Source organism: Acinetobacter sp. NRRL B-65365, assembly GCF_001605865.1.
Taxonomy (GTDB): domain Bacteria; phylum Pseudomonadota; class Gammaproteobacteria; order Pseudomonadales; family Moraxellaceae; genus Acinetobacter; species Acinetobacter vivianii.
The window spans coordinates 1-172,968 of the sequence record NZ_LRPD01000009.1 but is presented as its reverse complement, the minus strand read 5'-3'; the positions used below and the strand labels follow the sequence as shown (position 1 = coordinate 172,968).

Genomic DNA, 172,968 nt, shown 5'->3' with positions numbered 1-172,968 from the left:
TGAAAAGTAAAATATTTATTTTTAATAACATCAGCATTAAAACTCATAACAATAATTTCAACATAGATATGTAATAAAAATCATATTAATAATCCGTATAAAAAACTGATTATTGATCAAAAGTAGATATATAAATAAATTTTGATTATTTTCCTGAATATAAAAACATGCCTAAGATAAAAACATCATCCCGCTGATGAATATAAAGGTTATAAAAATGAATGCTCAATTTGATTCTACTCAAACAGTAGAATCTTCCGCCAGTTCTCACGGTTTTTCGACAGATCCACAAGACATCTTGCAGCGTGCGCAACAATATGCGGAAGAAAATGAACTCGATTTTACAGGGAGTATTCCCCCTGCTGAAGCATGGTTTCTGGTTCAAAACGGCCATGCCGTTTTAGTCGATGTACGCACGGCCGAAGAGCGTAAGTTCGTCGGTTATGTTCCTGAAAGTCTTCATGTCGCATGGGCAACAGGCACGTCATTTAATCGTAATCCCCGCTTTGTCAAAGAACTCGATAGCAAAGTCGGAAAAGACCAAACCATCTTGTTGCTCTGCCGTAGTGGGAAACGCTCCGCTTTGGCTGCAACCGCCGCGTTTAGCGCTGGTTTTGCTCAGGTTTATAACGTACTGGAAGGCTTTGAAGGCGATTTAAATGATCAGCAGCAACGTAATCAAAGTAATGGCTGGCGTATCCATCAACTTCCTTGGTTACAAGATTAAGACGGCTGTTTAAATACATACTTATGATTTGTAAGACTTATTTTAAGGAATTCTCGTGAGCCAATGGAAAATAAAGCCTGTCATCGAGGGCTTACAGCAAGCACGCCATGAATGGCGCGAACGCCAGCACAGGATTAAAGAATTCGGTGGCCGCGAGCTTCCCTCCAAGGAGGCACTTAAATCTATTCTGGATGATTTATGTGGCATCCTGTTTCCAATGCGACTGGGGCCAAGCGATCTGCGTCAGGAAACCGAAGATTACTATATTGCTTATACCCTTGATCGTGTCCTGAATGAACTGTTTGTACAAGTCAAACTGGCCTTAAATTATGAAGCTAAAAGTCGGGTCAAACAGATTCCCGTTTCCAGCAATGACAGACTGCTCTATGAACAGCAAGTGGTTTTGGCACAAACCATCGTACAGGACTTTGCCAATACGCTACCTACTATTCGTCGCTTACTGGATGCAGATGTCTGTGCAGCGTATGAAGGTGATCCCGCAGCGCACAGCGTCGACGAGGTACTGCTTTGTTACCCAGGAATCTTGGCGATTATTCATCACCGCGTAGCCCATCAGCTCTATCACAGCGTACCGTTACTGTCCCGAATTATTTCTGAACTGGCACACTCGGCGACTGGAATTGATATCCACCCAGGAGCACAAATTGGCCAAGGTTTCTTTATCGATCATGGCACAGGTGTAGTGATCGGAGAGACATCCGTGATTGGTGAATATGTTCGTATTTATCAGGCTGTCACACTCGGAGCAAAACGGTTTGAACTAAATGATGATGGTGCTTTAAAGAAAGATTATGCCCGTCATCCCATTGTTGAAGACCATGTCGTGATTTATGCAGGCGCAACAATTTTGGGTCGAATCACCATCGGCAAAGGTTCAATTATTGGCGGGAATGTATGGCTTACCCATAACGTTGCAGCAGGCAGCCAGATTCTACAGTCACCAAGTGAGTCTTTACAGAATATTAATGTCTAATTAAATGAAATAAATAAGTGAAATGATTTTGAAAATATAAAACGCGATAAAATTTTATATTGATATTTTAACTGGATAAAAATAACCAATTATTTCCCTATTAAAATATGTATTCAAAAAACCCTTTTGTTTCATTCAATAAATGCGTCATTAAAAATTAATTATTTTTAACAAAGCCAAAACAACAGGAAAAATGATTCATGGCAAAAACCACAGACAAAGTCCAACTTGCGCTTGGAGACCATGCAGCCAGACAGCTTGCAAATGCCACCAAGACCGTTCCACAACTTTCAACCATTACACCGCGTTGGCTCACGCATTTATTGCAATGGATTCCTGTCGAAGCAGGTATTTATCGCGTTAACCGTGTCAATAATACAGATGACATCCAAGTGGCTTGTACACAACGTGATGAAGCGACTTTGCCGCAAACCTTTGTGGATTATGATCCGCAACCCCGTGAATACTTCTTGAATGGAGTTTCAACTGTTTTAGATATTCATACCCGTGTTGCTGATCTGTATAGCAGTCCGCATGACCAGATTAAAGAACAATTACGCTTAACTATTGAAACCATTAAAGAACGTCAGGAAAGCGAATTGATCAATAATCCTGAATACGGTCTATTGGCAAGTGTCGCAGATGAACAACGGATCTCCACATTAAATGGGCCACCAACACCCGATGACTTTGATGATTTACTCCGTAAAGTCTGGAAAGAACCGGGCTTCTTCCTCGCTCATCCAGATGCGATTGGGGCCTTCGGTCGTGAATGTACCCGTCGAGGAGTTCCACCACCAACCATCAGTTTATTTGGGTCGCAATTCATTACATGGCGCGGTGTTCCCCTGATTCCATCAAATAAGATTCCTGTGGAAGATGGTAAAACCAAAATCTTGTTATTGCGTGTGGGTGAAAAACGTCAAGGCGTGGTGGGCCTATTTCAGCCAGGCTTGGCAGGTGAACAATCCCCTGGCCTATCAGTACGCTTTATGGGCATCAACCGCAATGCGATTGCGTCTTATCTGATCTCGCTGTACTGCTCATTGGCGGTATTGACCGAGGATGCCTTGGCTGTGCTCGAAGATGTGGAGGTGGACAAATATCATGACTACCCAGTTAACTACAAGTAATTTAAACAGTCGTCCATCAGGGGCTGAAGTGGATGGTGTTCACCCACCGTCCAACTTCCCAGATGAAGCAACACTTTCACGGCTTGCCTCTGAATTTTTTGCTGCCCGACCAAGTGCTGGTAATGGACATTCTTCTGGTCTAAATCTGGACTTACCCAATGTCGGTACGCCGCCCCATCAACCCCAGCCCGCTGAACCTTTAGCGGCGCTGAGTGGTCGTGCGCCCAATATTGCTTATGAAAAAAGTTTAAATCCTGAATACCCGGAGCATATTCCGAACTATCCAGACTACCCCGAACGCCGTGCGATCGCCTCTGCGCCAGTCGTGGGCGGAGCCAATTTACCACGTCCACCCATTGAACCTAATTTTCCACAGGCCATTCATAGTGCGCCGAATGTCCCTGTGGTTGAACCATCTCGTCCTTCAAGCAGTGAAACTTCACCCTTTTATTTTTTAAAAGATTTTACAACACCAACTTCGTCAAGTTCTGAATTTGATGCTGCCAATTTTGCCGCGGCGCAATCTTTTCAATTGCCTCATGGTGATGCGTTAAAAAGTTTGTTGCAGCAAGATTCTCAAGCTTCAACTCAAGCAAAAAATAACGCCTCTTCAGGCTTTTACTTCTTGGATCTGCCACAACACAATGCGGGTTATGGAAATTATCAACCTTCTCAGCCACAGTTTGTTGCCAATGCCGCTCAGCCCTTGGATATTCAAGCGATCCGTCGTGACTTTCCCATTCTACAAGAACGCGTCAATGGTCGACCTCTGGTCTGGTTTGATAATGCAGCAACCACGCAGAAACCACAAAGCGTGATTGATCGGATTGCCTATTTTTATCAGCACGAAAATTCCAATATTCATCGCGCTGCGCATGAACTGGCAGCACGTGCAACCGATGCCTATGAACATGCACGTAATGTAGTGGCTCGTTTTATTGGAGCAAAATCATCCAAAGAGATCATTTTTGTTCGTGGCACGACTGAAGGCATTAACCTGATTGCCAAGACGTGGGGGGAACAAAATATTGGTGAGGGTGATGAGATTATTGTGTCGCATCTTGAACATCACGCCAACATCGTCCCGTGGTTCCAGTTGACCAAAAAAGTCGGTGCCAAGCTCCGTGTCATTCCTGTGGATGATACTGGTCAAATCATTCTGGAAGAACTACCCAAACTGGTTAATGAACGGACCAAATTGATTTCGATTACCCAAGTGTCTAACGCCTTAGGTACAGTCACCCCTGTGGCTGAGGTAATCAAAATCGCGCATGCCAAAGGTGTCCGCGTCTTGGTCGATGGTGCCCAATCTGTTTCGCATATGCCTACCGATGTCCAAGCAATTGATGCCGACTTCTTTATATTCTCAGGACATAAAGTGTTTGGGCCAACAGGTATTGGTGCAGTGTATGCCAAGCCTGAAATTCTGGAGACCATGCCTGTGTGGGAAGGCGGCGGTAATATGATTCAGGACGTGAGTTTTGAACAAGTGGTCTACCAACCCGCCCCCAATAAGTTTGAAGCAGGCACAGGTAATATTGCCGATGCAGTTGGTCTCGGTGCAGCACTGGAATATGTTGAACGCCTAGGCATTCACAATATTGCCCGTTATGAACATGACTTGCTGGAATATGGTCAGCATGCATTGAGTACGGTTGCAGGCTTAAGGCCGATTGGCACGGCGAAAAACAAAGCCAGTGTAATGTCCTTTACTCTTGCAGGTTATTCGACAGAGCAAGTGGGCAAAGCACTGAATCAGCATGGTATTGCAGTGCGTTCTGGACATCATTGCGCTCAGCCGATCTTGCGTCGTTTTGGAGTAGAACAGACCGTACGTCCCTCTTTGGCCTTTTATAACACCACAGAAGAAATCGACTTATTGGTATCTGTTTTACATCAATTGACCAGAAACAAACGCAGTGCTTAACCACGCTCCAATAAAAAAGACTGCCTTAGTGCAGTCTTTTTATATTCAGGAAAATGCAACGCTCCAGATTAATCGTATTGCAACCACACTCAGGATAACGCCCATCACGCGTTCAAAATACACCCCAAACTCTAAAAAGCGTTTCCGTACAATCGGTTGTGAAAACATGATACTCACCAAGATAAACCATAGCGCATTGACTAAACACATCCAGATGCCATAACCAATTTGGACCTTCAATGGTGTCGCGGGATTCACAATGGTGGTAAAAATCGCCAGAAAGAAAACGGTCGCTTTCGGATTTAACGCATTGGTTAAAAAACCCATGTTAAAGGCTTGGATTAAGCTTGGTTTACCCATTACCTCACCTGCCAGAATATCCAGATTGGCATTCGGTTGACTACGTAAACATTGCCAGCCCAAGTAAATCAAATAAGCAGCACCCGCCACGCGTAGTAACGACATTAACCAGACACTTTGCTGAATCAATACCCCAACACCGACCAAGGTATAAAACACATGTACCGAGATGCCTACACCAATACCAATCGCGGTGATACAACCAATTAAATAGCCATATCGAACACTCTGTCGTACCGTAATAATAAAATCAGGTCCCGGTAAAACAACTGCCATAAAATGGATCAATGCCAAGGCCAGAAACTCATGTCCATACAACTGCCACATTTCATTTAACTCCACATCATGACTACAGGAAAAAGATTGTATTGCGATTTTTAAAGCGCGATAATCCAATCAAAATCCAAATAACTTTTGCGTCATGAGCACAAATCAAAGTCTGGTTCTGTTAAATGAAATGGCAACCTTTGTCAAAGTTGTCGAAACGGAGAGCTTTTCTGAAACAGCGCGTCAGCTTGGTTCAACCCCTTCTGCGGTTAGTCGTGCCATTGCCCGTTTAGAGCGTGCACTAGGCACGCGCTTATTGCATCGCACCACACGGAAACTACGCTTGAGTGAAAGTGGTCAGCAGGTCTATGAGCGCTGTGTGGATCTGGTCAATGCAGCACAAGCGGTCATGGAAAGTTCAGGACAATTTCATATCGAACCACAAGGCGTGATTCGAATCAGCGTACCCAAGGCCGTTGGGCATTTTATGCTGCATCCTCACTTGCCTGAGTTCTTGGCGTTATATCCAAAAATTGATATTCAGTTGCTATTGGAAGACCGTTATATTGACTTGATTGATGACGGTGTAGATCTGGCAATTCGTATTACCGAACAACCGCCCGGTGGATTGATGGGACGTAAACTGATTGATATTGATCATTTGATTTGTGCCACACCTGAATATTTGCAGAAAAATGGCATCCCACAGCACCCCCACGATTTAAAGCAGCATCAATGTATTTATTTGGGTGAACAACCCAATGATTCGAAATGGAAATTCCAGCAGGAACAGAAATCCATTACCGTTGCGGTGCGTGGTCGTTATGCTGCCAATCATACAGGCGTGCGCCTCAGTGCCGCTTTACAACATTTAGGCATTGCCAGTTTGCCGTACTTCGTGGCACGCCATGCTTTGGAACAAGGCACACTGGTTCAGGTCTTACCTGATTGGCATTTTAAAACCCACTACAGCGGTGGCGCATGGTTACTCTATCCACCTACCCGCCATGTTCCGCCTAAACTGAGTGTGTTCATTCAATATCTAGCTGAAAAATTAGCCGCCGAACCCGTCCTTTTTCAGCAAAACAACCCAAGTTAAAAAAATCATTTTCATTTATAAATGAAGCAAAAATAGCAAATAAACCAGCAGCCTATAAAACAACAATAATTTTATTTTTTAATCATTTAACCATAAAAGCTAGAGAGAAATAAAACAATAAAAGCATCTTTATTTCTCATTCGACCAATCAGGTAATGCACAAAAACAGATATTTTTTGCTGCATAAGTTATTTTTCTTCATTTTGGATAATCGCTAATCTAACAACCAAGTTGTTATAACAAGTTTAAGTTCAATGAACCAAACGATTGTAAATAAAGTGAATGGCGAACGTCCGTTGTATGATCAAGTCTATCAGGCCCTGCTGCTGCAGATTGTCGATGGAACTTACAAGATTCATCAGCAGTTGCCGTCGGAAAAAGAACTGAGCGAATTATTTAATGTCAGTCGTATCACCATTCGTCAGGCACTCAATCAACTTCAACTCGAACACTTGATTTACAAAATTCAAGGCAAAGGCACTTTCGTTAGCGCACCGAAAAGCTTTCAGAATATTTCCGAGTTACAAGGCTTTGCCGAAGCCATGACCGATCTGGGACACGAGGTCTTTAACGTAGTCAAAGAATTCCGCTTTATTCCAGCCACACCGCACATTGCCTCGAAATTAAAAATTTCTGTCAACAGCACGGTGGTGGAGATTAAACGGATTCGTTTACTCAATCGTAAGCCCATTTCATTTGAACTGACTTATTTACCCGAAGCGATTGGAACAGCTTTGCAACAGATCAATCTCTCCACTCGCGATGTGTTTTTAGCGATTGAAGAAGATTTATCGATTGCCTTAGGACATGCCGATTTAAATATTGATGCCACGCTTGCTGATGAAGAACTCAGTGAACTTTTGCAAGTTGATGTCCATGCACCGCTATTAAGAGTGGAGCGACTGACTCACGATCATGCAGGACATCCTATTGATTTCGAATATCTCTATTTTTCAGGAGAGCGCTTCCAATACCGTTTAAGAGTAGATCGAAAGCGAAATACCTAAGCAGCATTACTTTGTGAATTAAAACGCACTCAAAAAAAGGTACAACATGAATACGATTACACTGGACTATGACATTGTCGTCATCGGTGGGGGGACGGCTGGCCCAATGGCAGCCATCAAAGCCAAAACAGCCAACCCCAACCTGAGAGTTTTATTAATTGAAAAAGCCAATGTGAAACGCAGCGGCGCAATCTCAATGGGCATGGATGGCTTGAATAATGCCGTGATTCCAGGCTATGCCACGCCTGAGCAATACACCAAGGAAATTACCATTGCCAATGATGGCATTGTTAATCAGGCCACGGTTTACGCCTACGCCAAGCATAGTTTCACCACCATTCAGCAGCTGGATCAATGGGGCGTGAAATTTGAAAAAGATGAAACGGGTGAATATGCGGTCAAAAAAGTTCATCACATGGGCGCTTATGTGCTGCCAATGCCTGAAGGCCATGACATTAAAAAAGTGTTGTATCGCCAACTGAAACGCGCTCAGGTCAAAATTAATAATCGCATTGTCACCACTCGCCTGCTCAAAAATGCAGAAGGCGCCATCAACGGCGTACTGGGTTTTGACTGTCGCAATGGTGATTTCTATGTAATCAAAACCAAGGCTGCGATTTTATGCTGTGGAGCCGCTGGACGTTTGGGCTTGCCTGCATCTGGCTATCTCATGGGAACTTATGAAAACCCAACCAATGCGGGTGATGGTTATGCCATGGCTTACCATGCGGGAGCGGAACTTTCCAATCTGGAATGTTTCCAGATCAACCCACTGATTAAAGATTATAACGGCCCTGCCTGCGCCTATGTAACGGGACCTTTGGGTGGCTATACCGCCAACAGCAAAGGTGAACGCTTTATTGAGTGTGACTACTGGTCAGGTCAAATGATGTGGGAATTTTATCAGGAACTGCAAAGTGGCAATGGCCCCGTGTTCCTGAAAATGGATCATCTGGCGGAAGAAACTATTCAAACCATTGAAGAGATTTTACATACCAATGAACGTCCAAGCCGTGGTCGTTTCCATGAAGGGCGTGGCACAGATTACCGTCAGGATATGGTGGAAATGCAGATTTCAGAAATTGGCTTCTGTAGTGGTCACAGCGCATCCGGGGTGTGGGTCAATGAAAAAGCGGAAACCTCGGTCAAGGGTTTATATAGCGCAGGCGATATGGCAGCCGTTCCACATAACTACATGCTCGGTGCCTTTACCTATGGCTGGTTTGCTGGGGTGAATGCCGCTGAATATGTTGTAGAACAGACAGATTCAGAACTGAATGCAGATGAAATTGAAGCCGAAAAAGCCCGTATTTTTGCCCCATTACACCGTCCAGAAGGATTGTCATCGGAACAGGTGGAATACAAGTTACGCCGTATGGTGAATGACTATTTACAGCCACCGAAAACCCGACAAAAAATTGAGATTGCGTTAAAACGCTTTGAAGAAATTAAAACCGATATTGGGCAAATCAATGCCAGCCATCCACATGAATTGATGCGTGCTGCCGAAGTTGCCGTGATTCGCGACTGTGCCGAAATGGCGGCACGTGCTTCGCTATTCCGTGAAGAAAGCCGTTGGGGACTGTATCACTATCGCGCAGATTGCCCAAAAAAGAATGATCGGGACTGGTTCTGTCATGCACATCTGAAAAAAGATCAGCACGGTGATATGGTCAGCTTTAAAAAAGCGGTTGAGCCTTACCTGATTCCGATTGATGAAGATGAGGCCAATTCATACAACCTGTTGCGGATTAATAAAAAATTAGTGGCTGAAACAACCGAATAAGGAATATCACATGGCATTTATTTTTAAAGAAATTTCACATCGTACGGCCGCACCCGTATTGGTAGATGAAGACAAATGTATTGCGGACAAAGGCTGTACCGTCTGTGTGGATGTTTGCCCGATGGACTTATTGGCGATTCATCCAGACAGTAACAAAGCCTATATGCAATTTGACGAATGCTGGTATTGCATGCCATGCGAGAAGGACTGCCCGACCGATGCCATTCAGGTCAACATTCCATATTTACTTAAATAAGGGGGAACAGCATGAGATTTAATAACTTGGCAAATAGTCTGATTTGGGGAGAATAAAGATGAGCCTAAATTATCCAAGCCTTGCAGATCTTGATGAAGATTATGCGGATTATCTCTTTCAACTGAATCAGGACGATGAAAATATCCGCTTTGTCGCACTGATGAATATTGCCGATGAAGAACAAACGGCATTATTACCTTGGTTACAACATGCCGTTTTACATGATCCCGCCAGTAAAGTACGTGAGCTGGCAGCCACCCGCTTAGAAGGTTGGCAAGATGCAACCTCTTTACATACGTTGGCACAGGCATTGAATGATCAACATGAAAATGTACGTATCGCAGCAGCGCAAAGTCTCAGTGAAATCAAGCATGCTGAATCTGCGCATCATCTGGCTACCTATTTGCAGCATCCTGATGACTTTGTGATTGCTTCTATCTTGAGAGCGCTTAAAGAGTTGCGCGCTGAATCGTTATTTGATGCCATTCTCAAACATGCTGAGCATGCCAACCCTTTAGTCCGTAAAGAAGCGGTCAGCACCTTGAGCTGGTTGCAGAAACAGGATGGCTTGGCAACACTGGCACAGATCGCACAGCAAGATGTGGATATCGAAATTCGTCGTATTGCGACAGGTGCTTTGGCAGCTAGCCAAATGCTCACGCCCGAAATTGTATCTGCCTTACACAGTTCTCTGATCGCTGAGGCATGGCAACTTCGAGTTGAGGCCGCCTTGACCATCGGAAAATTAAAAGTGGTTGAATTAGAACAACCACTTTTACAGCAACTCGACGATACTTATTGGCAAGTCCGCATTGCTGTGAGCCGTAGTTTGGGTTTACTCAAATCCAAAGCAGCGATTACCAAATTACAAGAAAATTTCCAGCATGACATCAGCAATTTACGTAAAGAAGTCGCAATTGCCTTAGGGGAAATAGGCGGAGAATCAGCTCAGCATATTTTATTACAGCACGCCGAAGATGCTGATCCCGAAGTCCGTAAATCGATTCGTATTGGACTGGCACTCATTCAGGAGAAATTTAATGCCGCTTGAACCGAGTCAACTTAAAGTGGATATCGAACAACAACGTCTGTTTCTCTTTTGGGAAGATGGTACAGCAAAGGATTTTAGCCATGCTCATCTCAGAGCCAGTTGCCCTTGTGGTTTTTGCCGAGCCAAGCGCCTACAGCAACGAGAGATTGAATATCCAGATCATGTTGCCATCTCCGCCATCTATTCCCAAGGGTATGGGATTCAAATTTGCTTTGATGATGGACACGATAAAGGGATTTTCCCTTGGGCTTTTTTAAAGGCGTTAAATCCGTCATAAAACATTCAAATGTTTTATATATAAATCATAAGATGATATGAGATTTTTAGATTTATAAAATAATTTTTTAATGTAATATATTTAACAAATAAGTTGAGTATATTACATGAAAATAACCTTACTCATTTCATCCCTGCCGACCCAGAATACTACAACACGCATGCGGGTATGGCGAGCATTAAAAGCCAGTGGTGCCGCCACCCTACGTGATGGTGTTTATGCGTTGCCTGAGCAATATTCAGAAAAGTTTGATGTCATTGCCGATGATCTAATTGCAGAAGGTGGAAGCGCATATCTATTCCCAACCATTGCCGCAGAAAATCTGGATATGGTGCAATTTTTTAACCGAAAAGAAGAATATAATTCAATCTATCAACAGCTTACTAAACTTCGAGATGATTTGAACCAGAATACTCAAAAAGAACTTCTCAAACACATTCGAAAACTACGTAAGCATCTCGATGCAGTCATTGAAATTGACTATTTCCCAACAGAAGCAAAGCAGCAAACGATTCGAGAACTGGATGCCGTTGAACAGACGATTTTACGGTTTGGTGAAACAGATGAACCACATAGTCGAGATAACCCTATTCAGGTACTACGTAAACAGGACTATCAGAACAGAGTCTGGGCAACCCGGAAACGCCCATGGATCGATCGTTTAGCTTCGGCCTGGTTGATTCAGAATTTTATTGATCCGAATGCAACTTTCATCTGGTTAGATACACCAAACGATTGTCCAGCTACGGCTTTGGGGTTTGATTTTGATGGTGCCAGCTTTAGTCATATTGATCAGTGGGTCACTTTTGAAACCTTATTACACAGCTTTGAACTTCATCAACAGTCTGCTTTAAAGCATATTGCTGAAATTGTACATTTCCTCGATGTCGGTGGTGTTGAACCACCTGAAGCAATCGGGATCGAAAAAGTCATCCAAGGGTTAAGGGCTAAAATTACGGATGATCATCAGTTACTTGAACTTTCTAATTATGTTTTTGATGGCCTATACGCCAATTTTTCTTGAGAATGATCATGCAACAAAAACAAATCAATGACCTCGATCAACCGTCATCCGTTGTCCCTTTCTGGCAAGCTTTCTTATTCTGGTTAAAATTAGGATTTATTAGCTTTGGTGGCCCTGCTGGGCAAATTGCAGTGATGCATCAGGAACTGGTGGAACAAAAACGCTGGATTTCTGAAAAAAGATTTTTACATGCGCTGAATTACTGCATGCTACTCCCTGGCCCCGAAGCACAACAACTCGCGACGTATATTGGCTGGCTCATGCATCGAACCACGGGCGGTTTGATTGCAGGAATTTTATTTGTGCTGCCCTCTTTATTTATCCTGATTGGACTGTCATGGATTTACGTGCAATTTGGAGACGTACCCATCATTGCAGGACTGTTTTATGGCATCAAACCCGCGGTTACCGCCATTGTATTTCATGCAACCTACCGCATAGGCCGCCGAACGCTCAAAAATTCATTTCTTTGGTTAATTGCAGCTGCAGCCTTTATTGCCATTTTTGTTTTTAATCTTCCTTTTCCTTTGATCGTGTTTGCTGCCGCGCTTGCAGGCTATGTGCTGAGTAAGAAAAAACCAGATTTATTTACCCATCAAACCTCTCATCAAAATAGCCAAAAAAACTATGGCACAGCATTGATTGATGATGATACGCAGACACCAGCACATGCCATTTTTCGCTGGTCAAACCTGATAAAACTCGTGGTCATTGCAGCCTTGCTCTGGCTGATTCCCATCACGCTTTTAACCCTAAGTGTTGGTTGGCAACATGGCTATACGCAAATGGCTTGGTTCTTCACCAAAGCAGCCTTACTTACTTTTGGCGGTGCTTATGCGGTTCTGCCCTATGTCTATCAAGGTGCAGTCAATCATTATGGATGGCTCAGCCCGACCCAAATGATTGATGGTTTAGCACTCGGCGAAAGTACCCCGGGTCCACTGATTATGGTGGTGGCTTTCGTAGGCTTCTTGGGGGCTTATAATCATGCCTTATTGGGCAATCATCAGCTATTTTTAGCAGGTGCAATAGGTGCTGTGATTGTCACTTGGTTTACCTTTTTATTTTCCTTTGTCTTTATTCTAGCAGGCGCGCCCATTATTGAATCGACACATAATGAACTGAAATTTACTGCTCCGCTCACTGCGATTACGGCGGCCGTAGTTGGCGTTATTTTAAATCTGGCTTTGTTCTTTAGTTATCATGTGCTATGGCCAAAGGGTTTTGATCATGCTTTTAATTACGAAGCAGCCTTGATTACAGTAGGTGCACTGATTGCCTTATTTAAATTTCAGCTCAATGTCCTGTATGTGATTTTTGCCTCAGCCTTTTGCGGCCTCATTTTATATATCGGAGCTTAATTCAAAGCATCGAGTAGAGTTATCTACTCGATGCTTGCAGTATTAAATGATGGATTTCGATAGAGGCATGCACGATTTCCTCATGAATCGCTAATCCAGCTTTAACCTGATCAGGAGTCAGATCAGCCAGTGCGGTTTCCAATCCTAGAATACAAGAGAATTTTCCTTTACCAACCTTCCATACATGTAAATCCGTAATTTCGACCTGTGGAAACTGCGCAATAACTTCTTTAATTTCTTCGACAACGGGATGCCCCATTTCTACATCCAGTAAAGTTTTTCCGGTTTCCTGCATCAATCCCCAAGACCATTTTGCAACCAGCAATGCCCCGACAATCCCGAGCAGAGCATCCAGAAAATTCCAGCCAAAATACTTGGCCGCAAATAAAGCAATAATCGCCAGAACTGAAGTCACCGCATCAGCGACCACATGCAGGAATGCTGCTTTTTGGTTTAAATCATGATGATCATGTCCATGATGATGCACTTCATGATCATGGTTATGCGAATGGTGATGGTGATCATCGTGACCGCCATCATGTAATAACCATGCACAAATTAAGTTTACAAGGAGACCCACTATTGCAATTGGAATCGCTTCATTAAAATGAATAGTCACCGGGTTAAATAAACGTTCTAGAGACTGTATGCCCATCAATAAGGCCACGACCATCAACAAAATAGCACTGCTATAGCCTGCCAGAATTTCAATTTTCCAAGTGCCGAAACTAAAGCGCTGATCCTGTGCATAATGTCGCGCCATACGATAAGCAAAATAGGCCAGTCCCAACGCCAGCATATGTGAACTCATATGCCAGCCATCGGCAAGTAAAGCCATGGAATTAAAAAACCAACCACCCAGAATTTCCAGTACCATCATTATGGCGGTCAAAATCGTTGCGATTAAAATTTGTTTTTGTGCTAATGGATTTCCTTGATCAAACTGATGAGAATGACGTCGTTCTAGGTTAGTATGCTGCATTTATTCTAGGCTTCCAATATACTCCACCCCAGTATATATTTTTTAGGAAAAAAAAGTATGGCTCATCTGCATCATGATAAAAAAATTTTAAATCGGGTTAAACGGATTCAAGGACAGCTCAATGCCGTTGAAAAGTCACTTTCAAGTCCTGAAAGTTCCTGTATCGAAGTTTTGCAACAAGTCGCTGCGGTTAAAGGTGCCGTGAATGGCCTAATGAATCAACTGATTGAACAGCATTTAAAAGAGCATGTACTTAAAGATGCTGATCACGTCAACGATGAGGAAGTCCAACAGTTTCTTGCATTATTGCAACGCTATTTATAAGTGCCAGATTTCATCCGTAAGTTGTTCGATTTCAGACCGATCATGACTGACATAGAGCATCGGTATTTTCACCTCCTCTTTTACACGCTGGAAAAAGGGAATGATCTCGGCTTTATGTGCCGTGTCCAGTGCAGAAAGCGGCTCATCCAGTAATAGCAATTGTGGTGAATACAGCAAAGCTCGTCCTAAAGCCACCCGCTGTTTTTCTCCTCCTGACAACTTAATCGGCATGCGTTCAATCAAATGTCCCAATTTGAGCAGCTCAATTATATCGTCTAGTTCAAATTGACGCTGCTGTGGTGCAATATGCTTAAAACCAAACAGTAAATTCTGTTTAACATTTTTATGTGGGAACAACTGTGCATCCTGAAAGACGAGCCCGACCCGACGCTGTTGTGTGCTGAGATTAACTTTCTGAGTATGATCAAACCACGTCTGATCCTGAACTCGAATCCAGCCAAAATGTGGCCGAATTAAACCCGCAATGCTATGTAAAATCGTGGTTTTTCCTGAGCCAGAAGCTCCAAATAAGCCAATCACAGGCTGATCAGATTGAAAGCGTTGATCCAGACAAAATTGCCCTTGTTGCAGTTGGATATGACAATCAATCATGCTTAGTGACCCCGCTTATTTTTCTGGTAACGGTTAAACCACTGGGCAAACCACAAGGCGAAGAACGCTACCGACAATGACAAAATAATCAATCGCCACAATGCTGCTTCAGTATCAGGTTGTTGCATCAGACTATACATTGCCAAAGGTAAAGTACGGGTTTCACCCGCAATATTCCCCACAAAAGTAATCGTTGCTCCAAACTCACCTAAACTTCGGCAAAAACATAAAATCCCCCCCACCAAAATTCCACTACTGGCCAGCGGTAATGTCACCTGCATAAATGCGCCAAAGGAAGAAGCACCCAGAGTCTTCGCAGCCATTTCCAAGCGCTGGTCGACCAGTTCAATTGCCAGTCGGATCGATTGTACCAACAATGGAAAACCCATCACCGCAGAGGCTAATACAGCGCCCTTCCAGTTAAAGGCAAACTCCAAACCAAGTGGCGCAAGATATTGTCCAAGCAATCCTCGATTACCAAATAATTGCAGTAATAAATAACCCGGAACTACAGGCGGTAAAACCAAAGGTAAATACACCAGCGTTTCAAACAGTGATTTACCCCAAAATTCTTTACGCGCCAAAACCCAAGCGACCAGCGTTGCTGGAATAAGGCTAAACACCAAACACGCTGCCGCCACTTTGCATGACAGCTTCAATACTTCGATTTCTTCAGGGCTCAAGATCATCATTCAGTTACTGCAACACACTAAAACCATATTTTTTATATACTGCCTTTGCCTGCCCACTTTGTAGAAACTTGTAGAATTTGACTGAATCCGCATTTTTCTTGATCAGGCCCACAGGATAGATAATCGGTGGATGGGTATTCTCAGGGAAGATTCCTGCAACTATGACATCTTTGCTGATCGCAGCATCTGTCGCGTAAACGATCCCAACCTGACATTCACCACGTGCGACAAAGTTCAATGCAGCACGCACATCTTCGGTTTCAACCAGTCGTGGTTCAAGCTTCTCCCACCAACCGAGTGAGGTTAAAGCCTGTTTTGCATATTTCCCTACAGGCACACTTTTGGTATCGCCTGTACAGAGCTTGCCTTGAATGGCTTTGGTGGGATCTACACTTTTATCCATTTTTAATTTAATCGGGCGATCTTTAGGTGTAATCACCACTAAACGATTGCCTAATAGATTGATACGGTCTGCTGGCACAACCAACTGTTTATTCTGTAAATAATCCATCCATTGTACATCAGCCGACATAAATACATCTGCTGGCGCGCCTGCTTCAATCTGTTTGGCTAAGGTTGAAGACCCCGCATAAGAGGTTTTGACTTCAGTTTTATTTTTTTGCTCATACAGATTCTCAAGTTCATTCACTGCATTAGTCAAGCTGGCCGCTGCATAAACAGTGATGGTATTCCCCGCAAACGCATGCGTATGGATAAATAAACTGGTGGCTAAAACTGCACAGTATTGATAGGTCTTTTTCATCGTTATTGACATTATTCTGTCCTCAAATTTCGATATGTTTTCAAAAATATATCGCTTAATAAAGATACACTAAAAATAACAATTCGCTAGTCTTGTTCTTCTTATTCATTCATCTGTTTGTAACGTCATCAAGCATCGAACTTTATGTGTTGTGATCAGTATTTTTGGATGCAAAAACAAGAAAAACGTCTATTCAAACATTAAGTTAATGATGCTGAATAGACGTCGTCTATCTTGAGTGGATAACAGGAGTTGTTATCTGAGGAATGAGGCAGTAACAAATGGATCAGCAATATGCTTTAGTATCTCTGATTTTCTTTCAACTTTACAGACTAAATAAAAAAATTATATTAACTACTTGATACGCCCTTTCTTTTTAGATTATTCACATATAGTTTTACCAGGATCAATATATTTTATGTCTATCCGACCATTGCTCTCCAGCAGACAAATACTTCTATGATAAATTTTATTTGTTTCCAAAGTAATTTCATATACAACATTTTTTTCAAAAATATCTATAGGTACCTTGGTACAGCTTTTTTCATTTATAGGCAATACTCCATTTTTATAAAGCTGCTCATAATTACTTTGAAATTCTTTTGTATGATCTACTTTACCTGTAGAGATAACAATACTACTATCATATCCATAATCGGTTTTAGGATTATTCGTAAATACGCATAAATTACCCTGATTAAGTTTTACTTCAAGATCCTTACTTTGAGGATTACATCCAGTGATAAAAACACAAAAACCCAAAAAAAATAATAGATTTAAATATGTAGACTTCATCTTTTATGATCTCGGCAATAATGATTTATCATATGGATTTAGAATAAAATCTCTCAAGATTCTTTCTATGTGACCTAAAAGTTTTAAACTGCGCTGATGATGTAATCTTCCCGGTCTAACCTCTTGTAAATAACATGCATCAAACCAAAACTCTACTAACCGTCCTTGTTGTTCAAAATTAAATTCATTAAATTTTTTTCCTGCATCTCTCCCTAAGATATCAGTATCATAAGCCTTTAACTCATCCGCACCAGAATCGGCAGAATCAACTAAAGACGTATATCCGCCTTTACAAAGTTGTTTTAATCCATACCAAGCATTTGGTGTACCTAGTTGGAATTGCCAAATATGAGTCATTTCATGTATGAACCAGTGTCTATCTTCTCCAGGAGCTAAACTAAAATCCGGATTTCTATCATAGGCTTTTTTGGGAAGGTAAATTTCACCAGCAGGTGACATTGCATTTCCAGTTGCGCTATGCAAATAACCTCCTATATGAATCCATACTTTCGAATAATCTACTGCATCTTTGAAGACTAACTGACACATTTTAATTTCACCAGAAGTTAGTTTTCTTTTAGTTTCAATTTTGATTTCTGTTGTAGGAGGTGGTTGATTGTTTTTTAGTTTTGATAATTTTGCTGTTGCATTTGCTACTATTATCCTAGCTGATTGAGTTAATGGGTCCTTATCCATGTTGGTGCTCCTCATAAATAATACTAATTTTTATTTCTTCCGCATTTTTATTCGTAACTAACTCAGTAAAACCTTGATTATCAGTTGTTCCATGAATCTTCTCTCCACCCTTATCAATTTCATAACAGATATTACCTAAAGGCTTCCCCGTTATCTGATCTTTTAATTGAAATCTATGTCCATAATTCTCTAAACTTAAGAAGTTATTAGTATTATTACTTTCAGAAGATTTGTCTGCACCACTACCAGAACCACCAGCATTATCCTGAACCACTAGACTCTGCTTCGGCAACAACTTGCAACCACATGATAAAGGATCATTCACGCGTGCTGCTGCTTTACCCATCACCTGCATATTTGGGTCACCCGCCACAATCGTAGCAACCGTTTTATGCTTTGGACAGGTCGCCTTGTCTCCCACACAGGCAATCGGAATACCCTCAATCAAAAAGCTACTGTTCCCACTAATGACTTGTCCACCGCCCGTGGTTGGACAACCAACAACAATATAGGGTGTTGCCATAATCACATCCCTCGCCTGTAGGTATTTAAACTGTTAAAGCACTTCAAATTCAATTCGACGGTTTTTCCGACGTCCGTCTGCTGTTGCATTATCAGCAACGGGTTGGCTAGAACCCTTACCTTCCGTACTCAAACGGTCGGCAGCGATACTTTTACTGACCAGATAACTTTGTACAGCAGCAGCACGTTGCTGGCTTAACACCGTATTTTTATTGGCATCACCAGAGCTATCGGTATGTCCAATAATTTTGACTTTCTTGCCGCCAACCTTGTTTAAAGCCACCGCCATTTCATCGAGAATCTGTTGCCCCGCCGCGGTCAGGATTGCACTGCCTGATTCAAATTCAATGATTCGATTCTTAAGTGCATCATCGATAATTTTTTGCTCAGCCTGATTCACAGAAAGCTGTGCATTAAAACGATAAGGTTGCTGGACTAAAGCCTGAAAATTATTGGTAGTCGGCTGAATATCATTAGGATCGGTCATTTTTCCCGTTAATTCAACCTGTGTTCCTCTCACGCGCAATTGCCCCTGTTTGACCTTTTTCAAGTCAGGTGTAATTACACGAGTTACGGAATCACTCCATCCATTTGGCGCTGAAACTGGACGAACTTGTATTTTATCGACCACTTGATCTGCACCATAAACAGACTGCATCTTGACCAGAATTGCCTGTTTGCTGGCATCGTTCGGCACCACACCTTCCACGACGATTGGAGCCGCATTCAGCACTGCACTCTGGCCGAAGATGGTTAAACCAAAGACCAAACCAGCCCATAAAGATTTCGAATTATTTCTCATATTTATTCATCTAAAAAAGTTTGTCGAAATAGCTTTAAGCCTTGGTTAAGGCTCATCTGACGCTGACAAAGTGATTGTTCGAGTGTAGCTAGGCCAGCATTTTGCTCCAGATAAGCATCGATCCATTGCGCCTGAATCAATGAAACCCAGTGTTCACTCTGCATATTCTGGGTAAAGATATCGCTCAATGCCATGATGTCTGCGCCCTGAAAACCAATAAATAGAATCGGTTCCTCACGGTGCAAGATACCAATCAGGATTTCAGTATTGTTAATTCCTAAGAATCGTCCAATCATGCCCACCCAGAAGGCAGCAATTTCATAGCAATACATATGATTATTGATCGGCAGGATCAATACTTTGTTTAAGCGACTGGTGCCATTCTTTAAAATCGGTTGCAGTAACAGCCCCAGACCAATCATGCTTTGTGCAAGTTCATAGACATTGATCTTCATCAATTGCGCAAATGAGTGCATGGTATGATTTTCATAGAAACCATTACATTCGGTCGGCGTAAATAACTGAACCGTGTTTGGCAGATTATTCAGCTTTTCCAGCATGATGTTGGTATCACGGATACTGCGTAATACCCGATTACGCTGAAACAGATCAACCAATACCGACTTGTAATAATACGGCGCCAGCAAGAGATTCTGATACGGTTGTTCAACTTCCAGTAGCTGGCTTAATACCATCGGAAATGCTCGCCCTGAGCTGTCCTGACTGGCAATCAGGTTAGCGGCCAGAAACATCGGCTCAGCAGGATTGGCGATAAAGAAATCCAAGGCAGGCAAAGACTCATAACGTTGTTTGAAGTCAGGCGCGCGCATGGCATGTTCAAGTGCTTCTGTGATCCATTGATCAAGCACCTGAATCAACGCATATTGTCCTTTGGATTTTAGAAAGTCACCACGCGCGGGTGTCTTTCCGTAATACAAAGGTGTCGTCTTTACTTGTTGCATCCCAGCACCTCCTGATGTTCCGTGATTGTCCCTAACATTACGGTGTTACCCCCGGCTGAGCAGGTGCAGCTGGTTGTGGTTTAGGTGCAGCACCCGCAGGTGTTGCCTGCGCAGAAACCACACGTACCGCTTTCTCTGTCACCACTTTATCTACCAGTTGCAGGCCAGCATAACCACGGCTTGAGCCGATATTGCCTGAGCTATTACCGCTAATCAGACGGAAGTTCACTTTTAAGGTTAACGATGGTTCAGCTTTGCTGGTCCATGTCATTTCAAAGCTACCATTTTGCTCTTTACGCTGTGCCGCATCGATTAAACGGTTAATACCATATTCACCTGGCTCTTCGAAAATGGTATGGGTCTTACCTTCAAGATCCACTGCAGTAATACGCGCACCAGGAATCGCACCCTGATTTGGCCATACGAAGTTCACCCATTGCTGAATGCCATTTTCAAACACCATACGCTGACCATCGATATCAATGGTGTACGACAAGTACTGTGGATTCGGTAATGGATAGAACTGGAAGTTCGATTGATTTGACACAGGTGCAGCGGCTGGCTGATCCAGACTACCAGTCGCCATACCATTGATTGGTGCGACATATTGCTGGAATGCCATCACAAATTGCGGGTTCAGACTAATGCCCAAGTCTTTCCAGGTTTTAGAAGTCAACACATAGCCACGGCGAATCACAAATGGATCTAAGGCTTCTTTGACAAAGCGTGCAATGCTACCTGTTTCACCAAAGATCTGACCAATTTCATTACTGGTTGCTTGCAAAGTCACACTTGAGTTAAATGGATACTTCTGGCTCAAATTGGTTTTGAATGGTTGATACGCCTGAATGCCCCACAATTTGTTTAACTCATCTTGTGTCGGTGCAATCAAGCTGGCAAATGATTGTGTCAACGGTCCCATCAACAGCTTTTGCAATAACTGCTGATCGGTATCTTTAAGACCTACCATCATTTTCTCATCCACATATTTTTGGGTGATGTTGAAAACTGAAGTTTGGTCATTGATGGTTTGTTTCACCAAGGCCATCGCGCTTGGGCCAATCTCGCCTGCTGTTTTCAGATCATTGAACTTGCTGCGTACTTGCGCAAGATTATTCATGTATTCATCAAACAGAGATTTATCTTGTAAATCATCGCGCTTACGCACCAGTTGATAGAACATCTGGTACTCTTGAGAAATCGCACCCTGCGCTTTATTCACCGCTTGGGCAGCCGCTTTGTCATCCGAGTTGTTCAATACTTTTCGCTTGAACCAAGCCACAAAACCTTTTTCAGGTACAGCAAGCTCAGCCTGTACAATCGGATTATCCCAGTTGGTCTCGATAGCAATACGCTGCAATAACGTACGGATTGGTGAGTTCTGTGGTTCACCCAAGATATCAATGGTTTTGACTTGCTGGCTAAACTGATCGGCTTTGGCATAATAAATACCGCTCAGAAACTTCTTCCATTCCGTCACATATTCCTGCTTATACAATGCAACCAGTTGTTTACGAATCTGCTCTGGGCTACCAGAGAAGGTTAAATCATCAGATTGACGGCTATTCAACACCCAGTCTTTACTGTCTGTTGGTTTATTCGCAGCTTCATCAATCGCTTTTTCAACATATTCATCCCATGCTTTTTGTGTAAACACACCTGGTAATGCATAGCTGCCCAATACAATTGAACGGTTTTGCTCACCGACGATCTGTCCCACTGTCACCGCAGGGAAACGGACTGCTGCACGCATCTTGATTTCGTTATAAACACGATCACGTGCTGGCATGCCGCGAATGACTGACAAGAGTACCTGACGTGTTTGATCAACCACTTGCGCGTCTGTTTCAAGCACAGGGAAACCTTCCTGATTTGCCAATGTCATGGCATAAGAAAGAATTTTTTCCGCATCCTGAATCATTTCACCACGCGGCATCTGACCACGGTTGGCATCTAGCCAAGAACGCCAGAAACGCGATACTTGATCACTTAAATGACTGCTATCCATATATTCTGGATTGCTCATCATTAAGTAGGCTTTTAATGCATTATAAGCATCTTGCGGATTACTGTCCGAAGGCTCCAGATATTGTTGAGTCTTGGCAACCTGTTTGATTTCCACATTAACGTGGTTGGCTTTCAGGGTTGCTTCATTATTTTTTACACGTTGCAGATACTGAGCAATATTTTGTTGGGTCGGCGTCAGAACAATCTGCTTGATCCCTTTTAAGTATTCTGCTTTTAAGCTCTCACGCAACTGATTGCCTTGGTACAAACCAAAGCTGAATTTGAGTGGACGATGATCGTTGAACTCATCCAGCTGTTGCAAGCGTTCCTGCAAGATCAGTAAAGCTTCAAGCTGGGTTGAAAGCTGTTGACCTGAGGCTTTTTCCAAATGCACCACTTTATCTAAATCGGCCTGCACATCTGCAATCAATTGCTGGTTATTGCGATATGACCACACCCATACACCCAAGACCAGTGAAACGCCCACCAGTGCTGCAATAAACCCAATATAGCGCTGACGCTTTTTCGCAGGATTAATATGCTGTTTGACCAAGTCCTTATCTCGCAAAATAACATTGGAGAATAGACCTTGTAAGAAATAGCCGTGATTTGGTGCAAGAGATGGACTCACGCCCTCCTGACCATTGGCCTGAATCTGCTGAAGCTGGAACTCTTGTGCAATATTTTCCGTCATTGGACTTTCAATAATGCCTTCCTGCAAAGCACTAGTGAAATAAAAACCACGGAACACAGGTTGGAACTGATACGGGTTATCTTCAAACAAAGTGCCGATAAAGCTTTTTAATGCAGGTTTTAAGGTTTTAAATTCCAGTGGGAATGTCATCACACTTGGAGAAATATTTTGCGAATGACGACGACTTAAATGCGTGGTGCTGACGCTTTTGAGACCATCGTAAAGAATGCTGTAATGTTTTTCGAATAATTCGACGGCATTCTGAGATGAGTTTTGCTCATACGGCAGCGTTGCGCCCCAAGCCTGATTGTATTCCTGTGATTCATAACAATCGAAGAACTCCGTAAAACCTGCAATCAAGTCCATTTTAGAGAACACTAGATAAACAGGAACAACAACTTCAAGTCGCTCGGTTAAATCCTGAATACGGGCACGTAAATTCTTGGCTAGTTTCAATGAGTTTTCAGGACTTTGGCTGATCAATTCAGCAATACTGACAATCACGATCAGACCATTCACAGGTGCCTTAGAACGGTTCTTCTTCAAGATATTTAAGAAACCCAACCATTCAGAATGATCTTCCGAGTACACCGAATAACGGCCTGCGGTATCGAGCAAGATCCCTTCTGTTGAGAAGAACCAGTCACAGTTACGTGTACCGCTCAACCCAGCTGACACCATCTTTTGATGGGTTTCTTCAAATGGGAACTTTAATCCAGAATTATAAATTGCCGAACTCTTACCTGCGGCTGGGTTACCAATCACCATATACCAAGGCAATTCGTATAAAGCGGCATTGCCCTTTTTATCGCCCAGTTTAGATTTGCGAATCAACTGGATCGATTCTTTCATCTGCTGCTGGATTAGCTGTAGTTCGGCTTTATCTTTTTGTTGTCCGTATTCAGCCTTGCTGTCCTGCTCAATCGCATTGGCAAGTTCCTCACCTTGTTCCGCATGGCGTTTTCGCTGGATCAACCAGTAAATTCCATACACAATCAGGCCAAAAGCATAAGTCGCCGCCAGCGCCCAGAAGATATGACGCGGAATCGACGAATATGAAGAAATAAGCGCCACAAATAAGGACAAAGCAATGATTGCCTTAGGATTAGTGATGTACTGCCACAGATAACCTAAAATGGTATACATTGAGTTCTCAAATTCTTAATAAAGTTAATCAATCAGCAATTGCTACACTTTCCTGATCTGGTGAGATCTCTGGGAAAGTTTGAATAAATGCTTTTAAATTTTGTCCATAAACAAAGGCAACCTGTTGATCTGGAAGATGTGCCCCCAACATCAATCCAAAAACTTTTGCCACGTTCTGGGTATTCCCAGCAGCAGGTTTACAATATAAATAATGATGCTGCTCTACTGGGCTTTGTGCAAAAAACTGATCCAGCTTTTTGACCACCTTGATATCGGTGCCATCCTCGACCACCAGTACAAAAGGTTCTTCATCTTGGTATTGTGGTAAATCATGTATTTCTAGCTCTTTGAATATTTGGTCTAAATTATTTTGATGAGAGACCAGCTTTAACGTTTTTAAAGGCTGTTGCTGTAGCAGCTGTACATCTGGATGCGCCACACAACTACTACCGACAAATTCAGCAGGCGTATAGGCACTCAAGCCCCATACCTTTTCATCTACGATTTCCTGATCAATTTCCGAGTCTGCAGTAATGATCAATGAAATTTCATTGGGCTGCTTTTGAATCCGTTCGATTAACTCGACCACATTCTGATCCGTCGATGCTGCACTGATAAAATGATATTCAATATGGAATTTTTGTGGAATGATGCCCAGATCATAGAAAATCGTCTGGATCATTTCATTACTACTTTGGTCATTCCATGTATGAACAACATCCTCAGACAGCAAAATATGTAAATTTAACTTATCTAAGCGGTAAACCTGTTCGATCTGAATCTCTTCACTGTGCTCTTCTCCTGAAAAACTCGGGTCAATCCATGCAGGATGCATACGATATTCATGCAAATTCTGGCTTTCATAAAACAGACTAGACCGTTTTAAATGGTCTGAAATAGAAACTAGAATATCACTGTGCTGTTCAATCTGATGCTGAATCAGCGCCATGATCCGCTGTTGCCGAATAGATAAAAACTGCGATTCATCCTCTTCATCCTGACGGACTTGCTGATCCAGCTCTTCAATACGATAGGATAAAATCGGCAATCCCTGAAAGCTCAATAAATGTGGATCGAGCTGTGGACTGGCAAATTCTTTAATCCCTGTCAGGATGGCATCATTTTCACCCAATGCACTATAAGCGGCAGCGGAATACAAATTAACATTCAACCACTTACTTTCTTGCGCGACAGGTGCTTGCTCATCTTCTGCTGTATTGTTATTTTGCTCAGCGGCCAAAGCTTGTTGCTTTTTCTCTTTATATTTTTGGTAGCCTTTATAAATCAACCAAGGCGAAAGCAATACAAATGTAATGACAATAGGCAGAATCAGGAAGTAATTGATAAGATCGGCTGATTCAGGTAAATATTGCGTATCTCTCCAATAGAAGATCACAATCAGTGCAACCAGAATAAAACAGGTGATTAAAGTCGCGAGTATTTTCTTGATCATTATGCAGCTCCTAAAAGCGCATAACGCGTTTCACTGTTATGTTGTAACTGTACCGATGGCATTAAAAATGCACCCTGCCCCAAGCCCATTTCATGGGATGAATCCAGACAAATCGGACTGATTTCATTTTTATCAAGAATTAACCGCACATCAATAAAAAGTGTCGGACTACACCAAGTCTGAATCAGATCTTTTAATTTTTTATTTAGCGGCTGATTCGGTAAAAAAGCCAGATATTGTTCGCGGCTTAGTGGGCCAATTTGAATTTCAATTTTCCCGTCAATTTGCTCAACGGTATCCCCGCAGAAAGTATTAATGCCCAGTAAACTTGGATGACTACCGCCCAAAGTGGTTTTCTGTTCATCGCCCAACTGGAATTTTTCTTTGATAAATTCCTGAATCTGCACTTGGGTATCAAAGACACGTCCCAAAATGGTTTTCAAAGCATGCGCAGTATTATTCTGTCCCTGCATCAAGCCAGAAAATTCAGCAAAATATTCATCCAGATCATGCTGTTCGTGCTGGGAACGAATATAACCATTTAAGGCATGTAAAATATCGAGATAATGATTTTTTTGCTCAATCTCATAGCGAACAGGGAGATTATAGGCAATGCTGGCATCAACATATTTTGTCGTGAGTTTATGGTTAAACAAGCCTAAAAATGCTTTGATTTCCTGACGTTGCTGACGCGAACTCTGCTTTAATTTATTGGTATAGGTATAAGGTAGTGCGCCCTGTGTACCAGTGAGGCCGACCACCAGATTGGTTAAATGAATACGCTCATCCTGATAGCTCAGCTCTTCAATTTCGGTCGCAGGGAAACTTAGGCTGAATGACGTTCCAAACTTAAAGTCATCAGACCAGTCCTGCTGACGCGATGGTGCAGGTAAATGACGTAATAAACGCGTCGACTGAATAAACTCAAATGAGCCTGCTTTTTTAAAAATCTGGTCGACTACAGAAGAGTCTTGCCACCAACGTTCTGCACGCATTGGTATATCTCCTGCTGATTAAGACTGTCTTTCACGACCACATCGACAAAACTGTTAATCTGAACTTTCAGATTAAAAATATGGCTAAGCAATTGACTGAAAATATATAAACTATGGCCTCTAAATACGCTCTTGTTGACGGCAAGTTCGGCTTTAACCCCGCGAATAAACATCGGGAAAGGTTTAGAGTTCACCAGTTTATTGGTGGTTGAAAAGCTGAGCTGCTTGAGCGCATCAATGAGTAAAATATTTTCTTTTGAATGCGGTAAATTATATAAGGCCAACAGCTCTTTAACATGACTCAAGGCATCCCCTTTCATCAATGCTAAAGTATTGAGTGAAAGATGGGAAATAATACGCCACTGTTCATTTTTATTTTTGTCAAAATGGAAAGGCGATGTCGGACGCTTTAAAATCAATGCGCGTCGCGCCAGACTGCTGTCATTCAGATTCAGGATATTATTACTTTGGCTTAAAGCCTCATGCGGCAAATCACCGTTTGAGCAAAGTAAGCGAGTACTAATAAAATCTGATTTAATTTCATAAGGTTTCAAATGTTTTGAAACGATTGAATAGCCCATTTGTGTAGTTTTATTTTGTGCAGGCACGTAATTCAGTGAATAAAAGAACTGTACTTTATCGTTTTGGTAATGACTCATCGCAAAAAATGGCAATACAGGAAGATGAGTTTGTTCCTGATTGGTTTTCTCACGCACCATATTCATTTCAATCACAGAATAGACCTGATAAAGCTCAGGATGATGCGCATCGGTGATCAATGGATATTGTAATTGGGTATGGGAAATTTTCTGCGGCTCAGCCTGTTTTTCAAAAAGATTGATGGCAGGTGTGGTAAATAACTTAAAGTTTGCGATATTCAGTTCAGAGTAATTCCGTACCACCGCCTGATCATTTAAATTCAGTTTGAGATGAATCAGGATTTCAAACTGATTTTGCTGGTTAAGCAATCCTTTTAAGCGGCTTAAATCCAGATTCAGATAATTGAATTTTTCAGGGAAGCAAAAATATTCCATCAGTAAACGATAAGCATGATGGGTATGCTGATCAATCGGTAACAGGCTTTCCTGTTCAGTAAAACCCATCACTTCAAATGGATTACTGATTTCTACCACGCGCTGCCCAACACGTAGGGCAAAGCCAGTATCCTTACGGAAAATACTGTCCAGAACCTGCAACGGAAAGTTCGAAATTGCATCCAGATAAATCGGCAATTTCTCATCCAGTATCCACTTTTGTGCATCATTAAAAATTTCAAATTTCAGGCTCAAGGTAGCATTCTGGTTCAAATGCATGTGAGTACTTGGCGAGGTTTGAAACTCTAACTGCGTCAATGAAATCGGCAATAAGCGAACATCATTGGTGGTATTAAACTCGCATTGAACCCCTTTAAAGCTACGCGATTTCAAAGCTGTTTTTTGCGGAATAATATGGGCAGCCGTAAGCTGTTTTAGTTTATTAATATCTTCAAAGCTAACAACCGTACACGCGGGAAAATGACGTAAATATTGAGGAAACATCACCTCAAACAAAGAATGGGTAAATACGTCGTAACTGTCTTCTAATTTTTTATCAATACGTGCAGCGATCAGGGAAAAAGCTTGAATTAACCGTTCAATATGCGGGTCATCAATCTGTTCCTGATTTAAGGAAAGTCGCTGCGCAATTTTTGGATACTTCTGCGCAAACTCTCTGGATTGTTGACCGAATTCTTGTAGTTGTTTTTCATAATACGGTAAAAGTTGCTCTATCACAGTTCGCTCACACTAAGTTCTGGCAGAAATAACATATTGTTGTGTTGTAGGTTTGAGTAAAGCGTCAAAGAACACCGGCTCATATAAAGGATGTATGTTTAAGTAAGCTTGAATGCTTAAACAAAGTGAACCCATATTGTGACCATCTAATAACATTTCTACTTTTATCTGTCTCAATCTTGGCTCATGTGCTGCAATTGACTGCTCAATTGACTGGCAAATCTTATCCCGATCTAGGGGATTGGCTGTTGATAGGCCAACGAAGTCGATAATTCCAAACTGCAAGATAGATTTCTTGGCGAGTGGATATTCATCCATATCACGATCAAATTGTGCAATCCGACTATTGAGCAAGTCTTCCAGATCACGAGCGACAGACTCTCGTAATTGCTGAATCGACATTCCTCTTAAATAATCTTCCTGCTCAGGCACCAGACGATCAAACAAAGTTGACCGAAAACCGTAAGGATATAAATGATCTAAATTCATTTTTTAAGAACAATATCTTGGAAAAATAGAGGCTAATAGGCAACTATTAACCTCTACTAGAACATCACGATTTCTATTACGCAGCGTATGACGCTGTGTTGTTAGAAAGTGACCATTTCTTAGTAACAGCACCTTTCGCAGTACCGTTAATGTCTTGTTGGTTATATGTCCACTCAACAGCAGCATATTTCAAACCAAATGTTTCAGTAGGAACGCCTTCCTCATTCACAGTTGGAGTTACACTTGAAACAAGAACGTGTTTCAATTTGATTTGTAAGTACTTGATACGCTTGTCACCATTTGCACGGTAGTAATCGATTTGTACTTCATCAAATGTGTAACCAGCTGAACAAGCTTCCCAAAGTTTTGGACTAGTTGCATCCAAATCTTTAACGAAGATCATGTCTGAGTGTTCAACACGTTCAGCAGTATGACCACCAACGCTACTTGAAGTTGCAGATTTTGGTTGACGAATGTTATGAGACCAAGAGTTAACTTCAAGCCAACCTTTGTGTTCAGAATCGCGAGATTCTCCGTCTACCTTGTACTTGCCACGAAACTCAACATATATATCTTTCATTTAAAAATTACCTCTATTTTATTTAAAGTTATTATCTAGCTGATCTCATTGTTAATTTGAGGACTGAGGTAGTTCAGTCACGAGTCGTAAAGAAACAGACAACTCATCCAGCTGGAAATGTGGTCTTAAGAAAACCACAGACTTGTAGTGACCCGGTTGAGCTGGATCTTCTACAACTTTTACAGATGCCTCACGAAGCGGATATTGTGCTTTTGCTTCTTGAGATGCACCATCATCTAGCAAGACATATTGAGATAACCATTCATTTAAGAAGGCTTCAACATTGCCTGCAGATGCAAAACTTCCGACTTTGTCACGCATCATTGCTTTTAAGTAATGTGCAATACGTGAAACTGCCATGATGTACTGAATCTGGCTCGAAAGTGCAGAGTTGGCATTGGCCGTATCGCTGTCATATTTCTTCGGTTTTTGCGTCGATTGCGCACCAAAGAAAGCAGCGTAGTCTGTATTTTTACAGTGAACGAGTGGAATGAAACCAAGATCACTCAGTTCTTTCTCACGACGGTCTGTAATTGCAATTTCAGTTGGACATTTGAATACCACTTCGCCATCTGAAGTCTTGAAGGTATGTACTGGTAAGCCTTCAACCAAACCACCACCTTCTACACCGCGAATCGCAGCACACCAGCCATGCATATCAAATGCATTGGTTAAACGTGTACCAAAGGCATATGCGGCATTCATCCATAAATAATCATCATGGTTTTCACCAGAGACATCTTCGATGAAGTTGAAACCTTCAGTCGCAGTCCCTTCTTTTGGATGGTATGGCAGACGACCCAAGACATGTGGCATGGTTAATGCAACGTAACGTGAATCTTCACTATCACGGAAAGAACGCCATTGAACGTATTCTGCTGTTTCAAAGATTTTTGAAACATCACGTGGACGATCAATATCAGTAAATGATTCAAGGCCTAAAATACTTGGGCTTGCAGCTGAAACAAATGGTGCATGTGCCGCAGCAGCAACATGAGAGATTTGTTCCAGTAAATACATATCTGATGGCGTACGATCGAACTCGAAATCACCAATCAGGGCCGCATACGGTGCACCACCGAATGAGCCATATTCTTCTTCATAAATCTTTTTGAACAGTGTGCTTTGATCGAAATCAGTAGCACCCTGAAAATCTTTCACCAACTCTTTTTTCGTCGTATTTAACATACGAATCTTGATCATAGAGTTAGACGGTGTTTCTTGGCAGAAGTAGTAAAGACCACGCCATGTCGATTCAATTTTCTGGAATTGCTCATGGTGCATGATCTGGCTAAGCTGATTCGAAATTAAGGCATCAATTTCAGCAATACGCTTATCAATCGATAGGGTCATGTTCTCAGAAACCGTAATGGTTCCCGCCATCACTTCTTTCGCGAGCTCGCCAATCAGACTTTTTGCACGAACATGCTCATCATCATTACGTGCAATACGGCTTTGCTCAACGATTGAGTCAAGTAGATTCGCTGATTCAGCTTCTACATTATTTGCCGCAGCAGCAGCTTGTAAATTACTCATTGTCAGCCTCCGCACTCAATTGACGGATTTGATCAGTATTTTTCAATACTTCATCTAACAAGTCTTCCAAACGTTCACTGTTTGAAATCTTGTTGCGCAAATCAGTTAAACGCTCACGCGCAGCAACCAGTTTACGTAATGGATCAACCTGTTGTACAACTTGCTCTGGGCGGAAGTCTTCCATTGAATTAAACGTTAAATCAACAGACATGCGGCCACCCTCTTCAGTCAAGGTATTCTCAACTTGAAAAGCTGCGCGTGGCGCGAGTGATTCCATAACTTCATCAATGTTATCGAGGTCGACATTGATAAATTTCTTATCTTTTAATTTGGTTTTCTCTAACTCAGATGCTGCTGAGAAGTCACCCATAACGCCGACAACAAAAGGGAGTTCTTTTGACTCTTTGCCATCACCAACTTCAACATCATATGTCAGCTGAACACGAGGAGGACGTATGCGTTGCAGTTTCTTCTGTACGCTTTCTCTCTTTGCCATAACTTTCTACCCTTGCTTATTATTTCAACGAATCAAAAGGATTCGAACCTGTCTTTTGAACAGTATTTGGTTGTTTAGTAACTGCTGGTGTTGCAGGCGCCTGTCGTTTAGGCGCAGCTGTACGAGTTACATTATTACGTGCTGATTGGGTTGTAGGTGCTTTTCTGTTTGTTGTACGTCGAGTATTTGTATTCGACGACGTATTTCGAACCTCTTTTTTCAAAGATTCGTCAGTAATTGCTTTACTGGTTGAGGTATCAGGTGCTGGTACCGCCGCACGGATATCATCACTCAGCTGTTTTGCAGGTGGGTAAGTCAATTCATTACTTAAGTAACGCATTTCACTTGAGCGCATATGCTGAAGGGCTTCATTGGCAAGCTCAACACTCGCTAGAAAAGCAACATCGGTTAACGCCGCGCCACGTACATTTTGCTCTTGTAATTGTGTTGCCAGTTTCAAAGCATTCATTGGCTGCTTGATTTCATACATGCGCATTGCTGCTTGAGCTAACAGGTCATTGACGCGTGAAGCATTATCTTTATCACAAACTTGTTGATAAATTCCCAATAGCGTTTGATCCGTTTGGTTCGCCACCAACGGATTCTGTTTAATACATTTGCTTTTTAATTTAATTGGTTTCGCCGCCTGCTCTTCAGCATAAACTGAATTGCCGATTAAACCAGTCGCTATACAAAGAATTGATATTACAATACCTTTTTTCAAAATATGCCTCGTCATTATTTAACTTATAATTGAAGAGCTGACAATTATTGTTAAAAAACCCTCTTACTCGTCAATTTTTGTACATTTACATCATTTCCGCGAATTTAACAAAAAAAACACACATAAAGTCAATACCAGTTACGTTTATTAACATTATTAAAGTTTCATGACAGACATTCTTGTAAAAAAAAACTTAAATAGCGTGCATTTTTTGTTTAAAAGTGACATTTTTTGTTGTAGAATAATCTGTATACTCGTGTAGAGTTTAGCTAAGTTTTTGATTTTATTCAAAAAATATTTTTTAAGAGAAAACAACCATATCAAGTTAATACGTACCGAATAGAACTTGGTATTTAAAAATTACTGTGAGTATTAAATGAGTAACTTAAAGGTTTTAATTACAAAACTATCACCTCCTACTCGTACTGCATTAGAAAAGTCAGCAAATTACTGTATTAACCAATTAAACTATGAGATTGAGATTGAACACTTACTGGTTGAGTTATTAAATCAAACTCCTGCCAATGATTTACACATTTTATTAAAAAAAAATAATATCTCTGCTGAAGCCTTAATTAATGATTTAAAAGAAACCATCGGTTCTTTACCAAAAGGCAATACCCGTACCCCTATTTTTGCTAAATCAATTGTAAGATTATTTGAACAGGCATGGTTGTTAGCATCGGCTGAACAAACACCTGTGATTCGTAGCAGTCATTTATTGATCGCCCTACTCACTGCGCCAGATTTGCAACAGATCGCTTTCCGAGCGTCTAGTTTATTTGAGCTTTTCCCTATTGATACCATGAAACATAAGTTTCTGGATATTTGTGGAAAAAGCACGGAACAGCCTGCAACCGAACCATCTGCTGCATCTGACCTATCGTCAGATGAAACTCAAACCACCACTACAACGACGGTAAAAACACCTGCGCTGGATCAATATACGATTAACCTGACAGAGAAAGCAAAACAAGGCGGAATTGATCCTGTTATTGGTCGAGAGTTTGAAATTCGTTTAATGCTAGATATCCTGATGCGTCGTCGCCAGAACAACCCGATTCTGACGGGCGAACCTGGTGTAGGTAAAACAGCGGTTGTAGAAGGTCTTGCATTAAAGATTGCACAAGGTCTGGTGCCAGAAGCACTTAAAAACGTTCACTTGCATGTTTTAGACATGGGCTTATTACAGGCAGGTGCCAGTGTTAAGGGTGAATTCGAGAATCGTTTGAAACAAGTGATTCAGGAAGTTCAATCTTCAACTCATCCGATTATTCTATTTATTGATGAAGCACATACGCTGATCGGTGCTGGTGGTCAGGCAGGTCAAAATGATGCTGCCAACTTGCTTAAACCGGCTTTGGCGCGTGGTGAACTCAGAACAATTGCTGCAACCACTTGGGCTGAATACAAGCAATATTTCGAAAAAGATGCGGCTTTAAGTCGTCGTTTTCAGGTGGTTAAGATTGAAGAACCGACTGAAGAAGTCGCTATTGATATGTTACGTGCCATGATTCCTGTCATGCAGAATCATTTCAATCTGCATATTGAAGATCAGGCGATTATTACGGCCGTTCAAGCGTCGCATCGTTATATCAGTGGTCGCCAGCTTCCAGACAAAGCTGTTAGTGTGCTAGATACTGCGGCCGCTCGTGTTGCCTTGACGCAAAATGCGCAACCTGTCGTTTTAGATCAGTTAAAGGCACAACAGCACAACCTGAAATTAGAACAGCAAATTTTGACCAATGAGCATCAGCACTTCCCGATTCATCACGAACGTTTAGAAGATCTCAATCAGCAATTGGCCTCTTTAGATAAAGAAATTAAGGATATTGAGCTTAAGTGGCAGCAAGAACTGGCGTTGGTCAAACAGATCCAGCAACTCAGCACGCAAGATAATAATGATGAAAATAATGCACAAATTGCAGCATTAAGAGCTGAACTCACTCAGTTACAAGGTCAGGCACCACTGGTCTTTGAGCGTGTCAATGCACGCATCATCAATGAGATTATTTCAGACTGGACAGGTATTCCAGTTGGCAATATGGTAAATGATGAAATTAAACAGATTCTAACCCTTGAAGATAAGCTGGGCGAGCGCGTCATGGGTCAGGATTATGCATTAAATCAATTGGTAAAAGGCATCAAGACCTCTAAAGCCAAGCTGGAAGATCCAAATAAACCGCAAGGTGTATTCATGCTGATCGGCCCAAGTGGTGTGGGTAAAACTGAAACCGCCCTTGCCTTGGCCAATGAGTTATATGGCGGTGAACAGCATCTCATCACCATTAACATGTCTGAATATCAGGAAGCACATACAGTTTCATCATTAAAAGGCGCGCCTCCAGGTTATGTCGGTTATGGTCAAGGCGGTGTTTTAACTGAAGCTGTGCGTCGTAATCCTTATAGTGTTGTACTGCTGGACGAAATTGAAAAAGCGCATAGCGACGTTCAGGAACTGTTTTATCAGGTCTTCGACAAAGGGACTTTAGAAGATGGTGAAGGTCGTGTAATTGATTTCAAAAATACCACCATCATCCTGACCTCGAATACGGGCTCAAGCGCCATCATGCAAGCTTGCCTAAATCAGCCTGTAGAAGAATGGCCAAATGCGGATGACTTGGTCGAGCATTTAAAGCCAAGCTTATATAAACAGTTTAAGCCAGCATTTATTGGCCGTATGCGAATCGTGCCTTACTTCCCTTTACATGATGATTTGCTGGTTCGTATCATCAAACATAAGCTTGGCAAGATTGTTGCGCGTATTGAAAAACAATATGCAACTCAGGTTCAATATTCAGAAGATTTAATTGAACTGATTTTAAGTCGCTGTACTGAAGTCGATAGTGGTGCGCGAAATGTGGACAATATTTTAAATTCGACCGTTTTACCAGCGCTGGCAATAGAAATTCTGGTGGCGCTGGCTGATCATAAATTGCCGAAACTGATCAATATTGATACCAAAGATGATGAAATCATCTATCAGCTTGATCCAGTTGCCAAAACCACGAAAAAACGTACCAGCAAAAAAGCGAAAGCTGAAATTTAAGATTGAGCCAACACTGTGATACATATGGATATTAACCCATTACTGACACCGATTAATGAGCAATCACCTTGTGGTGAAGATTACTCTTTTTCAAATGAGTTCCATGCCATTAAAAAGGCCCGAACTCAAGATGATCTTTTGCTTGATCAAGGCGATTGGGTCACGGAACCGAAACAGGCAGATTGGGATTTTGTTGCAGCAACATCGATTGATTTGCTGCAAACCAAAAGTAAAGATATCCGTATCCTCACTTGGCTTTCTGAAGCTTGGGCAAATCTATATGGCTTCGAAGGTATCGCGAAGAGCCTTGAGCTCAGTCACCGTTTACTTGAGCAGTATTGGCTGACACTTCATCCTGAAGTAGAAGATGATGATCTGGATCAACGTATTGGGCTGTTACAGGGTTTAATTAACCAGTTACCATTGCTGATTAAAAAAGTTCCTCTGATCAATCACGCACCTTTTTATCACCTACTCGACTATGATAATTTTCTTTATCATGAAAATATCCGTCGTAAACAAAGTGATGATTATGAGAGTGCGAGCAATACAAGCGAGCTAGAACAGTTTGAGCAAGCTTTACTCAGTACCGATAAAGCTTTCCAGCGCCAAAACTATCAGCATTTTACCGAAATTTTTCAACAGTGGTCGACACTGAAAAATGTGCTGGATGGTTTACTTGGCTTAGATTCACCAAGCTTTGCTGCAATTGACTCTAGCCTTGATAATATTCATATTAGTCTTAAGAAAATTTATAAAACAGAACAGTTTGAGCAAGCGACTCAAACCGTGGCGACTGACAGTGAACCCGCTATGACCACGACAACACAAAACGTGACGACTCAACCCACTGCGGTTCAGGCGCAACCAACCTTTCAGCCACAAGTTCAATCGCATGTTGAGAATCGTGAGCAAGCAATGCGCGTTTTACAGGAAATTGCGACCTATTTCCAAAAGAATGAACCGCATAGTCCTGTGAGCTATATGTTGCAAAAAACCATTAAGTGGAGCCAAATGCCGCTGCATGAATGGTTAACCCAAGTGATTAAAGATGAGCATCCATTACAAATGCTGCAAGATACGCTCGGCGTGCAACCAAAGAATGAATACGAATAATTGTTGGTAAATCGATATGTTTAAAGCAGAGAAAATTCTTTGGGGTGAGGGCCTGTTTTTACGTCCTCAGCATTTCCAGATTCAGGACACGTACCACGAGCAACGCTTGAATCATACGGTTCGGGCGTTAATTCCGCATGCTTATGGCGTACAAAAGCTCAAATTTGATGAAGTACAGCTTTCAACTCATATTCTGGCTTTAGAAGAAGCTGAAATCATCTGGCAAGATGGTGAGATCTATCATGCACCAGCACAAGATTTATTACCAGAACCACTATTGCTGGATGATTTAAATCTGCAAGGTGAAATGATTGTTTACCTTGCCCTGCCAATTTTACAGGCAAATAAGAAAAATATTGCCGATGAGACACGCTCCCTGTCGAGCCGTTATCATAACTATCTGTCAGAAACACACGACCTGTTTACAGATGCCAGCCCTGCTGAGCTAAGTTTGTTGCGCCGTCGTGCAGAATTTAAATTGCTTGATCCGCATGTTCAACCGACACAGAATCTTGATGGCTTCTTGTATTTAGCTGTAGGAAGATTAAAACGCCAAAGTTCAGGTACATTTGAGCTGGATAGCAAATTCATTCCACCAATTTTACATGTGGCTGCATCAGAGTCTTTAATCAACAACTTAAAACGTACCTTGAATGTGATTAAAGCCAAGATTAAAACCATTCAAAGCAATAACCGTGAAAACGAGCAAAAACTGATTGAGTTCCGTTCAGGAGATATCGTTTCATTCTGGTTAATCAACGCCTTGAATACGGCCTATGCGGGATTGAATCATTTACTGCATTATCCGCAAATTCATCCAGAACGTTTATTCTCAGAGTTGTTACGTCTGACTGGTTCCCTGCTGACCTTCTCAACCGCCTATGATGTCGATCATTTACCGCATTATAAGCACCATCAGCTACAGGACAGTTTCCAGCAACTCGATGTCATTCTGAGAGATTTGCTGGATACCATTATTTCGAGCCGCTATTTCAGCATTGCCTTGAAAGAAACACGTCCATCTTACTGGGTCGGCAGCCTTGAGTCTGACAAGATTACCCGTGATACGCGTCTTTATATCGCAGTCTCGAGCAGCATGATGCAAACGCATGAACTCATCCAGATTGTGCCGTTACGCTTTAAAGTGGGTAGCACCATTGATGTAGAGCAACGCGTGATTGCAGCATTGCCTGCGGTTCCACTGCATCATTTGATGCAAGTCCCAACAGCAATTCCAGTGCGTTCAGGTGTGAGTTACTTCGAAATTGAACCTCATCATGAACTCTATCAACGTATGCTTGAGTCAGAATCCATCTGTGTCTATGTGCCAGCAGGTTTCCAAGATATTAGTATTGAACTCATTGCTGTAATGAATAGTTAAGAGAATAACAATGACTCAACATCCAGCTGGTATTCCTTCTTTATTTGATGATGGAAAAATTGGTTCAGGCTTACCCAGCTCTGACCAACCACAAAATAAAGCACAAGCAACGAATCTGATTGATCTGTTACATGATGGATTTTATTTAGTTTTCTTGCTGCGTAACCGCTATATCCCCTCAAATCCAAGTGATTTTCGTGAAAAAATTCTGGATTTACTCAACCGTTTTGAGCAACAGGCGAAACGACTGCAATTTTCAGCAGATGATATTCATGATGCGAAATATGCATTTTGTGCATTGATTGATGAAACCATTGCAACGCAACAAGATGCTGCCTACTTTAACTTGCAAAATAGCTGGCTCATCAGCCCATTACAGTTAAGTTTATTTGGCTCTCAACTTGCCGGTTATCGCTTTTTTGAGATTCTAGAGCAACTGCGTAGTCGTGGCAAAGATCGTCTGGCATCGCTTGAAGTATTTCATTACTGTTTATTGCTTGGTTTTCAAGGCAAATATCGTCTTGAGTCCGTTGAAAGCCTCAATCATCTGGTTGCACGTGTGGGTGATGAAATTGATTATCTCAAAGGCAAAAAAGCAGCATTCTCTCCGTTCGCCGCGATTCCAGATCAGATCAAGCATATTATTCATCATGAATTGCCATTTTTCTGGATCCTGATTTTCTTATTGTTATTCGCAGCGCTGACCTTCGCAGGTTTAAAGTTTATGCTGAACAAACAAAATCATAATGCTTTAACACCCTATCAAAATGTGATTTCAGCGCCAGCAGAAGAAGCACATATTACTATCCATTTGCCTTAGTTGATTGAAGTATGAGTCAGGAAAGAACTACCTCTTTACGCATCTTACAGACAAATAAGAAAAAAACATTATCTCCTGTGATCTATTTACTGATTGGATTTATTTCAGGGATTATTTTGACCACATTATTTTTCTTTATGTTGTCCACAGGAACAGGATCATCCAGTGAATATGTCGAACCGACTCAGGTTGTAGAAGAAAATACCACGGTACTTCCGGGTGCCAAACAAACGACACAGACAACAGAAGTGGCGGCTCCTGTTCAAGATGAATCGGCTGAGTCAGAAGAAGACAGTAACTTTACTCAACCAGGTAGTAATGATCTAAATAAGTTCTTCCAGCGTACTCCGCCACCTGCTGCTGCACCTGCTCAAACGGCACAACATGCATCGCCATTTGCCAATGAACCCAATGCCAAAGCAGCTCAGCCTGTTGCTCCAGCAAAAGCAGCACATCCAAAAAGCGAAGCTGTGCCAGCAAAAGTGGTAAAACCCGTAGCTCAGCCTGCTAAAGTGGTCGCACCCAAAGAGCCAGAAGCGGAAGCACCTGATGCTACCGTACAGATTAAAGTTACCCAGAAGCCTTTTGCTGTAAATGAACTCAAGTAACACATGATCTGGTTTATTTTTCTCTGCTTTGTCGGGGTTGCAATTGGGCTTACTTTATTGATGTCCTATGAGCTGCGTTACAAATGTACGCAGCTTTTACAATCCTTACTTCCGAGCGGGAAAAAGAAAATCGCCAATGCCATGCAATTTGCAGAGCATATGCATCAGGCAGCATCTCCAGAAAAATTACAATCACATTGGCATTTGCAACAATGGTGGATCCTGATCGCAGGTTTCTTTTTATTTGCTAGTATTCTGATCTTTGCGTTTACGCGCCCTATTAGTTCAACACGGATTGAAGCTGAATACTTAAAAGAAACTGATCCGCAGGTCTATGCCCTACTCAATGGAGAAATGCTCAGTCCTCCACCAGATGTCGATGAAACTCTTATTCAAGATGCGATTGTGGAAGCAACGCGCTTAGAAGAGGCGTATCAGGCTCAAAATACGACCGATCCAAGTATTGATGCTTCGCAAATTGAAGTGCCACTGACCCATTCTCATGGCAGTCTGGATTCATCAATGGTGGATCGTAAATGGGATAAAATTAACCCACGTTACAAACAGCGTCTACTCATGGTCTTTAAAATCATGAAAGAACAGCATGGCTATGAACTGGTACTACTTGAAGGTTATCGTAGTCCAAATCGTCAAAACATGCTGGCGGGTAACCCGAATACCACGCGCGCCAAAGGCTATCAAAGTTATCACCAATTTGGTCTAGCAGCCGATGTCGCCTTTAAACGCAATGGTAAAGTCGTGATTAGTGAACGAGATCCGTGGGCAATGCGGGGTTACGAACTGTACGGCCAAGTCGCCGAATCGGTTGGCTTGACTTGGGGTGGTCGCTGGAAATCAATTAAAGATTATGGTCACACCGAATATCGAATGCCTGGTTTAAAGAAAACCAAAGAAATGGCAGATCAATTGATTGCTGAAGGACAATTAACCGCAAAATCAGGTGATTCATAGTTTTTAAAATACATCGACAGATAATATGGATGATTATCTGTCTTTACTGCAAATAAAAGTGACCACAAGCATTTTAATAAAAATGATTTAAAGTATATTTTCCTCGATCACAGGAACAGCAATCATTTTCATTAATTTTATTCTATATTCTTCATATATATAATTCGTTCCCCAAACGATCATAAATGCAAAAACAAATGAACCGATCACATCAAAAGGAAAATGTACACCGACATAAATTCTTGACCAGCCTACAATAACGCTCAGTAATAATCCGATACTTCCTATTTTTCTAAATCCTGACAGCAAATAAGAAAAAGTAATCGTGGCAACGGTCAACGTATGCATGCTAGGAAATGATGAAGTTGAACCATGTCCGACCAGCGTATGACCTAGCCCCATCGCAAATGGACGCGGATGATAATAGAATGCATGGATAACGTTGGTAAATAACAATGCGACCAGCACAAAGATTAAAGTTTTAATAAATTGTGTTCTGTATTTTTTATTCTTAAAAAATACAGAAATGATTAAGAATCCTAATAAACCGCCAATTAAATTATGTGAAGCGAATATAGCGATTTTATCCAAAAATGTATTTTGCGTCGCAGCGGCATTAATCCACTGAAATATATTAATATTTACATCTTCAATTGACATTGCCAATCGATCCATGATGATTTGATGTCAGCACGATAAAAAAAATAGCTTAAAACAAAATTAATTTTTTCTATGAATACAAAAATAAATTATAACTTTTATTTAAGTCTTTATTAATAAAAGACGCTTAAATTTTATCTAAATACAATTTGGAATAATTTATGAATAATCCAAAGATGATATCTGAAACGCTTAGCAAAGTACCTGAGCTGACCCTGCTCTTCTGGATTGTAAAAATTGCAGCGACGACATTAGGAGAAACGGCTGGCGATGCTTTATCCATGTCGATGAACTTAGGATACATCTTCAGTTCATGTATCTTCACTGTTATTTTTATTGCCCTTGTTTCAATGCAAATAAAAGCGAAACAATATAAACCGTGGTTATATTGGGCAACCATCATTTCTACCACCACTCTCGGAACAACGATTGCTGATTTTGTCGATCGCTCATTGGGAATTGGTTATCTTGGTGGAAGCCTCATCCTGTTCACATTGTTAATCAGCACTCTCGCTGTTTGGTACTGGCGTTGTGGAAATATTGCGGTTAATAGTGTCCAATCTGCAAAAACTGAAGCTTTTTACTGGCTCACGATTATGTTCTCTCAAACCTTAGGGACGGCTTTGGGCGATTGGACTGCGGATACTCAAGGGTTGGGGTATTCAGGTGCGGCCCTTATTTTTGGTTCATTACTTTTAGTTCTGGTGATCTTGTATAACTGGACTCAAGTTTCGAGGACTTTCCTGTTCTGGTCTGCATTTGTTCTAACTCGACCTTTAGGGGCCGTCTTAGGTGATTTTCTTGATAAGCCACTGGATCATGGCGGACTCGATTTAAACCGATTTGGTGCTTCATTTGTATTATTGGCTTTTATTGTTCTATGTTTAGTCTTTTTTAAATCCAGACCAGCAAGAGTAGCGCATTAACGTATGCTCGTTAGAGCTATGCACAGTACGAAAAATAAAGGGAAAAGAATTGTTATTTCTTCTCCCTTCTATTACTAAGATCAGTGACTTAAACACAACCTGATTGCTGACATTCGTGTTGGGTAAAATAATGCTCCGAGCGTTCACCAGCAATGATATTTCTTGGAACGCTATGATGCACTGATCTTTTTATGCTCTATTTAAGAACAAACTGCACCTTCCACTCGAACGGGCACTTTTGAATCCAAAGCAGCAATCGAAACTGCCATTGCATCAATCACGCGCCCCAGTGAAGCACTTGCACTGCTCACAATCGTTGGAATGTGGTTATTATTAGCGCTGACAGGCTGAGTGAATGTCATCCGACAAGCCAACTGCTGATTCTGGGTAGAATCTTGATTGATCGTGATACTCGGATCATTACGTTTAATGATCCATGCCACAGAAACTTCAACATTCTTATTATTCGCAGAAGTGGTATTCACAATATCAAAATGGGAAAAGTCCGTCGCAACCCGATAAGACACCTTCCCACCGATCATCCCACTATTATAGCGATCGACGGCACCAAGCTTTTGCTGTAAGCCAGCAGATAAATTATCTCTTAACTCTGCCCCTAAGGTTGAAGTCCAGCGTTCATTATCCAGAATATTTGATCGACCATTGATTTCCTGTATCACCAGAGGCGCACGATTGATTCGATCAGGTAAACCCACAGGCAATACCTCGATCACCTTCACTTTAGAGCTCGGCAAAGGCGTGACTTTATTCGCCAGAGTATAGTAATTCGGTGTAGGCGAACTGGAACATGCGGCAATTAATAAAGTCGTCGCGCAAATTCCAGCACAACGTATCGCGTCCTGAGCAGTAAATGCTTTTTTCAATGTTGTAATGATCATTTATTCGTCTCTGCTTTTTTCCCACGAATCAACGATTCAGGATGTTGTTCAATATAATCTGCCATCAATTGTAATGATGCCGCTGCCCGAGTCATTTGCTGTAAGGCTTTACGCACATCCTGTTGCATTGGTGCATCACTAGATAAAATCGATTCACTCGATTGCATGGTTTTACGGACATCATTCAGGGTCGCTTGTAAACTAGGTGCCACTTTGCCATCTAACTGTTTCACCAATTTGTCGGTTGATTCAATGGTGGTATTCATATTATTCAAGGTTTTACGAACATCTTGACCAATCTCTTCAAGTGGGAACTTACTTACCTTATCCGCAATCTGTGACACTTGTGCCTGCAATCCACTCAGTTCAGTGGCTGTGGTTGGCACTTCAGCCCGTCCATCTGGACGCATTTTTAAAGCAGCAGGTTTCGCTTTCGGAAATTTATCAAATGCAATGTAATTCTGCCCTGTTAACAGATTACCTGTGCGCATTTGAGCACGCCATCCTTTTGCAATGAAGTTTCTGAAGATTTCACCATCTGGATCAAGTTCTTTACCATGTGCTAAACGTGATGGATAAATCACAGCATCGACGCGCATCCGTAACTGAGTATAATTCTGGTCAAACTCCACATTGATGGCTTTAACATTTCCAATTTCAATACCCATAAAGTCAATTGGTGCGCCTGCCGTCAGACCACGTAAAGAATGATCAAAATACATAATAATCGGGCGAGGTTTACCATCAGGCTCTTTCATGGCCTCTTTGCGAGAATCTGACAAGGTAAAATAACTGTGGTTAGGTGCAATACCTGCCGACGAATTTTCTGGATAGCCAAATGCAATCCCACCCGCAACAATACTGGCAAGTGATTGGGTATCCAGATTAAATCCTGAAGCGTTCAAGGTCACATCCACCCCGCTAGCCTGCCAGAAGCGTGCATCTGTGGTCACAAATTTATCATAAGGTGATTGAATAAATGTTTGGAGCTCGACACTTTTGCCATCATTTGCCAGTTTATACGCCGTAATTTGCCCAACATTAATTCTGCGGTAGTAAATAGGTACCCCAATATCCAGCGAACCTAAATCCTGTGCCTTTAAGAAAAACACTTTACCCGGTATATCCGAGGAAACAACAGGTGGAACCTCAAGTCCAACAAAGTCTTCCTGCTTTTCTTCTGCCTTGCCCCCATCCACTTCGATATAAGCGCCCGATAATAAAGTATCAATTCCAGAAATCCCGCCTGTACCGATACGAGGTCGCACCACCCAGAAGCGTGAATCTTTGGCTGCAAAATTACTGGCATCTTTGCGCAACTCAATTTTGGCAATGATATGAGAACGATCATCAGACAAATCAATCTGGCGAACCAGACCAATATCCACCTGTTTATAGCGAACCGTGGTTTTCCCTGCAACTAAGCCTTCAGCGGTACGAAAAGACACCTCAATGGTTGGGCCCGTATCCAGCACAGCTTTTGCAGCAAGTGAAAGCGCGATTAACAAGGCAATAAAAGGAACCAGCCAAATCAGCGCAGGTCTCCAGCGCCCTTTCTTTTTTTCGGGTTCCGCGAAAACCGTATCCTGCTGAGTTAACTCGGTCAGGTTCTCTTCAGAATCTTGGCTATTGTGTGTATTTTCTGACATAGTGATCGTTCTTTTATGGGTCAAAAACAGGGTTTTACAGTTTTAACTTTTCAGTTGATGAATCGTGGTTGTTTTTAAATGTTCAGCGTGTGGATCATGCACTGAATTTGCCTTGAAATAATTATCCCAAATAATCCGTGGATCAAAACTCATGGAAGCAAACATGGTTAAGACTACTACAGCGCCAAAAGCTACAGCGCCTGGCCCTGCCAGAATTGTGGCAAGCGACTGGATTTGAATCAATGCGGTCAATAATGCCACGACGAAGACGTCAATCATTGACCAGCGCCCAATAAACTCAACAATCCGATACAGCAAAGCACAATGTTCAGGTGAAAAATGCAATTTTGAAGAAGACTGCATGGAGACGGCAACGAGTAAAAATACCAGAATCAGTAATTTTAAAATCGGGATAAAGATACTGGCCATAAAAATGACCACAGACACCAGATAATCCCCATTTTGCCAGAAATAAATAACACCACTGATAATCGTATCTTGCTGACGTCCCAATAATGAATCTGTAACCGTCATCGGTAATACATTGGCTGGAATATATAAAATAGCAGCCGCGACCACTAAAGCGAAGGTACGATTTAAACTTTGAGGTTTACGTACATGCAAACCGCTCTTACATCTGGAACATTGCAGATGCTCGTCTTCCGCCTCTTTATTCGCGACAGCATTGAGTAATCCGCAGCAATGACACTGGATCAAGCCGACATCTTTTGCCCTGAGATAGTTTTTAACCTTTAAATCAGCGGCAGGAAGATGAGGCGCTATTATTCCGATTTCGTCTTCATTGGTGTTATTCATCCAAGACTCCGATCAACTTCATCCCAGAGATCCTTGATCTTTACCGAAGCAATATAGACCAACAGTACGCTTAATAAAGTAAATGCCCAGAGCGCTACACCAGGAATCACAGTCACCATCCCGACTAGTTTGACCAAAGTAACCAACACCCCGATGAGAAAGACTTCAACCATGCCCCAAGTACGGAATAAAAACAGCATTCGGAGCGCTGGGGTTAAATATTTTGGTCGACGCATAAATAGACTGATACAAGACAGCACATAACTGAGTAATAGCAACTCAACCAAAGGCACAATAAATGTCGTAATCAGGATCAATACCCCGACCAGTGCCCGATCAATATGAAACATGGTCCATGCAGCACCAATCAAAGTGGTTTGTGAGGTATTTCCCTGGAGTTCAACGATCACGATTGGAAAACTATTGGCAATCACAAACACAATTAATGCAGTGATGACTAAAGCAAACAAGGACGAAAAGGAATGACCTCGACGATACAATTCTGCACCGCAACAGGTACAGTAAGCCCGTTCACCCGATACAAGCTCTACCCTACGGTAAATCGCATCACATTCTTCACAACCTGCCAGTTCAGTGAGTCTGACTTGCTGGCCGATTGCTAAGGGCTGATTATTTTTATTCGCCATAAAGCCCTGCCCATTACATAGATTCTTTCATATTTAAAAATGACTTGTCCCAGTTATACCTTTTATTTTTGCATTCACAATCACAGGCTATCATTCTTACACAATATGTAAACACATCGAGGGTTAAATTGTTGATTGAATAAAAGCAGCTTATCGAAGTGTTACTGATAATATCTGTTAAAAATTTATCCCATAAAAAAGGCAAATAGGCTACAGAAAATATCTGTAACCTATTCGCCGATTATATGATTTTTATATGAAATTTATGACTTAATTTACTTTGTCTTTATAGAAAATATTGTAGCTCGCATAACAGGCAATAATGAACAGGATACAGCAGACAAAACCCACTTGCATTGAAGGATCCGTCACCATACTGATACAGGTAATCACACAGAATAAGCCACCTAAAATTGGGGTTAACGGGAATAACGGCGCAGCAAATTTAAGATCTTTGACTGTTTTACCTGATTTGATCCATTGTCTGCGGAAGTTAAATTGGCAAACACAAATCGAAATCCACACCACCACCATAGTAAAGGCAGCAACGCCCAGTAAGTTCTTAAAAATCGTTTCGGGAGCAAAATGTTCTGACAATAAACCCGGAATTGCACCAAACATGGTGACAATAATGGCAATAATCGGTGTACCTGAACGAGTCAGTTTTGAAAATACTTTAGGTAACTGGTTCTTGGCAGACAATGACCACATCATGCGTGAAGCGGCAAATAAACCTGAGTTTGCAGCAGATAAAAGCGCAGTAATGATGACAAAGCGAATAATGTCTTCTGCGTATGGAATGCCAATATAGTTAAATACCGTAACGAATGGGCTATTGCTGACACTGTTGGCATTTAAACCTGCCATTTCATAAGGCAGTAATGCACAGATCACTACAATAGTACCGACAAAGAAAATCAACAAGCGCCAGATGGCCGCATTGATAGCTTTTGGTACGGTCTTCGCTGGCTCTTCTGCCTCACCTGCTGCAACACCAATCAACTCTGTCCCAGAAAATGCGAAGTTTACAATTAACATGGTCGCAAAAATCGGGAAAATACCATTTGGGAACCAGCCATGTTCTGTCAATTTACTAAACAGTGGCGCTGACTCATGCCCATGATAGGAAATCAGGCCAAAAATGGCGGCTAAACCCAATCCAATAAAACAGATAATGGTCAAGACCTTGACCAAAGACAACCAGAATTCAGACTCAGCAAAGAGCCGCGTAGAACTGACATTCAGGGTAAAAACTAGCCCTGCAAATAATAATGTCCACGTCCACATGGAAATTGAAGGAAACCATTCCTGCATCAATAAAGCTGCAGCGGTAAATTCGGTGCCTAGCGTTGCCGTCCATGTGAGCCAGTACAGCCATGTGATCATATAACCCGTACCTGGGCCAATATAAGTTCTGGCATATTCACCAAAAGAACCCGACACAGGCATTTGTACTGCAAGTTCACCCAAACACAGCATCACCATGTAAGCAATCACGCCACCCAGCAGGTAAGAGAAAATCGCACCGACTGGACCAGCCTGAGAAATGACATCCCCCGAGCCCAAAAACAGCCCTGTTCCAATTGCACCACCCAATGAAATCATCACCAGATGACGCTTGGTCATGGCACGTTTCAATGGTTTACCCACTTCAATCTCTGTGCTTGAAGTACCCGATAAACTGGCGACATCCTGCTGTGGTACATATTGTCCACTCAGGGCTTGGCCTGATGGAAATGTCTTTTCGTTATTGTTACTCATACACGGTCACTCCAACTGTATTCTTATGACAACCTGTCCTTGCTTTTGATTCATAAAAACGGATATCTAGACGATATTCCTTGACGCGTTTTGTTCTACTGAACATCCATATTCAAGCTCCATGTATTTTCATTCCATAACGACATCACGCCACTTCATTGGCGATGTCTTATTTCATTTCTTTTAATATCAATCCAGCTCGAAGCCCTGTTTTTACATTGGGATTCGGGAATAAAATCCAGACTTGCTGATCATGCGCGACATAATTTCCTGCTTGCTGCGTCGCAATTTCCTCATCTTGCTGAAAGGTAGAAAAGTTAGGTGCATCGGCGCTTAGATTCAGTTGAAAATCGTCACTTTGCTTTAAAATAGAATCCACCACCTTAAACTGGCGAATGTCAGATTTCTGTCTAATCGGTAAAGCCTGATCTGAAAGTACGGCACGCAGCATCTGGTCAGTACTGGCGAACTCAGCTAAGTCATTTTCACCAAAAGGTTTGGCCTTGCCTAATTCCAGCGTACTGCTCGCTGCATGAAAACGTTCAGTGGTGAAATGGGTAAAGGTTTTTCCAGCCGCATTGTGATAAACCAAAGCATCCAGATTGGCAGCATTTAAACTTTGGATCAGGAAATCATCATAAGGTCGTGTCTGATACGGAAATAAGGCAAATACAGGCAATAGCGAAGCACGAATGGCAGTATGTAAATCATAGTGATAACGTTGCGCATCAACATGATCTTGTTCAAAGAAATCTGCAACCACCTGCTCTAATTGTGCAGCACGTCCGGTTTCCTGATCCTGAGTTAAATTCTGATAAGCACCGCAGAACATGCGATTCATATCATTTTCAAGATAGCGAACCCCTTGTCGGATCGCAGCGGGATTTCCCAATACGAAAAGCACACGAACTGCTAAACCCAACTGTCCAGCAAACAAATCCTGAATGAGATGGGCCAACAATTCGATGGGCGCAGTTTCATTGCCATGAATACCCGCAGAAAGCACGATGGTTTTTCTATAAGCCGTTTTTGGCTTACATTGCAATAGCCCTTCACCTAGCCACTGCCATGTAAATCCAGCCGTTTCACCTTGCGTTTGCTCAGGTGTCTGTTGCGCCAAAGTCAATGCGAGTAGATCAACCATGTACTTTCATCCTTAAAAGCCGTTATTGAATGTTTATCTCTGGAAGTGATAAACCGAACCTAAGCCTAAAATCTTCGTGAGTTCATCCAGTGCGGTACGACTCTCGATCAATAAGTTTGGATCGGCCAAATCATCCTGCGTTAATTCATCACGATAATGCTGATCCACCCACTGATTTAAGGTTTTGAACAATGCATCATTCATAAACAGGTTTTGATTGACCGCAGCCAGTTCAGCTTCATTCACCGCCACACGTAAACGTAAACATGCAGGGCCACCGCCATTACGCATACTTTCACGCAAATCAAATACCTTGATGTCATCAATTGGCGTGCCCATTTGAATCATGTCACTCAAATAGTCCCACACCGCTTTGTTCTGACGTGATTCTTCTGGTACCACAATGCTCATGCCCCCATCAGCACGCGTTAAAATTTGACTATTAAATAAGTAAGTCGATATCGCATCATCTACACTGACACGACTTTCAGGCACTTCAATCGATACAAACTCTTGCCCGATCCCCGCCATTTTTTGACGGATTTCATGCAATGCATCGGCCTGATTTAAAAAGGCCTGCTGATGATGGAACAAGACCTGTTGATTACTCACGGCGATGACATCGTTATGGAATACACCCTGATCAATCACATCTGGATTTTGCTGAATGAACACCGTGCGTTTCGCATCTAGACGATGTAAACGTGCAATCGCTTCACTCGCTTCACGGGTTTGACGTGCAGGGAATTTTTGCGGTGCAACGGTTCCACCGAGCTGTTGCTGACCATAAACAAAGACCTGTACACCAGCCTGATCATAAGCACCACCGAGTCGGTTATGATTGGCTGCACCTTCATCACCGAACAGTGCCGCTTCAGGCAATGCTTCATGGTGCGCGAAATATACATCATTCTTGAACATGGCTTGAAGAATACGTGTGGTCGTATGATGCTCAATTGATCGATGGAATTTATTATTCAGGTTTGCCGCAGTAAAATGCATGCGACCATCCGCGCTATCTGCCGATGGCGACACCGTACACGAGTTTGCAGTCCACATAGATGATGCTGAACTGAGCGATGACAATAGTGCGGGTGCAGTACGCATGGCTTGGGTAATGACATCAATATCACTGCCCGTAAAACCCAAACGACGCAACGTTGGCACATGCGGACGTTCTTGTGGTGCAAAGACACCTTGCTTGAGTCCTAAATCCGCAAGCGCTTTCATTTTCTTTAAGCCTTGCTTTGCAGCTAATTTAGGGTTTGACGCATTATTACGGTTTTTGGTCGATGCGACATTACCATACGATAAGCCTGCATAATGATGGGTCGGCCCCACTAAACCATCAAAATTAATTTCATAACCTGACATTTTTTTCTCCCTGTGTCCCTATACGAGCCGACTTACAGCACAATGCCCGGTGATAATTTTGAAGGTAAAGTAACGCTGTCACTTTCCAGTGAAGCCATTGGCCATGCACTATAATCCGCTGCATAGAACGCGCTGGCACGGTGATTACCTGATGCCCCAACACCACCAAATGGTGCCGCACTTGATGCACCTGTTAATGGCTTATTCCAGTTCACAATGCCTGCTCGCGCTTCAATCAACACACGCTCAAATAAATTACGGTCAGGAGACACCAGACCCACCGCCAAACCAAAGCGGGTGTTGTTGGCAATGTTTAAGGCTTCATCGAAACTGTTATAGCGATAAATCGTGGTCAATGGGCCAAAGTATTCATCATCAGGGATATCGGTCACCTGAGTGACATCTAAAATACCCGCGGTAAGCAATGAACTGTCCGCTTGTGGACGCGTCATTTCCAACAATGGTTTTGCACCTAAAGCGATGAGCTTGCTTTGTGCTGCCAACATCTGTTCCGCGGCATGTGCAGAGATGACACCACCCATAAACGGTTGCGGTTCAGCATTCCAGCTTCCTACGACTAAGTTCTTCGCGACTTCAACAAAACGTTGAATGAAAGCATCACCATTGGCACCGTGTTTAACAATAATACGGCGTGCACAGGTACAACGTTGTCCCGCAGAAACAAAGGCCGACTGGATGGCTAAATTCACCACCGCATCAATATCGGTTGCTTCATCAATGATCAAGGCATTATTACCGCCCATTTCCAAAGCAAGGATTTTTTCAGGTGCACCTGCCATTTGTTTATGCAAGTGATAACCCGTATTAGCACTACCCGTGAATAGCAAACCGTCAATCTGCTCAGCCGCAGCGAGCGCTTCACCTGTGCTACGTCCACCTTGTACGATATTCAGCACACCCTTTGGTAGACCTGCCTGTTGCCATAATTTTGCAGTTTCTTCCGCTGTCCAAGGCGTGAGTTCACTTGGTTTAAACACCACTGTATTACCTGCGATAAGTGCAGGAACAATATGACCATTTGGCAAATGACCAGGGAAGTTATACGGACCAAATACAGCGAGAACGCCATGTGGGCGATGACGTAACGAAGCCACCCCATCTGGCATTTCAGTTTCGCTAAACCCTGTACGTTGATGATAAGCACGAATTGAAATTGCCACTTTACCAATCATCGACTGTACTTCGGTTAAAGTTTCCCAAAGCGGTTTACTGGTTTCCTGACTAATCACTTCAGCCAATTGGGTTTTATTTTGTTCCAATAAACCCGCAAAGCGCTCAATAATTGCGATACGTTCTTCTAGTGCTAAGCGTGCCCATGCTGGAAATGCCTGACGCGCTGCATGGCATGCCTGTTCGACATCGGCTTGGCTTGCTTCATGCCCTGCCCAAATTTGTGCATTGCTCACTGGATTTGATTTAGCGAATGCAGTCCCTTGTCCTTGAATCCAAGCACCATCAATTAATAATGCACCTTGTGACATTAGTTCTTCTCCATTTTTTCTAATGCTAAAACGCGTACTTCATCGTGTTCAGCAATATTCAGTGCCTGTGCTTGTGCTGCTGTTAAATGTAAAGTCTCGCTTTCATCGACTTTGTTATTGATCAGCAACACGGCGTAATCTTTATATTGGTCATTGGCAACCAAAAAATGCGTCTCGGTACTTTCAACCTTCTCAGTAAGTTTGACTTTGAGCAAACGGCTCTCCGTCACCGCCCGTAATTCGGCAGTATTGGCTTCCAGTGTTGGTCCCGCATCAAAAATATCGACATGACCCTGATATTTAAGACCTTCAGACATCAACACTTTTGCCGCTGGCAGCGTATGTGGATGCACTTCTGCAATCACTTCACGCGCCTCGGAAGACAGCAAGTCAACATAGACTGGAAATCTTGGCATCAACTCTGCGATAAAAGCTTTTTGCCCGACACCACTGAGATAATCCGCTGCGGCAAAATCCATATTGAAAAACAGATAACCGAGTGAATCCCAAAAGGGTGACCGTCCATTCTGGTCAGAGAAACCACGCATTTCTGCAATCAGTCGTTCTTCAAAAAAAGAACGGAAGGCAGCAATAAACAGAAAACGGACTTTGGATAAAAATTTGCCGTTTTGGTTTTTACGATATTCAGGATCAAGGAATAAGGTGCAGAGTTCGCTACAACCCGTATGATCATTACTTAAAAACAAGGTGTCTAAAGTCTTATACACATTTAAGGCTTTAGAGGCGTGCACCTGTTTTGCCACACGAAAGTTGTAGAAAGGTTCGTTCAGTCCAACTGCAACTTCAATTGCACTCACACCCACAATTTTGTGCGTGCTGGTGTCTTCCAGTACAAACAGATAACTTGCCTCACACTTTTCGGTTAGCCCCGCTAAAGTGCGTGTGGTGCGTGTAATACGTTCAGCCAGAATGTCTCTATTTTGTGGTAAGGAAGTCAGGCCAATGCCAGACTCCCCCGCTCGTTGCGCTAAACGATAAATATCATCTAAGTCCCGATGCGCTGCATGTCTAACAATCATCATGGTTAGATGCTCACAGCAGACTTAGAGGCGTGCTAATGCACGAACAAAACGATTTAGACCTTCATCAATATCCTGTTGAGGAATGATCAATGATGGTGTGAAGCGAACCACATCTGTACCCGCAACCAGAGCCAATAAACCTTCTTCACCCGCTAAGGTCACAATATTTTTGGCTTTACCTGCATATTCATCTTTAAGCACACAGCCGATTAATAAACCTTGACCGCGAATTTCTTTGAACAAGCCATATTCCGCATTGATTTTATTTAAAGCATCAATGAAATATTGATGACGCTGTTTTACGCCATCTAACACTTCAGGTGTATTAATAAATTCAAATACCGCACCAGCAACCGCACAAGCCAATGGGTTACCACCATACGTTGTACCGTGATCTCCCACTGCATACATGTTGGCATAATGATCTGTAGTAATCATTGCACCAATCGGGAAACCACCGCCCAATGCTTTTGCTGTGGTCAAAATGTCAGGCGTTACGCCCGTATTCATATAGGCATACAATGAACCTGTACGGCCGACACCTGTTTGTACTTCATCAAAAATCAGCACAGCACCTTTTTCATCACACAGTGCGCGTAAGCCTTTCAGGAATTCGATATCTGCTGGCAGAACACCACCTTCACCTTGGATCGGTTCAACAATCACGGCACAAGTATTTTCAGTGATCGCGGCTTTTGCTGCTTCAAGGTCATTAAATGCCGTATGTTCAATACCACCTGGTAATGGTGCAAAGTCTTGAGAATATTTTGGCTGACCACCCGCTGTTACGGTAAATAAAGTACGACCGTGGAAGGCATTTTTAAAAGCAACAATCTGGTTCTTGTTTGCATTGCCACTGAGCAAACCAACTTTACGTGCCAGTTTCAACGCTGCTTCATTGGCTTCTGCACCTGAGTTACAGAAAAAGACTTTGTCCGCAAAAGTGCTGTCGACCAATTGTTTTGCAAGGCGTAATACTGGCTCGTTGGTATAACCATTACCAATATGCCACAGCTTTTGAGCTTGTTCAGTTAAGGCTTTTACTGCCACAGGATGTGCATGACCTAAAGCGTTTACCGCGATCCCACCAGCGAAATCAATATATTCTTTATCGTTTTGATCCCACAGACGAGAACCTTCACCACGTACTAAAATGAAATTTGCTGGGGCAAAAACTGGAACCATCCAATCATTAAAATTGCTACGTGTAATTGCGACTTCGCTCATTTTATTTACTCACTTCCTGTTTTTAATCTTCAGGCCTATTGAATGCTCAACAAGCCCTTTACTCTAATTTTTAAGGGATTGATTAGCCCGGGAAAATACCGCGTTCTTTACGCGCTTTCAGGATACGTTCACATGCCAGAATATAAGCTGCGGTACGCAAGCTGCATTCTTTCTGTGCTGCGGTATTCCAGACATCACCAATCGCTTGAATCATCAATTTGTCCAGACGTTCATTGATCTCATCTTCGCTCCAGAAGTAACTCGCCATATCTTGAACCCATTCAAAATAACTAACGGTTACACCACCCGCATTACAGATCACATCTGGTACAACGGTAATATCACGACTAACAAAGACATCATCGGCTTCTGGATAAGTTGGACCATTTGCACCTTCAAGCACGATTTTAGCTTTTAATTTTTGTGCACGTTCAACAGTGATCTGACCTTCCAGTGCTGCTGGAATCAGAATATCCATATCAACCGTCCAGAACTCTTCATCTGAAATTACGGTTGAATCGGCAAAGCCCTTCACGCCGCCAGTTTCAACGACATGTTTTTGCAGTGCTTTAACATCCAAGCCTTCTGCATTGAAAATGGTGCCCGTGTGATCTTGTACCGTAACAATTTTTGCGCCTGCATGGCTGAACAGATAGGCAGCTTCATTACCCACGTTACCAAAGCCCTGTACAGCAACTTTACTGCCTTCGACTGGTAACTTGATGCGTTCTGCAACCTGCATACCAGTTACGAATACACCGCGACCAGTGGCACGAACACGGCCGAGTGAACCACCTAAATGAACGGGTTTACCCGTTACCACACCTGTGACCGTATGGCCTTTGATGCTTGAGTATGTGTCCATCATCCAACCCATAATATTGGCATTGGTGCCGACATCGGGTGCAGGAATATCAATTTGAGGGCCGATAATTGGGCTGATTTCACTGGTAAAACGGCGGGTTAAACGCTCTAATTCACGTGGTGAAAGTTCTTTTGGATTTACACGGATACCGCCTTTAGCGCCACCGAACGGCAGATTCAATACAGCCGTCTTAATAGTCATCCATGCAGACAATGCCATGACTTCATTTAATTCAACATCTTGGTGATAACGAATACCGCCTTTACCTGGGCCACGTGATAAGTTGTGTTGTACACGATAGCCTTCAAAATGACGGATTGAACCATCGTCCATCACGATTGGAACATCAACAATCAAGGTACGTTTTGGGGTTTTCAATGTGTTGACAAAGTTGCTGAGGTCGGCATCCAGATAAGGTGCTACCCGATCAACTTGAGTAAGAAAAGTTTGCCAAGCACTACCGTTTTGAGCCGCATATGATAAAGACATCATCTATTCCTTAATTAATCAATTGTCCCTGTTATTCACAGATTCCCTTATTTTCAGGGTGTCCTACCCCATCCTCCCTAATACGCACTGTGTTTCTTTTCACTGAATCAAAAATGCTTGGGGTTTTGTATAAGATTATTATTAAGAATCAAATTGATTCACAAAATTCGTTATAATGATTAAAATGAATTATTTTTTATCAATTTGCTAATAGTAAATATCAAAATGAACAATATCGATCATATTATATTAGGATTACTCAAAGACAATGCACGGATGTCCATTACCGATCTGGCGGCCAAAACGCGTGTTTCTCGCGCAACGGTACAGAAGCGAATTGAATATATGGAATCGACTGGTGTTATTACTGGTTACACAGTGCGCTTCCGCCCCAGTGCAGAGAAAAATATCATTCGGGCATGGATGAATATTATGGTTGAAGGCACCAAAGCCCAAGCCGTCATCCGAGAATTGCGTCTCGAATCTGCGGTAGAGCGTCTGCATACCACCAATGGAAAATGGGATATTTTGGTCGAGCTACAATCAGACAGTCTGGAAAATTTTGATAAGGCTTTGGAACGAATCCGAAATATTTCAGGTATTTATAATAGTGAAACCAGTATTCTACTGTCGACCTATAAAACCTGATCAGGTCCAAAGTCAAAGATTGCAGATATAAATAAGGGCGCATGATCATTCAGATCATGCGCCCTTTAAAAAATCATTTATCGCTTAAGCAGTGACACGACGGTAACTACGATATTCTGGTGTCCAGAAATTATCATCAATCACTGTTTTCAACACATCATTACTCATCGGAACAGCCAAGCCATCGGCCATTGCCGCTTTTGCCACTTTAAAAGCAATAAACTTGGACACTTGCTGAATATCATTAATATTCGGCAATAAATCCGCTGCTGGATTTTTCAGGCGTGGCGAACAATCTGCCAATGCGGTACTTGCAGCCATCAGCATAGAGTCACTGATATGCGTTGCGCCACATGCGATGACACCAAGGCCAATTCCCGGGAAGATATATGAGTTATTACACTGCGCAATGCTATAGGCCTTGCCCTGATAATAAACTGGTGCAAATGGACTACCTGTAGCAACAATCGCCGCGCCATCTGTCCATTCGATAATATCTTTAGGTTGTGCTTCCACTTGTGAAGTCGGGTTCGACAGTGGTAGAACAATCGGATGTTTATAATATTTCGCTAAGGTTTTGATCACTTCTTCGCTGAACAAGCCAGCCTGACCAGAAACACCAATCAAGATACTCGGTTTGGCATTTTTCACTACATCCAATAAACCGACATATTCACCCGTATATTCCCAGTCACTGATGGCACTGGTTGGTGTCGCCAGTTTTTGCTGGAAATCGAGTAAATTTGGCTGTTGATCGGTCATAAGACCAAAACGATCCACCATAAAGATACGTGAACGTGCTTCATGATCACTTAGCCCTTCGTCCATCATTTGACGAACGATCTGCTCTGCGATACCGCAACCTGCTGAACCCGCACCAACAAAAGTAATGGTTTGGTCTTTAAGCTGCTTGCCTTGTGAACGAGATGCAGCAATCAGGGTTGCCGCTGTTACAGCCGCCGTGCCTTGAATATCGTCATTAAAACAGCAAATCTTGTCTCGATACTGGGTTAATAACGGCATCGCATTCATTTGAGCAAAGTCTTCAAACTGGATCAGTACATCAGGCCAACGCTGACGCACCGCAGTAATAATTTGCTCAACGAATTCATAATATTGCTCGCCACGAATACGCGGTTGTTTCCAGCCCATATAGATTGGATCATTCAGCAATTCTTCGTTGTTGGTTCCGACATCAATGGTAATCGGTAAGGTATAGGCAGGACTGATACCACCACAGGCTGTATACAGAGATAATTTGCCGATTGGGATACCCATACCTCCAATCCCTTGATCGCCTAGACCTAAGATACGTTCGCCGTCTGTAATAACGATGACTTTGACATTTTTCTTATTCACGTTGTGAATAATTTGGTCAATGTATTTGCGTTCTGGATAAGAAATAAAGATACCACGGTGACGACGATAAATATCAGAGAAACGCTGGCAGGCTTCCCCTACCGTCGGGGTGTAGATAATCGGTAGCATTTCATCTAAATGCTGACTCAATAGGCTATAGAACAGGGTTTCATTGGTATCTTGAATATTTCTTAAATAAATATGCTTATTCAGGTCACTGTCAAATGAAAGGTACTGTTGATAAGAGCGTTGTGTTTGCTCTTCGATGTTTTCAATATTGTATGGAACGAGACCATGTAAATTAAAATTTTCTCTTTCTTCTTCAGAGAAAGCAGAGCCTTTATTTAACAGCGGAAGTTCTAAAAGAGCATTCCCAGCATAGGGAATATATAAAGGTTTTTTGATTTTACTAGGGGTCGCAGGCATACCTTACTCTTGAGATTATCCGTCAAATATATAAAATTTCGTTGCTTAAATTCTTATGCAAAAAAGAATTCTGGCGAAGTGAATAATTTACACTAATCCGCCCTCGAAACCGAATAATCTGACGGTATGTAAAGTGATTCAACATTTAGGAAATAAATAGTACTCGCTAATAATGCACATTTGTAGTCCATCTGTGGCGATATTTTGTAGGTTTTTTATACGGACAGATAATTTATAAACAAATATTTTATGCAGACCTCATTTCAATCAGAATCTGAGGCCTGCTGGCTCAACAAAAATTTTAGTTATTTTCTTGTTCAAATTCCTGAATCGCTTCTTTTGCGATACGGAAACTATCTACCGCAGCAGGCACGCCACAATAGATTGCAACCTGTAGTAGCACTTCACGGATCTTTTCTTTCGGCACGCCATTTCGTAGCGCACCTTTGACATGAAGTTTAAGTTCATGCGGACGGTTGAGCGCAGAGATCATGGCAAGATTGATCATGCTACGTTCTGGTTTGCTGAGCTCCTCACGTCCCCAAACAGCACCCCAACAATACTCGGTTACCAATTCCTGTAAAGGTAGATTAAAGTCATCTGCATTGTTGATTGAATTATTGACGTAACTTTCTCCAAGCACCTGTTTACGGATTGCTAAACCTTTTTCAAACTTTTCATTGCTCATGGATTCAATCCTCCAAATAAGGTGTATTTGATTTCAAGATAATCTTCGATGCCGTATTTTGAGCCTTCTCGGCCTAAACCTGAATGTTTAATTCCCCCAAAAGGAGCAACTTCATTGGAAATCAGGCCTTTATTAATTCCCACCATACCATATTCAAGTTGCTCGCTCATGCGCCATGCTCGTCCTAAATCCTTGGTATAACAATAAGCAGCTAGACCAAACTCCGTCGCATTCGCCATATCTATCGCCTGCTGTTCCGTTTCAAATTTAAAAACTGCAGCTAAAGGCCCAAAGGTTTCCTGAGTTGCAACATACATCTCCGTTGTCGCATCGGCAATAATCGTCGGTTCATAAAAAAGCTCTCCCGCCTCATGACGTTTGCCTCCCGTAATTAAACGTCCTGCTTTGGCTAAAGCATCTGCAACATGTGCTTCAACTTTTTTCACGGCATTGGTATTAATTAAAGGGCCAATTTCATTTCCAGCTTCAAGTCCATTACCAATTGCAAAAGCATTCACTTTGGCATTTAATGCGGTAATGAAGCGTTCATAAATGCCATCCTGAACCAGAAAACGATTTACACAAACACAGGTTTGCCCAGCATTGCGATATTTAGCAATCAATGCCCCTTCAATCGCGGCATCCAGATCAGCATCATCAAAGACGATAAACGGCGCATTGCCACCCAACTCGAGAGAGACTTTCTTCAAGGTCTGAGCTGAACGCTGGTAAAGTAATTTCCCCACAGGCGTGGAGCCAGTGAAGGTGAACTTGCGTACATCATCACTTTCAAAAATCGCATCACCAATGGTCACGGCATCCCCTGTGATGACACTAAAAATTTCTGCTGGAATACCAGCCTGAATAGCAAGATCAACCAAAGCCAAAGCCGTAAAAGGTGTTTCTGGTGCAGGTTTTACAATACAAGGACATCCTGCTGCCAAAGCAGGTGCAACTTTACGGGTAATCATAGCTGCTGGAAAATTCCATGGGGTAATCGCGGCAATGACACCTATCGGCTGCTTGCTCACAATAATACGTGCATCAGGATATGGGCTTGGAATAGTATCCCCATAGACTCGCTTTGCTTCCTCTGCAAACCATTCTACAAAGCTGGCCGCGTATAGGATTTCTCCTCTTGCCTCTGCTAAAGGTTTGCCCTGTTCACTGGTTAAAATAAATGCCAGCTCATCGGCATGTGCAACCATGAGATCAAACCATTTCTTTAAAATAATGGAACGATCTTTGGCTGTCTTATTTTTCCATGTTGCCCAATGCTTCACAGCAGCCTGAATTGCACGATCCGCTTCAGCTTTCCCCATATTCGGCACAGTACCAATCATTTCTTGTGTCGCAGGATTATAAATCTCTGAAGTTTGCTGGTTGTCAGCATCACACCACTGTCCAGCAATAAGCGCTTGTTGGTGGAATAATTGCATTTGTTGAAGTTGCATACACGTTATCCTGTATCGGCGTTGGAATAGCTCAACAGATGGTGAAAAATCTGGAAACTATTCTATCTTGTATTATGGCATACCAAATAAATCTTGAAAAAAATTTTCGGTCGCCCAAATCTGATGACTCATCCTAAAAATAATAGAACAATGTCAGGTTTAATAATTTGTTCCACTTCCCATCATCCCCCAGCGCCAATGAGTCTTGAGTGCCACCAATAAAGGGATCATTTTTACTCATGATATATTCAGCAACCAAAGAAAACTGTTTATGGTCGATTGCGACACCCAAAATATTACGGGTCGAATCTTGTGCACCAGCCTGATCTTTGTTGTAACGGCTATGCATGAAATAAGGTGTAATATTGCCAATCTGTTTGACATCTTTAAAGGCATAGCCAATATCAGCCGTATAATACGTTGCTTTGTTGGCAACATAATATTCGCTGTCGTATGAACCCATTAATGAAGCTGCAGAGTCCATTGAGTCTTTATTCGTGACATCATTTTTCCCGCCCGTTAATGTGAGTCCCAGATTGCCATAATTAAATTTGCTAAATAATGCCCAGGCGTTACGTCTTCCTGTTTTAGACATGGTTTTATTTTCAATTTCCGAAGTCCAGTAAGACCCGCCAACTTGGGTGCTTAAGCCAGTTAACCCTAAAGAGATATCTTGCGTTATACGCCCCACCCACATATTTTTTTCCTGTAGATCGCTTTTACTACTGTCATTTGAGCTCACATAATTGGCCGTATAGCGTCCAGAGTCTCGCGTACTTCCTTCGTAATGACCTGCATCTGTAGCAAAATAACCTACATCAAATTGAGTCGCGCTCGGTAATTCAAAGTGATAATTTAAACCAAGGTTATGCACATCTTCTAAACCTGCTGTGGTATTGATACTGCCATATAAGCTATTTCCCCAGAACCGTGCAGGCCCAAAAGGAATCGGTTGCATACCCACCACCACTTGATCAGTCTGATTCAGATGATAGCCAACATAAGCATCAATCAAACTCGAAAAATCACACAGGGTATCGTACTGATAGCAACGATATTCAGCATGTCCAAATAACTGCCCACGTTCATAGTCCAGTTTTAACTGTGCTGCATCAAAACGTATTTTATGTTCAGATGCTGCTTCACCAAAATCCTTATCTTGATAATTGGCACGGACATAGCCGGATATTGTCAACTTGCCCGCATCGGCTGTCGCATCTCCAAAACTGATCCCAGCATAACTTGACGAGATCATGCCCAGCAAAACCGTGGTTAGGGCGAACTGCAAATCAATTTTTTTCATTTTCCAGATTCCTTTCTTATTCAGTTCCGCTTATGCATTTGCATTAAATGCAGGACGATTACACTTAATCTTTCCAAGATTAAAGGCGTAATACACCACGAAGCTCACCACCAAACCAATCACCCATGAAATATCGACATCAGGAATAATATTGGCAAATGACCCAGTAAAGAAAGCATTGGTGAGGAAAGGAATCTGAATCACAATACCTAAGAAATAGGCGATTAAAGCTTTGGCATTGAATTTACCGTAGATGCCACCGTCCTGAGCGAAAATAGAAGGAATATCATAAGATTTCTTATTGACGACATAGAAATCCAGCAAGTTAATCGATACCCAAGGAACCAGAATAAATAACAAGGCAAAAATGACATTGAGGAAGAAGCTGATAAAGTTGCTTGAAGCCCAAAGTGCGGTAAAGGTCGCCAGAATTAAAACAATAATGGACAAACTGATACGAACGTTTTTACTCGGCATCCACTGCCCCGCAAAAGTTTGAATCGAAGTAATACAAGACAGCACTGCACCATATAAATTCATGGCATTGTGTCCGATAATATTACACAGGAATAAAATCATCAGCACATAGCCAAACAGTCCTGTTCCAGATTTAACGGCTTCCATGGCATCAGTGGTTGAGCCAATACTAACTGCAACCGTTCCAAAGCTCATCGCAAAGATGGTGCCAAGCGCCGCACCTAAGTAGGTATAGATAAAGGGTTTATAAATCCCGATACTTTTAGGCAAATATCTTGAATAATCTGAGGTATAAGGTGAGAAGCTGATTTGCCAGACCGCACATAAGCCAAACATGGCGAACCAGCCTTTCAAATTAAACGATCCTTTTGCCAAGACCTCTGCATTAATATGCGGAATCATGATCATGAGGCCGATTAACAATGAACCGCCCATAAACCAAGTACCAATCTTGTTGAACTTATGAATCAGGTGATAGCCAACAATACCGATCGTGGTTGCAGCAATCGCACCAATCACCGTCGCAGTTGGAACAGGGATCGCTGGCACAACGGTATGCAGTGTCTTGCCAGAAAGAATAATATTGGAAATAAAAAAACCGAGATAAATTAACGTGGTAAATAATACAACCAGTAACGCACCGTAACGTCCAAACTGTGCACGGCTCTGGATCATTTGTGGAATACCCACCTGTGGTCCCTGCGCTGAGGTCAGTGCCAGAATAGCTGCACCAAAAAAATGACCACAACAAATCGCGACCAATGCACTGATCAGGCTTAACTTAAAGGTTAACATGGACATTGCACCAGTAATCACAGCCAAAGGTGCAATATTGGTACAAAACCACAAAGTGAATAGATCCCGAACTTTTCCATGACGTTCTGAAGGATCCACATAATCAATTGAATGACTTTCTATCGCGAAAGCATTTTTCTCATTTTGGCTCATATCCTTAATCTCTCTTTGAGGAACTCATTTCCTCAATATCAATTCGTGAGAGTAAACGTAGGTTTCACAACCTGCCTTGCCAGCGCCATATCCTGATGACCTGACATTTATTTCTGTTTTTTCAGCTCATTGTTGAGCGATATGCATGAAAGCTCAGGAAAAAAGATAAAAGAGCTTCGGTCGACGCATGAAGCATGCTCAACAAAAACTAGCTTTTCTCACTCAGCTTGGGATTTATGGAATTTCAGCGTTCTGCATTTTCATGTTTTCATCCTTGAAATTAAAAATCCTGAACTCAACCTTTTGCAGCGTTATCGCATCACAAAAGGATCATCAATCGGTTGATCCGAGGTACGCAACCAGACCGTTTTTGTAGTGGTGTAATCCAGCACGGCATCAGAGCCACCTTCACGACCATGGCCTGATAAACCATGACCACCAAAAGGTGCTAGTGGAGAAACGGCGCGATAAGTATTCAACCAGACAATGCCTGAACGAATGGCTTTGGTCATACGATGCGCGCGGCTTAAATTGTTGGTAAATACACCCGCAGCAAGTCCGTAAGGGGTATTGTTGGCTTTTTGAACCGCTTCTGCTTCGCTACTAAAACTCACCACAGACAGGACTGGCCCAAATAACTCAGTCATGACGCAATCTGCCTGCGGGACATCACTACAATCCAGAATTGTTGGGGGATAGTAATACCCTGCTCTTGGCAATGATTTTCCGCCGGTTAATAATTTTGCGCCTAGCTGAATTGAGCTAGCCACGACCTGCTCAATTTTTTCACGTTGACGTAATGTACATAAGGGCCCGTATTCTGTTGCCATGTCTTCGGGTAAACCAATATTGATAGTTTGTACCCGCTCAACCAGACGCTGCACAAACTCATCTTTAATACTTGCCTCAACCAGCAACCGTGAACCTGCAACACAACTTTGTCCTGTTGCAGCAAAAATTGCCGCAACTTGAGCATTGACCGCACTTTGCAGATCCGCATCAGCGAATACAATAAACGGAGATTTGCCACCTAGCTCAAGCGATATTTTTGCCAGATTTTCAGCAGAATTACGGACAATATGCCGTGCTGTTTCAGGGCCACCAGTAAATGCCACATGTGCAATATCTGGATGACTACTTAACACTGCACCGCATTCAGGGCCAAAACCAGTAATGATATTCACGACACCTGCTGGAAAACCGGCTTCATGCACCAAACGCGCAAAAGCAAGCAAAGGTGCTGGACCCTCTTCTGATGCTTTCAGTACAACAGTACATCCAGCGGCCAAAGCGGGCCCCAGTTTGACTGCCGAGAGAAACAACTGACTATTCCACGGTACAATCGCTGCAATCACACCCACAGGTTCGCGGATTGTCCAGGCCTGCATATCCTGCTTATCAATCGGTAAATAACTGCCTTCAAGCTTGTCAGCAATTCCTGCGTAATAGCGATAATACTCAGCGACATAGGCAATCTGACTTGAAGTTTCGCGAATGATTTTGCCTGTATCGCTGGTTTCATATTGAGCCAGTTGTGGCGCCGCTTGTTCAATCAGCTCTGCAAGTTTATAAAGCAGTTTACCTCGTTGAGAAGCTGTTAAACCTGCCCAAGCACTCTCCTGTAAAGCATGGGTGGCGGCTGCCACAGCACGGTTCACTTCATCACGGCGTGCTTCCGGCATTTTCGCCCAGACTTGCCCTGTTGCTGGATTAATACTATCAAACTGGGCAGCACCGTCTTCAAATTGACCATTAATATATAACTGGAATTGAGAAGTCATGCTCTTCTCTCCTATGCAAATGCAGGCATCACGTCATTGATCATACGCAGTAACGAAGCTTTTTTACGTTCAAAGCTCATTCCAGTATCAATCCAGAATGAATACTCGTTATATCCCATCGCCTCATAGGCTTTTAAACGGTCAATCACTTCCTGCGCTTCACCAATCACGTTATTTTGACGCATTGCTTCAGGGGTGTAGAAAGGATGTTGGGCCATTTCTTCTTTACTGATGGGTGCGATGAGACCTTGATTAATTTCACGCTCATTTTTAAACCACGCACCAAAATAATTATAGAAAGCATTAATTTCTTCTGCTGCAACTTGTGCATCTGCCTCACTCTCTGCTACATAAGTATGGCGGAGTAACATAATCTCCGGACGTGGAATATCAGCAAATTTTTCACAAGCGGCATTGAAATGCCCCATCAGTTTCTCAACTTCATCATCCCCAAAATGCAACGGTGTGACCTGTACATTACAACCATTCTGTACTGCAAATTCATGGCTATTTGGATCACGTGCCGCCACCCAGATTGGAGGAAATGGCTGTTGTAAAGGCTGTGGTGCGGAGGTGGTTTTTGGGAACTGCCAAAACTCGCCCTTATGTTCGTAGTCGCCTTTCCAAAGATTTTTGATGGCAGGAATCATTTCACGCAGGCGTTGCCCTGCACTCCATGCATCCATCCCAGGAACCATCCGCTCATATTCAAATGAGTAAGCGCCTCGTGCAATCCCGATATCTAAACGACCATTGGTAATGATATCGGTCATGGCCGCTTCGCCTGCCAACTTGATCGGATGCCAGAAAGGAGCAACCACTGTGCCTGTACCCAAGCGCACATTTTTGGTCTTATTGGCCAGATCAGCCAAATTAATAAACGGATTCGGTGCAATGGTAAAATTCATGGCGTGATGCTCACCCGTCCAGATCGCATGCATACCTCCCTGATCCGCAATCTGGCACAGTTCAATCATCTCATCATAAAGCTGTTTCTGCGTTTGCTGATCAGAAACACGTTCCATGTGTACAAATAATGAAAAACGCATAGTTAAACTTCCTCTTTAACAATTTGACGAACCGTACCACTGGTTTGATTACCGTAATAAACACCATAAGTTTTAAGATAATTTTCTTTGCGATAACGCATTAACATACTTTGCAAAGCGCCATCTACAAAAGTGAGCTGCTCAAGATCATTCAAATCGATGAATTGACCTTTATGTGCGGTTGCAACAGGGGTATTACACAAGAAAGCAATATATTGCTGTTGTGTTGTCACATCGTCATACACAGAATAAATAAAACTTGCTGATGCATCAGGTTGATAAGCTGCAAAGATTTTTTCTAAGGCTTTTTCCGCACCATCTTTGTCGACTACCAAATGTGGCAGAGTCCATTTATTGTCAGCAGTTTGTTCCAACAGAATCTGGTTCTCATGGCCTATCAAAGCCATCATCATCACTTTCATGCTTGAAATGACATCGGTCGATGATTTTGCTGGAGTAAAATAGGCACCACGATAATAACCAAGACCTGCAAAACCTGCCGAAGCAAAATTTTCAACTTTACCAATCAGAATGGCATGGTCACCTGCATCAACGATTTGATAGGTGGTACAGTCAAACCATGCGCTGACATGATCAATAATCGGGTTTTGGTATTCACTTTTTGTCCATGCAAGATTTGCAAAACGGTCATCACTTGGACGGGCAAAGGTATTCGACACATCCTTTTGTTCTTCTGCCAAAATATTGATGGCAAAGTGTTTTGTATTTGCAAAGTGTTGATAATTGCTTGATGTCTTGGCAATGCTGACGAGCAGCAAAGCTGGGTCCAAAGACACCGAAGCAAAAGAGTTTGCGGTAAAGCCTAATGGCATTCCATCATCTTTACAGGTTGTCACTACAGTAACGCCCGTCATAAAAGAGCCAAAGGCATCACGTAGTTCACGTATCTTGTTTATTGTATCCATTTCACTCATTGCCATATTCCTTCATTGAGCAACTTAGACGCTGGTTTCCAACCACGCTTGCATTGCACTATTGACTTGATCCGGAGCCGTCAAGTTGACCATGTGACGCTCATTCTCAATCACGATCGCCTTACCCTTTTTTGCCTGACTGGCCATTTGTATTGCCATTTCCGCAGTAGAGTTGGGATCACCCGTACCTGTTAAAATCAAGGCTGGACATCCAATGTTAGGCCATTGATCCGCATAAACTGCATCACCTCGTGCAAAAGCAGCATAAGCAGTGGCATAACCCGACATATCCACTTCCTGTAACCAGGATTTCACTTTTGAGGCAGCCTGACGTTCAACATCACTCTGACCAAACCAGCGTTGTAATGGGGTCTCGATATCGATATGACCGGTTTTTAATTCTTCGGCACGTTGAATCACTGCATCTTTAGCTTCCGCTGAACGCTTATAAACCCCATTGAGCACAGCCATACGCTTCACTAAATCAGGACGGGTTGCACTGACGCCTGTGGTGATTAAAGATCCCATAGAATGTCCAGCCAAATTCACAGCGCCAACATCCAAAGCGATAATCAATTCGATGGTCCAGTCCACAAAATCCTGTAGCTGGGCATCATCTGCTAATTTTGTACTTTGTCCGTGGCCTGGCATATCCACTGAAATCACCCGATAATGTTTCGAGAAGAATTCGATTTGTGGATACCATGCTGCTGCTTGCATCCCAACACCATGAATCAGAACCAGCGGTTCTCCTTCGCCCTGCTCAAAATAATGAGCAATGCGGTTATTTGACAGCTGCAGGGTTTTTGAGATCATGACCTAACTCTTCCAAATCTTGATAACGATCTCCAATACGATGATGTGGTCGACCACCTGTCGCAGCACCAATCACCACCACCAGCTCATCAGCAGCAGGTGCATCTGGAATTGAAAATTGTAAAGTCAAATAATGGGAACGACGTCCTTCATCATTCTTGTCCATCATTGGAATCAAGATCGGCGCATTGGCTGGGCCACGGGTATTATTAAATGCCAGATATGATTTTGCTCCCACTGCACTGCGATAAGTATTGCCAAAATGCAAGGTATGAATCAGTGCAGAGGCATGTTCAAGTTCACCCTCCAGCCCGACTACAGCACTTTTACCAAAGGCTTGTACTGCTTCGCCAGAACCAACTTCGTCAAGAATCAGTTGGGTCAAATGTTCACTCAGTATAGGTGCAATACGGCGGATTTCAGGTGCAAGGTTTTCGACATAGCCCTGACCTGCCCAAGGATTTTTGATTACAGCAGCTGCTGCCACCATTTTTAAAGGTGTTGGTGCTTCTTTGCCACCATCAATATAGGTGGTTTCCACATGGAGCACAGTTTTACGGATTAGATTCATTGTTCTTCCTTGCGTGTGAATTTATCTTGTCATTCGTATTATGGTATACCATAATACATAATGAAAAAAAAGCAAGAGTTTGCTATGCTAATTTTTAGCAAAGAACATGTAACAAAATTCTGCATTATTAAAATCGGGAAAGATGAATTTCTATGAATCTTAAAATTGAAAATCCACCTGTGACTTTGCGTGAGCTCTGTCTGGATAAAGTGCGTAATGCCATTATTACAGGTTATTTTCCCTCTGGAAAAAGACTGGTTGAACGGACACTTTGTGAAGAACTAGGTGTAAGCCGTTCTGTGGTGCGGGAAGTGATTCGTTATCTGGAAGCAGAAGGTCTGGTTGAAATCTTGCCCAATAAAGGTCCAATTGTTTCATTACTGGACTGGGAAATTGCCTCACAAATCTATGAGATTCGTCTTTTACTCGAGCAAAGTGCGGTTGCAGATTGCACCCAAAATCTTACTGATCAAACCACTCAGCAATTGCAGCACTTATTAGCTGAGCTTGAACAAGCATTTGCTGCGGATGATATCAATTTAATTATTGCCACCTCTGCAAAGCTTTATGAAACTATTTTTACCACAGCAAAACATTATATTGCCTGGGAAGTGGTGCAACGCTTGAATGGTCGTATTAGCCGTCTGCGTGCCATGACCATGAAATCTACCAAACGTGAAATTTCAGGTTACCAACGTATCAAAAATATGTGTGAAGCCATCTACTTACATAAAGATGCTGACAAAGCCAAGCAAGCTGTTGCGGAACATATTGCAGAAGCGGCATCTGTGGCAAAAAATATTTTGAATAGTTAATCACGAAAACGGAAACATAAGGCCGATGAAGCCTTAACTTACATAAGGATATAAGAATGTCTGCTTACTGGATTGCTCACGTGACCATCCATGATCTGGAGCAATATAAACAATATATGGCCTTGGCACCGCATGCTTTTGAAAAATATGGAGCAAAATTTCTTGCAAGAGGCGGTAACTCGACTTGTCTGGAAGGCACAGCATATCAGCGCCATGTCATTATTGAATTTTCTGACTTAGAAACAGCTCAGGCTTGTTACCATTCAGAAGAATATTTGAAAGCACGACTGGCTCGTAAAGATTGTGCTGATGTGATGATCAGTATTGTAGAAAGTCTGGATTAAGCTGGAGCGGCATAAAAGAGTATTCTTTAAACCTTCTTTTATGCCATTTCCAACACCAAAGTCACCTGATTCCAATTGGATATCAGTCTAACTTTATTCATATCATTCTAATTTTTAAGCCCGCTTTTTCTTGGATTTCTTGGTAAAGAAACTCAATGCATGTGAATAATGAGTTGGCGTAATACGCTGAATCAGATCAATGATTTTTGCATCATTTCCAATCAGGACACGTGCTTTATCTGCTTTCACAGCTTCAAGAATAATTTTGGCAGCTTGTTCAGGTGGGGTTTTCAACACTTTGTTAAAGGCCTGACTGGCCTTAGCTGGATTCATTCCCAAAGCCCGAATGCTGTCACTCATACGTGCACTATTGGCAATGTTGGTTCGAATCCCGCCAGGATGTACACAGGTCGAGCTCACCCCATTCTGTTGCAGCTTTAATTCTTGGCGCAATGATTCCGTAAAACCACGAACCGCAAATTTAGTTGCATTATAGGCACTTTGGGTCGGTTGAGCTGTTAAACCAAACAGACTGGAAATATTCACAATATGCCCTTCGCCACTTTGTTTTAAATAAGGCAGAAACTCTTTGGTGCCATAGACCACACCCCAAAAGTTAATCTTTAAGATCCAGTCCAATTCTTCATAATCCATCCCTTCGACGGTACTTGCCAGCGCCACACCTGCATTATTAAAAATCAGGTTAATCTTGCCATGTGCTTTAAAACTCTGTTCTGCCCATTCACGCACTGCTTCCTGATCAGAAACATCCAGCTGTGTCAGGGTAACATTGACAGGATATTGCTGTAACAAGGCCTTCGTCTCTTGCAATCCCTGTTCATTAACATCGCTCAAAGCTAAATGTGCGCCTTGCTGTGCCAGTAAAAGTGCAAGCTGTCGGCCAATCCCTGAACCTGCGCCTGTAATTGCAGCGACTTTCTGATTAAAATTTTTCATGGGTAGACTCTAGATGAAGTTGATAAAAATGGGCTGCATTTTGTCTAAAAACGGCGTACATCGCCTGCTCACCATAAGGACGAAGCATCTGGATATAAGCCTGCACAAGGTCATTTAATGTTGCATTGGCTTTATCCATAGGAAAATTAGACGCATACATAATGCGGTTGATGCCAAAGACCTGAACGGCATGTTCAAGCAATGGGCTGAGTAGATTCACGATTTCAGTAGGCGTTGCTGTTCGTTTTTGTTGATAAAAGCGATGTCCTAATACTGGCATCATCAAGCCTGAAATTTTGGTATAGACATTTTCCTGTTCAGCCAAAACTGCAATATCCTGCTGCCATTGTCTAAAAATGGACTCACGCTGCGATGCGGTAATTCCCGTTTTCTTACCCACGGCTCCAAACAGGCCAGCGGGTGTCGCCAGATGATCAACGACGATACGGGTTTGAGGAAATTGTTTCGCCAAACCAGTGATTTCTGCTAACTGAGTGGAATATCCCCATGCATCAAAAGATAAATCCATTTTTGCAAGTTGTTCAAAACCTTTTAAGAATTTCTTGTCACGATAAAGATGAGGCCGATCACACCATCGATAAATGCCACTATCCTCATGCCAGGCCGCCATTTTACGAATACCACGAAAGAGTGGGCTCACCTGCTGATGGGCTTTAAGAATGTCTTTGAATTTTCGGTCTCTTGGGTCAGCCGCAGCAACGATGGCACCCAGCTTTAAACCGTGACGATTAAAATCTAATTGCTTAATCCAGTTGGTTTCTTCCACCACACCAAAACCTTTGTGATGATGCCAGTTTGCTTCGACATGCACCACGCTTTCTACAGGAAATAAGCTGCTATCCTTTAGATAATGCGCTGGTAAATAGGGATTCAATGCGTATTGGGTTGTACCTAACGTCTCTAGTAAAGGCTTAGGTTTGACTAAACGCACAACACGATCCATAACCGTGGGATATTTCCCTAAAGTTTTTACCAATACAGCAGCAGAATGCGGTGTGTGATAAGGATCCCATTGATGAATATGTGGATCAATGATCGAAAAGCCTAATTCTTCCATGTGTTAACTCAATATAATTATTTTAAAATGGCGATAATTTATCTAACTTTAACCGTAATTCATCACTGTAGCCTACCGAACAAGGCAGTATGAATAAAATGATTTATTTCAATATGACATTATGAATACGATTCATTTATTTTTGCTTTGATCTTTTTAAAATTAGAAATTCATCAATAATTTCAATTAATTGAAAGGTATTTATCTCAAATAAAGTAATTCGTCAAGGAACAAATAAAAAACTCAAAATAATTTACGTATTATCAAACTCTTATTTTTTCAAGCTTCCTACTTTCCAGCAAGTTCTTGTAAATGATTCCTATTTAAATATACTGAGCACGCTTTTATCGCTGTATTGACCCAAATTGTCATCAGATTGATTGCCTCTTTTCTCCAGTCTCTACCCTATTTTTGGTATCGCTCAGGTATTCCTATGTCTGCATTCTCTCCGCGTAAAAATCTCATCACGATTGAAATTTTAAAATATAGCGGTTCATTGCTTCTGTCTTGTATTCCTGTGCTGACTTGGGCAGAAACTGCTGCACCAGAAATCACACAGCTCGACACCATCAAAGTACAAGCTGAATCCAGCTCAGGCTATATCGGAACGCAAACAGCATCGACCTTAAGAGGTAATCAAAAAAATCTGGAGAGCTCTCAAACGGTCAACGTCGTTTCCAAACAATATGTGAAAGATTATGTGCCCGCGAATCTGGATAATGCACTCACACAAGTCAGCGGCATTACTCAAGGCAACACCTTAGGCGGCACTCAAGATACAGTCATGAAACGCGGTTTTGGAGACAACCGTGATGGTTCAATTACCGTGAATGGCATGCCAATTGTGCAAGGTCGAACCATGAATGCGGCAGTTGAACAGGTTGAAGTATTAAAAGGCCCTGCTTCTCTCCTTTATGGCATTATGGATCCAGGCGGTGTGGTCAATGTGGTGACTAAAAAACCTGAAATGACCCAGAAAACCGAAATGGCCATCTATGGTTCAAGCTTTGCTGCGGGTAAAAATGGTTTAGGTGCAAGTCTGGATACTACGGGCGCAATTAATGAAAGTAACTTTGCCTATCGTTTTATTGTCGATCATTCTGACACAGACTATTGGCGTAATTTTGGCAATCTCAAACAGACTTTAATCGCTCCGTCTGTGGCATGGGACAATGGTCAGACCAAAGTCAATCTCAGCTATCAATATCGTCATTTTGATGTCCCTTTTGATCGCTCAACCATTTTTGATCTCAACACAAAAAAAGCTTTACCGATCTCAAAATACCAACGTCTGGATGAAGCTTTTAATCAAATGAAAGGTGAAGATCATCTGGCACAACTGTTGGTTGATCATCAAATTAATGACACCTGGTCAGCGCATTTCGGCTATACCTATAACTACGAAACCTATGATGCTAACCAGTTACGCGTCACCTCGTTAGATACAAAGAATCATACTGTGAAGCGTCGTACCGATGCGACCTTAAATGCAGAAAGCATAGATAGTAATGCCCAAGCCTATCTCAATGGCTCGATCAATCTGCTCGGTTTAAAGCATGACATTCAGATCGGTTCGGATATCGAATACCGTAAATATTTCCGTCCCGATATGGTTCGTGGAGACACTTCTACCCTAGACTATCTCAACCCAGATTTTGGCACTGTCGAAGCTTCCCGCAATATCGTCGCGTCGGATAGTGACCAAACCGATAAATTGCATACCTATGGTTTTTATCTGCAAGATGCGATCCATTTAAATGAAAAATGGATTGCGGTGCTTGGTGGGCGTTACTTACATTATCAACAGACTGCTGGGCGCGGCAGACCATTTAAAGAAAATACCAATACCAATGATGATGCTTGGCTTCCACATGCAGGTTTAGTCTATCAATGGAATGACCAATTTTCATTGTATGGGAGCTATACCGAATCACTCAAACCGAACTCTACAATTGCTCCTTTAGGTGGCAATGCTGTTATTGACTCGGATGTCCGACCTGAACAGGCAAAATCTTATGAACTCGGTGCAAAATATGAATTTAATGATCGTATTAAGGCCAACTTTGCACTCTACGATATTAAAAAGCGTAATGTGCTTGCCAAAATAACCAATTCATCAACCAAAGAAGTAGAACTACACACCACAGGTGCCGTCCGCTCTAAAGGTGCTGAACTCGACCTCACAGGCCGTCTAACTGATCAACTCGACGCCACCCTGACCTATGCCTATACCAACGCCAAAGTCACTGAAGATGAAACTGGTCTACAAGGCAATCGTTTAAATAATGTGGCACGAGATACCGCCTCACTCGCATTGGCCTATAACTACGGCGAACTTTATAATGGCAATTTACGTTTAGGACTCAGTGGCAATTATGTCGGTAAGCGCGCAGGTGATTCAGAAAACACCTTTGACCTACCTGAATATATGCTTGCCAATGCCTTTATCAGTTATGACACCACCTTTGCCAAACAGGCAGTTAACTTTCAGTTTAATTTAAATAATATTTTCGATAAAACCTACTATACCGCCAGCGTTAATAATCTGGCGGTATCACAAGGTGACTCTCGCCAAGCGGTGTTGCGAGCAACGTTTAAATTCTAAAATAGAGGAACAGAGCAGTGCTTAAATCACTGCTCTGTTGAGATCAATATGAAAAAGCTTCTTTCTATCACGCTGATCACAGCACTGTTTACCTTAACATCTTCTGTTTATGCGAAGACAAAAATTGCGCTCATTTCACAGCTCAATGGCGCATCTGCTTCTGCCGATGTATCTATTCAGAAGTATTTACAGACTCAAGGTTATCAAGTTGAGCTCCTTGATCAATCTGTTTCGCCAAGCAACTTAAATCATCCTGATCTGGTCATTCTTTCTTCAACGGTTGCGTCCAAAAATTTAAAATCAGGTTGGCGTCAACTCCCGATTCCACTGATGACGTGGGAAAATGATTATCTCGATGATCTGGCGATGACAGGTAAACGGATCGATACTGATTTTGGTGAAGTTGAGAAAGAACGTTATTTGTGGTTGGTCAATGCACCGCATCCCCTATCGGCGAACCTTCCTGCGGGAACGCGCAACGTTTATAAAGCACAGGCACCCATGAGTTGGGGCAAGCCGGGATTAGGTGCCACCATTATTGCAACGATTTATGGTCAACCAGAAAAAGTGGCCATCTGGGGTTATGAAAAAGGTGCAACCATGGATTATGAATCTTTGGCCCCAGCAAAAAGGCTGATGTTCTTTCTCAATAATGAGACTTTTCCCAATCTTTCAGAAGATGGTCTCAAACTGTTTGATGCCTCAGTGCAATGGTTATTAAAGAAATAGACCTAAAAATCGACTCGTGCTTTCCTAAAGGATGCATCAAATTTCAGCCCATGGCCCAGCAAATGCTTAGGATTTTTTGAAGATAGAACCCTAAGCTTTTGGGCAACGCTGTTATAAAAAATATTCCCAGATCACGTAGCCAATGCCAAAGCCTAAAAAGGCATATAGTGTAATAATGAAGAACACAAAACTGGCATTATTCTTTTTTTTCAAAAAACTCATATCGGTACCTTTCGCTTTGCTCAATTCATATTGTTATAGTGCAGGAAGGTACAGAACAAGAAAAGACACAGAATTTTGCAAAAAAAATATAACAGATTGATATAAAACTTGAGAATTGTTATGAAAAACAGCCCTGAATATATGTATAGGAGACATGAAAAACGTCTTTCTCATACATTCAGGACTGCTTCAAACGCGGTTATTAAGCGACTCAGTAATCAAGTTCGAAGATGAGGATTTTCAAGCGGCAGATCATCGACTAAGTGCTCATCAAAAATATCCGTCAGCATGCTGTCATAACGTTTGGCATTGTATTGTAAAAGCGATTCTGCCTCAGTAGTGCTAATAAAACCTGTTTCAATCGCATTGGCAATGTGTTCTTCAAAGCTTAGCCCTGCAAACTGATCTTTTGACTCCGCTTTTTTAAATTTATTCCACAACGGTTGCAACTGTAACAGACTTTGGAAAGTAGACTCCATCCGTCCCATTACATCATTTGCATCCGTCGTATAATAAACATGTTGTTTGAGCTGATCTCGGAACGCATGCTCTTGCATCATCAATTGCGCCACTTCCTGTTTCAATTGATCCGATGGTGCCGCAATTGGACGACCAAATGGGAAGCAAATTAATTTCACCATACAGGCTGCAAGTTTCATTGGGAAATTATCATAGAAGCTGAAGAAGGCTTCTTGCACCTGATACAAGGCTTTATTCAACGCTAATTCGGCATGTTTCTTTTCTGCCTCGGTTCTTTGTCCATGCTCATAATATTTCAAGATCGCAGTGGCGATAAATAAATGCGCATGAATATCAGCCAAACGCCCAGACAGCATTTCTTTACGTTTTAAATCACCCGCCAAAATCCCAAGCGCCATATCTGCCGTTAATGCAAAATCAGCACTGAAACGGTTAATCGTACTGTAATAGCCTTTGGAAAAATCATCAGCTTGTTTAGAGCCCTCATCCGAACCGCCTGTAATCGAAAATGCAACAGCTTTAGCGGCACGATTGAAGGTATAGGCTAAATGTTTAAACAATAATGGCGAAAATTCCTTAAACGCGGCGGCTTTATCTTCCGACTGCAACAACTGCAATTCTTCAAACAAATAAGGATGGCAACGCATCGAACCTTGACCAAAAATCATCAACGAACGGGTCAGAATATTTGCCCCTTCTACCGTAATTGCCACTGGAATCGATTGATACGTCAATGCAAGAAAGTTACGTGGGCCTAACTGAATCGCTCGACCACCCACCACATCCATACCGTGATTGACCACCTTACGCATGGTTTCAGTCGCATAGTATTTGGCCATTGCCGTCATCACCGCAGGCGTTCCACCTTGGTTCAAACCACAGGTCACCAGATAACGGAATGATTCCAACATATAGGCATCACTGGCGATATCACTGGTCGCCTCTTGTACCCCTTCAAAATGCCCAACCGAGATTTTGAATTGTTGGCGCACACTGGCAAATGCACCCACCAGCAGATAGCTCATTTCCCCTGCCGCGGTTGCCAAAGCAGGCAGTGAAATACCACGCCCTACGCCTAGACATTCCATCAACATACGCCAACCTTTACCAGCATTTTGCTGCCCGCCAATAATCCATTCCAAAGGAATAAATACATCACTTCCCTCAACCGTACCATTCATAAACGGCGCCCCTGGATTATGTCGCGGACCAATCTGAATGCCTTCATGATCGGCTGGAATCAAGGCACAGGTAATACCATATTCCACTTTGCTTTTGTCGCCCAATAAACCTTCTGGATCATAAAGTTTAAAAGCCAAGCCGATCACGGTTGCAATCGGAGCCAGTGTAATCCAGCGCTTAGAGAAATTCATTTTTAAGCCCAGAACTTCCTGACCTTGGTATTGCCCATAACACACCACACCCGTATCTGGGATCGCACCTGCATCCGAACCCGCTTCAGGGCTGGTCAATCCAAAACAAGGTACTTCTGTACCATTTGCAAGGCCGGGTAAATAACGTTGTTTTTGCTCTTCTGTACCATAGTGCAGCAACAATTCACCCGGCCCAAGCGAATTCGGCACCATACAACTTACCGCAGCAGTCAGTGAGCGAGAAGCAATCTTGCTCATAATTCGACTTTGCGCAAAAGGCGTAAATTGCTTACCACCAAATGTTTTTGGAATAATCAAACCAAGGAAGCCATTGTCTTTAATGAATTGCCAAACCTCAGGCGGCAGGTCTTTTTCCTGATGATGGATCTGCCATTCATCCAACATCGAACAGAGCTGTTGTACTTCATTATCTAAAAATGCCTGTTCTTCTGTAGATAAGACTGGATAAGGATATTGATCAAACTTTTCCCAATCAGGTGCCCCCATAAAGAGTTCTTTCTCCCACCAGCTTGTACCTGCGTCCAATGCCTCTCTTTCCGTCGTACTCATACTCGGCATGGCATTTGAAAGCACTTTAAAAGCGGGTCGACTGATCAACGCATCACGTAACGGCGTAATCAGGAGAATAATACTCGCGATGATGATGGGCACACCCAGTAACAAACTCCAAGGCGTAATCAAAACGCTACACAGAATGGCAGCTACAATCGCCACCACACAGCCAATGGTTCGCGTAGCTTCAAAATAAAAGAGAGCCCAAATAACAAAAAGCTGAATTAATAGGCCAAGCAATATGAATAATACAATCATGTTTACTCCTTTGGCTCAGATCGGCATACAGCAGAAATGAGAAACGTTGAGTGAATTTATAGTTGAGATAATTCTTTAATAAAATGATTGTTTTTTATTCTACATATCGGGTCAGTATTTGCTCGCTTAACTACTAAAATTTACATAAATTCATCGAGATGACACTAAACAGTTTTCTCATTCATAATCTAAACATTAAAAACTATTTCCAAAAAAAATTATGAAAATAACTTATAAAAATTAGCACTAATCATAATAAATATTATTTTTGTGTTTTTAGAATATATAACGCTTACTTCGCTAAGAAAATTTAAAAGACAAAATATCTAAACAATATATGCCAGCAATTCAAGAAATATTAACTTAGAACCATTAAAAAGTAAACTTAATCACATTAATTACCCCATAAGCTAAGATACAAAAAATATACTATTGATAACAAAAACAACTCACATTAAAATATAAATGCAATCATTTTAATATCCAAACCATGAACAGAAATAATAAAGATTTTTTAAACAGGGGTTCTGTATGTGCATCTCTTTCATTGATGATCATCGATTATTGCAAATTCCACCAGTTAAAAATTCCAGCTGAGTGCAACTTGTATCATTTAGAGGATAGAATCCCATTTAATATATGGTGCAACATTTTAAATAAGGTTCAAGATCAAAGCAAAATAAATGCACTTGGTTTAAAGATTGCAGATTTTATTAAACCTTCTTACGCAGGCATTATTTCTTATATGGTTTTCTCAAAACCGACGTTACTTGATGCGATTCCAGATTTTATTAAATATATCCGTTTAGCGTATGACCTTAATTTTTTATATTTTCAGGTTAAAAATGCCGAAATAGAGTTTTCATGGGACGACCATCTGGGCCAGCCGGGATTAATCGTTGATGAATGCGCTATTGCACTACTCATTAACATTGTCAAACGTTCAATTGCGCCTTATCAAGCACCGCTCAAGTGTATTAACTTTCTGTATGAACCTCCTGAAAATATTGAGTTTTATCGGCAGTACTTTGGTTGTCCAGTCAACTTCAACTCTCCAACGACCTCTATCGTTATTTCACTGGAAAATTTGAAAAATATTCCCTTATCTCAACCAGATCCTTATCTTTATCAGATATTAAAGACACATGCTGACCTCCTCGTAGATAAATTAGGCACTTATAACGAATTTGAAAATAAAATCAGATTATGTATAACCACAAATATTAGAAATAAAAAAATCAGTCTTGAAATTATTGCTGAACAAATGAGTATTTCGCCTAAAAAGCTTAGGGAAAGACTATCAGAATATGGTTATAGCTTTAATTCACTACTCGCAGATGTCCGCTTTGATCTTGCAAAAAAACACTTGCTTGATAACACATTAAACATTAATCAAATTACTTATTTACTTGGATATTCAGAACAAAGTGTATTTCAAAGAGCTTTTAAAAGTTGGAGTGGGTTAACCCCACTAAAATGGAGAGAGGAAAATAAAAACCTCTCAAAAACTTCCTAATTTTTGGTTACATTAAAATCCATCTATAACAACTCCATTTCGATCAACTTTACCATGATATATATGACCATCATCGCCAATTAATGAAAACTCAATATAATCAAAACCATCTATGGAATTTTCAAGCATATATCGTCTTTTACTCAATGGACTGCTCATCATATCCATTTCCTGAATGATATTCGTTTTTTCACCCTGATAAACCAAGCTTATTCGAGCAAAAGACAAGTGATAAGCAGAAGAATTTTCACAAACTAATACAGCTTTTTCCTCCTGCCTTTCGATAGAGAACTTTAGTTTTTTTACAAGATCCTGCAATTTCATTTTCTGAAGCCCCTTCGGCCTATAAAAAACCTTAAGTTGTGTATTCATCGCAAAATCAAGTTTGGCATGCGCGTCTGCCCCTTCTTTTTTTACGCCAGGGATTTCATATAAATTTAGCCAGATGACTGATTCTTTATTGGGTGGTAACGCCGCGCCATTGTAAAAAACTCTTAAGGATTGAATGCCTGCTGGCTGCATACGAAAGACAGCTGGTAATATCACAAAAGGACTTTTTTCATATTCTGGATTACCACTTCCATCATCAAACCATGCTTGTACCACAATTGGATAATCATTTATGTTTGCGATGATCAAGGTTTTTTCTCGAGTACCTTCTTCATAAATAATTCGGCTGGAAGACGTCGCCAACCCAGCTGTCGCGTCTGCACTGATAAAAAATAAGAAAATACTGAAGATAAAAGCTAAAGATCTCATTGTATTTTCACGACCACATAAGCTGTAGAGTAAATTGTTCCACTAGTAACGGGTTGTGCACCATCAATCCGTTTTAGATCAGCAGTAAGAGGAATACGATAGGTCGTATAGTCTCCAGCAGTACCCATCGATTGAGCATGATCTAGTACTGGATACCAGCCCGCTGTATTCCCTTGCGGGTAGGTGACTGATGGGTAACAAAGCTGATTGTTATCGGGACCACAAGTCCTGTTATAAATATCACGGTTAGAATCAGGTAAAGTACCAGTTGCACCCGGTTGTCCTAATAAAGTCAAATAATCATTAGTCCCTTGATATTTAATATAAATACCAGCATTTTTTGCCCGTGTAGGGTTACTCAGATAGTCATCTGACAACAATGCAGTTACCCCGTTATTAGAATTCACCAAGGCAGGAGAAAAGTTCTTTGCTGCCTCATAAGCCCCGTGAGATGCCTGAATGGCAATCGCGACTTGTCCTGTATTCACGCCAGACTTTGAAGTCGTTTCAACATGATTATGACAATCCACCAAGACTTCAAAATCTTGACTAACATGATTTCCGTTATTTAACTGATTGATGGTAGTGGTGCCAAAATTTACATAAGGGCTAACATTATTGACTTTGCAAGCTACACCATCATTTATCAGGTGAACCGCATCATATAATGTGTATCCAAATCCATTATCCGCTCCCCAAAACCGATAGGTTGAAATATCCGTACTATGGGTTACACCTACGGTATCGTGTGGGAAGCTTACATATTCATCTCCAGTTTCACTCCCTCCAGAATGTGCAGTGCCTGTATGGCCCAAAGTAATATAAGAAGAAGGTTGGGCACAATTGTAATTTCCAGATTGCCCCATTCCCCGATCATTTCCACTCGCATTAGAAGGCGTCGTCGTAAGATTACAATAAGCATTGGCAGCACTAATATAAGGAGGCTGACCATTTACACGAATCAGTTCAAACTGTAAAACAGGCACATGCTTTAAACGGATACAATGCCAGCCTGCTTGGCATTTATCTTTTGCTGCACCCGAAGGAGTATTCAAATCAGCTGTTTCAAATGCTATAGGCAGTTCAGTCCACTGGGGTGCAAGAGCCTCACCATTCATAATTTGACGGATGCCAACGCCTTTAAACCACGTATAAAACACATTTTCTTGTCCGCCAGCATCATCGGAATTCACCTTAAAGTAACCGCCAACTCGATCATCTCCATTGACCGAAGTTAGAAATCGAATTTTGCTCATATCCGTATCTGGGGAGCATGCCCATAACAGACTTTCCGCATGCGCATTTCGAATTTTATATTCCGTTGGAGGAACCGCCGCTTGAGCCAATACACTACCAGCAGGTTGAATCGCAATATCCATCAAATGAATATTGCCAATACGAATCTTTGCAGCGTGACCATCTTCTGTCTGGGTGATAGGCCGTGTATTCGAATAGCCCGTATAATAGGCACCACTTTGCCAATCAACCTGTTGGCAAGCAGCCCAACCTATACGACTCATCCCCAGAATCAACACCAATAAAATAAAATGTATAATTTGCTTTTTCATCTTTAAAATACCATCTCGCATTGAGCACGCTGTTTGATCAATGGTTGTTTTAACTGCTCATCATCAAGTTGATAATTCAAACGGCATTGTTGATTCTCTAACGCTCCCCATTTCAATATCAGCCTACCTTGTGGTTGCTCTGCGCGAAAATAAACTTGTCCAGACTGCCCTACCATACCGATTAGATTGTCCTGCTCATCAAGCACATCTGCCCCCATAGGGACATTTTCCCCTGTGGCAGTTTTAGTCTGGAGCAACACGCTATATCCATAACGTGTTTTAAAATTGAGTTTTACCGCTGCGCCAGCATAAGGTGCGACTCGCTGTTCCCCGCCTTCTAATTCAACATTTTCAGCCATTCCATGAGGATCAAGCGCAATGGTGTTGTAATGGTAAGGATTAATACTTGGAATTAGGGCATAACCAAAACGATCAACTTTACTGTAAGGCGAACTCACAATACTGGCTCCTTTTGCCCCTTTGGCTTCAATTAAAGCAAAGGTATCACCCAGATAAGGCCCCAATGTAACTCCACCAGAATGCGCAGCCAAAGCGCCACTAAAATTGATTGAAGCTTGTCTATAGTCATCGCTGATTGCCGTATTCAGTCCGACCTGCATGACTGGCAATCGCTTATATAAACCAGCCGTATAGGCTTTCTGCTCGCCCCAGTCTGTCAACGTCGCCCCCAGACTATAGCTGAGGCTATAATCTTTATCTAAAGCCCCTGTAATTCCAATTTGGTGGTTATCACTGTTATTGCTGCGGTTATAATTTGTATTTAATTGCGGCGTACTTGCTGAACGTTCACGCCCTAGCGGCACACTAATGCTAATTCCCCCAAAATTATCAAAGCGTTCTTCTTTGATGGTTTTACCCGTTAAAGTATGCGTACGCTGTCGGGTATAGTTCACATTCAAGCTAACGATGCCAAAAGTTTTCATATAGCCCACCTGATATAAGGTATCTCTTTCACGACCGTCACGATAATCCTGTGTTGAGCCAGAAAGATAAAATGAACCATAGTCTCCAAAGCTTTGGCTTAAACCGACCTGAAAACGGGAACGTTGCAAATAACCATATGAACTCCAGCTATCCTTATTTTCCCATGCATTACGAATACCCAGCACATCATTTAAATCGCGGAAACCTGAAGTGGAATAACGATAACCAGCAATCGAAATCACCGTATCTGTAGGCTGAAAGGTTTTACTGTAATTGAGATTTGCCATCCAGCCATCAAGATATTGATGAGTGTCCATATTCGGTAGTTTTGCTCGCGAATAAGTAATATTTGAACCAAAAGCACCATATGAACCTCCAACAACTCCCCCCAATGCCCCTGCCTGATATCCACTGGCAACACGCAATCCCCCATTTAATGTCATTAAATTATTTAAACCATATTCATAAGTCAGGTCAGCAAAGCCCACGTCTTTTGTATTCGCCAAGTCTGTTCGTCCAACAATAAAATTATAATTGGATGTACCTTCACGCAAAGAAAGTGGAACGGCGGCATAAGGAACCTCATTACTATGGGTGCTACCATCTGCCTCAGTGACTACAACAGTCAGATTTCCGCTATAACTGGTGGGATATAGATCCTTAATTTCAAAAGGCCCCGGTGCAACTGTGATTTGATAAATTTCTTTATTGTCTTGTCGTATTGAAACCTTGGCATTACTTTGGGCTGTTCCCCGAATCACAGGCGCGTAACCACGTAATGAGCTAGGTCTCATTCGTTCATCTGTTGCCAGACTTAAACCTTGGAATGTCAAGCCAGAAAAGAAACGTCCAGAGCTATATAGCTGCCCTAGAGAAAGTTGGGAATGCAACTGATCAATTGGTCTTTGTACATAGCTACGCAAATGGTTCCATTCACGATCATGTTCATTATCAATACTTAAACTGGATTGCTGCCGATACTGCCATTTCCCCAAATTTATTCCACCACTTAAATTTAAGAAACCCGAATCCCGATCAAGATGCTTGCCATATATATTCTTGGTATTTGTATAGTAATAATTTCCAGTATAGTTAATAAAACCAATACTTTCCCCAGCGTTCAACTCGCTTGGTTTTACATATCCTCTTGGCATATTTTTCATTAAGCTTTGCGGGATAGTGAGATTTAAGCGGAGTAAAGAAAAATCAAAATACACGGTACTTTCAGGCGCCACAGCTTTAAGAGACAAACATTCCTGATCTGTCTCTTGTGTTCCCGCGCTCACATTTTTTTTGCGCTGTTCTTGTTGCTGACGATAATCCCAACTTCCAACAATGCCCGCATTTTCTAATAAATCAGGTATTAAGCAAGGCTCCACGCCCTGTATGTTTTCTTTCAAAGGTCTGAATTCAATCGCGCGGCGCTCAATAAAACGATTATTGACATACAGATCAACTTTATAAATTCCAGCCTCAACCTTCTCTGCTTCGTTAAAACGCTCAATCATGTTCTGGCTTAATGTATTTCCCTTAAATAAACCAGGAGCAAATTGATAGTCATTTAAATCATTCGAGTTTTCAATTTCAGTTGCTTGCGCCAAAGGTGTATACAATAAAAATGCCGATAAAAAACAAACAAAATAATTTGAGTTGTTTGTCCAGAATTGATACTTTTTCATCAAATATCCCTTCAATTCTAACGAGATATTTGTGGTGAAATATCATAGGGATCCGTTGCACCATAGTCATTTACCATTCGGACACTGACACTCGCCAACTGATGGGCAGGAAGTCTTTTTTCCAGTAACCATTTTCCCTTAGACTTCGGTTCAATCATTTGAACAGATTGGGCTTGTATGATGTGTGTTCCTATCTTGACGCTGGCTTGGGTCAAATTCGCATAATAGCTACTTGGATTGTCTATTTGTAACCAGCTTCCCTTGGCATCATTTAATAATTGGAAACGAAGATTACGGGCAACATCCTCGATTTTATCTGGCAAGTTTTTAGGTCGATAAAAGACTTTCAAACGATTTTTGACGATCAGAACCAGTTTATTTTCATTAATTAAATCTTTTGATAATGCTGGCGTTTGTTTAAAGTTTAAATAAAAAATTGATTCACGATCTTGAGGTAAAACATCTTCAGGTAAATAAACCAAACGCGCCATTTGTCCCTGATGGGCATTGACACGAAAAGCTTGAGGACTCACTAAGAAAGGTGCATCTGCGCTTTCAGGTGTAGACTTATCATTACCTTGATCAAGCCAGACCTGAACCAGATATGGGATTTCACTTTTATTACTAAATTGAAGCGTTTTTTCTTTACTCTCCGCATCAAAAATAACCCGCGTACCTGTCATGATCACATTTGCAAAACAGGAATGAATCGATAGCCCCAAGACAAAAAATACTGAAAAAAAATGTCGAAATAAAATATAAAAATGCTCAGACATTCGTCCACACCTTCAATTAAAGGATCAAAGAAAGGACCTGACATATGACTAACTGTCCGTACGCATATGTCTGGATTTTTTTAGTTATGGATAAATGACTTCATAATCCGCAACCGCTGTGACACTTCCCGCAGTCGTAGCGCCAGTTGCATAATATTGAGCTGTTAATGGAACAGTTGCTGTACCCCCTGAAGTTGTTGTTTGTTCAGAAACACCAATACCCCCACTAAATACAATTGGGTTTCCTCCAGCATTACCATTCAGTAGCTGCACAGCAACATTAGATGCTGTACTTGAAGCATTAACGCCTAAATTAGTACCTTCAGGATTATGCGCAGCAAAACGCACTGCCACGTCATCAGCAATCGCGCTACAACCTGAAAGATTTACGGTAAAAGATGTTGCTCCAGCAGTATCACCAGAAGCATTTAGATCACCTGTTCCTACTGTAGGTAACGTTACTGTAGGACTCGCTGTTCCGCCAACATCAACAGTACAAGTGTTCGCCTCAATCGTTCCTACAAACGTAATTGTCTCTGCTGCTACAGTTAAGTTTGCTGTCCCCAATGTAATTAAAGCCATTGTTAAAAACTTAATTTTCATAACAACTTCCTTCAAAAATAATTAAAATTAATGAATAAAAAGAATATATTATGTGCTTAGATCCGCCCTTTACAGATTTTCAGCACACGATATATCCATAAAAAAATATTACCCAAAATTACAAAAGTTACATTGATAGTTTGGAACTAAAAATTGACATTTTTTATGAGAAGAGTTTTGTATTAAATTTCTTAAATTGTATTTATAAGCTCTTATTACTTTGAAAAACTAATATTTATTTCATAAAGAGCAACCAACTCGTTTTAAGCTTCCTGATATGATGACTGGTAAGCCAAGCTAGCCCTATATCTCATGCACAAATAAAAAGAGGAAACTTTAGTTTCCTCTTTTTATTTAACTACAATGCAGCCAAATCTTAAATCAAACTCACAATCAGCAGCAGTCCGAATAAAGCAGCCGCGATCACATTGGCCTGTAATAATTTTTTAGGGTGATAAGTCAATAACAGCCCTACCGCCAAAGCAGCAAAGGTGATACAACCCAACCATTCTGACAAACCGATCGAAGCACCTTTTAAATATATTGCAGTTACAGCAGAGAGCAACAAAATACTCCACCCTACAATTTCAAAACGTCTGCTATTTTGAGCCGAGATTGGGGAGGTAAAAATATCGCGTTGATGCTTACTCATTCCGCACGCCAGACTCGATAGCGCCACCACGGCAACGCACCACAACATCCATGCTGCCATTATGCTTGCTCCTGTGCCGACTGAGCCTTAGGCTGTTTTTTCTGCTTAACCGGTAGACCTTGATAACGCTTTAGTTTGTAATAAGAATAGATAAAGATCAGCCCTAAAATAATGCAAACCAGATCAAAACTGGCGATCATCCATTGTCCATGATAAATACTCATCCATAATGCCTGCCCACCTGTAACGAAGTTCAAAATTGGGATAAACAGGAACATCGCGGCAGCCAAAGCCAGTTGCTCTAGCCAAGCTGGACGATGTGCCCGAACAGCCGCATGAACCAAGCACAATAACCAGACAATAAAGAACACATTAATTTCTAAGGATGAGCGTTCAGCCAATTGTGCGGGTATAACCCGATTAGCAAAGAAATAAGCTGCACAGGCAATTGGTAAACCTGTAATCGCTGTAATATTCAGAACTTCAACCACACGATGTCCAAAGGGTTTATAACCAAGCTTTTGTACATCTGGAATGCGCTTCACAACCCATAAAATCAAACCGGAAGCGATCATCATCGTGCCTAAGACACCTGATAAAAATAACAACCAGCGCAAGACAGAATCCACTCCACGTGCCATATGCAACCATGTCACCAACGTATAAATAGCTTTTGATGTCGAATTTACGGGCTTGGCTTCATCAATTGGTTGCCCAGTTACCGCATTAAACTTGAGTGAAGGAACACTTTCACGATCCAGCAAGGTGGTGGTATGCGTGGCATTAAATTGCACATCAGCTTCAATAGTATTCGGTTTATTCACTCGAATAGAGGAAATCGGATTATCGCCCCAACTCTGCTGCACGCTTTGGCTCAATGTTGTCAAATTCACCATCGGTGCTGCGGCAAGTACTGGCGCTGCCTGTTCGGCCTCACCTCGACGGCCACCACCTCGATTGCCACGTCCTTCTTCAGCTGCTTCTTTCTGCTTTTGCTCTGCCAGTAAACGTGCTTGTTCAGGTGTTTGGGCAACGGGTTCATTTAAAATCTGATAAAAATTTCGAACATTGCCATAGTGCGTGTTCATTGCCCATGGCATAAATAAATGCATCAAGAGCAACAAACCACTAAAGGTAATCATGATATGAAATGGCAAGGCAAACACAGCCGTTGCATTGTGGGCATCCAGCCATGAACGCTGGCCTTTGGCAGGACGGAAGGTAAAGAAATCCTTGAAGATTTTTTTATGGGTAATAATGCCACTGATAATCGCAACAAACATCAACAGTGTCGCAATACCAACAATCCAACGCCCCCAAATTCGCGGCATACCATAAAGTTCAAAATGAAAGCGATAAAGGAAACCACCGCCACGCGTTTCTCTGGCTTTAATTTCATGACCAGTTTGTGCATCCAGATAAATTTCACCACCACGACGTCGCCCTTCACCTGGCTGACGGACATTCAGCATAATGGCTGGCTGTCTTTCATTGGCAAAACGGATATTCCAGCTCTCGGCACTTTGTCCTTTTTGATTTAAATATTGCAGTGCATAAGTTAATTGTTGTTGCTGTGAAGTGGTATTCACGGATTGATGCAGTTCTGGTTTCATCCAGACTGTAATTTCATTTTGGAAGAAACTCAGTGTTCCCGTGAGAAAAACGGCATAGAGCAACCATCCCAGTAAAAGACTGGTCCAGGTATGTAACCATGACATTGATTGGCGTGGGCCTTCATTTTTACCATCTACACGCATGACCTTACCCTTTTAAAATCCAATACAACACTGTCATCGCCAGACTCGGTATCACCACACCCAACCACACTTTCAGGGTTGAATTGACCATAAATACCCAAATGAATATGGCGCAATGGATCACAAAAGCCAGCATGGTCATGCTAAATACGGCACTGGCTTTGAGGGGTTCCGATGAAAATAAATAACCACTCAACATCGTTGCAATAGCGGCAAAGTAATATCCCCCAAAAATTGCGAGTACAAAACGTGAAAAAATCATCAATCGATATTGAATCAATGATGATTGTTCAACTTGTTTTTTAGTCGTCCGTTTTGTGGAAACCAAAGGAATCGAGGCTTCAATAGTCATAAGAGATACCAAGAAAACTGCTGATCGTTTGAAATCAACAACACTTCTATATTCAGGAGAGCGGTCTATAAGAAAAATTAAGATTTAAATCATTTGAGAAATCACAGATCCACGCATGGACAATGCCAATGTTGTGTCACCTCTCATCTCATTCTAAATTTCTACCCTTCGTAACTTAAGGTAGGCAATTGCCTGCACATCCTTTTCTCAGGTAAAAATGAAAATAAATTTAGATCAATCTTAATTTATCCTTAAAAAATTCAACGAATAATACACAAAATCAACAAAAAGAACAATAATGATAATAATTATCATTATTTATAAAAATACTAATTCTAAGCTTTGAACAATGAGAAAGGATTGTCTAGAACCTATTTTTAAATAGATAGTTATTTGTTTTAATTAATAAAATGGAGTGAACCGTATAAAATTTTATTTACTACATGGATCAAGAGGATCTTATTCTGTCAGTTAACAATTGAAGAGCTCATCCATACATCTATTCATGAATAGCCTCCCCTCAATCAAACTTAAATCGCTGCTTAATGATTTGCATCACTTTGCTTAACTTATCTTGCGGTACATATGGCCTAGCGACTAAAAACACATACATTTCCGACCTGAAATCCTGAATATCCAGTACCGCTAAGGTGTTATTCAGTTCATTGTAATATTCAAAAAACGGCTGTGGAACCAAGCCAATGCCTTCATATTTCTCTACAAAATCTAACTGTGATTTGGTGCCAAAAATTTCATGTCTGATATGTAGCTTTTTCCCTTGGCTCATCAGTCGATTATTTAAATCTACTCTGAAACCACATCCTTCTGGATTTAACACCCAGCCCGTACGATTACAGTCATCTAGACTCTTATACTCTCGCACCATTTCTTTACGCCCAATAATCACCAGCGGCACGGTTCCCAACAAAGACCAGTTCTCTTTGCTATCTGGCGTCTGGCTCGTAGGCAATAAAATGACTGCTGTATCAATTTCATGATCATTCAATAATAGAATTAAGCTTTTCCCCCATCCATTCACAATTTCAACTTGCTCAAAAGCATCGACAATGTATGGAGATAAACTACTGTTTAATGTATGTGGAATGCCCACTCTTAAGTCAAAATCAGTTTTTACTTCCTGTATATTTTCATTCAAAAACTGAAAATTACTGAGCTGTTTCAATTCAGCCAATACATGAAATGCTTTAAAATAAAATTTATGTCCTAATGGTGTCAGCTGTAAAGGCCTTGCTTTTCTATCAAATAGGATAAATCCAATTTTTTCCTCGAGTCTGCTAATATTTTTAGAAATGACCGACTGACTTACGCCAAGATTCTCAGCAACGATTTTAAGGTTTAAATTTTCAGCGGAATAAACAAAAATTTCCAACTCTCTTGCACTGATCATAAAAAAACCACAAATTAAATTTTGTGAATTATATGGAACAACAATTAAAAAAATAGGGTTTTATTATTAACTCATGATTGGTTGAATTTTTTAATTAAAAATTTAAAGTGATGAAAAAACTAAACTTTAATGTTTAATAAGCTCATCCAGATAGATAGAAACCATCTTATGTTTACATTTACTCAACAAACAGTCTTAAAAACACTACAAAATAAGATAAATTCTCATTATTGATTCCATGTAGGAAACAATTAAGTGAATTTATTTCAAAAATACCTCTGTTTTTTTAATGTTATATTGAGCTTCGTTTTTTAACTAGAAATTAAAAAGGAGAGACCAATAACGCTTGAGAATTCCTTAGAGAATATAGTGAAAACATGATTCACTATTCAAATTTCTAGTTGAAGATTAATTGTTAAACTTTCTCAGATCAGCGCAAATGAAAAGAGATTCTTCAACTAGAAATTAATTTAACAGTTATACGACTAAAATATTAGCTATCTATTTAACCATTAAAATAATAGTGAATAAAATGATATCCCCCAATAAAGCAGAATATCATTTCAATTAAAACTTAAAAGTATAAGTCGACAAAATTCTATTTTCTACAAAATCGGTTCCTGGATTATTCCCTGCACCATATTTAATATCAGCACGAATATGTCGCCATTCAAAACCAAGACCTTTGAATTTTCCTTCAGGTACGGTGTAATTGATAATGACATTTTTCTCGGTTTCTTTATTGTCCTTAAAACCTTCCCGATAAATTTCACTACCATTCAGATAACGTAAGGTCAGTTTTAGCCCAGGTACGCCATGATCCTTAAAGTCATAACTATATAAGATATGCCACGTCAATTCTTTTGCTTTGTAAAAAGCAATAGTAGACCAACTCTGTAAATAGGCTTGAGGAACGTAACCATTTAACAGTGGAATATTGTCCTCTCCCATATGCTTTTGCAGACCAGTCACAATGGTATGTGGCCCATTCTGGACACTGGCTTGCAAGCCAATTGATTGAGTATCAATATCACCAAAGTAAGCGTCGCCATCCTCTTTATAATTAAAATAGCGCGCATCAACTTTTAACTTGCTGTTTTTAACCTGCTCTGTATAGGCAGCATTGACATAATGTTGTTGGTAAATATCTTCAAGCTGACCAAACCAGTAAGCCCCAGATAAATTCGGCGTGAAATTATAGTCTAGCCCTAGAAAATTGAGTCCATCGCTTCTTTTCGCTGGATCTGTCGAGTTACCTAAGGTGAATTTTCTATACTCATCATCATCGCGTGCATTGACATGAGTAAAACGTCCCGCAGATATTTTTAGATTCTTCACATCTTTATTTTCTAACATTGCCCCCGCATAGGTCGTAACCAGTTGTCGTGAGTCATCAATAAATAAAACAGGTGTTTTAGGAAAAAGCTCCCCCACTTTCAGCTCTGTATTTTGATATTTTAGTTTTAAGGTCGCACCGAGCTTTAAGTAATCACGTTCTTGGCGTCGCTCATGCTGATCATATTTAAACACCATATCTAACCGTTCATCATAACGGTCATTTAAACGCAGCGCATATTGAAAGCCTAAATCCAAACCGACTTGTATCGGTGTGTCGGTATAACCTGATACGAAACGTCCTGACACACCTTGTGACCAGCTGCCCAAGTCTTGATTGGTACCTTCAAAATCACGCTCGACATAGAAATTACGTAAATAAATACTCTTTTCACTATCTTCCAAGAAATCAGCATAAGCGGCATTGACATTGAGACAGCCAAAAAGAGTATATAAAGCAACGCGCTGTGCTTTATACAGCGTATTCAGTTTTAACATGGGAAATCCTTTCCTGAGTATTTAAAATTCTTGTTACTGCAAGTAAAGTCTTGCTACTTGCCTTGTTATTTAGACCAAACTTCCATTTCCTTTAAATATCCGAAATCCAATAAAATATATTTAAAGAAAAGTCTAAGCTGCATTTATTATTTGAATAATTAATGTAATTTTCCATAGATAATGAAGTATATAGTTATACCTTTTAAGTCATATCGACTCCACGTCATGCATACAAGGTATTTAAATACTGCAACAATGCTTAATCTTTGAAGCAATAGAAATTAAAAGACTATCCCAATAAAGAATAGTCTTTATTCTCTGTTATTTTTTCTCTGTCAGATGCTTGCTTACGGCATTGAAGAATAAACTTTTTTCATTATCTAATTGGGCTGATGGTAGTGCTGTTTCCCATGTGCTCCATTGCATCATGACAATCTTGTCTTTCGGGTTAATTCCTAACATTTGTCCGAAGATTCCAAGGCCCCAGAATGTTGAGTCAGCATGCGGAGTAGTCAAAGGTGAACCTCGCTTGGCTTGTGAATTCCACCACTGAAAACCATACGTTCCCTTTGGATAATTTTTAGTAACTGAGCCTTTGGCCTGATTCCATTGAGTCGCTTGTGCTGTCCAATTCTCAGGCAGCATTTTATCTCCATTAGAAACACGACCTTCATTTAAGATAAATTGCCCAAAACGTGCATAATCACGCAAAGTTGCATTAAAACCATGCCCGCCCATATCAATCTTATTGCGTTCATAAGATTGCCATACGCCTTCTCGCTCCATACCGACACGCTTCCAGACATTATTTTCTAGATATTTAGCAATATTTTCATGGGTTGCAGCTTCTAATACTTTACCGACAAGATATGCGCCACCCGTATTATATGACCAAACTGTTCCTGGCTTATATTTAGCCTTCAGATGTTTCACATTTTTATATACGCATGCTTCAGGATCTTTTACAGCCTCACAATAGGTCATCTTTGCAAAATCTGAATTTGGATCTTTATAGTTTTCATTCCATTCAACGCCGGAGGTATGTTGCATCAATTGTTTCAGTGTCACTTTTTCCCATGCCGTTCCTTTTAAATCAGGTAAATATTGAATGATTGGATCATTTACTGATTTGATTTTTCCTTGTTGAATGGCAACGCCAATCAATGTTGCGACTATAGATTTCGCAACTGAACGTGAAGTCCATAGCGTTGTCTCATCATTGCCATGTGCATAATATTCATAGGCAATCTTGCCATCTTTTAAAATAATTAAACCTGCAACATTTTGATTTTTTAGATAATCATTTAAACGGTAATTGTTACCGTCGACAGAATAATGGATATCGTTATTTGTTATTCCACTCTTTAACTTTGGTAACGCCAGTACATTTTTCTGATCTGGATGAAAAACACTGCCATCATAAATGCGGAAGGTATTTCGGAAACCAATCACCCGCTGTTTTTGTGTCCATGTGAGCATTTCATGTGGGTTAGGTAATTCCTGATCGACTGTCGTAGGACAATCTTTTAGTCCAAGCTGCTGACAACTATATTCCGCAAATGTGATACTGCTGGCGATCATACCGCCCAACAGTAAACTAATTTTTGCGATTTTCATCTCTATTTTCCCTTAGTAGATTTTTAGTTAATTGACTCAACCATTCGCCACAACATTGTCGTCCGTGATCTTCCTATAAAACGGTTATCATTGGCTGGTTTGCAGACACATTAAAAAATATTTTTAAAATTAGTTACTTGAAATTTAAATATGGATTAAAGAATAGAAAATATTTCATTCTTATTTCTATTCAATTGATCTATTCAAAAATATCGTCATCATTTAATTGTGGCTGGTTAAACTTCACAACTCATTCATTTTTATGATTAATATAAGAGCAACATCATTTTCCAAGTTAAATAGAGCGCTACCAACCCAAAGCTATTGTTCTGTATATCAAATACAAATGACTTGTTTGAAATATTGAAATACGAGTAGTTGACTTAATTTTATTATTTGAATAATTAATGTGATTTTTCTATGCATAGTGAAGTATATAGTTATACCTTTTAAGTCTGGTTTTATTGTGCTCATCATCGTACTGCATCAAAAAAGCGGTCCTTATGACCGCTCCTGAATAATTGATTTTTTGAGATTGCATCAATCACCATCAAGTTGTATCGGAATCCCTTCTTCTTCAAATACCTGTTTAATACATTCCAGAATCTGAGGAAGATACGGACTTTGATCCATATTGCGTACGGCCAGTGAAATTGGAGTGTATGCCTCCAAATCCAGAATAGGAATATAGACCAGATTCTTCATGCCAATGTCACTGGCACTCTCAGGAATAATACAAATACCTTCACCAGAGGAGACCAGACCTAAAGCCATATGAATTTCACGAACCTCAACCATATCTTTAGGTACCAGTCCCAAATCCGTGAAAATCGACTGAATCAGAGTTGAAAAGTTTGGCTTTTGCGTGGCTGGATAAGAAAAAATAGGCTCATCAATAATCTGGGACAGATAAATGCCCTGATCGATGAAACGGGTTAAATGGTGATTTTTATGAATGGCCAATTTGAGCTTTTCTTTGCGCAATAAAATCCGTTTAATTGCAGGATCACTAATTCGTAATCGCCCAAATCCCAAATCGATTTTGCCCAGTTTTAATGCTTCAATCTGGTCTTTAGTGCCATGTTCAATCAACTCGACCTGAATCTCGGGATGATTTTGGCGGAATAAATAAATCACCTGTGGCAACAATGCATATAGCAATGAACTGACATAGCCAATACGGACGATCTTATTAACCGTACTAATGCGTTTTGCCATAGAGGCTGCTTGGGCGGTATGCGTCAAAATCTGTACCGCATGCTGATAAAAGAACTGACCTGCTTCAGTCGTTTTCACAGGTCGCGAACCACGTTCAAATAACAAAATACCCAGTTCTTCTTCCAGTTTTTGAATCTGCCGACTTAAAGGTGGCTGCGCAATACATAACTTTTCCGCCGCTTTGGTAATGCTCTGTTCCTCTACCACAGTCACGAAATAACGAAGATGTCTTAATTCCATTTAATATACCTTTTAAGTATCTAAAAATACCAAATTCAGCCTAGTTCTAAATATTACATTAATTTAGGGTATGTAAATAGGCAAAGATTGAAGAAATACCAAAGATGTATAAATCCATAGAAACCTTACTCGTCGAGATTCCAACCATCCGTCCACATAAGATGGCGGTTGCAACCATGCAAACCCAAACCTTAGTACTGATTAAAATCACGACAGCAGATGGTTTTATTGGTTGGGGTGAAGCGACGACCATTGGTGGTTTAGGTTATGGGGAAGAAAGTCCTGAAAGTGTCAAAACCAATATTGAGCAGTACTTTTCGCCATTGTTAAAAACGCTGGATGGTTTTAATGTGGCTCAAACCCTAAAAATTATTCAGCAAAATATCAATGGTAACCGTTTTGCCAAATGCGCCATCCAGACAGCCTTGCTAGATATTCAGGCACAACGTTTAGGGCTGCCACTCAGTGAAGTGCTCGGTGGACGCTTACGCGATAGCGTGCCTGTACTTTGGGTGCTTGCTTCTGGCAATACCGAAAAAGATATTGCTGAAGCACAAAAAATGGTTGAGCTAAAGCGCCATAATATTTTCAAATTAAAAATTGGTTCACGTCCGGTGGAACAAGATGTTGAACATGTTCTGGCCATTAAAAAGGCATTAGGTAAGGATGTTTCAATTCGTGTTGATGTCAATCGTGCCTGGTCTGAACTGAATGCGATTAAAGGGATTCAAATGCTTCAGGATGGCGGTGTTGATCTGATTGAGCAACCGTGTGCAATTCACAATATTGATGCCATGCAACGCCTAACTCGCAAGTTTGATATTGCCATTATGGCCGATGAATCGTTAACAGGGCCGCAAAGTGCTTATTGTTTGGCAAAGACGAATGCAGCCTCAGTGTTTGCGGTAAAAATTGCACAATCTGGCGGTCTGATCGAAGCCTGCGACGTTGCAAAAGTCGCTAATCTGGCAGGGATTGACCTCTATGGCGGCACCATGCTTGAAGGGCCTGTTGGTACCATTGCCTCTGCACATGCATTCTCTACCTTTAGCAATTTAGCCGCTGGCACGGAACTGTTTGGCCCACTGCTACTCACGGAAGAAATTTTAAAAACACCACTTCAATATGGCAATTTTGAACTCAAGATTCCAACCGGTCCTGGCCTCGGCATTGAACTGGATCAAGACAAAATCGACAACCTGCGTCGTCAATAATTCAAGGAGTTGACATGCTTTTCCAAGTACGAATGGATGTAAAGATCCCCCTCGATATGCCAGCTGAAAAAGCCAATGAAATTAAAGCCGTGGAAAAAGCTTATTCACAAGACTTACAGCGTCAAGGTAAATGGCGTCATATCTGGCGCATCACGGGACAATACTCAAACATCAGTATTTTTGATGTGGAAAGTAATGAGGAATTACACACTATTTTGCAGGGACTGCCTTTATATCCCTACATGAATATTGAAGTGATGGCTTTAAATCGCCATCCCTCTGCCATTCGTGAAGATGACAGCTAAACGCGCATAGCAGGCAAAGTTAAAAACAGAATTTGAACAAGGAATGTGGCGAGCCAAGGAACCAGCAGAATAGCCAGTTCGCTAGCCACCAAAAATTATCATACTTCAGGAGAATATGTATGAACCGTCAAGAAATCGATGCACTGGTTAAAAAAATGAATGTGGATACCGCGACAGGTGAAGTCAATCCACGTGTACAACAAATTGTAGTTCGTCTGCTCGGTGATCTTTTTCAGGCAATTGAAGATCTGGACATCTCGCAAAGTGAACTGTGGAAAGGTCTTGAGTATTTTACCGATGCAGGTCAGGCCAATGAACTTGGTTTACTGGCTGCGGGCTTAGGTTTAGAGCATTATCTTGATTTACGTGCCGATGAAGCAGATGCCAAAGCAGGCATTACGGGTGGCACACCACGTACCATTGAAGGCCCACTTTATGTCGCAGGTGCACCTGAATCTGTTGGTTTTGCCCGTATGGATGATGGCTCTGAATCAGACAAAGTGGATACCTTATTTATTGAAGGCACAGTGACAGATCCTGAAGGCAATATTATCGAAGGTGCTAAAGTCGAAGTGTGGCATGCCAATAGCTTAGGTAATTATTCATTCTTTGATAAATCGCAATCAGACTTCAATTTACGCCGTACTATTCTTTCTGATGTCAATGGTCACTATGTCGCACAAACCACCATGCCTGTAGGCTATGGTTGCCCACCAGAAGGTACTACGCAAGCGGTACTGAACCTATTAGGTCGTCATGGTAACCGCCCTTCTCACGTCCATTATTTTGTCTCTGCGCCGGGCTATCGCAAATTAACCACGCAGTTCAATATTGAAGGCGATCAATACCTATGGGATGACTTCGCATTTGCAACACGTGAAGGTCTTATCGCAACTGCTGTTGATGTAACAGATGAAGGAGAAATTGCTCGTCGTGGTCTCAACAAGCCATTCAAGCACATTACTTTTAATGTCGAATTGGTTAAAGAACATGCAGGTGCGCCGAGTTCAGAAGTTGAACGTCGTCGTGTTGGTGCTTAATCCCCTAAAAATGACTGTGAGCTATTCATTAGCTCACGGTTTTTAAATTTCTATGCATCGCGTGTGATGAAAGTTTTGATGAAAACAGGCATGTATAGAAATTTAAAAACATGTATCAAAGGTTGGCCTTATGATTGATAAAAGTAAGCTCTCATTGACCGAGGCACTGTCACAGATCAAGGATGGAGCAACCATCATGATTGGTGGCTTCGGCACCGCAGGACAACCCGCTGAACTGATTGATGGACTGATCGAACTCGGGATCAAGGATCTGGTCATCGTCAATAACAATGCTGGTAACGGTGATTATGGTTTGGCCAAACTGCTTAAAACAGGTGCAGTACGTAAAATCATTTGTTCCTTCCCACGTCAGTCTGATTCATGGGTCTTCGATGAACTGTATCGTGCAGGCAAGATTGAGCTGGAACTGGTGCCACAAGGCAATCTGGCGTGTCGTATTCAGGCTGCTGGCATGGGTTTAGGTGCGGTATTTACCCCAACAGGTTTCGGTACGCTTTTGGCTGAAGGCAAGGAAACCCGTCATATCGATGGTAAAGACTACGTGCTTGAATACCCAATCAAAGCAGACTTCGCGCTGATCAAGGCACACAAAGGCGATCGCTGGGGCAATCTGGTTTATAACAAATCAGCCCGTAACTTTGGCCCGATCATGGCGATGGCAGCGGATGTCACCATTGCACAGGTTTCTGAACTAGCTGAACTCGGTCAGCTTGATCCTGAACACATTATTACCCCTGGGATTTTTGTACAGCATGTGGTCGCAGTTGATGCGACGACTGGCGCAGGAGCATAAACATGAGCTATCAAAAATTAAGCCGTGACCAGATTGCTGAACGTGTCGCACAAGATATTCCAGATGGTGCTTATGTCAATCTCGGCATCGGCCTTCCAACCAAGATTTCAAACTATCTTCCAGCAGACAAAGATGTATTCCTGCATTCGGAAAATGGCCTACTTGCATTCGGTCCGCCACCAGCCAAAGGTGAAGAAGACCCTGAGCTGATTAATGCAGGTAAAGAATACGTCACCATGCTGACGGGTGGCAGTTTTTTCCATCATGGTGATTCCTTTGCCATGATGCGTGGTGGACATCTGGATATTGCGGTACTCGGTGCGTTCCAGGTGGCAGCCAATGGTGATTTAGCCAACTGGCATACTGGAGCAGCGGATGCGATTCCTGCCGTGGGTGGGGCGATGGATCTGGCGGTAGGTGCCAAGAAAGTATTTATCACCACTGATCACACCACCAAGCAAGGTGAACCGAAGATTGTTGAATCGCTTTCATATCCAGCAACAGGGTTGAAATGTGTCGATCGAATTTATACCGATCTGTGTGTGATTGATGTGACTCAAGATGGTTTAAAAGTGATTGAGAAAGTGGATGGTCTGAGCTTTGAGGAGTTACAGGCGTTGACGGGTGCTCAGTTGATTGATGCGACTCAAGCTTAAGGATTGAAATCCCCCTAAATCCCCCTTTGTTAAGGGGGACTTCACCTAAACAATAGAGTGAGGTCTCCCTCCTTTTTAAAGGAGGGATTAAGGGAGGATTAAAAGGAAAAAGTGACGAAAACTAGCTGTTGGTATGGGATTAAACACCTTAAGACTCCGTCGTACCAAGCTTTTATTAATTAATGGCCAGTGCTACTACCGTCACTGCCTGTAAATGAAAGTGATTTTCGAAAATCATTTGTATAGGCAATGCCTTACTTTTTAAGGATAAAAAGTAACAAAAATCCTTTGTTGGACTGATGGTATATCCATATACCACAGTCCAACAGGCGACATCCATGTCGCCATCGCGAAATAATGACTGAGAATGGCTGAAAGGCCCGAAGTAAAGGACAAGATTTAAAATGAAAAACGCTTATATCATCGATGCCATCCGTACTCCATTTGGTCGTTATGCAGGTGGTCTTGCACCATTACGTGCAGATGATTTGGGAGCCATCCCACTTCAGGCCTTGATGCAACGCAACCCAAGTGTCGATTGGCAACAAGTGGATGATGTGATCTATGGCTGTGCCAATCAGGCGGGTGAAGATAACCGTAATGTTGGACGTATGTCAGCATTATTGGCAGGCTTACCTTATCAAGTGCCTGCAACCACAGTGAACCGTTTATGTGGTTCATCACTGGATGCCATTGCCATGGCTGCGCGTGCCATTAAAGCCAACGAAGCTGACCTGATTATTGCGGGCGGTGTGGAAAGTATGAGCCGTGCCCCTTATGTGATGGGAAAATCTGACAGTGCATTTGGTCGCAGCCAAAAGATTGAAGACACCACCATGGGCTGGCGTTTTATCAATCCAAAGCTCAAAGAAATGTATGGCGTGGACACCATGCCACAAACTGCGGAAAACGTGGCAGAGCAATTCAATATCAACCGTGCTGATCAAGATCAGTTTGCTTTAAACAGCCAGCAACGTACTGCAACTGCACAAGCCAAAGGCTTCTTTGCCCGTGAAATCATCCCTGTAACGATTCCACAGCGTAAGGGCGATGCCATTGTGGTGGATACGGATGAGCATCCACGTGCATCAACAACTTTAGAAGCTTTAACCAAACTTAAAGGTGTGGTGAAAGCAGAAGGCACAGTGACAGCAGGTAATGCCTCTGGAATTAATGATGGTGCTGCTGCCTTATTGATTGCTTCGGACGAAGCCGTCGAAAAATATCAACTCAAACCACGCGCCAAAATCATTGCAGCCACCACAGTGGGTGTTGAACCTCGCATTATGGGCTTTGCACCTGCACCTGCGATCAAGAAACTACTTAAACAAGCCAATCTCTCTTTAGCGCAAATGGATGTGATTGAGCTAAACGAAGCTTTTGCTGCACAAGCTTTGGCAGTCACCCGTGATTTAGGTTTGGCAGATGATGATGCCCGCGTCAATCCGAATGGCGGTGCAATTGCCCTAGGTCATCCATTGGGTGCGTCTGGTGCGCGTCTAGTGACCACAGCTTTAAACCAGCTTGAACAGATCAAGGGACAATATGCCTTATGTTCGATGTGTATCGGTGTCGGTCAAGGCATTGCATTGATTATTCAACGTGTTGATTAAAAATTAAGGAAGAGTAATGTCAGTTTTTCAGTCTGCCGATGCACAGATCAATTATCAAACTTTTGGAGATCCCAACTCCCCTGCACTGGTATTTTCCAATTCTTTGGGGACCAACTACGGGATGTGGCAACAGCAGTTCAATTATTTTAAAGAACGCTTTTATGTGATTTGTTATGACACACGTGGTCATGGTGCATCATCAACGCCGCAAGATCCTTATACCCTGCAACAACTGGGTGAAGATGTCATCCGTTTACTGGATCATTTGAAGGTTGAAAAAGCCAGTTTTTGTGGAATTTCCATGGGTGGCTTAACGGGTCAATGGCTTGCGATTCATTATCCACATCGATTTAGTCATGTGATCATTGCCAATACTGCGGCAAAAATTGGTCAGGAACAAGCATGGCTGGATCGTGCAAAATTAGTTAGAGAACAAGGTTTACAACCCATCGCAGCGACTGCCGCATCTCGATGGTTTACAGATCCCTTTATCCAAAGCCAAACGGCGATTGTCAATAACTTGTGTAACGACTTAAGTGCTGGCAGCGCAATGGGTTATGCCAATTGTTGTGAGGCTTTGGCTAAGGCGGATGTTCGTGATCAACTCAAAGAGATCCCTATTCCTGTTTTAATTATTGCTGGAACACAAGACCCTGTCACTACAGTTGCAGATGGGCAATTTATGCAACAGCAGATTCCTAATGCCCAGTTAGTAGAAATCAATGCCTCGCATATTTCGAATATTGAACAGGTCGATGCATTCAATCAGGCAGTGTTCGATTTTATTACTACAACTTAATTAAAACAAAGCGCTGCTTCATAAGCAGCGCAAGATCGTAGCACTAAAAACACGCTCCACCTGAATAAGCTTTGCCATAGAAATATATTTATTTAAATCAATCGTAAGCCATTATTTTTTGACCGATGTGCCTTGGTCGCTGCATAAGGATCATGCAATGCATAACAACAACCCACAACATCATACTGTTTCAGCACCTTCATTTTTCTCTTCAAATCTGAAACAAGCTTGGCTAATTACGGCACTTTTAGTGCTATTTCAGATGATTAATTTTGCGGATAAAGCTGTTTTAGGGCTTGTTGCCGAACCCGTCATGGCTGAATTAGGGCTCACGGCGACCCAGTTTGGTTTTATTGGCAGTGCCTTTTTCTTTTTGTTCGCAATCTCGGGTATCGCCGTTGGCTTTATTGCAGAAAAAGTTCAAACCCGCTGGTTACTTCTGATCATGGGATTAAGTTGGGCACTGTTACAGTTCCCTATGCTATTCGGTGGTGGTTTAACAACCTTATTGATCACACGAATAGTACTCGGTGCAGCAGAAGGCCCTGCTTCATCCATTTCATTAACCCATGTACAGGGTTGGTTTGAACCCAGTGCCCGTGGTTTTCCAAGTAGCCTTGTTGCTTCAGGAACCATGCTTGGGCCAATTATTGCGGCACCTATTTTGGCCTATATCATTGCGCATCCAGATTGGGGCTGGCGTTGGGCCTTTGGCTTTCTGGGTATTATTGGCATCATCTGGAGTCTTTTATGGCGTTGTATCTGTAAAGAAGGCCCTTATAGTCATTTTCATCAAGCCAAAAATTCAGCGACTTCTTCTATGACAGAAAGCAAAGAAGCTAAAACCGGTCGCCAAAGTATCATAGATTTTGTAGATCAATTAAAACCCGTCCCAATTTTCAAAATCTTTTTTTCTCAAATGTTTATTGCGGCCTTCCTCGCTGGCTTGGGCTGCTTCTGGTCTTTAGGATTTTTAACCACTTGGGCAGTTAAATATATTGCATCCATCCATCAGTTCTCGCCTGAAATGATTGCCTTTATTTCTAGCTTTCCGTGGATTTTAGGCGCCCTCACCTTGGCACTTGCTGGCTATATTTCAAAAGTACTTCTACAAAAAGGACAAAGTGTTCATATTGCTTTTGGTGTTATTTTTGGCTTACTACTTCTATGTTCGGGTGCTGCCTTTTATTTGCTCCCCTTTTCAACGGGAAGTCTCAATCTGATCCTGATCACGGTTGCAGCAGGATTTTCCATGTGTTTTCCGCTGGCGACCATGACGGTCAGTTATAGTGTTTGCCCGCAACAACGTGCCGTAGTCATGGCAACACTGGTGGCAACCGCCTCTATAGGCGGAATCATTTCCCCAACCATGATTGGATATTTGATGGATCATGCAGGTTATATCAACCCAGGCAAAGGCGTTCCACTCAGTCCACAGATGTTAGAAAATTTAACGATAGGCATGAATCAGGGATTTAGCTCTATTGGTTTGTATCTGGTTGTGGTGGGGATTCTCAATATCCTATTGCTGAATCCAGATCGGTTAGCTAAAAAATTGATGTGTTAGTTCTGCTCATTCGTCAAACAATCATCTTAATGCCCCGAGCAAAAAGCAGATGATTGTTTGATCTATTATTTTTCTTAAATGAATTTCTCGAAACCGATAAAACCTTGTCTCATAAAGTATAAAGATATACCCACAAGGTAATGGAAAATTACATAGATAAATCATCATAATTTTATTCAATGAACAAGGTATGTTCAGCGGTGTATTTCACTCCCTTCAACAGAAGATTTTCAAGTCATGTCTTTGAAACGATAACGACAATAAGGATATTTAAAATTGATCAATCATAGCCCCCTCTATAGCGCTACTTTGCTTAAAAATGGAATGTTAGCGTTAGGTTGTACTTTGCTCATAGGATGTAATTCACCTTCAAATTTAGAAACAACGCCTCATCCACAACAAATCACAATTAAGCGAGATCACTTTGGTACGCCCCATGTCTATGCAAAAGATAGTTATGGACTTTTTTACGGTTATGGCTATGCCGTCGCAACTGATCGTTTATTTCAGATGGAAATGTCAAAACGTACAGGTTTAGGCACGGTCGCTGAAGTATTGGGTCCCGATTATGTGCAATATGATATTGCAACCCATAGTCGCTTTAACCCTGAAAATATCAGACAACAAATTGCGCGACTCTCCCCCGAAGACCGTGCAATTTTTGAGGGTTATGCGGCAGGTTTCAATAAACGCGTCAAAGAAGTTTTAGCCAATCCAGCACTCATGCCAAAAGAATTTGTTGATTATGGCTTTAAACCCTCAAGCTGGGAAACAGAAGACATAGCAATGGTTTGGGTCGGTCTCATTCTCAATCGCTTCTTTTCAGCAAGTTCAGAAGTTTCAAACTTAGACTTGCTCACCCAACTACAAAAAGAAAAAGGTCAAGCTGAGGGGCTTAAAGTCTATCAACAATTACGCTGGCTAGATGATCCAAAAGCACCAACAATTATTCAATCTGAACAAGCTCCACAATTTTCAGCACGACAGCAAACTATCCCGAAAAAGGTTTTGCCTATCTCCAATCAGGCAGCAGAAAAATATTTGGCACAAGCACGTATTGCGCTGGGTAAAAGCGTGATTGATGGTGTTCCAACAGCCAGCAATGCTTGGGTAGTAAAGGGAGATAAGACCATTGAGGGTCAGACTGTTTTATATAATGGCCCGCAACAAGGCTGGTATACCCCTGCCATTACCTATGCAATTGGCCTACACGGCGCAGGCTATGACCTAACAGGTATTACCCCTGTCGGTTTACCTGCAATTTTATTTGGCACCAATGGCAAAATCGCATGGGGTTCTACGGTAGGCTCACTCGATACTAACGATGTTTACCAACTCACGCTAAATCCAAGCAATTCAAAAGAATATTTATACAAAGGCGCTTATATTCCATTTGAGCACAAGCAAGTAAAAATAAAAGTTAAGAATCAGGCCGACCATATTTTAGATGTTTATAAGAGCAAACAAGGCTTTGTCAGCACATGGGATGAAAAAAATCACACCGCCTATGCTCAAAAACGTAGCTGGGAAGGTGTAGAAATTGAAACCTTATTAGGCTGGGCCAATGCAGCCAAGGCCACCAACTGGGATGAGTTTCTTGCTCAAGCCAAACGTGTCGCGGCCTCTATTACTTGGTTCTATGCCGATACCAAAAACAATATTGGGGTCGCTGCGTTGGGACGTTTACCGATTCGCCCTGAAAACCAGCATATTCAACTTCCTGCACTTGGCGATGGTTCAATGGAATGGCAGGGTTTTTACGATTTCTCGCATAATCCAAAACAATATAATCCTGAAAAAGGTTATATCAGCAGTTGGAATAATAAAGCATATGCAGCTTTACGTTCTGACTCTTCGAATTTCTCTTATGTTGATCGTGTCAATGAACTGATCGAACCTTTGGAAAGTAAACCAAAGTTAAGCCAGCAAGAGATTTGGGACATTAATAAAATAGGTGCTTGGTCGGATTTAAACGCACGCTATTTTATTCCCTCTATAATCAAAGCCGCACAAAGTGACAAAGCCTCGACACAGGCTAAAAAAGTCGCACCGCTATTGGCAGAATGGGATCTAAAATTACGCCCAGATCGTGAAGGGAAATATTATCAGGGTGCAGCGCCAGCGATTATGCGTGCATGGCTGAACCAGATGATTTTCTTGGTGTTAAAACCAAACTTATCAGAAAGTATTTATCAGCGTTATACCGATACGCTTTATCCGGTCAATAATGATCCACGAAGTGCACAGCCTGCCAGCGCATCAAAATTAATCTGGAATGCCCTGCAAGGAAAACAGGCAAGCGTTCCCCAGAATGTTGACTTCTTAAAAGGACAAACAGCAGATGATATTGTATTAAAAGCTTTAGAAAATGCACTAGTTGAACTTTCAAAACAGTATCACTCTACTGACCCGAATGACTGGAAAATTCCAGTCGCAACCATGGGCTTTTCTAGCAAAAATTCCGTCGGTATTCCATGGGCCGATCCATCACATGAACAACAGCTCAGTACTTATGGAAATACGGGAAGTGCTACGTTTAGAGTGGTGTTAAATCCAAATCAAGTCAGCATGTGTTCAATTTTAGCGCCTGGTCAAAGTGGCTTTATCAATCAAAATGGAAAAACTGATGCCCATTTTGCAGATCAACTGCCTTTATTTGAAAGTTATAAATGTAAAGATGATGCAGTGAGTCAAAAGGAAATCGACCAAGCAACTCAACAAAGCATCACTTTAAACTACTAACTTTTTAGTCCAATTTTCATTTTAAAGACTGAGGTTTGTTATTTCTAAAATGACAAATCTCTTTATTGGCTTAATACCGAATCATGACCGATTTTAATTCAGTGTAATCTTCAATAAATGCATCAGAAAACTCTCTGCCAATTCCTGAAGCTTTCACCCCGCCAAATGGAACGGATGGATCTAAGAATGTGTGCATATTGACCCATAAGGTTCCTGCTTCAATTTTAGGAATTAAACGTAAAGCTTTAGATAAATCATTTGTCCAGATACTTGCGGTTAAACCAAAGCGTGACTGATTCATCAATTGAACGAGTTCTTCATCAGTGTCGAATGGCATTACCCCAACCACTGGACCAAAAGTTTCTTCTGAAAATAAAGGGTCATCCGTATTTTTAAAGGAAATTAAAGTCGGCTGTACAAAATACCCTGTCTGATCTAAAGCCTCTCCCCCTGCAATAATCTGGTTGTTGGCTTTTGCCATATCTAAATAGTGTTTTACTTTATAAAAATGTGGCTGATTAGAGAGTGGACCGAACATACTTCCCTCATCCATAGCCGATCCAATTTTAAACTGCGAAAGTGCTTTAGAGAGTTTTTCGACTAGTTCATCATGTTTTGTATGATGTACAAAAAAACGCTCTGGGGATGCACAAACTTGACCTTGATGCACAAAAGTTGCTTGCAACAAAGTCGGTAAAATCTCATCAATATTTGCATCAGCCAAAACGGTTATGGCATTTTTACCACCTAACTCTAAACTTACCCGAGTTAAATCACTACTCATCGCAAGTTTACCAATGGCAATACCTGTTGGTACTGAACCTGTAAACGAGACTTTCTTAACGAGTGGCGACTCAATTAAATATTGTCCCGTCTCGCCCTTACCCGTAACCACATTAATTACACCAGCTGGAATACCTGCCTCAATAGCAAGTTCAGCTAAACGTAATAAAGATAAGCTGGCAAACTCACTCGGTTTAAGCACAATGGTGCAGCCCGTTGTTAAAGCTGAACCGATTTTCCAAACACCAATCATGAGTGAGAAATTCCAAGGCACAATCCCTGCAACCACACCAATCGGTTGTCTTAAAGTAAAGGCCGTATATTTCTCACCTTGCATAGAAGGAATGGAGGGTTGCATAGTTTGACCATTAATTTTGGTTGCCCAACCAGCAAAATATCTTAAGAAAATAACAGATTGTGCGACTTCAAGATGACGGGAAATATTGATAAGTTTTCCTGTAGACAACGTTTCGAGCTGTGCAAGTTCTTCACCATATTGCTCAATTAAATCTGCCAGCTTGTTCAGTTTAACGCCACGCTCATACGGTGTCGTTTCAGCCCAAGCATTTTGAAAAGCATGTTCAGCACTTTTCACCGCATTTTCGACATCTTGTTGACTACCAATACTAATTTGAGCAACAACTTGTTCAGTCGATGGATTTACAATATCTACTTTATCCAAAAGCTCGGCGGCCACTAATTTTCCATTAATAAAATGTCCATGCTGACGTGCCATAAATTGCTGTACGCTTTCTAAAATCTGAACTTCACTCATTTTCTTTTCCTCTTTTCATTTCTAAAATTTTGTTATGACAGCAACCTAAGCGACCTGATTCAAAATAAAGTCTGCACCACGTTCTCCAATCATGATGGCAATTGCGTTGGTATTACCGCTTGGAACTTGTGGGCAAATAGAACAATCCACCACACGTAAATTTTTAAAACCATGGACTTTAAGGGTTTGATCTGTGACCGAATCTTGCGGAGCATTGCCCATTTTGCAGCTACCTGCGGGGTGATAGACCGTTTTAATATTCTGGCGCATCCATTTATCAATCGCTTCAATATCATCAGGATCGATATTTGCAGGTTCAATCACTTCTTTGACAATCGCTTTCAATGCTGGTTGTCGTAATAGACGAAGTCCAGCCTGTACCGCACGGATATTGGCGTCAATATCTTCTTGATGGCCTAAATAATTGGGGTCAATGACAGGCAAATCTTTGGGATCTTTACTGCTTAAACGTAAAGTCCCACGTGCTTTTGGCTGTACATGTCCAACTTTAATCGTAAGGCCATGTGCCTGAGCAACCGCTTTTTCGCCAGGGGTATTATCGAAATTATCCAGCACAGGTAAAAAGTGAAATTGGACATCAGGTCGACCATTGTTATTGGTGTCAATAAAACCACCACCTTCTAGAATGTTGGTGGTTAACAATCCTGAACGTGTAAAACACCACTGTAAAAAGTGTCGTACCGCAGTTAAACCTTGGTCTTCACCGAGCAAACTATTATTGGTTGTTACCGTTGCATTCACCGACATATGCAAATGGTCGTGAAAATTGTCACCTACAGGTAAGTCACGAATGCATTCTATTCCGAGTTCATCTAGATGTTGTTTTGGACCAATTCCCGAAAGTAATAAAACCTTAGGACTGCCAATTGCACCAGCGCTCAGAATGACTTCTTTTTGAACCTGTACAGTAATTGGTGATTTTCCGCCAACACTATAAGTCACCCCAGTAACCTGATCACCTTGAGTTTCAATTCTATGGACTAAGGCATCCGTAATCACTGTAAGGTCTGGGTGGTTTTCGACTGACTTTAAATAGGTTTTTGAAGTACTCGCCCGTGAACCATTTTGAGTAGTAGTTTGATAAAACCCGACTCCCGCCTGATCCCAGCCATTTATATCATTGACGTAATTCATGCCCATTTGCTGACCTGCTTTAATACAAGCAAGCGTCAAAGGATGGCGATAGCGGTTTTCACTGACAGGTAAAATGCCATCTTGTCCATGATATTCATCAGCAAGACTTTCATTTTTTTCTGCTTTCTTAAAAAAAGGCAGCACATGTTGATAAGACCACTGATTGCATCCCCATTCCGAGGCCCATAAATCATAATCCTGACGTTGGCCTCGGCAATAGATCATTCCGTTGACCGAGCTTCCACCTCCCAACACTTTTCCTTGTGCAAGGATCATTTCACGATGATTACAATATTTCTGCGGCACGGTCATGTATTGCCATGATTTCTGCTGGAATACTTTAACCACCGTCGCAGGTATAGTATGAAACATACTGCTATCTCGGCTTCCTGCCTCTAGAACAAGAACACGCCCAGCCTTGGCTTCTAATAGTCGTGCTGCGACCACACAGCCTGCTGAGCCAGCACCAATCACGATATAGTCATATTGTGTATTCATCTGATTTCATCCTCATTTTATTTCTATAAATGCACCGCCAATAAACACGGTCTCCTTCGCTCTGATTTAATAGATGTATTGCAGAATCAACTGCGCATACACATTGGTTTTGTCATCGTAGTTTTGAGTACCACCACTATGGATATCGTGCTTTGGTTTATAGAGCCCGACTAAAGGAATAACGTTGAATTTTTTATTAACCGACCAAACCGAAAACACATCCAGCTCATGTCCATCCACATTGGTAAAAGACTTATTGACTGTTTTGAACTTATAGGCCAAAGCACCCAACATAAAGTTTTCTTTTAGATTCATGCTGTAAGAGACTTGATGAATATCTGCATTTTTATTGAATGGACCAGCATAGTTTCCGGCAACTTCACCTTGAAACCATGTACCAAACCCGACCGTATTTCCATAAAACATCGGGTCGTATTGGTCTGAAAAATGACTAAAACGGTAGCCTAATGAGGGTGTATATTTTGAAGATAAAAAGTTATAGTTCAGCGCCAAGTAGCCAGCATTTTCTTGACCCTCTTTTTTATCTTGTACAACAAACTCAGTTTTAACTTGCAGCTCTGGTAAAGGTTGATAATTCAAACGTAAAGCATAGTTTTTAAGGTCTTCGCGCCCCGAAACGTGTTCAGCATCTTTAAGGTCTAATACATTTAAGTAAGTAAACCCAGCACCCTTGTCTTTAAGCTGATACATCAGATCAGTCACAAACAGTTCGGGGGAAAATTGTGCTTTATTGTCTGACTTTAGGTAAGCCAGCTTTAGCGTCGTATTCTCTTGCAGTTTGTATTGAAGCAAACTGGTAAAATCAAAGCTTCGACGTGCCGCCAGATAATAGGCGCCGCCCCGATCGAGTGTGCCATCCGCAGGTGGTTTACCGAGGTTTAACGCATCACCTGCGATAAAGAATCCGTCACCAATCATGATATTTTGTCGACCGATACTTAAATCATAGGTCGTTAACTCATCTTTATTGGTCCCATCTTTAAAACCAATGATCCATTGATTCACATCTGTTTTACGTTCTTTGCCATTACTATTTTGGCCTGCGTCACCATCACCAAATGTTGCCGAGCTAATACCGCTCAAGCTTGCATAGAGCTGATTGTTTTTAAAGTTGTAATGTCCTTTAGCACCATATTTAAGATGGCCTTCTTGCCAATTGACTCTTTCATCCTCTAGGTTTTCGCCGTTATAGCTTTTACCGCTACTAAAAGCCCCAAAAGTTGCTTCAAAAGTCGGTTTAATTTCAAGCTCGCCAGCATGCACAGTTGAAAAAAATGAGACAAAGAGAGTCCCTCTCATGACTTGAGAAAGTAGCGTTTTCATACAAAATTCCTTTTTTGTCAGCGGACTGCTGGATGCTCAGCTTAGGGTAAGCTCACGTTACCCTTTCTGGCTCATTTGCACTTTTAGTGATGGTCGAGCTGCGTATTTTGCTCTTCTTCACCCAAATTCAACGTCGGGGTACTATCAAAGAAATTCCACGGTTTGATCAAGGTATAAACCCACTCTGTTGGCATGATCGGCCATTCTTCAGCACGCGCCACATGGGTGGTTCCTGTGGTCATCCAGACCACGAGGTCTTTGTTTTCAATATTGTCATTGTTGCTAATGAATTGACCTAAGCCTGTGTCATGAGTCGATCGGTTGGAATATTTCCCTTCAGGATAGCGTTCATCTGGATTGTACTGCGTCACCCAAATTTGCTTATCCATAAAATTCAAACGTTTAAACAACCATTCATCTTTGGAAAAATTGGCTCCTTTCGCCACAGGGTGTGTTCCACCTGCAAATGGAATCAATTGGTAAGAAACAGGATTACCTAATTTATTTTCCTTGTTGAAATTGGTCAGTAAACGAATGGTAGATGGATCAAATTTTTCAGCCGCATTTTGCTCATTGCTAATCACTTTACTGTCAATTTGCATCGTGCTTGTACGCACACCACCTCTGTCATTGGCCTTCACCACAGGGTCCATGTGCATAAAGCTGTTGTTTTCCCCATCTACATCCATATCCAAGCGGAAGTTATAGATGTGTTGATGGGTTGTACCCACGATATTATGGTCAATCAGAGTGCCATATTTAGTGTCTTCTTTGGCGGTACTGTCATGCATGGTGCGTGACTTAACACCTTTAACCGCTTCAATACCCGTTGCACCTGCATTAATGCCAATCACGCCATTTTGGGCAAAGACCCAGTCAAACATGTAATCGTAATTACCCACTGTGCTAATCCAGCGCACGACAAGTTCACGGCGTGCTTCACTTGCGTCTTGATCACCAAATATTTCTTGGTGTTTGTATTCAGGCCCTGCATAGCGCTCAAAGATGGCTATTGCGTTTGGAATCACTTGTGGCTGGCCTTTATAGTCTGCTATGACCGCATCCAGTAAGACTGCATTTTCTGGTGCATCAGTCCCCAGTTGAATGGCTGATGTGAGTGTTCCCATCCCATACTCACCTGAGTCCAGATAAGATTTAAAGTACCAGCCCATATCTGGATCACCATATGGAACCACCATACCGCCCAGATTACCTTCATACATGACCTTACGTTTTACGCCTTTATCTTTGTATGTCACGGTTGAAAGTTGCAGGCCAACACGAGAGTCTAGTGCGACATGGAAACACCAATTCCCCCAATGTACGGTTTGTCCTGTAATGGTAAAATTCTTGCCTTCAGGCTCACTTATATTGAGCGGCTTAATTTTAGGTGGTTTGGTATTTTTGGTGGCATAAGGACGATCTACCATTGGAACAGGAATCATTGCCCCTTCTTCGATTTTGATAATTTTTTCTTTATCCAGATCCACCACAGCGACCAGATTTTCAATCGGATGCGCCCAATAGTTACCATCTCCCGTATCGAGATAAGACACAACTTTTAAAACGTTAAGCTGTTTATCCAAGCCATCTTTACCGCCAAAATAGCCGACAGTTAATGGATTGGTAATCACTTTCTTGACATCTGTGATGCCACGTTTCCGTAAAGCATCCTGATATTCTTTGCTTGCTTCAATCACACGTTGTACAGTCTCGAAGTTATCCAGTAACACCATACCGTGTGTATCTTTAAGGACATTCCATTTCGTGACTTGCTGTGTATTCAGATTTACTTCACCTTCAATCGCTTGGTTGCCTTTTAATAAAATAAAAGAGGCCATGCGATCATCTTTATATTCTTTATGATTGATAAAGAAATCCCAAACTTTGGCCTTTTCAGGTTCTTTAAGCTTTAACTCAGCAAAACGCATATTTTTATAGGCATATTTTGAGCGATTAATCACATCAAAAGTCTTTTTGATTTCATCTGTATTTAGACTATTGAGAGGATGAAAGGTATTTTCAACTTTAAAAGTCTGATCTAAACCCGACTGAAACACTTCATTGAAAAAGTCTTTACCAATAACGGGTTTACCATCTTTAATTAATAAAGGTACGCTCAGTTTTAAGGGTTTTCCATTGACCAAAACCTGATCTGAATTAGGTTTGGCTCTGACCTGCATGGAACCTTTGGTGATGGTGTAGCTATTGGTAAAATCATCTTTAACAACTTTGGCGCCCTGCTCACTCATGTTTTGATAAAGCGGTACCATTTCGGCATGTCCACCATGCGCATAAGCCTGCGTAGTCAAGCCCCAACAGCTCGCAGCAATGGATAGGTTAAGCGCTAATATTTTTTGTATATCTTTGAATAATTGTTGTTTAAGCATCATCTTCATCCTTTTCTGTCTATCCCTGAACGATCTTTGATGGATCGTTAAAATGCACTTTCCACTGTGTGAAACAGGTAAGATCAACCTAAGATTTTGGTTTTCTTTGGTCGTTCAAACCTTTCCTTATTGATTTAATTTCAACACAGTTGCATCGGTCTAGCTTGTTCAGGAATGACCTCGAACTTGTCTAAAAATGACATCAAAAATGCTTAAGCCAACATCGTTTCCCTAAATTCTTTCGGAGAGATGCCATAGGTTTTTTTAAAGATTTTTGAGAAATGAGCGCCATCCCAAAAACCCCATTTCAAGGCAAGCTGGGTAATCGAACTTTGTTTATTTCTTTTATCCAGTAGATCTGTTTTGACTCTTTCCAAACGTTTGAGCTGTATATATTTGTTAATCGATAGGTTTTCTTGGACAAATAATCGATAAAGATGCCGTAGCGATACACCAATATGTGCGGCAATGAGCTTAGGAGAAAGATCAGGTTTGGCTAAATTCTCAATAATATAGCGCTCGGCTTTTTCTAAAAGATTATCGGTATGATTCATATTTTTATAATTAATGGTCGGCTTGATTAGGGCAATCAGCGCATCTTCAAATGCATTGCCATCTTCAGTCGCATACCAGAGTTTAATATTTTCAGGCGACATATTTTTCAGAATATTCTTGAGTAAAAAACCGCTCATATTTTGGGTAATGAGTTTGCCAAAATACTCCGAACTAATATGCTCTTTCAGTAACTTTTCCCGAGACAGATGCACCGAAATTTGACTCACCAAACCTTGTGGAAACATCGAAATGGTTTCAACAGGATCAAGTAAAACGATATCACCCTCATTCAAGGTTAAAGTTTCATTTTTATAATTCAGCAGCATTTTTCCTGAATATTGCAGAATCAAAAAACAAAACCGATTATTGACCCGATCGACCTCATCCGCTTTTCGGACAATTTTATTGGCATTATTTTTGATAAAAGCAATCTCGGTATCACCCAATAAAAAACACTGCACCTCACCAATGAATAAATTACGGGTACCATCAAAATCCGTTTCAAAATTGCCGCATACATTTTTAATATGATGCGTCCAGCTTAACAGTGCATCACTTACATATTGGTTCATCCGCTCACGTCCTTGTTGCTACGGTATTCACACGTTAAATTTTTCTGTCAAATATACGTCCTTGCACATTCTTTTTATTGATTGCTTAGAGAGTTGATATAAGAAAGCTGATAAATCGTTTCAACTTATCAGCCTCATCCTGCTTATGCTACACCAGCAAAGTCTCTTAACATGGTAATAAAAATATCTTTTTGCTCATCTGAATATTTTTCAAACACCTCATTTTGATGGCTATCTGCAATATCAAATAGATAGTGTGCAGTTTTTTTGCCTTTTTCGGTCAGTTTAAAAAATCCGTCGCTCTCAATCAGCAAACCGTCCTTTTGCAAAATCGATGCAGCCTGCTCCACTTCTCGCATCGGCATGGCAATATCACGTGGCAAATCTGCCTTATTCGATGCAGTCCCGCTACCGAGCACCAATAATAAACGTGCTTCGCTGGTGCGGAAACCAGTTACCAGTTGCTTGGGAATATAATCGGTCTGATAAAACTTGAATGCACGGCTCATCAGATAACAAACATTGCTATATAAATGGCCTTGATGCATTTCACCAATGTCTTCAGCTTCAACCGTCTCTTTTAACTGGAGTAAGGGATGAGGAATCACACCCGAGTAAGCCCCTTGATGATAAACCAGCGGACTACGTCCTTCATCACGGAAACGCACCACTTTGCCAATAATAATCCAGTGATCACCACCTTCAATAATGTCATGACGCTCACATTCAAAGACCGCAGAACAGTGATCCAGAATGGGTGCCTGACCCGCCCCAGTCTGATAACTGGTGCCTTCATATTTATCGATATTACGGCGTGAAAATTTATTGGATAACTCGATCTGCGAGCCCGATAGAATATTCACGGCAAAATGTGAAGCCTGTTCAAATACTGGGAAACTAGATGAGTTTTTATCAATACTCCATAAAATTAGCGGTGGATCTAAAGACACTGAATTAAAACTATTAGCAGTTACACCTACCTTTTCACCTTGTTCATTTTGCGCGGTCATGATGGTGACACCTGTCGCAAAATTTCCCAAAGCACGTCTGAATCGCATTGGATCTATTGTTATTTCATCCATTGATTTTAGTGAATTCATTATTCTCTCCTGAATCTTTTATCCTGTTTCTGACCGATATTTGATACCAATTTATCCTGATTAAATCGCTTAAATATCCAGTACCAACCGTGCTGACTTAGAACGTGAACAGCACACCAATATCTGCTCGTTACTGGCTTTTTCTTCATCGGTAAAATACACGTCGCGATGATCAGGTTCACCTTCGATCACATCGCACATACAGGTACCGCAAACGCCTTGTTCACATGACATTTCAATCTCGATGCCTTCACGCGCCAACGCCTGCAAAATGGTTTCTTCTGCATTGACCATAATGATCTTGCCACTTTGCTGTGCCACGACTTCAAATGCATCACCACCTGTTTCTACTTCAACCTGAAAATATTCCTTATGGATTTGCTGTTCGGGAAAATTCTGTGTCAGGGCTAAATTGATCACCCAATCCATAAATCCATTCGGGCCACAGGTATAGATATGACTATCTTTATCAATGTCTTGAATGGCGGATTGGAAAAACTCACGGTGGCTCGCCCCTTCCGATTTAAAATGAAAGGTCGTGAAAGGTGCCAAGATGCCATGTTTAATTTCATCGACAAAAGCACAGCGTTCTGGGCTTGCACCGCAGTAATGCAGTTCAAAAGAAGTGCCTTCCTGTGCCAACTGATAAGCCATCGTAATCAGTGGGGTAATCCCGATACCGCCACCCACCAACACAGCATGTTTGGATTTCACTAAAGGAAACAGGTTTTTCGGTTCACTGACCTGAATCTGCATGCCATCCTTTAAATCATCAAAGGCCGACACTGAACCGCCACGTGATTCTGGATCGCGTAAAATCCCAAGTCTAAACTTACCGACATCATTCGGGTTTTGACATAATGAGTACTGACGCACCATGCCATTCGGGAGGTGCACATCAATATGCGCACCCGCTTCAATTTTGGGTAATACGGTCGAATTTGCAGATTCAAATTCCATGACTGCAACATTCCCACCTTCGACATGACGGTTTTTTACCACCACGTTATACAGTATCGTCATGATTTCTCTCCCTGATATGCATCTCGCCTGAGGCTTAACGCATAAATAATCCACCGTTAATATCCCATGTTGCCCCTGTCACAAAAGCTGCACTTGGACTTGCCAATAGCGCACAGGTCTCGGCAATAAATTCCATGCTGCCTAATGCCTTAACGGGAATATTTTGAATAAATTGCGCCATTTTTTCGTCAGACACGACACTGTGCACAATCGGTGATTCCATTGGCCCAGGCGCAATCGCATTCACCGTAACGCCTTGGGCTGCAAACTCTTTGGCAAAGATTTTGGTCAGGGTAATAATGGCGCCTTTAGTCGCTGCATAATGCGCACCAGTTGCAGTACCACCATTTTGTCCGGCTAGAGATGCCATATTGACAATACGACCATACCCTTGCGCTGCCATATATTTGCCAATGATCTGGCAAGACTGGAACGTGCCACGCTGATTCACTTGCGTGATCATGTCAAAATCCGCCGCGCTAATCTCTAAAACAGGCGTTGCTTTGGTCATGGTGGCATTGTTGATTAACACATCCAGTTTTGAGAATGTCTGCTGAATCCACTGCACAGCTGCATGAAAATCAGCCTCAACGGAAATATCCAGTTTCAGTGGAAATAGATTCTCTGCATGTGGACTACGCGCTTTGGCTTGCTCTGCTTTCTCTAAAGTACTGGCAGACAGGATCACCTGATGCCCTTGCGCTGCAAAATATTCGGCAATGACATTCCCTAAACCAGAAGCGGCACCTGTGACTAAAACAACCTGTTTCATTTTTTGCTCCTAGAGAATGTAACTGATACCCGCCAAGGTATCGGTCGAGTTAACTAAATTGATAATTTTGTAGTTGATCTTAAACCCTTGTTCTGCATCACGAACCAAATGGAAAGTCACGTCAGCGGTATAATGTTTAAGATTTTCTTTGCGGAACTCACGCAAGTTTTGTGCGCAACGTAAGACAATTTCACCATCTTCATCTTTGAGAATACGAACGCGTGACACACTACGTACCGTATTGGCTTTTGGCGAAGCTGAAATCGCCTCACCATTTTCCAGACGGGCAACGCGTAATTTACGCATGTGATGATCGTCATACGCATAGTTCAGATTATTTTCATAATCCGTCAGTTTTGGATCGATCGGGATGATGTACACGCCTTTTTCATTCCAGAGATCCAGCCAGCTATCATGCTCAGAATGATCCAGCATATCCGCTTCTGCCCAGACAAATGCAGTCACTTCATTGAGTAAATTTAAATCGGTTTTCATGGCACTCTCCTTAAGCCGTCATCAACTTTTTCCACTGCTGATAAGCAGCACGCATCCCTGTTTCAGCACTCACATCGCTCTTTAAGCCATCTTCAGTTTTGACTTCACCTGGCAGACCGCGATTCAGCATAATCCATAAATCATTACCGGCATTGGCACCATGTTGTACACGCTCCCATGCTTCTGAATCATCTGGTGTACCGAAGCCAAACGGCCCTTGGAAATGTTCGTGTAGACGTAAACGATACTGGTTGGCAATTTGTGGGCCACCATCCATGGTAATCACGGAATGATGAATTTCAGTTTCATTGACAGAAATCGGTTGCATGACACGGAAGAACGCCATTGAGCAGGCAATATTCGGGAAGATGTTCAGGTTAAATCCAGAACCACCCACCGCACGTACAATACGGCGTACTTCCAGTTCTTCATGTCCTTCATCACGCAAGGCTTGAGCCAGGTCTTCAAAACGTTCCTGAATTGGACGTTCCATCAACTCTTCATCCAGATCAACCAGTTCAGGAATCATCACCATCACACTGTGACCATTGCCTAAGTCTTCGACATAGCCCGGTTGATTTTCAAAGTTAAACAGTTCTTCGGTTTTTTCATCGACTGAACTTAAGAATGACTTGTGTACCAATGGGAAGTGGTAAGCATCGGTAGTATTTTCCAGCTGGATTTTCCAGTTACCCGGAAAACGGAAACGATGTTCACCTAACACTTTGATCGGATAACCTGCGCCTTGTTTCATGAATAAGTCGATCCACTTTTTCGCAGCGCCGAGGAAATCTTCTAAAGGTTCAATATCCTGTTTAAAGGTCGCGAAAATCATGCCGTTGTACTCTTCAACACGCAGGCTGATTAATGGAAATTCAGATTTATCCAGACATTCGCCATAGCTTTCAGGTGAAGGTACACCGCGTAATGAACCATCCAGTGCATAACTCCAGCCATGATATGGGCAAACAAAACTGTTGGTTTTACCTTTTTTATGTTCGCACACGGTTGCGGCACGATGACGACAACGGTTCAGCAGAACATGCACTTTTTTCTTACGGTCACGTACCACCACAACAGGTTGTTTGCCAATATTGATGGTCTTATAACTGCCTGCATCAGGAATCTCACTGGCATGTGCCACCCACACCCAAGTGCTGTAATAAATCTTTTCCATCTCTTCTTCAAAGATGCGTTCATCTTTATATAAAGAAGTGTGGGCACGATCACTTTGAACTAACTCGTTGTAATCCATTTCAATGTTATGCATTGGAATAATACTGTTCATATCAACTATCCTTTTCGATCTATCCATCAGTTTATTGCTGAGACGGTACTGGCAATGTGGCTGTACTATCCCAGTGAGATACAGGGCGACTAAAAATGTTTTCAGTCTGAAAATGTTTGATCTTCCAGCGACCATCGCTTTGCTGTTTAAATTGCACGGTGAGTTTGGCGGCATTTAAATGGCTACGACCATCACGGAAGGTTGAGGTTTGCAACATCAACCAGCTGGCATTGGCCTGATCTGCTTCGATATAAATTTGCTCTGAGCTAACAAAATGCGCATTCATGACAAAATGCGACTGCTTTTGGGTGTAGCTTTTGAACATGTCATAAATGGCTTGCCATGAAGCATAACGACCAAAAGACTGAGCATATTTTTCGCCTATGCCTTCCCAAACGCTGTCCTGATCAAATAAATCCATCAATTCATTCAGGTTGGTATCGGCATTCAAGGCATCACAAATTTCCATATAACGGTTAATGCAGTTACGGATCGCATTTTGGGCTTCAAGCTGTTGTAGACGTTGTAATACCACCGTTAAATCCACTTGCGCATTCATGTCATTCATCCTTGCCATTCCAATCTTTAATCCAATCAGGCTTATAAATAACCGGGTGCTGGTTTCATGCCAAAGCTGACCAAACCTGCATTCTGTAAAGTGGCATCGCCCATAAAGGCATGCTGGGTCACCACATTGGTATCATTCACAAAGCGGCTAAATGGGTTATGGGTATAAATGGCTGTCATCCCTGCCAGCATCTGGATTTTGCGCGTTACACGGGCGCAAACACGAGCCACATGGGTGCAAGACAAACGCATATCACTGATCTGTTCTGCGCTTGGGGTGCGTCCTGCCAGCACTTCATTCCAGACGATTTGCATGGTGTCGTAGAACCAGACGCGTGCAGCCTTAAACTCAGCTTCAGCTTGGGCAAATTCATATTGAGTCACTGGACGATTGGCAATTTCGGCCCCACCAGTAATCGAAGATTTACCGGGTGCCAGTTTTTGAAACTCTTCGAGCGCTGCGGCTGCGACACCAATTCCCACCACGGTTAAGACCTGAGTGGCTAAAGATAAAGATGGATATTTAAAAAATGGCTCAGGGAGTTTTGAAGGTTCACCACGGACAAAAGTCCACTCCTTCGCCACCAACACATCTTTCACCACCAAATCATGGCTGCCTGTACCTTTCAGACCGACCGTGTCCCACGTCATATCGATTTGAGCTTTATTGGCTGGCATCACCGCCATACGCGGTAGACCTTGGGCTTCGTTGTCCTTTTGTGGAGAAATGCCAACACCGACAATATCCGCGCCCATACAGCCACTGGAAAACTTCCAGCGCCCACTCACCACCACACCTGCATCGGTAATTTCAGCGGGTTGTGGAGGGAAAATACCACCTGCAAACACAATGTCAGGGCTATCTTTATACAACTGCTCAAGCGTTGCTTCTGGCAAACTGCCCAAATAGGCAGGACTCATACCAAAACTTGCGACCCAGCCAACTGAGCCATCGGCCTTAGACAATTGTTCGATCAATTCACAAAACTGTTTTGGAGACCATTCATTGCCACCAAAACGTTTTGGAACCAAAGCACGGTAAACGCCAATCTGTTTTAGTTTGTCGATGATGTCCTGACTGACATAGGCCTGATTATCGAACTCCCCTGTGCAGGCACGTTCACGAATTTCCTGACATAAGGCATCTAATTGCGTTGTATTGCTGTCCATTACAAATTCCTTTGTCGCTAAATGATTCATTCCCTAATTCCTTGTCATTTATTGCGCAGCTTTCACGATATATTTCGCAATCGCACACAAATATTCATCCGCATTCCGTTTCGCCACAATTTGTAAACCCACTGGCAGACCTTGTTCAGTTTCCAGTGGTACTGAAATCACAGGATGCCCAGAAAGGTTAAATGGTCGAACCAAACCAGTAAGATTTAAAAAAGCCACGGTATTTTCAGCATCAGCAACCTTAGGCGGCAGCTGCGGCAAAGTCGGTAAAATCAAGGCATCGTATTGGGTCAGCAAAGCATCAATCTCAGCGGTAAAATCTGCTTTAACCTGTTCTGCCTGTTTGACTTGGGCCAATGTGGTGTCGGCTGCTTTCAGCAAACGTCCATTGACGTCAGCACCCAACAAGCCTGTTTGGGTCAACTCACCGTAAGCCTGCCAATTTTCATAATTAATGATCTGCATGCCCGCATCGAAGGCGGCTTCAAAGCCTTCCAGCGTCACAGCTGATGCTGTCAGATTGGCTTGGTTCAGATATTGCTGGATCGTCTCAATGACGTCTGAATCAGCATCAACATTGAGCCACGCCAGTTTCGGTGCCTGTGCTAATTCAGCCTGTGCATGGAACGTTGGATCAATGATTTGCATGGCACTTTCAATCATTTCAACTGAATTTGCAAAAGGGCCAACACAATCCAGTGAACTGCTAGCTGGATGGACACCTTGACGGCTAACTCGCCCAAAGGTTGGCTTTAAACCATACACTCCACAACATGCCGCAGGCATACGAATCGAGCCGCCTGTATCCGTGCCTAATGTGAAATCTGCCAGACCAGCTGCAACTGCCGCCGCAGAACCGCTAGAGGATCCACCCGGAATCAATTCAGGATATTTTGGGTTAATCGCCGTACCAAAAGTATGGTTAATCCCTGTGATCCCGAAAGCCAGTTCATGCAAATTAGTTTTCGCCGTAATTTGACAATCTGCTGCCAAAATACGCTCGACGACTTCGGCATTGGCAGTTGCGGCTTGACTCTGCATCAAGGCTTTACTGCCCGCCATGGTTTTCATGCCTTGAATATCAATGGAATCTTTCACCATGACCTTCAGTGCACCTGTACCTTTGTGTACCTCTTGTACAACAATATTCATTCACTTTTCCATGTATTTTTATAATTAATACAAATATCGGAAAAAGTAATGTAATTGTCAAGTATTTTTCATGATGAAGAACAAAGAAAATGTTTCTAATTTTTGTATAATGATCATCGTCCATTTTTATAAAGTTACGACTTGGCTATGCTTACTCATTTAGAACAATTTCTACCTAACAATGAACCGAGCAGCTTACAAAGCTATCCTTTTTTCTGGATCTCGCAGGTGAATGGTAAATACACACAGCTTATTGAAAAATCAATAAAAAAATTAGGAATCGATAATACACGTCGTAAAATTATTTTAAGTACCAATGCCCTGCAACAAGCGAGCATTACCGAGATTGCCAACCTTTCTACGCTCAAACTAACGACGGCAACCAAAGCCATTTATCGTCTGGTTGAAGATGATATTGTGCAAGTTTTTTCATCAGAAGCAGATGAACGCATCTCAATGGTCAAGCTAACCGACAAAGGCAAAGAGCTGGTCGAACAAATTAATCAGATCAGTCAGGTCACTTTATCTGGGATTCTGAATGCTTTTGATGATGCTGAACTGCATCAGCTGAATGGTCAATTGAAAAAACTGTTTGATTTGATGCCATCGAGTTAAGACAGCAAAAAACCCATGTCTATTCAGAGATGGGCTTAGGTTTCAATCAAATCTATTGCTGATTGAAAATATTAAACGGCGGTTTGAGCTGATTTGTGGCGATTCGGTCTGAAAAAGTATGCAGTACTTGCTGTTTATAAGCTGCAATATCAACTTGCTGATAATTATAAAACCCCTGCTTTTCTCTCAAGCCATTACGTTGCTGTCGCATATTCTCGGCAATAATCTCAGGCGTTCGATAACGTTCCCCAAGTTCTTGCTGTAAATATTGCGAAGCATAATACAGAATATCGCCACCTCCCCAGTCAATAAATTCCAGCAAGCCCAGTACAGAAAAGCGCAGGCCGAATCCAGTCCGAATAGCAATATCAATATCTTCTGCCGAAGCCACACCTTCTTCCACCATTCGCGCCGCTTCATTCATTGCCAGCGCCTGAATCCGCGGCACGATATAACCTGCTCGAGCATTACAAACCACGGGCACTTTGCCAATTGCCTGCAAGAAGCTTTTCAAGGTATTTACTGCCTCATCTGAAGTTTGCTCAGAACGACTTAACTCAACCAGCGGAATCAGATAGGCAGGATTGAGCCAATGCGCATTCACCACCCGTTCTGGATGAGAAATCATGTGCGCAATATCCGTGACCAGAAAGGTTGACGTCGTCGATGCAACAATACAAGTCGGCGTAATATAATGATCTAGCCAAGTAAAAATATCTTCTTTGGCTTGCCTAACCTCGGGTACACCTTCCATCACCAGATCACAGTGGGCTAAGACTGATATTGAAGCCTCGCGACTTAAAATCTTAATCTGATCCAGAATAAATACGGTTTGTTCAGATTGAATAAACTGGATACTTTCCAACAACTGCAATTCTTGTTTTAAGTCGGTTTGGATCTGAGTCTGATATTGCTCAAACTCAGTCTCCGTGCGTTGTCGGGCATCGATTAAAGCCACGTTTAATCCCGCATAGGCAAAGGCAATTGCAATGGCTTTGCCCATTCGCCCAGCGCCGAGTACGGCAACGTGTTGAATTGGGTTCATCCTAAACTCCTTGCTGCAAAGTCGCTTGCAACTCAGCTTTGCTTTTATTTGCCAGCCCCAGATTCTCAAACGTCCGTCCGTCCTGATACAAATCCTTGCCTGTCACCGCAGAAGCAATATTCAGTAGTCCTTCTGCCACAGGGGTAGCGACACCCGCCCAACGTCCCACTGAAACCAGAAAGGATAGCCCCAGACGCGTATCTTCCAGCATGTAACGATGTGTCTGTAAGTTGATGTCCTCACGCCAGTCACCACTATCGGTTAATTTGCCATGTGCCCCACGGCCATACATCCATTCATCTCCTTCACCATCTTTATTGTAGTGGTCTGCTAGTGGAAAATGCGGTGCAGAATAACCCAATGCTTCACGTACATGCATACGCTCTGCGTCAAGCTGATTGGTGACACGGCGAATCGAAGGTTGTGTGCCTTCATTATGAATATCCCAAGCCTCAAAATGTTCCAATGGCCCCGCGTTCATCAAAATCAACGGTGGATGAATAATCGGTCCCGCATTCATTAATGCACCACTCAAGCTGTCTTCAATTGGCTCAACACTTGGATACGCCTGTTTTAAAATTTGGAATGCATGCTCGGACAAGCTGCTTGGGAATACCCCCGTTGGTAGACGGGTTGCATAGCCACTCACCACGATCTGATTGACCCCGTGCTTACGTACCAAATACGGTAAGGTTCCTGTTTCGGCAAAAGCCACTTGTGCTGTGTTACCTGCCTCGCGCATGGCTTTGGCAAAAATAAAAGTACCAAAGGTTGCAGGCGGTAAATACACCACTTGGCCCGCTTGAAAGAAAGGTGCAGCCTGCTGAGCCAAATCCAGATGTGTGGTTGCGGGTAAAGGAATAATAATCAGCTCGGCATGCTGAATGGCATGTTGTAAATCATCGGTCAGATTAATCTGACTCTGCTCAAAACCGACAGTGACAGCACGATCTCCTTGATAATCTTTAATCTTAAGTTCGCCTGTTGCCGCCAACTGTTGTAATGCGTCGCGATCACGGCGCCATAATTTCACCTCATGACCTTTTTCTGCCATTTCCGCCGCTGCTGCATAACATCCGTGTCCACCACCGAGTACTGTAATTTTCATGTGCGTTCCTGCTGCTTGATTTGTCATTCAGCATAGAACGGTCAGCGTAAACGGGCTTATCCAAATGCGCAGTGATTATTCCATTTACGACAGTGTTTCACCCAGTTGCACAGGATTCATTTTTAAGGTGTGTGAAGGCAGACAGCCGAAGCGCTTTTTATACAAGGTAGAGAAATGTCCAAAACTTTGAATACCATGATCCAGTAAAATATCGGTCACAGTTTGATGATCCACTGCCTGCTGTAAAGCGGAATGTACCCGTTCCAGACGTTGCTCACGGATATATTCGACGGGTGTCTGCTGTAGATATTGGCTAAAGCCCTTTTGTAGGCTGCGGATCGATACCTCACAATATTGACTCAACGTTGCCAATGAAATCGCTTGATGCAGATTGTCCTGAATATACTGCTGTGCTTTTTTGATATAGCCTGGCACAAGCTGCTGACGCTGTGCATTCAACTGCTCACTATAATTATTGGGGATTTTAAGCAAAATCAGCTCAATCAGATATTGAGTAAAACTGGCTGAAATAAAGCTCCAGTTCTGAATATTATAATAGGCATGACAGAGATAATTCAGCGTTTCTACAATTGAGCTGATCCCTTCCGCAGTACAAGATAAACCGCTATCGAACCAGACAGGTGCCTGACTGGTATGGCCCAGCATTTTAAACAGCTGGGTTTCGATCTCTTGTTTGGACAATTTCAAAATAATATTACGGCAATGCTGATTGGTGACAATCTGCTGTCGGGTATACGGATGCGTGACCGACATAATACCTACGGATTGTAGCAGTTGCTGGTTTGCCGCCCCGACCTGACATTGCCCTTCCAGCGTAATCCTGAACAGGTAAAAACTCGAACTGTCATCAATACAGATCACCACGGGTGCACTATATTTCAGATCATACAGCGCCCCATTGCCAAAACTAAAACCATTCAAGCGCGTGTTCAGCGGCTCTTGGGTCTCAACATCAAAACGATGCGGGCAGAGATAATGACTGATTTGATCTTTAATGGTCTGGTAATCATTGGACTGAAATAATAAAAATTCATCCAGATAATGTAAATGATCCAGTTTAAAACTCGTTTGCATCACTTCACTCCCTTCTTATGAATGTCACGGGCAAAGCACAAAGCCCATTGCAAAAGAATGGGCTCTTAACACTTGCACTTTGATCAGATCAAGAAGCATGTTCCTGTTGCATACTGTCGCTAAATGCCTGACAGCCTTTTTTCAATAGAATGAAAGCTAGTACACAAGAGATCGTCCCAACAATTGACAGTGACATCCCGACCATCAATGGATTTTCAAAGATTTTATCGGTAATCAATGCCACCAATGTGGTGCCTATCCCGACCGCAACCAGATTACTAATCAACAAGAAAACTGCTGAAATTTGTGCACGTAACTGATTTGGCGCCAGCATTTGCATAGCGGTGGTTGAGATCGGCATCGGGAAGGAAGCAAAGAACATCGCAGGCACCAGAAACACCACCGACAACCACAACTCATTCACTTGCGTAAACACCATCATCGGGATAATTAAACCGACAATACCAATCACGCCTGTAATCATCGGTGCATCTTTACGACCCTTCTGAATAAACCAGTCATTCAACCAACCTGCACAGAATACGCCTAGAATATTAGCCACCAATAACACACTGCCCAGCATATAACCCGCTTCAGTCGGGGTTAAACCAAACTTACGCATATAAAATGCGGGCGACCAGCTGATCAGGCAATACAAAGCCATTGCGTAGAAGGTAAAGCCTAAATAATGACATTTAAAAGTACGGCCATGCTTTTTGATAAACTTAAACGCATCTTTCATGCTGGTCTTTTCAACCTGCCCCTGTGCATTTAAACGTTGGCCTTTACGCTGTGGCTCTCTTACCGTCAATAAAACCAGTAAACCAATAAATACCCCAGGTAGACCGACAATAATAAATGCAGCTTGCCATGCCTTGAGTGCACCAAAAACTGGAACCATGATGGTATCCATATTTTTCAGTAAACCAATCACATAACCACCCACCAGAAAAGCAATACCGCCACCAACAAAGGAACCTATCGAATATACCGCCACAGCACGGCCTAGCTTGTCCTTACTAAACATATCGCTAAACATCGAATAAGCGGCAGGTGACAAAGCAGCTTCGCCCACACCCACACCCATACGACTCAAAAATAGTTGAATAAAGTTTTTACTTAGACCACAAAATGCCGTTGCAATACTCCAGAACACCACCCCGATAGCAATAATTTTTGGACGTGAAAAACGGTCTGCCAGATAGGCCAGCGGCAAGCCCATAAAGGCATAAAACAATGAAAAGGCCAAACCATGTAATAAACTGAACTGTGTATCGGAAAGACCAAGATCGGCTTTGATTGGCTCAATCATCAGCGCCAGTATTTGCCGGTCGATAAAAGAAAATATGTAGGCCAACATGCAGAGTAATACCACATACCATGCATATATATTTGAGTGAGCACGTGTTGGCTCTGTTGAATGCGTATCCATCTTGCTTCCTTGTCAATGTATTTTTCTAATGCGTCTTCTTATTGAAGGCTCCGTTGACCAGAACTCATCTCCTTTTCTGGCAGACCTTCAATAAGGTAAATTTCCTCCTTCTATAATTATTATTTTTACATGGAATTTTCCATAATATTTTAGGTATAAAGTTATACCTTTTTTACCAATTCAGCACGCAATATTTAACATTTTACGGTGGAGTGAAGATTAAAAAATGGTTTTAATAACACTAAGCAATTGATAAATTAGATCTTATCTCAGAAACAAGGTTAAACTCGAAGAAGACCTAAAGACAGGAAATTTAAATTTATTTTAAAATGATATTGAATTTTACATTTATTTTTGTTTTAAAATAAAGCGAGATAATCAATTTTCAATGGAAATGAACATGGCTCTTATCAAAGAACAGGCAATCGAAAGCATCCATAGCATGCACGTCCTGATCGAGAAGATTTTTAGCGGAAAACACTCAGAACAAGACCTTCCCCTACTGATTGACTATTTTGCCGATCACTTTGAAATGGTCGGTGCAGCAGGCAAACGTATTTCATTAGAAGAAGTTAAAGGTTTGTTTGCGAATAATCAGGGAAAAATGCCTGATATTCAGATTGAAATCTATGATGAGCAGATTTTAATGCAAAAACCAGATGCCATTGTGCTCACTTATACTGAAAAACATACCAAAGCTTCCGGCATTCTGATCCGCCGCTCTTGTGCATTGATTGAAGAAATTGATGGCAAAATGTTGTGGAGCTATTTGCAAGAAACGTTCTTGCCTTAAATCATCAATGTGACTGGTTCAAACGCAGTCTTTCATGAGCAATCATGAAATATTGGGTTTGAACCGAAATCATTCATTTAATTTTCGCTCCAGCCATTCAATTAAATCGTGTGTCTTACGATTGCTGACCTTCTCTTTATCTGGAATGTAATAACACAGTTCTGACCGAATCGATTGGGTCTGGCATTGCTGAATCTGTTGCATTTTTAGTAATCGACTCATTAACGTGGTAGAGGCAAATACAAATCCATTGCCAGCCAGTGCTTCCTGAATACCAAACAGTTCCTGATCAAAAGTTTTCACGATAAAATTTGACGACGCTATGCCGTTTAACGCACACCATTTTTCCAAAGGGGGTGCAGCCAATGTCTTGTTTTTCCACGCTGTAGTAAAAATCACAATAGGTTCATCGCCAGCAGCAAGTGGATCAATCTGTTGTCGGCCAAACAGATTAAATGTTTCGTAGCGAATAATCTCTGAGGCAGGCACCGTCGCAATATTGCCCAAACGTACAGGCAAATTATAGAGTTGCTGGTCTAGGGTCTCTCCTGTTGAAACCTCTACAGAAATATCGGGATGGATCAAAGAAAATTCATGCAATGCTGGGATTAAAATCAAAGCCGCTAAAGATGAAGTCGTCGTTACTTTCAGCACATTGCTCGCCAGCCTAACCTCTTCCACAGCATTCTCAATTGTTCTAAATCCTTGCGAAATCTGCTTCGCTAATTTTTCCCCGATCTCGGTGAGGACAATTTTTCTAACTTCGCGATGGAATAAATCAACACTTAACCGATGCTCAAGCTTGGCAACATGATGCGAAATCGCAGTAGGTGTCAGCGAAAGTTCCTCAGCTGCCAGTTTAAAGCTACCTAAGCGCGCGGCTGACTCGAATGCTTTTAATGCCTGAAAAGAAACGTGCATGCCACGCTCCTATGAAAATAATAGATGATTTAAAATCATCTATAGCTGTGATTTACTCGTTTGTCTAGTGCTCTGCTTCATTCCAAAATGGCTGTATATTCAATCAATCAGAGACTGATCAAATGAGTACAATCTTACATATCGATGCCAGTATTCGCGCTGCCAACAATCCTAACCCGAACCATAACTCTATCTCCAAAAACATTGCCCATCACTTTATACAAAGCTGGAAAAAACAGTTCGCTATAGATGAATATATTTATCGTGATGTAGGCATGAATCCACCGCCTTTTATTACTCAGGAATGGATGGGTGCAGCATTTACACCAGAGCAAAAAAGAAGCGCAGAACAACAACAAATACTTGGTCTTTCAGATCAATTGATTGCAGAGATTGTGGCGGCTGAACTCATCATCATTTCATCGCCCATGTACAACTATGGCATGCCAGCTCAGCTCAAAGCCTGGTTTGATCAAATCGCTCGCGTGAACAAGACTTTTGATTTTGATCTTTCACGCGGTGACTTTCCTTTGCAACCGACATTGTCTGGCAAAACGTTGGTGATTATTAGCTCAAGCGGTGAATTTGGTTTTGAAAAAGGTGGGATCAGAGAACAGATGAGTCATCTGATACCTCACCTGCATACGGTGAGCAAATATTTAGGAGTAGATAAAATCTATGAAATTGCTTCTGAATATCAGGAATTTGCGGATGATCGTCATCGACAATCCGTAGAACATGCCTATGCTAAAGCAGAACATCTTGCGATCGCGCTCAGTCATGAATTAAATCATCTGACCGAACCCAAAGCTGTAGCGATGACTTAGTTTTGCTTAGGTTACGCAACATATTATTTTTAATGAAGAATAAGGCAACCATTCCCAGCCTTATTCTTGCAGAAGCGATACTCATTTATCTGGGGCAACAATACGCTTAAAAGTTCCAGCTCTTAGAGCGCTGGGTGAGAGTAAAAGTATTTACATGAACTATAAATACTTATTTCATGTATCCGCTAGAATCAACCATAATACGTTATGCATATAACTGATCGCGTAAGTATAGACATATACTTTTTTCCAAAGTGAGCAAGTTATTTCCCCCCTTCTGATTTGGCAACGTCAAAGTCATCAATAGAGAAAACAGGATAGTTTTATGGATAAACCTATACTATGCCCCAAATGTGGTTCTACAGAAATTGAAACACGTAATCATGACAAGTTATTGAGAACTACAGGCGGCGTATTACTCACGGCCGCAGGAACCACGGCGGGTACAGTTGGTGGTGCTGCAAGTGGAGCATCAATAGGCGCAGCAATTGGTACAGTTGCAGGCCCTTTAGGTGTGATTGTCGGCGGTACGGTAGGAACGTTTGTCGGTGCAATTGGTGCAGGTATCACAGGTGGAGTAATTGGAAATATTTTCGGCAAAAAAGCAGGTGTTCTGGTCGACAAGAATATTTTTCAGGACTATCGCTGTCTGAAATGCAAATATCGTTTTAAGCAAAAAAAGTAATACATCGTTCATTTTCTTGAGTTTGGAGGATGCGTTGTTAGACCAATTCTCCAAATGCTTTCATTCATATTGAAAACTGTCTCTCATTATTTCAATTCTAATTTTATCTCCTCTGCTGTCTTATATTTCTCATTCTCATTTTTTAAAAAGCTAAGGTTCAAATAAAAAAAATCCCAAGCTCTTGGGGAAGAGAATGGGATTACGATATACACATTCATCAAGAAGTTCATCGTTAGTGCGCTATTTATATCACGCTTTATTTTATAAATACATAATGTGTCACACAAACTATACATAACCGTCTATCTATTCCCACTTTATATCATTAAAGGTCATTAAATTAATCTTTCAGAACAATTAAATAATAAAAATCTAAAAAATGAATGACAGTCCTCTCACCGTCGACACTGAAGCTTTGTTTTCGAAGATTTTCTTAAATGAAAGACACAATAAAAAAGGCTTCTATAAAAAAGCCTTTTTAAAAAATAATTCAATGGAATGGAAAAGCGTTGTAGCGCAATGATTTTTTTATTTTAATTATTCTTATATTCATCACTTTCAAAATACGATTTGATCTGCTCAGCAGAACTGGTTTTCAACTTATCCAGAATAATGCTCAGATCACGTTCAAATGTAAACTCTGCTGGTATTTCCTCATGAATCGGCGGAAGTCTCTTGACGCCGCCTTCAGTAATCCGTTCAATAAAGCCAGCTAACCACAATACAAATTCATCTTTATTTTTATAGTTGGGGACTAAACTAACATCAATACTAATATGGTCTTTGGTCGGCTTATCCTGAAAGCCTTCCACGAAATCGATGTAGTTATACAATAATTTTAAGTCGGTATCTTTAAGTTCTTCACGTAACTGTTTAACAATGAAATTGAGGCAATCTTGAAGTGGAACGTTAAACTTTTTTTCCTCTTCAAAATGCCTGTAAATATTATCAGCGATACGCAAATACTGTGGCATGACGCTATCCTTATGTTGTTATGTCCCACTGAGTATGGAACCAAAAGTTTAGTAGATTTGTAATGTTTTACAATGAAGATGTATTTTATATAAACTTTATATGAATAACGACGTTTTGGATAGCGCAAAATTAGATGATATATCTAATTTTTCTGCTGATACTTTTGCGTTGGGCTTTCATAGGTCGTTTGTGCAACAGGTGAGACACGCCAGACCGTATTGCCCACATCGTCAGCCACCAAGAGCGCACCTGAAAAATCAATTGCAACGCCAACTGGACGTCCCAAAGCTTGACCTTTCTCATTTAAGAAACCTGTGAGCACATCTTGCGGTTGCCCATAAGGCTGTCCATTTCGAAAAGGCACGAAAATCACTTTATAACCACTATGCGGTTTGCGGTTCCATGAACCATGCTGTCCAATGAATGCGCCTCCACGATACTGCGGCATAAGCTCTGTCGCATAGAAGGCCAAGCCTAAAGAAGCAGTATGGTTACCCAAGGCATAATCAGGTTTTAGTGCACGTGCAACCAGCTCAGGATTTTGTGGTTTTACCCGTTTATCGACATGTTGACCATAATAACTGTACGGCCAACCATAAAAGGCACCGTCTTTAACAGAGGTCATATAATCGGGAACCAGATCACTGCCAAGCTCATCGCGCTCATTAACGACCGTCCAGAGTTGTCCACCCTGTGGTTGCCAGCCCAAGCCATTTGGATTACGCAGTCCCGTTGCATACGGTCTGACCTTGGCAGTGGCAATATCATATTCCAGAATCTGTGCCCGACCTTGTTCCTGATCCAGCCCATTTTCCCCGACATTACTATTTGAACCTACCGTGATATAAAGTTTGGTTCCTTCTGGATTGGCAATCACATTTTTAGTCCAATGATGATTGAGCGGCCCAGCGGGTAAATCCAGTACCTTGATCCCTTTCTCCGTTATTTGGGTTGCATCCTCCTGATAGGGATAACGCATCAGCGAATCCGTATTGGCGACATAAAGCATATTACCCACCAAGGCCATACCAAACGGCGAATTTAAATTTTTTAGAAAAACCGTATTCTGATCTGCAATGCCATCACCATTGCTATCTCGTAATAAGCGAATCCGATTGGCACTTGGCAATGAGGAGCCTGCACGATTCATTACCATTTTCATGATCTTGCCGCGAATGCCCTTGCTATCCTCTGGTTTTGGCGGTGCATCTGTTTCAGCAACCAACACATCCCCATTCGGCAATACATACAACCATCTAGGATGATCTAATCCACTGGCAAATGCCTGAACTTTTAGACCTTCAACAGTAGTAGGCATCTTGCCCTTTGGCCAGCCTTTAGCGGGTGCAATATTGACAGTCGGGATCAATCTCGACTGCGGTTCAGGTAAAACGGGCTGTGGACCAAAACTATCGCTAATCGAATATTGAGAAGATGGCGTACAACCTGTAAATATTAAAATAAGACTGCTTCCAGTCAGGGAGAATAACAACCGTAAAGACATCAGGAATTTTCCTTGTTATTTTAATGACTCCAGACAGCATAATTCGATCTATACATGAGGTATAGCTGATTTGATTAACAGATTGTCTCTAATGTAAATAAACTGTTTAAAACCTACGTTAGCCGTTAAAATATAAACAAATACAAAGAGAAGGAAAACAGCATCAATATTATTTTAAGACCGCTTCAATATTCAGAAATTGATTTGATCTGGCAACACATTCATCGACGTGAACTGATTACTCAAAATTATGTCAAACAACAGTGTTTGCAACTCGTTGACTGTTTTTATGATGTTCAGCATTGGGATGCTTATCATCTGCAAAATGATCCACCTAAATTAAAACAGCTCTACCACGAACAAGCAGAATTCATCGGGGCCTTTAATCAGCAAGAAAAAATGGTCGGTATTTCAGTGGTATCCAATCAGATCATTCATGATTATCCAGATGCCAAACTTTTGCACTATTTTTATGTCGATGCCGATCAGCAAGGTCAAGGCATTGGTGCACAACTCATGCAGGCAGCGAAAATATCTGCAATACAGCTAGGTGCAAAATATCTTTATATCTCTGCCACACCTAGCAAGCGAACTGTTGATTTTTATATCAAACATGGCGCTCAAGTATTGGACAAACCCGATCAGCAGTTATGGCAACTCGAGCCAGAAGATATTCATTTGCTGTGTGAAATTTAAGCTTGTTGGGAAAAATGAGACGTACTTTCGATTCATTTTTTCCTCAGCTTACTGGAGCTTTTTCTGGGGCTGCTTAAAATATTAACAGCTCGATTTTTGGCTGAATATTAAGGGTTATTCTCTTGATGAATCAAATAGAGATCGTGCACGCTTGCCAAGAAATCTTAAAAATAACCCTAGCGGATTTACAGCGTAAAAGTGAATGCATCATCACATGAAAATAAGATTAGTATTCACTCACGGAAAGATTATAGAATCGAGTTAGAAATATTTTTAAAACAGCATATCATGGATGATTTAGATTCGTTTTTTAGTTCTCGGGTGAAGTTTAAGAACCTAAAAATTCTTTCTTTGTTAGAGCAGCATAAATCTCTGACCAAAGTCGCGCAGATGATGCATATGACCACATCTGCCGTTTCCAAAGCTCTTGCAGAAATTGAAGCCAACTATGGTGAACAACTCTTCAGAAGAGAAGTTGGACAACCGGTTGCCCTGCCCGAATGTTTAATCCTGATCGACTCCTATTTAAAAATAGAAGCCCAACTTCGCGAAGGTCACGACAGAATTGCCTCACTCAGAGGTGCACGTGCCAGTAAAATCTCAATCGGTATACATGCACCTTCATTGGAAAATGCACTTGCCAATGCAATTGTACGTTTTAAACAGCTTTCTCCTGAAACAGAAATCAGTATTAAAGCTGGCGATAAAACATCTTTACTCTCTTATTTACGGGCAGGTGAAATTGATTTGGCTATTTGTCGGGCCGAAGTCGATGACCTCGAACATGATTTACGTGCAATTTTATTACATGAACATCAATTGATATTGATTGCCAGTCATCATCTAAACATTCCTGCCGAACATAAAGATTTAAAAGATTTGTTAGATTACCCGTGGTGTCTGACCGCTCCAAGCTGCCCTGTGCGTCAATGTTTCGACGCGAATCTGGTGGCCAGAGGACTAAAACAGCCTAAAAATCTAATTGAAGTAGATAACCCACCGCATCTGATTCTAAATATCATGGAGAAATATCCTTCAATCACCGTCACGTCCAGTAATCTAGCGAGGCTGCTCCATAAAAATAATAATCTTCAGATTTTAAATCGTGAATTAAGTTTCACCATCAAGCCTCAAATCATCATCTGGAATAGTCGAATTCCGCTCAACAGCAATGTTAGAAAATTACGTGATCTGATTTGTTATGAATCCAGATAAAGTCATTTAAACAGACTCACAATTAAAGGCCTAGCTCAAATCAAGATAGGCCTTTATTGACTTATTTAAACTTAGATCGGAAAGGTCAACTCAGCCATTTCAATTGGCCCATCGGTCAACATCACAGGACCCTCAGGGCCAATCAAGACCGTATCGGAATGGCGAAAACCGCCCACACCTTCGATATAAAGTCCTGGTTCAATAGTAAAACACATTCCTTCCTGAATCGGGCGATCATAACCTTCCGCAAAGAACGGCGCCTCATGCCCAGTAACCCCCATACCATGTCCGGTACGATGTAGCAGATAATCCCCCATTCCAGCTTTTCGGAAATAGTCATTCACAGTTCGATCAACCTCACTCATTAATTGACCAGGTTTTGCCATTTCGAAAGCAATACGGCGACCTTCCAGCATAATCTCAAACGGTTTTTTCGCATTTTCTGGCACTTTACCCAGAAAAAAGGTTCTTTCAACTTCAGCGCCGTAACCGTTCATCACTGCATTTACAATCGATACATGTGGGCCGCCCGGCTCCATTCTCATATCAATATTGGTAAAGTTATGCGGATCATGAGACACACTTGGCGGCTGAAATACTGCCGAAATTCTGGTAGCGAATGGATTAAGTTCTCTACTATCGGTCAGTAAACGAGTAAAAATAAGCTCTCTCACCTGACCAATCATTTCCATCAAGTTCATACCCGGATATGCAGATGACAGTAATAGATTATGTCCTTCTGTTGCTAACTGACATGCATAAGCCAGACGTCCTTTTTCATAATCCGATTTGATCATACGTAAATCATCAATGATATCGGTACGAATACGCTCGCCAGGAATTTCAGAATAAATCTGTAAGGGACAAATTGATTCAACACCAATACGCGGATTGCTCTCAAATAGTTCTTTAAATCGATCACTCCATGCCCGACCTGCTGGCGCTGGAAATTCAAAATATGGAATAAGTTCAATCTCACTCACAGCACGAGATTGAACATGCGGAATTTCCAGTTGAGGGACAATAAATTTTGGTACACCCTTTTGAGGAATCACCAAGACAAAAGGCCGCTCATGTACTGCATTTGCAAAATTGGTTAAATAAAAAATATTATCTGGACAAAAGGATACATAATGATCAAGACCTTCCTTCTGCATCTGTTCCTGAACGCGTATTAATCTATTCTGGATTTCACTTTTAGATGGTGGATAAAATATTGGTTCAATATTCATTTTTTGCTCCTTAAAAAAATGGATTTGTGAAATAGAGTTAATTTAAGAAATTAAATTGATTTCACGATATATTTAAAAACTAGAAGGAAAACTTTAAACCCACCCCATAAGTTGAAGGATCATCTCCAGCACCACTTAATGCAATATCATTGATTGTATAAAATGAATTTTCATTATTATCGACATAGGCTGCACGAATATAAGCATCTAGGTGTTTATTAATATGATAATTGGCACCTGCCGAGTAAACCATCGCACTCCGATCCTGCTGATCAACATCACGTCGATAAACAGAAGCTTTTAAACTATACTTCGGCTGTTCAAAATTAATCGCTGCACCATAAACCTGAGCAGAAGCAGCATGTGGACTATCAGGTTTAAAATATCCTGCCGTACCAATTAAAGTTAAATTTTTATTCATTCTTCTTAGAACAAGCGCACGATAATCCTTGGTTTTAACATCGCTTAAAATCTCTCCTTTATAATTTACTGAAAAATTGCTAATCAGTTCATTATAGGATCCACTTACTCGATTTACCCCATCATCATAAATCGCCAAAATGCCATAGTTTTTCGCATCCGTTACATAGGAACCCTCTCCAACCATCTGGTTTGGAGAATAGAGCATGGTCAACGAAGTATTTTTAAATGTTGGGGTGGTATAACTGACTGCCCGACTGGTTCTGAAATCATAATTAGGGGCACCAGCGCCAAGGTCGTAAGCCTGAATCGCAATCGCTGTCGGGGTAAAAGGAGCGGCAAATAACTCTTCTAATGCACCAGCAACGGCAGGCATAACTCGTCCATACACCAGCGTTCCATACTGTTTGGACTGCAAACCTAAGTACTCTGCACGAGCAAAAGTCGTCTTCCGCACAAATTCCATTTTGCGTAAATCGATCATTGACTCTGCATTTCCAATAATAGACAAGTCGTCATTTAATTTAAGATTCAGTTTTAATCCTAAGCGGCTTGCATAATCCATCCCACTTTGAAACTCATGTGAGTCCTGTACATCTGAATGAGAATAATTTATCCCGTAATCCAGTACCCCATATACTTTAAAGGGAGAGTTTTCATCACCAACGCTAATATCTGCAAAAGCTGCTACTGGTAATGTGCATATACTTAAACATAAAATAGATCTAAACATTATATTTCACTCCATGAACCAACATTTTTCTATTCCTTTAAATTACACAAACTCTTTATTTTTTTAAATTGATATCTTTTCCATCGCAGTTGAATATTTTTCTACTCAAATATTTTCAGGAAAAACTTATAAAAAATAAAAAAACCTACTTTAAAAAAGCAGGTTTGAACAAAATATTCACAACAATTTAAGCCAAATTATTAAGCAACGCTCAATTAAAATTTAATCCTTTATTTCAAATGCACTAGATAATCTTAATATTCATATCAACAACTCAAACAACCAGTTGTGATGCACGTAATTTGATACCTCGATGACAGAGTAAAAGTGAGGTAATTGAAATAATCGCTGCAACCGAGAGATAAATCACAGGCGCCTGTAAATTGCCTTTACTCAATGCATAGGTTGATACAATCGGGGATAAAGCTCCAAATAAAGTAACACCCACGTTATAACCAAGTCCTATTCCCAAAGCACGTTGTCTGGCTGGGAAATAGTCTGAAATAAATGGGAAATAGCCGCCGATCATCAAGCCCAAACCGCTGGCACACACAAGCTGGAACAAGAACAAGCGACTTGCAGAAGGTACTGCCAATAAATATTCATAAAGCGGAATACCGATAAACGCACAGAGAATGACACCGGTATACATCACCACCATTCGGTTTGATTTATCTGACCAAATGCCGCCGATGATTGAAAATATAATGATGAACAATGTCGCCAATGTTGAACTTGCGGTACCAATAACAGGTTCAATCCCCATCCCTTGCTTAGCAAAAGATGGCATAAAGATAATCACCAGATAAACCACAGCGGAACCAAAACCAGAAAGCGAAGCGACCAGCATCACTCTTTGAAAAATCTGTCCGAATGTTAATTTAGGCGCGACTTTATTGGCTTGATCTTGAACCAGTACCTCACTTTCCTCCATATAGCGACGCAAATATAACCCTAGAGGTATAACTGCAAGGCCAATGAAAAAGCCAATTCTCCATCCCCAGTCTAAAGTGGCTGCTTGCCCCAAAATCCCATAAATCGATAATGCGATACCAGAACCTGTTGCAAGCGCAAGATAAGTTGAACTATTAAATAACGCGCCATAATATCCTCTACGCTGTTTAGGACAACTTTCCATTACTAAAGAAACAGCAGCACCAAATTCTCCAGATGCAGCAAGTCCAGCAACCAATCTTCCCAACACCACCATGGCTGTGCCGAGATATCCACTTTGCGAATAAGGCGGAGCCACTGCAATTAAAAGTGTACCTACTCCCATCAACATGACGGTTAAAATCATTGCTGATTTACGGCCTTTACGATCTGCATAACGTCCAATGAAATAAGCACCGAGTGGTCTGACTAAAAAGCCCACTGCAAAAGTGGTAATCGCAGCTAAAGTCGATAAAATTTCATTTTCAGCAGGGAAAAAATTATGTGCGATCGCGAGAGCGAAATATCCATATAACGTAAAATCAAGCCATTCCAGAAAGTTACCCGCAGATAATCCGAGAAATGAGCGTCTATTAATCGTGTGCTTTTCTGTACGCATGATGGTCTCTCCTGACCTAGCATCTATTTGTTAAATTAAAGCTACACAAAAGTACGAAACTATAAAATTGACAAATTTTCCATCGTGGTTGAGTTTTTTTCTATTCACGTTTTCTCTAAATTACAAAGCGCTATATTCAAATCATAAACTGTATTTTTATTTGTTAAACATATGAACAGTCTTTGCAAACAGATGATATGAGATCAACCTGATTTCCCCCTCGGCTCTTCATTGCTAATCAGTGCTTACAAGTTACGGTAACACCTCCAAAGTAATATTTTACCTATCCGAACCAAAGAGAATAAAAACCAAATTCTCTCCTAAATCACTGTAATTAATATTTTTTAGCTAACAAGCTGGTCTTTTTTGATCTAATTTACCCTATCCCAAAATCGTGATGAATTGCCCTATTTCCGCTATTTTTAATTTCATCATTTAGACTTATGCTGGAAACATAAATATGGATGAGACAAAGAGTCCCTCTACTTTTTTGAATTTTAGCATTCAGTAGATTGGAGCAGCGCATTGAGTAATAGATCACAATCGAATATGGATGGAATACAGTTTCCAATTCAGTCCGGCAGAAACAAGCCCAGCACGACAGATACCGCAAAGAAAATCTTATACGCAGCACTAAAAAGTGTCGATTCTCCTTACGCCACTCAATTAACTGCTGAAAAAAACTGGAGAAAGAAATATCCAGTTTATTTTCAAGAGCTGGTGAAAACAGGCATTCGTTCTGTACAGAATCCTCTTCTCATTGCTCAGCAAGGCTTGGATACAGCTAAAAAGTCATTTCACTTTTATCGTGCTGGACAGCAAACGTCTTTAGAACAGGCCATGGCTGATGTTAAAGAACAGCCTTTTGAAAACTTTGTGCTAAAAGGTACAGGCAGCCCGACGATTGAGCCGTGGTATATTCCGTTTAAAGGACAAAAACTGCAAGGTGAAGCCTTACTTAAGCAGATTGATCGCTGGGAACAGCAACAGATCATCGAACCCAGTCATGCCAAAGCGCTACGTCTGTTGCAGGCTCATCCAGAATGGTTTGATTTGTCCTCTCGTACTATGGTGCTCTTCGGGGCAGCGTCTGAAGCGGGCCCTTTAAGCTGGTTAGCCAAATGGCGTGCGAATATTGTTGCGATTGACTTACCGAATCCAAAAATCTGGCAAAAAATTACCAACACCATTCAACAAGGCAATGCCACACTGATTGCACCGCAAATCACTTTGCAAAATGGTGAAAAACAGCTGGGCGCAAATCTTCTGACTCAAACACCAGAAATTGCAAACTGGTTAAATATATTTGAGCAACGTTTAGATCTGGCTGGGATTGCATATCTGGATGGTGAAAAACATGTTCGTGTTTCTATTGCCATGATCAGCATTATGGAACAGGTCAGCCGTGAAAAAGCCGATAGCAGCATCATGTTTATGCTAACGCCAACCGACATTTATGCCATTCCAGAATCGGTTGTAGCGTCGATCCAGCAGAAAATTAAGCAGCGTCCACTTGTCGAGAAATTACTGACTAAATCGATTCATAACATCTCGTTAAGTCATTTTTTTAAATCGAATATCGAACAGTTGATTGAATCAGATAACGGCCAAAAATATGGTATCTCGGATTGTATGGTGATTGAACAAGGCCCTAATTATGCCCTTGCGAAACGCCTGCAACAGTGGTTTGCCATTTGTACCCGCGCACGTGGTCAAAAAACGGTTATCAATATTGCACCATCAACCACCACACATTCGGTTGTTAAGAATCCAATTCTTAAGGCGGCTTTTTCAGGAGCAGATCTGTTTAAGGTCGAAACCTTTAGTCCTGAAACCACAAATGCCATTATGGCTGCGCTGTGGGTGCATGATTTAAATAACCCTGAGAGTGCAACCAATCCAGAAAGATCACTCGAACATCCTTTAGAGCTGATTATGGAAAATGCGAATCATGGTGGTTTATGGCATGTTCCTTATTTAGCGAGAACCGCGCTACCATTTGCTGCAGCTTATGGCTGGGTGAGAGAGAAGTTTTAGAACCAAAAACTCCAATGAGAAATATTAAAAAAGAGAGCGGATAGACGCTCTCTTTTTTTATCACACGAGATTCAAGATTAAATCGATGCTTATTGCTTAAACTTTTTAATGCTTTTAGAAAGATGAGCTCGCATCATTTGTCGAGCTAACAAACCATCTTGATCGACAATTGCGTTATAAATATTGACATGATCATGGTGAACCGCTTTTAAATATTCTTCACGGTTTTCAGGGCTTTGCTCAATTGATTTTAAGCGTGCACGCGGAATAATTTTTTCACCTAAATACTTTAAAAAATCTACGAAATATTGATTTTCCGAAGCTTCAGCAATCGCAATATGGAAATCATAATCTGCTTTTACCGTACCATCATTTGCATCTGAAGAAATATGACGCTCAAAATCTTCAAGCGCAGCTTTCATTTTATCAATGTGAATTTGCTTACGGCGCTCTGAGGCTAAAAACACAGCTTCAGATTCAAGACTAATCCGAAGCTCAAGTAAAGAAACAATATCGTTAATGGTTTCTAAGCTGGCATTCGACAGCAAAAAATTCTGTTCAATGGTTTGCTCTTTAACAAAAGTCCCAATCCCGTGACGGGTCTCGACAAAACCTAAAGAACGCAACTCGGTAATCGCTTCACGAATGACAGAACGACTGACTTCAAATGTTTCAATCAATTCCAGTTCAGTTGGAATCTTCTCTCCAACTTTAAATTCTCCAGACTGAATTTTTTCGATTAGTTGTTCTACAATAATCTGGCTTAGTTTTTTTGTTGATCTAGGTTTAATTGCGCTAGACATAATCTGAAGAACTCATGAAATATTTAAAAAAATTAGAAAATTCATTCTACTATAATCTTAACCGATAGTCATATTTGCTTTTTTATTCCCCTAAATACCTAAAATTTAATTCATTTATGTTACTCATGCACTTTCATTCAACGAGAAAGATACGATCACTTGCACTTGGTAAAATAGTGGTGACTAGCTGATTTAATGAGAAATATGCAGCTCAATCTTTTAGCTTGAGCTGCACAATCCTTTAAATTTGAGCCTGACTTAACTGCCCATTCACCAGACGATTAATCTGTAGTGGATTACTGTCTTTTAACGCATCGGGTAACAATACTTGTGGCGTATTCTGGAAACAGACTGGACGTAAGAAACGTTCAATTGCGCCCGTACCGACCGATGTTCCACGCGCATCACTGGTTGCAGGGAAAGGACCACCATGCACCATCGCATCAGATACCTCAACTCCTGTCGGGAAGCCATTAAACAATACACGACCCGCTTTACCAGTTAACAAATGAAGAAGCTCGCCTGCCTCAGATAATTCATTTTCATCGCCAATAATTGTTGCTGTAAGCTGCCCGCCTAAAGCCTCAATTCCTTTTAATAAAGTCGCTTCGTCTTCTACGCCAATCACAATGGACATTGGTCCGAAAACTTCATGCTGTAGTTTTGGATTGCCTGACAATAAAACAGATTGATCCGCTTTAAATAGATGGGCTTTTGCTTGAGAAATGAGCTCAGCATCTTGCCCTGTCGCAATCATTTCAAAACCAGCTTCACTGTTTAAAGCATCAATACCTTGACGGTAGCTTTTTAAAGTCCCTTCATTCAGCATGACCTGTGGCACAGCTTTTTGCGTACTTTCAGCTAAAGCTGCTACGAACTTGTCAAATTCAGGACCCTGTACGCCTAAAATTAACCCTGGTTTTGTACAGAACTGACCACATCCCATATTAAACGAGGCAACCGTGTCCTGAGCGATTTGTTCACCACGAGAACTCAGCGCTTGAGATAAAACCACCACAGGATTCACACTCGACATTTCAGCAAAGAATGGAATCGGCTGAGGACGGCTCTGCGCAAGGTTATAAAGCGCCATGCCACCTTCTAGTGAACCCGTAAAACCAGCAGCTTGAATCAGTGGATGTTCTACCAAGTTTGCACCAATACGAGCACCAAAAATCATGTTGAATGTGCCTTTAGGCATATCGCAAACTTCAATTGCTTTTTCAATAGCTTCTGCAACAAGCTCGGCAGTCGCCATATGTCCAGAATGCGCCTTAAACACAACTGGACATCCTGCAGCTAAAGCAGCCACGGTATCTCCACCGGCAGTTGAAAATGCAAGAGGGAAATTACTCGCACCAAACACAGCAACTGGCCCTACTCCAACTTTGTATTGACGCAAATCAACACGCGGCAAAGGCTTACGTTCTGGCAATGCCACATCAATACGAGCACCATAAAAATCGCCGCGACGTAAAAGTTCAGCAAACAGTCGAAGCTGGCCTGTAACACGACCAGTTTCCCCTTGAAGACGAGCAAGCGGCAAGCCTGTTTCAAGTGAAGCGACTTCTTGCAAATTCGCACCTAACGCCTCGATTTGACGAGCAACTTCTTCAAGAAAAGAGGCACGTTGCGCTTGAGATGTTTGGCTATACACTGCAAAAGCGTTATGCGCAGCTTGAGCAGCTTGATCCACCTCTTCAAGTGTTGCCTGACTAAAAACATAACCAGTTGGTTGATAGTCTTTTGCACCCACACTTTCTAGAGCGGGTGTATTTGCAGCAACGCGTTGACCATTAATAAACTGTCGACCATTATTTTTACTCATTTTAAAGCTCCAATGCCTAAACAGATAGAATTATTGCGGACCAAGTGTCGCAATGAGAGCAGCCAAATCTTCATAGTCTGCTGGAGTTAAATCACTTAATGGTGGACGCACTGGACCAGCATCGTGTCCAACAATTTTGGCACCTGCCTTAATCATGCTGACGGCATAACCTGATTTACGGTCGCGAATTTTAATCAGCGGCAAGAAGAAATCTTTAATTAAGCGATTGGTTGTTTCAAAGTCATCACTGCGAAGTGCGTTATAAAACTCCATTGCAGTCTTTGGAATAAAGTTAAATACAGCTGATGAATAAACTGGGCAACCTAAGGCTTTATATGGCGCTGCAAAAACCTCTGCTGTTGGCAAGCCACCTAAATATGACAAACGGTCACCCATCGTTTGAGTCACTGCCGTCATCATATCGATTTGACCAGAGCTGTCTTTAAAACCGATTAAGTTCGGGCACATCTCGGCTAACTTTTGGATTGAATCGAGATTTAATCTTGAAACGCTACGGTTATAAAAAATTACGCCAAAGTCGACTGAATTACAGACTTGCTTAACGTGTTCGATCAAACCTTCTTGGCTTGCTTCAGTTAAGTAATGCGGCATTAACAAAATACCGTGCGCGCCTAAGCGCTCTGCTTCTTTTGCCTGTTCAATCGCTTGACGTGTCGGACCACCTGCGCCAGCAATAATCGGTACACTGCCTTTACAAGTATCAACCGCAGTTTTAATTACGTCAGAGTATTCATTGCCAGTTAACGAGAAAAACTCACCTGTACCACCCGCAGCAAATAATGCACTTGCGCCATAAGGAGCTAACCATTCAAGACGTTTTGCATAAGAAGATTTATTAAAGTCCCCATTTTGGTCAAAGTCGGTCACCGGAAAAGAAAGAAGACCATCAGAAACAATGTTTTTTAACTCAAGAGCATCCATTATAAAATATCCATCTGCGTTTATGTTGTCAGACATCTTACATCATAAGTTTTCTTCTGATCAATATCTTTTTCCCCTGAAAGTTTAAAATTTTAAAAAAGATTAATTTTTTCCAAAATATGACAATCCAACTACTTGTTTTATAAAATATTTAAATAATCTTTTACTGAAAAAGCGAATAAATAGACATAAAAAAGCTGCTCGTATGAGCAGCAAAGTTTGAAAACAATCAAAAAAACGAATTATCTAGACATATCGCTAAAAATTAGCGAACCAGACATGGCTTTTTATTATTAAACGACCAGTTAGGAATTAAATATTGCATTGCATCGGCATCATTACGAGCCCCTAAACCTTTTAATTTATACAGTTCATGTGCTTGATTAATACGATCCCAGTCCAGCTCGACACCAAGTCCTGGAGCTGTTGGCACCTGAATTTTACCGTCCTTAATTTCAAGCGGCTCTTTCGTTAGCTGATCTGTACCTTCTTGCCAAATCCAGTGCGTATCAATTGCCGTTACCTTGCCTACCGCCGCGGCTGCAACATGGGTAAACATCGCAAGTGAAATATCAAAGTGATTATTAGAGTGCGAACCCCACGTTAAGTTATACATATTGCAGAGCTGTGAAACTCGAACAGAACCTTCCAATGTCCAGAAATGTGGATCAGCCAAAGGAATATCAACGGCTTGCAATTGAATACTATGCGACATTTCTCGCCAGTCGGTCGCAATCATATTGGTCGCTGTGGGTAAACCTGTGGCACGTTTAAACTCGGCCATAATTTCACGGCTTGAATAACCTTGTTCTGCACCGCACGGGTCTTCTGCATAGGCCAACACACCTTTAAGATGTTTGCCTAAAGCAATGGCTTCGTCTAAAAACCATGCCCCGTTTGGATCAAGCGTCACACGCGCTTCTGGAAAACGGCGCGCGATAGCTGTAACAGCTTCAGCTTCTTGTTCGCCCTGTAACACGCCTCCTTTTAATTTAAAGTCTTTAAATCCATAACGATCATAAGACGCTTCTGCTAAACGCTGCACAGCCTCAGGTGTTAACGCTTTTTCATGACGAACTTTATACCAATCATGGTTATGCTGAGGTGTTGTCGCATAGTCTAATGAAGTCTGTTTTCGGTCACCGATAAAGAATAAATATCCGAGAACTTCAACTTCACTACGTTGCTGGCCCTCGCCAAGCAAACTTGCGACATTCACATTTAAATGCTTACCCAGTAAATCAAGTAGTGCCGACTCATAAGCCGTTACAACATGAATTGTGGTACGTAAATCAAAGGTTTGATTGCCGCGGCCACCGCTGTCGCGGTCAGCAAAAGTTTGCTGAATTTTCTTGAGTAGATTTTTATATTCGCCAATCGGCTGCCCTTCTACCAAGGCTTTCGCATCATTTAAGGTCGCTAAAATTTTTTCTCCGCCTGGAATTTCGCCTACCCCAATATTTCCAGAATTATCCTCAATAATAAGTATGTTACGAGTGAAATATGGTCCATGAGCGCCACTCAAATTGAGCAGCATACTGTCATGCCCAGCAACGGGAATTGCTCGAATTGATTTAACGATAGGTGTAGAGGTCGCCATTAAAATACTCCTTGGCATATTTAGATTATTTTCATTTGTAGAACTTATAAGACATCATATGACTTGTCAATATAATGCGTCGAAAAATTATTTTTATCAGCCTACTTGCCAAAATAATATTTTTAATCATATGATGTCATACATCTAAGGCGCGGTTTAGAATAGGACTTTAGGATAGAGACAGAAATTTCATTTCTCCTTTATCCTATCGATGAATTTGACATGACGTCACCTATTTCACGGATATGCAAATAGGTCGATTATTAAAAGAGTTTGTATATGGATAATTTGCAAACAAATCTTGCTGCTGTAAGTCAGCCAAGAGCAAAACATAATAAAACGCGCTATTACATTTTAGCGATGATTTTTTTAGTTACTTCATTAAATTACGGTGATCGGGCGACGCTTTCGATGGCTGCCGCTCCGATGTCGCAAGAGCTTGGTTTAAGCACTGTGACCATGGGATATATCTTCTCTGCATTTGGCTGGGCATATGTCATCGGTCAAATTCCAGGTGGATGGTTACTCGACAAATTCGGTGCACGGAGAGTTTATTTCTGGAGCATTCTGCTCTGGTCATTTTTCACGATTCTCTTAGGTTTTGTTGATATTTTAGGTTCTATTCCTCTTATTATTGCTTCATTATTTATCTTACGTTTCTTGGTTGGATTATCTGAAAGTCCTGCATTTCCGGGCAATAGCCAGATTGTCGCAGCCTGGTTCCCAACTAAAGAACGCGGAACTGCCGCAGCGATATTTAACTCGGCTCAATATTTTGCCACTGTCATATTTGCACCATTCATGGGATGGCTGGTTGCCCATATTCATTGGCAATCTGTGTTTTGGATTATGGGTGGACTAGGCATTGTGATTGCTTTTATCTGGTTAAAAGTCATTTATAGCCCAGAAAAGCACCCTACGATTAACTCAGATGAGTTTAAATATTTACAAGCCGGCGGCGCCATTACCAGCATGGGTGAAAATCAGCTTAAAGTTGCAGATGAAAACAACAAGATGAATTTTAAAAATATTAAGAAACTGCTCTCTTCTCGTATGCTTCTCGGTATTTTTATTGCTCAATATTGTATTACCTGCTTAACCTATTTCTTTATTACTTGGTTCCCTGTTTACCTTGTAAAAGAACGCCAAATGTCAATTTTAGAAGCTGGTTTTGCGGCTGTATTACCAGCGCTTTGTGGATTTATTGGTGGTGTATTAGGCGGTGTAATTTCCGATAAACTTATCAAGATGAATAAATCTCTAACCTTCTCACGTAAATTCCCGATTATTTTTGGCATGCTGCTCTCAACCAGTATCGTGGTTTGTAACTATGTTGATTCGCAAACAGCCATCTTGTTCTTTATGTCACTGGCCTTTTTTGGCAAAGGTTTTGGTGCCTTAGGTTGGGCAGTCATGTCGGATGTTGCGCCAAAAGAAATGGTTGGTTTATCGGGTGGACTATTTAATACCTTCGGCAATACAGCGGGCATTGTGATCCCTATTGCGATTGGCTATATCATCAATTCGACAGGCTCTTTCAATGGTGCACTTGTTTTTGTAGGTATACATGCGGTCATCGCAATTATTTGCTACCTGTTTATGGTCGGCAAAATCCAGCGCTTCGAGTTAAAACCTACTTCTTAAAATTTTAGGTCATAACGTTTAAAGAAACTAAGCGTTATGACTCCCTCTTCAAATGTATACAAGGAACGATCATGCTGAAGCCTCTCCTCATAAAAATTAGTCCTCTTGATAATGTAGCCATTGTAGTGAATGACGGCGGTTTACCATCCTCTACACCTATTGAAGAATACCAACTCACCTTGGTTGATCATGTACCACAAGGACATAAAGTTTTATTAGTGTCATTAAAGCAAGGTGAAGCAATTGTTCGTTATGGGGAAGTTATTGGTTATGCCAATAAAGATTTACCCGCGGGTTCTTGGGTAAATGAAGCCGTTACCGAAATGCCTGAGGCACCTGAGCTAGACGATCTTGAATTAGCAACTCGTCCTGATCCCAAGCTTCCAGCCTTGAGCGGATATACATTTAAAGGTTATAAAAATAAGGATGGCAGCGTCGGCACAAAGAATATTTTAGGTATTACGACCAGTGTGAATTGTGTAGAAGGTATTGTCGATTATGTCGTTAAAATTATTGAACGTGATTTACTTCCTAAATATCCAAATGTAGATGGTGTAGTCGGATTAAACCATTTATATGGTTGTGGTGTGGCAATTGATGCACCTGCTGCAATTGTTCCTATTCGTACAATTCATAATCTTGCACTCAACCCTAATTTTGGTGGAGAAATTATGGTTGTGAGTCTGGGCTGCGAAAAAATGCAACCCGAACGACTTTTAAATATCCCTAAAGAAAACAAATATATTCCCCTAGCAAACGAAGATATTATTCAATTGCAAGATGAGCGTCATAACGGTTTTGAAAGTATGGTCAACCATATTTTATCCGTGGCAGAACAACACCTTGAAAAGCTTAATCAACGTACTCGAGAAGAAGTTTTAGCATCTCATTTGGTTGTAGGCATGCAATGTGGCGGCAGTGATGCATTTTCTGGAGTCACCTCTAACCCTGCCGTTGGTTTCGCAGCTGACCTGATTGTACAGTGTGGCGGTACAGTCATGTTCTCTGAAGTTACGGAAGTCCGCGATGGTATTCACTTACTCACTCCACGTGCAGCAAGTGAACAAGTTGCCAAAGATTTAATTCGGGAAATGAAATGGTACGATGACTACTTAGCAGCAGGCCAAGTCGACCGAAGTGCCAATACCACACCGGGTAATAAAAAAGGTGGGTTGAATAACATTGTTGAAAAAGCGATGGGATCGATTGCCAAATCAGGCCGCTCACCGATTGTAGAAGTTCTCGCACCGGGCCAAAGACCGACTAAAAAAGGTTTAATCTTTGCGGCAACCCCTTCAAGCGACTTTATCTGTGGTACGCAGCAAATGGCATCTGGTATTACCGTTCAAGTATTCACAACGGGTCGCGGGACACCTTATGGGCTGGCTGCCGTGCCGGTCATTAAAATGGCAAGTCGAAACAATATTGCAAACCGTTGGTATGACCTAATTGATATCAGCGCTGGCGATATTGCCATTGGGAAGAAAACCATTGAAGAAGTAGGTTGGGAACTTTTTGAACTGATTTTACAAGTGGCGAGTGGCGAGCAACAAACGTGGTCGGACCGTTGGGGTATTCATAACTCACTCGCTGTATTTAACCCAGCACCAGTGACCTAATAAAGTTTAAAAGATGAGGCATATCACCTCATCTTTTTCACATTTCCCATATTAATTACGACACATTTCCCTCAAACCAATCACTGCTGCTAAAATAATCCTGAAAACCAAGAACTCATTTGTATATGCAAAACCAGTCTGCTCCGACACAGCCCTCAACTCAAATTGGAAAAGCCTTGCTTTGTCTTTTGACATCAGCATTTTTGTTTTCCATTATGGGAGTGTGCATTCGTTTTGCGTCTCAAACTGTAGACAATGCCACAGTTGTGTTTTTTAGAAATGCAGTGGGTCTATTTATTTTTATCCCAATGCTGTTTAAACAAGGATTAGCCTTCGTTAAAACAGATAAACTCTGGATGCATACTTGGCGAAGTTTGGTGGGTCTTGCTGCAATGTATGGTTTTTTCTATGCCATTGCCAACCTAAAACTCTCCAATGCAATGGTTTTCAGTTATTCCTCTCCTATTTTTATTCCACTGATTGCATGGCTTTTTTTAAAAGAAAAAATCACTAAATCAATGATTTTTGCTGCTCTTATTGGGTTGGTTGGAGTTTTATTTGTTGCCAAACCCGACCAAGGCTTATTTAACGAATTGTCTTTTATTGGCATAGGTGCGTGCTTTTTATCAGCCATGGCCTTTGTTACCGTAAGAGCTTTAACCAGTACAGAGCCGCCTGAACGTATTGTATTTTACTTCTGCATTTTTGGTACTTTAATTTCCTCTATTCCAATGTTCTGGCACTGGCGTATTTTCACTTGGCACGAATTAAGCCTGCTCATTGCCGCAGGACTTTTAGCAAACATTAGCCAACTATTTATGTCATATGCTTATAGCTTGGCACCAGCAGGACAAATTGGCCCGATGAATTATATTGCTATTATTTTTGCAGGGATTTGGGGATTTATTTTTTGGCATGAATTACCCGATCTATTCAGCATTATTGGCATATGTATTATTTTATTTGCAATACTGCTTTGCAGCCCAAGATTTAGAAAGTAGTTAATTGATTGATATAGCGTTAAAAGTTCGAATGATCCATGATAAAAAATCATTAAACATTGAGAATAAATCCGTTGTACTCATCCTATAGTCTCTCTTATCTTTGAACCGATAATAAACAGCTAAAAGGACTTTTAAATGATTAGTTGGAATTACTCTAATGCTAGAGCACAACTATCCATGATTATGGATCAAGCAGTGTCAGGACAACCAGTTGAGATTACACGTCGGGGGCGCGAGTCTGCCGTTGTAATTAGTAAAGCATCTTATGAAGCTTATAAAAAAGCTGAATATGAGCAAATATGTCAAAAATCAAATGAAAAAAATTGATGAACTTAAAACTTTCATCCTTTCAGATAGGTTCGGTTAGTGCCTTTTTATCAGCTTTTTTATTCAGTACTAAAGCTATTTTTATTAAACAAGCTTATGCCATTACCTCTACTTTAGATGCAACTACACTCATGGTGATTAGAATGGCAAGTGCTTTACCATTCTTTTTACTTATATGCTGGATTGGTCGACATCATCTTAAAAATGTAAAGCTTAAAGATTGGTTTCTACTCACTCTGACTGGTGCTCTTGGTTACTACATCGCTAGTTGGCTCGACTTTTATGGCTTAATATTTATTAGTGCTTCTTTGGAAAGGATTATTCTCTTCTTATATCCAACTTTAACTGTTATCGCCTCCAGTATCATCTTCAAACAAAAACTTAATATTAAAGTCATCATTGCATTAATTTTAAGTTATGGGGGTACTGTTCTAGTTATGCTGCAAGAACAAAAGAACTTAACAGATCAGCATGACTTTTGGCTTGGCGCTAGCCTTGTCTTTGCAAGCGCTGTTGCATTTGCATGTTATCTGTTACTAACGCCATCACTAATAAAAAAATTTGGCTCCTTAAATTTAACTGGGCTATCACTGTCCGCAGCTTGTCTCTGTATTTTCATCCATTTTATCTCTATAAATCCTCATCCCCTTCAGCACTTAACTTCCTTACCACTTAGTATAATCTGGTATGGCGTTGGGCTAGGCATCTTTGCAACGGTCCTCCCGACCCTTTTGCTTGTGTTTAGTATTGAGCATTTAGGTGCAGCTCAATCATCAATTATTTCATCAGTTGGCCCTGTTTTAACTATTTTTCTAGCTATTTTGTTTTTAGATGAACACTTAAATTCTATTCAATGGATTGGATGTATTCTTAACATTATTGGAGTAATGGTCATTACTTTATCTAGAAATAGACTCAAGAACTAATACTCACCCAACCATAATAAAAACTCATTATTGCATGATAAATTATCACGCGAATATAACTTTAAAAACAATTATTAAAAAACTAATATTAAAATTATTTTAATCAGGCAAAACAAATGAACCGCCAGATTGCAACCAGTATGGGCATTTTAGCTTTATTACTCTGGTCAACTTTAGTTGGCCTACTCAGGCTATCTACAGAGATTTTTGGCCCAATTTATACAGTAACTTATGTCTACACTTTAAGTGCCATTCTTTTATATTTTTCTTATGGTTTACCTGACTTTAAAAAAACGTCTGCTAAATTTATGATTATCTCTAGCTCACTTTTTGTAATCTTTGAATTATGTTTTGCTTTTTCGATCACATTAGCAAAATCAGTTGAAAAGTCGATTGAAATGAATATCATTTTTAGCTTATGGCCAACCTTGATTATTTTAATGCTAGCGGTACTAAAAGAAGAAAAAATAAACTTTTTAACTATTTTTGGTATATTAATTAGTTTTTCAGGAATAGTTATGATTAACTATCATCCTAATCTTAACTTTATTGATAACTTTTATAAAAGTCCACTTAGCTATATTCTAATTTTCTTGGCTTCAATACTTTGGGCCTTTTATTGTATATATACCAAAAAACATAGTAATGGTACTAATGCTGTTTCTTTATACTTTATTCTGACGGCAATCGCTTTGTGGATTCTGACCTTTTTTACACAAGGGTTTAATTTGCCTCATGTCACTCATTTCACAAGCTATACTTTTATCCTGATCAATGCATTCTTTTTTGCGATGGGCTATCTCGCTTGGAATGTTGGAATCATCAAAGGGAATATGCCACTTTTAGTCATCCTATCTTATTTTTCTCCTATGCTCTCTTCTGCATTTTCAGTCATAGTCTTACATTCCACGTTATCTAATAATTTTTGGTATGGCGCAATTACCGTAACATTTGGCTCATTAATTTGTTGGCTTTCTACTCGTAAGAAACAAATTCACCACCCGAAATTAGCAATCTAAAATAAATAAGCCAAAGATGAACTTTGGCTTTATCTCTCTTTTTAAATTAGTCTTAAAACACCAGTTACTATCATGTCGACTGCTATTGTTCCAATTACTAAAGCAGCAAGACGACCTACGATATCAAAATAACGATCTATATACTTTGCATGTTTATAACGTAGGTGATCATGTGAAAACTTCATAACAATTAATACACTACACGTTAAAAGTAGTACTAAAGCTATAATTGCAGCTGCCTCTAAAATTGACATATGCATTCCAGTGACTACAGCAGCACTAATCGTGCCAGGTCCAATCATAAATGGCATTGCAATAGTCCCAGCCAAATGTTCAGGAGCCCCTCTCATTTCTCCAATCGTATCGGCCCCCTGGAATACATACCGATACCCTATTACTAGAAAAATTAGCCCTCCAAAAATAAGAAATGATTCAAATCTAACATTTAAATATTTATTAAAAATTGCTTCTCCTCCCCAAGCAAACAGCAGAAAAACTACATACGCAATAAGACTGCCTTGAATTAAAGCTTTATTAAAAACTTTCGTTTCTGTATGTCGTATTAAACCGATCATATAGATACTCATGAGGAAAGGATTGAGTAACGAAAAAAATAGAATAAAAGTACTGAGGTATGGTGAAGACATTTTTTGTTATCCTTAACAAGTTCAGGAAGTTAAAAACTTCCTGAACTGTAAATTATTAAGTTTTTTTGATATCGTTTAAAAGTTATAAACCAGCATTAGATTTAATAACTTATTCCACTTTCCATCATCACCTGCTGCTAGGGAGCTACCCGTTCCTCCAACAAACGGATCATTTTTACTCATTAAATATTCGGTATATAAAGAAACATTTTTATAGTCCCAAGCGACCCCAACAATATTGCGTTGTGAGTTATCAAAGCTATCTTCTTTCTTATTAAAACCACTAAAAACGATGTACGGCGTAACATTCAGCGAATCACGTACATTTTTAAATACGTAACTTGTATCGACTGTGTAGAAATAACCTTTGTTAGCAAGATCATATTCTCCGTCAAAAGATCCAAAAGTAGAGCTATCTGGACTTAAAGCATCCTTATTGTTAATTGATTGTCTTCCACCAGTGACGACAACATTTAAATTTTTATAATTAATGCGATTAAATAGTGCCCATGTATTTCTTGAGCCATCAGCTGAGGTTTTCTTATTTTCAATATCTGAGTACCAGTAACTTCCTCCTACTGATATTTTCAGATCATCTGTACTTAGAAATTTAAGATCTTGATCTACCCTTGCCATCCACATATTTTTTTCATTAAGATTCGTTTTTAATGGATCAGAAGATTTGACTACATTGGCAGTATATCTAGCAAAATCTTTGCTTTCTCCATGATAATTACCGCCATCAGTTGCAAAATATGCTAAATCAATTTTAGTGGCAGACGGTAATTCAAAGTGATAATTTGCCCCTAAATTTGAAGCGTCCTGTAAACCCATGGTGTTGTTAATACCAGCATAAAAGCTAGTATCCCAAAAACGACCTGGTCCAAATGGAATCGGTTGTACACCCACAGTGATATTATCCGTTGAATTTAAATGATATCCCGCATATCCATATACCAAAGTTGAAAAGTCGCAAAATGTATCGTATTGATAGCAGCGATATTCGACTTTTCCGAACCAGTCTGGTGATTCATAACCTAATCTTAAAATTGCTGCATCAAATTGAATTTTATGATCAGATGCATCTTCACCATAATTCTTATCTTGATAATTAGCGCGTAAAGCACCTGAAATAGTTAAAGCCCCTGTTTCACTATTGGCATCTCCTAAAGTTAAACCTGCCAATGCAGGGCATGCCAAACTTATAGACGCTAAGCTCAATCCAAGCTTCAAAAACACTTTTCTCATATACAATTCCTTGTTAAATCAATATTTGCAAAGAGCTAATCCTACTCTTTACTTGTTTTTTTCAGACGCAACTTCCTATTCAGGAAAGGTTCCTGAAATTAATAATTTTTAAACTTTTATGTAGATTGCCGTTGAACCTAAGTACTCATGAAAAAGTCCATCCACTTTGAGCTCTGTTTAAAAGTGGATGGATAGTTTTATTCAATCCTGTGTATTTCTTTCCAATTACCAGGATGTACTACATAACCAAACAATGCATGACCACCATAAATTAAGTCAGTTCCCTCAGGAATCCATAACATTTGTCCCGGCCGAACTTCATATTTTTGACCATTAGCAGTAAGTTCAAAACAGCCTTCAATTACAAAAATGACTTCGTCATAAAGTAATTTCCAGCTAACTTCAGCCCCTTCCCAGCGTGCAAATCCGATTCCCATATTCGGTGAAACATCTGCACCTAACGCTCTAGCAACATATGCCATCCCATCAGGAGTTTCACCGCGTAGGTTGAAAATCAATTGTTTACTATCAACTAAACGAACTTCACTCATCATCTTTTACCTTACAATTCACTACGACTACGCCACTTTTCAAATCGAATACGAGTCTTCACTCCAAGACCTAAAAATGGTTCAGGTGGATTTAGACTTGGCATACCCGTCACAAATTGAATATCACTTAGTGCTTGAGAGTCTGCGCCTACAACCAAATCAGCTAAAAGTGTTCCTGAAATTGTTCCCCAAGCTGCTCCAACACCATTGTCACAAGCACTTGCATAAACACCATCTTCTAATTCACCGAAGAAATTCGTAAAGTTACGAGAAATCGCGTAAACACCGCCCCAAGTATGAGTAAATGGCACATCAGCTAACTCTGGATAACGTGCTAAAAAGGCTTTACGATGATCTGCCTGTATCCAGTGACGATTATCATCACTGACATTGGCACCGTATTTCGGTACATGTTTATAAGTATTACGGATCAGGATACGACGATCTGCTGTCATACGTAATGTAGTTCCAGCATGATCTGCTGGTGTTAGTCCCCAATCTAACTCACCAAGATAAATATTCATTTCTTTGTCTGTCAGAGGGCGTGTCCAACTCGCAAAGGTCATGACGGGTAATAGGCGATTTTTCAAATATCCAAATTCACGCGTGAAAATACTTGTTGCTAGAAGTACCTTAGGCGTGGTGATCAGGCCATGATCACCTTCTAATACCCATTGACTATTATTTCTTTTTAAATCACGGATTGGTGATTGCTCTAATAATTCAACATTAGCTGGTAAATTATCCCCCATACCTCTTACTAAGGCTGCTGGTTGCATTAAGTAAGAACCTGAGGTAAAAATTGCACGACTATAAAAATCTGTCCCTAATACTTTTTTCAGCTCGGCCTTTTCAACCCAACGATATGGTTCACCTAAATCTTTCATCAAGTGTTCAAAATGATTGAGATGAGCTTCACCTCTTTCACCTACTGCACCTTGATATTTACCTGCTGCCGACCACTGACAATCAATATTATGGCGCTCTACTAAACCTTGTAATTGTGCAATTGCAGATCGGTTTAGACTTAACAACTTTTGCTTATGCGAAGGATCTGGATGTGATAATGCAAATTTATGGGGTAAATCAATTACAAACCCTGAATTACGACCTGAGGCACCTTCAGCCACACGCTGAGCATCCACTAGAATAATACGGGCATTTGGCTTGAGTTCTGCCAATCTACGGGCTGCGGCTAATCCTGCGAAACCCGCTCCAATAATGGCATAGTCTGCTTTTTGTGGACCGATTAACTTTTTAGCAGGACCCGCTGGCGGCAATGCCGCATACCAGCCACAAGTACTATCATCATTTGGTAAAGCAATCATTTTGTTATTCCTTTAACTTAAACTGTGGATGAACACGAATCTAGTTTTTCAAGCCACTCAGTACGATGATGTTGTAATTGACGTCCGAGTAACGCGAAGCCTGTTAACTTGCCTTGTTCATTGTAGAAACCCGCAGCTAACTCGCCATCATGTTGTTCCACTCTCCACTCACCTGTCCCCATTGCAGGTAAGACTGATAACGGCAAAATTGGAGTTTTTACTAAAACTGGTGTTGATTTCAAATCCGCAGCAGTTGACTGACCTAAAAGGTTATTCACTAAAGCTGGTAATGCTTGCGTGATTGGATTGATATAAGGTGCCCACTGACCGTTCACTTCTGCACAATCACCTAAAGCAAAAATTGCTGGATCACTACTACGGTGATCTAATCCCGTACAAATTCCGCGTGCTGTTTCTAGACCAGCGGCTTGAGCAAGTGCAATATTTGGTCTTAAACCGACTGCACTTAATACCAAGTCAGTTTCAACGGATTGACCATCTTGGAGAGTTAATTGGTAACGCCCATCTGCAGATTGAATAGAACGGATACTATTTTGTAATTTCCACTCTACGCCTAACTCACTTAGCGCATTTTGTAGAGCATGTCCTAAAGGTTCTGGAATAAGACGTTCCATCGCCCATTTACCTAGCCCAACAACTGTAACTTTGACGCCATGTGCAGCTAAATCATTAGCGAACTCACAACCAATGAGACCATCCCCAAGAATTGTGACGTGTTGTTTATCTGATAATTGCTGACGGAAACGGCGATAATCCGCTAGATCATTTACGCTTAATGTTGCCGTAGAATCACCATCAATAGGAATGATAACTGGCGTTGCGCCTGTAGCCAGTACAAGTCTACCGTAAGGATAATCACCAATTGTGGTTTGAAGCTTTTTATTAGCCCGATCAATATGAGTCACTTTTGTATGTGGATAAACACGAATATTTAAGCGTTGTTCCCAACTAAGAGCGGTCTCACGGACTAAACTTTCACCGTCTTTACCTAATGCTAAAGCATTAGATAAAGACGGTTTGCTATATAAGGCACCATCATCGGCAGTAAATACAGTAATAGACAAGTCTGGAGATTGTGCACGTAAAGTTGAAGCCACTTGATAGCCGGCATGGCCGCTACCAATAATCACAACGGGTTCAATCACTGCAGCTGCTGCCACTTGAGGAATTTCGTCCTCTTCAACATCTGTGATATCGAGCATTTCAAAATCAGCTTTACCCACTTGACACTCTGGACACATCCAGTCATCAGGGATATCTTCCCATTTCGTTCCTGGTGCTATCCCATCATCAGGCCAGCCTTTAGCTTCATCATAGATCCAGCCACAGACAATACATAACCACTTTCTCATCTTGTCTATTTCCTTATTTCTTACAAATTACACGCTATGCTTCAAACGAATACCGATATTGCGAGTTTGAACATAACTGTAGATGGCTTCCTGCCCTTTTTCGCGACCAAAACCAGATAAGCCCACACCACCAAATGGTGTTTCGATTCCGCCAGCAAACCATTCATTAACAAATACTTGGCCTGCAATAAGACGATTTGCTACTCGAAGTGTCTGATTCAGATTTTCACCAAATACACCAGCTACAAGGCCAAAGTCCGTACCATTTGCGATTGCAACTGCTTGGTCTTCATCATCAAAAGGCATGATCACCATGACAGGACCAAAAACTTCTTCTTGAGCAATCGACATGCCATCTTTTGCTTCAATAATCGTTGGCAGGACGAAGTAACCTTCTAGATCTGCTGCTTTACCGCCCGTTAGAACTTTTGCACCTTCTTCACGCGCTTTATCAATCATGGCAAGAATTTGTTGCTGCTGATCTTTAGAGACAACAGGTGTAAGTTCCGCATTATTTTCGCCAATACCCACCGTCAGGCTTTCTGCCAGATTAACGACAGCAGCCTTAACTTCTTCATAACGACTACGATGTACTAATAACCGAGACATTGCTGAGCAGACTTGCCCTGAGTTATAAAAAATTCCAACTTTAACGCTACGTAGTAACTGCTCTAAATCAACATCTGCAAAAGCGATTGCAGCAGACTTACCACCTAACTCCATTACAGAAGGTGTCGCGCGTTCAGCCGCATCTTTCAAAATGCGTTGGCCTGTTGGTACAGAGCCAGTAAATACAATCTGGTTCGTATCTTGGTGTTTAACCAGATGGGTTCCAACTTCTGACCCTTTACCACACAGTAAATTTACTGCACCTTGTGGAAAACCAGCTTTCTCAATTGCTTTAATGAGTAAAACCATTCCTAAAGGAGAAACTTCAGGTGACTTAATTACGACCGCATTGCCAGCTGCTAAAGCAGGTGCAAGCGAGCGAGCGCAAATTGATACAGGGAAGTTCCACGGTACGATTTGAACCGATACACCCATTGGAATATATGAAGTGAAATCTACATAATCTTTACCTAGAGGTACTGAGATTCCTTCAATTTTATCTGCCATACCCGCGTAGTATTCGAAATAGCGCGCTGCTTCATCGAATTCTTCACGTGCCGTATCAACATTTTTACCGTTTTCACGGCAAAGAAGTAATGCGCCTTCGTCAGCAATTTCACGAATCGCTTCTGCTGCTTTTAACATCCAAGTTGTACGTTGTGCAGGGCGTACATCAGTTAATGCACCACTATTCACACAACGTCTAGCTGCAGCCATTGCAGCATCAGCATCTTCAATACTTGCACGAGCTACTGTTGCAAAAACTGTATCTGTTGCTGGGTTGATAATTTCCAATTGGCGAGAAGCATCTCGCCATTGGCCATCAACATAGTTGAGGTAATGTTGCATATTAAGCCTCCAATGCTTTTTTAGCTTGGCTTGCTAACCATTTTTGGAAGAAGTGTGTTGGCAAATCCATTTCAGGAGAGAAAACGCCTCCGCCAAAACCAGGTGAATGACGGCCTTTTTGCATGGTTTCAACCGCAAATACATCTTCAGCAAATACAACTTTCCATGATTCTAGAGTTGCTTCACGACATGCATCATATTTAGGATCTAATGATTCATCACTCACGTAATACAAACGTAATTTTTCAATGGTTTGCTCTGGAGCAATTGGGTCAATCATCATTGCAAATGCATGATCAGCTTGAATTCCTAATAATACGTTCGGGAAAACAGCGACATATTCCGCATGACGCAATTGGTCTTCTGGCCAGCTTGGGAATTTTGGCAAATGTGTGCCCGCTGTAGCTGACAAGTTATATTTATAACTACCCTGACCAGCGAAGCGATCTTCGAACATAATGTTGTAATGATCTTCAAGTTTTGAATAGGTATTTAGCGCTGGGTGTACCCAAGGTAAGTGATAAGCTTCGCAGTAATTTTCAACTGTAAGTTTCCAGTTACTTTTTACAGGTAACTCAAAAGTTGAGCCTATTTTGCTACTGCGAATAAGCTCTAAACCGTTTTCACCGAGGAAAGGCTTCCAACGCTCCACTAATGGCGCAATATGATCTTCGAAAGCTGGTGCATCACCAGAAATATTTACGAAGACCATATCCATCCAGATCGCAGAACGGAGTGCTTTTAAACCATGTTTTTCACATTTAAAGCGTTCATCTTTATGCTGGTTAATGCCACCAACATGTGGAGTACCTTTTAAGTTACCGTTTAAGTCGTAACTCCAAGAATGGTATTGGCAACGAATTACACCTTCAATCGTGCCTTCTTGTTGCACCAAAATCATACCACGATGGCTACAAACGTTATGGAAAACTTGAATTTCCCCTTCCCGATTACGCATCATTACAAGAGGCATACCCATGAAATTAACAGGTTTCACATAGCTCTTTTTAGGTAAATCAGAAGCAAAACCTACACAAACCCAAGTTTTACTTAAAATATTGTCTCGTTCAAAATTAAAATATTCGTTACTGGTATATGCTAAATTAGGCATACCATTTGATTCAGTAATTGGATTTAAAACATTGTCTACTTGCTGAACTGTAATTAGTTGCTGGCTTACTCGACTATTCATCTGGCAATCTCCATTTATTTTGAATAACGCAGTGCTCCCTGCGTTGGCATTAACTATTCGTTAGCACCCAGTGCTGCTTAATAAAGATTGTGTAAAACGTGATGAAAAGTGACAAACTACTTTTTAGCTAGGTATCTATGAGTTTTTATCATGCTAGATAAATATGACTTTTAGGCGATTAGAACTTTTATAAAAAATAGTTGTGCATGATAAAAACTCACTGATTAGTGAGAATAAATCAGTTGAGCTTTCTAGGCACACATCACTACTCTTTTATTATTCGCATTTACAGCGACGAACAGGCAGTTCGTTTCTGAGCGCATCCAAGGAGGAGTTATGCGTAATACTACATCAGGATTCCTGTCAGGACTAAATCCTACCGTTTCAATCGGCGCAAAATTATTACTATTTGTTTTTATTAGTTTTTGTATCTTTAGAGAAAAACAAGCTGGTGAATATTTCCAGCTTATCTCTACAGCGTTATTGCAAAATGCCAAGTGGTTTTTATTATTATTAGCAACGTCATTGTTAGCTTTTTTAGTTTATTTATGTATGAGCCGTTATGGTCATATACGTTTAGGTAAAGATGATGAGAAGCCTGAATATAGTAATATTGCATGGATTTCTATGCTTTTTTCATGTGGGATGGGAGTTGGATTATTATTTTGGTCTGTAGCAGAGCCAATTACTCATTATGCAAGTAATCCGTTTACTCAAGGGTATACAGATGAAGCAGCTAGTATGGCAATGCAATTAACCTTTTTCCATTGGGGACTTCATCCTTGGGCGCTTTTCTGTCTGGCAGCGGTTGCTCTAGGTTATTTCGCTTATCGTAAAGATTTACCTTTTGCAATGCGTTCAATCTTATACCCATTAATAGGGAACCGTATATATGGTCCTATTGGGCATACAGTAGATATTTTAACTATTGTAATTACGGCATTTGGAGTTTCTCAATCTCTAAGTATGGGTATCCTAGAGCTTAATACAGGTTTGAATCATGCCTTTGGCGTCAGTATCGATTTAAAAATTCAATTAGTAATGGTTGTCTTGCTTTGTACAATTGCTACCATTTCTTTAATGTCAGCAATTAGTAAAGGATTTAAAGTCATTGCGGAGGGAAATATGATTATTTCTTATTTCCTCGTATTCATGCTTATTTTTATTGGTGCTACGCGCTATATCTTTAATACTTTCTTTGAGGGTTTAGGTGATTATTTACAAAATATCGTAGGTATGAGCTTATGGAGTGATGCTCAAAAAGATTCAGGTTGGCAAAATTGGTGGACTGCTTATTACTGGCCTTGGTGGATGACTTGGGCACCATTTGTAGGAATGTTTATTGCTCGTATCTCTAGAGGTCGTACTATACGAGAGTTAATTTGTGGAACTTTAGTTGCTCCAACATTATTAACATTTATCTGGATTGCTGCCTTTGGTGGGGCTGCTCTTAAAATTGAAAAAGATGCTCAAAATGCAAAATCAACCCATGAATTAGTTATAAACAATCATTCAAATATAGCTAATATTGAAAAAACTACTCCTCACCAAGTTTCAATTTCCGAAGCAACAAAAGAAGATCCTACTCGTGCTGTATTTGTTTTCTTTGATCATCTCTCTCCCGATAAAGATACTCAAGTGTTCTTAAGTGCATTGTTATGTCTTCTGCTTGCAATTCATATCATTACATTAGTCAATTCAGGAACATTAGTACTTTGCTTCCTTGATGCAAACGGTTCTACCAATCCATCGATCAGTATTCGTTTAATTTGGAGCATCATTATTCCATTAATTGGCGGAGGATTAATTATTGCTGGTGGGCTAAAAGCAATACAAACGGCTTCTATCATTGCTGGATTTCCCATTGCTATCTTACTTATTATCATGGCTATTTCCTTAATTAAAACATTAAGAAGAGAGCCTCAGGCTTGGGAAATGTTACCAACACATGTTCGTCCTGACTTTTGTAAAGAGCCAGAGAAATTAGTAGAAGTTAAAACAGAACTTATTATAGAAAAATAAATTTTGGTGAAAAAAATGGGGAATCTTAAAAAGATCCCCCATTTTTAAATTTCCAACACTAATAATCACCCTAAACCTTTCTGCCCGACTTGACCTGGTAATTGCTCTAGTAACCAATTACGGAACTGTTTTACACTTGAAGGAATCACACCTCTGTCTGTTGGCTCTAACATACAAAAATTTGCCTGAGTGCGAAGTACAGTTTCTACAGGGCGAACTAAAGCTCCACTCTTCAAGTAATCATCTACTAAAGATCCCCAGGCTAGAGCTATACCTTGACCATTTATAGCGGCTTGGATTAATAAAGGATAATTATTTATATTCACTCTATTTTTGGGTTTAAACATTGGATAACCCACTAAAGCAAACCATTCTGCCCAGTTAATCCAATCTTTTTGTGATTCATCTAAAGAAAGTAGGCTTTTGCCAAAAATCTTGTCAGGCGTAATCTCTCCTTGGAATTGTGCCAAATAATGAGGACTACACACAGGAAATACTTCTTCAGGAAATAATGGAGTTACCTTCATATTTGCGGGAGGTGCCTTGCTATAAAATAATGCTAAATCACAATCCATTTTATGCAAATCAAGAATATTTTCAGTGGTTAAAATTCTTAAATCAACTCCCTCATTCTGCTGAAAAGTAGCTACTTTAGGTAAAAGCCAGAGTGCAGCCATTGCATTGGTTGTGACAACCGTAACCTGATGCTCACCTTGCCATTTTTTTATCTCAGCTGTAGCTTGAGACACGTCCAGCAACGCACTATAAATCGTCTGATAATACTGTAGACCTGTAGGCGTTAGTGAAATATTACGATTTGCACGAATAAATAACTCTTTACCTAAATACTCTTCAAGGTGTCTGATTTGGCGACTAATTGCTCCTTGAGTAACATTTAATTCATCTGCAGCTTTTGTAAAACTGAGGTGGCGTGCAGCTGCCTCGAATACAATTAAGCTGTTCATTGGTGGTAATGGCCTAATCTTCATGGACACTCCTAGTTTGTCCGTTACATCTTCAACGTAGTAAAAACCACATATTTCCTAGAATTATTTAATTTTTTGAAATGCTTCCTCAGCGCAAGTACATCTAGCCCAATTTACGATTAAGCTATTTATTGTTAATAAAGTGTCATAAATATAAATTAATAAAAAGTGAGAAAAAGTATTAAACCTATGATTTTTTCTCATATCAGATAGAAAATTATATTTGTTTTTTTATTAATTCACTAAGATTTGAGTACAGATTGCCATAATCCTGCCATGCAACATGATCTACCATCTACGGTTAAAACTCTTTTGATTTGCTCTGTTCGATCATGGGATGAAACATATGTTGTACTTTGATTTTCCTTTATATCTGATTGAATGATTATTTATTTTTGTCAAAAATAATTCAATTGAAAAATAGGAAGCAAAAACTCCCCTATTCACGACTAGCTAACTTGATGCACCTATCAAAATCCCATCCAATAAAAAAGCCACTTAGAATAAGTGGCTGATTTATAGAGAATTTTGGTGGAGATGGCGTCAGTTAAACTTGATCAATAACCTACTGTTTTATTTGTTTTTTATTTTCATGAAATTCAAATTTACCCAATCTTGACCCAATATCCCGATGCTGATTATTGCTCTGATCTTGTCTCATCCATATTGAGCTCCTCAACAATATCAATCGTATTTTAAAACTAGCATTGTCATATTCTTGTTTTGATATACATTAGCTTACGTTTTTAATCCTCTCCTCTGCCTTGATATGTATCAATCTGCTGGGCTGAGCTACTTAGCTCCTGCAAAATGATTTCATCTCATAAAATTAAGTCTTTATTGTAGAACTGAGCATAGTTGCTTTGGGCAGGCTGATGTTCCCCAAAGTAAACTCAAATGGTAGATATAAAAGAATTTACCTTGAAAAAAATAGTGTAGATGAGTTCCTTTCTTTAAATTAAGTTCATAATTATTATGTAAACCAATAGTTGTAAGGCAGCTAACTACCCTACAACTGTTTAAATATTAATAAATAATTGCCTGATTCAGCGTTAAATCTGCTATCGACAATGACTCAGCTTGGTTAGTAAATATTAGAAGATCTTTCGAAATTTCAGCTGGCGGATTACGGACACTCAATGTATTAGTTTTTGCACTAGCATCATAAATAATCTCGATATAGTCAGAAAGATTGGTGTTAGTTGCTTGACTATCTAATATTTGAGACAAATCAATCTGATCTTCTGCCACATTAAAATCACTTACATAATCCACAGCGGTTTCACCTGAAGCATTTAGCAACAATTCAAGAATATCATTGCCCTCATTTAAGATGAATAATTCACTCACCGCCGCATCACTACTCAAGACATTGTCACCTGAATCCCCCATTACAATACTGGTAACTTCGTCCTCAGCATTGACAGGACGCTCCACACCAAACACTTGATAAATCTGCTGTGAGGAAATACTGCCACCTGTTTCGAAATTGAAAGATTCGACCTCATGTGCACCACCAAGGAAGAAGTCTTTTACTGTAACCTTATTGCTATTGCTGCCATTCACCTTAAGGATCAGGTCATCACCCGATTTAGTTAAATAGTTACCCACCTGGCTAAAGGTAATTCCATTGCCAAAAACCACCTGATCTGTACCCAACTTTTCATCAATGACCATGGCACCTGAACTATAGTTATAGGTGGTGTTAAAGGCATCTAAATCCGTATTTTCAGGTGGTGTGTTTGCTGGCGCACTTTGCTGTGGCATGGTGATGCCGAATGCCCCAAAAATCTGCTCAGCGCTAATTTGCCCGCCAGTTTCAAACTGGAATGTTTCGACAAGATACTGACCAGCCAGGAAGAAGTTCTTGACTGTAACCTTATTGGTGTTGCTACCATTCACTTTCAGAATCAGGTCATCGCCTGATTTGGTCAAATAACTTCCCACCTGATTAAAGGTAATACCATTTTTAAAGATGACCTTATCATTGCCTGAATGTTCTGTAATGGTTAAAGCACCTGTGGTGTAATTATAGACAGTGTCACCTGCAACCTCACTGGAACCCTGATTTCCTCCATCTGTAGATGGCAACGTTAGACCAAACGCACTAAAGATTTGTGCTGCACTTAATGCACCACCTGTTTCAATTTCAAAATTCTCAACCAAATAATTACCAGCCAGGAAGAAGTTTTTCACTGTTACTTTATTGGTATTACTGCCATTAATTTTGAGGACGAGATCATCACCTGACTTATTCAAATAATTACCGACCTGATTAAAAGTAATGCCATTTTTGAAGATCACCTTGTCATTGCCCGACTGTTCAGTAATGGTCAGTTCACCTGAGCTATAGGTGTAGGTGGTATCTCCCACAGGATTTGGTGGTGTTGGGGTTGTTTCTGATGGAATGGTCAGACCGAATGCACCAAAGATTTGTTCAGCAGTCAGTTGTCCACCTGTTTCAAACTGCAAGGTTTCAACCAGATACTGACCAGCCTTGAAGAAATTCTTGATTGTGACTTTATTGGTATTGCTACCATTCACTTTCAGGATCAGGTCATCACCTGATTTAGTCAGATAATTACCCACCTGGCTAAAAGTAATACCATTCTTAAATAGAACGGTATCATTACCCGATTGTTCCGTAATCGTCATTGCACCAGAGGTATATTGATAAATAGTATCACCAGCTGGATCGGATGAGCCTCCAGAAGAAGCATTGACCTTGACTGCAATTTGAGCCGCTGTAATGGCATAGCCACCATTCGGCTGTACACTGCTAATTGCTTTTTCACCACCAAGGAAATGATCCTTGACTCGGATTGAGTGATTGGCATTGTTATCAATCGTGACTATCAGATCGTTATTTTCTTTGCTGAATTTAATTCGATCTTCGGTAATTCCCTGATCCATTAACCAAAGCACATCTGTTCCACCACCTGTTTGATCAATGGTTTCTTGACCATCCGTAAGGTAATAGAAATATTTATCATTGCCTGTACCACCATTGAGGATATCATGACCTCCCCCTCCTCGGAGGGTGTCATCGCCATCACCACCATACAAGATGTCATTTCCATCTCCGCCATAGAGAATGTCATTACCCTGATCGCCCTGCAGAATATCATCACCCTCATTACCTTCTAGATAATCCGCCCCCGTACCACCATATAAGGTGTCATTACCAGCTTGTCCCCATAAGGTATCACTACCCGTTTGACCATAGATGACGTCATTGCCTACACCTGAATAAACCTTGTCATCACCATCTCCCATTTCAAAGGTTTCATGGGTATCACGATAACCCCAAACCTCATCACTATTGGTTGTACCATGATAAGTGACATGGTTTTCAATATAGCTATTGTCCCAAGTGGTTGAGTCAGCAAACTGAATTTCATTAATCTTATGATGTCCACCCACAAAGTAGTTTTGGATGGTGATTTGATCCGTTTGATTGCTATGCTTGATAACAAGATCAGTGCCATAGCGATGTAAGCTAATGTCAGTGCTTAGGATATTTTGACCAAAGCGTAATACATCAAATGAGACGGCGACATTGGTATAGTTTTGACCTGCTGGACGTTCAATAATCGTATCTTGTCCATCACCTAGATTGAACAGATAAACTTCATCACCAAATGAGCCATAAATAGTATCGTTACCTTGACCACCGTCTACATATATAGCTCGTTGTGCTTCAGTTAATTCCGTGTCTTGAATTCGATGGTAGCCGTCCGCATCTTGATAAAATTGATCTTGGTTATATTCATTCACAAAATCCATTTGATTGACATCTATAGTTAAGACATCATCACCAGCACCACCTGAAAGTAAGCCAAGTTCATCATTTACCAAACCTGTTAGTGTTAGCTGATCCTGCCCATCTCCGCCGTACAATTTACCCTGTCCAGTTAAAATATCATTCCCTGACTGACCTTCCAATACACCTTGTCCGCTCAGGATGTCATTGCCTTCACCACCCAGTAGATGCCCAGTGCCTTCAATTTCATCATCACCTGTACCACCATCGAGATAGCCTGTAGCATAGATTTTATCATTACCCTCACCACCATAAACGTAATACTGGGCTTCTGGTGTTTCGGCATACACTGGGTGACCAGAGATAAAGTCATCACCTGCACCTGCATGAATCACATCATGATCAGATGTTCCCTCAATAATATCGTCTAATTCAGTTCCCTTAACTGCCTGAATATTGAGTGCAGCCTCATCCCATTCTGTTTGATCATCAAAGCGAACTTTATTGATTGGTTTATTTGAAACGTAGTCACTAAATTGTGATGCTACAATGAGTTGATCACCTGTAGTGCGGTGGACAATCACCATATCCTGACCAACTTTTCTAACAATTAGGTCACCTGGATTGATATCAATAAACTCAATCGTATCAATATCGGTTTGATTTTTGGATTCGTACTGGAGAGTATCCTGCCCCCAGCCCAAATCAAAGCGATAAATATCATTTCCTTGTCCACCAATCAGTACATCACCACCTGTACCACCAACTAGAATGTCATCTCCAGTACCACCATTCAATTGGTCGGAACCATCGCCTCCATCCAGAAGGTCATTGCCTTCTCCACCATTTAGAACATCATTGCCAGTCCCGCCATAAAGCTGATCCGCACCCTCACCGGCATCTAACAGATCGTTACCAGAACCACCGACAAGGACATCATTGCCATTGCCAGCATAGAGTTGGTCATCTTCAGCACCACCATCCAAGTGGTCATCGCCATCCCCCCCATAGAGATGATCTAGCCCTTCACCACCATAGATTTGGTCTGATCCGACATTACCGTAGATAACATCATCGCCAGCTTCACCTGAAATCGTGCTGCCTGTCGCATAGGCTTTTAAAATATCAGCTTCCGCTGTTCCCAAAAGAACCAAAGCTTTAACTGCTTCAACATCAAGTGTTGTATTGTCTGAGAAATGAATTTTATCAATTCGGTAATAACCTAAAGCATCTGACTGGAAATAGTTCTGTACAGTAACGCTGTTTTCACCATTTAAACTACGAATTACTAAATCATCATTATTGCGTCGGAATGTGAAATCACTTTGGGTGAAACCATCTGTGAACTGAATAATATCCTGGCGATTTTGCGCTGAATCATAGTTATAAATAGTGTCATGGCCAAAACTACGCTCAAAGATATAAGTATCATCTCCTATATCTCCAACTAAAGTATCCTGTCCAGTTCCACCACTCAGGATATCATTACCTTGACCTCCGTAAAGTTGATCATTCCCACTTCCACCGATTAAAATATCATGTCCACGATCCCCATAAAGTTGATCATCACCAGTTCCTCCATCTAATCGGTCATCACCTTCCTCACCATAGAGTTTGTCTATTCCTTCGCCACCATAAAGCTGATCCGATCCGCTATTACCGTAAATGACATCATCACCAGCTTCACCTGATATTGAGCCGCCTGTAACATAGGCTGTTAAAGTATCAGCTTCTGCTGTACCCAAAAGAACTAGTGACTTAATAGTTTCAATATCTAATCTAGTGTTGTCAGAAAATTGGATCTGATCGATTCTGTAATTCCCTAATCCATCAGAATCGAAATAGTTCTGTACAGTAATACTGTTTTCGCCATTTAAACTACGAATTACTAAATCATCATTATTGCGTCGGAATGTGAAATCACTTTGGGTTAAACCATCTGTGAACTGAATAATATCCTGGCGATTTTTCGCTGAATCATAGTTATAAATAGTATCGTGACCGAAGTTACGCGCGAAAATATAGGTATCATTTCCTAAGCCACCATCTAAGTAGTCACTATCAGTACCGCCATTCAAGAAGTCATTCCCATCTCCACCATAAAGTTTATCTAAACCACTTCCACCATAAAGCTGATCCAGGCCGGTATTTCCATGAATCCGATCATCACCATCCTCACCTGATAGGGTATTACCTATGGTATAGGCTCTTAAAATATCAGATTCCGCTGTTCCCAACAGAACCAAAGCTTTAACTGTTTCAACATCAAGTGTTGTATTGTCTGTGAAATGAATTTTATCAATTCGGTAATAACCTAAAGCATCTAACTGGAAATAGTTCTGTACAGTAACGCTGTTTTCGCCATTTAAACTACGAATTACTAAATCATCATTATTGCGTCGGAATGTGAAATCACTTTGGGTGAAACCATCTGTGAACTGGATAATATCCTGGCGGTTATGAGCTGAGTCATAGTTGCTGATAATGTCATGACCAAAATTTGGAGCAAAAATATAGGTATCATTTCCTGTACCACCTTCTAGATGATCATTGCCAGTCCCACCTATTAAAGTATCATTTCCTGCATTACCATACAGGATGTCATTTCCGGCTAAACCATTAAGCTGATCAGAACTATCATAACCATTGATTACATCATTACTTTCTGTAGCTGCAAGTACTTTTATCTTTATTGTTTCTACATCCCAAACTGTCTCATCGGCAAAGACAATCTGATCAATACGATATGCTGTTGCGCCATTGCTATCAAAATAGTTCTTAACCGTAATCTGATCATTTTCAGAATATTTAATAATCAGGTCATTGCCCTGACGTTTGAGGTTGACATCAGGAACAACTATTCCCTCTCTGAAAATAATACGATCTAATTTATTTATATTATATTCATAACTTTCAATAACATCCTGACCATCACCTAAACTAAAAATATAGGTATCATTTCCAGTCGCGCCATTTAGATAATCATTACCAGTACCACCAATCAAAGTATCATTTCCAGCATTACCAAACAGACTATCATTTCCAGCCAGACCACTTAATTGGTCTGCACTGTTATAACCCTGAATAGTGTCATTCGATTCTGTAGGAACTAGCACTTGCTGTTTGATATAGCCCACATCCCAAACTGTTCCATCTGCAAATACAATTTGGTCTATACGAGACGCTGCGGCCCCATTGCTATCAAAATAATTCTTAACTGTAATCTGATCATTTTCAGAATATTTAACAATCAGGTCATCACCCTGACGCTTAAGACTGACACCCGCAACCTCAATTCCATCATTGAAAACAATACGGTCCAGTTTATTGGCATTGTTTTCATAACTTTGAATCGTATCTTGACCATCACCTAGACTAAAAATATAGGTATCGTTACCAGCACCGCCATCTAGATAGTCATTTCCTGCACCACCAATCAAGGTATCGTTACCTGCATTACCAAACAAACTGTCATTTCCTGCGAGACCACTTAATTGGTCTGCACTGTTATAACCCTGAATGGTGTCATTCGATTCTGTAGGAACCAGCACTTGCTGTTTGATATAGCCCACATCCCAAACTGTTCCATCTGCAAATACAATTTGGTCTATACGAGATGCTGTGGCCCCATTGCTATCAAAATAATTTTTAACCGTAATCTGATCATTTTCAGAATATTTAATAATCAAGTCATTGCCCTGACGTTTAAGGCTAACACCCGCTACCTCAATTCCATCATTGAAAACGATTCGATCTAGTTTATTGGGATTGTCTTCAGAACTTTGAATCGTATCCTGACCATCACCTAAACTAAAAATATAGGTATCGTTACCAGCACCGCCATCCAGATAGTCATTTCCTGCACCACCAACTAATTTATCAGCACCGATATCTCCATAAATTTTATCATTATCGGCTCCACCATCTAAAAGATCATTCCCAGCACCGCCATAGATAACGTCATCGCCTTTACCACCATAAATGACATCATCCCCGCCTAAAGCTGCAACACTATCATTACCGCCGAAGGTCTTAATCACGTCATTTTGCTCTGTACCGCTTAGGAAATCATCTAAGGCATAGACTGATTCTAATAATAGGTCTCTTAAATTTTCATCGGAGATCTCTTGTGCTTTTAAAGAGAATTGTCCAAGCAACTCTTTATATAAAACATCATAATCTGGATCTAAACCTCTTACAATTAAATGGAATTGTTCAATCTCAATTTTTCCTAATTGATTATTTTGCAAAAATAATGCTGTAAGACTTTCAATTGCTAATTGAAAATCTCCATGCCAAATTGTAGTCACAAGCTTCCAATCTACTTTTGCAGAACGAAGATCAAAAGGATTAACATAGATTTCATCAGGTTTTTGGCTATTATAAGTCGTTGCACTTATCTGTGGGATTGATGTATTTTTCTGGCTAGACTCACCATTACTTTTCGGAGGAAAAGGATCATTTGCTGTATAGTGTCTTTCTTCTGTGAAAACGACTAAATCAATCCAATCCTTTTTTGTTGTTTGAATTAACAACTGGCTATAAGCACTGGCAAGCACTTTTTGATAAAACCCTTCCAGCTCTCTGGCTGCTGAATGATGCGGTGGCCAACCACTCCATTCTGCCTCTTTACCCCAAAGGGCTTTCAGTATTTCAAATTGCTGTTTACTCATTCCTTCTGTGAAATAGGTGGTTTCAGAGGCAGAGATATGCTGATTATTCGTCCAATATAGTAGAATTTGTTGAGTTAGTTCCAATTGATCTTCTATAGGCGTAGAAGCGAATTGACTAACTAAGCCTTTGAGGACGCCTGTTGTATCATTTGCCATTACAACATGTAATGATGGTACTGAACCATATCCAGGAAAGTCAGGTAAAGCTAAAATTTCTGAACTTAATCCACTCTCTTCACCAACTGTTCCCTGCCATACAGTATTTGATGTGCTAACTTCAAATAATAGGGTTTCTGCCTTTCCTATTTTATTGGTTAATACCCCATTTTCTATAACTTGCTGGGTAAATGTGGCTTGATTGGTATGTATGACATTATTTTCATCTTTTATATCTATTACCTGTTGATTTACTGAAATTGAAGTAATTCCTAAATCAGATAATGTAAATAACTCATCTTCCTGTGAAATACCATCCTGATTTATATCTTTCCAAATTTTTAATTGTTGATAAATTTGATCTTGATCATTAATAATTTTATCCAGATTACCATCATATTGTGCTAATGCCTGAAAACCATCTGCTGCTTTATTACCATTAGCTAATAGAGTGTCCGTACCAAATAATTCCCCTCCATTATCAACTTTTCCATTATTATTTAAGTCCAGCACCACAAACCCATCCTGTGGTGCAACCCATGAGGTTTTCTCCGCAAAATTATTTCCATCCAGATCAAAATAAACATCTGCTCCCAAACCAACTGTATTAATTTGACTATCATGATTTAAATCTAGAACAAGCGGATCTGATCGGGTTGGTGGATTGTGAGGTGGATGAAATGGTGGTGGCGGGGGTGGTGTATCTTTATACACTGTGACATAGAATTTTATACCCAAGTCACTATCATCTTTACTTCTTGTATCTAAGGTCTCTGTAGTTAAGTTACCATATTTAAAATTAATATCCCCCGTAACAATATATCTAACCCAAGTTTCTGTTCTGGTAATTTCAACAAGACGTCCCGTAGATTTATCGTTAATATCATAGCCACTTTTACTGAAATCCAAAGTGGGTGGTGGTGTTAAGTTCTCGGACTTATAAGTCATATTTGCGCCAAGCAAATTTTTCTCATGATATTTTAATATGCCCAGCCCATCTTCATCATTAATAACTACTTTTCCATAAGAATTGTATATATCAAAATCAGTTCCGCCTTCTAATCTACCAGCACCACGTAATGTATCCTGACCAGCGCCTCCATACAATTTGTCATTATCTGTTATACTTCCACCGTATAAATAATCATTTCCTTCCTCTCCATACAAAATATCATCACCAGCATCTCCGCTTATTACATCATTGTCTTCTCCACCATGGATAATATCTTTTTCATCCCCCCCATAGAGATAATCTTTCCCAGCTCCACCAAATATATAATCTCTTCCTCCGTGACCATAAGCGTAGTTTATTGCCCCAACATCTACAGCGGCATTTTGTTCTTCAGCTGTATAAATATAGTCTGTTCCATCCGTTCCAACAATATAATCACTACCTGCCCCACCAATACCTTTATTAGTGTTTTTATCAGCAGAGATTTCATTAAATTTTTCTCCAGCTAAATACAGATGATCATCTCCATCACCACCATAGAGATTATCTGAACCTTGCCCACCATAAAGTTTATCTAATCCTGAACCTCCAATAAGATCATCAGAACCAATACCACCAATTAAAGTATCATTGCCTTCACCTCCATATAATTGATCATTACCTGACCCACCATCTATATAGTCATTAAAACGACCACCAGTAATATTGTCATTTCCTCCATTTGCAAAAATTGTATATGTTTTATTAATATTTTCAGCAATTACATCATTTGCATCAGATCCCATAAGATCTACTGGATTATCCTTCCAAGGATTTAAACCATCTGGTAGTATATTCAGTAAAACATCACCTAAAGGTGCAACTAAATCTGCCCATTTAGTAAGTACTAAGGACGCACTATCTAAGATAAAGTCATCTATTTCATTTTCATGTATTTTTTGTTTGTCATTCCAATCTGGATTAGTATTCATTGCATTACTAATAGCAGTTGTGTACATTGAAAGAATATTTGCGACTGTGCCTAATGGGCTAAATTTAGTAAACTGACTAAGCTCTGAAAATATTGCAGTTGAATCTGCAAATATATCCAGAACAAGAGACTTTTTCACATAACCACTATCGTACTTTTGGCTTAGGGGATTAGTAATATCATTAAAATCATTTACATTAATTATTAATCTATCCGACAAATTAGCCACTTTAACAATACTATTTACAATATTATGATTAGTACTTTTGACAAAAATACTATAAACATCTTGCACTAGAAGAGTAAATGATCTTATTGTTTCTTTAGGATTGCTACTTGAATTATTAAATTCCGACCAAAGATTATTTACTGCACTGATTGTAGCATATAAATCCCCACCCTCTGCCTGGCTATTTACTTCAAAGTTTTTCTTCGCGGAATCTACAACATTACCAACTGTTGACATATCAACCTCTATTATTTTCTAAATTAATGTAATCATAAATAAATATTTTTTTAAAAACATAAAAATTAAGCTCTATATATTTAACCTTATGACACCCCTCTTTGTTTTCATCGACAT

142 protein-coding genes and 1 pseudogene are annotated in these 172,968 nt (G+C 41.1%); 49 read left to right on the top strand and 94 right to left on the bottom strand.

Annotated elements, in window-relative coordinates; all coding sequences use genetic code 11:
• The first annotated feature begins 217 nt into the window (after positions 1 to 217).
• The 4 genes from AWW72_RS06435 (at position 218) to AWW72_RS06420 (ending at position 4,781) form a co-directional block, all read left to right on the top strand.
• Positions 218 to 727: a rhodanese-like domain-containing protein gene (locus AWW72_RS06435; protein ID WP_004771240.1), complete on the top strand. Its 510-nt coding sequence runs from the start codon at positions 218 to 220 to the stop codon at positions 725 to 727.
• Positions 728 to 782: 55 nt separating this feature from the next.
• Positions 783 to 1,721 (top strand): serine O-acetyltransferase EpsC, encoded by a 939-nt coding sequence (epsC, locus tag AWW72_RS06430; protein WP_005256668.1) that lies wholly within the window; start codon positions 783 to 785, stop codon positions 1,719 to 1,721.
• A 200-nt stretch (positions 1,722 to 1,921) separates the two neighbouring features.
• On the top strand, positions 1,922 to 2,854 hold the full coding sequence (locus AWW72_RS06425) for a family 2A encapsulin nanocompartment shell protein (protein ID WP_062846777.1): 933 nt from the start codon (positions 1,922 to 1,924) through the stop codon (positions 2,852 to 2,854).
• Complete coding sequence (locus tag AWW72_RS06420) at positions 2,829 to 4,781, top strand: family 2A encapsulin nanocompartment cargo protein cysteine desulfurase (protein WP_062846776.1); 1,953 nt, start codon at positions 2,829 to 2,831, stop codon at positions 4,779 to 4,781. Before AWW72_RS06425 ends, AWW72_RS06420 begins: the two co-directional genes overlap by 26 nt.
• Before the next feature lie 45 nt (positions 4,782 to 4,826).
• Here AWW72_RS06420 and AWW72_RS06415 read toward each other — a convergent pair whose 3' ends face one another.
• Positions 4,827 to 5,468: a LysE family translocator gene (locus AWW72_RS06415; protein ID WP_062846775.1), complete on the bottom strand. Its 642-nt coding sequence runs from the start codon at positions 5,466 to 5,468 to the stop codon at positions 4,827 to 4,829.
• A gap of 94 nt (positions 5,469 to 5,562) precedes the next feature.
• On the opposite strand from AWW72_RS06415, the gene AWW72_RS06410 reads away from it, so the two are divergent.
• From AWW72_RS06410 to chrA, 8 genes are all read left to right on the top strand, one after another.
• On the top strand, positions 5,563 to 6,507 hold the full coding sequence (locus AWW72_RS06410) for a LysR family transcriptional regulator (protein WP_062846774.1): 945 nt from the start codon (positions 5,563 to 5,565) through the stop codon (positions 6,505 to 6,507).
• Positions 6,508 to 6,761: 254 nt separating this feature from the next.
• A complete protein-coding gene (locus AWW72_RS06405) occupies positions 6,762 to 7,514 on the top strand; it encodes a GntR family transcriptional regulator (RefSeq protein ID WP_062846773.1) in 753 nt (250 codons plus the stop codon).
• A gap of 46 nt (positions 7,515 to 7,560) precedes the next feature.
• Entirely contained in the window at positions 7,561 to 9,300 is a 1,740-nt protein-coding gene (locus tag AWW72_RS06400; protein WP_062846772.1) for a fumarate reductase/succinate dehydrogenase flavoprotein subunit, read from the top strand.
• 10 nt (positions 9,301 to 9,310) lie between these two features.
• A complete protein-coding gene (locus AWW72_RS06395) occupies positions 9,311 to 9,556 on the top strand; it encodes a 4Fe-4S dicluster domain-containing protein (RefSeq protein ID WP_004771227.1) in 246 nt (81 codons plus the stop codon).
• 58 nt (positions 9,557 to 9,614) lie between these two features.
• A complete protein-coding gene (locus AWW72_RS06390; protein ID WP_062846771.1) occupies positions 9,615 to 10,607 on the top strand; it encodes a HEAT repeat domain-containing protein in 993 nt (330 codons plus the stop codon).
• On the top strand, positions 10,597 to 10,884 hold the full coding sequence (locus AWW72_RS06385; protein WP_062846770.1) for a DUF971 domain-containing protein: 288 nt from the start codon (positions 10,597 to 10,599) through the stop codon (positions 10,882 to 10,884). Before AWW72_RS06390 ends, AWW72_RS06385 begins: the two co-directional genes overlap by 11 nt.
• 106 nt (positions 10,885 to 10,990) lie before the next feature.
• Positions 10,991 to 11,908, top strand: a complete 918-nt coding sequence (locus AWW72_RS06380; RefSeq protein ID WP_062846769.1) for a chromate resistance protein ChrB domain-containing protein — start codon at positions 10,991 to 10,993, stop codon at positions 11,906 to 11,908.
• A gap of 8 nt (positions 11,909 to 11,916) precedes the next feature.
• A complete protein-coding gene (gene chrA / locus AWW72_RS06375; protein WP_062846768.1) occupies positions 11,917 to 13,269 on the top strand; it encodes a chromate efflux transporter in 1,353 nt (450 codons plus the stop codon).
• Positions 13,270 to 13,288: 19 nt separating this feature from the next.
• On the opposite strand, the gene dmeF is transcribed toward chrA, so the two are convergent.
• On the bottom strand, positions 13,289 to 14,251 hold the full coding sequence (dmeF, locus tag AWW72_RS06370; RefSeq protein WP_062846767.1) for a CDF family Co(II)/Ni(II) efflux transporter DmeF: 963 nt from the start codon (positions 14,249 to 14,251) through the stop codon (positions 13,289 to 13,291).
• Positions 14,252 to 14,308: 57 nt separating this feature from the next.
• On the opposite strand from dmeF, the gene AWW72_RS06365 reads away from it, so the two are divergent.
• Positions 14,309 to 14,575 carry a metal/formaldehyde-sensitive transcriptional repressor gene (locus AWW72_RS06365; protein WP_005256644.1) on the top strand — a complete coding sequence of 89 codons (267 nt, stop codon included), beginning with the start codon at positions 14,309 to 14,311 and terminating at the stop codon, positions 14,573 to 14,575.
• Here AWW72_RS06365 and AWW72_RS06360 read toward each other — a convergent pair.
• The 17 genes from AWW72_RS06360 to AWW72_RS06280 all read right to left on the bottom strand — a co-directional run bounded on the left by AWW72_RS06360 (position 14,570) and on the right by AWW72_RS06280 (position 32,311).
• Positions 14,570 to 15,187 (bottom strand): ATP-binding cassette domain-containing protein, encoded by a 618-nt coding sequence (locus AWW72_RS06360; RefSeq protein WP_062846766.1) that lies wholly within the window; start codon positions 15,185 to 15,187, stop codon positions 14,570 to 14,572. The genes AWW72_RS06365 and AWW72_RS06360 overlap by 6 nt on opposite strands.
• Before the next feature lie 2 nt (positions 15,188 to 15,189).
• Complete coding sequence (gene modB, locus AWW72_RS06355) at positions 15,190 to 15,879, bottom strand: molybdate ABC transporter permease subunit (protein WP_062846765.1); 690 nt, start codon at positions 15,877 to 15,879, stop codon at positions 15,190 to 15,192.
• A 4-nt stretch (positions 15,880 to 15,883) separates the two neighbouring features.
• Positions 15,884 to 16,654, bottom strand: coding sequence for a molybdate ABC transporter substrate-binding protein (modA, locus tag AWW72_RS06350; protein WP_062846764.1), 771 nt, complete (start codon positions 16,652 to 16,654; stop codon positions 15,884 to 15,886).
• A gap of 369 nt (positions 16,655 to 17,023) precedes the next feature.
• Complete coding sequence (locus AWW72_RS06345; RefSeq protein WP_043972145.1) at positions 17,024 to 17,437, bottom strand: NF045616 family extracytoplasmic (lipo)protein; 414 nt, start codon at positions 17,435 to 17,437, stop codon at positions 17,024 to 17,026.
• A gap of 3 nt (positions 17,438 to 17,440) precedes the next feature.
• Entirely contained in the window at positions 17,441 to 18,133 is a 693-nt protein-coding gene (locus AWW72_RS06340) for a hypothetical protein (protein ID WP_043972147.1), read from the bottom strand.
• On the bottom strand, positions 18,126 to 18,656 hold the full coding sequence (locus AWW72_RS06335; RefSeq protein WP_062846763.1) for a PAAR domain-containing protein: 531 nt from the start codon (positions 18,654 to 18,656) through the stop codon (positions 18,126 to 18,128). The genes AWW72_RS06340 and AWW72_RS06335 overlap by 8 nt, the downstream gene beginning before the upstream one ends.
• Before the next feature lie 33 nt (positions 18,657 to 18,689).
• Positions 18,690 to 19,457 carry an OmpA family protein gene (locus AWW72_RS06330; RefSeq protein WP_062846762.1) on the bottom strand — a complete coding sequence of 256 codons (768 nt, stop codon included), beginning with the start codon at positions 19,455 to 19,457 and terminating at the stop codon, positions 18,690 to 18,692.
• A 2-nt stretch (positions 19,458 to 19,459) separates the two neighbouring features.
• Positions 19,460 to 20,419 carry a type VI secretion system-associated protein TagF gene (gene tagF / locus AWW72_RS06325; RefSeq protein WP_005256630.1) on the bottom strand — a complete coding sequence of 320 codons (960 nt, stop codon included), beginning with the start codon at positions 20,417 to 20,419 and terminating at the stop codon, positions 19,460 to 19,462.
• Between the two features lie 37 nt (positions 20,420 to 20,456).
• Positions 20,457 to 24,266, bottom strand: a complete 3,810-nt coding sequence (gene tssM, locus AWW72_RS06320) for a type VI secretion system membrane subunit TssM (RefSeq protein ID WP_047432195.1) — start codon at positions 24,264 to 24,266, stop codon at positions 20,457 to 20,459.
• 28 nt (positions 24,267 to 24,294) lie between these two features.
• The gene (locus AWW72_RS06315; RefSeq protein ID WP_005256627.1) at positions 24,295 to 25,719 is read right to left on the bottom strand and encodes a hypothetical protein; all 1,425 of its coding nucleotides are present in this window, start codon (positions 25,717 to 25,719) and stop codon (positions 24,295 to 24,297) included.
• Positions 25,719 to 26,714: a type VI secretion system baseplate subunit TssG gene (tssG, locus tag AWW72_RS06310; RefSeq protein ID WP_062846761.1), complete on the bottom strand. Its 996-nt coding sequence runs from the start codon at positions 26,712 to 26,714 to the stop codon at positions 25,719 to 25,721. The genes AWW72_RS06315 and tssG overlap by 1 nt, the downstream gene beginning before the upstream one ends.
• Positions 26,678 to 28,486, bottom strand: a complete 1,809-nt coding sequence (gene tssF / locus AWW72_RS06305) for a type VI secretion system baseplate subunit TssF (protein ID WP_047432189.1) — start codon at positions 28,484 to 28,486, stop codon at positions 26,678 to 26,680. The genes tssG and tssF overlap by 37 nt, the downstream gene beginning before the upstream one ends.
• A 12-nt stretch (positions 28,487 to 28,498) precedes the next feature.
• Positions 28,499 to 28,975, bottom strand: coding sequence for a type VI secretion system baseplate subunit TssE (gene tssE, locus AWW72_RS06300; protein WP_004771197.1), 477 nt, complete (start codon positions 28,973 to 28,975; stop codon positions 28,499 to 28,501).
• Positions 28,976 to 29,051: 76 nt separating this feature from the next.
• A complete protein-coding gene (locus tag AWW72_RS06295; RefSeq protein ID WP_004654761.1) occupies positions 29,052 to 29,555 on the bottom strand; it encodes an Hcp family type VI secretion system effector in 504 nt (167 codons plus the stop codon).
• Between the two features lie 51 nt (positions 29,556 to 29,606).
• Complete coding sequence (tssC, locus tag AWW72_RS06290) at positions 29,607 to 31,091, bottom strand: type VI secretion system contractile sheath large subunit (protein WP_004771196.1); 1,485 nt, start codon at positions 31,089 to 31,091, stop codon at positions 29,607 to 29,609.
• Positions 31,084 to 31,587, bottom strand: a complete 504-nt coding sequence (gene tssB / locus AWW72_RS06285) for a type VI secretion system contractile sheath small subunit (protein ID WP_004771195.1) — start codon at positions 31,585 to 31,587, stop codon at positions 31,084 to 31,086. Before tssB ends, tssC begins: the two co-directional genes overlap by 8 nt.
• Before the next feature lie 19 nt (positions 31,588 to 31,606).
• Positions 31,607 to 32,311 carry a hypothetical protein gene (locus AWW72_RS06280; RefSeq protein ID WP_062846783.1) on the bottom strand — a complete coding sequence of 235 codons (705 nt, stop codon included), beginning with the start codon at positions 32,309 to 32,311 and terminating at the stop codon, positions 31,607 to 31,609.
• 376 nt (positions 32,312 to 32,687) lie between these two features.
• Here AWW72_RS06280 and tssH point away from each other — a divergent pair, with 376 nt between their 5' ends.
• The 6 genes from tssH to AWW72_RS06250 are packed head-to-tail and all read left to right on the top strand — an operon-like array spanning position 32,688 to position 40,257.
• A complete protein-coding gene (gene tssH / locus AWW72_RS06275; protein WP_062846760.1) occupies positions 32,688 to 35,360 on the top strand; it encodes a type VI secretion system ATPase TssH in 2,673 nt (890 codons plus the stop codon).
• Positions 35,361 to 35,384: 24 nt separating this feature from the next.
• A complete protein-coding gene (tssA, locus tag AWW72_RS06270) occupies positions 35,385 to 36,476 on the top strand; it encodes a type VI secretion system protein TssA (RefSeq protein WP_249409148.1) in 1,092 nt (363 codons plus the stop codon).
• Between the two features lie 16 nt (positions 36,477 to 36,492).
• Entirely contained in the window at positions 36,493 to 37,857 is a 1,365-nt protein-coding gene (gene tssK, locus AWW72_RS06265) for a type VI secretion system baseplate subunit TssK (protein WP_062846759.1), read from the top strand.
• A gap of 10 nt (positions 37,858 to 37,867) precedes the next feature.
• Complete coding sequence (gene icmH, locus AWW72_RS06260; RefSeq protein ID WP_004771190.1) at positions 37,868 to 38,677, top strand: type IVB secretion system protein IcmH/DotU; 810 nt, start codon at positions 37,868 to 37,870, stop codon at positions 38,675 to 38,677.
• Positions 38,678 to 38,688: 11 nt separating this feature from the next.
• Positions 38,689 to 39,285 carry a hypothetical protein gene (locus tag AWW72_RS06255; RefSeq protein ID WP_062846758.1) on the top strand — a complete coding sequence of 199 codons (597 nt, stop codon included), beginning with the start codon at positions 38,689 to 38,691 and terminating at the stop codon, positions 39,283 to 39,285.
• A gap of 3 nt (positions 39,286 to 39,288) precedes the next feature.
• On the top strand, positions 39,289 to 40,257 hold the full coding sequence (locus AWW72_RS06250; protein ID WP_171254683.1) for a M15 family metallopeptidase: 969 nt from the start codon (positions 39,289 to 39,291) through the stop codon (positions 40,255 to 40,257).
• Between the two features lie 87 nt (positions 40,258 to 40,344).
• On the opposite strand, the gene AWW72_RS06245 is transcribed toward AWW72_RS06250, so the two are convergent.
• Positions 40,345 to 40,917, bottom strand: coding sequence for an undecaprenyl-diphosphatase (locus tag AWW72_RS06245; protein WP_062846780.1), 573 nt, complete (start codon positions 40,915 to 40,917; stop codon positions 40,345 to 40,347).
• 161 nt (positions 40,918 to 41,078) lie between these two features.
• Between AWW72_RS06245 and AWW72_RS06240 the strand changes: the two genes are divergently transcribed.
• Positions 41,079 to 41,843 (top strand): COG4705 family protein, encoded by a 765-nt coding sequence (locus tag AWW72_RS06240; protein ID WP_062846757.1) that lies wholly within the window; start codon positions 41,079 to 41,081, stop codon positions 41,841 to 41,843.
• A 200-nt stretch (positions 41,844 to 42,043) separates the two neighbouring features.
• Here the strand turns inward: AWW72_RS06240 and AWW72_RS06235 are convergent, their stop codons facing one another.
• The 11 genes from AWW72_RS06235 to AWW72_RS06185 all read right to left on the bottom strand — a co-directional run bounded on the left by AWW72_RS06235 (position 42,044) and on the right by AWW72_RS06185 (position 55,262).
• Positions 42,044 to 42,742 carry a PqiC family protein gene (locus tag AWW72_RS06235; RefSeq protein ID WP_062846756.1) on the bottom strand — a complete coding sequence of 233 codons (699 nt, stop codon included), beginning with the start codon at positions 42,740 to 42,742 and terminating at the stop codon, positions 42,044 to 42,046.
• Positions 42,739 to 44,391, bottom strand: a complete 1,653-nt coding sequence (locus AWW72_RS06230) for a PqiB family protein (protein WP_062846755.1) — start codon at positions 44,389 to 44,391, stop codon at positions 42,739 to 42,741. Before AWW72_RS06230 ends, AWW72_RS06235 begins: the two co-directional genes overlap by 4 nt.
• A gap of 42 nt (positions 44,392 to 44,433) precedes the next feature.
• A complete protein-coding gene (locus AWW72_RS06225; protein ID WP_062846754.1) occupies positions 44,434 to 45,207 on the bottom strand; it encodes a paraquat-inducible protein A in 774 nt (257 codons plus the stop codon).
• The gene (locus tag AWW72_RS06220; protein ID WP_062846753.1) at positions 45,204 to 45,854 is read right to left on the bottom strand and encodes a paraquat-inducible protein A; all 651 of its coding nucleotides are present in this window, start codon (positions 45,852 to 45,854) and stop codon (positions 45,204 to 45,206) included. Before AWW72_RS06220 ends, AWW72_RS06225 begins: the two co-directional genes overlap by 4 nt.
• A 270-nt stretch (positions 45,855 to 46,124) precedes the next feature.
• On the bottom strand, positions 46,125 to 47,615 hold the full coding sequence (locus tag AWW72_RS06215; protein WP_062846752.1) for an amino acid permease: 1,491 nt from the start codon (positions 47,613 to 47,615) through the stop codon (positions 46,125 to 46,127).
• A 169-nt stretch (positions 47,616 to 47,784) separates the two neighbouring features.
• On the bottom strand, positions 47,785 to 48,759 hold the full coding sequence (gene astE, locus AWW72_RS06210) for a succinylglutamate desuccinylase (RefSeq protein WP_062846751.1): 975 nt from the start codon (positions 48,757 to 48,759) through the stop codon (positions 47,785 to 47,787).
• A gap of 33 nt (positions 48,760 to 48,792) precedes the next feature.
• Positions 48,793 to 50,133, bottom strand: coding sequence for an N-succinylarginine dihydrolase (gene astB, locus AWW72_RS06205; RefSeq protein WP_062846750.1), 1,341 nt, complete (start codon positions 50,131 to 50,133; stop codon positions 48,793 to 48,795).
• Positions 50,134 to 50,165: 32 nt separating this feature from the next.
• The gene (gene astD / locus AWW72_RS06200; RefSeq protein WP_062846749.1) at positions 50,166 to 51,635 is read right to left on the bottom strand and encodes a succinylglutamate-semialdehyde dehydrogenase; all 1,470 of its coding nucleotides are present in this window, start codon (positions 51,633 to 51,635) and stop codon (positions 50,166 to 50,168) included.
• The gene (astA, locus tag AWW72_RS06195; protein WP_005256582.1) at positions 51,635 to 52,678 is read right to left on the bottom strand and encodes an arginine N-succinyltransferase; all 1,044 of its coding nucleotides are present in this window, start codon (positions 52,676 to 52,678) and stop codon (positions 51,635 to 51,637) included. The genes astD and astA overlap by 1 nt, the downstream gene beginning before the upstream one ends.
• A gap of 21 nt (positions 52,679 to 52,699) precedes the next feature.
• Positions 52,700 to 53,905 (bottom strand): aspartate aminotransferase family protein, encoded by a 1,206-nt coding sequence (locus tag AWW72_RS06190; RefSeq protein WP_005256580.1) that lies wholly within the window; start codon positions 53,903 to 53,905, stop codon positions 52,700 to 52,702.
• Between the two features lie 82 nt (positions 53,906 to 53,987).
• Positions 53,988 to 55,262 carry a Glu/Leu/Phe/Val family dehydrogenase gene (locus AWW72_RS06185; protein WP_123775033.1) on the bottom strand — a complete coding sequence of 425 codons (1,275 nt, stop codon included), beginning with the start codon at positions 55,260 to 55,262 and terminating at the stop codon, positions 53,988 to 53,990.
• A 222-nt stretch (positions 55,263 to 55,484) separates the two neighbouring features.
• Here AWW72_RS06185 and AWW72_RS06180 point away from each other — a divergent pair, with 222 nt between their 5' ends.
• Positions 55,485 to 55,907 carry an Lrp/AsnC family transcriptional regulator gene (locus AWW72_RS06180; protein ID WP_004771166.1) on the top strand — a complete coding sequence of 141 codons (423 nt, stop codon included), beginning with the start codon at positions 55,485 to 55,487 and terminating at the stop codon, positions 55,905 to 55,907.
• 84 nt (positions 55,908 to 55,991) lie between these two features.
• Here AWW72_RS06180 and AWW72_RS06175 read toward each other — a convergent pair whose 3' ends face one another.
• From AWW72_RS06175 to AWW72_RS06130, 10 genes are all read right to left on the bottom strand, one after another.
• Positions 55,992 to 57,692 carry an NAD-dependent malic enzyme gene (locus tag AWW72_RS06175; RefSeq protein WP_005256577.1) on the bottom strand — a complete coding sequence of 567 codons (1,701 nt, stop codon included), beginning with the start codon at positions 57,690 to 57,692 and terminating at the stop codon, positions 55,992 to 55,994.
• 301 nt (positions 57,693 to 57,993) lie between these two features.
• On the bottom strand, positions 57,994 to 58,380 hold the full coding sequence (locus AWW72_RS06170; protein WP_004771163.1) for a carboxymuconolactone decarboxylase family protein: 387 nt from the start codon (positions 58,378 to 58,380) through the stop codon (positions 57,994 to 57,996).
• The gene (locus AWW72_RS06165; RefSeq protein ID WP_062846748.1) at positions 58,377 to 59,834 is read right to left on the bottom strand and encodes an NAD-dependent succinate-semialdehyde dehydrogenase; all 1,458 of its coding nucleotides are present in this window, start codon (positions 59,832 to 59,834) and stop codon (positions 58,377 to 58,379) included. Before AWW72_RS06165 ends, AWW72_RS06170 begins: the two co-directional genes overlap by 4 nt.
• 133 nt (positions 59,835 to 59,967) lie before the next feature.
• The gene (locus tag AWW72_RS06160; RefSeq protein WP_062846747.1) at positions 59,968 to 61,137 is read right to left on the bottom strand and encodes a hypothetical protein; all 1,170 of its coding nucleotides are present in this window, start codon (positions 61,135 to 61,137) and stop codon (positions 59,968 to 59,970) included.
• Between the two features lie 30 nt (positions 61,138 to 61,167).
• Complete coding sequence (locus AWW72_RS06155) at positions 61,168 to 62,562, bottom strand: purine-cytosine permease family protein (RefSeq protein ID WP_062846746.1); 1,395 nt, start codon at positions 62,560 to 62,562, stop codon at positions 61,168 to 61,170.
• A gap of 311 nt (positions 62,563 to 62,873) precedes the next feature.
• Entirely contained in the window at positions 62,874 to 64,343 is a 1,470-nt protein-coding gene (gene tgnC, locus AWW72_RS06150; RefSeq protein ID WP_062846745.1) for a (Z)-2-((N-methylformamido)methylene)-5-hydroxybutyrolactone dehydrogenase, read from the bottom strand.
• Between the two features lie 11 nt (positions 64,344 to 64,354).
• Entirely contained in the window at positions 64,355 to 65,392 is a 1,038-nt protein-coding gene (gene tgnB, locus AWW72_RS06145; RefSeq protein WP_062846744.1) for a flavin-dependent trigonelline monooxygenase oxygenase component, read from the bottom strand.
• 2 nt (positions 65,393 to 65,394) lie between these two features.
• Positions 65,395 to 66,327, bottom strand: a complete 933-nt coding sequence (gene tgnA, locus AWW72_RS06140; RefSeq protein ID WP_062846743.1) for a flavin-dependent trigonelline monooxygenase reductase component — start codon at positions 66,325 to 66,327, stop codon at positions 65,395 to 65,397.
• A gap of 24 nt (positions 66,328 to 66,351) precedes the next feature.
• On the bottom strand, positions 66,352 to 67,143 hold the full coding sequence (locus AWW72_RS06135) for an alpha/beta fold hydrolase (protein WP_004771152.1): 792 nt from the start codon (positions 67,141 to 67,143) through the stop codon (positions 66,352 to 66,354).
• Positions 67,112 to 67,714, bottom strand: coding sequence for an amino acid synthesis family protein (locus AWW72_RS06130; RefSeq protein ID WP_062846742.1), 603 nt, complete (start codon positions 67,712 to 67,714; stop codon positions 67,112 to 67,114). The genes AWW72_RS06135 and AWW72_RS06130 overlap by 32 nt, the downstream gene beginning before the upstream one ends.
• 152 nt (positions 67,715 to 67,866) lie before the next feature.
• Here AWW72_RS06130 and AWW72_RS06125 point away from each other — a divergent pair, with 152 nt between their 5' ends.
• Positions 67,867 to 68,529 (top strand): GntR family transcriptional regulator, encoded by a 663-nt coding sequence (locus tag AWW72_RS06125; protein ID WP_005256559.1) that lies wholly within the window; start codon positions 67,867 to 67,869, stop codon positions 68,527 to 68,529.
• A 56-nt stretch (positions 68,530 to 68,585) separates the two neighbouring features.
• A complete protein-coding gene (locus AWW72_RS06120) occupies positions 68,586 to 68,873 on the top strand; it encodes a DUF1330 domain-containing protein (RefSeq protein ID WP_004771148.1) in 288 nt (95 codons plus the stop codon).
• Between the two features lie 114 nt (positions 68,874 to 68,987).
• Here the strand turns inward: AWW72_RS06120 and AWW72_RS06115 are convergent, their stop codons facing one another.
• Both AWW72_RS06115 and AWW72_RS06110 read right to left on the bottom strand, forming a co-directional pair.
• Entirely contained in the window at positions 68,988 to 69,830 is an 843-nt protein-coding gene (locus tag AWW72_RS06115) for an SDR family NAD(P)-dependent oxidoreductase (RefSeq protein ID WP_062846741.1), read from the bottom strand.
• Positions 69,817 to 70,908, bottom strand: a complete 1,092-nt coding sequence (locus AWW72_RS06110) for an amidohydrolase family protein (protein WP_062846740.1) — start codon at positions 70,906 to 70,908, stop codon at positions 69,817 to 69,819. Before AWW72_RS06110 ends, AWW72_RS06115 begins: the two co-directional genes overlap by 14 nt.
• A 433-nt stretch (positions 70,909 to 71,341) precedes the next feature.
• On the opposite strand from AWW72_RS06110, the gene AWW72_RS06105 reads away from it, so the two are divergent.
• Entirely contained in the window at positions 71,342 to 73,513 is a 2,172-nt protein-coding gene (locus AWW72_RS06105) for a TonB-dependent siderophore receptor (protein WP_062846739.1), read from the top strand.
• A 48-nt stretch (positions 73,514 to 73,561) separates the two neighbouring features.
• On the top strand, positions 73,562 to 74,242 hold the full coding sequence (locus AWW72_RS06100; protein WP_062846738.1) for a hypothetical protein: 681 nt from the start codon (positions 73,562 to 73,564) through the stop codon (positions 74,240 to 74,242).
• A 111-nt stretch (positions 74,243 to 74,353) separates the two neighbouring features.
• Here AWW72_RS06100 and AWW72_RS19300 read toward each other — a convergent pair whose 3' ends face one another.
• Together AWW72_RS19300 and AWW72_RS06095 are read right to left on the bottom strand one after the other, a co-directional pair.
• Entirely contained in the window at positions 74,354 to 74,464 is a 111-nt protein-coding gene (locus tag AWW72_RS19300; RefSeq protein WP_155858542.1) for a hypothetical protein, read from the bottom strand.
• Between the two features lie 218 nt (positions 74,465 to 74,682).
• Complete coding sequence (locus tag AWW72_RS06095; RefSeq protein ID WP_062846737.1) at positions 74,683 to 77,148, bottom strand: acyl-CoA dehydrogenase; 2,466 nt, start codon at positions 77,146 to 77,148, stop codon at positions 74,683 to 74,685.
• A 490-nt stretch (positions 77,149 to 77,638) separates the two neighbouring features.
• On the opposite strand from AWW72_RS06095, the gene AWW72_RS06090 reads away from it, so the two are divergent.
• Positions 77,639 to 78,664 (top strand): AraC family transcriptional regulator, encoded by a 1,026-nt coding sequence (locus AWW72_RS06090; protein WP_081410366.1) that lies wholly within the window; start codon positions 77,639 to 77,641, stop codon positions 78,662 to 78,664.
• Between the two features lie 12 nt (positions 78,665 to 78,676).
• Here AWW72_RS06090 and AWW72_RS06085 read toward each other — a convergent pair whose 3' ends face one another.
• The 12 genes from AWW72_RS06085 to catM form a co-directional block, all read right to left on the bottom strand.
• Entirely contained in the window at positions 78,677 to 79,423 is a 747-nt protein-coding gene (locus AWW72_RS06085) for a fimbrial biogenesis chaperone (protein ID WP_081410365.1), read from the bottom strand.
• The gene (locus AWW72_RS06080) at positions 79,420 to 80,991 is read right to left on the bottom strand and encodes a fimbrial protein (RefSeq protein WP_249409147.1); all 1,572 of its coding nucleotides are present in this window, start codon (positions 80,989 to 80,991) and stop codon (positions 79,420 to 79,422) included. Before AWW72_RS06080 ends, AWW72_RS06085 begins: the two co-directional genes overlap by 4 nt.
• Before the next feature lie 2 nt (positions 80,992 to 80,993).
• Complete coding sequence (locus tag AWW72_RS06075) at positions 80,994 to 83,615, bottom strand: fimbria/pilus outer membrane usher protein (RefSeq protein WP_062846734.1); 2,622 nt, start codon at positions 83,613 to 83,615, stop codon at positions 80,994 to 80,996.
• A 17-nt stretch (positions 83,616 to 83,632) separates the two neighbouring features.
• Entirely contained in the window at positions 83,633 to 84,391 is a 759-nt protein-coding gene (locus AWW72_RS06070; RefSeq protein ID WP_081410364.1) for a fimbrial biogenesis chaperone, read from the bottom strand.
• Between the two features lie 84 nt (positions 84,392 to 84,475).
• The gene (locus tag AWW72_RS06065; RefSeq protein WP_062846733.1) at positions 84,476 to 84,994 is read right to left on the bottom strand and encodes a fimbrial protein; all 519 of its coding nucleotides are present in this window, start codon (positions 84,992 to 84,994) and stop codon (positions 84,476 to 84,478) included.
• A gap of 376 nt (positions 84,995 to 85,370) precedes the next feature.
• Positions 85,371 to 85,706, bottom strand: coding sequence for a DUF3325 domain-containing protein (locus tag AWW72_RS06060; RefSeq protein ID WP_062846732.1), 336 nt, complete (start codon positions 85,704 to 85,706; stop codon positions 85,371 to 85,373).
• Positions 85,706 to 87,403 (bottom strand): PepSY-associated TM helix domain-containing protein, encoded by a 1,698-nt coding sequence (locus AWW72_RS06055; protein WP_062846731.1) that lies wholly within the window; start codon positions 87,401 to 87,403, stop codon positions 85,706 to 85,708. The genes AWW72_RS06060 and AWW72_RS06055 overlap by 1 nt, the downstream gene beginning before the upstream one ends.
• A 4-nt stretch (positions 87,404 to 87,407) precedes the next feature.
• Positions 87,408 to 87,755 carry a DUF3649 domain-containing protein gene (locus tag AWW72_RS06050; protein ID WP_062846730.1) on the bottom strand — a complete coding sequence of 116 codons (348 nt, stop codon included), beginning with the start codon at positions 87,753 to 87,755 and terminating at the stop codon, positions 87,408 to 87,410.
• A gap of 520 nt (positions 87,756 to 88,275) precedes the next feature.
• Complete coding sequence (locus tag AWW72_RS06045; protein ID WP_062846729.1) at positions 88,276 to 89,163, bottom strand: LysR family transcriptional regulator; 888 nt, start codon at positions 89,161 to 89,163, stop codon at positions 88,276 to 88,278.
• 567 nt (positions 89,164 to 89,730) lie between these two features.
• Positions 89,731 to 90,996, bottom strand: coding sequence for an OprD family outer membrane porin (locus tag AWW72_RS06040; protein WP_062846728.1), 1,266 nt, complete (start codon positions 90,994 to 90,996; stop codon positions 89,731 to 89,733).
• Between the two features lie 321 nt (positions 90,997 to 91,317).
• Positions 91,318 to 92,613 (bottom strand): serine hydrolase domain-containing protein, encoded by a 1,296-nt coding sequence (locus AWW72_RS06035; protein ID WP_062846727.1) that lies wholly within the window; start codon positions 92,611 to 92,613, stop codon positions 91,318 to 91,320.
• A 540-nt stretch (positions 92,614 to 93,153) separates the two neighbouring features.
• Entirely contained in the window at positions 93,154 to 94,071 is a 918-nt protein-coding gene (gene catM / locus AWW72_RS06030; protein ID WP_047432085.1) for a cis,cis-muconate-binding transcription regulator CatM, read from the bottom strand.
• A 104-nt stretch (positions 94,072 to 94,175) separates the two neighbouring features.
• On the opposite strand from catM, the gene AWW72_RS06025 reads away from it, so the two are divergent.
• From AWW72_RS06025 to AWW72_RS05985, 9 genes are all read left to right on the top strand, one after another.
• Complete coding sequence (locus AWW72_RS06025) at positions 94,176 to 95,285, top strand: muconate/chloromuconate family cycloisomerase (protein WP_004771122.1); 1,110 nt, start codon at positions 94,176 to 94,178, stop codon at positions 95,283 to 95,285.
• 14 nt (positions 95,286 to 95,299) lie between these two features.
• Entirely contained in the window at positions 95,300 to 95,590 is a 291-nt protein-coding gene (catC, locus tag AWW72_RS06020) for a muconolactone Delta-isomerase (RefSeq protein WP_004771121.1), read from the top strand.
• A 119-nt stretch (positions 95,591 to 95,709) separates the two neighbouring features.
• Complete coding sequence (gene catA / locus AWW72_RS06015) at positions 95,710 to 96,630, top strand: catechol 1,2-dioxygenase (protein ID WP_062846726.1); 921 nt, start codon at positions 95,710 to 95,712, stop codon at positions 96,628 to 96,630.
• A 130-nt stretch (positions 96,631 to 96,760) separates the two neighbouring features.
• Positions 96,761 to 97,444: a 3-oxoacid CoA-transferase subunit A gene (locus AWW72_RS06010; protein ID WP_047432077.1), complete on the top strand. Its 684-nt coding sequence runs from the start codon at positions 96,761 to 96,763 to the stop codon at positions 97,442 to 97,444.
• A 2-nt stretch (positions 97,445 to 97,446) separates the two neighbouring features.
• Complete coding sequence (locus tag AWW72_RS06005) at positions 97,447 to 98,100, top strand: 3-oxoacid CoA-transferase subunit B (protein WP_062846725.1); 654 nt, start codon at positions 97,447 to 97,449, stop codon at positions 98,098 to 98,100.
• A 404-nt stretch (positions 98,101 to 98,504) separates the two neighbouring features.
• Positions 98,505 to 99,713, top strand: coding sequence for a 3-oxoadipyl-CoA thiolase (gene pcaF / locus AWW72_RS06000; RefSeq protein WP_062846724.1), 1,209 nt, complete (start codon positions 98,505 to 98,507; stop codon positions 99,711 to 99,713).
• A 16-nt stretch (positions 99,714 to 99,729) separates the two neighbouring features.
• A complete protein-coding gene (gene pcaD / locus AWW72_RS05995; protein ID WP_062846723.1) occupies positions 99,730 to 100,512 on the top strand; it encodes a 3-oxoadipate enol-lactonase in 783 nt (260 codons plus the stop codon).
• A gap of 157 nt (positions 100,513 to 100,669) precedes the next feature.
• Positions 100,670 to 102,079 (top strand): MFS transporter, encoded by a 1,410-nt coding sequence (locus AWW72_RS05990; protein ID WP_062846722.1) that lies wholly within the window; start codon positions 100,670 to 100,672, stop codon positions 102,077 to 102,079.
• 324 nt (positions 102,080 to 102,403) lie between these two features.
• A complete protein-coding gene (locus tag AWW72_RS05985; protein WP_155858544.1) occupies positions 102,404 to 104,821 on the top strand; it encodes a penicillin acylase family protein in 2,418 nt (805 codons plus the stop codon).
• A gap of 70 nt (positions 104,822 to 104,891) precedes the next feature.
• Here the strand turns inward: AWW72_RS05985 and AWW72_RS05980 are convergent, their stop codons facing one another.
• The 13 genes from AWW72_RS05980 to AWW72_RS05920 all read right to left on the bottom strand — a co-directional run bounded on the left by AWW72_RS05980 (position 104,892) and on the right by AWW72_RS05920 (position 120,469).
• The gene (locus AWW72_RS05980; protein WP_062846720.1) at positions 104,892 to 106,379 is read right to left on the bottom strand and encodes an NAD-dependent phenylacetaldehyde dehydrogenase; all 1,488 of its coding nucleotides are present in this window, start codon (positions 106,377 to 106,379) and stop codon (positions 104,892 to 104,894) included.
• 45 nt (positions 106,380 to 106,424) lie between these two features.
• Complete coding sequence (locus AWW72_RS05975) at positions 106,425 to 108,032, bottom strand: GMC family oxidoreductase (RefSeq protein WP_062846719.1); 1,608 nt, start codon at positions 108,030 to 108,032, stop codon at positions 106,425 to 106,427.
• Between the two features lie 66 nt (positions 108,033 to 108,098).
• The gene (locus tag AWW72_RS05970) at positions 108,099 to 109,316 is read right to left on the bottom strand and encodes a hypothetical protein (RefSeq protein WP_155858543.1); all 1,218 of its coding nucleotides are present in this window, start codon (positions 109,314 to 109,316) and stop codon (positions 108,099 to 108,101) included.
• Between the two features lie 143 nt (positions 109,317 to 109,459).
• On the bottom strand, positions 109,460 to 111,775 hold the full coding sequence (tynA, locus tag AWW72_RS05965) for a primary-amine oxidase (RefSeq protein WP_171254682.1): 2,316 nt from the start codon (positions 111,773 to 111,775) through the stop codon (positions 109,460 to 109,462).
• Positions 111,776 to 111,978: 203 nt separating this feature from the next.
• Positions 111,979 to 112,893, bottom strand: coding sequence for a transcriptional regulator FeaR (gene feaR, locus AWW72_RS05960; RefSeq protein WP_062846716.1), 915 nt, complete (start codon positions 112,891 to 112,893; stop codon positions 111,979 to 111,981).
• Positions 112,894 to 113,036: 143 nt separating this feature from the next.
• Positions 113,037 to 113,996, bottom strand: a complete 960-nt coding sequence (locus AWW72_RS05955; protein ID WP_171067002.1) for a p-hydroxyphenylacetate 3-hydroxylase reductase component — start codon at positions 113,994 to 113,996, stop codon at positions 113,037 to 113,039.
• A gap of 66 nt (positions 113,997 to 114,062) precedes the next feature.
• Complete coding sequence (locus tag AWW72_RS05950; protein ID WP_062846715.1) at positions 114,063 to 115,016, bottom strand: PDR/VanB family oxidoreductase; 954 nt, start codon at positions 115,014 to 115,016, stop codon at positions 114,063 to 114,065.
• Positions 115,017 to 115,050: 34 nt separating this feature from the next.
• Entirely contained in the window at positions 115,051 to 115,788 is a 738-nt protein-coding gene (locus AWW72_RS05945; protein WP_004771101.1) for an SDR family NAD(P)-dependent oxidoreductase, read from the bottom strand.
• Positions 115,789 to 115,797: 9 nt separating this feature from the next.
• Positions 115,798 to 116,283, bottom strand: a complete 486-nt coding sequence (locus tag AWW72_RS05940) for an aromatic-ring-hydroxylating dioxygenase subunit beta (protein ID WP_062846714.1) — start codon at positions 116,281 to 116,283, stop codon at positions 115,798 to 115,800.
• 10 nt (positions 116,284 to 116,293) lie between these two features.
• Entirely contained in the window at positions 116,294 to 117,571 is a 1,278-nt protein-coding gene (locus tag AWW72_RS05935; protein ID WP_004771099.1) for an aromatic ring-hydroxylating oxygenase subunit alpha, read from the bottom strand.
• A gap of 31 nt (positions 117,572 to 117,602) precedes the next feature.
• Positions 117,603 to 118,130 (bottom strand): nuclear transport factor 2 family protein, encoded by a 528-nt coding sequence (locus tag AWW72_RS05930; RefSeq protein ID WP_062846779.1) that lies wholly within the window; start codon positions 118,128 to 118,130, stop codon positions 117,603 to 117,605.
• Between the two features lie 41 nt (positions 118,131 to 118,171).
• A complete protein-coding gene (locus tag AWW72_RS05925) occupies positions 118,172 to 119,338 on the bottom strand; it encodes an acyl-CoA dehydrogenase family protein (protein WP_062846713.1) in 1,167 nt (388 codons plus the stop codon).
• Between the two features lie 18 nt (positions 119,339 to 119,356).
• Entirely contained in the window at positions 119,357 to 120,469 is a 1,113-nt protein-coding gene (locus tag AWW72_RS05920) for an amidase (RefSeq protein WP_004771096.1), read from the bottom strand.
• Positions 120,470 to 120,616: 147 nt separating this feature from the next.
• On the opposite strand from AWW72_RS05920, the gene AWW72_RS05915 reads away from it, so the two are divergent.
• Positions 120,617 to 121,084 carry a MarR family winged helix-turn-helix transcriptional regulator gene (locus tag AWW72_RS05915; RefSeq protein ID WP_004771095.1) on the top strand — a complete coding sequence of 156 codons (468 nt, stop codon included), beginning with the start codon at positions 120,617 to 120,619 and terminating at the stop codon, positions 121,082 to 121,084.
• 52 nt (positions 121,085 to 121,136) lie between these two features.
• Here AWW72_RS05915 and AWW72_RS05910 read toward each other — a convergent pair whose 3' ends face one another.
• The 4 genes from AWW72_RS05910 to AWW72_RS05895 form a co-directional block, all read right to left on the bottom strand.
• Positions 121,137 to 122,129, bottom strand: a complete 993-nt coding sequence (locus tag AWW72_RS05910) for a 3-hydroxybutyryl-CoA dehydrogenase (protein ID WP_062846712.1) — start codon at positions 122,127 to 122,129, stop codon at positions 121,137 to 121,139.
• A 1-nt stretch (position 122,130) separates the two neighbouring features.
• Positions 122,131 to 123,237, bottom strand: coding sequence for an NAD/NADP-dependent octopine/nopaline dehydrogenase family protein (locus AWW72_RS05905; protein WP_062846778.1), 1,107 nt, complete (start codon positions 123,235 to 123,237; stop codon positions 122,131 to 122,133).
• Between the two features lie 84 nt (positions 123,238 to 123,321).
• Positions 123,322 to 124,332 (bottom strand): AraC-like ligand-binding domain-containing protein, encoded by a 1,011-nt coding sequence (locus AWW72_RS05900; protein WP_062846711.1) that lies wholly within the window; start codon positions 124,330 to 124,332, stop codon positions 123,322 to 123,324.
• Positions 124,333 to 124,420: 88 nt separating this feature from the next.
• The gene (locus AWW72_RS05895; protein ID WP_004771091.1) at positions 124,421 to 125,764 is read right to left on the bottom strand and encodes a spinster family MFS transporter; all 1,344 of its coding nucleotides are present in this window, start codon (positions 125,762 to 125,764) and stop codon (positions 124,421 to 124,423) included.
• Between the two features lie 400 nt (positions 125,765 to 126,164).
• On the opposite strand from AWW72_RS05895, the gene AWW72_RS05890 reads away from it, so the two are divergent.
• Complete coding sequence (locus AWW72_RS05890) at positions 126,165 to 126,557, top strand: hypothetical protein (RefSeq protein ID WP_005256493.1); 393 nt, start codon at positions 126,165 to 126,167, stop codon at positions 126,555 to 126,557.
• 69 nt (positions 126,558 to 126,626) lie between these two features.
• On the opposite strand, the gene AWW72_RS05885 is transcribed toward AWW72_RS05890, so the two are convergent.
• On the bottom strand, positions 126,627 to 127,478 hold the full coding sequence (locus tag AWW72_RS05885; RefSeq protein ID WP_062846710.1) for a LysR family transcriptional regulator: 852 nt from the start codon (positions 127,476 to 127,478) through the stop codon (positions 126,627 to 126,629).
• Positions 127,479 to 127,600: 122 nt separating this feature from the next.
• Here AWW72_RS05885 and AWW72_RS05880 point away from each other — a divergent pair, with 122 nt between their 5' ends.
• Together AWW72_RS05880 and AWW72_RS05875 are read left to right on the top strand one after the other, a co-directional pair.
• Positions 127,601 to 128,305, top strand: coding sequence for an FMN-dependent NADH-azoreductase (locus AWW72_RS05880; protein WP_062846709.1), 705 nt, complete (start codon positions 127,601 to 127,603; stop codon positions 128,303 to 128,305).
• 325 nt (positions 128,306 to 128,630) lie between these two features.
• Positions 128,631 to 128,990: a hypothetical protein gene (locus tag AWW72_RS05875; RefSeq protein ID WP_005256487.1), complete on the top strand. Its 360-nt coding sequence runs from the start codon at positions 128,631 to 128,633 to the stop codon at positions 128,988 to 128,990.
• A gap of 533 nt (positions 128,991 to 129,523) precedes the next feature.
• On the opposite strand, the gene AWW72_RS05870 is transcribed toward AWW72_RS05875, so the two are convergent.
• Together AWW72_RS05870 and AWW72_RS05865 are read right to left on the bottom strand one after the other, a co-directional pair.
• Positions 129,524 to 129,964: a hypothetical protein gene (locus AWW72_RS05870; protein WP_062846708.1), complete on the bottom strand. Its 441-nt coding sequence runs from the start codon at positions 129,962 to 129,964 to the stop codon at positions 129,524 to 129,526.
• Between the two features lie 143 nt (positions 129,965 to 130,107).
• The gene (locus AWW72_RS05865) at positions 130,108 to 131,469 is read right to left on the bottom strand and encodes a PQQ-dependent sugar dehydrogenase (protein WP_062846707.1); all 1,362 of its coding nucleotides are present in this window, start codon (positions 131,467 to 131,469) and stop codon (positions 130,108 to 130,110) included.
• A 168-nt stretch (positions 131,470 to 131,637) separates the two neighbouring features.
• On the opposite strand from AWW72_RS05865, the gene AWW72_RS05860 reads away from it, so the two are divergent.
• Together AWW72_RS05860 and AWW72_RS05855 are read left to right on the top strand one after the other, a co-directional pair.
• Positions 131,638 to 132,165, top strand: a complete 528-nt coding sequence (locus AWW72_RS05860; protein ID WP_081410363.1) for a GNAT family N-acetyltransferase — start codon at positions 131,638 to 131,640, stop codon at positions 132,163 to 132,165.
• Positions 132,166 to 132,453: 288 nt separating this feature from the next.
• Positions 132,454 to 133,380 carry a LysR family transcriptional regulator gene (locus AWW72_RS05855; RefSeq protein ID WP_062846705.1) on the top strand — a complete coding sequence of 309 codons (927 nt, stop codon included), beginning with the start codon at positions 132,454 to 132,456 and terminating at the stop codon, positions 133,378 to 133,380.
• Positions 133,381 to 133,451: 71 nt separating this feature from the next.
• On the opposite strand, the gene AWW72_RS05850 is transcribed toward AWW72_RS05855, so the two are convergent.
• From AWW72_RS05850 to AWW72_RS05840, 3 genes are all read right to left on the bottom strand, one after another.
• Positions 133,452 to 134,612: a M24 family metallopeptidase gene (locus AWW72_RS05850; RefSeq protein WP_062846704.1), complete on the bottom strand. Its 1,161-nt coding sequence runs from the start codon at positions 134,610 to 134,612 to the stop codon at positions 133,452 to 133,454.
• A gap of 79 nt (positions 134,613 to 134,691) precedes the next feature.
• Positions 134,692 to 135,765 carry a porin gene (locus AWW72_RS05845; protein ID WP_062846703.1) on the bottom strand — a complete coding sequence of 358 codons (1,074 nt, stop codon included), beginning with the start codon at positions 135,763 to 135,765 and terminating at the stop codon, positions 134,692 to 134,694.
• A 274-nt stretch (positions 135,766 to 136,039) separates the two neighbouring features.
• Positions 136,040 to 137,317, bottom strand: coding sequence for an MFS transporter (locus AWW72_RS05840; RefSeq protein WP_062846702.1), 1,278 nt, complete (start codon positions 137,315 to 137,317; stop codon positions 136,040 to 136,042).
• A gap of 525 nt (positions 137,318 to 137,842) precedes the next feature.
• Here AWW72_RS05840 and AWW72_RS05835 point away from each other — a divergent pair.
• The gene (locus AWW72_RS05835) at positions 137,843 to 139,354 is read left to right on the top strand and encodes a hypothetical protein (protein WP_062846701.1); all 1,512 of its coding nucleotides are present in this window, start codon (positions 137,843 to 137,845) and stop codon (positions 139,352 to 139,354) included.
• Between the two features lie 89 nt (positions 139,355 to 139,443).
• Here the strand turns inward: AWW72_RS05835 and AWW72_RS05830 are convergent, their stop codons facing one another.
• From AWW72_RS05830 to gudD, 4 genes are all read right to left on the bottom strand, one after another.
• The gene (locus tag AWW72_RS05830; RefSeq protein WP_062846700.1) at positions 139,444 to 140,157 is read right to left on the bottom strand and encodes a FadR/GntR family transcriptional regulator; all 714 of its coding nucleotides are present in this window, start codon (positions 140,155 to 140,157) and stop codon (positions 139,444 to 139,446) included.
• Positions 140,158 to 140,398: 241 nt separating this feature from the next.
• A complete protein-coding gene (locus tag AWW72_RS05825; RefSeq protein ID WP_062846699.1) occupies positions 140,399 to 141,985 on the bottom strand; it encodes an aldehyde dehydrogenase (NADP(+)) in 1,587 nt (528 codons plus the stop codon).
• Positions 141,986 to 142,015: 30 nt separating this feature from the next.
• Positions 142,016 to 142,927, bottom strand: coding sequence for a 5-dehydro-4-deoxyglucarate dehydratase (kdgD, locus tag AWW72_RS05820; RefSeq protein ID WP_062846698.1), 912 nt, complete (start codon positions 142,925 to 142,927; stop codon positions 142,016 to 142,018).
• 265 nt (positions 142,928 to 143,192) lie between these two features.
• Complete coding sequence (gene gudD / locus AWW72_RS05815) at positions 143,193 to 144,527, bottom strand: glucarate dehydratase (protein WP_005256465.1); 1,335 nt, start codon at positions 144,525 to 144,527, stop codon at positions 143,193 to 143,195.
• A 279-nt stretch (positions 144,528 to 144,806) separates the two neighbouring features.
• Here gudD and AWW72_RS05810 point away from each other — a divergent pair, with 279 nt between their 5' ends.
• The 6 genes from AWW72_RS05810 (at position 144,807) to yddG (ending at position 151,066) form a co-directional block, all read left to right on the top strand.
• Entirely contained in the window at positions 144,807 to 146,171 is a 1,365-nt protein-coding gene (locus AWW72_RS05810) for an MFS transporter (RefSeq protein ID WP_062846697.1), read from the top strand.
• Positions 146,172 to 146,242: 71 nt separating this feature from the next.
• Complete coding sequence (garD, locus tag AWW72_RS05805) at positions 146,243 to 147,790, top strand: galactarate dehydratase (RefSeq protein ID WP_062846696.1); 1,548 nt, start codon at positions 146,243 to 146,245, stop codon at positions 147,788 to 147,790.
• Between the two features lie 125 nt (positions 147,791 to 147,915).
• Complete coding sequence (locus AWW72_RS05800; protein ID WP_062846695.1) at positions 147,916 to 148,791, top strand: DMT family transporter; 876 nt, start codon at positions 147,916 to 147,918, stop codon at positions 148,789 to 148,791.
• A 138-nt stretch (positions 148,792 to 148,929) separates the two neighbouring features.
• Positions 148,930 to 149,121, top strand: a complete 192-nt coding sequence (locus tag AWW72_RS05795; RefSeq protein WP_005256459.1) for a type II toxin-antitoxin system Phd/YefM family antitoxin — start codon at positions 148,930 to 148,932, stop codon at positions 149,119 to 149,121.
• Positions 149,121 to 150,047 (top strand): DMT family transporter, encoded by a 927-nt coding sequence (locus tag AWW72_RS05790; RefSeq protein ID WP_062846694.1) that lies wholly within the window; start codon positions 149,121 to 149,123, stop codon positions 150,045 to 150,047. Before AWW72_RS05795 ends, AWW72_RS05790 begins: the two co-directional genes overlap by 1 nt.
• A gap of 116 nt (positions 150,048 to 150,163) precedes the next feature.
• A complete protein-coding gene (gene yddG, locus AWW72_RS05785; RefSeq protein WP_062846693.1) occupies positions 150,164 to 151,066 on the top strand; it encodes an aromatic amino acid DMT transporter YddG in 903 nt (300 codons plus the stop codon).
• A 41-nt stretch (positions 151,067 to 151,107) separates the two neighbouring features.
• Here yddG and AWW72_RS05780 read toward each other — a convergent pair whose 3' ends face one another.
• The 8 genes and pseudogenes from AWW72_RS05780 to AWW72_RS05750 all read right to left on the bottom strand — a co-directional run bounded on the left by AWW72_RS05780 (position 151,108) and on the right by AWW72_RS05750 (position 158,863).
• The gene (locus AWW72_RS05780; protein ID WP_062846692.1) at positions 151,108 to 151,713 is read right to left on the bottom strand and encodes a MarC family protein; all 606 of its coding nucleotides are present in this window, start codon (positions 151,711 to 151,713) and stop codon (positions 151,108 to 151,110) included.
• 75 nt (positions 151,714 to 151,788) lie between these two features.
• A complete protein-coding gene (locus AWW72_RS05775) occupies positions 151,789 to 152,961 on the bottom strand; it encodes a hypothetical protein (protein WP_062846691.1) in 1,173 nt (390 codons plus the stop codon).
• Between the two features lie 197 nt (positions 152,962 to 153,158).
• Positions 153,159 to 153,512: a EutQ-related cupin domain-containing protein gene (locus tag AWW72_RS05770; RefSeq protein WP_062846690.1), complete on the bottom strand. Its 354-nt coding sequence runs from the start codon at positions 153,510 to 153,512 to the stop codon at positions 153,159 to 153,161.
• Positions 153,513 to 153,523: 11 nt separating this feature from the next.
• Complete coding sequence (locus AWW72_RS05765; protein WP_062846689.1) at positions 153,524 to 154,840, bottom strand: NAD(P)/FAD-dependent oxidoreductase; 1,317 nt, start codon at positions 154,838 to 154,840, stop codon at positions 153,524 to 153,526.
• A gap of 17 nt (positions 154,841 to 154,857) precedes the next feature.
• Positions 154,858 to 156,063 carry an NAD(P)/FAD-dependent oxidoreductase gene (locus tag AWW72_RS05760; protein WP_249409152.1) on the bottom strand — a complete coding sequence of 402 codons (1,206 nt, stop codon included), beginning with the start codon at positions 156,061 to 156,063 and terminating at the stop codon, positions 154,858 to 154,860.
• Positions 156,052 to 156,213 (bottom strand): annotated as a pseudogene (locus AWW72_RS19615) (rubredoxin); the annotation flags it as partial. The pseudogene AWW72_RS19615 and the gene AWW72_RS05760, both read right to left, overlap by 12 nt.
• 27 nt (positions 156,214 to 156,240) lie before the next feature.
• Positions 156,241 to 157,671 carry an aldehyde dehydrogenase family protein gene (locus tag AWW72_RS05755; RefSeq protein ID WP_005256448.1) on the bottom strand — a complete coding sequence of 477 codons (1,431 nt, stop codon included), beginning with the start codon at positions 157,669 to 157,671 and terminating at the stop codon, positions 156,241 to 156,243.
• 1 nt (position 157,672) lies between these two features.
• A complete protein-coding gene (locus AWW72_RS05750; RefSeq protein ID WP_062846687.1) occupies positions 157,673 to 158,863 on the bottom strand; it encodes an aromatic ring-hydroxylating oxygenase subunit alpha in 1,191 nt (396 codons plus the stop codon).
• A 336-nt stretch (positions 158,864 to 159,199) separates the two neighbouring features.
• On the opposite strand from AWW72_RS05750, the gene AWW72_RS05745 reads away from it, so the two are divergent.
• Positions 159,200 to 160,885 carry a BCCT family transporter gene (locus AWW72_RS05745; protein ID WP_005256444.1) on the top strand — a complete coding sequence of 562 codons (1,686 nt, stop codon included), beginning with the start codon at positions 159,200 to 159,202 and terminating at the stop codon, positions 160,883 to 160,885.
• 65 nt (positions 160,886 to 160,950) lie between these two features.
• Here the strand turns inward: AWW72_RS05745 and AWW72_RS05740 are convergent, their stop codons facing one another.
• Positions 160,951 to 161,874 (bottom strand): LysR substrate-binding domain-containing protein, encoded by a 924-nt coding sequence (locus AWW72_RS05740; RefSeq protein WP_062846686.1) that lies wholly within the window; start codon positions 161,872 to 161,874, stop codon positions 160,951 to 160,953.
• Positions 161,875 to 162,897: 1,023 nt separating this feature from the next.
• On the bottom strand, positions 162,898 to 172,524 hold the full coding sequence (locus tag AWW72_RS19770; protein WP_171254680.1) for a calcium-binding protein: 9,627 nt from the start codon (positions 172,522 to 172,524) through the stop codon (positions 162,898 to 162,900).
• Between the last annotated feature and the right edge of the window lie 444 nt (positions 172,525 to 172,968).

What these genes read in the sequence shown, in the direction of transcription:
- astB (WP_062846750.1), bottom strand. Translation starts at nt 50,133, where the DNA reads ATGTCAGGTTATGAAATTAATTTTGATGGTTTAGTGGGGCCGACCCAT.
- AWW72_RS06330 (WP_062846762.1), bottom strand. Translation starts at nt 19,457, where the DNA reads ATGAGAAATAATTCGAAATCTTTATGGGCTGGTTTGGTCTTTGGTTTA.
- AWW72_RS05985 (WP_155858544.1), top strand. Translation starts at nt 102,404, where the DNA reads ATGTTAGCGTTAGGTTGTACTTTGCTCATAGGATGTAATTCACCTTCA.
- AWW72_RS06100 (WP_062846738.1), top strand. Translation starts at nt 73,562, where the DNA reads ATGAAAAAGCTTCTTTCTATCACGCTGATCACAGCACTGTTTACCTTA.
- AWW72_RS06060 (WP_062846732.1), bottom strand. Translation starts at nt 85,706, where the DNA reads ATGGCAGCATGGATGTTGTGGTGCGTTGCCGTGGTGGCGCTATCGAGT.
- AWW72_RS05830 (WP_062846700.1), bottom strand. Translation starts at nt 140,157, where the DNA reads ATGTCTAGCGCAATTAAACCTAGATCAACAAAAAAACTAAGCCAGATT.
- AWW72_RS06400 (WP_062846772.1), top strand. Translation starts at nt 7,561, where the DNA reads ATGAATACGATTACACTGGACTATGACATTGTCGTCATCGGTGGGGGG.
- pcaF (WP_062846724.1), top strand. Translation starts at nt 98,505, where the DNA reads ATGAAAAACGCTTATATCATCGATGCCATCCGTACTCCATTTGGTCGT.
- tgnA (WP_062846743.1), bottom strand. Translation starts at nt 66,327, where the DNA reads ATGAGTGAAATGGATACAATAAACAAGATACGTGAACTACGTGATGCC.
- tssH (WP_062846760.1), top strand. Translation starts at nt 32,688, where the DNA reads ATGAGTAACTTAAAGGTTTTAATTACAAAACTATCACCTCCTACTCGT.
- AWW72_RS05845 (WP_062846703.1), bottom strand. Translation starts at nt 135,765, where the DNA reads ATGTTTAGATCTATTTTATGTTTAAGTATATGCACATTACCAGTAGCA.
- AWW72_RS06090 (WP_081410366.1), top strand. Translation starts at nt 77,639, where the DNA reads ATGAACAGAAATAATAAAGATTTTTTAAACAGGGGTTCTGTATGTGCA.
- AWW72_RS06005 (WP_062846725.1), top strand. Translation starts at nt 97,447, where the DNA reads ATGAGCTATCAAAAATTAAGCCGTGACCAGATTGCTGAACGTGTCGCA.
- AWW72_RS05910 (WP_062846712.1), bottom strand. Translation starts at nt 122,129, where the DNA reads ATGAACCCAATTCAACACGTTGCCGTACTCGGCGCTGGGCGAATGGGC.
- AWW72_RS06340 (WP_043972147.1), bottom strand. Translation starts at nt 18,133, where the DNA reads ATGGATAAGGACCCATTAACTCAATCAGCTAGGATAATAGTAGCAAAT.
- AWW72_RS06395 (WP_004771227.1), top strand. Translation starts at nt 9,311, where the DNA reads ATGGCATTTATTTTTAAAGAAATTTCACATCGTACGGCCGCACCCGTA.
- AWW72_RS06025 (WP_004771122.1), top strand. Translation starts at nt 94,176, where the DNA reads ATGTATAAATCCATAGAAACCTTACTCGTCGAGATTCCAACCATCCGT.
- AWW72_RS06075 (WP_062846734.1), bottom strand. Translation starts at nt 83,615, where the DNA reads ATGAAAAAGTATCAATTCTGGACAAACAACTCAAATTATTTTGTTTGT.
- catA (WP_062846726.1), top strand. Translation starts at nt 95,710, where the DNA reads ATGAACCGTCAAGAAATCGATGCACTGGTTAAAAAAATGAATGTGGAT.
- AWW72_RS06130 (WP_062846742.1), bottom strand. Translation starts at nt 67,714, where the DNA reads ATGAATCTAATCCGTAAAACTGTGCTCCATGTGGAAACCACCTATATT.
- AWW72_RS05850 (WP_062846704.1), bottom strand. Translation starts at nt 134,612, where the DNA reads ATGAATATTGAACCAATATTTTATCCACCATCTAAAAGTGAAATCCAG.
- AWW72_RS05770 (WP_062846690.1), bottom strand. Translation starts at nt 153,512, where the DNA reads ATGAGTGAAGTTCGTTTAGTTGATAGTAAACAATTGATTTTCAACCTA.
- AWW72_RS06185 (WP_123775033.1), bottom strand. Translation starts at nt 55,262, where the DNA reads ATGATGTCTTTATCATATGCGGCTCAAAACGGTAGTGCTTGGCAAACT.
- yddG (WP_062846693.1), top strand. Translation starts at nt 150,164, where the DNA reads ATGAACCGCCAGATTGCAACCAGTATGGGCATTTTAGCTTTATTACTC.
- AWW72_RS06215 (WP_062846752.1), bottom strand. Translation starts at nt 47,615, where the DNA reads ATGAGTAACAATAACGAAAAGACATTTCCATCAGGCCAAGCCCTGAGT.
- AWW72_RS06110 (WP_062846740.1), bottom strand. Translation starts at nt 70,908, where the DNA reads ATGGAAGAATTAGGCTTTTCGATCATTGATCCACATATTCATCAATGG.
- catM (WP_047432085.1), bottom strand. Translation starts at nt 94,071, where the DNA reads ATGGAATTAAGACATCTTCGTTATTTCGTGACTGTGGTAGAGGAACAG.
- AWW72_RS06435 (WP_004771240.1), top strand. Translation starts at nt 218, where the DNA reads ATGAATGCTCAATTTGATTCTACTCAAACAGTAGAATCTTCCGCCAGT.
- AWW72_RS06220 (WP_062846753.1), bottom strand. Translation starts at nt 45,854, where the DNA reads ATGGCGAATAAAAATAATCAGCCCTTAGCAATCGGCCAGCAAGTCAGA.
- AWW72_RS05900 (WP_062846711.1), bottom strand. Translation starts at nt 124,332, where the DNA reads ATGCAAACGAGTTTTAAACTGGATCATTTACATTATCTGGATGAATTT.
- gudD (WP_005256465.1), bottom strand. Translation starts at nt 144,527, where the DNA reads ATGGCGACCTCTACACCTATCGTTAAATCAATTCGAGCAATTCCCGTT.
- AWW72_RS06225 (WP_062846754.1), bottom strand. Translation starts at nt 45,207, where the DNA reads ATGAATAACACCAATGAAGACGAAATCGGAATAATAGCGCCTCATCTT.
- AWW72_RS05920 (WP_004771096.1), bottom strand. Translation starts at nt 120,469, where the DNA reads ATGAATATTGTTGTACAAGAGGTACACAAAGGTACAGGTGCACTGAAG.
- AWW72_RS06120 (WP_004771148.1), top strand. Translation starts at nt 68,586, where the DNA reads ATGTCTGCTTACTGGATTGCTCACGTGACCATCCATGATCTGGAGCAA.
- AWW72_RS06335 (WP_062846763.1), bottom strand. Translation starts at nt 18,656, where the DNA reads ATGGCAACACCCTATATTGTTGTTGGTTGTCCAACCACGGGCGGTGGA.
- astA (WP_005256582.1), bottom strand. Translation starts at nt 52,678, where the DNA reads ATGATGATTGTTAGACATGCAGCGCATCGGGACTTAGATGATATTTAT.
- AWW72_RS05760 (WP_249409152.1), bottom strand. Translation starts at nt 156,063, where the DNA reads ATGCTCGATATCACAGATGTTGAAGAGGACGAAATTCCTCAAGTGGCA.
- AWW72_RS05890 (WP_005256493.1), top strand. Translation starts at nt 126,165, where the DNA reads ATGGCTCTTATCAAAGAACAGGCAATCGAAAGCATCCATAGCATGCAC.
- AWW72_RS05950 (WP_062846715.1), bottom strand. Translation starts at nt 115,016, where the DNA reads ATGACGATACTGTATAACGTGGTGGTAAAAAACCGTCATGTCGAAGGT.
- AWW72_RS06040 (WP_062846728.1), bottom strand. Translation starts at nt 90,996, where the DNA reads ATGTTAAAACTGAATACGCTGTATAAAGCACAGCGCGTTGCTTTATAT.
- AWW72_RS06380 (WP_062846769.1), top strand. Translation starts at nt 10,991, where the DNA reads ATGAAAATAACCTTACTCATTTCATCCCTGCCGACCCAGAATACTACA.
- astD (WP_062846749.1), bottom strand. Translation starts at nt 51,635, where the DNA reads ATGTCACAAGGTGCATTATTAATTGATGGTGCTTGGATTCAAGGACAA.
- catC (WP_004771121.1), top strand. Translation starts at nt 95,300, where the DNA reads ATGCTTTTCCAAGTACGAATGGATGTAAAGATCCCCCTCGATATGCCA.
- feaR (WP_062846716.1), bottom strand. Translation starts at nt 112,893, where the DNA reads ATGAACCAATATGTAAGTGATGCACTGTTAAGCTGGACGCATCATATT.
- AWW72_RS05915 (WP_004771095.1), top strand. Translation starts at nt 120,617, where the DNA reads ATGCTTACTCATTTAGAACAATTTCTACCTAACAATGAACCGAGCAGC.
- AWW72_RS06240 (WP_062846757.1), top strand. Translation starts at nt 41,079, where the DNA reads ATGAATAATCCAAAGATGATATCTGAAACGCTTAGCAAAGTACCTGAG.
- tssM (WP_047432195.1), bottom strand. Translation starts at nt 24,266, where the DNA reads ATGTATACCATTTTAGGTTATCTGTGGCAGTACATCACTAATCCTAAG.
- AWW72_RS06080 (WP_249409147.1), bottom strand. Translation starts at nt 80,991, where the DNA reads ATGAAAAAGCAAATTATACATTTTATTTTATTGGTGTTGATTCTGGGG.
- AWW72_RS05855 (WP_062846705.1), top strand. Translation starts at nt 132,454, where the DNA reads ATGGATGATTTAGATTCGTTTTTTAGTTCTCGGGTGAAGTTTAAGAAC.
- AWW72_RS06385 (WP_062846770.1), top strand. Translation starts at nt 10,597, where the DNA reads ATGCCGCTTGAACCGAGTCAACTTAAAGTGGATATCGAACAACAACGT.
- AWW72_RS06125 (WP_005256559.1), top strand. Translation starts at nt 67,867, where the DNA reads ATGAATCTTAAAATTGAAAATCCACCTGTGACTTTGCGTGAGCTCTGT.
- AWW72_RS05980 (WP_062846720.1), bottom strand. Translation starts at nt 106,379, where the DNA reads ATGAGTGAAGTTCAGATTTTAGAAAGCGTACAGCAATTTATGGCACGT.
- AWW72_RS05885 (WP_062846710.1), bottom strand. Translation starts at nt 127,478, where the DNA reads ATGCACGTTTCTTTTCAGGCATTAAAAGCATTCGAGTCAGCCGCGCGC.
- pcaD (WP_062846723.1), top strand. Translation starts at nt 99,730, where the DNA reads ATGTCAGTTTTTCAGTCTGCCGATGCACAGATCAATTATCAAACTTTT.
- icmH (WP_004771190.1), top strand. Translation starts at nt 37,868, where the DNA reads ATGACTCAACATCCAGCTGGTATTCCTTCTTTATTTGATGATGGAAAA.
- AWW72_RS06405 (WP_062846773.1), top strand. Translation starts at nt 6,762, where the DNA reads ATGAACCAAACGATTGTAAATAAAGTGAATGGCGAACGTCCGTTGTAT.
- AWW72_RS06070 (WP_081410364.1), bottom strand. Translation starts at nt 84,391, where the DNA reads ATGTCTGAGCATTTTTATATTTTATTTCGACATTTTTTTTCAGTATTT.
- tgnB (WP_062846744.1), bottom strand. Translation starts at nt 65,392, where the DNA reads ATGCGTTTTTCATTATTTGTACACATGGAACGTGTTTCTGATCAGCAA.
- AWW72_RS06055 (WP_062846731.1), bottom strand. Translation starts at nt 87,403, where the DNA reads ATGCGTGTAGATGGTAAAAATGAAGGCCCACGCCAATCAATGTCATGG.
- AWW72_RS05935 (WP_004771099.1), bottom strand. Translation starts at nt 117,571, where the DNA reads ATGAACAGTATTATTCCAATGCATAACATTGAAATGGATTACAACGAG.
- AWW72_RS05905 (WP_062846778.1), bottom strand. Translation starts at nt 123,237, where the DNA reads ATGAAAATTACAGTACTCGGTGGTGGACACGGATGTTATGCAGCAGCG.
- AWW72_RS06295 (WP_004654761.1), bottom strand. Translation starts at nt 29,555, where the DNA reads ATGAAAGATATATATGTTGAGTTTCGTGGCAAGTACAAGGTAGACGGA.
- AWW72_RS06410 (WP_062846774.1), top strand. Translation starts at nt 5,563, where the DNA reads ATGAGCACAAATCAAAGTCTGGTTCTGTTAAATGAAATGGCAACCTTT.
- tssK (WP_062846759.1), top strand. Translation starts at nt 36,493, where the DNA reads ATGTTTAAAGCAGAGAAAATTCTTTGGGGTGAGGGCCTGTTTTTACGT.
- AWW72_RS05825 (WP_062846699.1), bottom strand. Translation starts at nt 141,985, where the DNA reads ATGAGTAAAAATAATGGTCGACAGTTTATTAATGGTCAACGCGTTGCT.
- AWW72_RS05775 (WP_062846691.1), bottom strand. Translation starts at nt 152,961, where the DNA reads ATGAGAAAAGTGTTTTTGAAGCTTGGATTGAGCTTAGCGTCTATAAGT.
- garD (WP_062846696.1), top strand. Translation starts at nt 146,243, where the DNA reads ATGCTGAAGCCTCTCCTCATAAAAATTAGTCCTCTTGATAATGTAGCC.
- AWW72_RS05880 (WP_062846709.1), top strand. Translation starts at nt 127,601, where the DNA reads ATGAGTACAATCTTACATATCGATGCCAGTATTCGCGCTGCCAACAAT.
- AWW72_RS06105 (WP_062846739.1), top strand. Translation starts at nt 71,342, where the DNA reads ATGTCTGCATTCTCTCCGCGTAAAAATCTCATCACGATTGAAATTTTA.
- AWW72_RS05975 (WP_062846719.1), bottom strand. Translation starts at nt 108,032, where the DNA reads ATGAATACACAATATGACTATATCGTGATTGGTGCTGGCTCAGCAGGC.
- AWW72_RS05740 (WP_062846686.1), bottom strand. Translation starts at nt 161,874, where the DNA reads ATGAAGATTAGGCCATTACCACCAATGAACAGCTTAATTGTATTCGAG.
- AWW72_RS05810 (WP_062846697.1), top strand. Translation starts at nt 144,807, where the DNA reads ATGGATAATTTGCAAACAAATCTTGCTGCTGTAAGTCAGCCAAGAGCA.
- tagF (WP_005256630.1), bottom strand. Translation starts at nt 20,419, where the DNA reads ATGCAACAAGTAAAGACGACACCTTTGTATTACGGAAAGACACCCGCG.
- tssE (WP_004771197.1), bottom strand. Translation starts at nt 28,975, where the DNA reads ATGAATTTAGATCATTTATATCCTTACGGTTTTCGGTCAACTTTGTTT.
- tssG (WP_062846761.1), bottom strand. Translation starts at nt 26,714, where the DNA reads ATGCGTGCAGAACGTTGGTGGCAAGACTCTTCTGTAGTCGACCAGATT.
- AWW72_RS06155 (WP_062846746.1), bottom strand. Translation starts at nt 62,562, where the DNA reads ATGAGCCAAAATGAGAAAAATGCTTTCGCGATAGAAAGTCATTCAATT.
- tynA (WP_171254682.1), bottom strand. Translation starts at nt 111,775, where the DNA reads ATGAAGATGATGCTTAAACAACAATTATTCAAAGATATACAAAAAATA.
- AWW72_RS05750 (WP_062846687.1), bottom strand. Translation starts at nt 158,863, where the DNA reads ATGAATAGTCGAGTAAGCCAGCAACTAATTACAGTTCAGCAAGTAGAC.
- AWW72_RS06365 (WP_005256644.1), top strand. Translation starts at nt 14,309, where the DNA reads ATGGCTCATCTGCATCATGATAAAAAAATTTTAAATCGGGTTAAACGG.
- AWW72_RS06190 (WP_005256580.1), bottom strand. Translation starts at nt 53,905, where the DNA reads ATGAGCGAAGTCGCAATTACACGTAGCAATTTTAATGATTGGATGGTT.
- tssC (WP_004771196.1), bottom strand. Translation starts at nt 31,091, where the DNA reads ATGAGTAATTTACAAGCTGCTGCTGCGGCAAATAATGTAGAAGCTGAA.
- AWW72_RS05870 (WP_062846708.1), bottom strand. Translation starts at nt 129,964, where the DNA reads ATGCCACAGTATTTGCGTATCGCTGATAATATTTACAGGCATTTTGAA.
- AWW72_RS06045 (WP_062846729.1), bottom strand. Translation starts at nt 89,163, where the DNA reads ATGATCAGTGCAAGAGAGTTGGAAATTTTTGTTTATTCCGCTGAAAAT.
- AWW72_RS06050 (WP_062846730.1), bottom strand. Translation starts at nt 87,755, where the DNA reads ATGACTATTGAAGCCTCGATTCCTTTGGTTTCCACAAAACGGACGACT.
- AWW72_RS06010 (WP_047432077.1), top strand. Translation starts at nt 96,761, where the DNA reads ATGATTGATAAAAGTAAGCTCTCATTGACCGAGGCACTGTCACAGATC.
- AWW72_RS06390 (WP_062846771.1), top strand. Translation starts at nt 9,615, where the DNA reads ATGAGCCTAAATTATCCAAGCCTTGCAGATCTTGATGAAGATTATGCG.
- AWW72_RS05765 (WP_062846689.1), bottom strand. Translation starts at nt 154,840, where the DNA reads ATGATTGCTTTACCAAATGATGATAGTACTTGTGGCTGGTATGCGGCA.
- AWW72_RS05790 (WP_062846694.1), top strand. Translation starts at nt 149,121, where the DNA reads ATGAACTTAAAACTTTCATCCTTTCAGATAGGTTCGGTTAGTGCCTTT.
- AWW72_RS06180 (WP_004771166.1), top strand. Translation starts at nt 55,485, where the DNA reads ATGAACAATATCGATCATATTATATTAGGATTACTCAAAGACAATGCA.
- modB (WP_062846765.1), bottom strand. Translation starts at nt 15,879, where the DNA reads ATGATGATCTTGAGCCCTGAAGAAATCGAAGTATTGAAGCTGTCATGC.
- astE (WP_062846751.1), bottom strand. Translation starts at nt 48,759, where the DNA reads ATGGTTGATCTACTCGCATTGACTTTGGCGCAACAGACACCTGAGCAA.
- AWW72_RS05800 (WP_062846695.1), top strand. Translation starts at nt 147,916, where the DNA reads ATGCAAAACCAGTCTGCTCCGACACAGCCCTCAACTCAAATTGGAAAA.
- AWW72_RS06255 (WP_062846758.1), top strand. Translation starts at nt 38,689, where the DNA reads ATGAGTCAGGAAAGAACTACCTCTTTACGCATCTTACAGACAAATAAG.
- AWW72_RS06245 (WP_062846780.1), bottom strand. Translation starts at nt 40,917, where the DNA reads ATGTCAATTGAAGATGTAAATATTAATATATTTCAGTGGATTAATGCC.
- AWW72_RS05840 (WP_062846702.1), bottom strand. Translation starts at nt 137,317, where the DNA reads ATGCGTACAGAAAAGCACACGATTAATAGACGCTCATTTCTCGGATTA.
- AWW72_RS06415 (WP_062846775.1), bottom strand. Translation starts at nt 5,468, where the DNA reads ATGTGGCAGTTGTATGGACATGAGTTTCTGGCCTTGGCATTGATCCAT.
- AWW72_RS05940 (WP_062846714.1), bottom strand. Translation starts at nt 116,283, where the DNA reads ATGAAAACCGATTTAAATTTACTCAATGAAGTGACTGCATTTGTCTGG.
- AWW72_RS06360 (WP_062846766.1), bottom strand. Translation starts at nt 15,187, where the DNA reads ATGATTGATTGTCATATCCAACTGCAACAAGGGCAATTTTGTCTGGAT.
- AWW72_RS06175 (WP_005256577.1), bottom strand. Translation starts at nt 57,692, where the DNA reads ATGCCTGCGACCCCTAGTAAAATCAAAAAACCTTTATATATTCCCTAT.
- AWW72_RS05990 (WP_062846722.1), top strand. Translation starts at nt 100,670, where the DNA reads ATGCATAACAACAACCCACAACATCATACTGTTTCAGCACCTTCATTT.
- AWW72_RS06250 (WP_171254683.1), top strand. Translation starts at nt 39,289, where the DNA reads ATGATCTGGTTTATTTTTCTCTGCTTTGTCGGGGTTGCAATTGGGCTT.
- AWW72_RS06160 (WP_062846747.1), bottom strand. Translation starts at nt 61,137, where the DNA reads ATGAAAAAAATTGATTTGCAGTTCGCCCTAACCACGGTTTTGCTGGGC.
- AWW72_RS06170 (WP_004771163.1), bottom strand. Translation starts at nt 58,380, where the DNA reads ATGAGCAATGAAAAGTTTGAAAAAGGTTTAGCAATCCGTAAACAGGTG.
- AWW72_RS06115 (WP_062846741.1), bottom strand. Translation starts at nt 69,830, where the DNA reads ATGAAAAATTTTAATCAGAAAGTCGCTGCAATTACAGGCGCAGGTTCA.
- AWW72_RS05895 (WP_004771091.1), bottom strand. Translation starts at nt 125,764, where the DNA reads ATGGATACGCATTCAACAGAGCCAACACGTGCTCACTCAAATATATAT.
- AWW72_RS06095 (WP_062846737.1), bottom strand. Translation starts at nt 77,148, where the DNA reads ATGATTGTATTATTCATATTGCTTGGCCTATTAATTCAGCTTTTTGTT.
- AWW72_RS19300 (WP_155858542.1), bottom strand. Translation starts at nt 74,464, where the DNA reads ATGAGTTTTTTGAAAAAAAAGAATAATGCCAGTTTTGTGTTCTTCATT.
- AWW72_RS06425 (WP_062846777.1), top strand. Translation starts at nt 1,922, where the DNA reads ATGGCAAAAACCACAGACAAAGTCCAACTTGCGCTTGGAGACCATGCA.
- modA (WP_062846764.1), bottom strand. Translation starts at nt 16,654, where the DNA reads ATGTCAATAACGATGAAAAAGACCTATCAATACTGTGCAGTTTTAGCC.
- AWW72_RS05875 (WP_005256487.1), top strand. Translation starts at nt 128,631, where the DNA reads ATGGATAAACCTATACTATGCCCCAAATGTGGTTCTACAGAAATTGAA.
- AWW72_RS06085 (WP_081410365.1), bottom strand. Translation starts at nt 79,423, where the DNA reads ATGAGATCTTTAGCTTTTATCTTCAGTATTTTCTTATTTTTTATCAGT.
- AWW72_RS05745 (WP_005256444.1), top strand. Translation starts at nt 159,200, where the DNA reads ATGCGTAATACTACATCAGGATTCCTGTCAGGACTAAATCCTACCGTT.
- AWW72_RS06135 (WP_004771152.1), bottom strand. Translation starts at nt 67,143, where the DNA reads ATGATCTCAAAAACCCTGCAGCTGTCAAATAACCGCATTGCTCATTAT.
- AWW72_RS05780 (WP_062846692.1), bottom strand. Translation starts at nt 151,713, where the DNA reads ATGTCTTCACCATACCTCAGTACTTTTATTCTATTTTTTTCGTTACTC.
- AWW72_RS05865 (WP_062846707.1), bottom strand. Translation starts at nt 131,469, where the DNA reads ATGTCTTTACGGTTGTTATTCTCCCTGACTGGAAGCAGTCTTATTTTA.
- chrA (WP_062846768.1), top strand. Translation starts at nt 11,917, where the DNA reads ATGCAACAAAAACAAATCAATGACCTCGATCAACCGTCATCCGTTGTC.
- AWW72_RS05795 (WP_005256459.1), top strand. Translation starts at nt 148,930, where the DNA reads ATGATTAGTTGGAATTACTCTAATGCTAGAGCACAACTATCCATGATT.
- dmeF (WP_062846767.1), bottom strand. Translation starts at nt 14,251, where the DNA reads ATGCAGCATACTAACCTAGAACGACGTCATTCTCATCAGTTTGATCAA.
- AWW72_RS05925 (WP_062846713.1), bottom strand. Translation starts at nt 119,338, where the DNA reads ATGAATCATTTAGCGACAAAGGAATTTGTAATGGACAGCAATACAACG.
- tssA (WP_249409148.1), top strand. Translation starts at nt 35,385, where the DNA reads ATGGATATTAACCCATTACTGACACCGATTAATGAGCAATCACCTTGT.
- tssB (WP_004771195.1), bottom strand. Translation starts at nt 31,587, where the DNA reads ATGGCAAAGAGAGAAAGCGTACAGAAGAAACTGCAACGCATACGTCCT.
- AWW72_RS06315 (WP_005256627.1), bottom strand. Translation starts at nt 25,719, where the DNA reads ATGATCAAGAAAATACTCGCGACTTTAATCACCTGTTTTATTCTGGTT.
- AWW72_RS06235 (WP_062846756.1), bottom strand. Translation starts at nt 42,742, where the DNA reads ATGATCATTACAACATTGAAAAAAGCATTTACTGCTCAGGACGCGATA.
- AWW72_RS05930 (WP_062846779.1), bottom strand. Translation starts at nt 118,130, where the DNA reads ATGAATGCGCAAGTGGATTTAACGGTGGTATTACAACGTCTACAACAG.
- AWW72_RS06345 (WP_043972145.1), bottom strand. Translation starts at nt 17,437, where the DNA reads ATGAAGTCTACATATTTAAATCTATTATTTTTTTTGGGTTTTTGTGTT.
- AWW72_RS06230 (WP_062846755.1), bottom strand. Translation starts at nt 44,391, where the DNA reads ATGTCAGAAAATACACACAATAGCCAAGATTCTGAAGAGAACCTGACC.
- tgnC (WP_062846745.1), bottom strand. Translation starts at nt 64,343, where the DNA reads ATGACTTCTCAATTCCAGTTATATATTAATGGTCAATTTGAAGACGGT.
- AWW72_RS06065 (WP_062846733.1), bottom strand. Translation starts at nt 84,994, where the DNA reads ATGAAAATTAAGTTTTTAACAATGGCTTTAATTACATTGGGGACAGCA.
- AWW72_RS06165 (WP_062846748.1), bottom strand. Translation starts at nt 59,834, where the DNA reads ATGCAACTTCAACAAATGCAATTATTCCACCAACAAGCGCTTATTGCT.
- kdgD (WP_062846698.1), bottom strand. Translation starts at nt 142,927, where the DNA reads ATGGATGCTCTTGAGTTAAAAAACATTGTTTCTGATGGTCTTCTTTCT.
- AWW72_RS05755 (WP_005256448.1), bottom strand. Translation starts at nt 157,671, where the DNA reads ATGCAACATTACCTCAACTATGTTGATGGCCAATGGCGAGATGCTTCT.
- AWW72_RS05945 (WP_004771101.1), bottom strand. Translation starts at nt 115,788, where the DNA reads ATGAAACAGGTTGTTTTAGTCACAGGTGCCGCTTCTGGTTTAGGGAAT.
- AWW72_RS06035 (WP_062846727.1), bottom strand. Translation starts at nt 92,613, where the DNA reads ATGAAAATCGCAAAAATTAGTTTACTGTTGGGCGGTATGATCGCCAGC.
- AWW72_RS06420 (WP_062846776.1), top strand. Translation starts at nt 2,829, where the DNA reads ATGACTACCCAGTTAACTACAAGTAATTTAAACAGTCGTCCATCAGGG.